The organism is Pseudonocardia ailaonensis (assembly GCF_039531635.1).
In the GTDB taxonomy this organism is placed as follows: Bacteria; Actinomycetota; Actinomycetes; order Mycobacteriales; family Pseudonocardiaceae; genus Pseudonocardia; species Pseudonocardia ailaonensis.
In genome coordinates this window covers 1-206,731 of the sequence record NZ_BAAAQK010000001.1, presented here as the reverse complement: position 1 = coordinate 206,731, position 206,731 = coordinate 1, and the positions used below count along the sequence as shown (strand labels likewise).

The window sequence follows — 206,731 nt, the reverse complement described above, 5'->3', positions numbered from 1 at the left end:
GTACCAGTTCGGGAAGGCCCCCGGCCCTTCGTCGGGCGCGCCCTGGATCCGGATCGTGCCGAGGTCGGCCAGCTGCTCGGGGCTCAGCGAGACGAACGCCGCCGCGGCGTTCTGCTCGAGGTAGCGCTCGCGGCGGGTTCCCGGGATCGGGACGACGTCGTCGCCCTGGTGCAGCAGCCACGCCAGGGCGACCTGACCGGGTTCCGCCCCGACCTCGGCGGCGACCCGGCGGACGACCTCGAGCGTGGCCCGGTTGGCGTCGAAGTGCTCCTCCGAGAAGTACGGCACCGTCCGGCGGCTGTCGTTCGCGGTGATCTCGTCGCGCGAGGTGATGGTCGCGGTGAGGGCACCGTGTCCGAGCGGGGACCAGGGGACGACGGCGATGCCGAGCTCCCGCGCCGTCGGGAGGACCTCGTCCTCGATGCGGCGCTGCCACAGCGACCACTCGGTCTGCACCGCGGCGATCGGGTGGACGCCGTTCGCCCGGCGCAGCGTGTCAGCGGCCGCCTCGGACAGCCCCAGGTGGCGCACCTTGCCCTCCGCGACCAGCTCCGCCATCCAGCCGACGGTGTCCTCGATGGGGATGTCCGGGTCGATGCGGTGCGCGTAGTAGAGGTCGACGTGGTCGGTCCCGAGGCGGCGCAGCGACCGGTCGAGCTGCTGGCGCATGTACGCCCGCGTGCCGTCGATCCTCCGGGACGCGTTCGGCCCGGTGGTGATCCGGATGCCGAACTTGGTCGCGACGACGAAGTCGTCCCGGTGCCCGTCGAGCGCCCGGCCGAGGATCTCCTCGCTCGGCCCGTAGACGTCCGCGGTGTCGATCATCGTCACCCCGAGCTCGGCGGCCCGGGCCAGTATGGCGCGCGCGCTCTCGTCCTTGTCGTAGCCGCTCTGGCCGTAGAAGTCCCCGAAGCTCATCGCCCCGTACCCGAGGGCGCCGACCGTCAGGCCCTCGGTGCCGAGGGAGCGGGTGGGAATCGATCCGGTCATGGTCGTGCCTTCCGTGTACGGGGCGCGGCGCGGCGACCCGGCGTGGCCGACGGGGACGGTCCGCGGCGCCCTTCCACGGCCGGTTAGCCGATCACGATCCGGCCGCGCGGCCCGCTGCGGCGGGCCGGATCGGGGTGAGGGTGACGGGAACGCCGGTGAGGTGGGCCATTCCGCTGAAGGGCTCGATGGCGTGACCCGGCGGCATGATCCGGTTGACGTTGACGCTGCGGCGGGCGGGGGCGACGGGCCGGCCTTCGCCGACCGAGCCGCCGCCGTGGGTCATCGCGACGACCCCGGCCCGCAGGTCGTCGTCGATCCCGACGGCGGCCACGATCTCCCCGTCGTCCGTCGACAGCCGGACCTCGTCGCCGTCGGTGAGACCGAGCCTGGCGGCGTCCTCGGGCCCGATCCGGACGGGGAGTTCGTCCCCGCCCATCTGCTCGAGGTTGGCGAGCGCACTGTTGAGCGACCGTGACGTGCGGCGGTTGATGAGGAGGAAGTCGTCGCCGGTACGGCACGTGGCGTCGTAGAGCGACTCCACGCGTTCCAGGGCCTCGTCGAGTGCGGGAACGGTGCAGCGCACGCGGCCGTTCGGTGTCGGCAGGCCTCCGGGGACCACCGTGCCCGGCTCGGCGAGCGGCTTGATCAACACTCCGTCCTCGCGCAGCCGGGCCAGCGAGTAGCCGTTCGCCACGAGCTGCGCGTCGAGCACCGACAGCGAGGTCATGGCCGGTACGTCGAGGGAGTTGGGCCGGCCGAGCGCCTGCAGGATCCGGCTGTAGATCCACTCCTCGTTGCGCTGCTCGCCGGCCGGCTCGACGAGGGCGTCCGTCCACTGCATCCACGGCTGGGCCTGCAGGTTCTGCCCGAAGAAGTTGAGGTCCGGGCGTTCGTACATGTCGGTGGCCGGGAGCACGAAGTCGGCCAGGTCACCGGTGGCGTTGCGGTACAGGTCGACGGAGACGAGGAGCTCGAGCGAGGACAGCGCGTCCCGCATGGCGGCCTCGCCGGGCACCGTGAGCACCGGGTTGCCGGCGGTGACGAACATCGCCCGCACCGGACGCTCCGGGTCGGCGATGAACTGGGGGAGCAGCGCCGCCGGCCACATCCCCATCGGGGTGCGGAACCGCGCACCGTGGTGCTCGCGGTACGAGGTCACCTCGCCGACGTCCGGTGCCGCCGGCGACACCGACGTCAGACCCGGCGTGAACAGCGCGCCCCCGCGCCGGTCGAGGTTGCCGGTGACGAGCACCAGCATCTGCTGCAGCCAGTAGGCGACCGAGGGCTGCGGTCCCTGGTTGATGCCGACCGACGAATGGATGGTCGCGCCGTCGGCGGCCGCGAACTCGTCGGCCAGCTGTTCGATCACCTCGGCCGGTACGTCGCACGCCCGCGCGCACCGCTCGGGAGGCCACGCCGCTGCGAACCGGGCGACGTGCTCGAGCCCGTCGGACTGCTCGTACGCCCGTGGGCTGATGCCGTGTCGCTCGATGACCCGGTGCAGCATCCCGGCGAGGAGATAGACGTCGGAGCCGGGCCGCAGCTGGATCGTCTCCCCGATGCGGTCGTCGACGCGTCGCGGGTTGACGAACGTGACCTTCCCGCCGCGGTCGCGAATCCTCATCAGCCTGCGCACCGGATGGACCGTCGACACGAACGACATCTTCGACACCGACGGATACGTACCGATCACCACGAGGTGGTCGGCGTTGTCGAAGTCGGGAAGCGTGTGCAGCTGGGCCGAGCCGTAGACGACCTCGGACACGGCGAACTTGTTGCTGCAGTCCTGGGTTCCCGAGCTGAACGTGAGCTCGCACCCGACCGTCTTGCGGAACACGCCCAACGCCACCGCGGCCTTGGCGTTGAAGGCGATCGGGTTGCCGCCGTACGTCGCCAGGGCCGCGGGGCCGTGCCGCTCCAGGATGCCGCCGAGGCGGTCCCCGATCTCCTCGATGGCCTGGTCCCAGGTGACCCGCTGCCATCCGGACGGCGTCCGGCGGATCGGGTGGGTGAGTCGATCGGGGTCCCGGTGCAGCGTGGGTGTGGCGAGACCCTTGTTGCACGCGAACCCGGCCGTCACGGGATGGTCCCGATCCGGCCGGACGCGCAGCAGGCGGCCGTCCTCGACCGTGGCGATCAGCCCGCACGTCGGGCCGCACAGGCGGCAGAACGTGCGGTGCGTCGTCCGGGTTCCGCCGGGCGACCCACCTGGGTCCCGTTCCACGACTTCCTCCTCGGCTCGGAGCGGCTCAGTAGCTGCGGGGCAGGCCCAGGACGTGGGAACCCAGGTAGTTGAGCACCATCTCCTGGCTGACCGGCGCGATCTTCATCAGCCGGACCTCCCGGAAGTACCGGGCCACGTCGTACTCCTCGGAGTAGCCCATCCCGCCGTGGGTCTGCAGGGCCCGGTCCGCGGCCTGGAAGCCCGCGTCCGCGCACAGGTACTTCGCGGTGTTGGCCTCCCGGCCGCAGGGCAGGCCCTGGTCGTAGAGCCAGGTCGCCTTGCGCAGCATCAGCTCCGCGGCGTCGAGGCGGGCCAGCGAGTCCGCGAGCGGGAACTGCAGCCCCTGGTTCATGCCGATCGGCCGGCCGAAGACCTCGCGCTGGTTGCCGTAGGTGACGGCGCGGTCCAGGGCGACCCGGCCGATGCCCAGCGCCTCGGCCGCGATGAGCATCCGCTCGGGATTGAGCCCGTCGAGGATGTACTTGAAGCCCTGGCCCTCCTCGCCGACCCGGTCCTCGACGGGAACCATCAGGTCGTCGATGAACAGCTCGTTCGAGGTGACGGCGTTGCGGCCCATCTTCGGGATCGGCCGGATGTCGACGTGGGCGCGGTCGAGGTCGGTGAGGAACAGCGTCATGCCGTCCGTCTTGCGCGTGACCTCGTCGTAGCGCTGCGTCCGCGTGAGCAGCAGGATCTTCTCCGACTCCATGGCCTTGGAGATCCACACCTTGCGGCCGTTGACCCGGTAGTGGTCGCCCTCGCGCTTGGCGAACGTGGTGATCCGCGAGGTGTCCAGGCCGGCGCCCGGCTCGGTGACCCCGAAGCAGACGTGCAGCGAGCCGTCGACGATCCGGGGCAGCGTGCGGGCCTTGAGCTCCTCGGAGCCGTGCACGATCACCGGGTGCATGCCGAAGATCGACAGGTGGATCGAGCTTGCGGCGTTCATCCCGCCGCCCGACCGGGCCACCTCCTCGACCAGGAGCGACGCCTCGGTGATCCCGAAGCCGTGCCCGCCGTACTCCGCGGGCATGGTGATGCCCAGCCAGCCGCCGGACGCCAGCGCGTCGTAGAACTCGGTCGGGAACTGCTTGTCCCGGTCGTGCTCCCTCCAGTACCGGTCGTCGAACTTGCCGGCCAGGTCCCGCACCGCGGCCCGGATCGTCTCCTGGTCCTCGTTCAGTGCGAAGTCCACGTCGTCCCTCTCCTCACCGGGCCGACCGGCCGGGCCGGCCGGGGCCGCGGCCCGTCACCGGCTCGGGTGCAGCAGCTCGTAGGCATTGTCGTGCAGGAAGCGCTTCTGGTCGGCCGGGTCGAGGTCCTGGACCCGCTCGGCCAGCTCGATCGGGTCCTTGACGCCCTCGGGGTGCGGGAAGTCCGAGCCCATCGGGACCCGGTCGGACCCGATGACCTTCATCAGCGCCGCGACGTCGTCCTCGGGGTAGGGCGAGACGTAGATGTGCTCGCGGAAGATGTCGCTCGGCCGGCCCTGGACGCGACCGCCGAGCCACTGGCCGTTGCGCCCCATCCCCTTCATCTTGTCCATGACGTTGAGGAGGTAGGGCACCCACGTCGAGCCGTTCTCGACGCTGAGCACGCGCAGCGTCGGGTACCTGCCGAAGAGGTTGTGCATGATGCAGGCGGCGAGGGTGTCCATGATCGGCCGGTCACCGAAGAAGTTCGACCACTGCAGCGCCGACTTCCCGTTGGGCTTCGGCTTGGGGTCCTCGCTGAAGTCCGGCGAGTACAGCTCGTTGTAGCCGGACTCGGCGATGTGGAACCCGACGACGACCCCGGCCTCGGCCACCCGCGACCAGAACGGGTCGAAGATCGGGTGGGCGGGGGAGCGGCCGTAGGCGTGCCCGGTCTTCATGCAGACGACCTTGGCCCCGCGCTCGAGCACCCACTCGAGCTCCTGGACCGCCAGGTCGGGATCGCGCAGCGAGACCAGCGGAGCGCCGTAGACCATCCCGTCCGACCCGTAGCCCCAGTCCTCGTACAGCCAGCGGTTGAACGCGTGCAGGTTGGCGTAGAGCGCCTCGGGGTCCTCCCGCAGGTGGTGCTCCCAGAGCACCCCCAGCGTCGGGTACAGGAAGGTCGCCTCGAGGTTCTGGGCCTCGAGCGCCTTCAGCCGCGCCGGCCGCGACGTCCACTCGGGCGCCAGTGCGGCGTGCACCCCGGCCTCCTCGAACGTGAGGCCCGCCTTGACCGCCTGCATCATCTCCTTGAGCGCACCGGGCTTCAGGACCTTGGTGAAGAACCCGGGCTCGATGATCTCGAGCCGCTCGCCCTTCCACGAGATCGTCTCGAACCCGGCCTCGTCGAGGTCCACCGTGATGGCGCGGTCGCGCATCGAGGGCTCGATGTAGCGGGTGAAGCAGTCGGCCGGCTCGTAGTAGTGCGTGTCGGCGTCGATCAATTGGTAGCCCAGCTCGACAGTCACGCCTGCCCTCCCTGTGCGTTCGCGCGGACGCCGTCGTCGGGCCCGCTTCCCTCAGTTAATCAACCGGATGGCCAATTAGTAAATAGCAACGCGGCCGCCGGGCCGTCAAGCGGTCGCGTCGGCGCCCGCCCCGCGGTGCCGCACGTCGATCCCCGGGAGGGTCGGCTTCGCGGCGGGGGACTTCTTGAAGATGCTGACCCCGCAGATCTTCCCCGTGCCGTCGAGCTCGAAGATGTTGGCCTGGGGGCCGGGTGTCGGCACGCCGTCGACGACGACGTTCTCCGCCATCTCCACGAGATAGCGGTCCGGCCCGATGGCGCTGATCCGCTCGAGCTCCATCTCGTAGCCCGGGATCTGCGGCATGATCTCGCGCAGGAACTCGACGTACTCGTCCTTGCTCTCCAGCGTGTCGATGTAGGGGCCGACGCGGACGAAGCGCTCGTCCGAGATCGCGTCGGCGAACTTCGGCCAGTCGTGTGCGCGTAGGGCGTCGAGGAACTGCCGGATCACGTCGGGACCGTTCATGGTCCTGCCTCCTGCGTCGTACTCGGTCAGGCGTCGAGGAGCAGGGGCTTGCCGCCCAGCCCGGTCACGATCTCGCTCATCAGTGCGGCGAACCCGCTGCCCGTGGTGCGGTCGACCCAGGGCGTCATGTTCAGGAAGGACAGCTCGGTCAGGCCGGCGGCGACGAACGGCTCGAGGCGCCGGACGACCGTCTCGGGGCTGCCGTGGATGATCGTCGCGTCGACGATGCCCTCGGGGACCAGCGCGGGCAGCGACCGGGCGAAGTCGGGGTCCAGCGCCTCGCCGACCTTCATCGTCTTCGGCCAGCTGGCGTTCTCGCCGAAGGGGTGCTCGTGGCCGAGCTCCTTCCACGCCTTCCCGGCCATTGCGCCGTACCCCCACAGGGCGGGCCAGGCGATGGCGGGATGGCGGGTCAGCTCGCGGGCCTCGTCGTCGGTCGGGGCGACGAGGATCATGGCCATCGCGCTGAAGTCGAGGGCGTCGGGATCGCGCTGCGCCGCCGAGGCGTACGCCCTGACGTTGCGGACGGACTCGGCGATGACGGCGGGATCGTTGCGCGCGCCGCCCGGGAGGAACGTCATCCAGCCGTCGCAGAGCTCGCCGGCCAGCTGCTCGACCCGCGGCCCGCCACCCACGGCGCGGATGACCGGCTTGCGGCCCTCGTACAGCGGCAGGGGGAACACCGCGTCCTTGAGGGGCCAGTACTCGGACTCGCGGGAGACCGGGCGGTACGCGTTGTCCCACAGCGTGTTCATGACGTGGACCGCCTCGATCATGCGGTCGACCGGCTTCGTGCGGGTCTCCCCGAAGGGCTCGAACTGCTTCTGCTCACCGCTGCCGATGCACCAGACCGCCCGGCCCCCGGACAGGTGGGTGATCGACATGGCCTCCTGGGCGAACACCGAGGGGCTGCGCCGCAACGGGTCGATGACCGCGCACTGCAGGCCGAGGTTCCGGGTGGACACGGCGGCCGCGGACATCAGCTCGAAGGACCCGTACCACTGGGAGCCGTAGGTGCTGATCAGGGCTTCCGGGTCGTCGGGAGGGGAGACGTCCGCGGGCATCATGCCGTAGGGGTGGGTGCTGCCCATCTGGTCGGGGAAGCGGACGAAGTCCCATCCCTGTGCCTCGATCCGGGGCAGTGCCCGAAGGCCCCGGTCGAACGGCGGGCCGGTCTGTCCGGTGTACCCGAACCGGAGCTGCGTCATGGAGAACCCCTTCGTTCATCGGCAGCTCAAGCTACGCTTGAAACTAATAGGTCGGCAAGTTATGTTTCGCCGCGCCAGAAGTCACAGCGTGGTCGACGGGTGGAGGACGAGGCATGGGATCGGACGAGGAGCGCCTGGCGGCACTACTGCCGAAGCTGCAGGAGGTGGTCGACCGCATGGAGATCGAGAAGTGCATCCTGCGGGTGTCGCGGGGCATGGACCGCCACGACACGGAGCTCGCGAACTCCGGCTTCCACCCCGACGGCCGTGACGACCACGTGCTGTTCGTGGGCCCGGCGAGCGAGGCGATCGACTGGATGGAGACCGCGCACGACACCGACCTGCGCGGTCACCAGCACTACGTCACCAACATGACCATCGAGATCGACGGCGACGAGGCACACGTCGAGTCGTACAACATCATGGCGGGTGTCGGGAAGGACTCGTGGGACCCGGTCGTGGGCGGTGGCCGCTACCTCGACCGCCTGGAGCGCCGCGACGGCGAGTGGAAGATCGTCGACCGGGTGTCCACGGGCGAGTGGTGGAGCCTCCCGAACGTGATGGAGAAGATCGTCGAGAACGTCCACCCGCACTCGGCGGACCGCGACGACATCTCCTACATGCGCCCGCTGAAGGTGCTGCGGCCCTTCCAGCGGGTCTCCCGCTCCGGCGCGCACGACTGAGCGGACGGCGCCCGATGGGTCGGACCACGGTCGAGGTCGGCGTCGTCGGCACGGGCTGGGCCGCCGAGGTCCTGCTGCCCGCGCTGCGCGACACCCCGGACGTCGAGGTCGTGGCGGTGTGCAGCGCCCGGCTCGAGCGCGCCGAGCAGGCGGCGGAGCGCTTCGGGATCGGGATCGCCCTCGACGACGTCGGGGAGCTGATCGGGCTCGCTCCCGACCTGGTGTGCATCGCCACCCCACCGGCGACCCACCACGAGATGGCGCTCGCCGCCGTCGAGGCGGGCCGCAACGTCTTCCTGACCAAACCCCTCGGTGCGACCACGGCCGAGGCCCGGAAGCTGCGGGACCTGGCGCACGAGCGCGGCCTCACGACCGCGATCGACCTGGGCGGCCGCTACCTCCCGGTCTTCCGCTACATCAGGGACCTCGTCGCGCAGGGCCACCTGGGGGAGCTCCGGCTCGTGTCGTGCACGCGCTATGCCGGTGCATCGCTGACGCCGGGCACCGTCGTGCACTACGCGAACTGGGCCTCCCGGGAGCCGCACGGCGGGCTGCTGCGCACGTCGTTCCATCATCTCGTCGACCGGATGCGCTTCCTGTTCGGCGAGATCGACACCGTGTCGGGCGTCGCGACCACCCTGGTGAAGGAGAAACCGGTGCTGGGCGAGGAGCACACCTCGACCTACGGCCTCGACGAGACCGCCCGGATCCTGCGCACGGAGCCGGTGGACGCCGACGACGCGGTCCTGCTGCAGGGCAGCTTCGTGGGCGGTGCGCTGCTGAGCATCGGCTCGACCTGGGCGGTCCCGAACGGCAGCGGGGAGCGCATGGAGGTCTACGGCAGCGCTGGCGCGCTGGTGCTGGACAACGCCGGGGTCCTCCACGGGGCCCTGGCGGGCGGCCCGCTCGAGGTGCTGGCGGTACCCGACACGTACGCACTGGCGACCCCGCCGCCGGAGCCGATGACGCCGGCCGAGCTGCTGTACGGGCGCGGCCGCCGTCATCTCTACGGGACCTACATGCGCGACCTCGCCGACATCGTGCGCGGTGGCGAGGGCACGGGGCTGCATCCCACCTTCGACGACGGGGTCCGCCTGGCGGAGATCCAGGAGACCGTCACCAAGATCGACGCCCGGTAGGGCGCCCACCCCGACCAGGAGGCTGCCCATGTCGGCTGATCCGGTGCCGCCCCCCGTGCTGCCCGTCGTGACCTCGGCCGTGGCGAACCAGAGCGAGCAGGAGTGCACCCTGTGTGCCCGCCTGCGCCGGTTCACTTCGGACGACCTGGTCCACGAGTCCGAGCTCTGGGTCGCGTACACGATGGACGTCTACCCGTGGATGATCACTCTCGCGACCAGGCGGCACAACGCCGGACTGGTGGACCTCACCGCCCGGGAGGCTGCCGAGCTGGGGCCGCTCAGTGTGGCGGTGGGGTCGGCGATGACCGCCGTCTGGACCGATCGCGTGTACCTCGTCGCCTACAACGAGGGCGTCACGCACTTCCACGCCGGCCTGCTCACCTCCTGTCCGGAGGTGTCGAGCGCGGCGCGCGCCGCCATGCGGGAGCGCGCGGAGCGGGACGGCGGCGCCATCGCCGAGGCGCGCGAGGGCGCACGGAAGGTGCGGGACCTCCTGCGGTCCCGGGGCTGAGGCCCGGCCGATCCGGCCGGGCCGCAGGTGGGCGGGGGCATCCTCGCCGAGTTATTGAAATTGTCAGGTCGGCCAGTTAGTATTCCGCCTCGGCCGAGGGCGACACGTCAGCGGTGCGTCACCTGTCGTCACGGGCCCACGGTCCGTCCCACACGAGCCAATGGGGGCTACGTCTGTGCAGCAGGTCATCCAGTACACGTTGTTGGCCGCCGGAAGCGCGGCCATCTACGCCTTGGTTGCCTCCGGCATCATCGTCGTGCAGCGCGGCTCGCGGATCCTGAACTTCGCGCAGGGCACGTACGTCATGTTCGGGGCCTACTTGTTCCACGCGCTCCGTGCCAGCGGCTGGGCCCTGGCCCCGGCCGCCGTCGGCACGGTCGTCGCGATCGGGCTCATCGGCGCCGCCACCTACCTCCTCATCATCCGCCCCCTGCGGAACAACTCGCTGATCTCCAGGATCGTCGGCACCCTCGCCGTCGTCATCATCCTGACCGAGTTCGTGAACCTGGTGTGGAAGACCGCGGGCGAGGTCGTGGAGGGGGTGCTCCCGAGCCGGGCGCTGTCGATCCTCGGCACCGAGGTGGGTCTCGACCGCCTCCTGCTCCTCGCGATCGCCGTCGTCGTCGCCGCCCTGCTGTGGGCCGCGTACCGCTTCACCACGTTCGGCCTGGCCACGTCGGCGACGTCGGAGAACCGGCGGGCCGCCGCGGCGCTGGGCTGGTCGGCGGACACCATCGCGGTGTCGAGCTGGGCGCTGTCCGGGGTCATCTCGGGTGTCGCCGCCATCCTCATCGCGCCCGTCCAGGCGGCGCTGGACCCCACCGCCCTCACCCTGACCATCGTCCCCGCGTTGGCCGTCGCGGTGGTCGCCTCGTTCCGCTCCTTCCCCGTCGCGCTGGTGACGGCGGCGGTCCTGGCGGCGGTCACCTCGTACATCAACGGCGTGGTCGTCGGGAACAACCAGGAGCTCCTGGGCGTCGGGTCCCTCGTCCCGCTGCTGGTGATCATCGTCGTGCTCGCCTTCAAGGGGGACCGCCTCCCGCCGCGCGGGCACGCCACGGAGCGTCGACCGCGTCTCGGGTCCGGGACGGTGCGGCCGGTGGCCGTCGTCGTCGCCCTCGCGGTCGTCCTCCTCGCGGTGTGGACGGTGCTGCCGGCCGACTGGATCAAGGCCGTCAGCTCCCAGGCCGCGTTCGCGATCCTGCTGCTGTCGGTCGTGGTCGTGCTGGGCTACGCCGGGCAGCTCTCGCTGGGCCAGTTCGCACTGGCCGGCGTGGCCGCGCTGGTCTCCGGACGGCTCGTGGCCATCGCCGGACTGCCCTTCTGGCTCGCGGCCGTCGTCGGCGTCGTCGTCGCCACGGTCACCGGCAGCCTCTTCGCGCTCCCCGCGCTCCGCACCCGCAGCGTCGCGCTCGGCATCGTGACCCTGGGCCTCGGCGCCAGCGTCTACGAGCTGTTCTTCCTCCGGATGTACCAGACGCCTCCGCCCGGTGGCGCCTCCTCGGACGCGTTCGGTGTCAACCGCGAGGGCACGGTCATCACCGACCTGCAGCTGTTCGGCATCGACATCGGCCCGAAGGCCCACCCGGAGGCCTACGCGACCCTCTGCCTCCTCGCCTGCACGGTGATCGCCCTCGCCGTCGTGAACCTGCGACGCGGCCGGGCGGGCCGGCGCCTGGTGGCGGTCCGGACCAACGAGCGGGCCGCGGCCGCGCTCGGGGTCAGCGTGCCGACCGCGAAGTTCTACGCCTTCGCGCTGTCCGCCGCCGTCGCCGGGGTCAGCGGCATCCTCATCTCCTTCAGCCAGTCCGTGATCGTCTACAACACGGACTACAACCCGCTGCAGTCGATCTACGCGGTCGCCTTCGGCGTCGTCGGCGGGGTCGGCGCGGCACTCGGCGCCTTCTTCGGTGCCATGCTCTTCCCCGGCACCCTGGGCGCATCGGCCACCCACGACATCGGTGACTGGCTCGCCGACGTCGGCAGCCCGCCCGGCTGGATCAGTGCCGGGATCCTGCTGCTGCTCGTGAGCACGATCGTCCGGCTCGTCCGGCGGAGGACCGAGGTCCCGCGGTGGGTGATGCCCGCCGCCGCCGTCGTCGCGATCGTCGTCGGTGTCCTCTTCCCCGCCGGTGTCGGCTGGGTCCTGGGCCAGATCGACTCGGTCATCGGGCTCGCGCCGTGGCTCGGGGCGCTCGTCGTCGCCCGCCTGGTGACCGTGCTGGCCAAGCTGGTCCCCGCCTACCGCCGCGCGCAGGGCCTGGTGCAGCTGGCCACGTTCGTCGTGGTCGCGGTGGTGGCACGGGTGCTCGTCGCGGAGCAGCTGAACGTGTTCATGACCGAGCTGTCCCGCTTCCTGCCGCTGATCGGCGGCGTGATCCTGGTCGTCATCCTGGTCCGCCACGGAGACGGCCTGGCGCACCACGCGGCGGCGAACGCGCGGAAGATCTTCGTCAAGCCCCACGACGAGACGTTCGTGACCGCCTCCGAGGAGGCCCGGCCGGACGCCGTCCGCGGTGGGCTGCTCACGATCAGCGGGCTCAGCGTCAACTTCGGCGGGGTCAAGGCCCTCGACTCCGTCGACCTCCAGGTGAACCCCGGCGAGGTGCTGGGCGTCATCGGTCCGAACGGGGCGGGCAAGAGCACCCTCGTCGACGCCATCACCGGGTACAACAGCCCGGGAGCCGGCACGATCACCCTGGACGGCCGGTCCCTGAGCGCGGTGCCGGCGCACCTGCGGGCCCGGCTCGGGATCGCGCGGACCTTCCAGCAGCTGGAGCTGTTCGACGACCTCACGGTCCTCGAGAACCTGGCCGCCGCGAGCGACGCCCACGACACCACGGCCTATCTCACCGGCCTGGTCGCACCGGGCAGGCCCGTCCTCTCGCCGATGGCGGCGGACGCGGTCGCGACCTTCGACCTGGGCCCGGCGCTCGGCATGCGGGCGCAGGACCTTCCGCACGGTCGCCGGCGGCTGGTCGCGGTCGCCCGGGCGGTCGCCGCGTCGCCGCGGGTCCTGCTCCTCGACGAGCCCGCCGCCGGGCTCGACGACGACCAGCGCCGCGAGCTCGGGCGGGTCATCCGCGAGCTCGCGACCGCACACGGCCTCAGCGTCGTGGTGATCGAGCACGACATGGGCTTCATCATGTCGCTCTGCGACCGCATCGCCGTCCTCGACTTCGGCCGGAAGATCGCGGACGCCTCGCCTGCGGAGGTCCAGGCGGACCCGGTCGTGGTCGCCGCCTACCTCGGTGCGCAGGTCGACGAGGAGACGGACGGCCACCAGGACGGTCCGCAGGCCGGCGAGCTGGCGTCCGTGTCGGAGAACAACAGGATCGAGGCGTCATGACCGTGCTCTTGCGGGCCGAGGGAGTCTCCGCGAGCTACTCCGGTGTGCCGGCCATCCGGGACATCTCCCTCGAGGTGCGGGCCGGTGAGGTCGTGGCCCTGCTCGGGGCCAACGGTGCCGGCAAGACGACCACCCTGCTGACGCTGGCGGGGGAGGTGCCGGTGGACACCGGCGAGGTCTACTGGCGGGAGGAGGTCTGCCGGCTGCCCCTGCACAAGCGGGCCCGTCAGGGGCTCGGCCTGGTGGCCGACGACCGCTCCGTGTTCATGGAGCTGACGGCGCGGGAGAACCTCCGGGTCGGCAAGGCGGACCTGGCGCGGATCGCGGAGATCGCGCCGGAGCTGACCGACCACCTCGACCGCCGGACCGGCCTGCTCTCCGGCGGGCAGCAACAGATCCTCACCCTGGCTCGGGCGCTGGCACGCAAGCCGGTCGTCCTCCTGGCGGACGAGCTCTCGCTCGGTCTCGCCCCGCTGGTGGTGAACCGCCTGCTGCGCACGATCCGGCAGGCGGCCGACAGCGGCGTCGGCGTCCTCCTGGTGGAGCAGCAGGTACGCAAGGTGCTCGCCGTCGCGGACCGCGTCTACGTCCTGCAGAACGGCAAGATCCATTTCGAGGGAACGGCCGCCGAGGCCAAGCGGGAGGTCGCCCAGATCGAGGCCGCCTACCTCGCGCAGCCGGCCGACGCCTGACATCGGGCCCCGACCCGACCACCACCGAGTACCCGGAGGAATGCTGTGAGAACGAGAGCCAAGGGCCTGATGGCCATGGCCGTGGTGGTCGCCGCCGCGGTGAGCGGCTGTGCCACCGGCGGATCCGGCGGGAGCAGCGGAGGGCAGACCTCGGCCGAGCCGATCGTGCTCTACGCGCCGATCCCGCTGACCGGCAGCCGCCAGTACTACGAGATCGTCGCGGGGGCCAACGCGGCCGCCGCCGCGATCAACAAGGCCGGCGGGGTCAAGGGTCGGCAGATCGAGATCAAGAGCTGCGACACCAAGAGCGATCCCACGCAGGAAGCCGCCTGCGCCCAGGACATCCTCAAGACCAAGGCGACCGCCGTCATCTCGCAGGCCTCCGGCCGGAGCACGGCGATCGCCGACGTCACCAACGAGAACAAGATCGCGAGCATCGGCGGGCTGGGCTTCGGGTCCCTCGACCTGCTCAAGGACAGCGTCGCGGCCTTCAACCTCACGACGGGCCCCACCGCCCCGATGACGTGCCCGGCCGGGCTCGGTGGCGACGGGCGTACCACCTTCGGCGCGATGGTCACCGACCTGGCGTCGGGTGCCCTGATCGCGCAGGCCGCGGAGACCGCGACGAAGGCCGTGCCCGGTACCACCTGGGCGAAGACGATCAAGGTCCTGCCCGAGGCGACGGACGTCGCGGGCCTGTTCCAGACCGCGCTCGACAGCAAGGTGAACGGCCTGGTCCTGGCGGGCTCCACCACCCAGCTGGTCGGGGTGGTCCAGGCGAACAACAATCGGATCGGGCTCTGCGGGCCGGACTCCCTGACGGTGGACGCGCTGACGAAGCTCGGCCCGGCCGGTAACACGTGGATCGGGATGTCCAGCACCCCGCCGGTCGACATCGTGCGCGCGGGTGGCGGCGACGGCGTCCTCTTCGCGGACGACATGGCCGCGTACGGGGCGTCGAGCAACGACAAGCTGGCCGCCGAGCCGGCCTGGCGCTACACGACGCTGACCGGCTGGATGAGCGTCCGCGCGTTCCAGCGGGTGGCGGAGAAGATCGACGGTGACATCAGCCAGAAGTCGGTGTTCGACGCCTTCACCAAGACGACGGACCTGCGCTTCCCGGGTCTGCTGCCCAGCCCGGTCGACTTCACCAAGTTCCAGCCGATCCCGGCCTTCGCGCGGGTCTTCGTGCCGGAGTACACGGCCTACAAGTGGGACGCGACCAAGAAGCACTTCGCCAGCACGGGGACCACGGCCAACCTGATCACCCTCCTCTCCAAGGGACAGTAGTCCCGGAGCCGCACAGCACAGCTGGTCCTCCCACCACGAAGGGACTGCACCGATGACGAGCAGACGCGCGATGATCTTCTCCTCGGACGGCCACGCCACCGCGAAGATGGACGACTGGGCGCCCTACCTGCCCCAGCGCAGCCAGGCCGAGTTCGCCGAGTTCTGCAAGCTCTACAAGGAGGTCGGCTCGAAGAACTTCGAGCCGAAGGCGTTGTCGGTGCGCCTCAAGGCGGAGATCGTCGAGGACTGGAAGAACAACTACATCGAGACGGGACGCCTCGACGGCGATTTCGACCCGCAGAAGCGGCTCGCCGAGCTCGACTCGGAAGGAATCGCCGCCGAGGTCCTGTTCCCGGACTTCGGCCTGCCCTTCGACCTGCTCAGCCCCACCGCGTCGGGCGCGGCGGGCCGGGGTGACCTGCGCACCCCGGAGCAGATCGAGGACGGCAACACGGCCTTCAACCGTTGGCTCGCCGAGTTCGTCTCGGTCGCGCCGCACCGGTGGGCCGGGATGGCCAAGGTCAGCTTCGAGGACGTCGACGCCACGATGGCGGAGATCCGGTGGGCCAAGGAGCACGGCCTGCGCGGGATCATCCTGCCGCACTTCGACGACGACGTGCCGCTCTACGACCCCCTGTACGACCCGATCTGGTCGTTGCTGGAGGAGCTCGACATGGTGGCGAACTGCCACTCGGGCATGAGCTCCACCACGCGACGCCGGCCGAAGATCCCCAAGGCCGCCCACCCGGCCTGCGCCCAGCCGCTGCTGGCCCGCGAGCTGATGTTCGTGACCCAGCAGATCCTGACCCACATGATCTGGGGCGGCGTCCTCGAGAAGCACCCCCGGCTCAAGGTCGTGCTGACCGAGATGGGCACCGGCTGGGTGGCGACCCAGCTCCGCGCCATGGACTACTCGTTCGAGGGCAGCTACCTGCGCCGCGACGTGCGGGACGTGGTGTCGATCAAGCCGTCGGAGTACTTCGCCCGGCAGGTCTTCGTCGGCTCGTCGATCTTCTCCCGGGCCGAGGTCGAGGCCCGGGCCGAGATCGGCCCGGAGAAGATGATGCTGGGGATGGACTTCCCGCACCACGAGGGAACCCTCTACGGCGCCGGCACCAAGGAGTACCTGCGGGCCACCCTCGGTGCGGCCCGGGTGCCGGAGGAGGAGGCCAGGCTCATGCTCGGCACCTCCGCGGCGGACGTGTTCGGCCTCGACCAGGCGAAGCTCGCCGAGGTCGGGGACCGTGTCGGCCCGGAGTACGCCGAGATCCTCACCCCGCCGGAAACCAACAAGTACCCGCTCGGAGACGTGCACAAGCCCCTCGTCGGCGTCTGAGGTGGTTCCCGCGCTGGTCCCCGCGCTCCTCTGGGAGGAAGTATGAAGACCCGTCCGCTCGGCCGGTCCGGTGTCCAGGTCTCGGCCGTCGGTGTCGGCTGCAACCCGTTGTCCGGTTCCTACGGGAGCCGGGACGACGACGAGAGCGTGCGGATGATCCACCGTGCGCTCGACCTCGGCGTCACGCTCTTCGACACCGGCGACGTCTACGGCCACGGTCACAACGAGAAGCTGCTCGGCAGGGCGCTCGCCGGACGCCGTGACGAGGCCCTGATCGCCACGAAGTTCGGGGCGGTGCTGGCCTCCGACGCCACCGAGTCGGACCGTTCCGGGCTGCCGAAACGGTCGTCGATCGACGGGACCCCGGCGTATGTCAAGGCGGCCTGCGAGGCCTCCCTGCGGCGCCTCGGGGTCGACACGATCGACCTGTACCAGCAGCACCGGGTCGATCCCACGACCCCCATCGAGGACACCGTCGGAGCGCTGGCCGAGCTGGTCGCCGAGGGCAAGATCCGCTACATCGGCCTCTGCGAGGCGGGGGAGTCCGACCTGCGTCGCGCCGTCGGCGAGCACCCGGTCGCCACCCTGCAGAGCGAGTACTCGCTGATCGAGCGTGGTCTCGAGGGCGGGATGCTCGGGGTGTGCGAGGAGCTCGGGGTGAGCCTGGTGCCCTTCGCGCCGCTCGGTCGCGGGCTGCTCAGCGGCACGCTCACCGCGGACACCCAGCTCGAGGACGGGGACATCCGGCTGTCCGGTGCCTTCCCCCGCCTCGCGGCCGAGAGCCTCACCGCCAACGCCCGGCTCGCCGACGCGGTCCGGGCCATCGCCGCGTCGTACCACGCGACCCCGGCACAGATCGCGCTGGCCTGGCTGCTCAGCAGGCGGGAATGGATCATCCCGATCCCGGGGATGCCGGACGACCCCCGCCATCTCGAGGAGAACGTGGCATCGGACACCATTCTCCTCGATGCTGCGGACATCGCGTCGCTCGACGCGCTGGGCGAGCAGGTGACCGGTGATCGCTACAAGCCGGAGCTGGCCACCAACGCGGGGGCGAGCACGCCGCCGCGCGGCCGGTCCGACACCGTGGAGGCAGGACGATGACGACCACCCAGGACCGCCCGGCCCCGCCCGGCATCGGCGCGGAGCTCCGGTACGGCACCTACGAGGAGGCACTCACCTACGTCGGCCGCGAGTCCGCGCCGGTCGAGGGCGACGTCGAGGTGAACTGGGCGACCATCCGCCACTACTGCGCGGCGATCCACGACGGCAACCCGAGCTACTGGGATCCCGAGGTGGCGCAGCAGACCTGGGGCGGTCTCGTCGCGCCGCCGGCCATGCTGATGTCGTGGACCATCGAGCTGCCGTGGAAGCCGGGCGACTTCACACCCGCACCCCTGGTGATGGGCGACGTGCCGCTCCCCGGCTCGTCGATCGTCAACGTCTCGAACGACACGACCCACGAGCGTCCGCTGCGGGTCGGCGAGAAGGTGGCGGCGCGGGTCCGCATCGAGTCGGTGAGCCCCCAGAAGACGACGCGGGTCGGCACCGGCCACTTCATCACCACCCTGACCACGTTCACGGTCGAGGACGAGGTCGTCGCGACGCAGGAGAACACGCTGTTCCGCTTCGACCTCGCCGCTTCGGAGAACACCGAGACGAGCACCGCATGAGCATCACGAACGACCTCGCCCCGGAGGCGGGCACCACGCTGCCCGGCTTCCGCGAGGAGATCACCTTCACCACGGTCGCCTCGGCGCCCGTCGCCACCCTCGACTACTTCGCGGTGCACCACGACCCGAACATCGCCCGCTCCCAGGGCCTGCCCGACATCATCCTCAGCACCATCCAGATCATGGGCTTCGTCGACCGGGTCGTCACCGACTGGGCCGGCAGCGGCGCGTTCGTGAAGCGGCGCAGGACCGAGCTGCGGGCGAGCATCCTGCCCGGGGCGGTCGTCCACGGCGCGGGCGTGATCACGGCCGTGGACCTGAGCGGGCCGCACCCGCAGGTCACCGTCGACGTGCGCCTCACGGACGGCGGGAGCACCGTGTTCTGCAAGGCGGAGGTGACGGCCGTCCTGACCACGACCACGACGGCGGCCGGATGACAGGCCCGCTCAGCGGCCTGCGCGTGGTGGAGGCCGGGGGCATCGGCCCCGGGCCCTTCGCCGCGATGATGCTGGCCGACATGGGTGCGGACGTGCTGCGGATCGAGCCGCCCCGGCTGACCCGGGAGACGGACGTCTCGCGCCTGGACTACGACGCCCTCATGCGGGGCCGCCGGTCGGTGGCGGTCGACATCAAGGACCCGGAGGGGCTGGAGTGCCTCCTGCGCCTCGTCGACTCCGCGGACGTGCTCCTCGAGGGGTTCCGCCCGGGTGTGGCCGAACGGCTCGGCTTCGGGCCGGACGTCTGCCTCGCCCGCCGGCCGAGCCTCGTCTACGGCCGCATCACCGGCTGGGGGCAGGACGGCCCGCTCGCGCAGGCGGCCGGGCACGACATCAACTACATCGCGCTGGCGGGCGTGCTCGCCCACCTCGGCCGCCCCGGGCAGCCCCCGGTGCCCCCGCTCAACCTGGTGGGGGACTTCGGCGGCGGCGGCATGCTGATGGCGTTCGGGATCGTGTGCGCGCTCCAGCACGCCCGGACCTCGGGCGTCGGCCAGGTGGTCGACGCGGCGATGGTCGACGGCGCGGCCCTGCTCAGCACCATGTTCCACGGCGAGGTCGCGCAGGGCAGGTGGAGCGACGAGCTGGGCCGCAACAACATCGACGGCGGCGCGCCGCACTACGACGTCTACGAGACGTCGGACGGCAAGCACATCGCCGTCGGCGCGTTCGAGCCGCGGTTCTTCGCCGAGCTGGCCGCGAAGGTCGGGCTCGACGTCCCGCCGGGCGCCAACCACCTCGACCGGAGGAACTGGCCGGAGATCCGCCGTCAGCTCACCGAGATCTTCCGCGGGCGCACCCGGGACGAGTGGTGCGGCGTGCTCGAGGGCACGGACGCCTGCTTCTCGCCGGTCCTGACGATGGGCGAGACCACCGAGCACGCCCACATCCGGGCCCGCGGGACCTTCGTCGACGTGGACGGGGTCACCCTCCCCGCCCCGGCCCCGCGCTTCAGCGCCACGCCCGCGGCGGTCCCGTCCGCCCCGCCGCGGCCCGGGCAGCACACGCTGTCCGCGCTCGAGCAGTGGGGCATCCCGGCCGAGACGGTCGCCGACCTGGCCGAACGAGGAGTCGTCGCGCAAGCGGCGACGTCGTAAGAACCACCCGCCCAGCGAGAGGAATGCCCGGTGACCCAGACAGGGGTGCTGGCCGGTTCGTACCGGATCCTGGACCTGACCGACGACATCGCCGGTGCCTACGGCACCAAGCTCCTGGCCGACGCCGGGGCGGAGGTCGTCCTCGTCGAGTCACCGGAGGGGAGCGCGCTGCGGCGCCGCTCGACGAGCGGTGCCGCGGTCGACCCGGAGTACGGCGGGCCGTTCTTCGGGTACCTCACCTGCGGCAAGCGCAGCGTCGTCGTGACGGACGACGACGCGGGCCGTGCGCTCCTCGCCGGCCTGGTCCGGGGCGCGGACGCGATCGTGTGGTCGAAGACGTCGGCCGTCTGCCACAGCCTCGGGCTGACCCCGGAGCAGCTGCGGGCGGAGGCACCGCACGCCCTCGTCGTCGCGACCTCGGCGTTCGGGCGCGAGGGCGAGTGGGCGGACCGGCCGTCGACGGAGTTCACGCTGCAGGCCCTGACGGGCAACGCCTGGCTGCGCGGCCCCAAGGAGGGCCCGCCGCTGATGCTCGGCGGGTCCGAGGGCGACTATGCGGTGGGCATCGCGCTGGCACTGGCGCTGATGATCGGCCGCGAGGGGCTGCGGCGCGCGGGGACGGGGGATCTGGTCGATCTCGCGGCCATCGACGTCCTGGCCCTGACCCAGACGATGTACCACGTCACCTACAACGACCTCTTCGGCCGGCCGAACCGGGGGAAGCGGGACGAGTCGGTGCCGGGCGTGCACCCGGCGAAGGACGGGTACATCGGGATCTGGGTCACGACCGGCCAGCAGTGGAAGGCCCTGTGCGAGCTCGTCGAGCGGCCGGACTGGCTGGCCGACGAGTCACTGGCCAACATGGACAACCGGGCCGCGCGGGCCGAGGAGATCCTCCCCTCGATCAACGAGTGGAGCAGCAGGCGCACCGTCGCGGAGATCATGGACGCGGCGACCGCGCTGCGCATCCCGGCGGCTCCCGTCCTGAACGGCCGGACGCTGCCCGAGAACGACCACCTCGTCCGGGCCGGGACCTTCACCACCCATCCCCGGACGGGCACCACCCAGCCGGCCGGCCCCTACACGGTCCGGGGCGAGCACGTCCCGGCCGTGCCCGGCCCGTCACCGGCGCTGGGGGAGGCGACGGAGCACTACCGGTCGGCCACCCTGGCACCCCTGACGCCCCGGCCCGACCGGCCGGACCCCGACTTCGATCCCCAGCTCCCGCTCGCGGGGCTGCGCGTCGCGGACCTGACCGCCTACTGGGCCGGGCCGCTCGCCAGCCAGGTCTTCGCCTTCTTCGGCGCCGACGTGATCCACGTCGAGTCGGCCGGCAGGCCGGACGGCATCCGGATGGCCGCGTCGCAGCCGCACCTCGACGAGTGGTGGGAGACCAGCCCGTTCTTCCTGGCCGCCAACACGAACAAGCGCGACCTGGCCGTCGACCTGCGGCAGTCGGCCGGTCGCGACGTGGTGCTGGGCCTGGTCACGCAGTGCGACCTCCTCGTCGAGAACTTCAGCCCCCGCGTCCTCGAGAGCATGCGGCTCGGGTACGGGGACCTGTCGTCGGCCAACCCGGACCTCGTGATGCTGCGGATCTCCGCGTTCGGGACCACCGGGCCCTGGCGGGACCTGGTGGGCTACGCGCCCATCTTCGACTACGCCGGCGGACTCGCCTGGCTGACGGGCGACGCGGACGGCCCGCCGACCATGGCCGCCGCGCCCGCGGACTCCCTCGGCGGGCTGCACGCGGCCTTCGCCGGGCTGATCGGCCTGGAGCAGCGCCGGCTCGACGGCCGGGGATCGCTGGTCGAGAGCCCGCTCATCGGCCCGATGGTGGCCATGAGCGGTGAGCAGGTGGTGGAGTTCTCCGCCACGGGCGTGCTGCTGACCCGGCAGGGCAACCGCTCGGCCACCGCCGTCCCGCAGGGGATCTACCGCGCGCGGGACCGGTTCCGCAGCGACCTGGGCGGGCCGGCGGACGACTGGCTCGCCGTCAGCATCGAGACCCGGGCCCAGTGGGAGGCCCTCTGCCGGGTCATCGGGGCCCCCGACCTGGCCGGGGACCCGGCACTCGCCACGCCGGAGCAGCGCGCGGCACAGCACGATCGGCTCGACGAGCTGATCACGGCGTGGAGCGTCGACCGGACGGCGGCCGAGGCGGCGGACGAGCTGCGGGCGGCGGGGGTCCCCGCCGCGGCCGCCCTCCCGGCGCACGAGCTGGCGGACGACGGCCCGCTGCAGGCTCGGAAGCGGTACGAGACCGTGCAGCACCCGGTGGCCGGGACCTTCCGGATCGTGCGGTTCCCGCTGGACTTCGCCTCGCGCACGATCCCGTGGCACCGGAGCCCGGCGCCGCGGCTGGGGGAGGACAACAAGGACGTCCTCACCGCGCTGGTCGGCATGACGGAGGCCGACGTCGACCGGCTGGCCGAGGAGGGCGTCATCGGGGCGCGCACGAACGCGCGTCTCGGCTGGTGACGGGCCGGACCTCCCCCTGAGGGTCGGGCGTCCGGCCCAGGCCCAGGTCGATGAACGCCCGGGCCGCCGGCGACGAGAGCGGCGAGCGATGGAGGAGCAGGGTCTCGCGGGCGAGCGGAGGATCGAGCTCGCGGACCGACGCGGCGGAACGCTCCGCGCCCTTCACGAGCCCCTCCGGGAGCAGCGCGACCCCGCACCCGTTCAGCACCAGCGGCACGATGGCCTCGGTCGACTCGGTCTCCACGACGATGTGCGGCTCGGCGCCGATGTCGCGCAGGGCGTTCTCGAGCGCGATGCGTGAGGAGCCGCCCGCCGGTCCGCAGACGAACGGCAGGCCGACGAGGTCGTCGTGGCCCAGCGGCCCGTCCGGGAGCGGGACGTCCCGGTGGGCGAGCAGGACGAGGCGCTGGGTGCCGAACCGGAGCCGGGTCAGCTCCGGGTCGTGCACCGGTGCTCCGACGATCCCGAGGTCGCAGGCGCCGCCGGAGACGGCGTCGACGACGCTCTCGGCCCGGACGAGCGCGCGGACGGTGATCCTGACCAGCGGGTAGGCCCGCCGGAACCGGCCCAGGATCGGGGCGAGCGGATCGAGGGTCAGGGACGGGAGCGCGCCCAGCACGAGCTCGCCTCCCCCCAGGCCGGCGACGGCGGCGACGGCGGCCCGGGCGTCGAGGCGCTCCTTGAGGATCCGGCGGGCGGGGCCCACGAGCGCCTCGCCGGCGGAGGTGATGACCATTCCCCGGCCGACGCGCTGGAACAGGACCGCTCCGACCTCCCGTTCGAGGCGGCGCAGGGACTGCGACAGCGACGGCTGGGTGATGTGGAGGTCCCGTGCGGCCGCCGTGACCGAGCCGGTCTCGACGACGGCCAGGAAGAACTCGAGCTGCCGCATCTCCATAGGCCGATCCTATGGAATCCCGTCAGAACTGAGTGTTGCTCCTTCGGATGGTCTGCCCGAGAGTCGTGGTGCCCGACCAGGAGGAACACACGTGAGCCAGCCACCCCACCGGTCCGTCGTCGTCGTCGGGTCGGGGCCCGCCGGCTACACCGCGGCGATCTACGCCGCCCGCGCGGGCCTGGGCCCGCTCGTGATCGAGGGGGCCGAGCTCGGCGGCGCGCTGATGGGCACCGGTGAGGTGCAGAACTTCCCGGGCTTCCCGAAGGGCATCCACGGGCCCGAGCTCATGGCGAACATGCGCGTGCAGGCGCAGGGCCTCGGGGTCGAGCTCGTGCCGGAGGACGCGATCGGGATCGATCTCGACGCCACGGCCCGCCGGGTGCGGACCGCGGGCGCGGAGTGGACGGCGGACGCGGTCGTCCTCGCGATGGGCTCGCAGGCCCGGACCCTGGGGCTGCCGGCCGAGTCCTGGGCCATGGGCAACGGCGTGTCGACCTGTGCGACCTGCGACGGCTTCACCTACCGGGGCCGGCCGGTCGCCGTCGTCGGGGGCGGCGACGCGGCGGTCGAGGAGGCCATCACGCTGGCCCGGCTCGCGTCCGAGGTCACGCTCGTCCACCGTCGCGACACGCTGCGGGCGAGCCGGATCCTCCAGGACGAGCTGGCCCGCACCGACGTCCGGATCATGACCGACGCGGTGGTGACCGACATCCTCGGACGGCCCTCCGTGACCGGTGTGCTCCTCCGGGACCTCCGGTCGGGCGTGGAGTCGCGCCTGGCGGTGGACGGGCTGTTCGTCGCCGTGGGCCAGACTCCGCGCAGCGAGCTCGTGCGCGGTCAGGTCGAGCTCGGCGACGGCGGCCACGTGCTGCTGCCGGGTCCGACGACGATGACCTCGGTCGACGGGGTGTTCGCGTGCGGGGACCTGGTGGACCACCGGTACCGCCAGGCGATCACCGCGGCGGGCTCGGGATGTCAGGCGTCGCTGGACGCCGAACGATGGTTGGTGCACAGCGGCGCAGGCGGGAAGGGGCTCCGATGACCGAGGGTCGGGAGCAGGAGTCGTTCGGGTACACGGACGCGCTGGAGATGCTGCGGCTGGTCGAGCAGGACGACCGGCTGGAGAAGATCGACCTCAGGGTCGGGCGCTTCCGCGTGAAGCTCGACCGGGGCCCGCGCCCCGCCGGGGACCTGCCGCCGGTCCGCGCACAGGCGACCGCGGAGCCCGCCACGGAGGAGGAACCCGCCGCCGTGCCGGGCGAGGAGGTGGCGGCGGGGGAGCTGGTGACGGCCTCCATCGCGGGCGTCTTCTACGTCGCGCCGAGCCCTGGCGCGAGCCCGTTCGTCGAGGTCGGCACCCGGGTCGAGGTGGGGCAGACGGTCGGCATCATCGAGGTGATGAAGCTGATGAACACCGTCACCGCGACGGCGGCCGGCATCGTCGACCGCGTCCTGGTGCAGGACGGGCAGCTGGTCCAGTTCGGCGCTCCGCTCGTCGCGCTGCGCCCGGCCGACCCCCGATGACGACCGCCCGGCGCCCGCTCCACCTCACCGACGAGGGGTTCCGCGACGGCCCGCAGTCGCTGTGGAGCAGCCGCATGAGCACGGACACGATGGTCGACGCGGCCCCGCTCGTCGACCGTGTGGGCTACGAGAAGTCGCTGGTCGTGTCCGGCGCGACCTTCGAGTCGGCCGTGGTGCACCTGCGCGAGGACCCGTGGGCCCGGATCGACGCCGTGACGCGGCTGATGCCCCACACCCCGGCGGCGGCGCAGATCCGCGGCCGGACCCTGTTCGGCTGGCAGCAGTTCCCCGACGACGTCGTCGAGCTGTTCGTCAGGACCCTGGCCCGGCACGGGATCAGGTGGCTGCTGATCTACGACGCGCTCAACGACATGCGGCAGATCGAGCACCACGTCCGGGTCGCGCACAGCTGCGGGATCGAGGTCACGGTACCCGTGTGCCACACGGTCTCCCCGGTCCACACGGACGACGTCCAGCGGGAGGTCGTCCGCCGGGCCGCCGCGCTGGGAGTCTCCCGGGTCAGCCTCCTCGACGCCTCCGGCCTCCTGTCGGCGGAGTCGGCCCGGGCCCTGATCGGGGTGGCTCAGGAGGAGCTCGCCGGGTCGGCGACCCGGCTCGAGATGAACGTCCACGACCTCACCGGGCGTGCCGCCGAGTGCTACGACGTCGCTCTCGCCTGCGGCGTGGACGTGCTCGCCGGCGTCCCGCGCGCGGTGTCGTACGGGCGCTCGATCCCGTCCGTCGAGGACGTCGTCGCCACCGCCGACCGGCACGACCGCCCCCTGGACGTCGACCGCGCCGCGATCGCCGAGGTGGACGCGTACTTCGACTGGGCGGCCCACGTCGAGGGCCGGCCCCGCCCGCGGTCCACCCGGATGACCGACGCGGAGATCGAGGCCTTCACCCGCCACCAGATTCCCGGCGGCATGATGTCGAACCTCGTCGCGCAGCTGACCGCACTCGGCGTGGCGGACCGCCTCGGCGAGATCCTCGAGGAGGCCGCGCGGGTGCGGGCGGAGCTGGGCCATCCGGTCATGGTGACGCCCTGCTCGCAGATGGTCGGCGTGCAGGCGACCCTCAACGTCGTGAGCGGCGAGCGCTACGCGAGCAGCCCGGTCGAGCTGCGGAACTACCTCGCCGGGATGTACGGGCGCCCCGCGGGGAAGATCGCCCCCGACGTCCTCGACAGGGTGCTCGGCGACGATCCGGAGATCGACCCCTACGAGCGGTTCGCCCGGCCGTTCCTCCCGGCGTTCCGCGACGAGCACGGTGCCTTCGACAGCGACGAGGACCTGCTGCTCGCCGTGCTGTACTCCGAGGCCGCCCTCGCCGAGTTCCGCCGGGAGCAGGTGCCGACCCGCACCCGCCCGCGCCGCCCGGAGACGGCGCTCGTCGCCGAGCTGATCACCCGCATGGCGCCCCGGCGGCTGCAGGTGCGGCTCTGATGCGGGTCCTGATCGCCAACCGCGGCGAGATCGCGCTGCGCGTCCTGCGTGCCTGCCGGGAGCTCGGCATGGAGGCCGTGGTCGCGCACTCGGCCGCCGATGCCGGGAGCGCCGCCGTGCGGGCCGCCGACCAGGCCTTCTGCATCGGCCCGGGACCGGCGGCGCAGTCGTACCTGAGCATCGGGGCCCTGATGACGGCGGTGCGGGCCACCGGGGCCGACGCCGTCCACCCGGGATACGGCTTCCTGTCGGAGTCGGCGTCGTTCGCGGACGCCTGCGCCGAGGCCGGTGTGCGGTTCGTCGGCCCCGGCGCCGGGGCGATCCGCCTGATGGGGGACAAGATCTCGGCGCGGCGGGTGGCCGAGGAGGCGTCGGTCCCGGTGGTGCCGGGCAGGGTCCTCGGTGCGGACGCGGGGGAGGCCGCGGCGGTGATCCGCTCGATGGGCGGATCGGTGCTGGTCAAGGCAGCGGCCGGCGGCGGGGGACGGGGGATGCGCCTGGTGGATGCCGACGGCTCCTCCGACGACTCCTCCGACGGCTCCTCCGACGACATAGCCGCCGCCGTCGAGCTCGCCCGCGCCGAGGCGTCGGCGGCGTTCTCCGACGGAACCCTCTACGCCGAGCGCTACGTCGCCCGGGGCCGGCACGTCGAGGTCCAGGTCTTCGGGACCGCCGACGGTGTGGTCGGCCTGGGCGAGCGGGACTGCTCGGTCCAGCGACGCCATCAGAAGCTGATCGAGGAGAGCCCGTGCGGCGTGCTCGACGCCGGGGCGCGCGACGCGATGCGGGCGGCGGCGGTGCGGCTCGCCGAGCGGGTGGGCTACCGCGGCGCCGGGACCGTCGAGTTCCTGTGGGACCTCGACGCGGGGGCGTTCTTCTTCCTCGAGATGAACACCCGGCTCCAGGTCGAGCACGGGGTCACCGAGATGCGCACCGGCGTCGACATCGTGCGGCAGCAGCTCCTGCTCGCGGCCACCGGTTCCTGCGAGCTCGACGCGGCCCGGCCACCGCAGAGCCGGGGCCACGTGATCGAGGCGCGGGTGCTCGCCGAGGACCCGACCCGCGGGTTCCGGCCGACGCCGGGCCGCGTGACCCGCTTCCGCCCGCCGGCGGGACCCGGTGTGCGGGTGGACACCGCCCTCGGGCCGGGCGACGACGTGCCGCCCTACTACGACTCCCTGATCGCAAAGGTGGTCGTCGAGGCGACGACCCGGGAACACGCGATCTCCCGCATGAGGCGCGCCCTCGACGAGTTCGAGATCGAGGGCGTCCACACCACCCTGACCACCCTGGACGAGGTCCTCGGTTCCGAGGCCTTCCGCGCGGACGAGCACACGACGAGCTGGTTCGACCGCGCCCACGGGATCCACTGAGCGAGAGGTTCCACATGGGAGCGATCACGGTCCTCAGCCCGGTCGCCGCCGCGGCGGCGGTGGGCGTCGGGGACGTCGCCAGGCTGGACGGCCTCACCGGGCGTTCGGTCGCGATCGTCGGCAACGGATGGCGGTCCTGGGCCGCGCTCCGCGAGCCGATCCGCGCCGCCCTCGTCGACGAGCACGGCGTCACGGGCGTGGAGCTCTTCGACGTCCCGCTGGGCGAGCCCGCCCCGGAGGAGGTGCTGCGCGACGTCGCGAAGGCCGACGCGGCGGTCGTCGGGCTGGCGAACTGCGGCTCGTGCGCGGTCGCCACCGCGCGCAACGCCCGGTGGCTCGCGGACAACGGCGTCGCCGTCCTCGTCGCGGCCACCCAGCGCTACGCCGGCATGGTCGCCTCGCTGGCGGGTGAGCTCCCCCTGGTGAACCTGCCGGCCGATCTCGAGCAGTTCGACGACGGCAGGCTCGCGACGCTCGCCGCCGAGCTGCCCCGGCAGATCGCCACGCACCTCGGCGGGCGGGCCCGGTGAGCGCGGCCGGGTCCTGCACGCGGGTCGACGTGACCGAGGAGGACTTCGCCGAGTTCGCGTGGCGGGAGGGCTGGACGGACGGGCTCCCCGTCGTCGCCCCGACGCCGGCGCGTGTCGATCGCCTGCTCGCGGAGGTCGACCTCGACCGTGCCCACGTCGTCGGCGTCATCGGGCCGCGCGGGGGCGAGGCGACGGTCGAGCGGATCGCCGTCAACGCCGTCCTCGCCGGGTGCCCGCCCGAGACGTTCCCGGTGGTCGTCGCCGCGGCCGGGCTGCTGGCGGCCCCGGCGATGAACATCGCGGCGGTGCAGGCGACCACCAGCGCGGCGACGCCGGCGATCATCGTCAACGGCCCGATCCGGGCCCGGGCCGGCCTGCACGGCGGCCGCGGTGCCCTCGGACCCGGCTACCGGGCGAACGCGACCATCGGCCGGGCGGTGCGGCTGATGCTGCTCAACATCGGTGGCGGGGTGCCCGACGAGATCGACCGCTCCTCCCACGGCCTGCCCTCGAAGTTCGGCGTCTGCTTCGCCGAGAACGAGGAGGAGTCACCCTGGCCGGGGCTCGCCGCCGTCCGCGGCCACCCGGGCTCGGCGGTCACGATGACGAGCATCATCTCCCTGACCAACGTCCGGCTGCCCGACCCCCGCCCGGGCGCGGTCGACGACGAGATCGCGATCATCGCCGACGCCCTCGCCACGCGGGGCCACAAGCACGTGCAGTCCGGCGCCGGCAACCCGGTCCTGGTGCTGTCGCCGGGGACGGCCGCGATCCTCGACCGGTCCGGCTTCGACCGCGACCGCCTCGCCGAGGCGGTCTTCGAGGTCGCACGGCGCGACGGCTCCGGGTACACCGACCAGCCGTTGACCCGCTACCGCCGCGAGGGCCGCGGCGGCCGGGTCCTCCCGTACGGGTCCCCGGACGACCTGGTCGTGGTCGTGGCGGGCGGGCCGGAGCCCAACCAGGCCCTGATCCTCTCGAGCTTCGTCGACTCGCCCGTCCTCACGGTGCCGATCGCCTGAGCCCCGCGGTGCCGCCCCGACGTACCCGGGGCCGTGCGCCGCTGCCCGGAGGGCGGACGGCGCACGGCCCCGGATCGGCACGGCCGGTTCGAGCGGAGCTACGCGGATCCCTCGGCGACCGTGGTGAGCCGGCCGCGGTCGAGGACGACCCGGTCACCCACCGAGACGACGAACAGCACCTCCTCGTCGCCGTTCTCCCACGCCCGCACGGTGAGGACGTCGCCCGGCCAGACCGGCGACGCGAAGCGGACGGACATCCCCCGGAAGCGGCGGGCGTCACCGCCGAGCACCTGCTCGGTGAGCATCCGGCCCGCGAACCCGTAGGTGCACAGGCCGTGCAGGATCGGTCGGTCGAAGCTGGCCCGTGCGGCGAACGTGGGATCGGAGTGCAGCGGGTTCCGGTCTCCCGTGAGGCGGTACAGCAGCGCCTGCTCGGGCCTGGTGGTGGCGGTCAGCGTGTGGTCGGGCTCCCGGTCCGGGAGCGACCACTGCGCGGACTCACCCCGGTCACCGCCGAACCCGCCCGCGTCCCGCACGTGCAGCATCGAGCGGCCGGTGCCGACGAGCGCATCCGTCTCGGTGTCCCGCAGCTCGGACTCGATCTCGATCAGCGCGTGCTTGCCCTTGTCCAGTATCCGTGAGACCACGGACCCGACCCGGGCCGAGCCGGTGACCGGGATGAGGCCCGGGAGCTCGATCGCCTGCTCGGCGTGCAGGATGCGGTCGTTGCCGAAGTCCCCGAGAGCGGGCATCCCCTCGGTCCGGTTACCGCGGAGGGTGACGAGGAACGTGGGGAGCACGACCTGGTCCACGCCCCTGCTGTTCTCGGTGGTGAACTGCAGCTCGGCGCTCGGGTCGGCGGCACCCGCCCCGACCCCGACCGCGTAGAGCAGGGCGTCCTTGGACCCCCACCGGACGGTGCCGGCGTCCCAGCGGACGCCCAGGGCGGCGAGATTGATGCTCATTCGTGCGCGATTCCTCTCGATTGTGGAGCCGGGGCCGGCGGCGCCGCCGTCAGGTCCGGTGTCGAAGATGGGCGTCGGTGGCCGCGAGGACGTAGTCGACGACGGACTCCGCGAACTGCCGTGAGTCCCGTTGCAGCTCACGCATCGCGTAGCTGGGTGTGGCGAGGAAGCGGTTCATCGTCATGCCGCCTATCGCGTCGAGCATCAGGATCCCGTCCGCCTCGGTCGGGAGCTCGCCGCGGCGCCGCGCGGTGTCGACGATGGTGCGTCCGTTCGCGGTGCGCAGCCGCCGGATCCGGTCCATGGCGGCGCCGAACAGCTCGGGATAGGCCTTCGCCTCCACCATGGCCCGCAGGCGGACGAGCCCGTCGGCCGGCCGCAGGTACTCGGCGAGCTCGCCCTGCACGACCGCGATCAGGTCCTCGCGCAGGGAACCCCGGTCCTGGATCGGCGCCGACACCGTCGAGACGATGGCGTCGGCGATCAGCTCCTCCTTCGAACCCCAGCGCCGGTAGATGGCGGCCTTGCCCACCTTCGCCCGGGTCGCGACGGCGTGGATCGTGAAACCTGCCCACCCCGTCTCGGAGTAGACCTCACGGACGACGGCGAAGACCCGCGCCTCGATGTCCGGGTCCACCGGCCGGCCGACCGCACGTCGGCCCACCGGCTGCGCGTCCTCGGTCACCCGCACTCCCTCGGAAGTAGCTCGACCACCTGTCGTCGGCCCGGGACGTCCCGCGACCGTTCAGCCCTTGCGCAGGTCGCGCCAGGGCGTGTTGCGGTCCACCTGCGGTTCGCGGGGCAGCCGCAGCACCCGGTCGGCGACGATCGTGCGCTGGACCTCCGAGGTGCCGGCCGCGATGGTCTTGCACCGCGCGAACAGGAACGACCTGCTCACGTCCCCGGAGTGGGCCATGTCCTCCGAGGTCTCGGGCCTGCGCATCGCGTAGCTGCCGTACTCGAGCCCCTCGGGGCCGGTCAGGGTCAGGCAGAACGAGTAGACCTGCTGGCTCAGCTCCGACCGCAGCAGCTTGAAGTACGACCATGCCGGGCTGACGATCCCCGGCTCCTCCGAGGCGATCGCGCGGGCCTCCGCCAGCCGCAGTGCCTCGGCGCGTGCCCACAGGCGCGTGTAGCGGTCCCGCAGTTCCGGACGTCCGGCGCCGAACCGCTTCCAGAGGTCGACCGCCTCCGCGATCTCGCCGCCGCCGCGGGGGAGCGGGGTCGAGAAGACGGCCCGTTCGTTCGCCAGCGCCGACACGACGGCGCTCCAGCCGCCCCCCTCCGTCCCGATGAGCGACTCCGCGGGGATCTCGACGTCCTCGAGGAAGACCTCGTTGAAGTCGGCGTCCCCGGTCATCTCGCGGATCGGTCTCGGCGTGATGCCCGCCGAGCTCATGTCCACCAGGAACATGCTCAGCCCGGCGTGTTTCGGCACGTCCGGGTTGGTGCGCGCGATCAGCAGACCCCACGTGGAGACGTGCGCCAGGGTCGTCCAGACCTTCTGGCCGTTGACCACGTAGCCGGTGTCCGTGCGCTGGGCGGTGGTCGCCAGGGCGGCCAGGTCGGATCCCGCACCGGGCTCGCTGAAGAGCTGGCAGCAGATCTCCTCGCCGGTGAACAGCGGACGGAGATGGCGCCGGCGCTGCTCCTCGGTCCCGTGGGAGACGAGCAGCGGGGCCGTGAGGCTCACGCCGATGCCGTTCGCCGTGGACGACTCCCGGATCCCCGCCGCCCGCAGCCGCGCGGTGACGAGCGCCCGCAGACCCCGACCGACGCCCATCCCGCCGAACCCCACGGGGAAGTCGACCCAGGCGAGACCGGCGTCGAACTGGCGGGCCCAGATCTCGCGCTTGTCCGCGGGGCGGGCGGCGACGTCGGCCAGGAACTCCGTGATCCGCTCGGAGACCGCCTGCTCGTCGGCCGCCGTGTCGTCCTCGGACCTGCTCTCCGTCGTGGTCATCGTGCCGCCTCCAGGATGTGGGTGTAGCAGACGGACCCCGCGCCGATGATGTGCGCCAGGCCGTGGCGGGGATCGGCGACCTGCCGCCCGCCGGCACGGCCGCGCAGCTGTTCGGTGAGCTCCCAGATCTGGGCGAGCCCCGTCGGACCCGCCGGATGCCCGCGGCCGATGAACCCGCCGTCGGTCGACACGGGGTGCTTGCCGGTGAGCTCGGTCGTCCCGTCGTGCACGAGCCGGTCGCCCTCACCGGGGCCGCAGAGCCCGATCTCCTCGTAGTACAGGAGCTCCTCGATCGCGTACGCGTCGTGGAAGGCGATGACGTTGAGCTCGTCGGGGCCGATGCCGGCCTCCTCGTAGGCGGCGTGTGCGCCGCGGCGCGCCATCTCCGGCGGTCCGACGATCGCCCCCTTGAACAGGTGACCGGGGTCGTAGCGTTCGGACACCGCCTGGGCGGCCACGACCCGGACCGCGTCCGACACCCCCAGCGACCGGACGACGTCGCCCGAGACGACGATCGCCGCGGCGGCCCCCCCGCCCTGCGGGGCCGCCATTCGCGCCGTGTGCGGGTAGGCCAGCATCCGGGAGGCGAGGACCTGCTCCACGGTGACCGGCTCGGGAGCCTGACGCTCCGCGAACGGGTTGTGCCGGGCGTTGTTCCAGTTCTTCGCCGCGATCTTCGCCAGCGTCTCGATGGTGGTCCCGCGTTCCGCCATCCGGCGGACGGCCCACATCGAGAAGAACGTCATCGGCCCGACGGCGCCGAGCAGGCCGCGGGACTCCGCACTCCTGTTGTTGAAGCCCACCCCGACGGCCTTCGGGTCGTCGAAGCCCAGGGCCATCGAGACCTCGACCCGGCCGCCCGCCACCGCGTGCACGGCCTCGAAGAAGGCGGCCGCCCCGGTCGCGGAGGCGTTCTCGATGCGGACCACCGGGATCCCGGTGAGGCCGAAGTCCTTGACGACGTCGACGCCGAAGGTGGGGGGCATCAGGGCCGAGCCCAGGTAGAGCGACTCGACGCGGTCGTACCCCAGGCCGGCGTCGGCGAGGGCCGCCCGTCCCGACGTGATCATCTTCTGGGCCAGGGTCTGGGGCGGGCCGCCGAAGCGGCTCATGCCGACCCCCAGCACGTACACGTCCCGGTTCATCCTCACGACGCGATCCCGGTGGTCTCGAAGGCCAGGATCGCACCCTGCTGGTCCGCCAGCTCGCGGAACGGCAGCGGGACCGCGCGGACCGGGGTGCCGACCGCGATCGCCTCACGATCGCCGATCAGCACGCCGATCACCCTGGGCCCGTCGGCGAGGTCGACGAGTCCGGCGGTGTACCCCTCGTCGGTCCCGTTGGGGGACACGAGGCCGGGCCAGGGCGCGTGGACGAAGGTCCAGGACCAGACCGTGCCCGTGGTGGCCAGGTCGACGTCGGTCACGGTCCCACCCGTCCTCGGGCAGCGCAGCCGCGGCGGCCAGAACCGGTCGCCGGTCTCGTCGCTCTGCGAGCCGGGGATGATGACCTCGCCCTCGGGTCCGAACGTGTACAGGGTGGGATCGACGGAGGCGAACGGCGCGGGTGCGGCGGTGTCCGCGGCCCCGGCCCCCTCGGTGTCGCCGGTGGTCATGCGGAGGCCTCCTGGAGGGCGTCGAACAGCTCGGCGCGGCTGCGCTCGGCTCCGCCGAGGAGCAGCTCGGTCGCCTTGGCGCGCTTGAGGTACATGTGTGCGGGGTGCTCCCAGGTGAATCCGATGCCGCCGTGCAGCTGGACCGTCTGTTCGGCGACCGTCGTGAAGGTGTCGATGACCATGCCGACCGCGGTGGCGACCGTGATGTCGGCATCGGTGGTGGCCAGTTCGGAGTCCGGGATCGCCGCGGCCGCCTCGGCGGCCTCCGACGCGATCTCCACCTCGGCGAGCAGGTCGGCGAGGCGGTGCCGGACGGCCTGGAAGGAGCCGATCAGCCGGCCGAACTGGACCCGGGTCTGGGCGTAGGCGACCGTGATCTCGAGTGCCGCGCGAGCCGCGCCGGCGCTCTCGCTGGTCAGCGCCGAGCGGGCCAGGTTGCGGACGGCGTGCACGAGGTCGGTGTCCGGGCCCTCGACCAGCGGGACGGCGGGCGCCGCGGCGAACCGGACGTGCGCGAGCGGGCGGGTCAGGTCGAGCACGCTCACCGGCTCCACGGAGACCGCGGGCCCGCGCTCGACCGCCGTCAGGACCGGACCCTCGGGACCGTGGCCGACCAGGACGAACAGGTCGGCGTCGATCCCCCCGATCACATAGGCGGCACGACCGTCGACGGTGGCGCCGGCGCCGGTGCCGGTCAGGCGGACGTCCTCCGCCGAGCCCGGGAGGACGAGCGCCGCCGAGAGCGTGCCCTCGGCGATCGCGGGCAGCCACCGGGCCGCGGTCGTGCTCCCGGCCGCGGCGGCGAGGCGCAGTGCCCCGCCGGCCAGTACGGCGCCGGGGACGAGGGGGCCGGGGTACAGGACCCGGCCGAGCTCCTCGAGGACGATCCCCTCCTCGACCCGGCCGAAGCCCTGGCCGTCGTACTCCTGGGGGACGGTGAGCGCGGGCAGGCCGACCTCGTCGGCGAGCCGTCGCCAGCCGGCCTCGTCCCAGGGCCGGTCGGCCTCCATCAGCTTCAGGGTGGTCTCGACGGGGGCGACCGCGAGCAACGCTCGGCGAACGGTGTCGCGCAGCTCCCTGCGATCCTGCTCGTCCGGGGCATGGCTGGACGTCTCTTGGGCGAGTGCCGACACTGGTGACTCCTCCTGGACGGGTTGCGTCGGTTATACGACCTGAGGGACTTTCGGTCAATGATCGTCTCTAATTAGCGAGCCCGGTGAGGTTCGCCCCCTGTGTCAGGGCCCACCGGTCCACCTCGACCGAGTCCGGCCTGATTGGTCGTTGACGGTTCGTTCGGGCCGTGCCAGAGTGCCGGTATTGCGGACAATCTTGGTCTGTAACTCGAAGGGGAGTGCGGGAATGTCGATCGACCTGGACGGCGACGTCGTCGTCGTGACCGGTGCCGCCGGGGGCCTCGGATCCGCCTACGTGCGGTCCCTGGCCTCGCGCGGAGCGCGCGTGGTCGTCAACGACACCGGTGGGGTGGTGGCGGGCGGTGGCGGCGACCCGGAACGCGCCGCCGACCTGGCGAAGCAGATCGTCGCCGAAGGCGGGACGGCGACGCCGGACAACCACGACGGTGCCACCGTCGAGGGGGCCGCGGCGATCATCGAGACCGCACTGCGGGAGTACGGCCGCGTCGACGCCGTGATCGCCAACGCCGGGATCCTGCGGGACCGGACGTTCGCGAAGGTCAGCGACGAGGACTTCTTCGCCGTGGTCGACGTGCACCTGGCCGGGACGGCGCGGGTCTTCCACGCGGCCTTCCCGCACATGAAGGCGCAGGGCTACGGCCGCCTCGTGGCGACCTCCTCGGCGGCCGGCCTGTTCGGCAACGTCGGGCAGTCCAGCTACGGGGCCGCCAAGATGGGCATCGTCGGCCTGACCCGGATCCTGGCGCTCGAGGGGCGCAAGGACGGGATCTGCGCCAACGTGATCGCGCCGATGGCCGTCACGCGGATGACGGAGCACCTGATGCCGGCGTCCATGCATTCCGCGGCCTCGCAGGAGATGGTCGCCCCGTTGGTCACCTACCTGGCCTCGCGGCAGAGCACCGTGTCCGGGAACATCTACAGCGTCGGCATGGGGCGGGTCGCGCGGGTGCAGGTCGGGGTGACCCGGGGCATGCGCACCACCGACATGACGCCCGAGTGGGTGGCGGACAACATCGAGGCGATCGACGGCGACGAGGGCTACGTCTTCCCGCAGCACATCGGCGAGGAGCTGAAGCTCACCTCATGAGTGCACCCGCCGCCACGACCGGGGCCGGCGCGCGCCTGCCGGTCGTCGACTACCTCGTCCTGGGCGAGGATCCGCACCTGCGGGCCCACGAGTGCGTGTCCTGCGCCGCCCGCTTCTTCGACCGGCGCGTCGCCTGCGCGAGCTGCGGCGCACGGGAGTTCACCGAGGTCCGGGTCCCGTCGCAGGGGACCGTGCGCTCCTTCACGATCGTCCACGTCGCGATGCCGGGTGTCCGGACGCCGTTCGTGTCCGCGATCGTCGACTGCGAGGGCACGAGCGTGCGCGCCACCCTCGTGAACGTGCCGCCGGACCCCGAGCACGTCCGGCTGGGCATGGCGGTCCGGCTCGTCACCTCCCCCATTGGCACGGACGAGAAGGGGACCGAGGCCGTGGGCTTCGGGTTCGAGCCCGCCCTCCGGCCGGAAAGCAGCAGGAAGCCGTGAGCGACGCAGTGTGGATCGTCGGCATCTCGATGACGCCGTTCGGGAAGCGCCCCGAGGACGAGGTGGACCTGGCGGCCGAGGCGGCGCTGGACGCGCTCGACGACGCCGGCCTGACCATGCGGGACGCCCAGGTCCTGGCGGCGGGCAACCTGATGCGGGCCGCCGAGGGGATCGGGCAGCGACTGCAGAAGCAGATCGGGCAGACCGGCATCCCGGTCTTCAACGTCGCGAACGCCTGCGCCACCGGGGCCACGGCGCTGCGGGTGGCCATGATGTCGATCAGGTCGGGCGAGTCGGACGTCGCGCTCGCGGTCGGGACGGAGAAGCTCTCCGGGGTCGGCCTGCTGGGTGGGCCTGCGGCCCCGGCGGCGTCGAACACGTGGACCCGCAGCGGCCGGTTCGGCGCGGTCGCGCCGCTCGAGGGGCTCGTCGGCACGGACACGATGCCGGGCGTCTTCGCCCAGGTGGGCATGGAGTACGCCCATGCCCACGAGGGTGCGACCTTCGAGCTCTTCGCGCGGATCTCGGAGAAGAACCACGCCCACTCCACGCTGAACCCGAAGGCCGCGTACCAGCGTCGGTTCACCCTCGAGCAGATCATGAACGACGTCATGATCGCGTACCCGAACACCCGTCCGATGTGCTCGGCGAACACCGACGGGGCGGCCGCGGCCGTCCTGGTGAGCGATGCCAAGCTGCGCACGCTCGACCCCACCCAGCAGCGCCGTGCGGTGAAGATCAGCGCGTCCGTCCTCACGAGCGACCCCTGGCAGGAGGCGTGCCAGGTGCTGCCCGACGTCAACACGCTGACGAGGCAGGCGGCCGACGCGGCCTACGCGCAGGCCGGCATCGGCCCGGAGGACCTGGACCTCGTCGAGCTGCACGACTGCTTCGCCACCGCCGAGCTCGTCCACTACGAGAACCTGCGGCTCTGCGATCCCGGTGGGGCCGTGGACCTGTTCGAGTCCGGCGCGACCTGGCGCGACGGGCGGCTGCCGGTCAACGTCAGCGGCGGCCTGGAGTCGAAGGGGCATCCGATCTCGGCGACCGGGATCGCGAACATCTACGAGATCGCGACGCACCTTCGGGAGGAGGCCGGTCCGCGTCAGATCGAGGGCGCCCGCGTCGGCCTCGCGCACGTCATCGGGCTGGGCAGCTCCTGCGGCGTGCACATCCTCGAGAAGCGGGCGGCCTGAGGGCATGGAGACCAGGAACCACATCGAGGACAAGGTCGTCCTCATCACCGGCGCGGGTGGTGGGTTCGGGCGGATCCTGGCGGAGATGACCGCGGCGAAGGGCGCCCGGGTGGTGGTGACCGACGTCGACGGTGACGCGGCGACCGCGGTCGCCGACGCGATCGGCGCGGCCGGTGGTGAGGCCGTCGGAGCCCGCGTCGACGTCGCGAAGCGGGCCGAGCTCGACGCCGTGGTGGCGCTCGCCGTCGAGCGGTGGGGCGGCGTCGACGTGCTCGTCAACAACGCCGGGATCATGCCGCTCGCGTTCTTCGCCGATCACGCGCTCGCCGCCGACGCCTGGGACCGGGCGATCGACATCAACCTCAAGGGCGTGGTCAACGGCATCTGCGCCGTCCACGACCAGATGATCGCGCAGGGCCGCGGGCACGTGGTGAACATCTCCTCGATCTACGGCAACGCCGGCACGGCCGGGGCGGGGGTCTACGCGGCGACGAAGGCCGCGGTGCGCGTGCTCAGCGACTCCCTGCGGGTGGAGTCGCAGGGCAAGATCAAGGTGACGGTCGTGCGACCGACGGGGGTGGCGGGGACCGGTCTCGGTGCCGGCGTCGTGAACCCGCGGGCGGTCGTCGGGATCCTCGGGCAGAACCTCGAGCGCTGGGGTGGGCGGATCCAGCGGCTCACCACCGGCGGCGCCCTCCCTCCGGAGGAGACCGACCCGGACGACATCCGCTACTGGGCGATCACGCCCGAGGATCTCGTCCGGCAGATCGTGTTCGTCATCGACCAGCCGTGGGGCGTCACCATCAACGACATCACCGTCCGCGCGAGCGGCGAGGACTTCGTCCTGTGACCTCGACCGGGGCATCCGGGTCCTCGTCGCGCTCGTAGGAGCAAGGGTTTCCGGCAACAGCGTGACCAGGAGGGTGGCATCGTGGCCGCTGAGCGCACCATCGACGTGGATGGCGTCGACCTGTTCGTCGTGGAGGAGGGCACCGGACCGCCGGTGATCCTCGCTCACGGGTTCCCGGAGCTCGGCTACTCGTGGCGGCACCAGATCCCCGCCCTCGCGGCGGCCGGCCACCACGTGATCGCACCCGACCAGCGCGGGTACGGGCGCTCGTCGCGTCCGGCGGCGATCGAGGACTACGACATCACCCACCTCACCGGCGACCTCGTCGGTCTGCTCGACGCGCTCGGCGAGGAGAAGGCCGTCTTCGTCGGCCACGACTGGGGAGCGACCGTGGTGTGGCAGCTCGCCCTCCTGCACCCGGAGCGCGTCGCCGGGGTGTGTGGGATGAGCGTGCCGTTCGTCCCGCGGACTGCCGAACCACCGACCCGGGTGTGGCGCAAGGCCTTCGGGGACAAGTTCTTCTACATGCTGTACTTCCAGGAGCCCGGGCCCGCGGACGCCGAGCTCGACCGGGACCCCGCCCGGACGATGCGCACGCTGCTCTGCGGCCCGCGGAAGGCCGGGGCGGAGACGGCGGTCTCCTGGGCGGACGACGGCCGCGGGTTCGTGGAACGGTTCCCGGACCCGACCGAGCTGCCGGACTGGCTGTCGCAGGAGGAGCTCGACCGGTACTCCTCGGAGTTCGGGCGGACGGGCTTCACCGGCGGGATCAACTGGTACCGCAACATGGACCGCAACTGGGAGCTCACCGCCCGGCTCGCCGAGGCCAAGGTCGAGGCCCCGAGCCTGTTCGTCTGCGGCGCAGACGATCCCGTCCTCTCCATCCGTCCGCCCGCCGCGCAGGAGGGGTGGCTCTCCGACCACCGCGGCTCCGTGCTGGTCGAGGGTGCGGGGCACTGGGTGCAGCAGGAGAAGCCGGACGAGGTCAACGCCGCGCTGCTCGGCTTCCTGGCGACGATCACCTGGGGGCACGGATGACCGCGCCACCGACGGCGAAACGCAAGGAGCTCGTCGACGGGGCGGGGGAGGCGATCGTGAGGTCCGTCGGGTCCCACGCCGCCGAGGGCGCGCTCGCCGGGTCGGCCACGGGGCGGGCCGTCTGATGCGGGCGGCGGTCCTGCGGAAGGGCGAGATCCTCGTCCGCGACGACCTCCCGGAGCCCGTCCCGGGTCCCGGACAGGTCCTGGCGCAGGTCAAGGCCTGCGGGATCTGCGGGTCGGACCTGCACTTCGCGAAGCACGGCGCCCGGATGCAGGCCCTCGGCGCGCAGATGGAGGGGCTGCCGCCCGGCGGGAGCCCACCGGTCGACCTGGACCGGGACGTCTTCATGGGACACGAGTTCGCCGCGGAGGTGCTCGAGCTCGGTCCGGGCACGGACACGTCGATCGCGCCCGGTGCGCTGGTCACCTCCGTGCCGATCCTGCCCGGCGCCGACGGCTTCGACCGGCTCGTCTACTCGAACACCGTGATGTGCGGCTACGGCGAGCGGATCCTGCTCGCCGCGCCGCTGCTGCTCGAGGTGCCGAACGGCCTGCCGGCCCAGCACGCCGCCCTGACCGAGCCGATGGCCGTCGGCCTGCACGCGGTGAACATGGCGGGTCTCGAACCGGGCGACGGTGCCGTCGTCCTGGGGTGCGGGCCCGTCGGGCTCGCGGTGATCGCGGCGCTGAGGGTGCGGGGCGTCGAGACGATCGTCGCGGCGGACCTCTCGCCCTTGCGGCGCCGGCTCGCCGCGACGATGGGCGCCGCGATCACCGTGGACCCCCGGGAGGAGTCGAGCTGGGCCGCGTGGGCCGGCACCGGGTCGCCCCGGCCGCCGGTGGTGTTCGAGGCGATCGGTGTCCCGGGGATCCTCAACGACATCCTGCGCCGCGCGCCGATGCGCTCGCGGGTCGTCGTCGTCGGGGTCTGCATGGGCGACGACGTGGTGAACCCGCTCTTCGGCGTCAGCAAGGAGCTGAGCATCCGGTTCGTCGTCGGCTACGAGCCCGCCGAGTTCGCGGCGTCGCTGCGCTCGCTCGCCGAGGGCGAGATCGATGTGGCACCGCTGGTCACCGACCGCGTGGGTCTGGACCAGGTCCCGTGGGCGTTCGGTGCCCTGGGGGACCCCGAGGGCCACTGCAAGATCATCGTGGACCCGGCGACCTGACGGTGCTTTTCACCCCGGTCCGTCCCGGTGGCGGGAATAGGCAGGGCAACGGACCGGGGCGCGCCCGTTCGTTGCTCCTGACAATGATTCGGTCCGGTGCCCGACCGAACTGTGCGGCAGACGGTGTTCCGAGCGCTTTACCTGAGTTACCGTGAGGTCGGCATCCGCGCGGGTGGGGGCTCACGAGGGTGCGGCCATTCGGCCCCGAACCTGGTGTTCCGCCGAGTGTCCTGCACCGTCAGCGTGCGTGATGTCGTCGAGTGACGTACGTCAGAGCGTCAGATGACGTACCGAAAATGCTCGCTCACGACATTTTTCCGAGCGCCTTGACCGGGCTATTTCCGGGCACCTACGGTATCGGCGACACGCGGCCCGATAGCCCGGTGAAGATCGTGCGACGAAGGTGAGTCCGTAGCCGTTCGATTCGCTGCGATTGGGCAAGCGACATCCCTGTCTCAATGGAGAGAAGTAGACACATGTCAGGACCCTTACGACGTCGCGCCCGCTGGTTGGTCCCCGCGCTGCTGGTGGCGGCGATGACGGCCGCCTGTGGTGGCGGTGGCTCGGCCGGGACGGCGACGGCGGTCGACTCCGTCACCCTCGTCTCGGCCTTCGACTCCGCGACCGGCGGTTGGGACCCGGGTAGGACCCCGGCCATCGCCCAGAACGACGGCAACATCATGACCGCCCTCTACGGCAACCTCGTGTACCGGGACATCGACAGCGGCAAGGTCGTCCCCTGGCTCGCGAAGTCGCTCACCCCGGACGCGGCCGGCACCAACTGGACGCTCACGCTGCGGCCGGACCTCAAGTTCTCCGACGGCACCGTGTTCGACGCCGCCGCGGTGAAGGCCAACTTCGACCGGCACACCGACAAGGCGCAGGGCTCCTACCAGTACCCGAGCGTCGTGGGGGTGACGACGCAGGTCAAGGACCCGACCACCCTCGTCATCACGCTGCCCACGCCGAACCTCAACTTCGACCAGATCATGTCCGGACCGCTCGGCCAGATCTACTCGCCCACGGCCTACGCCAAGGACCCCAAGGGCTACGCCGTGGCGCCGGTCGGCGCCGGGCCGTACGTGCTCGAGTCGTGGGCCCGGGACTCCCGGGTCGTGCTGAAGAAGAGCCCGACCTACGTCGACGCCGCGTCGGTCAAGGTCGCGACCCTGACGGTCAACGTCCTGCCCGACCTGAACCAGGCCCTCAACACGGTCCGCTCGGGCCAGGCCGACATCATGGTCCAGACCTCGCCGAAGTTCGCGGACGACGCGAAGTCCTCCGGGCTCGCGGTCTCCGAGTACCCGCTGAGCGGCATCCGGGGCTGGATGATGAACCTGCGGTCCCCGGCGTTCAGCGACGTCCGGGCCCGCCAGGCCGTCGCCTACGCGGTCAACCTCGACGAGCTCACCGCGGTGATCGCGCCGTCGGAGAAGACGGCACCCAAGTCCCTGTTCGCGGCCAACTCGCCGTTCTTCACCGACGTGCGGCCGGCCACCGACGACAAGGCGAAGGCGCAGCAGCTGTTCGACACGCTCGCCGCCGAGGGCAAGCCGGTCAACTTCACGATCATGTCGACGCAGAGCGGCTCCGCCGAGGGCGCCGTGGCCGAGGCGATCCAGGCCCGGCTCTCGCAGTTCAAGAACGTCACGGTCGCCGTGCGGCCGGTGACCACCGCGGCGTACACCGACGCCGTCAACAACACCCACAGCTGGGACATGACCAGCTTCCAGCTCAGCTACCCGGACCCCGAGCCGCAGTTCTACTCGATGCTCCACACCGGGACCCGGCAGAACAAGTTCGGGTACAGCAGCCCCGAGATGGACGCCGCGCTCGACGCCGGACGGCAGACCGCGGACCCGGCGAAGCGCGCGCAGGCGTACGCCACGGCACAGCAGCTGGCCGCGCGTGAGGTGATCATGCTCGGGACCAACTCGGCGGCCCAGCGCTACGCGCACAGCAAGCGGCTCGGCACGAAGCTGCCGGCCGAGAACGACGGTGTGATCAGGTTCGACCTGATCGGCACGCAACCGGCGGCCTGAGCATGAGCGTGGCTGCGACCGGGGACGCGCCCGGCACGGCGGACACCGGGCCGGACGCGGTGCTCCGCGTCGAGAACCTGACCTGCACCATCGACACCCCGGTGGGGACCGCGCGGATCCTGCGCGGGATCGACCTGGAGCTCGCGCCGGGGGAGTCCCTCGGGCTCGTCGGCGAGTCGGGTTCCGGGAAGACGATGCTGGTCAAGTGCCTGATGGGGCTCGCTCCGGCCGCGGCCACGGTCTCCGGGCGCGCGGTCCTCGGCGGCCGGGACCTGCTGTCCCTGCCGCCGGGTGACCGCCGCCGGGTGCTCGGCAAGGACATCGCGATGGTCTTCCAGGACCCGATGAGCTCGCTCAATCCCGTCGTGCGGATCGGGCGCCAGCTCACCGAGGGCATGCGGTTCCACCTGAAGATCTCCAAGGCCGAGGCGTACGCCCGGGCCGAGGAGCTGCTCGCGGTCGCCGGGATCCCGGACCCGAAGGCGCGCCTGCGGATGTACCCGCACGAGCTCTCCGGGGGCATGCGGCAGCGCGTGATGATCGCGATCGCGCTGTCCTGCGATCCGGCCGTCCTCATCGCCGACGAGGCGACGACGGCGCTCGACGTCACGGTGCAGAAGCAGATCCTCGACCTCCTGCAGGAGCTGCAGCGGGAGCGGGGCATGTCGCTGATCCTGGTCAGCCACGACCTCGGGGTCGTGGCCGGCCGGACGGACCGGGTGGCGGTGATGTACGCCGGGGGCGTCGTCGAGGTGGCCGCGACGCGGGACCTGTTCCGGCGCAGCCGGCACCGCTACTCCCGCGCGCTGCTCGGCGCGATCCCGGTGATGGGCGGGCTGGGCCGCAGGCTCACCACCATCCCGGGCCGGATGCCCAGCGCCACCAGCCCGCAGCCGGGGTGCGGGTTCGCCCCCCGGTGCGGATCGGCCGTCGACCGGTGCCGGGCGGAGCCCCCGCCGCCGGTGCTGGAGGCGGACGGCCACGAGTACCGCTGCGTGGTCCCCGCGCCACTCGGCGCGACCGGAGCCACGACGGGAGGGTCGTCATGACCACCGCGAACACCGCGGACACGGCGGAGGGATCGGATGCATCGGAGGCAGCGGACACCGTGACGACCGTCCCCGTCCTGGAGGTCGAGGACGTCCGGGTGGACTACGGCACCCGCGGGTCCCGGTTCACCGCGGTCAGCGGCGTGAGCTTCGCGCTCCACGCCGGCGAGACCCTCGGCGTCGTCGGGGAGTCCGGGTGCGGGAAGTCCTCGCTCGGCCGGGCGGTGCTGCAGCTGACCCCGCCGACCTCGGGTTCGGTCCGGCTCGGCGGCCGTGAGCTCACCGGCCTCGGCCGGCGCGGCATGCGCCCGGTCCGCCGCCGGATGCAGGTCGTCCTGCAGGACCCCGTGTCCTCGCTGAACCCGCGGCGCCGGATCATCGACATCGTCGGGGAGGGCCTCGTGGTGGGGGGCGCCTCGAAGGGCGAGGCCCGCAGGCGCGCCGCCGAGGTGCTCCGCGAGGTCGGGATGGATCCGGACGCGGTCGGCCACCGGCACCCGCACGAGTTCTCCGGCGGCCAGTGCCAGCGCGTCGCCATCGCGCGCGCGATGGCGATGCGCCCGCAGGTGCTCGTCTGCGACGAGCCGGTGGCGTCGCTCGACGTCTCCGTGCAGGCCCAGGTGCTCAACCTGCTCGCCGACATGAAGGCGGAGCACCACCTCGCCATGCTCTTCATCTCGCACGACCTGTCCGTGGTGACCACCATCTGCGACCGGGTCGCCGTGATGTACCTCGGCACGGTCGTGGAGATCGGCCCGACGGAGGAGATCCACCGCCGGCCGGCCCACCCCTACACGCGGATCCTGCTGGACTCGGTGCCCGTGCCGGACCCGGAGACCGTCGACGACCGGCCGGGCATCCAGGGCGAGCTGCCCTCGCCCGGCAACCCGCCCAGCGGCTGCCGCTTCCGGACCCGGTGCCCACGGGCCCAACAGCTCTGCGCCGACGTCGTGCCCCCGCTGGCGGCGCCCGCCGGGCGCACCGCGGTGGCCTGTCACTTCCCGCTCGAGCCGGGGGAGACGCTCGGATGAAACGCTTCCTGACCCGCCGCGTCCCGCACGTGCTCGCGGTGCTCGTCATCGTCACCTTCGCCACGTCCGCGTTGATCGACCTGCTGCCGGGGTCGGCCGCGTCGGCGGTGCTGGGCGAGAACGCCACCGCGGCGCAGATCGCCGAGTTCAACGCGCGCTTCGGCCTGGACGCGCCGCTCATCCCGCGCTACCTGGCGTGGATCGGGCACGCGCTGCAGGGCGATCTCGGGCTCTCGATCCGCCTGGGCACCCCGGTGAGCGGGCTCGTGGCCGAACGGATCCCCGTCACGGGGGAGATCGCGCTGCTGGCGATCCTGGTCACCGTCATCGTGGCGGTGCCGCTGGCCGCGCGGGCGGCCGACCGCGAGTCCGGGATCGTCGACCGGATCGCGAACGGGCTGAGCTCCGCGCTGGTCGCGGTGCCGGCCTTCGTCATGGCGGTCCTGCTGGTCTACGTGCTCTCCCTGGAGCTGGGCCTGTTGCCGGTCGCCGGCTGGTCGCCGCTCGACGCCGGGCTCGGCGAGAACCTGCGTTTCCTGATCATGCCGGTGCTCACCCTCGCCCTGGTCGAGATCCCCGTGATGTACCGGGTCCTGCGCGCGGACCTGCTGACCAACCTGCGGGAGGACTTCGTCCTCGCCGCACGGGCCCGGGGCATGTCGCGCAGCTACGTGATGCTGCGCCACGTCCTGCGCCCGTCGTCGTTCTCCCTGATCACGATGATCGGCCTGACGGTCGGGCGGCTGCTGGGCGGCACGGTGATCGTGGAGCAGATCTACGGCCTGCCCGGGCTGGGCAGCCTCGTCATCTCCTCGATCAGCAGCAAGGACATCACCGTCGTCCAGGGCGTGGTGGTCGTCGTCGCCGTGATCTACGTGTTCCTCAACCTGGTGGTCGATCTCTGCTACACGCTGCTCGACCCGCGAGTGAAGGTGGCCCGGTGAGCGAGCTCGCGAGCGAACCGTCAACACAGGCGGTCGGGCTGGTCCCGACCGAACCGCAGGAGCAGGTGGAGGCGGCCGGGACGGCGCCGCGGCGCCGCGGATGGGGCCCGATCTTCTGGGTGTGCGTGGCGTGGCTCGCCGTGGTCATCGTGCTCGCCCTGTTCGGCGGTGCCCTCGGCCTGGCGGACTACGGGGCCAAGGTCGGGCCGCCCCGCGCCGCGCCGTCGACGGACAGCCTGTCGACGCTGCTGGGCACGGACAGCGTCGGGCGCAGCGTGCTCTCCCGGATCGCCGCCGGCGGGCGGGTCTCCCTGGTCGTCGGTCTGGTGGCCACGGCCATCGGGCTCACCATCGGGGTGCTGCTCGGGATGCTCGCCGCGTACTTCCGGGGCTGGGTCGAGGCCGTGATCGCGGTGCTCACGGACAGCGTCCTGGCCTTCCCTCCCCTGATCCTGCTGCTGGCGGTGGCGGCGGTCGTGAAGCCGAGCCTCACGACCCTCATCCTGAGCCTGGGTGGCCTGGTGATACCGGGTTTCGTCCGGCTCATGAAGGCCAACGCGCTGCAGGTGCTGGGCCGCGAGTACATCACCGCCGCCCACGCGATCGGGGCGTCCACCGGCCGGGTGCTGTTCCGGGACGTCCTGCCGAACGCGTTCTTCCCGCTGCTGTCCTACAGCCTGCTCGTCGTGGCCACGATGATGGTGGCCGAGGGCTCGCTGAGCTTCCTGGGGCTGGGCATCCCGCCGCCCTACCCCAGCTGGGGCGGCATGGTCTCGGCGGGCCGCGGTGACATCGCCGACGCACCGCTGACCGTGCTGGCGCCGGCCGTCGTCCTGTTCCTCACCGTGTTCTCGCTGAACACGCTCGGGGACAGGCTGCGGAAGCGGTTCGCGCTGCGGTGAGCGGGCCCGGTGCCGGCAGGCGCGGTCAGCCCGGGAGGAGGACGGGCTTGACCGTCCTGCCGGCCGCCGAGTCCGCCTCCGCCTCGTTGATCTGCGCGAGCGGGTACGTCCGGATCAGCCGGTCGAAGGGGAAGCGGCCCTGGCGCCACAGCTCGAGGAGCCGGGGGATGAAGATGTGGGGTTCCACGTTGCCCTCGAGCAGGTACGAAAGGGACCGGCCGCCGCCGAGGGCCTGGGGGCTCAGCACGATGTCCTCCCGGCCGATGCCGACCAGCCCGCAGAAGCCCCGGATCTGCAGGCTCGCCACGGCGGCCCGGATGACCGCGGGTGCCCCGGTCGTCTCGAACGAGTACAGGACCCCGCCGCCGGTGAGGTCGCGGATGCGGGCGGCGACGTCCGGGTCGGCGCCGTCGAGGGTGTGCGTGGCGCCCAGCTCCATGGCCAGGTCCCGGCGGTGGGCGTGCAGGTCGACCGCGATGATCGTGGTGGCGCCGGCCAGCCGGGCGGCCATCACCGCGGACAGGCCGACGGCCCCCGCGCCGAAGATCGCCACCGTCTCCCCGGGCCGCACACCCATCGCGACCAGGATCGACCCCGCGCCGGTCTGCACCCCGCAGCCCAACGGGCCCAGCATCTCCAGCGGCAGGTCGACATCGTCGATCTTCACCGCGTTGCGTTCGGTGGCGAGCGCGTACGTGGCGAACGAGGACTGGCCGAACCACCGGCTCCGCACCGCGTCGCCATCGAGCCGGTGTGCCCCCGGCGTGCCGTCCGTCCGGGTGCCGCCGTTGTTGAGCGGGGCGAACAGGTGGCAGTACGCCGGTTCGCCGATCCGGCAGCGGGGGCAGGTGCCGCAGGAGTCGAAGGTCAGCACGACCCGGTCGCCCGGGCGCAGAGAGCTCACGCCGCGCCCGACGGCCTCGACGACGCCGGAGCCCTCGTGACCGAAGACCATCGGCAGCCCCCAGCTCACGCCCGGGGCGAGGCGCGTCACCATGTCGGTGTGGCACATGCCGGTGCCGGCGACGCGGACCAGTACCTCGCCGTCGCGGGGTGCGTCGAGCTCGATCTCCTCGAGGGTGAACGGGCCGGTCGGCTCGGCCAGCACTGCGGCCCGAACGCGCATGGGAGGTCGCCTTTCGTCGCGGGGGGAGGAGCAGACCGGGTGTCCGGACGGGAGCGGGACGCGCCGCGGCCTCTCGGTCGGTCGACCCCCGTGGCCACCACCGTCTACTGTAGACGGCGCGGCGCGCGCGGGATGTCGATCGACGACCGCGCGGACGTTATCCACGCGGCGGCAATCGGGCAGCCGTCATTTGACGGCCCTTTCCGATCGTCATGTCACAACGATGGCCGTCATCGGCGGCTGGACTCGGCGAAACCGCTCTGCTTCAATCCGAAAAAGCCGAATCGCCTGCCGCATCGCCACGGTCGAAGCGAGGCGCCGACGTTCGATGTCGCCGCTGCCGGCCGAATTCGCATCGATTCCGACTTGCTGATCCGACGCTGCCGACCCGAGGGAACGACGATGACGTGTGACCTTGCCCAGCAACCCGCGATGCCGACGGGGGCATCGGCGTGAGCCCCGTCGGGACGGCACCCCTGCACGGCCTCCAGGTGCTCGACCTGACCACCGGTGTCGCCGGGCCGATCGTGGGGCAGTTCCTGGCGGACTTCGGCGCCGAGGTCGTGAAGGTCGAGCCGCCGTCGGGTGACCCGGCGCGGGCGCTGCCCGGGTTCGCCGTGTGGAACCGCGGCAAGAGGTCGATCGTCGAGCCGTCGGGGCCGACGTCGGAGCGGCTGCGCGCGCTGGTGGCCGGAGCGGACGTCCTGCTCGTCACCACCCGCGACCAGCTCGACCGGGTCGGTCTGGACCGGGAGGCGCTGCTGCGCGAGCACCCGACGCTGCTCCTCACGGAGGTCCCGCCCTACGCCGGTGACGCCCCGTGGCACGGGGGGCACGAGTCGAACGGGCTGCTCGCCGCGGCGGCCGGTGTCGCGTGGCGGCAGTCCTCCTTCGACGGTGGTCCCGTCGAGCAGGTCAGCCCGCACCTGCTCTACGTCCACGGCCTGTGGGCGACGGTCTGCACCGTCGCCGCCCTCACCGAACGCGAACGGTCCGGCTTCGGGCAGGTCGTGTCCGTCAACGCCGTCAACGGCGTGCAGGTGCCCGCCTTCGGCTCGATGACCGTCGATCCCGCCGAGGACGACCCGCCCACCGACATCGGCCCGGGCGGGCGGCACCCCACCTACACCCGCCACCAGGCGGGGGACGGGCTGTGGCTGGCCTCGGGTGCGCTCGGCGGCAAGTTCGAGCTGGCGCTGCTCGGGATGCTCGGGCTGAGCCACCTGCTCGAGGACGACCGGATGGGCGGTCGGATCGAGAACCTCATCCTGCCGGCGAACTACACCTGGCTGGCCAAGGAGATCCGGACCGCGTTCCTGTCCCGGCCCCGCGACGAGTGGCTGGCGATGATGCCCGGGCTGGGCATCCCGTGCGGCCCCGTCGAGCAGCCGGGCGGCTGGCTCGACCACGAGCAGATCAAGGCCATCGGCATGCGGGCCGAGGTCGACGACGCCGAGCGCGGCCGCGTGGTCATGCCCGGCATCCCGCTCGTCCTCACCGGCTCGCCGGGCCGGGTCACCGACGGTGCGCCCACGCTCGGGGCGCACGACGGCGAGGACCTCGCCCGTGCCCCGCGCCCGGTGCCGGCCGGCAAGCCGCCGATGTCGGCCGGGCCGCTGCGCGGCTACCGGATCGTCGACATGGGCACCTTCGTCGCCGGGCCCTACGCGGGCTCGCTGCTCGCCGAGCTCGGTGCGGACGTCGTCAAGCTCGAACCCGCGGCCGGGGACCCGTTCCGCAGCTCGGGTTTCGTGGTCAACCGCGGGATGCGGAGCGTGGCCATCGACCTGCGGACGCCGGCGGGCCTCGCGGCGTTCCGGGAGCTGGCGGCGGTGAGCGACGTCGTGCTCGACTCGCTCCGACCGGGCGTGACGGCGAAGCTGGGCATCGACCACGACTCGCTGGCCGAGGTCCGCCCGGACATCGTCACCGTCTCGCTGTCGGCGTTCGGCGCCGCGGGCCCGTTGGCCCACCGGCCCGGTGTGGACATGGTCCTGTCCGCGATGAGCGGCATGATGATCGCCCAGGGCGGCGACGACGAGCCGGTGGTCAACACCATGCCGCTGATCGACGCGACGACCGCCGCGATGCTCGTCCTGACCACCACGCTCTCGCTCTACCACCACGAGCGCACCGGGGAGGGCCAGCACGCCTGGTCGTCGCTGGCCGCGTCGGCGGCGTTCCTGCAGAGCGGGGAGCTGGTGGACTTCGCGGGCCGGCCCCCGGCGCCCGTCGGCGGCCGGGACCTGCGCGGCTTCGGCCCGTTCGACCGCTACTACCGGGTGGCCGACGGGTGGCTGCGGATCCAGACCACCGATCGGCCGAGCGCGGAGGACCTCGCCCGCCACGGCATCGTGGTCCGGGCGACCGAGTACGAGGCGGACCCCGCGGCGGAGCTGGCGGCGGCCCTCGCCGGCCTCGGCGCCGTGCAGGCGCGGGACCGGTTCGCGGCCCTCGGCATCGCGTCCCATCCGGCGCGGCTGGTGTCGGAGGTGGTCCGGGATCCGGACCTCGTCGCCCAGGAGATCGTGCACGTGCGGCAGGCGGCGTCGACCTACGTGAGCACCGGGCGCTACGCCACGTTCGGCCGCACGCCGCGCTTCGGGCCGCTGCACCCGCCGGGCAAGGGCGAGCACACCCGCTCGGTGCTGCGCGGAGCCGGCCTCACGGACGAGCTGATCGACCAGCTCGAGCGGGACGGCGTCGTCGAGACCGGGCCGCCGATGGAGCAGCGGGTGCCCACGGCCTACCGGTGAGCCGGCACCCGGGGCCGCTCAGCTGCCGGCCGACGAGAGCGCGTCCCGGAGGCCGGCCCGGGACTTGATGCCCAGCTTCGGGAAGATCCGGTAGAGCAGCGTGGACACGGTCCGCGGCGACAGGAACAGCTTCTGCCCGATCTCCTTGTTGGTCAGGCCCTGCGCGGCGAGGTTCGCGATCTGCAGCTCCTGGGGGGTCAAGGCCGCACCGAAGCGGGCCGAGCGGCCCGACGTGGCCCGCAGCTCGCCCTTGGCCCGGGCCACCCAGGGGCGGGCACCCATCTCGGAGAACTGTTCGTAGGCGCTCTCGAGCACGTCCCGGGCCCGGCTGGTGGCCTTGCGCCGGCGCAGCCACTCGCCGTAGCAGAGCTGGACCCGCGCGTACTCGAAGCGCCACCGCTCGGCGCCGGGGGCCGCGAGGGCGGCCGCGAACAGGTCCTCGGCCGCCGGGCCCTGCTGGGCCAGGGCGGCCGCCCCACCGACCAGGAGCCCGAGCCGGGACGAGAGCGCGCCGAGCCCGATCTCGTGGGCGGCGGCCACGTGGGCGGTCGCCTCCGCGGTGCGCCCGGTGCGGACCGACGCCTCGACCAGGTCCAGGACGGCCCACATCGCCAGCGGGGAGTGCGGGGCGAAGGTCGCGGGCGGGCTGAGCCGGGACGCGTGCCCGTAGGCCTCCTCGAAGTCGCCGCGCCCGATCGCGGCGAGTGAGCAGGCGTAGGTCGCCATCTGCTCGGGCAGCCGCATCCGGCGGGCGGCGCCCCACCGGTACATCTTCTCGGTCATCGTGTCGAGCAGCGCCTCGTCCCCCTGCCCGGCGGCGAGGAGGGCGCGGTGGAACAGGTTCTGGTAGCGGATGACGTCGTCGCCGAGGGTGTCCCGCAGGTGCAGCGCCTCGTCGTTGAGCTGCTGGCAGGCCGTCCACTCACCGCAGAGGAACGAGTCCAGCGAGAGCATGCCCAGCGCGGGCAGCGAGATCAGCGTCGCCTCGCCCTGCCGGCCCGCCTCCACCAGGCTCCACAGCCGGGGGCGGCAGGCGGCGATCCGGTCGATCCACGTGCCGAGGCCGGCGACGGTCACGACCTGCTCGGGGTCCCGCTCGTTCTCCAGGGCGACGATCGCGCGGTCGAGCTCCTCGACGTGCGCCGTCGGCACGTGCGCCGCGTCCCGCCACATCGTGTCGCGCAGCCGCAGGACCATGGGCGCCGCCGGCCCCAGCCCGGCGACGAGCTCGTGGAAGGGCTCCCAGAGGTCCGCCCGGCCGGCGTTGAAGCCGATGCCCCCGAGCACCCCGAGGGCATCCGCGAGGGTCTTGTCGGTGGGGGACAGCGACGGGGCGTGGCGGGCGATGACCTCGCACAGCACGGCATGGGGGGTGTCGACGTCGCTCTCCCGGTTCAGCAGGAGATGGGCGCCGGCCGCGGCGGCGTACAGCGCGCCGTCGGAGTCCGGGTCGAGCTCGTCGATCCGCCGGACGATGTCGGACCGGTGGCTGCCGTCACCGGTCACCCGGGTCCCGAGGTACGCCGCCTTCGCGAGCCGCCGCCCGCGGTCCGCCGCGGCCGGGCTGAGCTCCGCCGCGCGGGTGAGCGCGGCGCCCGCGCGGGACACGTCGCCGCGGGCCTGGGTGAGGTCCGCCGCGCGTTCGAGCAGCCCTGCCGTCTCCTCGTCGGGCGCGGTGGCCGCGGCGGCGAGGTGCCAGGCCCGGCGGACCGGATCGTTCGTGCGCACCGCGGCCAGCATCCGGTGGGCGTGCCGGCGCTCCGGGGCGGTGGACCGGGCCACCACGGTGGACCGGATCAGCGGATGCCGGAAGGTCACCCGGCCGGACTCCAGCCGGACGAGCTGCGCCTCCTCGGCGGGCCCGAGCTCGGTGAGCCAGTCCCCGGTCTGGGTCTCCGCGGGGGTCTCCCGGTCCGTGTTGCCCCCGTCGAGCGCGGCGATCAGCAGCGACTCCCGGGTCCGCTCCGGCAGGTCGCGGATCTGGCCCGCGAACACTGCCTGGAGGTTGCTGGTGAGCGGCAGCGAGGCCGGCAGGGGCTCCAGCGCGTCCCGCTGGTCCGCGGTCAGGCTCTTCGGCAGCTCGAGCAGCGCGAGCGGGTTGCCGTCGGCCAGTTCCAGGACCCGGCGCCGGACCTCGTCGGCGAGCCGGGGGTGACGGGAGTCGAGCAGGTTGCCCGAGGAGGCCTCGTCGAGGCGGTCGAGCTCGACCCGGGGGAGCCGGGCCCACGTCGAGTCGCCCTCGTCGGCCGCGCGGATGCTGACGAGCAGCCCGGCGCGGGTGCCGGCGAGGCGCCGGGTCAGGAACCCGAGCACGGTCGCGCTGGCCCGGTCCAGCCACTGCACGTCGTCCACGACCACGAGCAGCGGGGCATGGGCCGAGGTCGACCGCACGAGCTCCAGCGCCGCGTTGCACACGACCAGCCGCTCCGGGCGCGGCCCGATCGCCAGCCCGAGGGCGACCAGCAGCGGGGTGCGCAGCTCCGGGGACGGATCGGCCGAGTACGGGGTGAGCTGGTCGTAGACGTGGCCGAGCCCGGCGTAGCTGAGGTCGGCCTCGAACTCGACCCCGCTCGTCCGCACGACCCGCACGCCCCGCGCGCGGGCCGCGTCGGCCGCGACGTCGAGGAGCACGGACTTGCCGGTCCCGGGCGCCCCCGACAGCAGCAGGGGGGCACCGGCCTCGGTGAGCCCGTCCACGAAGTCGAGCACGCGCTCGATCTCGTCCGCCCGCCCGATCAGGCGGGTCGGGTGTTCCGGTGCGGTTCCGGTCTGGTTCGCCCGCGCCTTCTCCGACGTGGTCAGCGTCGCTCATCCTCCTTCGCGCCCTTGCGAGCGCGGAGCCACCGGCACACTCCTCGCGCCCCCCGGGGGGTGTGAGCATGATCGGCCTGCCGCGCGCGGAAAGCCTACGCAGCCCGGTCGGGGGCGACAAGGCCACCGCCGCTCGGACCGTGGCCGGGCCGTACGTCAGATGACGACAGGAAGTTCAGTCAGCCGACGGCATCGCCTCGCCGGAGAGAGGCCGGAAGCTGACCGGGTCGCCCCGGCTTCCGGCCCGGGTGCCTCCGGACGATTTCCGGCCGTTTCCCGTTCCTCGCGCACCGCGCGTCGACAGCGGACGACTCGCCGGTTGAAGGTTCTCGGGAAGGTAACAATGGAGTTCGTGGAAGAGTCCGCACCGAGCGCAACCGAGTCCCGGCGGCTGGTGAAGTTCTCACCGCCGTACCGGGGCGAGAACGTCGCGCAGCCGACGTTCGACCTCATCGACGTCGAGTACGACGGGCCGATCGGGCGCATCGTGCTGAACTCGCCGGAGAAGCGCAATCCGCTGGGCTACGAGCGGCTGCTGCAGATCGAGATGGCCGCGAAGCTCATGGAGCTCAACGACGACGTGCGGGTCATCATCATCAAGGGCCAGGGCAAGGACTTCTGCGCGGGCTTCGACATCACCCCGGTCAAGCCGGGGGAGCCGGTGCGGAACATGCCGGAGAACGGCTACATCCACCCGGACCGCGACAACATCTGGCAGTCCTACGACCTCGAGCACCTGCGCGTCTTCACGACGCTGTTCGAGCTGCAGAAGCCGGTGATCGCCCAGATCCACGGCCACTGCCTCGCGGGCGGCACCGAGCTCGCCGGGTTCTGCGACCTGCGCGTGGTCGCGGAGGACGCGAAGATCGGCTACCCGGTCACCCGGAACTGGTCGTCGGGCAACCTGCAGTACATCCCGTGGCTGGTCGGGATGACCAAGGCCAAGTACTACATGTTCACCGGCGAGCCGATGGACGGCGTGGAGGCGCTGCGCTGCGGCTGGGCCTCGGAGGCCGTGCCCGCGGACGAGCTGGAGGCCCGCACCGAGGAGCTGGCCCGGAAGATCGCGCTGACGCCGACCGACCTGATCATGCTGACCAAGCGGAGCATCAACCGCCAGTTCGAGGTCATGGGCATGCACACCGGGCTGCGCTCCAGCGTCGACATCTGGGCGCTCGCCGTGATGCGGCTGATGGCCAAGAACGACAAGGACAACAGCGGCGACGAGTTCCACCGGATCGCCCACACCGAGGGCCTCAAGGCGGCGCTCAGCTGGCGGGACAAGACGTTCGGGGCGAACTACCGAACCGCGCGCCACGCCGAGGAGAACGGAACGGGTGCCGCGGCCGCCGACGGTGACGGGGCGCCCGCCGAGCACTCACCCGCCTAGTACCCCGCCCCCGCTACCGACACCCTTCTTCACAGACGAGGAAACCATGACGACGACGGAGCAGTTCCGTACCGAGGTGCCGTTGCGCCGGACGGACAGGTTCTACATCGGTGGCGAGTGGGTGGCGCCCTCGACGGACTCGACGATCGACGTGGTCGACTCGGCGACCGAGGAGCTGTTCTTCCGGGTGGCCGAGGCGCAGGCCGCGGACGTCGACCGGGCGGTCACGGCGGCGCGGCGGGCGTTCGACGAGGGGCCCTGGCCCACGCTGAGCCACACCGAGCGGGCCGGGTACCTCAGTGCGCTCGGTGAGGGACTGCGGGCACGGACCGCGGACGCGACCCAGATCTGGCCGCGGGAGTCGGGGGTGGTCCACGGTCTCGCGCAGCTCATGGTGGGTGCCGTGGCCCTCGACTACCAGTCCTATGCGGACCTGGCCGAGACCTACCCGTTCGAGGAGCCGGCGCCGGCGACCCCGCGCCGTCCCTTCGCCATGCTGGTGCGGGAGCCGGTCGGGGTGGTGGCGGCGATCATCCCGTGGAACGGGCCGCTGGGCCTGATCGCGCACAAGATCGCGCCGGCGCTGCTCGCGGGGTGCACGGTGGTGCTCAAGGCGTCGCCGGAGGCGCCCGGCAGCGCGTATCTGATGGCCGAGATCGCGGAGTCGATCGGGCTGCCGGCCGGTGTGCTCAACGTCGTCACGGCGGACCGGGAGGTGTCCGAGCTGCTGGTCCGGGACCCGCGGGTGGACAAGATCTCCTTCACGGGGTCGACGGCGGCGGGGCGGCGGATCGCGTCGCTGTGCGGGGACCGGATCGCCCGCTACACCCTGGAGCTGGGCGGGAAGTCCGCCGCGGTGGTCCTCGACGACGTCGACCTGGGGAAGACCGCCGCGACCCTGGCGGCCGCGGAGTGTGTCATCAGCGGGCAGGTGTGTTCCTCGCTCACCCGGATCGTGGTGTCCCGCAAGCGTCACGACGCGTTGGTGGAGGCCCTGGCGTCGACGTTCGGGCAGGTCCGGGTCGGTGACCCGTTCGACTCGTCGTCGCAGATGGGGCCGCTGGCCGCGGAGCGTCAGCGGACCCGGGTGCTGGGGCTGATCGAGAAGGGCAAGGCCGAGGGTGCGACGTTGGCCGCCGGTGGGGGCCGTCCGGCGCACCTGGAGCGGGGCTGGTTCGTGGAGCCCACGGTGTTCGGCAACGTGGACAACGACTCCACGATCGCCCGGGAGGAGATCTTCGGGCCGGTGCTGACGGTGATCCCGGCCGAGGACGAACAGGACGCGGTGCGGATCGCGAACGACACCATCTACGGGCTCAACGCCTCGGTGTTCACCGACGACGTGGACCGGGCTCTGGCCGTCGCCCGCAAGATCCGGTCCGGCACGGTGGGGCACAACAACTTCCGCACGGACTTCTCCATCGGCTTCGGCGGGTTCAAACAGTCCGGCGTCGGCCGCGAGGGCGGCAAGGAGGGCCTGTTCCCCTATCTGGAGAGCAAGACCGTGATCCTCGAGGGCATCCCGCAGGGCTACGAGTGACCGAGCTCGACGTCGTCACCGCCTGGCTCCGCCGCTTCGGGACCGCCCTGGGCACCGGCGGCGCCGCGGAGCTCTTCCGGGCCGACGGGTGGTGGCGGGACCTGCTCGCCCTCTCCGGTGACCTGCGGACCTTCCAGGGCACCGACCGGATCGACAAGGGACTGGCGACCGCGGCGACGGGCTTCGTGGTCACCGGTGAGCCGGAGGTCGCGCCCGGCCCGGTGCTGCAGGCCACCTTCGCCTTCGAGACCGCCGTCCACCATGGCGACGGCGTGCTGCGGTTGGTCGAGGAGGACGGCGAGTGGCGCGCCTGGACGCTGCTCACCTCGGCCCGGGAGCTGAAGGGGCGCGAGGAGGCGGTCGGTGCGCGCCGGCCCCGCGGCAGCGAGGACCACGTCCCCGGCGGCCCGAGCTGGGGGCGGACCCGTGCGCGGCAACGGGAGTTCCTCGACGGGGATCCCGAGGTCGTCGTGGTCGGCGCGGGCCACTCGGGCCTCGGCCTGGCCGCCCGGCTGGGCCGGCTCGGGGTCCGGACGCTGGTCGTCGACCGCAACCCGAGGGTCGGGGACAACTGGCGCAACCGGTACGAGTCGCTGCGCCTGCACGATCCCGTCTGGTACGACCACCTCCCGTACCTGCCGTTCCCGTCCAGCTGGCCGGTGTTCACCCCCAAGGACAAGCTGGGGGACTGGCTGGAGCACTACGTCGATGCGCTCGACCTCGACGTCTGGACCGGCACGACGCTGACCTCCGGCAGCCACGACGGAACCGCCTGGGACCTCACCCTGCGGCGTGCCGACGGCACCGAACGCCGGCTGCGCCCGCGCGATCTCGTGCTCGCGACCGGGGTCAGCGGGACGGAGGCCCGGTGGCCGACGCTCCCGGGCTCGTTCGACGGCGGGCTGTTCCACTCCAGCACCTTCCCGGGCGGATCCGGGTTCGCGGGTGCCCGGGCGGTGGTCGTCGGCGGTGGGAACAGCGCTCACGACATCGCGCAGGACCTGGCCGTGCACGGTGCCTCGGTGACGATGGTGCAGCGCTCGAGCACCTACGTGGTCAGCGCGGCGGCCACCGCGACGGGCCTGGCCGGGATCTACGACGAGTCCGGTCCGCCCACCGAGCGGGCCGACCTGCTCATGGCCTCGATGCCGTTCCTCGCCGGCTGGGAGGCGAAGCGGGCGATGACCGCGCGGATGGCGGAGATCGACGCCGACCTGCACGCCGCCCTGGACCGCGCCGGTTTCCGGCGCAACAACGGCATCGAGGGCACCGGGGCGTCGATGCTGTTCGTGACCCGGGGCGGGGGCTACTACATCGACGTCGGCTGTTCCGGCCTCATCGCGGACGGCACGATCGCCGTCCGCCCGGGATCGCCGACCGCGTTGACGCCGACCGGCCTCACCCTCGACGACGGCTCGGTGCTCGAAGCCGACGTCGTCGTCCTGGCCACCGGTTACCACGGCATGGTCGAGACGGCCCGCACCCTGCTCGGCGACGAGGTCGCGAACCGTTGCGGGCCGGTCTGGGGCCTCGACGAGGAGGGCGAGCTGCAGGGGATGTGGCGGCGTACCGGGCAGCCGGGGCTGTGGTTCATGGGGGGCAACCTCGCGATGGCCCGCTTCTACGGCCGCGTCCTCGCCCTGCAGCTCACCGGGGGCCACCCGTCCCCGGACGCCGGGGGCGCGGCATGAGCACGTGGCCCCGCCAGGCCGCGCCCTCGGACGGCACCGAGCACCGGCTCGCCGTCGAGCGGCGCGGCCGGGTCCTGCTGATGCGCATGGAACGCACGGACAAGCGCAACGCGATCGACGCCGCCATGACCGCGGCCCTGGACGCCGCGTTGAACCTGCTCGACGACTCGCCCGAGCTGCGCTGCGGTGTCCTCAGCGGCGGCCCGGACGTGTTCTGCGCCGGTACCGACCTCGGCACCGGCCCCGGGGAGCCCACCGCCCGCGGCGGGCCGTACGGGCTGGCGGCGCGGCGCCGGTCGACGCCGCTGATCGCCGCGGTCGAGGGCGTGGCGTACGGGGGCGGCTTCGAGATCGCGTTGTCCTGCGACGTCGTGGTCGCCTCCCGGTCGGCGCGGTTCGGCCTCCCCGAGGTGACGCACGGCGTGGTCGCCAACTGCGGCGCGCTCTTCCGGGCGGACCGCTCCCTGCCCCTCACGGTCGCCAGGCAGCTGCTGCTCACCGGGCTCCCGCTGCCGGCACCGCGGGCGTACGAGCTCGGGCTCGTCGGCGAGCTCGTGGCCGACGGTGGCGCCGAGGCGGCCGCCCTCGCGATGGCCGAGGTCGTCAGCGCCAACTCGCCGGTCGCGGTCACGGCGACGCTCGAGGCGCTGCAGGGCGTCGTCGCCGACGCCGAGGCGCGGGGATGGGAGCTCACCCGGGCGGCGGACGCCGCGATCGCCGGGTCCGAGGACCGGGCCGAGGGCATCGCGTCGTTCCTCGAGAAGCGCAGTCCGCAGTGGACCGGGCGCTGAGACGTGCTCTGCCGTCGGGAACGAGAGCGGGGGACGACGTGCACCGGGTGATCTGTTCCGGGTTCGCGGAGCCCGCGCGCCTGGAGCTGCGGACCGAAGGGACCCCGAGTCCGGGGCCGGGGGAGGTCCTCGTCGCCGTCGAGGCGGCCGGGATCGGCTTCGTCGACAACCTGATCGCGAAGGGGCTCTACCAGGTCCGGCCGCCGCTGCCCTACACCCCGGGCCTCACGGCGGCCGGGCACGTGGCCGCCGTCGGCGCGGGCGTCACCTCACCGGTCGTGGGCGACCGGGTCGCCGTCCTGCTCACCGGCTACGGCGGCTGCGCCTCGCACCTGCTCCGGCCGGCCGGCACCGTGGTGCCGATCCCGGACGAGGTCTCCGCCGACATCGCCGCCACGGCGATCGAGAACTACGGCACCGTGCTGTACGCGGTGACCGAGCGCGTCGTCATCCGGCCCGGCACGGCGGTGGTGGTGCTGGGAGCCGGCGGGGGGATCGGCCTGGCGGCCGTCGACGTGGCCCGCGCCCTCGGGGCCCGGGTGGTCGCCGTGGCCTCCACCGAGGCGAAACGGGCCGCGGCCCTGGCCGCGGGTGCCCACACCGCCCTCGGCTACGAGAACCTCAAGAACGGCATTCGGGAGGCGACGGGCGGCGGCGCCGACGTCGTCGTCGATCCCGTCGGGGGAGAGGCCACGGAGCAGGCGCTGCGCGCGCTGGCGGCCGGCGGCACCCTCTGCGTGATCGGCTTCGCCTCGGGCGGGATCCCGCGCCTGCCCGCCAACGTCGTGCTGCTCCGCAACCGGTCCGTGGTCGGCGTCGACTGGGGCGACTGGTCCCGCGAGGACGAGGGCGCCGCCCGCGAGCTCGTCCGGGACATGCTGTCGCGCATCGCCGGGGGCGAGATCCACCCGCCGGTGCCGGAGCCCGTGGCCTTCGCCGACGCCGCCGCGGCATTCGGGCGGATCGACCGGGGCGAGGTCGTGGGCAAGCTGGTGCTGCGGCCGTGAGCGGCGCGCCGGCACCCGGGACGAACGGAAGGACACACATGAGCGCGGAGCAGGCCGGAGGGTCGTGGTGAGCGGGATGCTGGAGGGTGCCGTCGCCGTCGTCACGGGGGCCGCCTCGGGCATCGGCGAGGCGACGACGCGGCTGCTCGTCGAGCACGGGGCCCGGGTCGCCGCGCTCGACCGGACCGGCCGGGCGAAGGGCCCGGACCTGCTGTCCGTGGCCGCGGACGTCGCCGACGCGGACTCCGTGGAGCGCGCGTTCGCCGAGGTGACGCAGCGGCTGGGCCCGCCGGACGTCGTCGTCCACTCCGCGGGGACGGACGACCGCGAGATCAAGGACCTGGTGGCGCGCCAGCGGGCGGCCGGCGAGCCCGTGCTGAGCCTGCCGGAGATCACCCTGGACCGGTGGCGGCGGATGCAGGCGGTCAACCTCGACGGCAGCTTCCACGTGCTGCGCAGCGCGGCCGCCCGGATGCTCGAGCTCCGCCGGGGGGCGATCGTGCTCGTCGGGTCCGAGAGCGGTGTGCACGGGCTCGGGGGGCTCGCGCACTACAGCGCGTCCAAGGGCGGTGTGCACGCACTGACGCGGAGCGCGGCGGTGGAGCTGGCCCCCTTCGGGATCCGTGTCAACGCCATCGCCCCCGGCGTCATCGACACCCCGATGGCGCGCCGTACGAAGGCCGTCGCGGCCGGCCAGGTGCCCGTACCGCTGGGCCGGATCGGGGACTCGTCGGAGATCGCGAAGGTCGCGCTGTTCCTCGTCTCCGATCTCGCGTCCTACGTCGTCGGCGAGGTCGTGCACGTCGACGGGGGGCGGATGGCGTGCTGACGTGGGGTCCGACCGACAACCATCGTGGGAGAATCATCTGATGGCACTGCAGACCGAGAAGCTGTACCTGTCCGGGGAGTGGGTGGAGAGCACCGGTGCGGAGACGATCCCGGTGGTCGATCCCAGCACGGAGGAGGTCATCGGGGCCGTGCCGGCGGGTACGGCGGAGGACGTGGAGCGCGCGGTCGGGGCCGCGGTGGCGGCCTTCCCCGCGTGGGCGGCGACGAGCCGCGCGGAGCGCGCGGAGTACCTGCGCAGGTTGCAGGAGGGTCTGGCCAAGCGGGCCGAGGAGATCGCGGTGACGATCTCGAAGGACGTGGGCACGCCGGCGCGGATCGCGAGCCGGATCCAGGCGGCGTTGCCGCAGACGGACGTGGCCACCTATGTCGAGCTGCTGGAGGGCGAGGGGCCCGAGGAGCGGGTGGGGAACTCGCTGGTCGTGCGGGAGCCGGTCGGGGTGGTCGCGGCGATCACGCCGTGGAACTACCCGTTGCACCAGATCACGGCGAAGATCGCGCCGGCGCTGGCGGCCGGTTGCACGGTCGTGGTGAAGCCGAGTGAGGTGGCGCCGCTGGTGGTGCGGTTGTTGTTCGAGGCGGTCGAGGAGGCGGGCCTGCCGGCCGGGGTGATCAACCTGGTGCACGGGCACGGTCCGACGATCGGTGAGGCGCTCGTGGGTCATGCCGATGTGGACATGGTGTCGTTCACCGGCTCGGTCCGCGCGGGGGCGCGGGTGGCGGAGGTGGCGGCGCGGACGGTCAAGAAGGTCACCCTGGAGCTGGGTGGCAAGTCCGCGAACGTGCTGCTCGACGACGCGGACTTCGCGTCGGCGGTGAAGATGGGGGTCGCGAACGCGTTCCTCAACGGCGGCCAGACGTGCACGGCGTGGACCCGGCTCGTGGTTCCGGCGGACCGTCAGGCCGAGGTGCTGGAGCTGGCGAGGCAGGCGGCCGAGGGGTTCGTGCCGGGGGATCCGCTGGACCCGAAGACGAAGCTCGGTCCGATGGTGTCGGCGGCGCAGCGGGACCGGGTGCGGGAGTACATCGCGAAGGGTGTCGAGGAGGGCGCACGTCTGGTCACGGGCGGGGCCGAGGCTCCCGAGGGGCGGGCGAAGGGTTTCTTCGTGGCGCCGACGGTGTTCGGTGATGTGGACCCGGACTCGACGATCGCGCAGGAGGAGATCTTCGGGCCGGTCCTGTCGGTGATCCCGTACCGGGACGAGGAGGAGGCCCTGGCGATCGCGAACAACTCCCAGTACGGGCTGCACGGCGCGGTGTGGTCGGCGGACCAGGAGCGGGCGTTGGCGTTCGCGCGGCGGGTGCGGACCGGGCAGATCGACGTCAACGGTGGTGCGTACAACCCGTTGGCGCCCTTCGGCGGGTACAAGCGTTCCGGTGTCGGGCGGGAGATGGGGCGCCCCGGCCTGGAGGAGTACCAGGAGATCAAGTCCATCCAGCTGTGACGTCCGCGCGTCCCGGTCAGATGACGCCGGCGTCGGACAGGGCGGCGAGCTCGGCGCCGGACAGGCCGAGGACGCCACCGTAGACGTCGGCGTTGTGGGCGCCGGGACGCGCCGGCCCCGCCCAGCGGACGGAGCCGGGGGTGCCGTCGAGGACCGGCATCACGCCGGGCCCGAGGATGTCGCGCCCCACCGCGGTGTCGTGGTGGGGGACGAGCATGTCCCGGGCCCGGAACTGCGGGTTGCGGACGACCTCGGCGACCGTGTCCACCGGCCCCACGACGACCCCGGCGGCCTCGAGCAGCGCGGTCAGGTCGTCGGCGTCGTGGCGGGAGGCCCAGTCGGCGACGATCGCGTCGATCTCGTCCTGGTTCTCCCCGCGGGCGAGATGGGTGGCGAACCGCGGGTCGGTGACGAGGTCCTCGCGCCGCATCGCCCCGCACAGCCGGGCGAAGACGGTGTCCTGGTTGGCGGCGATGATCAGCCAGCGACCGTCGGCGCAGCGGTACAGGTTGGACGGGGCGAGCTTGTCCAGGCGGGTGCCGGAGGGCTGGCGCACGTGGCCGGTCGCGTCGTAGTCGGGGATGACGGACTCCAGCATCGCCAGGCAGGCCTCGGCGAGGGCGACGTCGACCACCTGCCCGCGACCTGCGCGCGGACCGCCCGCCTGCCCGCGCGCGAACAGCGCGGTGAGCACGCCCTGCACGGCGAACATGCCCCCCAGCGAGTCGCCGATGGACAGTGCCGCGCGGGGCGGCGGTCCGCCGGGGAACCCGTTGAGGTGGCGCATGCCGCCGACGGCCTCGGCGACCGAGGCGTAGCCCGGGCGCTCGGCCTGCGGCCCGGTCTGCCCGTAGCCGGACACCCGGGCGAGGACCAGGCCCGGGTTGCGCCGGGACAGGACGTCGTAGCCGAGGCCCCACCGTTCGAGGGTGCCCGGGCGGAAGCTCTCCACGACGACGTCGGCGGTGTCGACCAGCCGGAGGAACAGGTCGCGGCCCTCGTCGCGGCGCAGGTCCAGCGTGACGCACCGCTTGTTGCGGGCGTGGACGGTCCAGAAGAAGTGATGGCCGTCCTCCTCGGCCTGGCCCCAGACGCGCAACGGGTCCGGCCGGTCGGGGGCCTCGATCTTGATGACGTCGGCGCCGTGGTCGGCGAGCAGCCGGCCGCAGAACGGCCCGGCGATCAGCGTGCCGAGCTCCAGCACCCGGATCCCGTGCAGCGCCCCCGGGGCGGGGGTATCCGGCGTCTGGGTCGGCAGGTCGGTGGAGGACACCCGCCGACTCTAGGGAACCGGCCGTCGGGCCGGACACCCGCTCGGACGTTGCGGTTCCGGTGCACGATGGCCGGATGACGCAGATGACCCATCGGGACACCGCCGCGGGCGACGGTGCTCCGCTCCGCGTGCGGGCACTCGGCAGCTTCCACATCGGGGGAGAGGAGGTGCACCTGTCCGGGCTCGCGCCCGACGTCCTGCCGATCAGCGGCGGCATCGGGTCGGTGTCGATGGACCCGAACGGCGCCTACGAGGTCGGGCAGATGTACGTGCAGTTCGTGCGGCTGGCCGGCGAGCGGGACCGGGCGCCGGTCCTGCTGATGCACGGCGGCGGGATGACCGGGGCGATGTGGGAGTCCACTCCGGACGGCCGGACCGGCTGGCAGAGCCGGCTGCTCGAGGCGGGCCACGACGTCTACGTCGCCGACTCCGTCGAGCGCGGTCGCGCGTCCTGGGCCCGCTACCCGGACATCTACCCCGCGCCTCCGCTGTTCCGCAGCAAGAAGGACATCTGGGAGGCCTTCCGGATCGGGCCGATGGGCACCTACGAGGCCGATCCCGCGGCGCGGACCCCCTATCCCGCAACGGCTTTCCCGCTCGACGCGTTCGACCAGCTGGCCAAGCAGTGCGTCCCGCGCTGGACCCACACCGACGCGCTCGCCCTGGCGGCGTACCGGCGTTGCCTGGAGCGGATCGGCCCCTGCGCGCTGGTGGCCCACAGCCAGGGGTGCGCGTTCGCCTTCGCGCTCGCCGTGGAGATGCCGTCGCTCGTCGAGGCGGTGGTGGCGATCGAGCCGGGCGGGTTCCCCGGCCCGGACGCCGACCTCGCGTCGCTGGTCGACGTTCCGCTCGCGGTCCTGTGGGGCGACAACGTCGAGGATCATCCCTTCTGGGGGCCGACGCGGTTGCGCAGCAAGGACTTCGTCGACGCCGTGACGGCCGCCGGCGGCCGCGCCGAGCTGGTCGATCTGCCGACGGTCGGCATCGCGGGGAACTCGCACCTCCCGATGGGGGACCTCAACTCGGACGCCGTCGCCGCCCTCGTCACGGGCCGGTTGTCGGGGGCGCCGACCTGAGGGGCCCCACGGCCTCCATGAGCCCCCGCGCCTGGTCCACCAGCCCGGTCGCCGGCACGAGGACCTGGAAGACGAGGTGCTCGACCCCCGCGTCGAGGTACTCCTGCGCGCGCTCGCGGATCGAGCCCACGTCGCCCGCCAGGCAGTACCGCTCGACCGCGTGCTCGGGGAAGTCCTGCCCGTAGCGGCGGGAGAGGTGGTCGCGGGCGATCCGCCGCCCCTCCGTCACCGAGTCCGCCACGCAGCTGGAGACCATGTGCCCCAGGACGACCGTGGCCGGGTCACGACCGACGGCCGCGCAGTGGTCGGCGATCTCGGCGGCCGAGCGCGCGTACCGCTCCGGCGAGCAGAAGCCGCCGAGCCATCCCTGCCCGAACCGGGCGGTGCGCCGCAGGGCCGCCGACGACCGGCCCCCGACCCACACCGGCGTCCGGGTCGCCGGGGTCGGCAGCGGCTCGATCGTGACGTCGTCGAAGTCGAAGTAGGGCCCGTGGTGGCGGGCCCCGGGCCCCGACCACAGCGCCTCCAGCGCGGCCAGGGCGTCGTCCGTCCGCCGCCCGCGTTCGGTGATGTCGACGCCGGACGCCTCGAAGTCCTTGGCGCCCTCGCCCCCGACGCCGACGCCGAGCACCAGCCGCCCGCCCGACAGGGCCTGCAGCGAGTTGGCCTGCTTCGCCACCAGGCTCGGGTGGCGCAGCGGGAGCAGCAGCACGCCCGCCCCGAGCCGTACCCGCCGCGTGCACGCGGCGAAGTAGCTCAGCGCGGTGAAGATCTCCAGCGTCGGGTTGTGGAACGAGAGGTGCTCGCCGACCCAGACCGAGTCGTATCCGAGTGCCTCGGCGCTGCGGGCCGCGTCGCCGTAGTAGCCCACGTCGGGCATGCCGTCGGGGTACTGCCCGCTGATCTGGATCCCCAGCTCCACGGTCATGGTGTCGCTCCGTCCGTCTGCGGCCCGAGGACCGTGACTGCACAAACCACGAGCGACCGTATACGATCCGTCGAGCCATCGGAACCACTGTCCCCGGTACAGCAGGTCGTTCCGCCGGACCTGCCCATCGTCGGTGACAAAGTTGTGTACGAAAGGGGAGACCATGGGTCCACTCGACGGAGTGCGCGTGCTCGACATGGGCAACCTCGCCGCCGGCCCGATCACCACCACACTGCTGGGCGACCTCGGCGCGGAGGTGATCAAGATCGAGCATCCACGGGTCCCGGACTCCGCCCGCGGCTACGGGCCGCAGTACCGGGGCAGGTCCCTGTACTGGCGGTCGATCGGCAGGAACAAGCGCTGCGTGACCCTCGATCTCTCCCAGCCCGAGGGGCGGCCGGTGCTCGACGCCCTCCTCGAGCGGGCGGACATCGTGGTCGAGAACTTCCGGCCGGGAACCCTCGAGAAGTGGGGGATCACCTGGGAGGGCATGCAGGCGGTCAACCCGGGTCTGATCCTGCTGCGGACCAGCGCCTACGGGCAGGAGGGCCCGTACCGCGGGTACCCCGGCTTCGGCTCGATCGCCGAGGCCATGAGCGGCTACGCGTTCATCACCGGCGAGCCGGACGGGCCCCCGCAGCTCCCGCAGTTCCCGCTGGCCGACGGGCTGGCCGCCTACATGGGCGCCGTCGGTGTCCTCGCGGCACTGCAGCACCGCACGGTGACCGGGCGGGGGCAGTGGATCGACAACACCCTCTACGAGCCGATCATGCGCCTGATCGAGATCGTGAACATGGAGTACCGCCACCTCGGCACCGTGCGGCAGCGTTCGGGCAGCCGGCTGGTCGACTCGTCGCCGCGGGGCGCCTACCTCACCGCGACGAAGGACGCCTGGGTCGCGCTCTCGGGATCGAGCAACGCGACCGCCCTGCGGGTCCTGCGGGCGATCGGGCGGGACGACTGGGCCGATGATCCCGACCTCGCGACCAACCCGGGGCGGGTCCGGCGCAGCGACGAGATCCACCGGGCGCTCGCGGACTGGATCGGTGCCCACGAGGTCGAGGACGTGCTCGCGACCTTCCGGGCGGCCGACGCCCCCATCGGCCGGATCTACGACGCCTCGACGGCCACCGAGGATTCGCACTTCCGGGCCCGGGACACGTTCGTCGAGGTGGCGGACGACGACGGCGAGATGATCTCCGTGCAGAACGTGATGCCGCGGTTCTCCGAGACGCCGGGCGCGGTGCGCCGGCTCGGTGCGGCCCACGGCAGCGACACCGACGAGGTCTACGGCGAGCTGCTGGGGATCGCGGCCGAGCGGCTGGCCGCCCTGCGCGCGAGCGGGGTGATCTGATGGCGGCCCCGGTCCGCGGCGACGCGCGGGTCTCCCTGGCGGAGAGCCGCAGCTTCCTGTTCTGCCCGGCCAACGACCCCCGCAAGACCGGGCGCGTGGACGAGTTCGGTGCGGACGCCGTGGTCCTCGACCTCGAGGACGCCGTGCCGCCGCACGAGAAGGTGGGCGCGCGCGAGCCGGCCCGGAGGGCGCTCGCCGGCATCGCGTCCGCCCACGCCGGGGTGCGCAGCAACGGCCTGGACACCGGGCTGGCGCTCGACGACATCGCGGCGGTGGTCACCGAGGGGCTCGACTTCGTCGTCGTGCCGAAGGTGGGCACGCCGGAGGATCTGGCCACGCTCGACCGGCATCTCGGCGAGTGCGAGGAGCGGGCCGGGCTCGCACCGGGGTCCGTGGCGCTCGTGCCGCTGGTCGAGCGGGCAGGCGCGGTCCTGTCCGTCGCCGAGCTGGCCCGGGCGGCGCCGCAACGGGTGCCGCGGTTGGCCTTCGGCCTGGGCGACTTCTCGCTCGAGCTCGGCGTCTCCGTCGCGATGGGCGAGGCGGTCCTGACCGCGAAGTCCATGATCGTCATGGCGTCCGCCGCGGCCGGCCTCGCCCGTCCGGTCGACGGGCCCTACGTGACGCTGCAGGACCCGGACGGGTTGGCCGCCGACTCCGTCCGCAGCCACGCGCTGGGTTTCGGCGGCCGGGTCGTGGTGCATCCGCCCCAGGTCGGCCCCGTCAACGCCGCCTACCCGCTGGTCGACGTCGAGGCGCTGCGGCGTGCCGCCCGGCTGGTCGAGGCCTTCGAGGCCGTGATGGCCACCGGGAAGGCGGCGATGCGCCACGACGGGGAGTTCGTCGACTACCCGGGCTACCTGGCGGCCAAGCGGGTGCTGGCGCGCCGCTGACCGGCCGGGGCGAGGCCCCGGGCTACGGGACGAGGACGAGCTTGCCGCGCAGATGACCGCCGTCGAGCAGCCGGTGTGCGGCGCCGACCTGCTCGAACGGGAACGTCTCCTGCACGTGGACCCGGAGCTTGCGCTGGTCGACGAGGTCGACGAGCCCCCGCAGGGCGACCGGATCCGGGTCGACGGCGATGCCGCTGAACCGCATGCCGGCGGCCTCGAACCTGGCCGCGAGCCCGGCGTCCTCCTCCGCCGCCGCGGTCACGAGATGACCGCCCGGTCGCAGCACCCCGAGCGACCGTTCGACGGTGTCGCCGCCGATCGTGTCGAGCACGACGTCGACGTCGCCGACCACCTCGGCGAAGTCGACCGCGGTGTGGTCGATCACCTCGTCCGCACCGACACCCTCGACGAACTCCCGCTTGTCCGCCGCGGCGGTCGCGATCACGTGGGCACCGAGCGCCTTCGCGATCTGGATCGCGACGTGACCGACACCGCCACCTCCGCCGTGTACGAGCACGCGGTCGCCCTCGCCGACACCACCGAGGTCCACCAGGCCCTGCCACGCCGTCAGCCCGACGACCGGCAGCGCCGCCGCCTCGACGTGGGACAGCGAGTCCGGCTTGCGTGCCAGATGCAGTGCGGGCGCCGACACGATCTCGGCGTACGCGGCGGCCGGCCGCGGGAACAGCGGCATCCCGAACACCTCGTCGCCCGGCCTGAACCGCCACGTCTGCGGCGCGTCCTCGACCACGCCGCTGATGTCCCAACCGAGGACGAACGGCGGCCGGCCGATCAGCGGGAACTCGCCGGCGCGCACCCGCGCGTCCAGCGGGTTCAGCCCGATCGCCCTGGTGCGGACGAGGACCTCGGTCGGCATGGCCCGCGGCTCCGGTGCGTCCACGATGGTGAGCACCTCGGGACCGCCGAGCGTCTGTTGGGTGATGACTCGCATGGGATCTCCTGGTTCGGTACGGGAGATCTCCCAGGCTAGGGCGCCGACAGGAACCCCCGGGTACCCTTCGATGCCATGGGGGAGTTCGGTTCCGGTGGGTCGTTCCTCGCCGACTGCCCGGCGCGTCTGCCGGTCGAGCTGATCGCCGACAAGTGGGCGGTGGTGGTGCTCTCCGGTCTCAGCGAGGGCCCGGTCCGGCACGGCGCGCTGATCGACCTCGTCGGCGGCGGCCTCTCCCGCAAGGTGCTCACCCAGACGCTCCGCCGCCTCGAGGCGAACGGCCTCGTCCGCCGGCAGGTCCACGCCGAGGCGCCACCGCGCGTCGACTACGAGCTCACCCCGCTCGGGGCGACCCTCGGCGATCCGATCCGCGCACTGGCCGACTGGGCGAGACAGAACGGCGACGCGGTCCTCGAGGCGCTCGAGTCCGGTCCCGCGCCGCGTCCTCGCCTCGGCCGCGAGGGCGAGCTCGGGCGTCGCGGCGACACCTCGTCCCCGGGGCGGCCCGGGGCGGGCTACCCGCGCGGCGCGGGATCCTCGTCGCCAGGTTCGGGTGCGGCGACGGGCGAGCCCGGGTAGAACCGCCGCGACCGCAGGATGTTCGACGTCCGGGCGGCTTCGGCCCACCCGGGGTCCCGGGCGCGCACCGCCTCCACGATCTCCCGGTGCTGCAGCACGCTGTAGCGGATGTCGTCGTCGGTGTACCGGTCGAACAGGTGGACGATCCACGCCGTCCTCCCGAGGTGCTCCGCGATGCTCGCCAGCCGGGGGGAGCGGGCCGCGGCCTGCAGGGCGGAGTTGAACTCGCCGCCCAGCCGGGCCGCGTCGGCCCGCGCGCAGTCCGGGCGGGACATCTCGTCCACGATGCGGGTGAGCTCGGCGATGTCGGCGGCATCGGCCCGGGTCGCCGCGAAGCGGGCCGCGGCCCCTTCCAGCAGGGCCCGGATCGTGAGCAGGTCGTCGTACTCCTCGGGCCCCCAGTCCGTGACCACCGCGCCCCGGTGACGCACCAACGTGACCAGGCCCTCGACGCTCAGCGAGTGCAGCGCCTCGCGCACGGGCGTCCGGCTGGTCCCGATCTCCTCGGCGACGACGTCCTCGCCGATCCGGGATCCCGGGGGGTACTTGCCGGTCAGGATGCCGGAACGGATCGCCTCGGCCGCCCGCGCCCGCGCACTCATTGATCACCATCCTCGACGGCCCGCACGGCCTCACTCTAGGCCCGGGCCGGCGCGGGCAGCGGCCGAGGTTCGCGGCGACGGCGGTCGTGGTCCGGCCGCACGACGGCGGGGGCCGGCGTCGCCATTCGAGGGTTGTGAGCCTGGGGGCGGAGCGGTACTTTGAGGATGAATTCAGATTCAGGAGGGCTCCTCATGGTCGAGAAGGCATCCGCGGGCAAGATCCTCAGCAAAGGCATGTCCGGCGCCGTCCGGGCCGGGGACCTGGTGTTCCTCGCCGGTCAGGTCGCGACCGACGAGAACGGTGATGTCGCACTCGGCGACGTGGAGGCCCAGGCGACCCAGTGCTTCCGCAACATCGAGCGGGAGCTCGCGCACTTCGGCGCGACGCTGCACGACCTCGTCGAGGTCACCGCGTTCTGCGCCCATCCGTTCGATCTCGACGCGTACGTGCGCGTCCGCACGCGGGAGTTCTCGCCGGAGAACCCGCCCGCGACCACCACCGTCGTGGCCACCCTCGGCTCGCCGAACTGGCTGGTCGAGGTCAAGGCCGTCGCCGCGCTCGGTCCCTGGGTCTGACCTCCGGGGATCCGGCTCGGTGGTGCGGGTGTCGGGCGTCCGACACCGGCACCGCGCACCATGCGGGCTCGCGTGCCAGCGAGCCGTTGTTCGTGCCGTCACCCTTTCCCCTCACGGTTCCTGGAGCAACGATGCATCAGAAACTTCGTCGGTCCGCGCGACCCCGGCGCGTCGTCGTCGCGGTGTCCGTCCTCGCCCTCGCGGTGCTCAGCGCCTGCGGCTCGGGAGGCGGGAGCGCCGCCCCGAGCGGGGGCGGCGGCGCCCCCGAGGGCGACGCCGCCTGGCAGCAGACCGTCGCCGCCGGCGAGAAGGAGGGCACGGTCGTCTTCTACAGCAGTGCCCCCCAGGGCACGATCGACCGCCTGGAGAAGGCGTTCGAGGCCAAGTACCCGAAGATCGACATGCAGGCGACCCGGGTGACGGGCCTCGAGCTCGCGACCGCGCTGGAGAACGAGCGCAACTCCGGCGGGAGCGGCGCGGACATCGCCCTGCACGACATGATCCCGTTCCAGTACAACAACCTCGGGAACTTCATCCCGCCGACCGGGCCGAACACGCAGCGTCCGGAGTACAAGAAGGACGGCATCACGCTCAAGGGCGTGTCGCAGATGCACAACATCGTGCCGTTCGGCGTCGCCTACAACACCTCGCTGATCCCCAACCCGCCCAAGGACTTCAGCACGCTCCTCGATCCCGCGCTCAAGGGGCAGATCGGGCTGTTCGACGGTGCGTCGCCCGCGGCGTCGGACCTCTACGCGTTCCTGGAGAAGAACTACGGCGGCGAGGACTTCCTGAAGAAGCTGGCGGCCCAGCAGCCGCAGTTCTTCCCGTCGGTGGCGCCGACGCTGCAGGCGCTGACCTCCGGCGAGATCGCGATCACCGACTACGCGAGCAGCGTCGCGGTGCAGGACCTGGTGGACCAGGGAGCGCCGGTCAAGTTCGTGCCGACCAAGCCGCAGTGGGCGATCCAGTTCTACACCTACATCCCGAACTGGGCGAAGCACCCGAACGCGGCCCAGGTGCTCTACGACTTCATGGCGAGCCCGGAGGGCCAGACGGCGATCAACAAGAACGCGATCAGCGTCCTGCCGAACATCCCGGGCACCATCGGCCAGATCGGTGACGTGCAGACGATGACGGTCGAGAAGGTCATCGACGCCAACGTCGTCAACGCCTACAACGCCCGGTGGCGGCAGATCTTCGGGCGCTGATGGCGCCCGCGACGACAGACACCCGGTCCCTCGACCTGACCGGCGCGGTGGCGCTGGTCGTGGGGGCCGAGCGCCGGAACAGCATCGGCCGCTCCGTCGCCCTCGCCCTCGCCTCCCGCGGGGCGGAGGTGGCGGTGACGGGGACGGCCGGCTTCCGCACCGACGACACCGGATGGAGCGGGGTCGAGGCGGTCCGCGCCGATCTCGTGGAGCGCCACGGGACCACGGCGTCGGCCCACCTGGTCGACGTGACCGACGAGGAGCAGGTCGAGCGCCTGGTCTCCGGCGTCGTCGAGCGGCACGGGCGGATCGACGTGCTCGTGTACACCGCGGCGGTGCCGGCCGGGGACGCCGGTCCCGTGACCGGCATCGACCTCGCCGGCTGGCAGCGGACCCTCGCGGTGAACCTGACCGGCGCGATGCTCGTCAGCAGGGAGGTCGTCCGGCGCATGGACGAGGGCGCCGGCGGCCGGATCGTCGCCATCGGGTCGGTGCACGGGCGGGAGGGCGTGGCGCAGCGGGCGGCGTACTCCGCCTCCAAGGCCGGGCTGGCCGGGCTCGTGCAGAGCATGGCCGAGGAGCTCGCGCCCGCGGGGATCACCGTCAACACGGTGTGCCCGGGGGTGGTGTCCACGGACCGGATCGAGGGCGCCGACGACGCGACGATCGGCAAGCTCGTCGAGCGGATCCCGTTGGGGCGCACCGCAAGCCCGGAGGACGTCGCCGAGGTGGTGGCGTTCCTGTGCACCCCGGCCGCCGGCTACGTCACCGGGCAGTCCCTCAACGTCGACGGCGGATGGCAGAGAAGGTGACCGAGCCGATGACCGACACGACGACGGTGCTGGACACCTATCGCGAGACCCCGGGCTGGCCACCGCTGGCGGACGGGGCGACCTTCGCCGGCGACGCCGCCGCGGTGGCGCTCGGCGCCGACGAGCGGCTCTACGTCTTCAACCGCGGCCCGCAGCGGATGGTCGTCCTCGAGCCCGACGGCACGTACGCCGGCGGCTGGGGGACCGCCGCGGACTACGCGCGCCCCCACGGCGTGACCCCGTGCGCGGACGGCGACCTGCTGCTGGTCGACGCGGGCTCGCACGTCGTCGACAAGGTCCGGACCGACGGGACGCGCGTCCTGCGGCTGGGGGAGCACGGCCGTCCGTCCCCGGCGTACTCGGGGGAGCCGTTCAACCAGCCCACGGACGCCGCGGAGCACCCCCTCACCCGGGAGATCTTCGTGTCCGACGGGTACGGCAACTCGCGCATCCACCGCTACGACGCCGACGGGCGGCACATCCTGTCCTGGGGCGAGCCGGGGAGCGGGCCCGCGCAGCTCTCGAACCCGCACGGCCTCTGCCTGCTCGACGACGACCACGTCGCCGTGTGCGACCGGGAGAACTACCGGATCCAGGTCTTCGACCTCGGCGGGACCCTGCAGGACACCTGGCACTGGCACCATCCCAGCACCATCCGCCGCAGCGGCGACCTGCTGTTCGTGGGTGAGCTGGGGGTCCCCGCGTACATGCACGGGTCCATTCCGGACATGGGGTGCTGCGTGAGCGTCGCGACGCTGGACGGAACCCTCGTGGGCCGCCTCGGTGGCCGCTTCCCCGGTGTGCAGGAGGGGCGTTTCCTCTGCCCGCACGGCATGGCGGTGACGGCCGACGGCGTGCTCTACGTCGCGGAGGTCAACGCCGTGTACCTCGAGGCCCTCGGCCTGCCGGTGCCGCCCCACGAGGAGCTGCACTGCCTGCGCCGCTGGAGCCGCTCATGAGCACCGTCTCGTACGGCGACGTGCTGTGGAAGCCCTCCCCGGAGGGCGTCGAGGCGCTCCGGCTGACCCGCTTCGCCCGCCGGGTCGGCGAGACCCGCGGCCTCTACTTCGCCGGGTACCCCGAGCTGTGGGAGTGGTCGGTGCGGGACCTGCCCGGCTTCTGGCAGTCCGTCGTGGACTTCTTCGGGGTGCGGTTCCACGCCCCGCCGACGGAGATCCTCACCGACGACGAGATGCCCTTCACGCGCTGGTTCCCCGGGGCCACCCTCAACTACGCCGAGCACGCGCTGCTGGGGGCGGGGGACAGCCCGGCCGTGCTCGCCCACTCGCAGACGCGGGGACCGCAGAGCCTCACCGCCGACGAGCTGCGCGACCAGGTCGGGCGGGCCGCCGCGGGGCTGCGCCGGCTCGGGGTGACCCGGGGCGACGCGGTGGCCGGGTACCTCCCGAACTGCCCCGAGGCGACCGTGCTGTTCCTCGCGTGCGCCAGCATCGGCGCGGTGTTCTCCTGCTGCGCCGTCGAGTTCGGCACCGGCCTGGTCGTCGACCGCCTCGCCCAGGTCGCGCCGAAGGTGCTCGTCGCCGCGGACGGCTACCGCTACCACGGCAAGGAGATCGACAAGCGGGACACGGTCGACGCGATCGTGGCGGCGCTGCCCTCGCTCGCCGCGACGGTCGTGGTGCCCTACGCGTTTCCCGCACCGGACTTCGGCACCTGGGCCGAGCTGACGAGCCGTCCGGCCCCGCTCACGTTCGAGGCGGTGCCCTTCGACCATCCGCTCTACGTCCTGTACTCGTCGGGGACGACCGGTCCGCCGAAGGCCTTCGTCCACACCCACGGCCGGATCCTCGTCGAGCACCTGAAGACCCTCGGCCTGCATCTCGACCTCGGGCCCGGCGACCGGCTCCTGCAGCCCACGACGACCGGGTGGATGCTCTGGAACTTCGGGGTCTCGGCCCTGCTCCTGGGCGCGGCCGTGGTCTGCTTCGACGGCGACCCGCTCCACCCCGATCCGCTGGAGATCTGGCGGGTGGCGGAGGAGAGCGCGGCCACGGTCCTCAACACCGGTGCCGCGGTCGTCGCCGGGACGATGCGCAGCGGCCGCAGCCCGCGCACGGAGGTGGATCTCGCGGCGCTGCGCACGGTCTCGGTGACCGGGTCCCCGCTGCCGCCGGAGGGCTTCCGCTGGATCTACGACGAGGTCAAGCCGGACGTGTTCGTCACCTCCGGGTCCGGCGGCACGGACGTCTGCACGGGGTTCGTCGGCGGGGTGCCGACGCTGCCGGTCACCGCGGGGGAGCTGACGGCGCCGTACCTGGGCGTGGCACTGGACTCCTTCGACCCCGAGGGCCGGCCGGTCCGCGGCACCGAGGGCGAGCTCGTGATCACCCGGCCGCTGCCGTCCATGCCGGTGGAGTTCCTGCACGATCCCGGCCACGCCCGCTACCTCGCCAGCTACTTCGACCGCTATCCCGGCGTCTGGCGGCACGGGGACTGGATCCGCATCGGCGAGGACGGGCGCAGCGTGATCACCGGCCGTTCCGACGCCACGCTCAAGCGGGGCGGGGTCCGGATCGGTACGAGCGAGCTCTACTCCGCGCTCGACGGCATGGGTGAGCTGGGGGACACCGTCGTCGTCCACCTCGACACGGACGGCCGGGACCTCCTCGTGCTCCTCGCCGCACCCCCGCCGGAGGTCCGGGCCGACGACGAGCTCGCCACCCGGGTGCGGCGCCGGATCCGGGAGGAGCTCTCGCCCCGGCACGTGCCGGACCTCGTCCGGTTCGTCCCGGCGCTGCCGCGGACGATCACCGGCAAGCGGCTCGAGATCCCGGTCAAGCGCATCCTCGGCGGGGAGCGGCCCGCCGACGTCCTGGACCCGGGGACGATCACCGACCCGGGTGCCCTGGCCGCGATCGAGGCCCTCGGCGCCGAGATCCGGACCCCGACCGCGAAGGAGAGCCGGTAGGCATGGAGCAGCCACCACTGCTGAGCGCGGCGGCGTCGATGATCAGCCCGCCCCCGGTCGCCGGGAGCAGCGGGCCGGGATCGATCGTCTTCGGCTCCGGCGTGCCGGACCCGGCGCTCTACCCGCGCGAGTCCCTCGAGCGCGAGATCGTCCGGGTGCTGCGGGACCCGCGGGTCGACCTCGGCTACAGCCGCGGGATCGGCCAGCCGGCGCTGTGCGCCGCGGTCGCGGACCGGCTCAACCTCCGGTCGGGGAGCGCGCTGATCGGCGAGGACGTCGCCGTCACCGGGGGCGCGTCGGGGGCCCTGATCGCCGTCGCGGCCGCCGTGCTCGATCCGGGGGACGTCGTGGTCTGCGAGCGGTACACCTATCCGGCCGCGGTGGAGACCTTCCGGCACCGCGGCGCCGAGGTCGTCGGTGTGCCGACGGACGCCGACGGCCCGGACGTCGCCGCGATCGAGGCCACCCTGGGCGAGCTCGCCGCCCGCGGTGCGCGGGCCAAGGCGCTCTACACGATCGCGCCGTTCCAGAGCCCCACCACGGCGACCCTGAGCACGGAGCGGGCCGCCGCCCTGGTCGCCCTCGCGGAGCGGCACGACCTGCTCGTCCTCGTGGACGACACCTACGGCGAGATCGCCTTCGGCGAGCGGTCGCCGCTCCCCACGGTGCTGATGACCAGCCCGCGCGTGGTCCACCTCGGCTCGTTCAGCAAGACCCTCGCGCCGGCGCTGCGGCTCGGGTGGGTCGCCGGGAACCGGTCCGTGGTCGAGGCGATCGGCGCGATGCGCACCGACCTCGGCGTGGCCCTGATCGTGCAGGAGGCCGTGGCCCGGCTGATCGGGTCCGGGGAGTACGCCACGACGGTCGCGGCCGCGAGCGCGCACTACCTGCGCAAACGGGACGTCCTGATGGAGGTCCTGGACGCGGGCTGCGGCGGTGCGGCCACCTGGCGGGTCCCGGAGGGGTCGTTCTTCCTCTGGCTCGAGACCGAACCGCCGGTCGAGCGGATCGCGGCGGCCGCACAGGACCTCGGGGTCGGCTTCATCCCGGGCGCCGTGTTCGCCGTGGACGGGGCGGACCGCCACCACCTGCGGCTGGCCTTCGGGTTCGTCGGCCTCGGCACCCTCGCCGAGGGTGCCGACCGGATCGCCCGCTCCGTGGTGCACGCCGGGCGGGGTGCCGTGGGGGTGACGCGATGAGGATCGGCGCGGTCCTGCCGACGACGGAGATCGGGGCCGACACCGCTGCCGTGCGGTCCTGGGCCGTGGCCGTCGAGCGGGCCGGTTTCGACGCCGTCGTCGTCTACGACCACGTCGTGGGGGCCGAGCACCGCGACCGCACGCCGCCCATCACCCGCGACTACGACGAGACGACCCCGTTCCGCGAGCCGTTCGTGCTGCTGGGCCATCTCGCCGCGCTGACCAGCACCGTCGAGCTGATGACCGGCGTGCTCGTCCTGCCGCAACGGCAGACGGCCCTGGTCGCGAAGCAGGCCGCCGAGGTCGCGCTGCTCAGCGGCGGCCGGTTCACCCTCGGGGTGGGCATCGGCTGGAACGTCGTGGAGTACGACGCGCTGGGCGTCGGTTTCGCCGAGCGCGGCCGTCGCCTCGACGAGCAGGTCGAGCTCCTGCGCAGGCTGTGGTCCGATGGCCTCGTGAGCGCGGACGGGCGGTTCCACCGGTTCGAGCGGGTGGCGCTGAGCCCGCGCCCTGACGAGCCCGTGCCGCTCGTCTTCGGCGGGGGATCGGAGGCCGCGCTGAGCCGGGCCGTGCGGGCCGGGGACGGCTTCCTGTTCAACGCACCCTCCCCGGCGGCCCTGGCCCTGCACGCGACGCTGCCGGAACAGCTGGCCGGCCGCGACCCGGGCGGGTTCCGGGTGCTCCTGCAGGTGCACGCCTGCCATGGCGCGGAGCAGCTGCGGCGCAGCCTGGACCCGTGGCGCGACCGCAAGGTCGACGACGTGGTCGTCTCGACCATGCGCAACCGCATGATCGGCGCGGACGTCGAGGTGTGCGACGGCGCCGACGAGCACCTGGACCTGCTCGACCGGGCCCGCGCGGTCGTCCGGGAGGTGCTGGGATGAGCGGCGTCTACCGGCTCGACGGCCGGGTCGCCTTCGTGACGGGCGGCGCGTCGGGCATCGGGGCCGCGACGGCGGCCGTGCTGGCCCGCCAGGGTGCCGCGACCGCGCTGCTCGACATCGACGTCGAGGGCGCGGAGAAGCGGGCCGCCGAGCTGCGCGGCGCGGGCCACGAGTCCGTCGCCGTCGGCGTCGACCTCGCCGACAGTGCCGACATCCCGCGGGCCTTCGACGCGGCGGTGGCCGCGCTGGGCGGTCCGGACGTCCTCGTGTGCTCGGCCGGGCTGATCGGCGGTGTGCACGGCGTCCTCGACGTGGCCGAGGAGACGGTGGAGCTGGTCCACCGGGTCAACGTGCACTCCGCCTTCGTGCTGTCCCGGCTGGCGGGGGAGCACATGATCCGGGCCGGGGTGCCCGGCCGGGTCGTGTACCTGAGCTCCAGCTCGGCCTACCGCGCCGAGCTCTCCTATCCGGCCTACTCGACGACGAAGGCGGCGCTCGGGCAGCTCGCCCGCAGCTTCGCCGCCGAGGTCGGCCGGTACGGCATCACCGTGAACGCGGTGGCGCCCGGACCCACCAACACACCGATGAACTCCGGCGGCAAGGCCGCCCTCGACGAGCGCGTCCGGTCCGGGCCGCTCAAGAACCTCGTGGGGTACGCGGCCGAGCCCGAGGACGTCGCCGAGGTCGTCGGCTTCCTCTGTCTGCCCGCTGCCCGCACCGTCACCGGCCAGGTCGTCCAGGCCGGGTACGGCGCCATCGTCTGACGTCCTACCGAGGAGTGCACCGATGAACCCCCAGTCCTATCTCTCCGCGGCGGGACTCAACGACCTGGAGATCTCCGCCGGGTCGCGCCCGCTGCTCGAGGAGGTGCGGTCCTACGTCGCGGACGAGGTCGAGCCCGTCACCGCCACCTACTACGCGCTCGGCGAGGGCCGCGAGGAGCGCTGGTCCCACACGCCGGAGCAGCTGGAGCTGCTCGGCGGCCTGAAGGACAAGGCGAAGGCCCGCGGCCTGTGGAACTTCTTCCTGCCCGACGCGCGCACCGGGCAGGGTCTGTCCAACCTGGACTACGCCTACATCGCCTTCGAGCTCGGCAAGAACCCGCTCGCCCCGGAGTGCCTCAACTGCAACGCCCCCGACACCGGGAACATGGAGGTGCTCGAGCGGGTCGGCACCCCCGAGCAGCGCCGCGACTGGCTCGAACCGCTGCTCGACGGGCGGATCCGCTCGGCCTTCGCGATGACCGAGCCGGACCTGGCCTCCTCGGACGCGCACAACATCGCCTGCTCCGCGGTCCGCGACGGCGACGACTGGGTGATCAACGGCGAGAAGTACTTCATCTCCGGTGCCGGGGACCCGCGCTGCCGGATCATGATCGTGATGGTCCGGACGAACGCGGACGCGGCCCGCAACAAGCAGCACTCGCAGATCCTCGTGCCGCTGCCGCACCCCGGCGTCGAGATCGTCGGGCCGATGCACGTGTTCGGGCGCGACGAGGCCCCGCACGGGCACATGCACATCCGCTTCACCGACGCGCGGGTCCCGGACACGAACATGCTCCTCGGCGAGGGCCGGGGCTTCGAGATCAGCCAGCTCCGGCTGGGCCCCGGGCGCATCCACCACTGCATGCGGTCGGTCGGCGCCGCCGAGCGGGCGCTCGACCTCATGATCGAGCGGGGCCGGCAGCGGACGGCCTTCGGGCGCCCGCTGCTCTCGCTCGGCAAGAACACCGAGCTGGTGAGCCGCACGCGCATCGAGATCGAGGCCATGCGCATGGTCGTGCTGAAGGCGGCGCGCGCGATGGACGTGCTCGGGAACGACCAGGCCCGGGTGTGGGTGTCCGCGGCCAAGGCGATGGTGCCCGAGCGGGCGTGCGAGATCATCGACCGCGCCATCCAGCTGCACGGGGCCACGGGCGTCTCGCAGTGGAGCCCGCTGGCCGACATGTACGTCGCGCAGCGGGTGCTGCGCATCGCCGACGGGCCGGACGAGGTGCACCACATGGTCGTGGGCCGCGCCGAGATCGCCCGCGGGCGGGACCGGTGACGAACCCGGTGGGGGACGAGGGCGAGCCGGCCCCGCGGCGGCGGGTCGAGGAGATGTTCCGGCTGGACGGCAAGGTCGTGGTCGTCACCGGTGCGTCGTCGGGGCTCGGCGTGGCCTTCGCCCGGGCGTGCGCCGAGGCCGGTGCGGACCTGGTGCTGGCCGCCCGGCGCCACGAGCACCTCGTCGCCACGGCGACGCTGGTCGAGGAGGCCGGCCGGCGGGCGGTCGCGGTGCCCGCCGACGTGCGGGACCCGGCCGACTGCGAGGCCGTCGTCGCGGCGGCGGTCGAGGAGTTCGGGGGGGTCGACGTCCTGGTCAACAGTGCCGGCGCGGCCAGCGCCAACCCGGCGACGCGCGAGTCGCCGGAGGACTTCACGCGCGTGGTCGAGGTCAACCTGCACGGCTCCTACTGGATGGCCCAGGCCTGCGGGCGGGTCATGCGCCGCGGCGGCAGCGTCGTGAACATCTCGAGCGTGCTCGCGCTGACCACGGCGGGGCTCCCGCAGGCCGCGTACACGTCGTCCAAGGCGGGGCTGATCGGGCTCACCCGCGATCTCGCCCAGCAGTGGGGCGGGCGCAAGGGGATCCGGGTCAACGCCATCGCGCCGGGGTTCTTCGCGACCGAGATGACCGAGGCCTACGACACGTCCTATGTGGACAATGTGCTGCGGCCGCGGATGCTCCTGGGCCGCCCGGGCGACCCGGACGAGATCGCCGCGACGCTCGTGTGGCTGGTCTCCGACGCCGGGGCCTACGTGACCGGGCAGTGCATCGTGGTGGACGGCGGAATGAGCATCACGTAGGCCGCGGCGACCCTTGAAAGTGAATCTGAACTCAGATACGGTTTGGGAGCGACGATGCCGTCCACGTCAGGGAGCAGGGTCATGGAGCTGCCACTTCGACCGCTCGGCGGTCAGGGCCTGCTCGTCTCGCCGCAGGCGCTCGGCACGCTGTCGATCAGCGAGTTCTACGGCAGCGAGCTGACGGACCCGCCGGACGTCGACGAGGGGATCCGCACCATCCAGCGCGCGGTGGAGCTGGGGATCCAGTTCTTCGACACGGCGGACATCTACGGCAACGGCCACAACGAGGAGCTCCTCGGCAGGGTTCTCGGACCGATCCGGGACCGGGTGGTCATCGCCACCAAGTTCGGGGCCATCCGCGAGCCCGGGGCCACCTCGCACGACTTCGACGGCCGGCCCGAGTACGTGCGCGCCGCCTGCGAGGCCTCGCTGCGGCGGCTGGGCATGGACCACATCGACCTCTACTACCAGCACCGGGCGGACGCACGGGTCCCGATCGAGGAGACGGTCGGGGCGATGGGGGAGCTGGTGGCCGCCGGGAAGGTGCGCTACCTCGGCCTCTCCGAGGCGTCCGCGGACACGCTGCGCCGCGCCCACGCGGTGCACCCGATCTCGGCCCTGCAGAGCGAGTACTCGCTGTTCAGCAGGGACATCGAGGCGCAGGTGCTGCCGGCCTGCCGGGAGCTGGGCATCGGTCTCGTCGCGTACAGCCCGCTGGCCCGCGGGCTGCTCACCGGCGCGATCACCAGCGGGACGACGTTCAGCGAGACGGACTGGCGGCGCACCACCCACCCGCGCTTCAGCGAGGACAACCTCGGCCCGAACCTCGACCGGGTCGCCCGGGTCGTGGAGATCGCCGCCCGCCGCGGAGCCACTCCCGCGCAGGTCGCCCTGGCCTGGCTGCACCACCAGGGCGAGGACGTGGTGCCGGTGCCGGGGACCAAACGCCGCCGGTATCTCGAGGGCAACGTGGCGGCGTGGGGGCTCGCCCTGGACGCGGGGGAGCTCGCGGCCCTCGGCGCCGTGCTGCCGGTCGGGGATCGTTATCCTGACATGTCCGTGGTGAATCGTGAGACGCCCGCCCGGGCCTGAATTTCCCCCAGCCCGGACCTGAAGTCCGTCAGTGAATGCAGGAGTTGTCGAATGAGCCGGTCCGAAAAGGCTGCCGCGGGACACCTGACGGTGTCGGGCGAGATTTCGGACGATGAGCGGAAGGCGCCCGAACGCCGCTCACCGCGGGCCCGGCGGACCCGCGCGAGCCTCGTCGCCGGGGCTCGGACCGTCTTCGAGAGGGATGGTTTCCAGAGTGCCAAGATCACCGACATCGCGGAGGCCGCGGGGGTCGCCATCGGCTCCTTCTACACCCATTTCCGGTCCAAGGAGGAGATCTTCCTCGCCGTGATGGACGAGGTCGAGGAGGAGATGCTGCATCCCCACCGCGACCTCTCCGGCTCGCGGGCCGAAACGCTCTACGACTCCATTCTCGCGGCGAACCGGAGATACCTGGAGGCGTATCGGAAGAACGCCGCCCTGATGGCGGTCCTGGAGGAGTTCGCCACCATCAACGAGGGATTCCGGGCCATCCGGATCCGGCGCGCGGTGGCGTTCAGCGAGCGGAACGCACGCACCATCGAACGTTTCCAGGAGAAGGGGGTCGCGGACGCGGAGCTGGATGCCTATCTCGCCGCGCACTCGCTCTCCGGAATGGTCAGCAGGGCCGCCTACCAGGCGTTCGTGCTGAGGACCTCGACGGACGAGATGGAGATGCTCGTCCGCACCCTGACCCGGCTGTGGCTCAACGCGCTGGGGATAGGCCGCGAGGACTGGGCCGATCCGGTCTGAGCCGCACGCCCGGAGTCCGACGTAGTACCGACGAGACACGCCCGCTGGCCGGGTGAGGCGACCGTGGTGGCCCGGAGCCGCCCGCCGCCCCGGCCCCAACCCGACGAGGAGGTCGGGGTGAACCGGACAGGGTCGACCAGTACCGAGGACGTCCGACACGACGGGATCGACCCGCCGGGAGCCGAGCCGCGCAGCGGGCCGACGACCGGGCCCGCTGCGGCGCGCCCGGTCCGGAGCCGGCGCTCGCGCCGCCGGACCACCGCACTCACCGTGGTGCTGGCGGCCGCGCTCACCTACCTCGTCCTGTTCCCGATCATCCGGCTCGTGCTGCTGGCGCTGGAGGACGGGGGCGCGAACCTCGCGCGGGCGATCGGGACACCGGCGATCGGCCGCACCCTGGTCACGACGCTCCTGCTGGCCGTGATCAGCGTGATCATGGCGGCCGTGCTCGGGACCGTGCTCGCCTGGCTGGCGACGCGCCTGCCCGTGCGCCACCGCTGGGCGGCGGTGCTGCCGCTGCTGCCCATCGTGCTGCCCCCGATCGCGAGCATCAGCGCCTTCGCGTTCCTGCTGGCACCCCGGTCCGGCCTGGTGAACGACCTGCTGCGCAGCCTCCCGTTCTTCTCCGGCTACACGGCCGCGACCGGTGGGCCGCTCAACGTCTACAGCTTCGGCTGGATCGTCGCGATCACCGGGCTCTACCTGACCTCCTTCATGTTCGTGTTCATCCGGGCCGGCCTGGCCCGGGTGGGGCCCGCGGTGGTCGAGGCGGCGCGGTCGAGCGGGGCCTCGCCGACCCGGGCGTTCCTGCGGGTGGTGGTGCCGCTGCTGCGCCCGTCGCTGACCTACGGCGGCGCCATCTGCCTGCTGCTCGGGCTGAGCCAGTTCACCGCGCCGCTGATCCTCGGCGGCAACCAGAACGTCCGCGTCCTCACCACGGACGTCTACTACTACGTCGGCCTGCACGAGTACGGGCTCGCGTCCGCGCTGTCCATGCCGCTGCTGATCCTCGGGACCGCGCTGGTGCTGGCCCAGCGCGGGCTGCTGGCCAACAGTCGCCGCTTCGCCAGCGACGTCGGCAAGGGTGTGCAGGGCGGCAGCCGCGCCTCGCGGTGGGCGCTGCCCGGGCTGGCCCTGTACGGGGTGCTGATGGTGGTCGTCCCGGTCCTCACGCTCGTGGTGGTCTCGTTGTCGCCCTTCTGGACCGGGCACGTCAACCCCGGGGTCTTCACCTTCCGCAACTTCACCGACACCCTCGCCACACCTGCCGCGCAGACCGCCATCCGCACGAGCCTGCTCTCGTCGGTCGCCGGGGTGCTGCTGGCGCTGCCGGTGGGGTACCTCGCCGCGGAGGTGATCTACCGGCGGCGCGGCGGGCGGGTCGTGTCCGCCGTCGTGGACTTCATCGTCGGTCTGCCACTGGGGATCCCGGCCGTGGTGTTCGGGCTCGGGTTCCTCTACTTCTACTCGCAGCCCGGATTCCAGCTGTACGGGACGCCGTGGATCATCATCCTGCTCTACGTCACGCTGATGCTCCCGTACTCGGTCCGGCTGCAGCTCACGGCGCGGCTCTCGCTCGGTGACTCCTACGAGGCCGCGGCCCGCTCGTCGGGCGCCGGGGTGCTGCTGACCCACCTGCGCATCGTCGTGCCGATGATGCGCAGCTCGATCGCCGGGGCGGCCGCGCTGATGTTCGTGCTGCTGAGCCACGAGTTCTCGGCGTCGGTGTTCGTCCGCTCGGTCCGCACGCAGGTGATGGGCACCCAGCTCTACGACTACTGGTCCACCGGGACCGCGCCGAAGGTCGCGGTCATGGGAATCGTGATGTGCGTGATCACCGCGGTGGGCGTGACGCTGGCCTCCCGCGCGGGGTCCGGCACCCTCGAGAAGCTCTGACCGGGGAGGAGAACCCGATGCTGACCGTGAGTGGGCTCGAGAAGACGTTCTCGGCCAAGGGCGACGTCGTCCGTGCGGTCGACGACGTCAGCTTCGACGTCGCCGAGGGGGAGCTGCTGGTCCTGCTCGGACCCAGTGGCTGCGGGAAGACCACCGTGCTGCGGTGCATCGCCGGGCACGAGTCGGCCCAGGCCGGCCGCATCCGGCTCGCCGGCGAGGCGGTCTTCGATCCCGCCGACGGCGTGGACCTGCCGCCGGAGCGCCGCAGGATCGGGATGGTCTTCCAGAACTACGCGCTCTGGCCGCACCTCACCGTGCGGCGCAACCTGGAGTTCCCCCTGCGGGCCCAGAAGCTGAAGGCCGAGCTCGCCGCCGGCGACGCGGTGCAGAACGCCGCCGGCCTGGTCGACTGCCTGCCCTACCTGGAGCGCTTCCCGGGCGAGCTGTCCGGCGGGCAGCAGCAACGGGTCGCGCTGGCCCGCGGGCTGGTCGCCAAGCCGACGTTCATGCTGTTCGACGAGCCGCTGAGCAACCTCGACGCCCTGCTGCGCGCCCAGGTCCGGCACGACCTGCACGAGCTGCACCAGACCGTGGGTTTCAGCGGCATCTACGTGACCCACGACCAGAGCGAGGCCTTCGCGCTCGGCAACCGGCTCGCGATCATGCGCGCCGGCCGGATCGAGCAGATCGGCACCCCGCAGGAGATCTACGGCCGGCCGCTGACCGAGTACGCCGCGAACTTCGTGGGACTGTCCAACCGGCTCGTCCTCGACGCCGCCGGCGCGGGGCGGTGGACCCTGCGGGGCGAGCCCGACCGGGAGATCCCCGTCGCCACCCACGCGGACACGGACTCGTTGACGCTCCGGTTCCGCCCGCACGACGTGGACCTGCTGACCGACGTGGCCACCGGGTACGACGGGCTGGTCCTGGAGGGCAAGGTCGCGGACTCGGTCTACGAGGGGCGGCACTACGACCTGAGCGTCGCCGCCGGCTCCGCCACCCTCAACGTCCACGCGGCGGCGCCCGACGGGGCCCGGTTCGGCCCCGGCGACCCGGTCCGGATCGGGCTGCGCTGGCGCGGCGGATCGTGGTTCGGCGACGGCGCACGGGTGGAGGTCGGTGCCCGCGCGGGCGCCGGATCCGCCTGAACCCGTCCACAGGAGAGGAACGACCATGCGTGACGCAGTGATCGTCTCGACGGCCCGCACCCCGATCGGCCGGGCCTACCGCGGGTCGCTCGCCGACGTCGCGCCCCAGCAGCTCGCGGCCCACGCCCTGGGTGCGGCGCTGGACCGGGCCGGCGTCGACGGGGCCGAGGTCGAGGACGTCGTGTTCGGCTGCGCGATGCCGGAGGGCGCGAGCGGGTTCAACATCGCCCGGCAGGCGGCCCTGCGCGCCGGGCTCCCGACCGCGGTCGCCGGCATGACGATCGACCGGCAGTGCGCCTCGGGCCTGATGGCGGTCGCGACCGCGGCCAAGCAGATCGTGGTCGACGGCATGGCGGTCGCGGTGGGCGGTGGCGTCGAGTCGATCTCGCTCGTCCAGAACGAGCACCACAACTCCCACCGGGCACAGGATCCGTGGCTCGTCGAGCACGGCCACGACCTCTACGTGACGATGCTGGACACGGCCGAGACCGTGGCCCAGCGCTACGGCGTCTCGCGGGAGGCCCAGGACGAGTACGCCCTCGAGTCGCAGCGGCGCACCGCCGCGGCGCAGGAGCGCGGGGTGTTCTCCGACGAGATCGCGGCCTTCGCCGGCACCCGGCCCGTGCCGGGGGCGGATCCCGAGCGACAGGAGTTCACCCTCGGGCTCGACGAGGGGAACCGGCCCTCGACCACCCTCGAGGGGCTCGCCGGCCTGCGCGCGGTGCTGCCGGACCGGGAGGGCCACGCCGCCACCGTGAGCGCCGGCAACGCCTCCCAGCTCTCCGACGGTGCGGCGGCCCTCGTCCTGATGGAGGCCGCCGAGGCCGGCCGGCGCGGGCTCGACGTCCTGGGCACCTACCGGGGGACGGCCGTCGCGGGCTGCGAGCCGGACGAGATGGGCATCGGCCCGGTGTTCGCCGTGCCCCGCCTGCTCGAGCGGCACGGGCTCACGGTCGACGACATCGACCTCTGGGAGCTCAACGAGGCCTTCGCCTCCCAGGCGTTGTACTGCCGGGACCGGCTCGGCATCGATCCCGAGCGGTACAACGTGAACGGGGGCGCGATCGCCATCGGTCACCCCTACGGCATGAGCGGCGCCCGGATGGTCGGCCACGCCCTCCTCGAAGGACGCCGTCGCGGCGCCCGGTACGTCGTGGTGACGATGTGTGTGGGCGGTGGCATGGGCGCGGCGGGGCTCTTCGAGCTCTGAGGGGCACCACCTCGCCGTCGCCGGTCGGACGCGTCCCGGCGGGCCGGGCTCTCACGGCGTGGACCTGGGCGTGGCAGGTCCACGCCGCAGGAACGGCAGGTCCGGGGCTCAGGTGATCTGGGCCCCGTCGGGGATGTCCGTGGTGCGGCTCAGATCGGCCCAACGCTCGATCTCCTCGTCGACCTCCGTTCGGGCGGATCCGACGAGCCGCAGGGCGTCGGATCCGAGGACGAGGTGGACCGGTGCGTCCGGGGCGCCGGCGATCGACAGGACGGCCTCCGCCGCCTTCGCGGGGTCGCCCAGCTGGTTGCCGTCGGCGGCCCGGCGGTTGGCGCGCACCGGGTTCATGAGCTCGTCGTAGTCCGGGAGGGACCGTTCGGTGCGCACCATCGAGCGGCCCGCCCAGTCGGTCCGGAAGGATCCCGGCGCGATCGCGGTGACCGCGATCCCGAGGGCCTTGACCTCCTTGGCGAGCGTCTCGAGGATCGCCTCGAGCGCGAACTTGCTCCCGTGGTAGTACGCCAGGCCCGGGATGGTCATCAGCCCGCCCATCGAGGTGACGCCCATCAGGTGCCCGTGGCGGCGCTCGCGCATGAAGGGCAACGCGGCCTTGAGCGTGGCGACGGCACCGAAGACGTTGACGTCGAACTGCCGGCGCAGCTCGGACATCGGGGACTCCTCGAGGATCCCCTCGTGGCCGTAGCCCGCGTTCGCGATGACCACGTCGATCGGGCCGACGGTCCGCTCGACCTCGGCGACGGTGGCGAACACCGCCTCGTCGTCCGTGACATCGAGCCGCCGCGCGGCGGCGGTGCCAGGGGTGCCGTCGGCGAGCTTCGCGAAGGGCGCCACGTCGTCCGGGTTGCGGACGGTGCCCACGACGGTGTGCCCCTCCTGCAGGAAGCGGGTGGCGAAGGCCTGACCGAAGCCGGAGCTCACGCCGGTGACGAAGAAGATCTTCGGAGTGGTGGGCATGCGACCAGCCTACACGCCGCCGAAAAAAATCGACGCGATGTCGAATTAAGAGGACGGGTCGCACCCGTTGGGCGACGGGCCCGACGGCGCCGCGGCCCTCGTCGCTGCCTGATACGGGGCGCCGATCGCACCATCCATCAGTCCGGGAGGCGGGAGCCCGGCACCGTCGAGGTGCTGATCCGGTCCTGCGGCCGCCGGCCGACCGGCGGATATCCTCCGGTGGTCGCGGTGTGGGCGGGGCGGGGAGCGTGCAGATGGCCGAGGGCGGACAGCTCCCCCCGCTCAATCCCGCGCGAGTGTTCGAGGTGACCGGGCGCCTGCTGAGCGTCAGCCGGGCCGCCGAGGAGCTCGTCGTCACTCCGGCCGCGGTGAGCCGCCAGGTCCGGGCGTTGGAGAAGTTCCTCGGGGTGCCCCTCTTCGAACGAGTGCACGGAGGGCTCGAGCTCACTCCGGCCGGCGCGCGCTACCTCGCCGACCTCACCCCGCTCTTCGCGGGCCTGCGTGACGCCACGGCCGCGGTGCGGTCCGGCCGGCGCCGCGACGGGCAACTGCGGATCGTCACCCCCGCCACCTTCGCCGTCCGGTGGCTGATCCCGCGGCTCGCCGGCTTCCACCGCGCACACCCTGAGGTCAGCGTCCGGCTGACGACCTCGTCGCTGCCGCTGGACCTCGAGAACACCGACGTCGACGCCGGGATCACCCTCGGCGGCGGGAGCCGGCCCGGTGTGCACTGCGAGCGGCTGATGCCCAACGAGCTCAGCCCTGTCGTTGCTCCGGCGCTTGCCGGGGCGTCGAGCATCCCGTGGGCTGAGCGGCTGGCCACGGAGACGTTGCTGCACTCGCTCGCGCGGCCGGACGACTGGTCCGTGTGGCTGCGCGAGGTGGCGGCTGAGGTGCCCCTCGCGGACGTCGACGCGTGGGCGGGCATGACCTACGAGACGTCGCTCCTCGCCTACCAGGCGGCGATCGAGGGCCACGGCGTGGCGATCGCGCAGCGTGCACTGGTGGCCAGGGAGCTGGCGGAGGGCACCCTGGTGGCGCCCTTCCCGCAGGTGGTCGACCGGGGCGACCACACCTACTACCTGGCCTGGTCGACCCGCCGTCCGCCGACGGAGTCGCTGCGGATCTTCCGCGAGTGGCTCGGCTCCTCGGTCCTGGATCCGGCGGAGGGGCGTTGACCTCAGGTCAATGCTGCCCGCAGAAAAGGTCGTTTGCCCGGCCGAACACCCGTTCCTAGGCTCGAAACCGTGACGAGCCGGAGTTCCCTCCGGCCGCTCCCCACTTCGGATCGAGGACGACGAGAAGTATGGTGCAGGAAAGTCTCCGTGGCATTCGCGTGCTGGATTTCACCCATGTCGTCGCAGGTCCCCTGTGCTCGATGATGTTGGGCGACATGGGTGCCGAGGTCACCAAGGTGGAGCCACCGGGCGGCGAACCGGGCCGCCGGATCGGCCCGCCGTGGCAGCACGGGGAAAGCGTCATCCACCTCAGCGTGAACCGGAACAAACGCAGTATTGCCGTCGACCTGAAGTCGGAAAGGGGTCGGGCGGCGGTCCGTCGGATCGCCGGTGAGGTCGACGTGGTCGTGGAGAGCTTCCGCCCCGGTGTGATGGACTCCCTCGGCCTCGGCGCGGCGGATCTGCGTGGCACGCACCCCGATCTCGTCTACTGCTCGATCTCGGCCTTCGGCCAGGTCGGGGCGGCCCGCCGGCGGCCCGGGGTCGACGGCGTCATGCAGGCGGTCACCGGGCTGATGAGCAGCCTCGGCGAGCCGGGCTCCGGGCCGTCGAAGGTGCCGGTCCCGATCGCCGACATGGTCACCGGCCACCTCGCCACGATCGGGATCCTCGGTGCGCTGCACCAGGTCCGCGGCGGCGGCGGCGGTCAGCACCTCGACGTCAGCCTCTACAACGCGACGGTCCTGCTCCAGCAGGTCGGGTTCGCCTCCTTCCTCGCCTCCGGCCGTGACGCCGACAAGCTCGGTAGCGGTGCGCCCTACGCGGCGCCCAACGAGGCGTTCCCGACGGCCGACGGGCACGTCATGGTCGCCGCCTACGATCCTGGCCGCTGGTCTGCGCTGTGCGCGGTGCTCGAGGTGTCGCAACTGCGGACCGATCCCCGGTTCGCCACCAACGACGCTCGGGTCGCTCACCGCGCCGCCCTGCGCGCCGAGCTGAGCCGCTGCTTCCGCCGTCGCCCGACGGGGGAGTGGCTGCCGCTACTGGTGGAGCGCGACATCCTGTGCGCAGAGGTGGCGACCTACTCCGACGTCGTCGCCTCGCCCGAGTACCGGGCCAGCGGCATCGAGACCGAGGTCGAGCACCCGGTCGCCGGGCGGGTACGGATTCCCGGTTTCGCGCTCGGTCCGTCGCACCCCGCGCCCCGGCCGCTGCCCCCGCCGGTGCTCGGCCAGGACTCCGTCGAGGTGCTGACCGGATTCGGGTTCACCGCCGAGGAGCGCGCGGAGCTGATCGGGGCCGGGATCGTCCGGACCGCGGCTCGACAAGCACCGGAACGGTTCCGGGCGGAGGCCGTCTGATGGAGGCGAGCATGAGCACGACCGTCGAGACCCGCGGCCCGGTCGTCGTCGAGTGGACCGGCCGGGTCGCGCTCCTTCGCCTCGCCTCGCCCAATCCGCTCAACCCGCTGTCCGACGAGCTCGTCGGGGCGCTGGGCGAGGTGGTCGGGGAGATCGAGGCGGACCCGGGCATCCACGCGACCGTGCTGACCGGCTCGGAGAAGGCCTTCGCCGCCGGCGCCGACGTGACCGAGATGGCGCCGCTCGACTATGCGGGCGCCTTCGCCGGCGACGTCGTCGGGCGGACCTGGGACGTACTGCGCCGCAGGCGGAAGCCGCTCGTCGCCGCCGTGCGTGGGTACGCCCTGGGCGGTGGGTGCGAGCTGGCCATGCTGTGCGACGTCGTCGTGGCCGGCGAGGACGCCACGTTCGGCCAGCCCGAGATCGTGCTGGGCATCGTGCCCGGCGCGGGCGGGACCCAGCGGCTGCCCCGCGCCGTCGGCAAGTCCCTGGCGATGCAGATGTGCCTGACGGGCGACGCGATCACCGCGGACCAGGCGCTGGCGGCCGGCCTGGTGTCGGCCGTGGTGGCCCCGGCGGAGGTGGTGCCCACCGCGACCGCGCTGGCCGGGCGGATCGCGCGGCACTCGCTGCCGGTGATCCTCGCGGTCAAGGAGTCGGTCGACCGGTCCTTCGAGTCCTCGCTCAGCGAGGGCCTGTTGTTCGAACGGCGCGCCTTCCATTCCGGCTTCGCGCTGGCCGACCAGAAGGAGGGCATCGCCGCGTTCCGTGCGCGGCGCCGCCCCGACTTCACGAACCGATGAGGACCCCCATGACGACTGCCATGACGACCCCCACGACGACGCTTCCCGATCCCCTCCCGGAGACTACCGGCGACCTGGTCCGCACGGAGCGGTCGGCGGGGGTGCTCACGGTGACGCTCGACGCCCCCGAGACGGGCAACGCCCTCGACGTCGCGATGTGCACCGCCCTCGGCGAGGCCCTGGAGTCCGCGGGCCGCGACCCGGAAATCCACTGTGTCCTGATCCGCTCGTCGGGCCGGCACTTCTGCACGGGCGGCAACGTCAAGGACATGCGCAGCGGCGCCGACCTCATGGCGGGCTCGGTCGCCGACGTGCGGGACCGGCTGGCCGCGAGCCTGCACCGGGTCACCCGGGCGCTGCACGAGCTGCCGGTGCCGTCGATCGCCGCGCTCGACGGGTCCGCGATCGGCGCGGGCTGCGATCTCGCACTGATGTGCGACCTGCGGATCGCGGGGGAGAAGGCGGTCCTCGCGGAGAGCTTCCTGCGCCTCGGGCTCGTCTCGGGCATCGGCGGGGCCTGGTTCCTGTCCCGGCTGGTGGGCCCGACCAAGGCGCTGGAGCTGACGCTGACCAGCGAGTTCGTCGACGCGCCGCGGGCGCTCGAGCTCGGCCTGGTCACCCGGGTCGTGCCGAGCGCGCAGCTGGAGAAGGAGGCGTCCGGGCTGGCGGCGGCGATCGCGGCCAGGCCCCCGCGGGCGCTGCGCATGGCCAAGCGGTTGGTCCGGGAGTCCGCCGAGGCGTCCCTCCCGGCGGCACTGGAGATGGCCGGGTCGATGCAGGCGATCCTGCTCGGCGGCGACGAACACAAGGCGGCCGTGAGCGCATTCCTCGAGTCCCGCGCCGCCCGCCGCGCCTGAGCAGCCCATCCGGATCTCGACGAGGAGATGACATGAGGAACACCAGTGCCGGCGGGCCGGCCGACAACAGCCCTGCCGCCGGGCCGGCCGAGGACCCCACCGGGCGGCCGGCGGGCATCCGCTCGATCCTGCTCGGCTCGAGCATCGGCACGATGCTCGAGTACTACGACTTCTTCGTCTACGTCGCCCTGACCGCGACGTTGTCGGCGCTGTTCTTCCCCGCGGGCAACCCCGTCGCGGCGACATTGCTGGGGGCGGCGACCTTCGGGGTCTCCTACCTCGCCCGGCCGGTGGGCACCTTGATCTTCAGCCCGATGGCCGACAGGATCGGCCGGAAGAAGACCTTCGTGGCCACCCTTGCGGTGATGGGTGCCGCCACCACGGCGATCGGGTTGCTGCCCACGTACGCCACGATCGGTGTCGCGGCCCCGGTGCTGCTCGTGGTGCTGCGCATCGTGCAGGGCATCGGGCTCGGCGGCGAGTACAGCGCCGCGGTCGTCTACGTCGTCGAGCAGGCCCCGGCCGCGCGCCGCGGCCGGTACACCAGCGTCCTGCAGGGCACCGCGAGCGTCGGGCTGCTCGTCGCGCTGCTCCTGGTGCTGGTGCTGCGCCTCGCCCTCGGGGACGAGGCCTTCGCGAGCTGGGGCTGGCGGGTGCCGTTCCTGGTCTCGGCGGCCGTGGTCGCCGTGGCGACGGTGGTGCGGCTGCGGATGCGCGAGACGCCGGTGTTCGACGAGATGCGCCGCAGCGGCACGCTGTCGAAGTCGCCGGTCGCCGAGACCTTCACGACCCGCAGCTCCTGGAAGTCGTTGCTGCTGGCCACCTTCGGGGCACAGGGCGGTACCTCGGTCACGCTCTACACGTCGATCATCTACATGCTCTACTTCCTCGGGGACGTGCTGAAGGTCCCAGCGAGCACGGCGAACCTGGTGCTCGGGGCCGGGATTCTGGTCGGGGCACCCTGCTATCCGCTGTTCGGCGCGCTCTCGGACCGGATCGGCCGGGCCCGGGTCATGCTGATCGGCATCGTCGCCTGGATGGTGGTCGTGTACCCGGTGTTCGCGGGCATCCGCGCCGCGGCCACAGGGGAGAGCTGGGTCGTCGTCGCGGCGCTGATCGCGGTACTCGCGGTGCTGACGGCGATGGTGATGGCGCCGCTGCCGGCCTTCATCTCCGAGTGCTTCCCTCCGCGGATCCGCACGACCGGCTTCGGGGCGGCCCAGCAGCTCGGGAACATCCTGTTCGGCGGGTTCCTGCCACTGATCAGCCTGTCGCTGGTCGCCGCCACCGGGAACCAGCTCGCAGGGGTCGGCTACTCCATCGCCTCGCTGCTCCCGTGCGTGCTCGTGACCTGGCTCTGGGCGCTGCGGCGGGAGAGCAGGATGCGCACCGCCGCGGCGCAGCCGGATCCCGCGCGGGCCGTCGGCGTGTAGTCGCGGCCCACTTGGCCCGGCCGGGCCGCCTTGTGTCACTGCACAAGGCGGCCCGGCTTCGTCGTGTCCGGAAACATGGTGCCGGGCTCTCCGCGTCGGTGACCATGCCGTGCAGCGGTGGCGGTCCGGATGGGTCCAGGGCCGGTCCGCACCGCGTCACCACCGCACGGCCGGCGCCTCGCGCCGGAGTTCGTCGTGTCCGCAGAGCGCGCCGTCGCGCGCTCCGTTGCAACGGTGCACTCGAGGGAGACGAGCCCATGAACGCACGACCCGGCCCTGCCGAGGGAACCTTCCCACCGCTGGTGCGGTCCACCACGGACGATCCGCGGGTGGTCGCGGAGGCGGCCACCGAGGACTACTCGCTGCATGTCGTGCCGCACAGCTGGCGGCTCGGCCGGCTGCGGCTGGCGCTGGCGTGGTCCTCCCTACTCACGGCCATGTTCTGGATCGTCGTCGGGGCGACGGTCGCGCTGACGGTCGGGACCCGGGACGCGGTGATCGGGATGCTGCTCGCGATCGTCGTATACGGCGCGGTGAACTACGTGCTGACCGGGATCGCCGGGCGCAGCGGGCTCACGGTCGCGCTGCTGTCGCGGGGCCTGCTGGGCTACCACGGCGCCGCGGTCGCGACCCTGGTCTTCGCCGCCGGTGCGATCTACTTCGCGACCTTCGAGGGATCGGTGCTGGCGGTCGCCTTCCAGGCGCAGTTCGGGGGCCCGATCCAGCTCTGGTACCTGATCACTGTCGCCTACGCCCTCCCGCTGGTGATCGGCGGCGTGCGCCGCTGGCTGGACCGGCTGAACGGGGCGCTGCTGCCGCTGTTCGTGGTCGGTGTCGTGGGGGCGGTGGTCTGGGCGGCCGTCGAGTACGGCGCCTCGGACACCTGGCTGCACCTCGAGCCCGCCGCCGGAAGCGCGATCGCCGGCCCGGGCTGGCTGTTCGTCTTCAGCGTGTTCATGGGCGTGTGGTTGATCATGTTCTACACCGTGGACTTCGCCCGGCTCGGCCGCCCGCGCGACGTGCGGGTCAACGGCACCGTGACCTTCGGCCCGGTGTTCTACCTGGTCACCATCCTCGGCAACGCGCTGGTCGGGATCTTCCTGGTCGGCACCCTGCCCTCGTCCGGGTCGGTGAGCGAGTCCGCGCTGGTGGTCGGGATCGTCCAGCTGATGGGGATCTGGGGGCTGATCTTCATCTTCGCGACCCAGACGAAGATCAACAGCGCGAACCTCTACCTGGCGTCCACCAACCTGGAGAGCTTCTTCTCCCGGGTGTTCGGGGTCCGGCTGCCGCGCTGGGTCTGGGTGCTCGCCGCCGGCCTGGCCTGCTACCTGTTCATGCTCACGAACGTCTTCTCCTTCCTGCTCGCCGCGCTGAACTACCAGGCCGTCGTGGTGGTCGCGTGGATCGCGATCGCGTTGGTGGAGTTCGGGTTCCGCCGAGTCCGGCGCGAGGGCCCGCTGGAGTTCCGGCCCGGCCGGGTGCCCGGGGTGAACGGCCCGGGCCTCACCGCGTGGACCACCGCGAGCGTGATCGGCATCGTGCTGCTGGCCGTGTCGCCGGTCGTCGCCGCGACCTGGGCGCCGCCCCTGACGTTCGTCGTCGCGGCCGCGGTGTACGCGATCCTGCGGGCGGTCCGGGGCAACCCCACGGACCGGCTGGTGCGCCCCGGCGACCCGCGCGACGAGGTCGGCGACGCCTGGGCGGAGCGGGTGCGGTGCTACGCCTGCACCAAGTCCTACACGGCGGTCGAGATGGACCGGGACCCGACCGCCGGTCACGCGGCGATCTGTGCCGCGTGTGCCTCCAGCGCGCCGTTCCTGGCCGCGGCCCGGGACGAGGCGGGCGGGCGGCCGGGAGGCGACCGGCTCCCGGCCGGGCCGGGGGTCCCGGTGCCCTGACGGCCGGGCCCGGCCCTCCCCTCAGGAGGGCCGGGCCACCCCGCCCCGGATCTCGTCGACGACCAGCGCCAGCTGCAGCGTCATCAGGTCCGCCGGGCGCGCGAGGTCCAGCCCGGCCGCACCGGCGGCGCGCTTGAGCCGGTAGCCGACGGTGTTGGGGTGCACGAACAGCCGTTCGGCCGCCTCGCGGTTCGACATGTCCGCCGCGAACCAGGCCCGCAGGGTGGCGACCAGGTCGCTCTGCCGGGTCCGGTCCAGCTCGGCGATCGGGCCGAGGGTCTGCTCGGCGAACCGGACCAGGCGCTCGCTCGTCCCGGACTCGAGGAGCAGGCCGTGCACGCCGAAGTCCGCGAGCCGGACGATCTCCGGCGAGGCCGGGGTGACGAGCTGGGCGGCGTGCAGCGCGACCGTCAGGCCCCTCTCGACGTTCGCCAGCTCCACCCGCACCGCCCCCACGACACAGCGGGCCCCGCCGCCGGTGACCTGACGCGCCCGCTCGACCAGGGACGGCAGCAGCGCTCGGCCCCGGCGCCGGTCCGGCAACGGGTCCGCCGCGGTGTGCAGCAGGGCGACGACGGCGTCGCCCACCGCCCCGACCACCGGCCGCGGGCGGATGTCCCGCGCCGCGTCGAGCAGGGCGGCGGTGAGCCGCCCCGGATCGGCCCGGGAGCCGGGGGACCGGCCGGTGACCTGCACGAACACAGCGAGCTCGTGGCTACCGCGCGGATCGTGCCCGAGCGCGGCGGCCCGGGCCATCACGGAGTCGGCGTGCACCATCGCCGCCGGCGACAGCAGGTCCGCGAGCAGGTCCTTCGTCAGCCGGGCCTCGGCCTCGGCACGGCGCTCCAGGCGGCTCCGCTCCAGCGCGATCAGCAGCGCGCAGCCCTCCATCGCGCGGCGCTCGTCGTCGTCGAAGGGGGCGGCGGGGCGCGAGGGACCGGAGGTGCTGCGGCGCACCCACATCCGTGCCCGTGGGGAGGTCGAGCCCGGGATCGGCACCAGGCAGACCGGGGTGTCCGCGGGGCCGATTTCGGTGGCGCGGCCCGAGTCGAGCACCTCGGTGAGCCGGGCGCCCCCGTCCGGCACGTCACGGTGGACGGCGGCATCCGGGGGAGAGGCGGCGAGCGCGGTGCCGTCCTCGTCGTCGATGGTGATCTCGGCGTCGAGCCGGCGGGCGAGGAAGGCGGCGATGCCGGCCAGGCCGACGTCCGTCAGCAGCAGGCGGGTCAGCTCCTGCTGGAGGTCCCGCAGCCGGGCGACCGTCGCCTGCTGCGCGCGCAGCTCCTCGTTGGCGTCGGACAGCGCGCCGATCGCCGCGCGCTCGCGGTCCCGCCGGCGCGCGGCCACGATCGCGGCCGCGGCGTGGTCGCTGAGCAGGGCGAGCTGGTCGAGGTCGGCGGTGTCGAAGGCGCGCTCGGAGCGTGTGTACCCGGTGAGGGTGCCGATCGGGGACTTGTCCGCGGTGCGCATGGGGGCGGCGACCACGGCCCGCAGCCCCTCCCGGGCCATGTTGGCCCGCCAGCGGTCCAGCCCCGGCTCGTCGAACACGCTCTCCACGAACACCGGGCGCCCGGTGAGCGCGGCCCGGGCGGTGGGCGGGCCGGTCCGCGCGGTCGCCTCGTCGAGCCGCATGGGCTCGACGTTGGTGCGCTCGATGTAGCCGGGCGACAGCCCGTGCGAGCCGTTGATCTGCAGCGTCCCCGACTCGGGGTCGAGCACGTAGACCGCGCACTGCTGCAGGTCGAGCAGCTCGCAGGCCTGGCGGGCGATCATGGCCAGCACCTGGTCGAGGTCGTGCTCGGAGTTGATGGCGCGCAGGCTCTCGGTCATCGCCTCCATCCACCGGGGCAGGCGCGACTCCGGTGGTTCGAGCACGGTCCCGGCCATCCGGTTCGCCTCCTCGTCATCGAGCAGTCGTCGAGTACCCGACCCTGCACCTCCCGGCATTGTGGCGGCCACAAGGTAAACCGGCGCCTGTTGTAGCCCCACACATGGACCGAATCACGGTGCCACCTCCACGATCGACGTGTCGAGGACGACCGCCGCGCGAAGGAGCCTGGCTTGTCAACGCACGTCGAACCCGCTCGGGCCGCCGGCCCGGTGCCCGAGGGCACCGAGCTGCTGGCGGACTACATCTCGCGGTTCAGCAACTGGGGCCGGTGGGGGGCCGACGACGAGATCGGCACCCTGAACTTCGTCGGGCCCGAGCAGGTCCGCGCCGCCGCAGCCCTCGTGCGCAAGGGCGAGGTCGTCCCGCTGTCGCTGCCGTACGACCAGGACGGCTGCCAGGACGGCGGCTTCCGGCAGAACCCACAGCTGCTCGTCAGGTCCTCCGGGACCGACTACGCCGCCGGTGCGCAGGAACAGACCCCGTGGGGCCCCGGCAAGGGCTTCGGCTTCTCCGACGACGTCGTGATGCTCCCGACCCAGGCCGGGACGCAGTGGGACTCGTTGTCCCACATCTTCTACGGCGGCCGGATGTACAACGACCGGCCGGCGTCGCTCTCGACCTCACACGGGTCGAGCAGCAACGGCATCCAGGCCGGGATCACCCGGTACGTCATGCGCAGCGTGCTGCTCGACGTCGCCCGCTGGGTCGGGGTGGACAGCCTCGACCCGGGGTACGCGATCTCCGCTGCCGAGCTCGACGCCGTGGCCGCGGCCCAGCGCGTCGAGGTCCGCCGCGGCGACGCGGTGCTGGTGCGCACCGGGTTCCTGGGTGCGCGCCGGGGAGCCTGGGGCGACTACGCCGGCGGCCCCGCGCCGGGGCTGTCGCTGCACACCGCCCCGTGGCTGTACGAGAACGAGGTCGCCGCGCTGGTGACCGACACGTGGGGCGTCGAGGTGCGCCCCAACGAGATCGCCCAGATCCAGCCCCTGCACACCGTCGCGCTGGTGCACATGGGGCTCGCCCTGGGGGAGATCTTCGACCTGGAGGCCCTCGGCCGGGCGTGCGCGGCCGACGGCGTGTACGAGTTCCAGTTCGTGGCCCCGCCGCTGCCGATCAGCGGGGCCTCGGGATCGCCACTGTCGGGGCTGGCGATCAGGTAGACGGCGCGCAGGTCGGAAGTCCGGATACGACGACGTACCGCAACCGATGGATGGAGACGCACATGGGCACCCGCACCCTCATCAAGGGCGGCCACGTGGTGACGATGGACCCCGCGCTCGGGGTCATCGCGGGAGGGGACGTGCTCCTGCACGGTGACACGATCGAGGCCGTCGGCCGCGACCTGGCGGCCCCCGACGCGACCGTGGTGGACGCGACGGACCGGGTGGTCATCCCCGGTCTCGTGGACACGCACCGGCACACCTGGCAGACGCAGATGCGCGCCATCTGCGCCGACATGAGCATCAGCGGCTACATGAACACGCTGCGCATGGCGATCTCGCCGAACTACACCGCCGACGACGTGTACGTCGGCAACCTCGTCGGGGCGCTGGAGGCGGTCGACGCCGGGATCACCACGCTGCTGGACTTCTCGCACTGCAACAACAGCCCCGGCCACGCGGACGGCGCCATCGGCGGCCTGCTCGACAGCGGCATCCGCGCCGTGTTCGCGTACGGCTTCTTCGACTCCGCGCCGCCGGAGGTGGGCTATGCGGACCACGCGCAGCGGGTGAAGGACTACCACCGGCTCGTCCGCGAGCACTCGAACCAGTCCCTGGTGCGCATCGGCGTCTCGGTCAACGAGCTGGGCTTCGTCCCCTTCGAGCAGACCCGCGCGGAGATCGGCGCCGCCCGCGACGAGGGCGAGATCATCGCCTTCCACACCGCCTGCTTCTTCGGCACGCCGCTCTCCAACGGGATCAAGGACCTGCACGCCGCCGGCCTGCTCGGACCGGACCAGGTGCACATCCACTGCGTGGCGCTCGACGAGCAGGAGTGGGCGCACCTGGGGGAGGCGGGCTGCAAGGTCTCCATCGCCGCGGAGACCGAGATGAACATGGGCATGGGCTGGCCGGCCATGGCCGAGTGCCGCCGGCACGGCATCAAGCCCACGCTGAGCTGCGACATCATCTCGCTCAACTCCGGCTCGCTCGTCCCGCAGATGCGACTGGCCATCGCCGCGGACCGCTTCGCGCAGAACGACCCGATCAACCGGGCCGGGCAGATGCCGGAGTCCCTGCAGACCTCGGTGCACGACGTCCTGGCCTGGGCGACCATCAACGGCGCCGAGGCCTGCGGGCTGGGCGAGATCACGGGGTCGCTCACCCCGGGCAAGAAGGGTGACGTCGTGATCGTCGGCAACCCGCTGACCTTCACCGGGCAGCCGTCGGTCGACCCGGTCGGCGGGGTGGTCTTCCAGTCGACCCCGCAGGACGTGCGGGACGTGTGGATCGACGGCCGGCACGTCAAGAAGGACGGCGTGCTGGTCGGCGTGGACCTGCCGGCCCTGTTCGCCCGCTCGAAGGCGTCGACCGAGGAGGTCCTGCGCAAGGTCCACCGGGACTTCCCCGTGCTGCCGCCGACCGTGGAGGGCAGCCGCTTCTCCGAGCGCGAGAAGGCCGCCCAGGACAACATCAACACGGACACCATCAAGGCCGGTTGAGCGTGACCGATGTGCTCTGGCGGCCCGATCCCGCCCGGCTGCGCGAGGCGGCGCTGACCCGCTTCGCCGCGGCGGCCGGGCGGGCCGGGGCGACCTACGACGAGCTGTGGCGCTGGTCCGTCGACGACCTGGAGGGCTTCTGGGCGCTGGCCGCGGAGTTCCTCGGGATCCGCTGGCACGCGGAGCCGTCGGCCGTGCTGGGGTCCCGGGCGATGCCGGGAGCGCAGTGGTTCCCCGACGGGCGGCTGTCGTTCGCCGAGCACGTCCTCACCGGCCGGGACCCGGATGCGGTGGCGGTGCGGTTCCGCTCGGAGGCGGCCGGCGACGGCGCGTGGACCTGGGCGGACCTGCGCCGCGAGACCGCCCGGGTCCGGCGGGGCCTGGTGGCCCACGGCGTCGGCGCGGGCGACCGGGTGGCCGCCTACCTGCCGAACGTCCCGCAGGTCCTCGCCGCCTTCCTGGCCACGGCGTCCCTCGGTGCGGTCTGGTCCGCCGCCGCCCCGGAGTTCGGGATGGACGCCGTGGTCTCCCGGTTCGCACAGATCTCCCCGACCGTCCTGCTCGCGGTCGACGGCTACCGCTACAAGGGCCGCGCCGTCGACCGCACGCAGGAGGGCGAGGAGATCGCCCGGCGCACCGGCGCCCGCCCGGTCCGCTTCGGGCTGCTCGACGGCACCGGCTGGGAGGCCGGGTTCGGCGAGGGACCCGGCGAGCTCGAGTTCGCCGCGCTGCCCTTCGACCACCCGCTGTGGGTGCTCTACAGCTCCGGCACCACCGGCCCGCCCAAGGCGATCGTGCACGGGCACGGCGGAGTGCTGCTGGAGCTGCTCAAGACCGCCGTCCTGCAGCTCGACCTTCGCGCGGAGGACCGTTTCGCCTGGTACACGACCACCGGCTGGGTCATGTGGAACATTCAGCTGGCCCCGCTGCTGGCGGGCGCCTCGGTGGTGCTGTTCGACGGGCAACCCGGCGGGGACGCCCTGTGGGACCTCGCCGCGGACACCGGCGTCACGGTGTTCGGGGCGAGCGCCGCCTGGCTCGACGCGCAGCGTCGGGACGGTGCGCGGCCGTGCGAGGGGCGGGACCTGTCGGCCCTGCGCGCGATCGGGTCGACGGGCTCGCCGCTGCCGGCCGAGTGCTTCGACTGGGTCTACACCGAGTTCCCGGCCGACACCTGGCTGGTGTCGATCAGCGGCGGCACGGACGTCGTCACCCCGTTCCTGGGGCTGGCACCGACGGTCCCGGTGTACCGGGGCGAGCTCGGGCCGCCCGCGCTGGGCGTGGACCTGCAGGCCTGGTCGCCCGACGGCAGGCCGCTGACCGGGGAGGTCGGCGAGATGGTGGTGGCCTCGCCGATGCCCTCGATGCCGCTGGGTCTCTGGGGCGACGCGGACGGGGAACGGTTGCGCGCCGGCTACTTCGAGCGCTTCCCCGGGGTGTGGGCCCACGGGGACTGGCTGGAGCTCACCGCGCACGGCACCGGGATCATCACCGGCCGCAGCGACGCGACGATCAACCGCGGCGGCGTCCGGATCGGGACCGGGGAGATCTACCAGGCCCTGGCCGCGGTGCCGGAGGTCGTCGACGCCGTCGCCGTGGACGTGCCCCGGCCCGGCACGCACGGGGCGATCGTCCTGTTCGTGGTGCTGGACGGGTTGCCGCTCGACGAGGCCCTCACCGCACGGATCCGGGCCGCGATCCGTCGCGGCTGCTCCCCCCGGCACGTCCCGGACGACGTCCTCGCCGTCGCCGACCTGCCGCGCACCTCGTCGGGCAAGAAGCTCGAGGTGCCGGTCAAGCGACTGCTCATGGGCGCGGACCCGGACTCGGTCGTGAACCGCGGCAGCCTCGCCAATCCCGGCGCGATCGACGCGGTGCTCGCCGCCGCCCGCACCCTGACCCTCAGCCCCTGAGACCCGAGGAGACCCCGTGTCCGCCGTCCGTCCCCGCGAACCGAACGCCGCCGACCCCTACACCTCGATCCGCACCGAGGTTCCCGCACCCGGTGTGGGCCTGATCCGGCTCGAGCGGCCGAAGGCCCTCAACGCCCTCAACGGGGTCGTGCAGGCGGAGGTGCTGGCGGCGGCGTCGGTCTTCGACGACGACCCGGAGATCGGTGCCGTCGTGATCACGGGCTCCGAGCGGGCGTTCGCGGCGGGCGCGGACATCGCCGAGATGGCGGCCCTGGACTACTCCGCCACCGAGGGCCTGTTCGACGGCTGGGACCGTCTCGCCCAGCTCGGCACGCCACTGGTCGCAGCCGTGTCCGGGTACGCCCTCGGCGGCGGCTGCGAGCTCGCCCTGCTCTGCGACGTCCTGATCGCGGCGGACACGGCGGTGTTCGGGCAGCCGGAGATCAACCTCGGCATCCTGCCCGGGATCGGCGGCAGCCAGCGGCTGACCCACGCCGTCGGCAAGGCGAAGGCCATGGACCTCGTCCTCACCGGCCGCACGATGGACGTCCACGAGGCCGAGCGGGCCGGGGTCGTGAGCAGGATCGTCCCTGCCGCCGACCTGCTCGACGAGGCGGTCGGTGTGGCCGCGACCATCGCGCGGAAGTCCGGGCCCGCGGTGCGGGCGGCGAAGCAGGCAGTGAACCGGGCCTTCGAGATCGGCCTCACCGAGGGCGTGCGCTTCGAGCGCGCCTTGTTCCGCGGCCGGTTCGCCACGACGGACCGGGCCGAGGGCATGGCGGCGTTCCTGGAGAAGCGGGAGCCGCGTTTCACCGACCGCTGACGCGTCCCGTCCCGGCCGGCCGTGCCGGTCGCGGGAGGTACGGTCGTCGCCGTGACGATCCCTCCCGCGACCGGTGCGGCGGTCCGCGGTGCCCGCTGAGGAGCGGGCCTCCCGAAGGCGCCGCGGGACGCCCTCGAAGGGCGACCTGCGCGAGCAGGCGATCCTCGACGCCGCCGAGGCGCTGCTCGACGAGCGGGGTGTGGACGAGCTGACGGTCGAGGAGATCGCCCGCGGCGCCGGGATCACCCGGGGCGCGCTCTACTTCTACTTCGGCTCGAAGCAGGAGGTGCTCGTCGCGCTCGTCGCCCGCACCGTGGCGGCCCTGCGGGAGACGGCCCGGCTCGCGGCGACGGAGGGCGGCCGGGACCCCCGCGACAGCATCCGGGCCGCCCTGGGGACCACGGCCGCGGCCTGGCGGGAGCACGGCCGGACTATGCGGGTCGCGGTCGACCACTCGGCGGTGATCCCGGAGATCGGCGCGATGTGGGTGGAGGTGCTGGAGGAGAACGCCACCGCGCTGCGCGGGGTCCTCGTCCGCGCCGGGGTACCGGACGGGCCCGGCCCCACGGACGCGGCGGAGCGGGCGAGGGCGCTGTGCTGGATGACCGAGCGCACCTTCTACCGGGCCACCGCCACCGGTAAGAGCCTCGACGCCGCCCTCGAGACCTGCGACTTCCTGTGGCGCAGCGCCCTTCCCGCATGAGCGGCGCCGCGGTTCAGATCTGGTTCTCCCCGCCGTCGACGTAGAGGTTGGAACCGAGGACGTAGCTGCTGTCGTCGGAGGCCAGGAAGGCGACGGCGGCGGCGACCTCCTCGGGACGCCCGATCCGCCCGATCGCGACCCCGGCGCCCATGGCCGCCTTGGCCGCGGCCGCGTTCTGCTCGCCGACGAGCTCGGTGATCCCGGAGGTGTCGATCGGGCCGGGGGAGATGGCGTTGACGCGGATGCCCCGCCCCTTCAGCTCGTTGGCCCAGGTCCGGGCGAAGGACCGGACGGCGGCCTTGGACGCGGAGAAGGCGCCGAAGGCGGGGGTGCCGTTCTCCGCGGCCGTGGAGGCGTTGAGGATCACCGACGCCCCCTCGTTGAGCAGGGGCAGCGCCTTCTGCACGGTGAGCAGGGTGCCCTTGACGTTGACCTCGAAGATCCGGTCGTAGTCCTCCTCGGTGATCTGCTCGAGGGTCGCGAACGAGGCGGTGGCGGCGTTGGCGAAGAGCACGTCGAGGCCCTTGCCGCGCGCGCGGACGGCGTCGTAGACCCGGTCGAGGTCGGCCGGGACCGTGATGTCGGCCGGGACGGCCGTGGCCGCCGGGCCGATCTGCTCGACGGCCTCGTCGAGCTCCGCCGTACGGCGGCCGACGAGGAAGACGTGCGCTCCCTCGGCGGCCAGCCGCGCGGCGCTCGCCCGCCCGATCCCGCGGGTGCCGCCGCCGGTGATGACCGCCGTCTTGCCGTCCAGTCTTTGCATGCCGAGCTCCAGGTATTTCGGTTCCGATCGGTACAGATCGAGACCGTAGCACTTCGGTACCGAGCGGTACGGAACTGGTAGCCTGGTGCGGTGCAGGACACAGGGAGGCGACCGGTCGGCCGTCCGCGGGGTTTCGACGCCGACGAGGCCCTGGAACGGGCCATGCTGCTGTTCTGGGAGCAGGGCTACGAGGGCACGAGCCTCACGGACCTGACCGCCGCCATGGGCATCACCCGGACCAGCATGTACGCGGCCTTCGGCAACAAGGAGGAGCTGTTCCGCAAGGCGCTGCGGCGCTACACGGAAGGCCCCGCCGCCTACGCCGCCCGGGCCCTGGCCGAACCGACGGCGCGGGGTGTGGCGACCACGTTCCTCCGCGGCGCGGTCGAGGCGAGCTCCCGGCCCGCGTATCCGGCGGGATGTCTTGCGGTGCAGGGCTCGCTGGCCGCCGGGGACGGGGGCCGGATCGCCCGCGACGCACTGCTCGCGTGGCGGGACGAGGGCTGGCTCCGGCTGCGGGATCGGTTCGGGCAGGCCGTCGACGAGGGCGACCTGCCCGGCGACACCGATCCGGCCCTGCTCGCCCGCTACGTCATGACCGTCGCGAACGGGGTCGCGGTCCAGGCGGTCGGCGGTGCCGGTCGCGCGGAGCTCCAGCAGGTCGCCGACGCCGCCCTGCGGAACTGGCCGCCCGTCTGACGGCGCGGCCTACGAGGGGGTGACCTCGCGGCGCAGGATCTTGCCCGTGGGGCCCTTGGGAAGGGCGTCGACCAGCCAGACCCGGCGCGGGTACTTGTAGGCCGCGAGGCGCTCCTTCACGAAGTCCCGCAGCTGGTCCGGGTCCGCCTCGGCGCCGGGCCGCAGCGCGACGGCGGCGCCGATCTCCTCGCCGAGCTCCGGGTGCTCGATCCCGATCACCGCGGCCTCCGCCACGGCGGGGTGCTCGTAGAGGGCCTCCTCGACCTCCCGCGGGTACACGTTGTAGCCGCCGCGGATGATGATGTCCTTCTTGCGGTCGACGATCGTGTAGTAGCCGTCGGAGTCGCGGGTGGCGATGTCGCCGGTGCGCAACCAGCCGTCCGGGATCGCCTCTGCCGTGGCCTCGGGCCGGTTCCAGTAGCCCTTCATGACGTTCTCGCCGCGGACGGCGATCTCGCCGGGCTCGCCGTCCTCCACGTCCCGGCCCTCGTCGTCGACGATCCGCATCTCGCACCCGCGCGCCGGGAAGCCGATCGTGCCGGGCTTGCGCTCGTGGCCGGGCTGGTTGAAGGAGACCACCGGGGAGGTCTCGGACAGCCCGTAGCCCTCGAAGACCTCGCAGCCGAACCGCTTCTCGAAGGCGCGCAGGATCTCCACCGGCATCGCCGACCCGCCGGTGATGCAGCTGCGCAGCGACGACATGTCGGCGCTCTCCGCCTCGGGGGAGTGCAGCATCGCCGCGTACATCGTCGGCACGCCCTCGAACACGGTGACCCGGTCCCGGGCGACGACCTCCAGCGCCTTGGCCGGGTCGAACCGCGGGATCAGGGTCAGCGTGGCGCCGTACCGGACCGCGGCGTTGAGCCCGCAGGTGAGGCCGAAGACATGGAACAGGGGCAGGCAGCCCATGATCACGTCGTCGGGTCCGATCCGGAGCAGGGTCTCGGCCGTGGTCGCCGCGTTCGAGGCCAGGTTGTGATGGGTGAGCTCGGCGCCCTTCGGCTGCCCCGTGGTGCCGGAGGTGTAGAGGATGACCGCGGTGTCGTCCGCGGCGCGCTCGACGGGCTCGGTGACCGGAGTGCCCCGCAGCTCCGCCGGACCGGTGGCGGGCACGACGATCCCGCTGATGCCGGCCGCGGCGGCCGCGGCCGGCACCACGTCGCCCGACCCGTCCCCGCCGTAGATCAGCGTCATCCCGGAGTCGCGGATGTAGTACTCGACCTCGCGGGCCTTGAGCAGCGGGTTCATCGGGACGACGACGGCGCCGGCGAGCAGGGCGCCGTAGAACAGGACCGGGTAGGCGGGCACGTTGGGCAGCACCAGCCCGACCCGGTCGCCGGGCTCGACGCCACGCTCGCGCAGGTCGCCCGCGACGGCGGCGGCCGCGGCGTGCAGCGACGCGTAGTCGAGGACGTGGTCGTCGAGCGTGATCGCCGGCTGCGCCGGGAGTGCGCGGGCGGGGGCGACGAGGGTCGTGGCCAGGTTCACGGGTCGGTCCTTCCGGCGGGATCGGGGGAGGGTCAGCGGTAGCGCTCGCCGAGCGCGGCCCACTCGTCGAGCCCGACGGCGCGGAAGAGCCCGAGCGGGCCCTCGGCGACCTGCGGGTCCGCCCCGCCCATGCCGACCAGGGCGGCGGCGATCGCCTGGGCGGCGGGCTGGAGCACCGCGCCGGGGTAGATCGCCATCCGGAACCCGAGCCGCTCCAGGTCCGCGTCCGGCACGACGGGGGTCCGGCCCGCGGGCACCACGTTGAACACCAAGGGGGCCTTGACCTCCGCGGCGATGCGCTCGACCTCCGCGACCGAGTACGGGGCCTCGACGAAGATCATGTCGGCGCCCTCGGCGGCGTACCGGTCGGCCCGGGCGAGTGCCTCGTCCAGGCCCGCGGGGCCGCGCGCGTCCGTCCGGGCGATCACGACGGTGTCGTTCTCCCGGGCCTCGAGGGCGGCGACCAGCTTGCGCACGAACTCGTCCGTACCGACGACGGACTTGTCGGCGAGGTGCCCGCACCGCTTCGGGAAGTCCTGGTCCTCGAGCTGGATCGCCGCGACCCCGGCGCGCTCGTAGGCCCGCACCGTCCGCACGACGTGCATCGGGTTGCCGTAGCCGGTGTCGGCGTCCGCGACGACGGGCAGCCCGCTTGCCTCGACCACGACCGCGGCCCGGTCGGCCATCTCGGTGGCCGTGGCCAGGCCGATGTCGGGCAGCCCGTACCCCGAGGCCACCGCGCCGGCCCCGGTCAGGTACGCGACCCGGAAACCCGCCCGGCGGACGAGGTGGGCGCTGATCCCGTCGAAGACGCCGGGAGCGCGCAGCATGCCCGGTTCGTCCAGGAGCCTGCGCAGCTCGGCGGGCGCGGTGGTCGCGGTGCTCGACGGTGTGGTCACGGTGTCTCCTGTCCGGCGCTCAGGGCGCCTTGACGATCGGGACGTGGGCGAGCTCGAACGCGCGGATCGCCGCCTCGTGCCGGAGGGTCACGTCGATGCCGTCGTGGCCGTCGAGGAACCGCTGCCGGGTGTCGGCGCTCATCCGGACCGGGGCCTCGACCCCGCCGGCGCGGATGGTCAGCGCCACCAGGTCCACCGTCACCTCGGTGGCCGGATCCGCGTCGACGGCGTCCATCATCGCGCCGACCGCGCTGTCCTCGACCACGGCGGGCACGAGCCCGGACCGGACCGCGTTGTCGGCGAAGATGTCGCCGAACCGGGAGGCGACCACGACGGTGAACCCGTAGTCCTGCAACGCCCACACAGCATGCTCACGGGAGGATCCGGAGCCGAAGTCGGCCCCCGCGAAGAGGATCGTGGCGCCGTCGTGGGCCGGGTCGCCGACGGGGAATCCGGGCTCCGCCCGCCAGGTGGCGAACAGGTGCTCGGCGAATCCCGTACGGGTCGTCCGCAGGCAGTGCCGCGCGGCGATGATCTGGTCGGTGTCGACGCTCGTGCGCCGGATGGCGACCCCGCGCCCGGTGATCGTGCGGATCGGTTTCATCGAAGGGCCCCCAGGTCCGACGGAGCGGTGAGCCGGCCGGTCAGCGCCGTGGCGGCGGCCGTGGTGGGCGAGACCAGGTGGGTGCGACCGCCGCGGCCCTGGCGGCCCTCGAAGTTGCGGTTCGACGTCGAGGCGCAGCGTTCGCCCGCGGCCAGCGAGTCGTCGTTCATCGCCACGCAGAGCGAGCAGCCTGCGGTGCGCCACTCCGCTCCCGCCGACCGGAACACCTCGTCCAGGCCCTCGGACTCGGCGGCCTTCTTGACCGCCGCCGACCCGGGGACGACGAGCATCCGCACGCCGGAGGCGATCCGGTGGCCGTCGAGGAGGCCGGCCGCGGCACGGAGATCCTCGATGCGCCCGTTGGTGCAGGACCCGAGGAACACCACGTCGACCGGGATCTCCCGCATCGGGGTACCGGGCGCGAGATCCATGTAGGTCAGCGCCCGTTCCGCCGCGTCGCGCAGCGCGGGATCCGGGTCGGCGGACGGGTCCGGGACCACCCCGCTGAGCTCGACGACCTGGCTCGGGTTGGTCCCCCAGCTGACGAACGGCGACAGGGTCGTGACGTCGATGTCGACCCGCCGGTCGAACTCGGCCTCGTCGTCGCTGCGCAGCGCCGCCCAGGACGCCACGGCCTCGTCCCAGGCGCGGCCCGCCGGCGCGTACGGGCGGCCGCGGAGGTACTCGGCGGTCACGGCGTCGGGCGCGATCATCCCGGCCTTCGCCCCGGCCTCGATCGACATGTTGCACAGCGTCAGCCGGGACTCCATGGACATCGCCTCGACGGCGGCCCCGCGGTACTCGATCACGTGGCCCTGCGCGCCCCCGGTGCCGATCCGGCCGATCATGGCCAGCGCGACGTCCTTCGCCGACACGCCCGCGGGCAGCTCGCCGTGCAGCGTCACGGCCATGGCCTTCGGCTTGGCGAACGCCGCGGTCTGGGTCGCCAGCACGTGCTCGACCTGGCTCGTCCCGATCCCGAAGGCGAGCGCGCCGAACGCGCCGTGCGTGCTCGTGTGGCTGTCGCCGCACAGGATGATCCGGCCCGGCTGGCTGATGCCGAGCTCGGGCCCGATCACGTGCACGATCCCCTGGCCCGCCGTCCCCGAGCGGTGCAGGGCGACGCCGAACTCCTCGCAGTTGCGCCGCAGCGCGTCCACCATCGTCGCCGCCACCCCGGTGCGGCCCAGCAGGCCGCGGGTGGGTACCACGTGGTCCTCGGTCGCGAGCGTGAGGTCGGGCCGGCGGACCCGGCGGCCGGCCAGGCGGAGGCCCTCGAACGCCTGCGGGCTCGAGCCCTCGTGGAGCAGGTGGAAGTCGACGTAGAGCAGGTCGGTGCCCCCGCCGCTGCGGTGCACGGTGTGTGCGTCCCAGATCTTGTCCAACAGAGTGCTCATCGTTACGCGGTCTCCCCGGTCGTGCTGGTGGTGCTGTCCGTCGACCGCCCCGACGCGCCGCCGTGGCCGAGCCGCCGCGACAGGGCCTGCGCGGACTCGGCGACCATCGGGCCGTACTTCTCCGCCATCGGCCGGTCGACCCGGAACGACGGACCGCCGACGGCGACGGCCGCCACGACGGCGCCGCTCGCGTCGAACACGGGTGCGGCGATCGAGTTCAGGCCGGTCTCGCGCTCCTCCTCGGTGAGCAGCCACCCGTTCGCCCGCACGAACTCGAGCTGCAGGTCCAGCGCGGACCGCGAGTCGCCCGGCGCCTGCTCGGCGCTCTCGACGAGGACCGCGTTGAGCACCCGCTCGTCGTAGGCCATGAACACCTTGCCCCCCGCGCCCGCCCGGACGGGCGCCAGCTGGCCGACGTCGCAGCGGAAGATGATCGACCGCGGGCTGAGCTTGACGACCACGGCGACCCGGGTGGTGCCGCGGCGGATGTAGAGCCCGGTCGTCTCGCCGGTCAGGTCCCGCAGGTGGGCGGCGACGGGCTCGGCCGCGACCAGCAGGTCCGAGCCGGCCGAGGCGGCCGTGGCCCAGCTCAGCACGCGCAGCCCGACGCAGTACTCGTCTCCCGTCCGCTGCAGGAGCTCGCTCGCGACGAGGGTGCGCACCAGGCGGGCGACCGTCGAGTTGGGCATCCCGGTGAGCCGGCGGATGTCGCTCAGCGACAGTCGGGTGTGCTCGGGGGAGAAGCAGTCGAGGACGCGGACCGCCTTCTCCATGACGAGGATCGAGGGCTGGCCGTCAGGCATCGTTCTGCTCCCCAGGGTCGTGCTGCAGGGCGTGGCGCAAGCCTGCCGAGGATAGAGCGGTCACGGACGGCCCCCTCGCGAGGACGATGGGGCCCCCGGAGCGCGCGGTGCGTGCCGCTCGAGCCGCGAGACGTCGTCGCATGAGCTCCTCCGATGACTACATCGTGGCAGCCCTTGCCACGAAGCGGTCTGAAGGTAGATGCTGTTGTCGCGCTGAGTCAAGGCGATCAGCGGGAGCTACCGGATCGGTGATCGGCGCGCTAACGTGCCGAACCGCATCACGGTCAACGAACCCACCTGGGGAGCAAGGAGGCTCGAATGGGCAGGCGTGACATCAAGGGCGACGCGAAGCGCATCTTCGACACGATCAGCGCCGGCGGCGCGGTCATCATGCCCGGCGACATCGGCTACGCGGCGGGCGCGAACTCGGGGGCGAGGCTGCAGCAGCTGTTCGACGCCAAGCAGCGCGCCCCGCACAAGCGGAACGCGATGGCGGGGAACTACGAGCTGCACCGCGAGGTGCACGAGATCGGCACCCGCGAGCAGGAGATCATCGACGCGATCGCGCTCGACGCGGGGCTGCCGATCTGTGTCGTCGCGCCCTTCCGGGCCGACCATCCGGTCATCGCCGCGGCCGCGGCCGACACCCTGACCGCCAGCACGGTCGGCGGCACGCTGGCGATGCTGCTGAACAACGGCCGGCTGCCCGAGGAGGTCGTCCGCCTCACCCACGCCGCGGGCCTGCCGCTCTTCGGCTCGTCGGCCAACCTGACCGGGACCGGCACCCGGTTCCGCGTCGAGGACATCCAGCAGCCGATCATCGACGCCGTGGACCTGGTCGTCGACTACGGGCTCTCCAAGTACCACCACTACCGGCGGTCCTCCACGGTCATCGACTTCACCACCATGGAGGTCATCCGGATCGGGTCCTGCTACGACCTCATCAGCGACATCCTGGACCGGCAGTTCGGCATCGCGGTCCCCGCCGACCCGGGCCGCGACGTCCTGCCGTCCGGTCACCTCCGCGAGCAGGCCGCCGCGGCGAACTGACGCCGCCACCTCCCCCTCCCACCGGCTCGAAGGAGAGCACGATGGACGACACCCTCGACCGCGCCACCGCGGACCCCCAGGCCGTCGCGGGCAGGCTGGCCGCCCGCCTCGAACGGCTACCCCGAACCACCCGGTCCCATCGCGGCTGGATGGTCCTGCTCGGCATCCTGTTCATCTGCGACCTGATGGACACCAACGGCCTCGCCTACGCGGCCCCGGCGATCCGGGCGGAGTGGGGGTTGTCGGTGGCCCAGATCGGGCAGCTGACCTCCTACTCGTTCCTCGGGATGTTCGCCGGGGGGATCATCGGCGGCCGGCTGTCGGACCGGCTGGGCCGGCGGCGCGTGCTCGTCTGGGGCACGGTCGTCTACTCGGTCGCCTCGCTGCTGTGTGCGGTCGCCCCGAACCTGGCCGTGCTCGGTGCCCTGCGGATCCTCACCGGGGTCGGCATCCAGGCCGTGACCGGGGTGCTGATCGTCTATGTCGCCGAGATGTTCCCCGGGATCAGCCGTGGGCGGTGCCAGGCGCTCATGCTGGGCATCGGCCTGCTCGGTGTCCCGCTCGTGGCGGCCGCGGCCCGGCTCATCGTGCCGCTCTCGCCCGGCGCGTGGCGCTGGCTGTTCGTCCTGGGCGCCATCGGGATCGTCCCGGCCGTGCTGGCCCGGTTCCTGCTCCCCGAGTCGGTGCGCTGGGCCGCGGTCAACGGCCGGGTCGACGAGGCCAGGACCACCGTGGAGCGGCTGGAGTCCCAGATCCCCGGCCCGCTGCCCGAGGTCGCCGCGACCACCGCGATCCACGAGGACAAGAAGGCGTCGGACCTGTTCGCGCCCGGGATCCGCAAGCGCACGATCGTCGCGACGCTGACCCTGATCTTCGGCACACTGGGCGTCTTCGGCTTCACCGGCTGGGTGCCCACCCTGCTCGTCGAGCGCGGTTACTCCACGGCGGAGGCGCTGACCATCACCACGATCTTCTCGGTCGGTCCGCCCCTCGGCGCGCTGTTCGCGATGCTGCTCAGCGACCGGTTCCAGCGGCGCACGACCTCGCTCGTGGTCACCACGATCGTCGCCGCGATGATGCTGGTCTTCGCGTTCACGGGTTCCTACTGGGTCCTGGTGGTCAGCGGGTTCCTGGCGACGATGCTGCTGCAGACCAACACCGCCGTCGTGTACGCCTACCTGCCCGAGGTCTTCCCGACCGTCCTGCGCGGTCTCGGATCCGGGTTCGCCAACGGTGTCAGCCGCCTCGCCGGGTTCGGCAACGCGTTCCTCATCGCCGCCGTCGCCGCCGCCGTGGGCTTCGGCGGGGTCTTCACCCTCACCGCCGTGTTCATCCTGCTCTGCGGTGTGACCGTCGGCCTGTTCGGCGAGCGCACCCGCGGCCGCCGGCTGGAGGACATCGGCGAGAACGTGCCCTGAGCCCCGCACGACCACTGCGGTCGACCGCGCGCCGCGCGCGGCCGACCGCAGTGGTCGTGGTGGGCCTACCGGCCGGTCTCCGCCTCGTACTCCGCCAGGGCCTCGGCCAGGAGGGGATACGCGACGAGGGGCACGTGATAGCCACCCGTCAACCCGGTGAGCCGCAACGTCTCCACGATCTCCTCGGGGTCGACCCCGGCCCGGAGCGCCTCGAGCATGTGGAAGCGGCAGCCCCCGTGGAAGTGGGCGGCCGCGTCCAGCGCGAGGAGGACGAGCTGGCGCACCGGCTCCGACAGCGAGGTGCCGGGACCCATCGCGTGCTGGTAGCCGGCGTGGAAGTCCCGCAGTGCCTGCGGATCGAAGCGGGCGGCGACCTCGAACACCTCGGGGTAGCGGCCACGATCCGCGAGGATGCGGGCGAGCACGTCCTCGCCCGTGAGCTCGTTGCTCATCGCGCCGCTACTCCGGCTTGGCGCCGAGGAAGGTCTCGTCGTCCAGCGCCAGCACCAGGGAGAGCAGCGCGCCCGGGTAGCTGTACTCGCGCATCCCCATGAACTGGCCGGAGACGTACGGGGTGAAGGTGGACTCACCCGGGCCGTAGACCGGGCCGCGGGCCGTCGCCGCCGACGCCCTGATGTTGGCGAAGTGCACCTCGACCACAGGCTTCCCGGTGTCGTAGAGGGCGAACGGCACCGACTGGCTGGTGGTGGTCAGCCCGGCGGGGTTGACGAGGTAGCCGTCGACCCGGTCGCCCGACTCGTGGATGTACTCCAGGATGTCGCCCTCGTGGTTGGACATGAACCGCTCGATCACGACGCCGAGGCGGGCGCCCCACTCCTCGGTGAACCGCCCGAGGCCCTCGGCGGAGACGTTCGGGCCGTACATCCGCTTGTTCCGGCGGGCGAGGTTGGAGACGTTCGGCCCGTCGATCACGGCGATGGTGTAGCGCCGGTCGCTCGTGCGGAGTCCGTCGATGGCGGCTGGGTTCGTCACTGTGCTGGCTCGCTCTCGTGTGTCGGGTTGTTCCAGTCGAAGGTCAGGGCGGCCGGCGCCCGGGCCGCGCGCGGCACGGGGCCGACGTGCCGGACGAAGCCCAGGCCGGGTACGCCGGAGTCCTCCAGCCAGTTCGCGGTCTCGACGAGTGCGGCCAGGTCGAGGCCCGTGTGGTAACCGGCGAGCTCCAGGGCCTGCGCGGCGTCCTCGGTGCAGACCCCGCCGCCCCGCTGACCCGGCATCGCCGGGTGGCCGCCGCTCCCGGCGAGGGAGACGTCGATGGTGCCGACGCCGAGCTCGGCGAGGGCGAGGACGTTGGCCACGCCGAGCCCGCGGCTGTCGTGGACCTGCACGGTCAGCGACCCCGGTGGCACGTGGTGCGCGGCGACGGCGAGCAGCTCGCGGAGCTGCGGTGGGGCGGCGTAGCCGAAGGAGTCGGCGAGCACCCAGTCCGTGACCCCGATGGCGACGAGGCGGCGCGCGATCGGCTCGAGGTCCGCCGGGCCGCGCGGGGGCCCGAGGGGGCCACCCCACGCGAAGATCACGTAGGTGCCGAGGGTGATGCCGAGGCCCGCGGCGACGTCCGCGAGGCGCTCGAGCTCGGCCAGGGACTCGGCGGTGCTGCGCCCGATGTTGGCCCGGGCGAAGTCCTCGTCCGCCGAGAGCAGGAAGGTGGCGGAGTCGGCTCCCGCGTCGGCGGCGGCGCGCAGGCCGCGTTCGTTGCCGATACAGCAGCCCAGCGTGAGACCGGGCGCCGGGCGCACCGCGGCGAACACCGCGGCGGCGTCGGCCAGGCCGGGGACCAGGTCCGGGCGCACGAACGAGGACAGCTCGAAGTCCCGGATCCCGGCGCCGACGAGCCGCTCCACCAGCTCGATCTTGAGCTCGGTCGGGACCGGATGGGCCTGGAAGGTGAGCCGCGGCGCGATCTCCCGCAGGCGCACGGCTCCCCGTGTCGGTGGTTCGCTCACGGGCTCGCTCACCGGTGCCGGGTGGGGGCCAGGCCCGCGGCCTCGGCGTCCCAGGTGTCGTCGGTCAGCCCGGTTTCCCGCAGCACCGCCTTGCGGATCTTGCCGGTGGGCGTGGCGGGGAACCGCTCGACGAGGCGGTAGTAGCGGGGCACCATGAAGTGCGGCAGGGACCGGTCGCAGTGCGCGAACAGGTCCTTCAGGTCCAGCTCGGTGCCCTCGGCCACAGCCACGACGGCCATCACCTCCTGCTCGCCGAGGTCGGAGGCCACGCCCACCGCGGCGGCCTCGGCCACGGCGGGATGGTCCAGCAGGACGGACTCGACCTCCTGGGAGGACACGTTCTCGCCGCGGCGGCGCAGCGCGTCCTTCTTCCGGTCGACGAAGTAGAAGTAGCCGTCGTCGTCGGTGAACCCGAGGTCCCCGGTGTGCCACCAGAGGTCGCGCGAGGTCTCCACGGTGGCCTCGGGCTGGCGGTGGTAGCCGGCGAACATGACGTGCGGGACGCGGGGCCGGAACACGATCTCCCCGACCTGCCCGGGCGGCGCCGGGAAGCCCAGGTCGTCGTGCACCTCGAGGAGGGTCGTGGCGGAGGGGACGCCCATGGAGCCGATCTTGCGCTCGCGGATGGGGTTCCAGACGATTGTCTTGATCTCGGTGAGGCCGTAGCCCTCCACGACGTGCACGCCGAAGCGCTCCTCGGTGGCAGTGAGGACCGGGGGAGGGGCGGGTGCGGCGAACACCTTGCGGGCCGGGTGGTCCCGGTCGCGGTCGGACGGGGGTTGGGCGAGCAGCATGGGCAGGACCGAGCCGAGGGCGTTGAACTGCGTGACCTCGTGACGGCGGATCTCGTCCCAGAAGCGGCTCGCGCTGAACCGGCGGCCGAGCACGACGGTGGCGCCCGCGACGATCGCGTGCAGCGAGATGTTGATCTTCGCGGCGCCGTGGAACAGCGGCAGGCAGGTGTAGAGCCGCTCGTCGGCGGTGGTCTCCATGGCCACGGCGAACTCGTGCGCGGCGACCACGGGCATCAGCGCCGGGTAGATCGCGCCCTTGCTGCGGCCGGTGGTCCCCGACGTCAGCATGATCCCCACGGGATCGTCGATGCCGACCTCGGGGATCACCTGGCCGGCGTCGCCGCGGGCGAGCATGGCGTGCCAGGTGAGGATCTCGACGCCGGGCAGCGACACACCGGCCGGGACGGGGTCGGCGCCGATGGTCCGGTCCGCGGGCTCCCCGTCCGCGAGCACCACCACGGTGTGCAGGGCGTGCGGGCGCTCCGGCAGGGCGGCGACCAGGTCGAGCAGGCCGGGCTCGGTGATCAGGACCTGCACGTCCGTGTGGCCGAGCGCGTGGTCGAGGAAGGTGCCCTTGTAGGCGGTGTTCACCGGCACCTCGACCAGCCCCGCCCGGGCGATCCCGAAGAACGCGACGAGGGTCTCGACGCGGTTCGGCAGGAACACGCCGACGGACGTACCCGGGGCGAGGCCGAGGCCGAGCAGGCCGCGGGCCACCGCGGACGCCGCCGCATCGAGCTCGGCGTAGTCGAGCTGTTCGTCCCCGAACACCAGGGCGGGCTTGTCGGGGGTGTGGAACGCGCGGTCGGCGAGCAGTCCACCGACGGTGCCGCCTCCCAGCGACTTCAGGTCGAGCACGGTCTACAGCTCCTTCTTGGCGCGCAGCAGGAAGTCCTCCAGGGAAGGATCCCAGCCGGCCTCCGCCCCGGTCGTCACGAGGAAGGTCCCGACGCCCAGGTCGTGGTAGGTGCCGAGGGTGTCCAGGATCTGCTCCTCGGTCCCGACCAGTGCCTGGGAGTTGGCGAACCCGCCCAGCAGCTTCGTCAGCCCGGTCCAGAAGCAGGTGTCGTGGAGCTCCTCGTCGGTCAGCGCCAGCGCGCGCCGGCGTCCGACCGAGGTGTCGGTGGCCGAGGAGCGGAGGAAGGCGTGACCGCCCTGGGCGTCGGCGATCTGCTGCTCGACGGCGCGGGCCTTGGCCCACGCGTCGTCCTCGGTCTCGCCGAGGAACAGCCGCAGGCTGAGCGAGAACTCGATCGGCCGGGCGTAGCCCTCCGCGGCGGCGCGGACGCGCGCGATGCGCTCCGTCGTCCCGGCGAACGGCTCGCCCCAGAGCATGTAGAGGTCGGCGTGCCGCGCGCCGAAGTCGACCGCGGCGTCGCTCTCCCCGCCCATGAAGATCGGGACCTGGCCCTGGACCGGGCGGGTGAGGATCTTGACGCTCTCCGCGCTGTAGAACCGTCCCTCGTGGTCGAACGACGACGGTTCGGTCCAGGTCCGGCGGACGAGGTCGAGGTACTCGATCGCCCGCTCGTAGCGCTCCGACTTCGGCGACGCGTCGCTCTCGCGGTGGAGGTCCTTGTCGGAACCCCCGACCACCACGTTGATCGCCAGCCGACCACGTGCCAGCACGTCCAGCGTGGCGAAGTACCGGGCCGCGGCCGTCGGGGCCATCACCCCGGGCCGGTGGGCGACGATCGGCGAGAACTTCTCGGTCATCGCCAGGATGTACGGCGCGGTCGCGTGGTTGTGCGGCCAGATCGACGAGTACCCCACGAGCACCCGGTCGATCGCCTCCGACGCGTCGAGCTCACGCACCCGCCCGACCAGCTCGGCGGGGTCGTCCTCGCCCGGTTCGAGCGGCTGGAGCCCCGTGAAGAAGTCGACCATGACGATTGCCCTCCTGTAGCAGAATGCTTGGACTATATAAGCATGCTGTCTATTCTGCCAGAGTGGTCCGCCGCAACGTGTCCACCACGGGCGCCGTGACCTCGATCGTCCCGCGCCGGAGGGTCTCGGCCCGCCGCACCGCCGAACGGTCGAAGGGGATCCGGACCGGGGCCCCGCCGTCGATCGGGCGGGTGGCGCGTACGGACTCGGCGAACTCGGCCGCGCGTGCGCGGTAGTCGTCGGCGTCGCCGAGGACCGACGGATCGACGACGACGGCCAGGAAGCCGCAGTCCGACGCGCCGACGGGCGTGGCCGAGGCGCCGGCGAGCATGCCGAGCAGGTGGACGACGAGGGCGAGCCCGGAGCCCTTGTGCCCGCCCCACACGGTGAAGGCGCCCTGCAGGGCGGCGGTGGCGTCGGTCGTCGGCCGGCCCGCTGGGTCGTACGCCCTCCCCTCGGGCAACGGCTCGTCGAGCCTCGCGGCGAGGGTGACCTCGGCGTGGGTGATCGACGAGGTGCCGATGTCCCAGATCACCGGCCGGTCCGCGGTGGGGAAGCCGAACGCGATGGGGTTGGTGCTGAACCGGGACTCGGTGCCGCCGTGCGGCGCGACCAGGGCCGGGCCGCTGCCGGCGATCATGCCGACGAACCCGGCGTCGATGACGCGCTCGAGGTAGTACGAGAACATCCCCGTGTACCAGGTCTCGCGGGCGCCCACGACGGCGATGCCCTGGGCGCGGGCCTTCTCCAGGGCGATGTCGATCGCGCGGGTGGCGACGAGGTAGCCGACCTGGTCCCCGCCGTCCAGCGCGGCCGAGACGGGGGTCTCGCGGTCGACCCGGATCGGTCGTGGCGGCGGGGTGGCGCGGACCCGCTCGATGATGGACACCGCGCGCGCCAGCCCGGCGTAGGACAGCCCGCGCAGCTCGCAGTCCATCAGGTGGTCGCCGATGACCGCGGCCTCCTCGCGGGTGTAGCCGGCGGCGACCAGCGCCCCGGTCGCCACCCCGAGGGCCTCGTCGATGGGCAGGTGGACCGTCGGGGCCGAGGTGGTGGTCGGGCCGGGCATGTCATGACCTCCGGTTGTAAGGATGCTGTCTAAGCTTGGCGCGTGGACACAGCTGCGGGCCAGCCGGACTACCTCACCGACGCGGTCACCCGCCTGGAACGCGCCGTGGCGAACATCGGGGCGATGCGGCTCAAGCCGTGGCGGATGACGTTGTCCGGCTACGCCGCGCTCAAGATCCTCGAGCGCCAGCCCAACCTGTCGCTGGCCCAGCTGTCCCGCCGCTGCTTCGTGAAGCCCCAGACGATGACCCGGATCGTGGCCGAGCTCGAGCGCCGGGGCTGGGTGGACCGCAGCCCGCACCCGGAGAGCGAACGGGCCATGTCGCTGGCCCTGACCGCGGCCGGCAGGGCGGGCCTCACCGAGATGGCCGCCGAGGTCGACAAGATCGAGTCGACGCTCGGCGGCATGCTCGAGCCCGGCCAGTTCCCGGAGCTCGTCGCCACCCTGCGCCGGTGCGCCGTCGCGGTCGAGACCGAGATCAAGGACGCCCGCCGCGCGAGCCGCGACTGAGCCTCAGGCCGGCTCGGGGGCGGTGGTCGCCGACGGACGCCGTACCCGGGCTGCCAGGACCGACGGCAGGGCGAGCGCGGTCAGGCCGCTGAGCACGGCGGATCCGATGAGGACGAACGCACCGGCGCGGTTGTCCCCGGTCGTCTGGACCAGCCACTGGGTCACGTACAGGACGGTGCCGCCGAACAGCGCCACGGAGATGTTGAAGGCCAACGACACGCCGATGCCGCGGGCGTGCACCGGGAACAGCTCGATGTAGGTGATCGGGGCGATGCCGGTGTAGAAGGACGGGGCGGCGGCCAGCAGCACCGCGAAGACGCCGAGCACCCACGGGTTCGTCGACGACGTCAGCCCGGCCATCAGCGGGTACGTGGCGACGATGATCACCGCGGTCGCGATGAGCAGCGCGGGACGGCGTCCGATCCGGTCCGACACGCGCCCACCGGCGAGTACGAGGCCGATCCCGACGATGAGCGCGATGCCGATCACGACGGTCGCCGTGACCAGGGAGAACTTCAGCTGGATGATCAGGTTCTGCACGTAGGTGAAGGCCAGGTAGAAGCCGACCGCGTGCGTGGCGGCCACCCCGACCAGCAGCAGGCTGCGCCACAGCTTGCGGTCGACCGCGGGCAGGTCCTTCGCGACCTCCTTGACCTCCTCGAACTCCGGGGTCTCTCCCAGGCGGTTCCGCAGGTAGAGACCGATGGCGCCCAACGGGAGCGCGAGGAGGAACGGCACCCGCCAGCCCCACGCCTGCATGGCCTCGGCTCCGAGGCCCAGGCTCAGGGCCACCACGATGATCGCGCCGAGGAGCAGGCCCGCGAGGCTGCCCATCTGGACCCGGCTGGCCATCTCGCCCTTGCGGTGCGCGGGAGCGAACTCGGCGGCGTAGATGATCGCGGTGCCGTACTCCCCACCCGCGGCGAGACCCTGGCCCACGCGCAGCAGGACGAGGAGGATCGGCGCGGCCACCCCGATCGACGAGGCGGTGGGCAGCAGGCCGATCAGCGTGCTGACCACGGCCATGCCGATCAGCGTGATCACCAGCGTGGGCTTGCGGCCGATGCGGTCGGCCAGCGAGCCCAGCAGCAGGGCGCCGACGGGCCGGATGAGGAACGCGGCGGCGAACACCGCGAACGTCGAGAGCAGCGCGGCTCCCGGCGTGGAGTTGGGGAAGAAGTTCTTCGCCAGCACGGTGGCCACCAGGCCGTACACCGCGTAGTCGTAGTTCTCGACGGTGTTGCCGATCGCGGCGGCCAACGTGGTGCGTCGCACCGTGCTTGCACGTGCGGATTCCGCTTCGGACGGTGCCGACATGGGACCTCTCCTTCGAGGCGATGAAGCAGGCGGTGAAGCAGGCGGGATGGGCGGCTGCAAGGTCGACGGGACGCTAGCCGAGCGGGGCGGTCTATTGCAAGCATGCTTGTGATGTCTTCGGTAGCTGAACTAAACTCGGTGGCGCGCCGAAGGCGGCGTCCTACGGAAGGGGAACGACCCGATGACAGCCACCCCGTCGACGTCGACGAGCTCGGTGACGGACGGAGCCCTCGCCGACCGGCTCGCCGTGCGGGACGTCCTCGAGCGGTACACCCACGCCATGGATCGTGCCGACGAGGCGCTCATGCGGAGCTGCTTCACCCCCGACGCCGACCTGTCCTACTTCGGGGGGATGCGCCGCTACACGGGCAGCGAGTTCGCCGACGTGTTCGCCTCGTTCCTCGAGCGTTTCGGGTTCGTGGACCACAGCATGAGCAGCCTGCGGATCACGGTCGACGGCGACGTGGCGACGGCGGACATGCACCTGTCCGCGACGATGGAGCTCGCGGACCGGCCGATCGTCCTGGTCCGGTGGGTGAAGGTCACGGACGAGCTGGTCCGGGAGCCGTCCGGGTGGAAGATCGCGAAGCGCCGGCACGTCCCGTACCTGCAGTACGAGTCGCCGACCACGGCGATCGACTTCCCGGGCGTCGGGGGGCAGGACCCGGTCGAGCCGTAGGGCGGGGGAGCGGCCCCGGGCTGCTCCTCTGTCGTACCCCCGGCCGGCGGGCCGGCCCGGCCGCACCGTCGCCACCCGGGGGACCCGGCGTCATCGGGTCGTGCGGGGACCGACCCTCCTGGTCACGCGGCGCCCCCGTTGCGGCCGCGCCGGCCGCCCCGACGGTACGAGGTGATCGTCCCGTGGTGCCGGACCGAGAAGGCTCCCGCCTCGACGGCCTCGTCCGTGGCCTCCTCGAGCGACGCGCCGTCGGCGAGCGCGGCGACGAGTGCACCGACGAACGCGTCTCCGGCCCCGGTCGTGTCGACCGCCGTCACCTCCGGTGCCGGGTGGCGGACGACGACGCCGGTGCGCGCCGAGATCGCGCCCGCCCCGCCGAGGGTCACGACCAGCGACGTCGCGAGGGTCCCGACGTGCCGGGCCAGATCCGTCTCGAGGTCGGACGTGTCGATGCCGAGCGCCTCCGCCTCGACCTCGTTGACGACCAGGGGGTCGGAGGCGCGGAGGGTCTCGGGCGGGAGCTCCACGACGGGCGCGAGGTTCAGGACGAACCGGGACCGCCGCCGCGCGGCGAGCTCGGACGCGTGCACGATCGTCGACGGGTCGATCTCGCCCTGCGCCAGCACGATCCCGCCCGGCGCCGCGAGGGGTGCCACGGCGTCGAGGTCCGCCGGACTCAGCGCGGCGTTGGCGCCCGAGGCGACCACGATCTGGTTCTGCCCCTCGGGATCCACGCTGATGAACGCACGCCCGGTCGGCAGGGACCCGCTGCGCAGGACGCCGTCGACGCAGACCCCCTCGGCACGCAAGGTGCTGGTCGCCTCGTCGCCCGCGGCGTCGGTGCCGACCCGGGCGACCATGGTGACGCTCGCGCCGCTGCGCGCGGCGGCGACGGCCTGGTTCGCGCCCTTGCCACCGACGTGGCTGAGGAGCTGTGAGGCCAGCACGGTCTCGCCCGGGCGGGGAAGCCGTCCGACGGTACTGCTCGTGTCCATGTTGATGCTGCCGACGACGAGGACGGGGCGTACCGGCACGGATGCTCCTGGCTCGGGGGGACGGAGGGAGGGGGCGGTCAGCTCGGGGCGTGCTGGAGCGCCCTGCGGGTGCGGGACCGGATCGCGGCGCGGATCCTGACCGCGGCGACGACCAGCGCGACGACGGTGATGACATAGGGCGTCAGCAGTGCGAGCGACGAGTTCAGCCCACCGAGGGTCAGCCGGTCGGCCACCGCGTCCGCGGCGCCGAAGACGAGGCAGGCGACCAGCGTCGGGACCGGCCTGCCCAGCGCGAAGATGATCGCCGCGACCGCGATGAAGCCGCGGTTGGCGGTCATGCCCGCGTTGAACGAGCCCACCGACGACATGGCCAGCTGGGCGCCGGCGAGCCCGCACAGCGCGCCCGAGGCGAGGATGGCCGTGAACCTGACCCGGCCGACCCGGATGCCCGCCGCCACCGCGGCCGACTCGTCCTCGCCCACGGCCCGCAGGTGGACGCCGAAGCGGGTGCGGTAGAGCAGGTACCAGTACGCGGGCACGACCAGCAGCGCCAGCCAGACGAGGGGGGTCTGGTGGTCGAGGAGCCGACCGAGGACCGGGATGTCGCCCACGACGCCGAGATCGATCTTGGGGAGGATGGACTTGACCGTCCCGGGGGTCGCGCCCGCATTGCCGTAGAGCACGTTGAGCAGGAGGACCGTCCCGCCGGCGGCCAGGAGGTTGATCCCGATCCCGACGACCGTGTAGTCGGCCTTCAGCACGAGCGCGGCCACGGCGTAGACCAGGGCGAGGAGCACTGCCCCACCGACTGCCGCGAGGACTCCGACGAACGGGTTGGTGACACCGCCGACCGCGATGCCGGTGAAGGCCCCGGCGAGCATCATCCCCTCGAGCCCGATGTTGAGGATCCCGCCGACCTGGGTGAACCCGCCGCCGATGGCGGCGAGCAGGATCGGGGCGGTCTTGGCGAGGATCACGCCGAGGGTCGCGAGGGTCAGCACCTGGGCGAGCATGTCCGTCACTTCGCCACCGCCTTCCGGTCGTCCACCGGCTCGGGAGCCGCTGCTGGGGTGGGTGTCCGCCGCGTGCGGCGGCGGTTGACGACGAACGTCGCGGTGATGGCGATCACGATCAGTCCCTGGAGGACGCTGACCATCGGGAAGGGCACGCCGACGGCCTGGATGCCCGTCCCGCCCGCCATCATCGTGGCGTAGAACAGGCTCGCGACCAGCGAGGCCCACGGGTTCAGCCTGGCCAGCAGCGCAACGGTGATCGCGAGGAACCCGAAGCCGGGCGAGAACTGCTGCAGGAAGCGCCCGCCGTTCGCGCCGATCACGAACAGCGCCCCCGCGAACCCGGCGAGCGCTCCGCTCAGGGCCATCACCTGGGCCGCCATCGGCTTGGCGGAGGTCCCGATGAACTCGGCGAAGCGGTTGGCCTCACCGAGCTCCTTGACCCGCAGCCCCCACGTCGTCCGGTTGAGCAGCAGCGCCGCGCCGACCGCGACGACCAGCGCGAACACGAGATCCGGGCCGATGCCGTACACCGGGTCCCAGGCCGGGAGCAGGGCAGACGCGTCGAGCTTCGGCGATGCGGCGACCGCCGAGGTGGGGTCGGCGAACGGTCCGGTGACGAGGAAGTTCGTGATCAGCTGTGCCACCTGCGACATCAGCAGTGTGAGCACGAGCATGTCGATCCGCAGGTAGGCGCTCAGCGCGCCCTGCAGGAGACCCCACAGCCCTCCGGTCACGGCCCCGGCCACCAGCACGAGCGGAATGTGCACGGCGGGCGGCAGCCCGTGGAAAGAGAACCCGACGTAGGCGCCGGCGAACGCGCCCAGGTACAGCTGCCCCTCGGCGGCGAGGCTGAAGAAGCCCGCCCGGAAGGAGATGATCGTGCCCGCCGCCATGATCGTCAGCGGGACGAACACGGCGATGACGCTGCTGACGCCGAAGGGCGTCGCCCACGGCGATCTGAAGAGCTCGACGTAGGCGTCGACCGGGTTCTGGCCGATGCCCAGGATGACCACGGCTCCGACGACGAGCGCGGCGAGAACGGCGACGACGGGCTGCGCCGCGTTCCGGAAGGTGTGGGAGGCGAGGTCCGCCAGGACGGCGCTCCACCGGCGTGCCGGCTCGGGCCGGGCGTCGGCGCCGTCGTTGTGCAGCGTGCCCACCGGGGCGGTGCTCGACCGCTCGACCAGGCGGTCGAGCACCGCCCCGGTGGGCTCGGCCGGGTGGGCGCCGCTGGCCTCCAGCTCCCTCGCGACCCGCTCCCGTTCGGCCTCGGCCTCGGCGAGCGCCTCCGTCGTCGGTGGCACACCCGCCATCGCGAGCCCGACCGCCACGTCCGACATGGACTCCTGGGTGAACTCGGCGATGATCCGGCCACGGTAGATCACGAGCAGCCGGTCGGAGAGGCTCATCACCTCGTTGAGGTCGGCCGAGAACAGCAGCACGCCCGCGCCCCGGTCCCGGATGCCGACGAGCGAGTTGTGGACGAACTCCATCGCTCCCACGTCGACGCCGCGGGTCGGCTGCGAGACCATCAGGAGCTCCGGGCCCGTCTCGAACTCCCGCGCGATGATGACCTTCTGCATGTTGCCGCCCGACAGCGACGAGATGACCGTCTCCGGACTCGCGCCGCGGATGTCGAAGGTCGCGATCAGCCGCGCCGCGTACCGGCGGACGGCGGCGAGGGAGAGCCAGCCGCGCCGCGCGATCGGAGGGGTGAGGTGGCCGGCGGCGATGTTCTCGGCGATGGTCAGCGACGGCGCCGCGCCCTCGGCGTGACGGTCCTCCGGGATGTAGGCGAGGCCGCGCTCGCGCCGGAGCGCGACGGACGCACGGGTGACGTCCGCCCCGGCGAGTGTCACGGTGCCGCGGGCCGGCAGGGACATCCCGGCGATGGCCGCCGCGAGCTCGGCCTGGCCGTTGCCCTCGACGCCCGCGATCCCCACGATCTCGCCCCGCCGCACCGACAGGTCGAGATCGTCGACGGCGACCACCCCGCGCTGGTCGACGGCGACCAGACGGTCGACCCGCAGCACCTCGTCCGTCGGCCGGGACGGTGTGTGCGCGATGCGCAGCAGCACCTCCCGCCCGACCATCATCGAGGCGATGTCCGTCTCGCTGAGCCCGGCGGCGGGGCGGCTGTCGACCACGCGGCCGTCGCGGACGACGGTGACCTGGTCGGCGATCGCGAGCACCTCGCCGAGCTTGTGCGAGATGAAGAGCACGGCGCAGCCACGGGCGGCGAGCCCCCGGATCACGACGAAGAGCTCGTCCGACTCCGACGGCGTGAGCACGGCGGTCGGCTCGTCGAGGATCAGCAGCCGGGTGTCGTGCGACAGCGCCTTGACGATCTCGACGCGCTGCCGCTCACCGACCGACAGGTCCTCCACCTTCTCCCGCGGATCGACGTGGAGGCCGAGCTCGGCGGACAGCGCCGCGACACGGCTCTCCATCGCCCGCCGGTCGAGCCTGCCGAGGCGACCGCTCGTCTCGTTGCCGAGGAAGATGTTCGACGCGACGCTCAGCGAGGGCACCAGCTTGAAGTGCTGGTGGACCATGCCGATGCCGAGGGCGTCGGCGGCGCGCGGGTCCGCGACGACCACCGGTGAGCCGTCGACGAGGATCTCGCCGGAGTCGGGCTGCAGGATCCCGGAGATCATGTTCATCAGCGTCGACTTGCCGGCGCCGTTCTCGCCGACGATCGCGTGCACCGTCCCCGGCAGGACCGCGAGCGAGACGTCGTCGTTGGCGATCTTGGCGCCGAATGTCTTCGTGACGTGCCGTAGTTCGAGAAGTGGGCGAACCATCAACGCTTCCTCGAGAATGCGTGGACGATGGTGGGGCGTGTGGCCCCACCATCGTCTCGCGCGTCAGGCCAGGACAGTGGGGACCTTGATGTCCCCGGCGACGACCTTCTTCTTGTAGTCGTCGACGGCTTTGACGACCGAGTCGGGCACGATCCCTCCGTTGTCGTCGTAGGTCAGGCCGACCCCGTCGTTGGCGAGGCCGAACACCGTGGTCTTGCCGTACTCCAGCTTCCCCTGCTCGTTGGCCTTCGCGGCCTGGTCGATCGACTCGCCGACCTTCTTCAGCGCCGACGCGAGGATGTGGCCCCGCTGCACCGCGTTCTGGTTGCTGTCGATGCCGATGGCGTACTTGTTCGCGTCCTTGGCCGCCTGCAGGATCCCCGCGCCGGCAGCGCTCGCGACGCCGAACACGACGTCCGCACCCTGGTCGAACATCGCCTTCGCCTGGTCGTAGGCCTTCGCCGAGTCGGTCCACGAGCCGACGGTGCTCGTGAGCACCTTCACGTTCGGGTCGACGGCCTTGGCCCCGGCCTGGAACCCGACGATCGTGTCCTGGATGACGGGGATGTCCATGGCCCCGATCACGCCGATCGTCTTCTTGCCCGCGGCCAGCGGGAACGACTTCGGGTCGCCGGAGACCAGGGCGGCGAGGACACCGGACAGGTAGCCGCTCTCGTTCTGCTTGTAGGTGATCGACGCGACGTTGGGCGCCTTCACCTCACCGTCGTAGAAGATGTAGTGCTGGTTCGGGAACTTCGGGGCGAGCTCGGTGAGCGGGTCCACCGCGACGGAGCTGCCGATCACGACGAGCCCCCACTGCCCGGTCGACACGGACTGGAGGTTGGACTTCCACTGCGCGATGTTGGTGGTGTCCGCCTGGAGGGTCGTGGTGGTGTAGCCGGCCGCCTTCAGGGTCTGGATGCCGGACTCCGCGCTGTCGAAGAAGCTCTGGTCGCCGAGTGCGCCGGGCACGATGTTGGCGATCGACTTGCTGCCGCTGCCGCTGCCGCTGCCGCTGCCGGTGCCGCCGCCGGTGCCGCTGCCGGTGCCGCTGCCGCTCGCGGAGCTGCTGCAGGCAGCCATGCTCACGGCGACCGCGGCAGCGACGACCATGAGACCGAGTCTCTTGAGATTCATGCCATGCCCTTCGGGGTTCTGACGACGTGGGGTTTCGTGCGGCCACCGGGCCGGTCGTTGCCGGGTGGAGATCTGCGGTCCGGCTGTCAGTCGTCCAGCTCGCCGGACAACCAGCGGACGATGCGGTCGAAGAGGGGCCGGTACCCGTCCCATGCCAGGAAGGCCGGGGTCGCCCAGTGCGGCGAGAGGTCGGACGTGAACGCGGCGGCCCGCCCCGCGCCCGCGGTCCCGACGACGAGCAGCGGGTCGTCGCCGGCGACGGCGAGCGTCTTCGAACCCTCACGCGCCTCCACGCGGTTGAGCCCGAGCAGCGGCGGCCAGGTCGCGTCGAGCTCGGCGACGATCGCGTGCGCACCGACGACCTTCGGCTCGACGCCGGCCGGGAGCTCGACACGGTCGTCCCTCGTGCGCACCGTGACGGGGAGGAGGCCGGCGAGCGTGGTGTCGGCCCAGCGGGCCCGACCGTCGATGCCGGCGAAGGTCATGTAGCCGCCCACCATGAGGACGCCGCCCCCGGCGCCGACGAAGTCGGTGATCATCCCGATCCGGTCCGGCTCGACGACGGACCGGGCGAACGTGGCGTGGGACAGCTGGAAGCTGTTCGCGCCGACGTCCGAGATCACGATGACGTCGGCGAGCGCGCGGAGGTCGTCGGCCACGCGCGGGAAGTCGGACTCGATGCGGTGGGCGGGCATGTGGCTGACCTCGTGGCCGGCGCCCCGCAGTGCGGCGACGAACTCCTGGCCTCCCTCCTCGTACTCGGACGTCGTGAAGGAGTCGAAGCCCTTCTGGTGGATGGAGTGGACGAACCACGACTCCCCGATGAGGAGCACTCGAGCCATCTGACTTGCCTTTCGGTGGGGAAGTTGGAGGGATCGTAGGAGAACAAAATGTTTTGCATAAGGTGACGCAGACCGCCCATCCGGCCGACTGCCTGCGGTTACGCGTCGAACCCGGCTCCGGCGAGCGCCGACGTGATCTCGGCCCTGATCGCCGCCTTCTCCTCGTCGCCCAGCCAGGCGTGGTCGAGCTGGGAGAAGTTCTGCTCGACCAGGTAGCGGTCGGGCAGCTGCAGGGAGACGAGGGCGTCCTCCAGGAACTCGTTCAGCGAGATGCCGCTGATCCCCGGGGCGTCGCTCGAGATCGAGACGTCGAGCCCCTGCTCCAGGAGCGTGCGGATGGGGTTGTCGGGCGTCTTGCCGAACCGGTCGGAGGCCCCGATCCAGGTGGCCGCGAGGTGGACACCTGCCTCGCGGACCGCCGCGGCGGCATCCGGGTCGCCTGCCAGCGCGTAGCCGTGGTCGATCCGCCTGCACCCGAGCGAGTGCAGGTCGTAGAGCGCCTCCTCGGCGTCGACGTGCTCCTCGGCGTGGGCGGTGACCGGATACCCGGCCTCCCGGATCGACGCGTAGGCGTCGTGGAACCACTCGATGGGGGCCACCGTCCCCTCGGCCTCGATGCCGAGCCCGACGACGAGCGGGTGCGGGTGCGCGATCATGTCCGCGGCCAGCTGCTCGGCGGCCTGGCGGCCCTGGTTGCGGTAGATCGCGATGATGATGCGGGCGTCGACCCCCGTCTCGCGCCGCGCCCGCTCGATCCCGTCGGCGATCGCCTGCACGGACTCGACGTAGTCGAGATGACGGCTGAGGGCGGGCGGGTAGTGCATCTCCCGGTAGCGCAGGTTGCTCCGCGCGGCCTCCGCGGCCAACGACTCGTAGGTCGCCCGAGCGAGCTCCTCCGGTGTGCGGAACACGTCGACGACCTGCTCGTACACGAGCAGGAACTCGTGGAACCCACCCTCGAAGCGGTACGGGTGCGACGGGTCGGGGAACCGTACCCCGTGCTTCTCGGCCGCCTCCCTGACGAGCCGCTCGGGGATGCTCGCGGCGAGGTGGGCGTGCAGCTCCACCTTGGGAAGCTGCGCGAGCAGTCGGCGGGTCGCCCGCAGCTGCTCCGGCGTCCGGATGACGCGGTCCCACATGAGGTGCTCCTTGATGAACGACATGGCGCCGGTCGCCATGTCGGTGCACACTAGACACAAAATGTTTTGCATGCACGGGTTGCGCTCGTGCCCGCCGACGACCCGGGAGACAGCAGTGGCCGACGAGAGAAACCCGGCGATGCACCCCGGCAAACCCGTCTCGATCCGCGACGTGGCCAAGCGGGCCGGGGTCAGCGTGACGACGGTCTCGCACGCCCTCTCCGGCAAGAGACCGGTCGCGAAGGAGACCGTCGAACGGATCCGCGCCCTGGTGCCGGAGCTCGGGTACGTGCCCTACTTCGCGGCCCGGACGCTGCAGTCGGGTCGCTCGTTCATGATCGGTGTCGTCGTGCCCGACCTCTCGAACCCCTTCTTCGGCGCCGTGGCCACCGGGGTCGAGGATCTCGCGCACTCGCGGGAGTACGGGGTCACGCTCTTCACCTCGCGCTCGGACCCGCGGCGGGAGAAGCGGTTCTTCAACATGCTCCGCAGCGGGACCATCGACGGCCTCGTCTACAACGCCGGGGACGCGCCGTGGGACGACATGCTCGCGACGATCGCGACGCAGTTCCCCGTCGTGGCCGTCGACGAGGAGATCACGGGAATCGACTGCCCCGTCGTCACGAGCGACCACCGTGAAGGCGGGCGACTGGCTGCCGAGCACCTCCGCGAGCTCGGCCACCGGCAGGTCGCCGTGGTCACCGGGCCGCCCGGCCTCACGTCGAGCACGCTCCGGGCCGCGGGATTCACGGAGATCTTCCACGACGCCGTGGTGCGGGAGGGCGACTACACGGAGGCGGCGGGCGCGGCGTTCGGCCGCGAGCTGGCGGTCGAGCGCCCCGAGGTGACCGGTGTCTTCGCCGCGAACGACCTCATGGCCTTCGGCGTCATCGCCGAGCTCGACCGCGCGGGGAGGAGCGTGCCGTCGGACGTGTCCGTCGTCGGGTTCGACGACCTGGACTTCGCGCATCGCATCACACCTCCACTCACGACGGTCCGCCAGTCGCCCATCGACCTGGGGCGGGAGGCGGCCGCGCTCCTGCTCGACCGGGTGATCGACCAGCCGGACGCCGGGGCGAGCAGGCGACGTCTCGCGGTCGAGCTCGTCGTGCGCTCGAGTACCGGCGCGGCCCGGCCCCGGTGACCGCACGACATCCGTGAGCCGTCCCACCCGCCCAGGAGGACCCGGTCCCGCTCGGGACGACGTCGCCCGCTGGTACGACGCCGGCGGGGAGTTCGGGCTCGAACAGATCGCCGACCACTACAGCCGGCGCGCCAGGCGCGTTGTGGGCGGACGATAACTTGTCGGCCGAAAAGTTCGGCGAGACAGCACGTTGCCACCGAGCCTGGCGGGAGTGCACATCGTTGCGCTAGCTAATTAGCGTGCCGTCCGGTAAATTTCGGCACGCCGCCCTCCCGGTCCACCTCTGGCGGCACTTTCGTCCGAAACCAGGTCAGCGTCGCCCGGGTCCTCGCGCGGGTCGCTGCCCACCGACCTGAACCGGGGGATCTCGACGATGCGACCTACCGTCTCCGCACGGACCATCGCCACGCTCGCCGCCGCACTGGCCGTCGGCCTGACCGCCTGTTCGGCCCCGGGCGGGCGCGGCTCGACCGCCACGGAGCCGATCGTCCTGGAGTGGATCGGGTCGGTCTCGGCCGGCGCCCGGGCACCCCAGGTGCCCGCCGCCGCCGAGGCCGCGGCCGCGGCGATCAACGCCCAGGGCGGGGTGGGCGGGCGGCCGATCGAGATCCGGATCTGCGACCACCGCAACACCGCCGAGGGCGAGGCGGCGTGCGCCCAGGACCTGGCCCGCAACAACGTGATCGCCATGGTCGGCAACCAGGTCAAGGACACCACGACCGTCGTGGAGGCCTCGGTCAAGTACAAGATCGCCAACATCGGTGTCGCCGGTGTCGGATCCACCGATCTGGCGGCGACCAGCGTCACGAGCTTCCCGATCGCCGTCTCGGCGATGAGCCTGCTGGCCTGCCCCGGACCGCTGCAGGACGCCGGTGCCTCGCAGATCGGCACGATCGCTCTGGACACCGGTGGGGGCGCGACCCTGGTCGCCGGCGTCCAGTCCGTCCTGGGCAAGCTCCCGGGCACCACGTACACGACCGGTGCCCGCGTGTCCTACAACGAGAACAACCTGGCCGCGCCGGTGCAGACCCTCCTCAACGCCGGCAGCACCGGCGCCGTGACCGCCCTCGCGCAGCCCCAGCTGATCTCGACGCTCAGCTCGGGCAACGGCCGGATCACGGTCTGCTCCGCCGACGGGGTGGTCACCGCCGCGGACCTCAAGGGCCTGGGCAAGGCCGCCGACGGCTTCCTCATCGCCTCTCCGGTGCCGCCCGCGTCCCTGGCCGGCGTCAGCGGCGCGGACGGCAAGCGCTACGTCGACGAGATGGACGCCTTCTACGCCTCGAGCAAGGACGAGGCGGCCGCCCCGGACCAGCGCAACGGTTCGGCCCTGAGCGCATGGATGGCCGTGCACGCCTTCGCCAAGGTCGCCGGCGGCCTCCCGCAGATCACCCGCGAGTCGGTCACCGATGCCTTCTCGAAGACCACCGACCTGAACTTCCCCGGGCTGCTGGCCGCGCCCATCGACTACACCCGGACCACCGCCGTCCCGAACCTGGCCCGGCTGACCAACCCGCTCTACAGCGGCTACCGCTGGGACGCCGCCGCCGGCAACTACGTCGCGACGGGCAAGGCGTACAACGTCATCAGCCTGCTGCAGGGACGGTCCTGAGCGCCATGGGCGGGGTCACCCAGTACCTCGTGCTCGCCACGGGGACCGGTGCGCTGTACATGCTGCTCGCGCAGGGCATCCTGATCGTCCACCGCGGGTCCGGGATGCTCAACTTCGCGCAGGGCGCCTACATCACGTTCGGCGCGTACCTGTTCCACGGCGTGCGCGTGGGCGGCATGCCCCTGGTCCCGGCGCTGCTGCTGACGGTGGGCGGGGTGGGGCTGCTCGGCGGGCTGACCTACCGGCTCGTCGTGCGGCCGCTGCGGGACGCCTCGCTGGTGTCCCGCATCGTCGCCACGCTCGGCATCGTCATCCTCGTGTCCGAGGCGGTGGCGTTGCTGTGGCCGAACGGAGGCCTGGTCGAGGCCGTACTGCCCCGCGAATCGGTGACGGTGCTCGGCACCTCCGTCACCGTGGACCAGCTCCTGCTGCTCTCGGTCGGCGTCGTCGCGACGGTCGTGCTCTGGGCCGTGTACCGCTTCACCTCCTTCGGGCTCGCGACCGCCGCGGTGTCGGAGAACCGGCGGGCGGCCTCGGCGCTGGGCCTGTCCCCGGACCGGATCGCGCTGCTCAGCTGGACCCTGTCCGGGGTGGCGGCCGCGGTCGCGGCGGTGCTGATCTTCCCCGTCCAGGGCGCGCTCGACAGCACCACGCTCACGCTCAACGTCGTGCCGGCCCTCGCGGTGGCGATGGTGGCGGGCTTCCGGTCGTTCCCGGTCGCCGCGGTCGCCGCGGTCGTGCTCGCGTTCCTCCAACAGCTGCTGTCCGGCCTGGTCGTGGCGCCCCATCCCGCGTTCGAAGGGGTGCAACAGCTCCTGCCGCTGCTCGCGATCGTCGTGGTGCTCGCGCTGCGGGGCGACCGGCTGCCCGCCCGCGGACAGCGGTCGGAGCGGCGGCCGCTGCTCGGCGCCGGCACCTTCCGCCCGGTGGCGGTCGTGGCCGCCGTCGCGGTGACGATCCTGGCGATCTGGACGGTGCTGCCGCCGGACTGGATCGCCGCGACCGGGGTCCACGCGACCTACGCACTCCTGCTGCTGTCCCTGGTCGTCGTGCTCGGGTACGCGGGGCAGCTGTCGCTCGGCCAGATCGCCCTGGCGGGGATCGCGGCGCTCATCGCGGGGCGCCTCGTCGCCACGCAGTTCTGGGCCTTCGGTGCGGCGGCGCTCGTGGGCATCGTCGGGGCGGCGGTCTGCGGCGCGCTCTTCGCCCTGCCGGCCCTGCGCACACGGGGCGTGGCGCTCGGGATCATCACCCTGAGCCTCGGCAGCGCCGTGTACGCGCTGCTGTTCGTCCGCAGCTACTACTCGCCGGCCCCGCCGGGCAGCGTGGACACCTTCGGGGTGTCGCCGTTCAACACCGTCGTCGGGAAGATCAGCCTGTTCGGGATCGACCTGAGCCCGTCCGACCACCCCGAGACGTACGCGACGGTGTGCGTCCTCGTCCTCGCGCTGCTCACCCTGGCCGTGCTGAGCGTGCGCCGCGGACGCGCCGGCAGGCGGCTGATCGCGGTCCGGACGAACGAGCGGGCGGCCGCGTCGCTCGGGATCGACGTGGCCGCGGCGAAGCTGTACGCGTTCGTGCTCTCCGCCGGGATCGCGGGCACCGCCGGGATCCTGCTCTCCTTCCGGGAGAGCGTGATCGCCTACGGCACCGCCTACAACCCGCTGCAGTCGATCTACGCCGTCGGGTTCGGCGTGATCGGCGGCATCGGCTCGCTGCTGGGCAGCGTGTTCGGCGCGGTGCTCTTCCCCGGCACCCTCGGCGCGGCCGCGGGCAAGGACGTCGGCGACTGGTTCGCCGACGTCGCCGAGCCCCGGGCCTGGATCACCGCGCTGCTCGTCTGGGCGGTCGTCCGGCCGATCGTCGGTGCGCTCGTCGCGCGGGGGCTGCTCCCGCGCCGCTCCGGGCTCGTCGCCGGGCTGCTCGCCCTCGTCGCCGGCTTCCTGCTGAACCGGCCGATCGGCGCGCTGCTGGGGCTGCTCGACGTCTACGTGCCGCTCGCGGGCCTGTTCGGCGCGCTGATCCTGGGCGCCGTCGCGGCCCAGGTCGTCGCGGCGGTGGGCAGGCGGGCCGGCCTCCCACGATGGTCCGCCCTCGCCGCGTTCGTGCTCGTCGCCCTGCTCGGCTTCTTCGCCTTCCCCCTCCAGGTCATCGACGTGATGACGAACCTGACCGTCTACCTGCCGGCGATCGGCGGGGTCGGGCTGCTGGTCATGTTGCTGCAGAACGGCAACGGGCTGGCGGCGAGCGCGGTGCACGCCGCCCGGGACCTGGTCCGCCGGCCGGCCGTGGCCCTGTCGGCCGCGGACCTCACCGCCACGCCCGCGCCCGCACCGGAGGAGGGCACCTCCCGGCCCGACCGGGCCCTGGTCGTCACGGACGTGACGGTCGGCTTCGGCGGGGTCGTCGCGGTGGACGGGGTGGGCCTCGAGGTCCGCCCCGGCGAGGTCGTGGGGCTGATCGGGCCGAACGGGGCGGGCAAGACCACGCTGGTCGACGCCATCACCGGGTACGTCCCGCTGCGCGGCGGCGAGATCGCGCTCGGCGGGCAGCGCATCGACGGGCTCCCGGCCCACCGGCGGGCCCGCCGCGGCATCACCCGCACCTTCCAGAACCTGGAGCTGTTCGACGACCTGACGGTCCTGGAGAACCTGGCGGCGGCGAGCGACCAGCACGACGTCCGGGCCTACCTCACCAACCTGGTCCGGCCCGGCCGGCTGCGGCTGTCGCCGGTGGCGGCCGCCGCGGTCGTCGACTTCGGACTCACCGAGGTCCTGCAGAGCCGGGCCGACACCCTGCCGCTGGGCCGGCGGCGGCTCGTCGCGGTGGCCCGGGCGCTCGCGACCGGGCCGGCGATCCTGCTGCTGGACGAGCCGGCCGCCGGGCTCGACGACACCGAGCGGGCCGAGTTCACCGACCTGGTCCGCCGCGTCGCGCGCGAGCGGGGCCTGGGCGTGCTCGTGATCGAGCACGACATGAACCTGATCATGTCCGTGTGCGACCGGATCGTCGTGCTGGACGGCGGCCGCCGGATCGCCGACGGGCCACCGGCCGAGGTGCAGCGCGACCAGCGGGTGATCGACGCCTACCTGGGTGTCTCCGATGCCACGGACGGTCCCGCCGGTTCCCCCGAGCCCGGTGCGCCGGTGCTCCAGATCGCGAAGGACCACTCATGACCATGCTGACGGCACTCACGGCGGCGCGGGCCCACGGGGTGGTGCGCGGATGAGCGGCCCGCTGCGGGGGAGGCCGGTCGCCCTGGTCACCGGAGCGGCCGGGCTCCTCGGCCGGGCGCTCGACGAGCGGTTGCGGGCCGACGGCTTCGACGTCCTCGGGCTCGACGTCCGCGGGGACGTGGACATCGTGGCCGACCTGGCCCGCGACCTCCCGCCGGATCCGCGGTTCGCCGAGGTCGACGTCGTCGTGGCCAACGCGGCGATCCTCGACAGCGTCGCGGCCGCACACGCCGTGGAGTTCGCCGAGTTCCAGCGGGTCGTCGAGGTGAACCTCAACGGTGCGTTCCGGGTCATCCAGGCCTGCCTGCCCGGGATGCGGGCACGCGGTCACGGCCGGATCATCGCCATCGCGAGCGCCGCGGCCGTGCTCGGCCTCAACCTGCAGATCAGCTACGCCGCCAGCAAGGCCGGCCTGCTCGGGCTGGTCAAGACGCTGGCGATCGAGGGCGGGCCGTACGGCATCACCGCGAACGCGGTGCTGCCCGGGCTGTTCGGGCCGGAGGCGGGCCCGTTGCCCGCGGGGCTCGGGAACCTCGTCGCCGCCGGGCGCACCGCGTCGGCGGCCGAGATCGCCCACGTCGTGGCGTTCCTGGCGGGGGAGCACGCCGCCTACATCACGGGTCAGCAGCTCGGGGTCGACGGGGGACTGGGCCTGTCCCCGACGAGCCTGCACGCGCCGGAGCCGGCCCCGGGGAGCAGCGCCTGACGGCACCGCGACGGCTCGCTCAGCGTGCTTCCACGGCGCCGTGGCGCAGGCCGTCGAACAGGACCCGGGTGATGAGCACGGCCTCGTCCTGCCAGCCCTCGGCGGTGCGCAGGGCGCAGATGCCGCCGAGCGCCCGCATCAGGGTGCGCCCACCCACGCCGCCGCGGAGTGTGCCCGCGGCCGTACCGGCCTCGATCAGCTCGTCGAGAGCGCCCGCCATGCGCTCGCGGGAGTCCTCGAAGATCGGGGAGTCCGTGACCATGATGGTCTCCAGGGCGACGGCCATGCCCCGGCCGACGGCGGCGTGCTCGACGAGCAGCAGCAGGAACAGCCGCAGGGCCTCCTCCGGGGGGTTCTGCGCGAGAAAAGTGCCGGCCGCGGCGCAGAGGTCGTCGACCTCCCGGCGGTAGACCTCCTCGACGAGGGCCTCGCGGGTCTCGAAGTGGCGGTACAGCGTTCCCACCGCCACACCGGCCCGCCGGGCGATCTCCTCCACGTGGGACTCCTCCTCGCCGGCCAGGAACGCCTCCCGGGCCGCGGCGAGCAGCGCTGCGCGGTTGCGCCGGGCATCGGCGCGCTGCGGACGTGACGGCGGCAACGGTCCCCCAGAAGATGAGTCGGGCTCCGTTTGAGGTAGCTTTCCGGAGTCTGGTTCACATTACTGGAGGGGGAGTTCCGTGTCCGTTCCCGGAGAAGGGCTGGACGGGGTGCGCGTCCTCGTCACCGGCGGCAGCCGCGGTTTGGGCGAGGCGACGGCGCGCCGGTTCGCGGCTGCGGGTGCCGAGGTGCTGACGGCGTCGCGGAGCGCGCCCCCGGCGTCCCTGCCCGCGACCTGGATCCCTGCCGACCTCGCGACGGAACAGGGGGTCGCGGAGCTGGGCCGGCGGGTCCTCGACCAGGTCGGTGGGGTGGATGTGCTGGTGAACAACGCCGCTGCGGCGAGCGCCCCCGCGCCGACGCTCGATCGCTCGGAGGAGTCGTGGCAGGCCGATCTGGCGATGAACCTGCTCGGTGCGGTCCGTCTCGATCGCGCGCTGGTGCCCGGGATGGTGGAGCGGGGTTCGGGTGTGGTCGTCCACGTGTCGTCGATCGCCAGCCGGCTGCCGCAGCGCACCGAGGCGTCGTACGCGGCGGCCAAGGCGGCGCTGAACGCGTACAGCCGGGAGCTGGCGACCGAGGTGGGTGGTCGTGGGGTGCGGGTGGTCTGCGTGCTGCCGGGTTTCGTGCTTACCGAGGGTGCGGCCGGGCATCTGCAGCAGATCGCCGACCAGCAGGGTGTCACCCGCGACGAGGTGCAACAGCGGATCGTGGAGCACCTGGACATCCCGATGGGCAGGCCCGGGGCGCCCGAGGACGTGGCCGAGATGATCGCCTTCCTCGCCTCCGGTCGCGCGACGTGGCTCACGGGGGCGGAGTTCCGGGTCGACGGCGGCATCATCCCCGCGATCTGACCCGGTCCGACGGATCGGGCGACCACCGGACGAGAGGTACGGATGACCATCGCACTGAGCTCCATCGTGATCGACGCGGCCGAGCCGGAACCGGAGAGCGCCTTCTGGCACCGGCTGCTCGGCGGCTCGCTCACCAGGACCCCGGACCACCACTTCCTCCGGGTCGACGGCTTCCCGGTGATCGTGGTGCAGCGCGCGCCGGGCCAGGTCCCGCCGGGCTGGCCGGAGGGCGACCCGCAGCAGATCCACGTCGACCTGGGCACGGACGATCTCGCGGCCGCCGACGAGGTCGCGCTCCGGGCCGGGGCGCGGCGGCTCCGGCCGACCGACGACGACGACCCGGCGGTGCCGGGAGGCGGCCGGGTCTACGCGAGCCCGGCCGGACACCCCTTCTGCCTGCGGCAGACCTGAGGCCGCTCCCGACGCGCGGCGGACGGGATCCCTGCCGCGCGGCGGCGACCGCCGGTGCCTCAGCGCTCGAGGACGATGCGGGCCAGCGCCTCGTAGCCGTGGCGGAGGTCGAGGACCGGGTTGATCACGTACTGCTGGTTCATCCCGATGATCGCGCCCACGAAGATCGCGGCGATGTCGTCCGGACCGACGCCGTCCGGCAGGCTCGCGGCGACCTCGGGCTGCTCCGCCCACGCCCGGAAGTAGTCCCGCATGTCCTGGTGGATGGCCGCGAACGGGGCGTGCACCGGTGAGCCCGGGCGGCCCGCCTCCTGCAGCAGCGTCAGGAAGAGGCGCGTCGTCCCGGTCCTGATGGACGTGCTCGCCAGCCGCACGATCTGACCGAGACCGTCCGGCCCCGCGGGGATGGGGACGTCCATCGCCCGGCGGAAGTCCGCGTGCAGCTTCTCGACCACGGCGATGAGCAGGCCCTGCTTGTCGCCGAAGTGCCAGGGGATCGAGCCCCGGCTCACGCCCGAGCGTTCCGCGACGTCGACGAGCGAGGTCGACTGGAAGCCGCGTTCCGCGAAGAGCTCCTCGGCGGCCGCGAGGATGAGCTCCTGCGTCTGTCGGGTTCGTTCCTCCCGCAGCCCGGTCATCGGCCTCCCTCCGTCGGAACCGCCCCGGCCCGGCGCGATCGACACAGCCTAACCCGAGAACCTCTTGCTATGCCCGACTGACGATTCTATGCTGACTGACATAGAACGTCGGGAGGTTCGATGGCAGCGGTGCCGTACGTACGAGGACTCCGGGAAGTGGCTCCGGGCTGCTCGGTCTGGTTCGAGCCACCCGGTAGCTGGGGGCTGAGCAACTCGGGCGTGGTGAAGATCGGCGACGAGGTGCTCGTCGTGGACACCCAGAACGACGTCACGAGGGCTGCGGCCCTGCGAGCGGCGGCCCTCGGGGTCGCCGGGACCGACTCGGTCACGACCGTGGTGAACACCCACGACGACGGCGACCACTGGTTCGGCAACATGTTCTTCGACGACTGCCGGATCGTGGCGACGGCGGCGGCGGCCGACGGGATGCGCGCGCTGCGCATGGATCCCCGCAGGCTGTCCGAGCTCGGCTCCGACGGCTCGGCCCTGCAGGGATGGTCGCGCTGGCGGGCCGAGACGTTCTCCTACGAGGACTGGCGGCCCGTCTTCCCGACCGAGACGTTCGACGACGCGCTCACGGTCAAGCTCGGCGGCGGCACCGTCGAGCTGATCGGGGTCGGCCCCGCGCACACCGGCGGGGACGCCCTCGTCCACGTCCCGGAGGCCGGGGTCGTCTTCACCGGCGACATCGTGTTCCACCGGTCGACCCCCATCGTGTGGGCGGGCCCGGTGTCCAACACCATCGCCGCCTGCGACGCGGTGCTCGCCCTCGAACCGAGCGTGATCGTGCCCGGCCACGGCCCGGTGGCCGATCCGGCCGGGGTGCGCGAGGTGCGGACGTACCTCGCCCGGCTGCTCGAGCACACCCTCGGCTGCCTCGAACGCGGGGCCGGCCCGGAGCAGGCGTACCGCACGTTCGACGCCGCCGAGTACCGGCTGTGGGCCCACGCCTCGCGGGCCTACCTGACCATCCTGTCCGTCTACGCCGAGCACCGGCCGGACCTGGCCCTGCCGACGTGGGCGGAGTCGATGGAGGTCGTGCTCGCCGACGACGCGAGCTGACCTGCGCCGACAGCGCCGACCTGCCCGATCTCGACGCGCGGCCCGTCATGCCCTGTACTGCCCGGTACCGCTCTGCACTCCTGTACTGCCCTGCACTGCCCTGCACAACGGCGTGGCGACCGCCCGCCGTCCTGCCTCGAAAGGGACGACGACGATGACCTCCCTCCGACCCACCGTCCGGCGGTTGACGGTGCCGTTGCTGCTGTTGGCCCTGGTGGCCGACGGCTACGACACCGCCGCGTTCGCGTTCGTGGTGCCGACGCTCGCCCGGGAGTGGGGCGTGCACCCGGCGGCCCTGACCGTCCCGCTCGTGATCGCCAACGTCGGGGCCGTGCTCGGCTTCGTCCTCTGTGGATGGTTGTCGGCCCGGTGGGGCCGTTCGGCCGTGATCGCCCTCTCGGTCGCCGTCTTCTCCCTCGGGACGCTGCTGCTCCCGCTCGTGGGCTCGATCGCGCTGATGAGCGTCGTACGGCTGGTGATCGGCGTCGGCTTCGGCGCCGTGATCCCGGCGGCGGTGTCGCTCGCGTCGGACTCCGTGTCGGTGAAGATGCGGGACTCGGTGGCCATCGTGGTGCTCATCGGCCTGTCCGTCGGGTTCACCCTGGGTGGGCTGACCGGCGGCCCGCTCATCGCCACCCTCGGCTGGCACGCGGTCTTCTGGCTCCCCGGCGCCGTGTGCCTCGTGTTCGCCCTCGTCCTGTGGCGGGCGCTCCCCAGGACCACGACGGTCGACGCGGGCGGGCAGGCGAGCGCGTCCGTGCGCGGGTTGCTCGAGCAGGGCCTGCGGGCCCGCACGATCATGTTGTGGGCCTTCGCCTTCATCGTCTTCGCCGCGTACTACACGCTGCAGTCCTGGCTGCCGACGCTGCTGGTCGAGGTCGGAGCGGGGTTCACCCTCCAGCAGGCCCCGCTGGCCGCGGCGGCGCTGGGCATCGGCGGGATCGTCGGCGGCCTGCTGCTCGCGCTGGGCTCGGCGTGGGCCGGGGTGCACCGGCTCATCGTCGTGGTGGTGGTCGTGGCCGTGGCGTTCCTGGTCGCCACAGCCGTCGCGCCGGTCGGCCGGCTCGGCCTGCTCGTCCTGCTCGCCGGTGTCGGGGCGGGGCTGCTGGCCAGCTGCAACGCGTCCACGGCGATGGCGGTGCGGAGCTACGGCGACCGGCGCCGGACCACCGGCGTCGGCTGGACGACGGGGTTCGGGCGGGCCGGGTCGATCGTGGGACCGGCGCTGGGCAGCGTCGTCGTCGCGCTCGACCAGGGGGTCGGTGTCCTGGTGCTGGGCCTGGTGGCCCCGCTGCTGGTGGCCTGTGTGCTCGCCGTCGCACTGTCCCGGCGACCTGCCCGCGCGGCGGGCCTCGTGCAGCCCGAACCCGTGTCCCTCACCGACTGACCGACCGAGCGAGGAAACCCATGAGTGTCGTCATCACCGTCGCCCCGACGGGGCCGATCGCCTCCAAGGCGGACAACCCGCACCTGCCCACCCAGCCCGAGGAGATCGCCGACGCGGTCGCCCGCGCGTACGAGCTGGGCGCGTCCGTGGCGCACATCCACCTGCGGGACACCGAGCACCGGCCCACCGCGGACCCGGACGTCGCCCGCCGCACGATGGACCTGATCGCCGAGCGCTGCCCGATCCTGATCCAGCTCTCCACCGGGGTGGGGCTCAGCGTCCCGTTCGAGGAGCGGGCCGCGCTCGTCGAGCTCCGCCCGCGGATGGCCACGCTCAACCCGTGCAGCATGAGCTTCGGCGCGGGGGAGTTCCGCAACCCGCCGGCGGACGTCCGGCGGCTCGCCGGGCGGATGGCCGAGCTCGGCGTCAAGCCCGAGCTGGAGGTCTACGACACCGGCCACCTCGACGCCTGCCTGCGCCTGCGCGACGAGGGCCTGCTGCCCGACGAGCCGCTGCAGTTCTCGATCGTGCTCGGCGTCGCCGGGGGGATGGCGGCGACGCCGGAGAACCTGCTCACCATGGCGCAGCGGCTCCCGGCCGACGCCGTGTGGCAGGTGATCGCGATCGGCCGGCGCAACCTCGAGCTGACCGCGATCGGGCTCGCCCTCGGCGGCAACGCCCGCGCGGGGCTCGAGGACACCCTCTACCTGCGCAAGGGCGAGCTCAGCCCCGGCAGCGGGCCGCTGGTCGAACGCGCCGTGGCGCTGGCGCGGGCGCTGGACCGCCCGATCGCCGGTGTCGAGGAGGCCGCGGGCCGGCTCCGGCTGCCGGCCCGCTGAGCCGGGTCCGCCCCCGCGGACCCCGGACACAGCACTGCGGCCCCGTCGGAGCGACGGGGCCGCAGTGGGCGGAGGTGGTGGTTCAGCCCACCGTCACGGTCAGGTCGACCGGGATGTTGCCGCGGGTGGCGTTGGAGTACGGGCAGACCTGGTGGGCGGCCTCGACGAGCGACTCCGCGGTCGCCTGGTCGACACCCGCCAGCTCGACCTCGAGCGCGACGCTCAGGCCGAAGCCGCCGGCGTCGTTGGGGCCGATCCCGACCTCGGCCGAGACGGACGAGTCGGTGATCGCCACCTTCTTCTGCCCGGCCACCAGCTTGAGGGCCGAGTGGAAGCAGGCGGAGTACCCGGCGGCGAAGAGCTGCTCGGGGTTGGCGGCACCGCCCGCGCCGCCCAGCTCCTTCGGGGTGGCCAGGTCGAGGTCGATCGTGCCGTCGGACGTGCGGACGTGGCCGTCGCGGCCCTCGCCCGAGGAGACGGCGGCGGCGGTGTATAGAGCGGGCATCGGAACCTCCAGGTAGAACGATCGGTCTTGCTGAAGACCACTGTGCCATCGGCCGGCCGGTAAAGCAAGACCGACCGTTCTTTCTTGTTGTGTGACGCCGCTCACGGCGCAGGTCGCGGCAGTGCCCTGACATGCACGAACGGCGCCTCGACCCACGGGACGTGAGTGAGAGCGCCGTTCGTCGGGACCGCCCAGGGGCGTCAGGCGGCCTGGTCCTGCTCCGCCGGAGTGTCGTTCCCGGCCTCGTTGCTGCTCTGGTTCTCGTAGGTCTCGAGCAGCCGCAGCCAGATCTCGCTGACCGTCGGGAAGGCGGGGACCGCGTGCCACAGGCGGGCGAGCGGGACCTCGGCGGCGACGGCGATCGTCGCGGCGTGCAGGAGCTCGGCGACGTCCGGGCCGACGAAGGTCACCCCGACGAGCACGCCGCGGTCCTCGTCGACGACCATCCGGGCCTGGCCGCGGTAGCCCTCGGCGTGCAGGACGGACCCGGCGACCGCACCGAGGTCGTAGTCGACGACGCGGGTGCGCAGGCCCGCTGCCGCGGCGCCGGCCGCGGTCAGCCCGACCGAGGCGACCTCCGGCTCGGTGAACACGACCTGCGGCACGGCCCGCTCGTCGGCGGTGAGCGCCTGCCTGCCCCACGGCCGGTCGTCGATCCCGAGCCCGCGGGCGCGGGCGGTGATGATGTCGCCGACGACGCGGGCCTGGTACTTGCCCTGGTGGGTCACCAGCGCCCGCCGGTTGGCGTCGCCCGCCGCGTAGAGCCAGCCGTCGCCGAGCGGCGCGCCGGACTCGTCGAGAACCCGCAGGCTGCCGTCGACCGTGAGCCAGGAGCCGGGCTTCAGGCCGACCGTGTCCAGGCCGATGTCCTGGGTGTTCGGCACGCGGCCGATCGCGACGAGGACCTCGTCGACGACGAACTCGGCACCGTCGGCCACGGTGAGGTGCACCTCGCCGTCGTCGTCGCGGCGGACCGCGGTGACCTCGGCGCCCTCGTGCACCGCGACACCCGCCTCGCGGAGCTCGGCCACGACCCGCTCGCCGACGAAGGGTTCGTTGGTGGGCAGCACCCCGTCGCGGGCGAGCACGGTGACGGTGCTCCCCAGCGCGGCGAACGCCGTGGCCATCTCGCTGGCGACCACGCCACCGCCGACGATGCCGAACCGGCGGGGGACCGAGGTGGCGGAGACGGCCTCGCGGCTGGACCACGCCGCGGCCTCGCGCAGACCGGGGAGGTCCGGCAGCAGCGCGCTGCTGCCGGTGGCGACGACCACGGCGTGCCGGGCGGTGAGGGTGACGACGCCGCCGTCGGCGTTGGTCACCTCGACGACGCGGGGGCCGGCCAGCCGCCCGTGGCCGCGGAACAGCGGGATGCCGGCCGAGTCGAGCCAGGCGACCTGGCCGTCGTCGCGCCAGTTCGAGGCGAAGCCGTCGCGACGGCCGAGCACGGCCGCCACGTCGACGCCGCCGGTGATCGCCTCCCGGGCGCCGGGCAGCCTGCTCGCGGCGCGCAGCGCGGACGTGCTGCGCAGCAACGCCTTCGTGGGCATGCAGGCCCAGTAGGAGCACTCGCCGCCGACGAGCTCGCGCTCGACCACGGCCGCGGTCAGTCCACTGCGGACGATCCGGTCGGCGACGTTCTCGCCCACCGGCCCCGCGCCGATCACGACGACGTCGAAGGTGGTGTGGGTGGTGGTGCTCATGTCGGCGCTCATGTCACTGCTCCGGAGTGGTGGTGCGGGCGGCGCGGCCGAGGCGCAGCGCCGAGACGAGGAAGAAGATGCCGCCGAGGGTGGCGTAGCCGGCGATGCCCACCAGCGAGGGATTCGCCTGGCCGGCGCTGAGGACGAACGACACGCCGACGACGACGGAGAGCCCGCCGCTGAGGATCATCGGCCACTGGCCGCCCAGCGCGCGGCGCCTGATGCCGACGATCAGCTGGATGAGGCCGGCGACGAAGGCCCAGGCGCCCCAGATCCGCAGGACCGCGGGGACGCCGGAGGCGGCGGCGATGCCCAGGCCGATCGCGGTGAGCAGGCTGATCGCGATGTTGACGTAGAGCCCGGCGGCGGAGGAGCTGGCCCGCGAGGACCGCGCGTCGACGACCGCGGCGCCCGCGTCGAACAGCGGGTAGAGCACGACCAGGACGGCGGCCACGGCGCCGAACTCCTTGCCGGTCAGGAACAGCAGGATCGCCCACACGACGGCGAACCCGAACCGGACGAAGTACAGGCGCCGCAGCGCGGGCGCGAACCCGGCGGCGGTGGGGGAGACGGCAGTGGTCACGAGATTCTCCTTGGGCGAGAGGGATTGCGGCGGGTGCGACTGCGCCGTCGGGACGTTCGAAGCGGAAAGAACGTTCTGTCGAGAACACTGGCAGAGGTCCCCCGAGAAGTCAAGACCGAACGTTCTATCCCTTTTGGGTGAGGAGGGGCTGGTCACGCCGAAGGGGAGGTTGTAGAGTGAGCGTTACATACAGAGATTGACCGTGCGTGCCCGCAAGGCCTCCACCACTCCCGCGCCACACCGTCGTGCGGCCCGGTTCCTGCGTCGCAACGAAGCGAGGTTCCCTTGAGCATTCTCGAGCAGGTCAAGAGCGCGCCCATGAGCAGAGCGCAGACCAGAGCGGTCGCGCTGTGTCTCGTGATGAACCTGGTCGACGGGTTCGACCTCCTGGTCACGTCGTTCGTCGGTCCGACGATCACCAAGGAATGGGGCCTGCAGGCCTCGCTGGTCGGGGTCCTGCTGAGCAGCGGCCTCGCCGGCATGGCGTTCGGGGCGCTGTTCCTGGCCCCGCTGGCCGACCGGGTCGGCCGGCGCAAGCTCGTCCTGGGCGGGCTCGTGCTGGCCTCGCTCGGCATGCTCGCGGCGGCGTTCGCCCAGAACTTCGGCCAGCTCGTCGCCACGCGTGTGGTCACCGGCATCGCGGTGGGGCTGATGGCGGCCTGCCTGCCGGTCCTGGCCTCCGAGTACTCGAGCCACAAGCGCCGCGGCCTGTCCGTCGCACTGATCACCTGCGGCTACGGGCTCGGCGCCATCATCGCCGGTGTCGCGGCCAGCCTGCTGATCGGCCCGTTCGGATGGCGCGCGGTGTTCGTGCTCGGTGCCGTGGCCACGGCGATCCTGTTCCTGGTCGGGCTGCGGTCCCTGCCGGAGTCGATGGACTACCTGATCGCCGCCCGGCCGCGCGACGCCCTCGCCCGGCTGAACCGGATCCTCGTCCAGATCGGTCACGCCCCGGTCGAGGAGCTCCCGGCCGCGTCGTCGGCACCGCGGAAGGTCGCCCTCGAGTCCCTGTTCCAGGGGCGCAACGCGCTGCGGACCGTCCTGGTCTGGATCGCCTTCATCGCCGCCCAGACCGTCTTCTACTTCGGCAGCTCCTGGACGCCGACCCTGCTGCTGCAGGCGGGCCTGTCCGCCCAGCAGGGCATCAGCGGCGGGGTGCTGTTCAGCATCGGCGGCGTGTGCGGTGCGGCGCTGCTCGGCGTGCTGGCCACCCGGATCGAGCCCCGCAAGCTCACGGCCGCGTACTTCGGGCTGGGGGCGCTGGCCCTGCTGCTGTACTCGTTCTCGCTCGGGGCGCTGGCCACGGCGCTGATCGTCGGAGTACTCGTCGGCCTGCTGCTCAACGGCACGGTGTCGGGCATCAACGTGATCGTCCCGATCATCTACCCGGCCGAGTCCCGGGCGACCGCGCTCGGCATCGCGGTGGCGGTGAGCCGGCTCGGGGCCGTCTTCTCGCCGCTGCTCGCCGGGTTCCTGCTGCAGGCGGGCTGGGCGCCGGCGTCGATGTTCCGGTTCTTCGCGATCTTCGCCGTCGTCGGTGCGGTCGCGACGCTCGCCCTGGCCTGGATCGCCCGCTCGCAGACCACCGCCCCGCGGGCGCCGGTGGCGCCCGCGGTCGAGGGCACCACCAGCCAGGCCTGAGTACGGCCCACCACACCAGGAGGAGGTTCTCGTGAGCGCACCCACGATCGATCCCGCGCGCACCGCGCTGCTGGTCATCGACATGCAGAACGACTTCGTGGAGGAGGGCGCGCCGCTGGAGTTCCCCGAGGGGCGGCGCATCCTGCCGACCCTCCAGAAGGTGCTCGACGCGGCCCGCTCCGCCGGCATGCCGGTCATCTACCCCGCGCACGTGCACCGGCGCGGCGGGGCGGACATGGGCATCCACCGCGACCTGTACCCGCCCGTCGGGGCGGGCCAGGCGCTGGTCGACGGCGAGCACGGCGTGGAGATCTACCTGGAGGTCGCCCCCCAGGACGGCGAGCTGGTGATCAAGAAGCACCGGTACAACTCGTTCTACGCCACCGACCTGGAGATCGTGCTGCGCGGGCTGGGCATCGACACCCTGGTCCTCACCGGCATGACGACCGAGTGCTGCGTGCTCGGCACCGCGCGCGGTGCCCTGGAGCGCGGGTTCCGCTCCGTGGTGCTCGCCGACGCCACCGCGTCGTGCGACTACCCGGACCTCGGGTTCGGCCCGATGCCCGCCGAGGAGATGCACACGGCCGCGCTGCGGATCATGAGCCTCACGTCGTCCCGGGTCACGGACGCCGAGACGTTCCTGGCCGAGCTGTCGTGAGCACTGTCCTGCTCCTGCTGCACGGTGGCGGGCCGGGGGTGGACGCCGCCAGCAACTGGGCGAGCGTCCTGCCCCGGTTCGAGAAGGAGTTCGACTGCCTCGCGCCCGATCTGCTCGGCTTCGGCTCGCGGATCGCGGACGCGGGGGAGCTGCACGGGCCGGTCGCCTGGGCGCGGGCCCGGGCCGGCCAGGTGCTGGACCTGCTCGACGAGCACGGGCTGTCCCGCGTGCACCTGCTCGGCAACTCGGCGGCGGGCGGTGCGGCCGCGTTGGCCCTGCTGTCGGTCGCACCCGAGCGGGTCGAGCGGGCCGTGCTGATGGGCGGGGCGGGCACCGGCCCGGCACCCCGCACCGTGCCGTTCTACGACGACCCCACCAGGGAGTCCATGCGCGGCACGCTCGCCCGCCTCGTCGCCGACGAGAGCGAGCACACCGAGCTCCTCGACGATCTCGCGGAGCTGCGGCTGGAGCAGGCGCTGCGACCCGGCGCCGAGAAGGCCTTCCGTTCCATGTTCGAGACCGGCGCCGAGCCACCGGTCGATCCGGCCACCGTGCCCACGCCGGTCCTCGCCCTGCACGGGGAGCGCGACCGGGTCGGCCCGCCCGAGATCTCCGCGCGGCTCGCCGAGGCGCTCCCGTGTGGGAGCCTCGGGGTCGTCGCGGGCGCCGGCCACTGGATCCACGTCGACCGGCCGGACGAGTTCTGCACCGTCGTTGGGGAGTTCCTGACCGCATGAACCACGAAGACAACGGCACGACCGGGACCGACACCGGCGTCCTGATCGTCGGGGCGGGGCCCACCGGCCTCAGCCTCGCCATCGAGCTCGCCCGCCGCGGCGTGCCGAGCCTCGTCGTCGAGGAGACGACCGAGCGACCGGTGAACCCGCGGTGCAACACCACCTCGGCCCGGTCGATGGAGATCTTCCGGCGGCTCGGGGTGGCGGACGAGGTCCGCCGCGCCGGCCTCCCGGAGGACTTCCCGACCTCCGTCCAGTACCGCACCACCCTGCGCGGTGAGGAGGTCTTCCGGATCGACCTGCCCTCCTCCGGGGAGGTGCTGGCAGGGAAGGGCCGGGAGGAGTGGCCCACGCCGGAGCCACAGCACCGGATCTCCCAGCTCTACCTCGAACCGATCCTCGAACGGTATGCGCGGGGACTCCCGGGGGTGACCGTCGAACGCGGTACGCGCCTGGTCGAGCTGCGCCCGTTCCCCGACCGGGTCGAGGCGGTCGTCGAGACCGACGGCCGGACCCGGGTGCTGAGCTGCGGGTACGTGATCGGGTGCGACGGCGCGCACAGCGCGGTCCGCCGGCAGCTCGGCATCCGCTACCAGGGCGTGGACGCCCTGCAGAAGTTCGTCTCGACGTTCGTCCGCTCCCCGGAGCTGGGCCGGCTCGCCGCCCCGGACCGGGCCTGGACCTACTGGACCTACGGCGGCGGCCGGATGGCCTCGCTCATCGCCATCGACGGGGGCGACCGCTGGCTCAGCCACGTCGCGTTCCCGCCGGACCACGACACCGACGCCGAGGATCCCGCGCAGCTGCTGGCGGACGTCGTCGGCGGGCCCGTGGAGCACGAGGTGATCGGCACCGTGCGCTGGACCGGGCGCCAGCTCGTCGCCCAGCGCTACCGCGAGGGCCGGGTGTTCCTGGCCGGGGACGCCGCCCACATCTGGATCCCCGTCGGCGGCTTCGGCATGAACACCGGCATCCAGGACGCGTCGACGCTGGGCTGGATGCTGGCCGCGGTGCACCACGGCTGGGCGCCGCCGGAGCTGCTCGACGCCTACGAGCTCGAACGCGGACCGGTCGGCGAGCAGTTCGCGAACGCGGTGGGCCTGGCGGCCAAGCGTTCCCTCGCCGGGGTCTCGCCGGACATCCACCTGCCCGGCGCGGAGGGTGAGGCCGCCCGCGCCGCGCTCGCCGAGCGGCTGGCCGTCACCGAGCCCTCCCGCTACTCGCCCGACGGCTTCAGCTTCGGCTACCACTACGCGTCGTCGCCGCTCGTGGTCGGCGGCGAGGAGCAGGCGATGAGCATGGGCGGCTACGGGAACGAGGCGAAGGTCGGGTTCCGGCTGCCGCACGCCTGGCTCGACGACGGCCGCGCGCTGTTCGACGCGCTCGGGCCGGACCTCACCCTGCTGCGGACGGACGAGACCACCGACACGGTGCCGTGGACGGACGCCGCGGTCGCGCTGGGCGTCCCGCTCACCGTGGTGGACGTGCCCGGGCACGGGCCCGATCGCTATCCCACACCCCTGCTGCTCGTGCGGCCGGACCAGCACGTCGCCTGGATGGGCGGCGCCGAGGGCCGGCCCGACGAGCTGCTGCGGACAGTCACCGGGCGCGCCGCCGCCCACCAGCGGTAGGAACCAGGAGAGGCAGCACATGCCATACGCACTCGGCATCGACGTCGGGGGGACCTTCACCGACGCCGTCGCCTCGGACGGCGCCGGGCGGATCGTCTCGGCGAAGACCCCGACGACCCCGCCCCAGCGCGAGGTCGGCGTCATGCGGGCCATCGAGGAGCTCGCGGCGGAGCTGGGGATCGGCGTCGGCGAGATGCTGGCGCAGACGGACTACATCGCCCACGGCACCACGGCGTCCATCAACGCGCTGGTCCAGGGCTCGGTGGCCGACGTGGGGCTGATCGCCACCAAGGGCCACCGGGACTCGATCTACATCATGAACGCGGAGGGCCGCACGCTGGGCCGCTCCGCGCACGAGATCCAGGACACCCTGCGCCAGCGCAAGCCCGCGCCCCTGATCCCGAAGCACCGCGCGCTCGAGGTCACCGAGCGCATCGACCACGCCGGCCGGGTCCTGGTCCCGCTCGACGAGGACGAGGTGCGCCGGGTCGCCCGCGCGCTGGTGGACCAGGGCGTCGAGGCGATCGCCGTCTGTCTGCTGTGGTCGTTCAAGAACGGGGACCACGAGCGGCGGGTCCGGGAGATCGTCCACGAGATCGACCCGAGCCTGTACGTCACGCTGTCGTGCGAGGTCAGCCCCCGGATCCGGGAGTTCTCGCGCACCTCGACGACGATCATGAACGCCCAGGTCGGCCCGCGGCTGCGGACGTACCTCACCCCGCTGCAGCGGCAGCTGGAGGAGGGCGGGCTCAAGGGCCCGCTGCTCGTCATGCAGAGCGAGGGCGGCACGATCACCGCCGACCGGGCGCCCGAGCACGCCATCACCACCGTCGGGTCCGTGCTCTCCGGCGGGGTGATCGGCGGCCAGCGGCTCGCCGGGCAGCTCGGGCACCGCAACGTCATCACCACCGACGTCGGCGGCACCACCTTCCTGGCCGGACTGATCGTCGACGGGGAGCCGGTCATGGCGCCGGGCTCGATCGTCAACCAGTTCCCGATCAACGCGGCCACCATCCGCGTGCACACGATCGGCTCGGGCGGCGGCGCGCTCGCGTCCGTCGACGCCGGCGGCAACCTGCGGCTCGGCCCGCAGAGCGCGGAGGCCGTGCCCGGCCCGGCCTGCTACGGCAACGGCGGTACCCGGCCCACGAACACCGACGCCAACCTCGTCCTGGGCATCCTCAGCGAGCGCGGCCTGCTCGGCGGGCGCAAGCCGCTCCGCAAGGACCTGGCGCGCGAGGCGATCCGGGAGCACGTCGCCGAGCCGCTCGGCCTCACCGTGGACGAGGCCGCCATCGCGATCCACGAGGTGCAGAACGCCCAGGCCGGCGACCTGCTCCGCCGGGCCGTGGTCCAGGCCGGGTACGACCCGCGGGACTTCGTGGCCTACGCCTTCGGCGGGGCCGGCCCCGCGCACTGCGCCGGCTACTGCCGCGATCTCGGGGTGGCCGAGGTCGTCGTCCCGCTCGGCCCGGTGGCCTCGGCGTTCTCCGCCTACGGGCTCGCCGCCTCCGACGTCGCGATCAGCGCCGAGCTGTCGGACCCGTCGGCGTTCCCGGTGGACCACACGGTCCTCGGGGCGCACTTCGACCGCCTGGAGGCGGACCTGCAGCGGGCACTGGACCGCCAGAAGGTCAAGTTCCACGACGTCACGTTGGCGCGCGAGATCGACCTGCGCTACTCGATGCAGGTCAACGAGCTCGCGGTGACGCTGCCCGACACCGAGATCACGGAGGGCTCCGGCGACGAGATCGTCGAGCGCTTCGAGGAGCAGTACGAGCGGATCAACGGCTCCGGCGCGGGCTTCCGCGAGGCCGGCGTGCAGGCGATCACCTACCGGATGCGCGCCCGCGCGGGCCTGGGCTTCCCGATCGTCCTGCCGGACATCCCGGAGGCGGAGAGCGCGGACCCGTCGGCGGCCCTGCTCGAGGAACGGCAGGTGTGCCTCGACTCGCAGATCGGGTTCGTGGCCACCCCCGTGTACGACTACGCCCGGCTGCGCGCGGGCCACGAGCTGGTCGGGCCGGCCGTCGTCGACGTGCCGACCACCGTGGTCGTCGTGCCCGACGGCGTCACCGGCCGGGTGGACCGGCTCGGCAATCTCGTGCTGCGCTACGACGGAGGACGGTCCTGATGCCATCGAAGATCCCCGGGGCGGACGAGTTCACGAGCCGGCCCGTGCCGCGCGCCGAGCTGCTCGCCCAGATCTCGCCGAACCTCCCGCTGCACACCCTGGACGACGCCGCGGGGACCGGGGACGTCAACGCCCTGACCTACGAGGTCGTCCGGCACCGGCTGTGGGCCATCACCCAGGAGATGGGGGAGACGCTGCGCCGGATGTCCGGCTCGCACGTCGTCACCGAGTCCAACGACTTCAACTTCTCCATCTGCGACGAGCTGGGCGAGCAGGTCCAGGTCGGCACGTACAACATCGGCCTCATCGGCTCCATGGACCTCGCGATCGTCTGGACGCTGCGCCACCGCGCGGACAACCCGGGCATCGAGGAGGGCGACATGTTCCTGTGCAACGACCCGTGGATCGGCGGCGGCCTGCACCAGAACGACGCCGCGATCCTGGCGCCGATCTTCCACGAGGGCAAGCTCTTCGGCTGGACGACGGCCATCGCCCACCAGGTCGACCTCGGTGGCCCCCGGCCCGGGTCCTTCGACCCCGCCGCGCAGGACGTCTTCGGCGAGGCGCTCCCCACCCCGCCGATCAAGGTCGTGCGCGGCGGGGTCCTGCAGCGGGACGTGGCCGACGCCTGGGTGCGCCGCTCGCGGCTGCCCCACATGGTCGGGCTCGACCTGCGCGCCAAGGTCGCCGCGAACAAGAACGCGGCCGAGCAGATCCTGCGGCTGATCGACAAGTACGGCGCGGACACGGTCAAGGCCGTGATGCGCCGGATGATGGACGACGCCGAGCACCGGCTGCGGGCCAAGCTCCGGACCCTGCCCGAGGGCACCTGGAGCGCCGTGGGCTACCAGGAGCAGTCCGGCTCCGGGGACCGCGGCCTGCACGCCATCAGGGTGGCGATGACCAAGCAGGGCGACAAGCTCGTCTTCGACTTCCGCGGGACGGCGGGACAGACCGGCATCATCAACTGTCCCTACCCGGGGCTGCGGGCCGGGATCGTGTTCACCATGCTGCCGCTGCTGGCCGGGGACATCCCCTGGGCGGCGGGCGGGCTCATGCGCTGCTTCGAGATCGTCACCGACGAGGACACGATCACCAACGCGTCCTTCCCGGCCGCGGTGGGCAAGGGCCCCTTCGGCCCGGCCTGGGGCGCGGGCAACCTGGTCGCCGAGGTGCTGGCCAAGATGCTCGACGCGGAACCGGACCGCCGCTCGGACGTGCAGTCGATCTGCAACGGCACCACGGACCTCTGCGTCGTGTCCGGTGTGGACGTCCGCGGCGGCGGCAGCAAGGGCTTCGTCTCACCGGTCTTCGACGTCATGGCCGGCGGCTACGGCGCCCAGGTCAGCCACGACGGCGTCGACACCGGCGGCCGGTTGATCATCCCCTCGGCCCGGGCCCCCGACGTCGAGATGACCGAGTACCTGTACCCGCTCGTCGCGCTGTGGCGCCGGGAGCAGACCGACTCCGGCGGCCCCGGCCGGCAGCGGGGCGGGATGAGCGGCTCGGTCTGCTACGTGCAGCACCCGGACCAGGACGGCACGATGTCGCTGGTCGTGTCGGGCACGGGCAAGGTGGCCAACCAGAACGTGGGGCTCGCCGGGGGCTATCCGGGGAACTCGCAGCTGGACCTGGTGGTGCGGGGGATCGGCGTGCCGCAGCTCGCCGACGCCTCGGCCATCCCCGGCGCGCTCGACGAGCTGGGCGGCGAGATCGAGGTACTGCCCTGCGAGGGCACCTCGACCCTCGGCGCCGGGGACGCCCTCTACCTGCACTGGCAGGCGGGTGGCGGCTACGGGGACCCGTTGCTGCGCCCCGCCGACAGCGTGCGGGACGACGTGGTGGCCGTGCGCGTCTCGGCGGACGCCGCGCGGGAGGTCTACGGCGTGGTCGTGGCCGGCGGCGAGGTGGACGCCACCGCGACCGGCGAGGCCCGGGAGAAGCTGCGCCGGCGCCGGGCGACCGGCGCCGGGCTGCCCGACGCGGCCCCCCTGCCCGTCACCGAGCCGGGCCTCGCCGGATCCCGCCGGCTCGACGACAACCTCGCGGTGCTGGAGAGCGGGGGTGACCGGACCGTCGCGTGCACGCACTGCGGCACCGGGCTCGGCGCGCTCGCGGGCGGAGCGTTCGTGGCCGCGCTGGCCCGCCGGGACGCGGCGCCGACCGAGGCCGGCCCGCACATCTGGCGGGACCCGTCGGTCTACGTCGACGCCGAGGTGGTGTTCCGGCAGCTGTTGTGCCCGGGCTGCCTCACGGCCGTCTACTCCCGGGTCGTGCCGGTGGACCACCCACTGCCGGACGACGACTACCGCAGCTGGGCATGACGGCCGGCGAGGCGCTCGCCCCGTTCGACCCGCTGGCCGGGGGCCCGCTCGGGCAGGTGCGCGAGGAGCTCGCGCGCCTGCGGGGCGGGTGCCCGGTACACCGGGCCGGACCCGGTCCCGGCTTCGTCGGGCGGCACGAGCTGGTGCGGGAGGCGCTGCTCGATCCCGGGACCCTGAGCAACCACGGCAACTTCGTCCTCGACGACAGCGGCGACGACAGCGGCGTGGGCCGGCACCCGTTGCTGATCACGCAGAGCGACCCGCCCGCCCACACCGCCCTGCGCGCGCTGCTCCGCCCGGCCTTCACCCGGTCGGCCATCACCGGGGCCGCGCCGTGGATCCGGGCGATCGTCGACGAGATCCTCGACGGCCTGCCCCCGGGCGGGCCCGCCGAGATCGTGGGCGACCTGGCGTTCCCGCTGACCTCCCGGGTGATCGCCCGGCTCGTCGGTGTCCCCGCCGCCGACGCCGGCGAGATCACCCGCCTGTCGCAGGAGATCTCCGACGCCCTGCCGGCCCCCTTCGTCGGGACGCCGGTCTGGACGCGGATCGAGGAGTACTTCGCCGCCGCCGCCCGGGAGCGGCGGGCGGGCCCTGCAACGGACGACGTGATCGGCCTGCTCGCCCGGGGGCGGGTCGACGGCCGGGCCCTGTCCGACCGGGAGGTCGCCTTCCACGCGTGGCAGGTCTTCGTCGCCGGGCTGAAGACGACGGCGTTCACGATCGGCTCCACGGTGGCGCAGCTGCTCGTCGATCCGGGCCGGTGGGCGGCGCTGGTGGCCGATCCCGCCCTGGTCGAGGGGGCGCGGGAGGAGGGACTGCGGCACGCGACCGCGCTGCGCGGCGTGCTGCGGACCGTGGGTACGCCGGGTGACATCGGCGGCGAGCCCGTCGCGGCGGGGGAGCGGATCCTGCTCGGCCTGGAGTCCGCGAACCTCGACGAGTCCGTGTTCGGCGCGGACGCGGCCGACTTCGTCCTGGACCGCCCGACGGCCCGCCGGCACCTCGCGTTCGGCTCCGGCATCCACCACTGCCTCGGCGCCGAGCTCTCCCGCACGGAGATCTCCTGCGTGCTGGCGGCGCTGGTCGAGCGGATGCCGCGGCTTGCGCCGGCACCGGGGGCGCGGACCGGGGACACGGACGGGGCGATGTTCCACGAGCCCGGCCGGGTGGAGGTGGTGTGGTGAGCGGCCGTCGTTCTCCGGCCGCGGGCCTGCGCGCCTATCATGGCGTCGTGGCCAAGGGTTCGGGTTCGGCATCGGCTGATCGGTCCGTGGCCACCGCGAGCAGCCGCGAGCTGATCCTCGACGCCGCCAGGGAGCTGATCGCGAGCCGGGGCTACGACGGCATGGTGATCTCGGACCTGTGCGCGCGGTCCGGGCTGCCCGCCAGCTCGATCTACTACCACTTCGGCAACAAGCTGGGCGTGCTCGCCGCGCTGCTCGACCGCACGTTCGGCGAGCTCCACGCGGCCTTCCCGGACCCGACCTCGTACGGCCCCGGCGACCCGCTGGAGCGGTTCGAGGCCTGGTTCACGGCGGCGTGCCGCTCGCTGGACCAGCGGCCGGAGTACCTGCGGCTGCTGCTGGCCATCAGCGTCGGCTCGCACAAGGACACCGAGCTGGTGGGGGACACGGTGCGGCGCATCCGGGACTACGCGCACGCGTCCTGGGTGTCCGCGCTGACCCCGATCTTCGGGGCGGAGCAGGCGGAGTTCGTGGACCAGCTCGCCGTGCTGGGGCGGGCGGTCACGGACGGGCTCGCGGTGACCAACAGCTTCGACGGCATGAGCTACAGCTCGCACGTGGCGCCGTTCGTGGAGATGATCCGCGGCCTCGCCGAGCGGCGCGGCCACGGATCGTCCGGAGGCCCTCAGCGATCGGCGAAGTAGCCGGCGGTCCGGCGCAGCATCTCCAGCGCCGGCCCGCTGCCGTCCATCGGCAGGACCGTGCGTGAGGTGACGGTCCAACGGCCGGCCTCGCGGACCAGGGTCCAGCGGTTGGCGACGACGCGATGGATGCGGAAGCCCGTCGAGCGGCCGTGGTTGGGCAGCTCGCGCTCGTCGCCCTGCGGGTCCGGGGTGAGGAACGCGAGGTAGGAGGTCGCCACCGCGGCGTCGCCGTCGAGCTCCACGAGCGGCAGGCTCGCGAAGTGCGCGAGGCCGCCGGCGATCGCGGCCCGGTGGGCGTCGTTCTCCACGAGGTCGACCATCTCGTCCCGGCTCCCCGCCCCGTGCAGGCCGGCGCCGCGGTCGAAGACGAAGTCCGGCGTGTAGATCGACTCGACGAAGGCCCGTTCGCCCAGGTCGGCGCTCATGGGGTGGGCGGCCAGCACGGTGTAGATCGCCAGCCGGTCCTCGACGACGCGCAGCCGCTCCTCGAGCGATCCGGTCTCGGTCACGGGGTGTCCTTCCCGTCGCGCGGCGGGACGATCGGCAGCAACAGTGCCGACGCGGTCCCGCCACCGGTGTGGATGGTCGTCTCGCCGGCGAAGGCCGCGGTGGGCCGGTCCTCCGCATGCGTGTGCAGCCACGGACCCGAGCCCCGCGACACCCACGCCTCGTTGGGGTCCTCGGGGGGCTCGCGCTCGAAGTCGTGCCCACCGACCTGCAGCGCCACCCGGTAGCCGGCCGGCAGCACGACGCAGGTCGGCCAGATCTCGACCTCCACCCGGTACACCTCGCCGGGTTCGAGGGGCTGCCGCTCGTCGTGGCTGTGGTAGGGCCGGTGGGGCAGGCTCAGCGCCGGGTCGAGCTTGCGGTGCGAGGCCCGCAGCCAGCCCTGTGCGAGCGGGGTGTGCGGGTCGATCGTGCCGGGGAACTCCACCTCCCGGCCGTCCGGGGCGAACGCCTGGAGGGTGAGGAACAGGTCGGCGTCCGCGGTGGAGGACGACACGAACAACGTGGCCGCCAGCGGCCCGGTCAGCTCGGTCTCGGCGTCCAGCGGGGCCGACACGAAGGTGACCGGCTCCCCGGCCGCCCCGAAGGTGACGGCGGCGGGTTCCCCCGGTGCGTCCCACCGCAGCGCGGTGTCGGCGGCCGACAGGTGGATCGGGGTCCAGCGGGTGCGCGCGAGCGGCCACTCCTGCTCGGGCCGCGGCTCGACCTCGGTGGTGAACGGCCTGCGGACGTGCAGCAGGACGGGCGGCTCGCGGTCCCAGCCGTTGTCCTCGCCCTTCAGGAAGTGGTCGAGGAACCGCTTCTGCAGCGCCATGCCCTGCTCGAGGTAGAACCACTCCTCGTGCCGGCCCGGGTGCGCCTCGAGCCACTTCTGCGCGGAGGCGGCCCGGGTGAAGGCCTCGAAGTTGCCACGGGGATGGAGCCCGTAGCCGGCCCAGTTGGCGGCGCTGAGGAACGGGACGGTCACCGCCGACCAGTCGGCGGAGCGCTCCCGGTAGAAGTCGCCGTCGAGCGGGCGGGCCAGGACGTCGGCGATCGGGTCGCCGCGGCGGGCGGCCAGCTCGTCCGCGGTGAGGCTCTCCGGGCCGGTGGCCCGCTCGCCCGTCCACGGGTCGACGAGCCCGTCCGGGTTGCCGTGCTGCACGGACAGCACCTGCCGGGGGTACCAGGTCTCGGTGAAGCCGTTGCTCATGATCCCGCCGTGGCGTGCCCAGTCGCGGTAGAAGTCCGCGGCGCCCTCCCACGGGATCATGGCGGCCAGGTGCGGTGGCTGCTGGGCCGCGACCAGCCACTGGTTGATCGCGTAGTAGGAGATCCCGTTCAGGCCGACCTTGCCGGTGCTCCACGGCTGCGTGCCCGCCCACTCGATCGCGTCGTGGTAGTCGCGGACCTCGCGCGGGGAGAAGATGTCCAGCCGGCCGGGGGAGCGGCCCGCACCGCGCGAGTCGACGCGGACGACGGCGTAGCCCCACGGCACCCAGGTCTCCGGATCGACGGTCTCCCACGTCATGAACGAGCGGGTGGACCCGGGCAGCACCTGCGGGTAGGTCGTGACCAGCCAGTTCCACTGCGGGGCGTAGCCGTCCTCGTACCGCACCCCCTTCCCGTAGGGGCCCAGCGTCATGACGACGGGAACCGGGTCCGGCCCGTCCGGGCGGAACACGTCGGCTCGCAGCACCGTGCCGTCGTCGCACGGCACGGCCACGTCGCGTTCGATGATCATCGTGCGCACTCCTTCGTCCGGCACGAACAGGGGTCAGGCGAACAGGTCGAGCATCTTCGTGCTGTCGTAGAAGCCGGTGATCTCGACGACCAGGTCGTCGACGACGCGCAGCACCCAGCAGTACCGCATGCCGAAGTCGGCGCCGTTGTGCCCGCGGACCCCTTCGGTCCGGAAGAGCACGGTCGCCCACTCGCCGTCCACGAGCACCTGCTCGACGGTCGGGCGGATCGGGGTGGCCACGCGCTCGTGCAGGCGCGCCAGCACCTTCTCCTGGTACTCCGCCCTGCTCGGGTAGCGCCCGGCCAGCGGTGAGGTACCGGTGACGGTGAAGACGAGATCGTCGGAGAGCCGATCCTGGAAGCCCGCACCGAATCCGGTCCGGGAGACCTCCGCGAAGAGGTCCTCGACGGTCGCCCTGGTCGCTGAGCTGGTCACGGTCATCTCCGGCGGTCGAAACTACAACTGGCGAGTTGGATTCTGCTCCGGAGCCGGGACGATTGCAACTCGTCAGTTGGAGATTGGTACCGTCGGGCGGTGGCCTGGGACACCGCTCGCACGAAGCAGCTGCTGTTGGACGCCGCGGTGGTCGAGTACAGCCGGCACGGCCCCCTCGGCGCCCGGGTGGACCGGGTCGCCGCCGCGGCCGGGGTCAACAAGGAGCGCATCTACCAGTACTTCGGCAGCAAGCAGAAGCTGTTCGCCGCCGTGCTGGAGCAGGAGATGACCAGGCTCGCCGCCGCGGTCCCGCTGACCGACGAGCAGGCCGCGGACCTGGGAGAGTTCGCCGGGCGGGTGTTCGAGTACCACCGGACCTACCCGCACTACCTGCGGCTGCTGCTCTGGGAGGGGCTCGACCCGGACCCGCTGCAGGCCGACCGGGCGTCGGTGGCGGCGGCCGAGGAGCGGTCCGGGCACTACGCGCAGGACGTCGGCGCCGTGGCCCGGGCGCAGGCTGCCGGGGTCCTGCGGGCCGACGTCGCCCCGGCGCACCTGCTCTACGTCGCCCGCGCGCTCGCGGCGTGGTGGCTGGCGGTGCCGTCGGCCATCGCCCTGATGCTGGGCGACGTGGCGAACGAGAGCCCCGAGGAGCGGCGCCGGGTGCTGGCGAGGATCGTGAACGACGCCACGAGAAGGCGCTGACCGGACGTCTCGTCGCTGTCGGATCGCCCTCCGACCGTCTATAGTGAGCGTTACATACACAGGGACGGTGAGGTCACAGTGACAAGTACCGTGGACGTCGGTGACGGCGTGCTCGCCTACACGGAGTCCGGTGCGGGCGATCCGGTCGTGTGGTTGCACGGCTCGGGGCCCGGGGCGACGGGGGCCAGCAACTTCGGGGCGACGGTCCCCGCCTTCGCCGACCACCGCAACATCGTGGTCGACCTACCGGGCTGGGGCGCCTCGCCCCGGCCGGAGTCGGACGAGCCGCTGATCCACCACGCCGCGGAGCGGGTGCTGCGCGCGATGACCGCCCTCGGGATCGAGCGGGCGCACCTGGTCGGCAACTCCTACGGCGGCGGCGTCGCCATGCGGATCGCGGTGACCGCGCCGGAGCGGGTCGGCCGGCTCGTCCTCATGGCGCCGGGCGGTGTGCTCCCCACCGACGCCCCGCCGTGGCCGGTCGGGCTGGCGCACCTGTTCGACTACATGGCGGCGGAGAAGCCCTCGCGCGAGGCGATGGCCGAGTTCGTGAAGCTCATGGTGTTCGACCAGGCACTGGCGACGGACGCGCTGATCGACGAGCGGTACGAGTCGAGCCTGCGCGCGCACCCCGAGCTGCCCATCCCGCCGACCTTCGGCGACCTCACGCCCGACCTGCCGAAGATCAAGGCCCGGACGCTGCTGGTGTGGGGCCGCGAGGACCAGACCGTCCCGCTGACCTGGGCGCCGACCATCCTGCACGGCATCCCGGACGCGGAGCTGCGGGTCCTGCCGCGCTGCCGGCACTGGGTGCAGTACGAGCGGGCGCCGGAGTTCAACCGGATCGTCCGCGAGTTCCTGACGGACGAGGGGTAGGGCCACGGTGGGCATCCGCAGACTCGGGTATGTCGGGCTGGACGTCACCGACATCGACGCCTGGACCGAGCTGCTCGGCCGCACGCTGGGCGTCGGTGTCACGGCGGACAAGATCGGTTCCCAGGAGGTGCTGCTGGCCGAGCTGGACGAGTTCAGGTACCGCCTCGCGCTGTATCCCGCCGCCGAGGACGTCCCCCGGCAGATCGGCTGGATCGTCGACTCACCGGCCGAGCTCGACCGGCTGACCCGCCGGCTGGAGGAGGCCGGGTACCCCGTCGCTGACGGCACCCCGGAGGAGGCGGAGCTGCGGGGCGCGACCCGGCTCCGCTGGTTCACCGACCCCGGCGGCTACCGCGTGGAGCTGGCCGTCGGCGAGGCGAAGGTGCGTTCCGCACCGGCCCGTCCGGCGGACGGTGGGCGCGGGATCACCGGTCTCGGCCACCTCGTGCTGGCCGGGCCGGCCCTCGCGGAGCTGCGCGACCTGTACGAGACGGTGCTGGAGTTCCGGCTCACCGACTACCGCGCGCCGGGCCTGTACTTCTACCGGTGCAACCGGACCCACCACAGCATCGCGCTGGCCAGGGCGGACTCGCCGTCCATCCACCATCTCGAGCTCGAGCACGAGTCCCTCGACGACGTCGGGCGTTCCTACGACAGGGCCCTCGCCGACGAGGTGCCGATCTCCATCAGCTTGGGTAGACACATGAACGACAAGGCGATCTCCTTCTACGTGCGCAACCCCAGCGGCTTCCATCTCGAGATCGGGTGCGGGGGGATCGAGGTCGGCGACGACTGGGTCCCGCACGACTTCGGGACGTCGGACGTCTGGGGCCACCACCACACCGCGGCGAACCCGTTCGCCGGGCCGACGTCGTGAGCGGGGGCCTGACCGGCCGCCGGGCGGTCGTGACCGGTGCGGCGAGCGGGATCGGCGCGGCGGCCGCGACCCGGCTGGCCGAGCTCGGGGCGTCCGTGGTGGTCGTGGACGTCGACGCGGACGGCGCCGCGCAGGTGGCGGAGCGGATCGGGGGCGAGGCGCTGGTCCTGGACCTGAGCCGGACCGACGAGCTGGCCGACCTGCGCCTCGAGGCCGACATCCTGGTCAACAACGCCGGGATCCAGCACGTCGCCCCGGTCGAGGACTTCGATCCGACCCGCTTCGCCTTCATGCTGCGGCTCATGCTCGAGGCGCCGTTCCTGCTGGCCAGGGCCGCGCTGCCGCACATGTACGCGCAGGGCTGGGGCCGGATCGTGAACATCTCGAGCGTGCACGGGCTGCGGGCGAGCGCGTACAAGTCGGCCTACGTCAGCGCCAAGCACGGGCTCGAGGGTCTGTCGAAGGTGCTCGCGCTCGAGGGCGCCGAGCACGGGGTGACCAGCAACTGCGTGTGCCCGGGGTACGTGCGGACGCCGCTGGTGGAGAAGCAGCTGGCGGACCAGGCCCGGGTCCACGGGCTCGACGAGGAGGAGGTCGTGTCGACCGTCCTGCTCCAGCGGTCCGCGGTCAAGCGGCTCATCGAGCCGGCGGAGGTCGCGGCCGCGGTCGCCTACCTCTGCTCGCCGGAGGCCGCCTCCGTCACGGGCTCGCGGTTCGTGCTGGACGGCGGGTGGACGGCCTCATAGGAGGCGTCCCCCGAACGGGTCGAGAACGAACGTTCTTTCTGATACCGTGAGGTGATGAAGGGCAGCACAAGTGGACGTCCGTCCGAGGCGCGGTCGCGGCTCCTGGGCACGGCGAGCCGGATCTTCTACGCCGAGGGACTGCACTCGGTCGGGGTCGACCGCATCATCACCGAGGCGGACACGACCCGGGCGACGTTCTACCGGCACTTCCCGGGCAAGGAGGACCTGGTCGTCTCCTACCTGGAGGCGGCCGACCGCGGCCTGCGGGCCCGGTTCGCGAGGACCGAGGAGGCGGGCGGGCCGGCCGAGGAGCTCGTCCGCGCCGTCGCCTCGGACATCGCAGCGGACATCAGGCGCGAGGGCTTCCGCGGGTGCGCCTTCCTCAACGCCGCGGCCGAGTACCCCGATCCCGAGCACCCCGTGCGCCGGCGCGTCGCCGAGCACCGGGACTGGTTCCTCGGCGCCGTGACCGACCTGTTCTCCCGGGTCGGCGAGGGCCCGGCGGGCAACGCGGGCCGACACTTCGTCATGCTCCGGGACGGCGCGATGGCGGCCGGCTGCCTGGCCGATCCGGAGACCGTGAGCACGACCTTCCTCGACGGTGTCGAGGGCCTGCTGTGGTCCCGCTCCGTGCCCGGTTCGCACCGGCCCTGAGCTCCTACCGCAGCTCCTCGTAGGCCCGCATCATCTCCGGGTTGTTCCGGCGGAACTCCTCGTAGCGCACCCGGCCGGTCCGCATGATGTACTCGAGCGTCATCGTGGTGAGGTCGCGGGGCGGGCGGCTCTGCAGGCCCTCGTACCAGCCGATGCTGCGCACCGCGGCACGCTGGAAGGCCTCGGCGGTGCCCCGCCGGCTCTCCTCGTAGCCGCGCAGCCCGCGCGGCACGTCCCAGCCCGCGGCGGCCAGTGCCTCGACGAGGTAGGCGGCGTCCCGCATCGCGAAGCGGGTCCCCGAGCCCAGCGAGGGGTGGACGGTGTGCAGCGCGTCGCCCAGCAGCGTCACGTTCTCGTGGCTCCAGGAGCCCGTGCACCGGACGAACTTCGGCTGGAACCACAGCGACTTGTTCGTGTAGAGGGGGTGCCCTTCGAGCGAGCCGGCGAACATCGCCTCGCAGCGGCGCCGGGACTCCTCCTCGTCCAGGTGCTCGAAACCCCCGGAGCGGAAGACCCGCGGGGTCAGCTCGACCACGAAGTTGCTGCGGTCCGCGGTGTACTGGGAGGCGTGGCTGACGGCGACGCCCTCGGGCCGCCGCAGCACGATGATCGACGGCGCCGTGAACAGCCGCGACGTGCCGTACCAGGCGAACCAGTTGTTGCCGAAGCTGATCTCCGGTTTGAACACGTCGGCGTAGATGTCCCGGACTCGGCTGTTGACGCCGTCCGCGCCCACGACGAGGTCCCAGCCCGCGAGCTCGGCGGAGTCCTCGAGCCGCTGCGCGAAGGCGAATGTCACGCCCTCGGCCCGGGCCCAGCGCTGCAGGGTCGCCAGCAGCTGGATCCGGCCGGTGCGGGAGAAGGCGGACGCCGTGACGCGCAGGGTCTCGCCGTCGAGGCCGACCTCCATCTGGTCGGTGACGTCGATGTCGGCGGCGAGGTCGTCGACCACGTCGGGGGCGGAGGGGCGCAGCGCGTCGAGGGCGGAGTCGGTCAGCCCGATGCCCCAGCCGTAGCTCGCGCCCTCCGGGTTCTGCTCGACGACGTGGACCGCCACGTCGGGCCGGGCCCGCCTCAGCAGGATGCCGAAGAACAGCCCGCCCGGGCCCCCTCCGACCACCAGGACCTTCATCGCGCCGGCCTCTCCGTCTGCGGGACCTTCTGTGACACAACGGGTTCGCGTTGCCAGCGCTGCGCGCAGACCGCCACCCGCCTGCCCAGCGCCGCCGCCGTCGCCACGTCGCTGTCGTGGGTGCCCTCCAGACCCAGGTCGGTATCGGACTTCGCCATCGCGCCCGCGTACGCGCCGAGCCGGTTGAGGCTGTCGGGCGGGGCGGTGCCGGAGCCACCGCCGTCCGGCAGGCCCAGTCCCACCCAGACCATCCCGTGCTGCATCGCGAAGAGCATCAGCTGCGTCAGGGTGCTGAGCTTGTCGCCGCTGTACCCGCCGGACGTGGTGAACCCGGCGGCCAGCTTGTCCTTCCAGCCCTGCCGCAGCCAGATGGCCGACGTGGCGTCGAGGAACTCCTTGAACGGGGCCGAGGGACCCGCCATGTAGGTCGGGCAGCCCAGGACCAGTGCGTCGTAGGCGCCGAGCGCGTCCGGGTCGCGGGCCGCGTCCTCGGCGAAGACCAGCCGCGCGGCGGTCCCCGGTACCGACAGCGCGCCCTCGCCGACGGCCCGGGCGAGCGCGGCGGTGTGCCCGAACCCGCTGTGGTAGACGATCCCTACAGATGTCATCGGTCCGCGTTCCCTCGTGTCCGTGCCGGAATCCGTGCCGCCGTTCGTGCCGCCGTCCGTGCCGGGTCGGTCCGGGGCCAGGCGCCCTTCGTGTACTGCGTGGGATACGGCGCGTCGTCCCGCGGCACGCCGAGCTCGGCGGCGGCGCGCAGCGGCCAGGCGGGCTCGCGCAGCGCGACCCGGCCGAACAGCAGGACGTCCGCCCCGCCGTCGGCGAGGACCTGCTCGGCCTGCGCGGGCTCGGTGATCATGCCGACGGCCGCGGTGGGCAGCCCGGAGAGCGTCCGGACCTCCGAGGCGAACCCCACCTGGTAGCCGGGGCCGACCGTGATCCGCTCCTGCGGCGGCACGACCCCTCCGGAGGAGACGTCGACGAGGTCCACCCCCAGCGGCCGGAGCTGCCGCGCGAGCTCCCCGGTCTCCGCCAGCGTCCATCCGCCGGCGGCCCACTCGCTGCCCGAGAACCGGACGGACAGGGGCTTGCCCGCCGGCCAGGACTCCCGCACCGCCACGACGACCTCCCGGAGGAACCGCGTGCGGTTCTCGAACGAGCCCCCGTAGGCGTCGGTGCGGACGTTGGACAGCGGCGAGAGGAACTGGTGGATCAGGTAGCCGTGCGCCCCGTGCAGCTCGACGAGGTCGAAGCCGGCCCGGTCCGCCCGCCCGGCCGCGGCGCCGAACGCCGCCACGATCCCGGCGATCTCCTCAGGCGCCAGCTCGTGCGGCACGTCGAGCCCGGGATACGCGACGGGGGAGGGGGCCACGGGCGGCCAGCCCCCGTCGGCCGCGGGGATGGTCCCGTCCCGCTTGAGCGCCATCGCCCAGGTCGACGCCTTGCGCCCGGCGTGGGCGAGCTGGACACCGGCCGCCGCGCCCTGCCCCTGCACGAACGCGACGACCCGGGCCCACGCCGCGGCCTGGTCGTCGTCCCACAGGCCGGTGTCCTGCGGGCTGATCCGGCCCTGCGGGGTCACCGCCGTGCCCTCGGTCATGACCAGTCCGAACCCGCCCGCCGCGCGGCCGCCGAGATGGACGAGGTGCCAGTCCGTGGGCACGCCGTCCCGGGCCTCGACGCTGTACTGGCACATGGGGGACAGCCACATCCGGTTGCGGACCGTCAGCTCGCGCAGCCGCAGCGGCGTGAACAGCAACGGCCGGTCCGCGGCGGCCACGGCGTCGGGCATCGGTCGGTCTCCTGACGATCGGGGGGACGGGGAGGGGCGCAGCCAGAGGTGGCGCAGCGCGGCGGCGGCGAGGAGCTCGGCCTCGGTGTCCAGCCGGTCGACGTCCACCGTGGATCCCGAGCCGGATCCGCCGCGGTACCGGTCGCGCACGCCGAGGGTGATCGCCGCGAGCCGCCAGGCCGCGAAGCCGAGGTAGTAGCCGAGCCTCCCGAGGTCGGCTCCGGTGCCGGCGGCGTAGCGGCCGGCGAGCTCGGCGGCGGTGGGGAAGCCCTCGAGCTCGCTGCCGCCGGGGAGGAAGTCCAGCCCGGGTCCGGGACGCCAGTAGAGGAGCAGCCAGCCGAGGTCGGTCAGCGGGTCGCCCCGGGTGGACAGCTCCCAGTCGAGGACGGCCCGGATCTCCCCGGCCTCCGACACGATCACGTTGTCGAGCCGGAAGTCCCCGTGCAGCAGGGCCGCGGCCGAGTCGGGCAGCTCGGCCCGCAGCGCCCTATGGCCCTCGCGGAGCAGCGTCGCGGTCGTCGAGTCGCCGGTGATCGCCCCCGACCAGCGGCGCAGCTGCCGGGCGAGGTAGCCGTCCGGCCGGCCCAGGTCGCCGAGCCCGATCGCGGTGGGCTCGGTGCGGTGCAGCGCGACGAGCTCGTCCACCAGCGCGAACCCGATGCGCCGGCGGGCCTGCGGGGTCAGCGCCGCGGCCGCCGCCGTGTCCCGGACGACGGGCCCCTCCACGAACTCCGTCACCAGGAACGGGGCGCCGATCGGGCCGGGGTCCTCGCACAGGGCGAGCGGGGTCGGGACGTGCACGGCGGTGCCGTGCAGGGCGGCCTGGACGCGGTGCTCGCGGGCCATGTCGTGCGCGCCCGCGACCTCCACGGTGGCGGGCGGCCTGCGGACGGCGACCCGGCGCCCCACCGCGTCGGTCACGCGGTAGGTCAGGTTGGACCGCCCGCCCGCGATCAGCTCCGCGGTGAACGGCGGTTCGAGATCGGGCAGCCAGGGCCCGAGCCGCTCCACGGGCAGGGTGGTCATCCGCGTTCCCTGGTCAGGATCGCGGCGATGTCCTCCCGCAGGGCCTTCTTGGCGACCTTCCGGACGGTCGTCACCGGGAGCGCGTCGCGGATCTCCACCCGCTCGGGCAGCTTGAACTTCGCCAGCCCCAGCCCGAGCAGGAACTCCGCCAGGTCCGGCACCGTCGGGGGCGCGGCCCCGGTCCGCGGCACGACGAAGGCGCAGAGGCGTTCGCCCAGCTCCGGGTCCGGCATGCCGACCACGGCCACCTCGGCGACGGCGGGGTGGGTGACGAGGAGCCGCTCGATCTCGTCGGCGTGGATCTTCTCGCCGCCGCGGTTGACGTTGTCCTTGATCCGCCCCTCGATGGAGTAGTAGGTCGTGCCGCCGACGTCGTGGGCGCGGGCGAGGTCGCCGGTGCGGTAGTAGCCGTCCTCGGTGAAGGCCCGGGCGTCGTGCTCCGGCGCGGCGTAGAAGCCCGGGATCGTGTACGGGCCACGGCAGATGAGCTCGCCGACCTCGCCCGGCGCGACGTCCACGAGGTCGTCGTCGGTGTCGACGTCGACGATCCGGACCTCGTCCAGCGGATGGATCGGGGTGCCCACCGTGGACAGCCGGACCTCGTACGGTGCGTCCCACGGGGTGCCCATGATCAGCCCCTCGCCCATGCCGAACACCCCGAGCGCCCGAATGCCCAGCTCGGACTCCAGCCGCGCCGCGTACTCGGGCGTCTGCGGCCCGACGCTGAGGCGCCGCAACGAGCGCAGTGCCCCGGCGTCGGCCTCCGGCGACTCGAGCAGCCGGTAGGCGACGGTCGCGTTCGCCACCATGTCGGTGGCACCCTCGCGCTCGATCATCCGGGCCACCGTGGCCGCGTCCGCGCCCGGGGCCAGGACGAGCGTGCCCCCCGCGAGCATCGCGGGCAGCACGCTGAGCGCGATCCCCGCGTTGTGCGCGACGGGCAGGGCGTGGATCGAGACGACGTGCTCGTCCCAGCCCCAGCGGTCCACCCAGGCCCGGGCGTTGCAGACGTAGTCGCAGTGCACCCGGGGGATTAGCTTCGGGGTACCGGTCGTGCCCCCGGAGAGCTGCAGCACCGCGAGCCCCTCGGCGTCGGGCCGGGGGAGCGCCGGGCCGTCCGGGGCGGCTCCGTCGAGCAGGTCCTCCAGCGCGATGCCGCCGGGCACCCGGCCGCGCACGGTCAGGACGCGGGTCCCGTGGGTCTCCCGGAGCCGGCCGGCGGCCGCGGGGAGGTCGGACCGCGCCCAGTCGGCCTGCACGAGGTGCGCGCGGGCGCCGGAGATCGTGCAGAGGTCGGCGATGTCCCGTTCCCCGTGCTGGGGCAGCGCGCACACCGGGACCAGCCCCGCGCGCACCAGCCCGTAGAACGCCACGACGGTCTCGACGACGTTGCCCGACTGCACGACCACCACGTCGCCCGGGACGAGGCCGGGCCCGGAGACGGCACCGGGCCCGGGAACGACGCCGGGGCCGAGCAGCCCCAGCGCCACCGCGGTGGCCGCGCGGTCGAGCTCGGCGTAGGTGAGCCGGCGGTCGGCGTCCACCACCGCGGTCCGGTCCGGGAACCGGAGCGCGGTGGCCGCCAGCTCGGCGCCGATCGTGGTGTCGGCCCAGGCGCCCGCCGCCCGGTACCGAGCCGCGCGGTCGGCGGGCCACGCCGGGAACGGACGGTCAGTGGGCGTGGGCATGGTGCCCCGTGACCGTGTCGGCCGGCAGCGGGTGGTCGGCCGGCACGACCTGGCTGAGCAGGGCCGTGGCGCAGCCCGGGCAGAGCACCTGGCGGAACACGACCGGCTCGTCCACATAGGTCGTCGGATCTGCCCACACGTGCGGACCCGCACCGGAGGGCCCGGTCTCGATCCGGGGGAGCTCGGCCAGGTAGGCCTCGCCGAACGTGCCCAGCCCGGTGCCGCAGTGCCGGCAGCGGACGGTCCCGCCGTCCAGGGTCTGGTTGTCGTCGAGCTGCTCACCCTCCACGGTGGACGCCGTGGCCGCGGGTCCGGTGATCCCCGCCGCGGTGCGCCGGTCGGCACGCACGCCGTCGCGGCGGGCGTTCGTGGCCGCGGCGTCCACCGCGCCGTCGGCGTCGATCACCACGCCGTAGACGGTGGCGGCGGCCTCCGCGGAGACCTTGGCCTCGCGCACGTCCTCCGCCACGGCCGCGGGATCGCGCCGCAGCGGGTCGCCGTAGCCGCCGCCGCTCTGCCAGTGCACGAAGATCGCGTCCCCGAGCCCGATCCCGGTCTCGACCTCGCCGCCCATGATGTCGCGGGTCCCGCCGACCTCCTCGAGGTTCCGTGGGACGCGCCCGGCGGCGAGCAGGTCCCACGCGTCCGCGCCCCGCAGGATGATGTCGAGCTGGGTGTTGCCCGGGTACCCGCCCGCGAGCCCGGCGTTCATGGTGGTGGCCTTGCCGGAGCCGGAGAACACGCCGCCGAGCGGGGCGGGCGTGTCGTGCGGGACGATGCACACCGAGCCGGACACCCCGCCGCGCTGCGCGCCGGGCCCGCCCGAGTCCGTCTCCTCGCGGCGCCACAGCAGCAGCACCGGCGAGGTGAACTCGGTCATCTCGGCGTCGGGCGCGCGGCCCATCGGGATGACGAACATGCCGCCGGTGTCCACGCCGTCCCGGTCGACGCCGGCGCCGTAGCCGCCCGCCATCGTGTCCATGACGAGCGAGACGAACGGGTACTGCCGCTGGTCCACGCCGGCGAGCGCGACCATGTCGAAGGTCCCGCCGCACACCGACTGCACGGACTTCCGCGAGGCCGGGTGCGCGTCGAGCATCTTGGCCAGGCACTCGTTGACGAGGTTGCCGGCCGCCCACGCCGGTCCGACGGGACCCTTGCCGACGGCGGCCGGGAAGGACGCGTTGATCATCGTCCCCTCGTCCGCGATGATGTCGAAGCAGCGCATCAGGCCGCCGCCCGCCCACGGGATGTCCCCGGCGAGCACCGGGAGCAGCGCGGACATGATCCCGGCCCGCACCCCCGAGTACGGGCAGTTGATCATCCCGGTCTGGGCGGCGGTGCCGCGGAAGTCGAAGGTCAGCCGGTCGCCGGTCTTCGTCATGGCCAGGACGATCTTGTAGATGCCGCGGTCGTCCTGCCCGGAGTGCTCCTGGTAGCCCTGGGCGTGCCAGGTACCGTCCGGGAGCTCGCGCAGCTTGGCGCGCAGCCGCTGCTCGGCGTCGTCCATGATCCGCTTCATCACGGCCTTGACGGTGTCCGCGCCGTAGGTCTCCAGCAGCCGGCGCAGCCGGGTCTGGGCCGTGATGTTCGCGCCCACCTTGGCCCGCAGGTCCAGCGAGAGCAGCATCGGGGTCCGCGAGCGGCGGGTCCACATCTCGGCGACGTCGCGCTGCAGCACGTTGTTGCGGACGACCTTGATCGGCGGCGTGGGCAGGGACTCCCAGAACACGTCCTGGGCGCGGGGGGTCCACGAGCCGGGCGCGACGCCGCCCACGTCGAGCTGATGGGCCACGGCCGACGACCAGCCGAACAGCTCGCCGTCGAAGAAGAACGGCGCGTAGACCGTGGCGTCGTTCTGGTGCAGGCCCCCGCCGACCCACGGGTCGTTGCAGAGGAACATGTCGCCCTCGTCGATCCCCGGGTTCTCCGCGCGGTTCTGCAGCGTCCAGTAGACGGCGAGATCGAGCGAGGCGGACAGGAAGGTGTTGTAGAGGCCGATCTGCACCTCCTGGCCCACCTCGTCGCACAGGGCGAAGTCGAAGTCGTTGGCCTCGGTGACCACGACGGAGCCGGACATCCGCTTGAGGGTCTCGCCCATCTCGTCGGTGATGGACCAGAGGCGGTGCCGGATGACCTCGTAGGTCAGCGGGTCCAGGTTGTCGACCACGTCCTGGCCCACGGTGTGCAGGCGCAGGCTCGCGGGCACGCCCGCGCGCAGGACCTCGGGATCGACGGGGCGGCTGTTGAAGATCTCGGAGCCGGGAACCGGGTACGTCATCGGGACTCCTCGGTGGAGTGGGTCGGTCCGTTCTGGTTCGGGACGCCGTGGGTCAGGACGAGGTTGCCGAAGCGGTCGATCTCGGCGGTGTCGGAGTGCGACACGGCCACGGTGGTCGTGGGGACCTCGACGATCGCCGGCCCGGTGAACCGGTGGCCCGGGCGCAGCCTGCGGTAGTCGTAGACGGGGGTGTCCTCGAAGCCGCGCGTGGGATCGAGCAGGGCGCGGCGGGTGCCGGTGAGCGCCGCCTCCACGGACTCGCCGGTGCCGGGCTCGGCGTCGGGCAGGGTGACGCTCGAGGGCAGCACCCCGGTGGCGTGGACGCGGTAGGTGATGAACTGGAAGCCGGCGGCCGAGAAACCGGTGCCCTCCCCGAAGGTCCGCGCATAGCGGGCCTCGAAGGCCGCGATGACCTCGGCGAGGTCGGCGTCGGTCAGGGGCCCCGACGGGACCGGGGTGGGCAGCTCGGCGAGCTGCATCGTGTACCGGACGTCGACCTCGCGGCGGAGCTCGATGTCCACCAGCTCCACGCCCTGGCGCTCCAGGGCGGTCCGGGCCTCGGCCTCCAGGTCCTCGAAGGTCTTGGTCACGGCGAGGGCGGGCACCGGGAACGTCCCGGGCTCGGACACCTCCTTGACCACGCCGACGTTGCTGGCGGCGAGCCCGTACGCGGAGAACGCGGCGGCCGACGGGCCGAGCGGGACCACGGTGGACTGCACGCCGAGCTCCGCGCCGTAGGCGAAGCAGTGCACCGGTCCGGCGCCGCCGAAGGCGTACATCACGAAGTCGCGGGGGTCCTCACCGGACTCGACGACGACCTTGCGCACCAGGTCGGAGGTCTGCGCGTTCTGCACCGCGAAGATCGCGGCGGCGGCCGCCTCGACGTCGAGCCCCAGGGGGGCGGCGACGTGTTCCTCGATCGCGGCCCGGGCCCGCTCCACGGAGAGCTTCTTGCGCCCGCCCAGGAAGTTGTCCGGGTTGAGGATGCCGAGCACGAGATCGGCGTCGGTGACCGTCGGCACGGTGCCGCCCTGGTCGTAGCAGGCGGGGCCGGGCACCGCCTGGGCGCTGCGCGGGCCGACCCGCAGGTTCCCGCCGGCGTCGAGGTGCGCGATCGCGCCGCCGCCGGAGCCGATGGCCTGCACCCTCAGCATGGGGACGTCGATGATGTGCTGGTTGATCACCGTGGTGGTGGTCTGCAGCGGGGCGCCGTCCACGACGAGGCCGACGAGGAACGTCGTGCCGCCGACGTCCGTGCAGATCACGTTGCGGTGCCCGAGCTGTTCGGCGAGCCGGGTCGCGCCCGTGACGCCGCCGGAGAGGACCGAGCCGACGGTGGTGATCGCGGTCTTCGGCGCCTCGTGCGCGGCGAGGGTGCCGCCGGTGCCCTGCATGACGAGCAGCGGGCCGCGCAGGCCCTGGTCCCGCAGCCGGTCGGTGAGCGGCTCCAGGTAGCGCGACAGCGTGGGCCCGACCTGGGTGCTCATGATCGTGGTGGCGTTGCGGGAGAACTCGCGGATGCGCGGGGAGAGCTCGCTGGACAGCGTGACGTACATGCCCGGGGCCTGCTCGTGCACGAGCTCGCGCAGCCGGCGCTCGTGCGCGGGGTTGCGGAAGGACCAGAGCGTGGACACCGCGATCGCCTCGACGTCCTCGGCGAGCAGCTCGCGGATCGCCTCGCGGGCATGGTCCTCGTCGAGCGGCACGATGACCGAGCCCTTGTAGTCGATCCGCTCGATCACCTCCTTCGCGCGCCGCTTCGGGACGAGCGGGGCGGGCTTGCGGGTCGCGAGGATGTCCTGCACCTGCTCCGGGCCCTGGCCGGCGTAGCGGCCGACCACGTTCATGATGTAGATCGAGTCCCGGTGCCCCACGGTCGTCAGCCAGCCGACGCGGCCGACGTCGCCGATCACCAGCGCGTTGAGCGTGGACGTGGTGCCGTGGGCGATGTAGTCGGTGTCCGCGAGCAGGCCCCGCAGGTCCGTGCCGATGCGACCGGCCAGGTCGTCGAGGACGGTGACCACGCCCTCGGCGTAGTCCGGCGGGGTGGAGGGGGTCTTGGTCGAGATCATGGTGCCGTCGTCGCGGGCCGCGACGGCGTCGGTGAACGTTCCCCCGACGTCGATTCCGATCACATAGGACATGGCTGGCACCTCTCCGCGCGACGCTGCGCACTCAGGGCGTTCGGGGTACTCACGGCAGTGCGGGTACTGACGGCTGTGCGGGTACTGAGGGCTGTGCGGGCACTGACGGCCGTGCGGGAACTCGGGGCGGTCCGGGAACCCGGGGGGATCACCCGGTCCCCCCGCGGTCGGCGCGGCGCGTCTCCCGGACCTCGTCGCCGGGTTCGGCGGCGGGGAAGCTCGCCTGCAGGGCAGGGGGGATGCCGGACGGGTCCAGGCAGATCCCGTACCGCTCCAGGTTGTGGGTGTGGGCGAGCTGGTGCAGGGAGAACGCCGCCCGGATCGCGGACGACTGGCCCTGCACGTCGACGGCCTGGTTGACCGCCTCCTTGGTGAGCCGCAGCGCGAACATCGGCTTCGCGGCGATCCGCCGCGCGAGGTCCATCGTGTACTCGGTGAGCTCGGCGCGCGGGACGACCTGGTTGACCATCCCGAGCCGGTGCGCCTCCTCGGCGTCCCACGAGTCCGCGGTGAACAGCAGCTCCTTGGCCTTGCGCGGCCCGAGCTCCCACGGGTGCGCGAACCACTCGACCCCGCACACCCCCATGGCGACGACGGGATCGGCGAACACCGCGTCGTCCGCGGCGACGATGAGGTCGCACACCCAGGCGAGCATCAGCCCGCCGCCGATCGCCCGGCCGTGCACCGCCGCGATCGTCGGCTTGGGGATGTTGCGCCATCGCGCGCACATCTCCAGGTAGATCTCCTCCTCGCGGGCGACCCAGCCCTCGGCGCCGGGCTCGCCGTAGCCGCCCCACGTGCTCACCTGGTCGAACTCCGGATGCCACACCACGTCGCGGAGGTCGTGGCCGGCGGAGAAGTGCGGGCCGTCGGCGGCCAGCACGATCACCTTGACGGCGTCGTCGCGGGCGGCCTGCTCGAAGGCGGTGTTGAGCTCGTAGGTCATCCGGACGTCCTGCGCGTTGCGCTTCTCCGGCCGGGCGAGCGTGATCACGCCGATCCCCGGTTCCGGGATCTCGTAGCGGACGGTCTCCATCTCGGGGCTCATGCGGAACCTTCCGTGTCCAGCGGGTCCGGGGTGTCGGGGGTGTCGAGGGTGTCCGGGGTGTCGAGGTCGAACCGGCGCCGGGCGGCCCGGCGCACCGTGGGCAGGTGCTCGGTGGGGATCCCGTCGGCCGGGGGTTTGCGGTCGCGCAGCAGCAGCCGCGCCGCGCTCTGGCGGTGGACCTCGTCGGGGCCGTCGTAGATGCGGGCGGCGCGGGCCCGCCGGTACATCGACTCGAGCGGCAGGTCGGCGGAGAACCCGAGCGAGCCGTGGGCCTGCACGGCCCGGTCCACGACGTCGTGCAGCACCTTCGCGCCGTGGAACTTGATCAGGGCGATGTCGGTCCGGGCCGCCTTCGCGCCGAGGGTGTCGATCTTCCAGGCGGCGTGCAGGGTGAGCAGCCGCGCGGCGGCGATCTCGGCGGCGGAGTCCGCGATCCAGTTCTGGATCGTCTGCTTGTCCGCGAGCACCGAACCGTGCGTGAACCGGTAGGTGGCCCGCTCGCAGAGCATCTCGAACGCCCGCTGCGCCTGGCCGATCCACCGCATGCAGTGGTGCAGCCGCGCCGGGCCGAGCCGCTCCTGCATCATCGCGAACCCGCGGCCCGGCTCGCCGAGCACGGCTCCCGCCGGGAGCCGGACGTCCGTGAAGACGATCTCGCAGTGGTTCTCGATCTCCGCAGGCCTCGGCTCGGGGTTCTCCATCGTGGCGATGTCCCGCCGGATCTCGAGGCCGGGGGTGTCCCGGTCGACGAGCACCACGGTCGCCCGGTCCCGCGGCGCCGCCTCGGGATCGGAGACCGCCATGACGAGCAGGAAGTCGGCGAGCGAGGCGTTGGTGGCGAACCACTTGTGCCCGTTCAGGACCCAACCGTCACCGTCCGGCGTGAGCCGGGTACTGAGCAGGGTCGGATCGGCGCCCGCGCCCGGCTCGGTCATCGCGACGGCCGAGCGGACGGTCCCCGCGAGCAGTGGAGCGAAGTAGCGGGCCCGCTGCTCCGGGGTGGCGTGCGCGGCGAGCAGCTCCAGGTTGCCCGAGTCCGGTGGGGCGGTCCCGAACAGCAGCGGGCCGACCCGCGACCGGCCGACGATCTCGTTCATCAGCGCCAGCCGCAGCTGCCCCCGGCCGGTGCCCCCGTGTGCCTCGTCGAGGTGCGCCGCCCAGAGCCCGCGCTCCTTGACCTGCGCGATGAGCGGCGCGGCGACGCGGTCGAACTCGGTGCGCGGCAGGTTCAGGGCCTCCAGCGGCACGGCGTTGGCGTCGACGAACTCCCGGATCCACTCCAGCTCGCGCTCGGTCTCGGCGTCGGTGCTGAAGTCCCAGCTCACGACAGCAGCTCCCGTTCGCGCTCGGCCAGCTCGGCCAGCAGGCCGGGGGGCGGCTTGGGGCTGTCGAGCCGGCGCACGCCGAGCGGGTCGAGGCGTTCGCGGATCCAGTGCAGCTCCTCCGCCGACGGCGGCCGGGTGGTCGGGACGGTCCCGTCCGGCGGGAGCAGCGCGAACCCGGTGGCCTGCTGAGCGTCGTCGAAGGTGACGCCGGGGTGCAGCGACCGCACGGACATCCCGGCACCGGTGCGGTCGAAGTCGAAGACCCCGAGGTCGGTCACCAGCATCCGGGGGACGCCGAGGGTGAGCCCGAGCCGGTCGCGCTCGGGCCCGAACCCCAGCCCGCACCGGAAGTCGACCTTCTCCACGAGCGCCCGCGGGGTGTGCCTGCGCACGTGGAAGGTCATCTCGGCCAGCCGGACCATGTCGTCGGGGATCCCGCGGGAGCCGATCATCGCGACCTTCGGCCTGCGCCAGTCGCCGAGCACCGAGATGTTGCACGAGCCGGTGCGGTCGACCTGGACCGGGCCCATGGTGATCGCGTACTTGCCCGCGGAGATGAAGTCGAAGGCCTCGGTCCAGTCCGAGCCGCGGGCGGCGGTCGGCGACGTGACCCACTCGTCGTTGAGCACCTTGGGGGTCGGGGCGCAGTCGAAGCCGGCCATGCTGCCGCCGGCCATGAGGACGATCTCGGGGGCGTAGAGCGCCTTGGCGAGGCGGGCGGCGATGTCGCCCGACACCGTCGCGCTCACGGCGATCACCTCGCCGCGGTAGATGTCGGCGAGGACGGTGATCACCTGCTCCTCGACGGTGAAGTCGCTGGTGGAGCTGCGGGGGGACGCACTGCTCATGCGGGGACACCCTTCGCGGCGTAGGCGCGGACCCACTCCCGGTCGGCGCAGTGGGCGACGTACTCGCCGGCCTGCGCGTAGTCCAGCGGGTGCTCCGGGTAGAGCGCGGTGAACCCGGCGCCGCCGGGCACCTCGGCGACGGCGGAGACCCACAGCCGGGAGATCGTGGTCTCGCGCTCGGTCATGCCCTCCAACCGGTCGACGACCCGCTCCGCGGTGACGTACACGGTGGACGCCGCACGGGCGAGCTGGGGATCGAGGAAACCGTCGCCGGTGATCCGGACGTTGCCGAGCGTGTCCACCTCGTTGGCGTGCAGGAACAGCACGTCCGGTGCGATGGCCGGCACCGCGGTGAGCTCCTCGCCGGTGAGCGGGCAGGCGAAGCGGCGGAACGGGATCCCGGGCAGCTCCATCAGGTCCACCCCCAGCCCGCTGCGGGTCGGGGCGAACGGCACCCGCCGCGTCGCGGCCTCGACCCCCGCGATGTACATCGCCTCCGTCCACTCGACGGCGGCGAGCCCGGCCTTCTCCCGGGCGTACCGGAAGTTGGGGGAGAGACCGAGGGCGTCGAGGCCCACGTAGGCGTAGTCGAGCTGTTCCACGGCACCGGCGCCGAGCAGGAGATCGACCTCCGGGCCGGCGAGGAAGACCGACAGCCGGACCGGTGTCTCGCGGGCGGCGAGCGCGGCCGCCGCGGCCATCGGCTTGCGGACCATCCCGCCGCCGCCGAACGAGACCAGCGCATGCGGCGGGACCGCCGCGACCATCTCGTCGAGGGAGGAGACCTTCTTCATCGCGCCTCCGACTCTGGAGTTGCAAATACAACTGACGAGTCGGAAACGTAGAGACCGGGGTCACTCCTGTCAAGGCACGAGAAACGGCCGCCACCTCCGGAGGTGACGGCCGTGTCGGGGGGCCGGAGCTAGCGCAGGTGCCTCTCCAGGTAGGTGAGGTCGGCGCGGATCGTCGCCAGCGCCGCCTCGGGGCTCGACCGCCCGTCGGGCCGTGCGACGGAGCGGACGGCCATGTCGGCGAGCTGGTCGGCGAGGGCGTGGGGGTCGGCGCCGGGTGCGTCGGGCCGGTACCACCAGGCGACCCAGTTGCAGGAGCCGACGATGGACAGGGCCGCGGTGCGCTCGTCGAGCGGCCAGAACTCGCCGCGGGCCACGCCGTCGGCGATGATCCCGCGCATGTGGGCGAGGATCGCCCGCTTCGCGGACTCGTGCCGGTCCCGGAAGGTCGCGGGCAGCAGGTGCTCCGAGCGGTCGAGGAGCCGGAACCGGGCGGGGTGCTCGCACACGCGCAGCGCGACCGAGCGGACCGAGCGGGTCAGCCGGTCCGCGGCGCTGCCCTCGTCCGCCTCCAGCTCGGCCAGCTCGACCGCGGCGGTCTCGGTGAGCCCCGAGACCAGCATGCCGAGCAGCTCGTCCTTGCTCTTGATGTAGTTGTAGAGCGACGGGCGGGTGATGCCGATGGCCTCGGCGATGTCCTGCAGCGTCGTGCCCTCGTAGCCGCGCTCGGCGAAGAGGCCGGCCGCCCGGTCCAGCAGCTCGTTCTCCATCAGGCGACGTCGCGACCCGGTTCCTGCCACGGCAGCCCCTGTCCTCTCCTCGGCGACGGGCGCCGGTCCGCCCTGCTCCCACGCTAGCCCGGCACCCGCGGTAGCGGCAGCCAGGCCACGGTCGGGGGCGGCAACCCGTCGGTCACCACCGGCGCTGGGTCACGAGTCGTCGTGGTCCACCAGGCGACTGAGCGCGGCAGGTCTCAGCACCCGCAGGCGACGGGGCCGGGCGCGGTAGCCCGTGTCGACGAGACCTGCGGCGCTGAAGCGGGCGAGCTCGAGTCCCACGGCCCGAGGCCCGGCACCGACGAGGTCCGCGACATGCTTCTGCCGGAGCGGCGTACTCAGGACCCGCTCCGCGCCCCCCGTGTCCGACGACGGGCCGGAGTCGTCCAGGTGATCGAGCAGGACGCGGCCGACCCGTTCGGCGATGGACCCCTGGCTGTACCGGACGTGACGCTCGATGAAGAGCCGGCTCCCGGTCGCCACCACGTGGGCCAGCGCTTCGCGCGCGGCGGCATCGGACGCGAGAAGATCCTCCAGGATCTCCCGGCGCACGAGGAGCGTGTGGGTTTCCGTCAGCGCTCGCGTCGTCGACGAGCGCGGGCATCTTCCGAAGTAGTCCATTCCGCCGACGATCATTCCGCGCTCGACGAACCCGATGAGGCGCTCCTCGTCGTCGACCGCGACGGAGAGGGCCAGGAACCCGCTCTCCAGGATGTGCAGCGTGTCGACCGCATCGCCCTGGGTCGTCACCACCGTGCCCGGCGGATACCGGACCGGTCGGCCGAGCGAACGCACGGTCGACCAGCCGTCCGCACGGTCCTCGGGGGGCATCCGGTCATCCTAGAGAGTGGCCGACCACATCTGCGCGTTCCGGGCAAACGGACGTCGCCCGACATCGCGGTCGATCCGCGACGGCGAGGGTGGGGGAGCCCGGCGCGACCGTGGCCGCGCCGAACTCCTCCCACGAGGTACTCGGGTTCAGCGCCCCAGCGCGGCGTTGAGCTGGTCGCGCCAGGCCGCCACCTGCTTGGGGTCGACGGTCTCGGCCTCGAAGACCTCGACACCGGCCGCCGAGTTGTTGGCGGTGGGGATGTTCGGCAGGACCGACGCGTAGCCGGAGGCCCAGGCGGCCTGGCCCTCGGGCGTCATCAGCCAGTTGGTGAACACCTGCGACGCGTTGGGGCTCTGCGAGGAGGCGAGGACCTCGGCGTAGAGGGGCGTGGCCAGGGCGGGGAACTTGCTGTCGAAGGCGAAGCCCGCCTTCTTGACGGGGGCCACGGCGGCGCCCGAGATGGCCAGGACCGCGTCGACCGCGCCCGCCCCGAGGGCCTCGGAGGCGGGACCGGAGCTCGCGTAGAGCGTCGGCTTCAGTGCGCCCAGGCGCTGGAACAGGTCCGGGTACCGCTCGCTCAGCTTGCCGAACAGGACCGTGTTCACGGAGTTGGTGTTCGGGTCGTTCATGCCGATCTTGCCCTTGTAGGTGTCACCGGAGAACAGGGCGTCGAAGCTCGGCGGCGGGCTCTTCACGGCGTCGGTGTTCCAGGCGTAGCCCCACGCGGCGAACAGCGTGATCAGCCGGGTGTCGTTGTCGTAGAGCGCCTGGCTCGCCTTCGGGGCACCGTCGGTGCTCGGCTGCGCGCCGGCCAGCAGCTGCGTGTTGGCGGCGGCCGCGTCCGGACCGACGATCTTCTGGAAGTACCCGTCGGCGAGGTGCTTGCCGTGCCACATCCGGTCCGTGCTCAGCAGCACGTCGACCGATCCGACGCCGGCCTGGTGCTCCGCGTCGACGCGGGTGCTGATCTCCGGCGGCCCGTACTGGGTGATGGAGAGGTCGATCTTCGGGTACGCCTTCTCGAAGGCGGCCTTCACCAGGTCGTTGTGGGCCGGGCTGAGGACGGACCACACCTCGAGCTTGCCCTCGGTGTCCGCGGCCTTCAGGACGTCCGGCCATGTCGCCGCGGGACCCGCCGCGGCCGAGGCCGGGGTGCTGCTCCCGCTCCCGCCGCCGCTGTAGTCGCCGCAGGCGACGATCGCCAGCGGCAGCACGCACACTGCCGCGACGGCGCGTGCCACGCGGCGCGCCATCGTGCTGCGAAGTCTCGTCGTCATTCGTCCGTCTCCTGGTCCGTGGGGGTGTCGAGGGTCTCGGGGGCGTCGGTCAGCGGGTAGGCGCGGGTGTCCGCCACCCGCGCACTCAGGTCGACGCGTTCGCCGGGGGCGAAGGTTCGTCCGAGGGGTACGACGAGCCGCAGCCGGCGACCCCCCAGATCGACGATCAGTTCCTGTTCGCTGCCGAGGTAGCCGACGCCGGCCACGACACCGCCGCGGACGCGGTAGTCGTGGGCGGACGGGACCGCGGTGCCGACCGCGGCGACCGTGATGCGGTCCGGGCGGGCGAGCAGTTCGTACGTGGAGCCGGGTCCGTCCGGCGCGGGGCCGGCGAACTCGCAGTCCGTGCCCTCCCACCGCCCCTCCCGGCCGGTGACGGCGCACAACCGCCGGTACCCCATCATGCGGGCGATCCGGCTGGTCGCCGGGGTGGCGAAGAGCTCGTCGGGACGACCGATCTGGATGATCGCGCCGTCGGTCATGGCGGCCACCCGATCGCCGACCGACATCGCCTCGGTGAGGTCGTGGGTGACGTAGACGCCGGTGAACCGGATCTCCTCGTGCAACCGCCGGATCTCCGAACGGAGCTGCTCGCGCAGTGCGGCGTCGAGGTTGCTCAGCGGCTCGTCGAACATCACGATCCTCGGCTCGGCGACCAGGGCCCGGGCCAGCGCCACCCGTTGCTGCTGACCGCCGCTGAGCTGCGCGGGCCGCTTGTCGAGCAGACGTCGATCGAGGTCGACGACCTCGGCGATCGCCCCGATCCTGCGGCGTCGCTCCTCCCGCGAGACCCAGCGCGACCGCAGCGGGAACGCGATGTTGTCCCACCCGGTCAGGTGCGGCCAGAGCGCGTAGTTCTGGAACACGAGACCGATGTCGCGGCGGTGGATCGGGACGGCGATCCGGCGGGCCGCGTCGAAGATGGTCCGGTCGCCGAACTCGATCACGCCGGCATCCGGGCTCTCCAGCCCGGCGAGGCAGCGGAGTGTGGTCGACTTGCCGCACCCGCTGGGTCCGACCAGGACGAGCATCTCCGCCTGCGGCACCTCGAGGGTGACGTCGTCGACCGCCACGATCCCGCCGCGGCTGCCGAAGGCCTTCCGGAGGTCCTTCACCTTCAGATCCGACATCGTCAGCTCTCCTTCGGGCTGGACCGGCGACCGAGCAGCAGGGCCAGCAGCACACCGGCACCGGTGATCGCGCACATCAGGAACGCCATGACGGCCACCTGGGAGTTGCTGCCGTTCGCGAACTGGTCGTAGAGGACGGTGGACATCACCTGGGTCCGGGACGACCGGACGAGGATGGACGCGCCGAACTCCTGGGCGGTGAGGACCAGGCAGATCGCGACGGCGTTGCCGAGCGCGGGGCGCAGCATCGGGAGCTCGAGGGTGAGGGTCCGGCGCCACAGCGTGCCACCGCTGGCGGCGCCCGCCTCGATGAGGTTGTCCCCGAGGTTGAGCATGCCGACCAGCGCCAACCGCGTCACGAACGGCAGGATGACCACGACGTACACCGCGACCAGGCCGGCGCCCCGGCCGTAGAGGTTCAGCGGGCCGTGGGTGAAGGCAAGGAGGAAGCCGACACCGAAGATCACGGCGGGGATGCCGAGCGACATCGAGACCAGGACGTCGACGAGGTTCGCGATGATCCGTTGTTGGCGGCGGCGGTACAGGACCTTGGCGCACAGGTAGCCCAGTGGCACCACGATCGCGGTCGCGCTCAGCGAGTACACCAGGGTGTTCCCGATCGCGTCGACCAGCTTCGGGTTGGCGAACACGGACCGGAAGTTGTCCAGGGTGAAGTCGCCGATGACGATGTTCTTCGACCAGAAGGGCTGGAACGCGACGATGGCGACCGAGAGGATCGGGGCGGCGACCGCCACCAGCCCGTAGACGACCAGTGCGGCGTGGGAGAACCACCCGCTCTTGTTGAGCGAGCGGGCCGCGCCCTTGGTGCCCGTACTGGCGTACCGGTCCTGGTCACGCAGCACCACTCGCTGGACGACCAGGAACACGATGCCCGCCACGATGATCGGCAGCCCGTACGCGGCCGCCAGCGGGATGTCGGGCGGCGACGACGACATGCTCACGAACATGGCCGTCGACAGCACGTTGAGGTTCTCCTGGCGGCCGAGGAACAGCGGGACCGCGAACTGGCCGAGGGCCAGGAGCATGACGGTGAGCGAGGAGTACACGATGGCCGGTCGCAGCAGGGGGAGCACGACCGAGAAGAACGCCCGGGCCGGCGAGGCGCCCGAGGCCGCGGCCGCGTCGTAGACGCCCTGGTCCAGCTGCGCGAGCGCACTGCGGACGAACAGGTACACGAAGCTGGTGAGCAGCGTGGCCGTCACGATGAGGATGAACGGGACGGTGTTGACGTCGAGCGGCCCCGACTCGGCGTCCGACCAGAACATGATCTTCCGGAGCAGCAGGTTGCCGAAACCGATGCTGGGGTTGAGCAGGTAGCCGAACCCGGTGACCGCCGCGAGGGCGGGCATGACCAGCGGGACGAGCGGGATGTGGCCGAGCCAGCGGTGGCGTCGGCTCAGCCCCTGGGCACCCCAGGCGAGCACGATCCCCAGCACCGTGCTGATCACCACCGACCCGAGGGCCAGCGTGACGGTGATCTGGACCGTGCGGCCGAGGCTGCGGTCGGCCAGCATCTGGCGCAGGCCCGAGCCCCCGCCGCTCAGTGCGGCGTCGATGACGTAGTAGACCGGCGGAAGGCACAGCAGAGCGAGGACGGCGACCAGGACCAGCGCCGCGGACCTGCGCGCGGCGGACTGGGCGGGCCGCCGATCCACCAGCCCCACGCGCGGACGCGGTGCGGGCCGGGGGTCGTCGGTGTCTGCTCGGGAGTGCTTCTCGCTGGCAACACTGCCAGTGGTGTGCATGGGTTGTTCCCCTCGGGCTGTCGTCCTCGGTGGACGGCGGCGGCCGTGTGGCGAGAGACTAATCCAACATTGATTGGAATGGTAGAGCGGGCCGGCGCGGAGCCGTCCGGTGCGTCCCCGGTCAGAGCAGCTCCAGGATCGTGGCGTTGGCCTGGCCGCCGCCCTCGCACATCGTCTGCAGGCCGTAGCGGATCCCGTTGTCGCGCATGTGGTGCACCAGCGTGGTCATCAGCCGGGCACCCGAGCCGCCCAGCGGGTGGCCCAGCGCGATCGCCCCGCCCAGCGGGTTCAGTGCCTTCGGGTCGGCGCCCAGGTCGGCCAGCCATGCCAGGGGCACCGGCGCGAACGCCTCGTTGACCTCGAACGCGCCGATCTCGCCGATCGTCAGGCCCGACCTGGTCAGTGCCTTCTGCGTGGCGGGGATGGGTGCGGTCAGCATGATCACCGGATCGGCGGCGGCGAGGACTGCGGTGTGCACCCGGGCGATCGGGGTGAGGCCGAGCTCGGCGGCCTTCTCCGAGGTGGTCATGAGCAGCGCGGCGGAGCCGTCGGAGATCTGGGAGGCGTTGCCCGCGTGGATCACGCCGTCGGCCGTGAACACGGTCCTGAGCTGGGCGAGGCCCTCCAGGGTGCCGCCGGGCCGGATGCCCTCGTCCCGGCTCACCACGGTGTCGTCCGGGGTGGTGACCGGGGCGATCTGGGCGTCGAACCGGCCCTCGTCGCGGGCCGTGGCGGCCTTCTCGTGGCTGCCGAGGGCGAACTCGTCCAGCTGCGTGCGCGAGAGGCCCCACCGCTCGGCGATCATCTCCGCGCCGAGCCCCTGGTTCGGGAACCCGTCGCCGTAGCGGGCTCGGTACCGCTCGCCGAGCACGTCCGCGCCCGCCGCCGCGGTGCCCATCGGGACCCGGGTCATCGACTCGACCCCACCCGCGACGACCACGTCGTACTGCCCCGAGACCAGGCCCGCCGCGGCGAAGTGCACGGCCTGCTGCGAGGAGCCGCACTGCCGGTCGACGGTCGTGCCGGGCACCGTCTCCGGCCAGCCCGCGGCCAGCACCGCAGTGCGGGCGATGTCGAAGGTCTGCTCGCCGATCTGGCTCACGCAGCCCCACACCACGTCGTCGACGACCGCGGGGTCGATCCCGGAGCGCTCGGCGAGTGCTCCCAGGACGTGTGCCGAGAGGTCCGCCGGGTGCACCCCGGCCAGGGCGCCCTTCCGTCTGCCGAGCGGGGTCCGGACCGCTTCGACGATCACCGCGTCACGCATGTGTGTCTCCCTGGGGTGGTGGGGATGGGTACTCAGATGCCGGTCGAGGTCGCGGCGTGGGCCCGCTCGACCGTGGTCTCGACGAACTCCGCGGAGAGCGGGGAGGCCGCGCCGGCCCGTCGTCGGATGCCCTCGGCGATGATCGCGATCTTCCAGAGGCCGAGGACGTACCAGTAGGTCAGGTCGGCCAGATCGCGCCCGGAGGCGCGGGCGTACAGCTCGGCCATCGCGCGGCGGTCCGGCAGGCCGGCGTCGCTCGCGGGGTCCGGGTCGGGCCAGTAGCCGAGCATGGAGCCGACGTCCGCGAGCGGATCGCCGAGGGTGGACAGCTCCCAGTCGAGCACCGCGCACAGCCGGCCGCTCGACCGGTCCACCAGCAGGTTGCCCAGGTGGTAGTCGCCGTGGAGGAGCCGGGTCTCCCGCTGGACGGGCAGGTTCGCCTGCAGCCATCCGGTCAGCCTGTCCAGGGCGGGAAGGTCCCGCAGGCGGCTCTCCTCCCACTGCCTGGTCCATCGGCGGAGCTGGCGAGGGGCATAGGGGGCCCGGCTCGACAGTCCGTCCAGCTCGACGGCGGCGACGTCGACGTCGTGCACCGCGGCCAGCGTGGCGGCGGCCGACCGGCCGATCTCGTGGCGGACCGGCGCGCCGAGGTCCGCCCGGTCGGCGGGCTCCGCCGCGGTGGCGCCGTCCACCATGGTCATGACCAGGACCGGTGCCGCCGCGACCCGTTCGTCCTCGCAGAGGCCGATGATCGCGGGCACGGGAACGTCGGTCGACCGCAGGGCGGCGAGCACGTACCCCTCGCGGGCGACGTCGTGTGCCGACGCGAGCAGCTCGCCGAGCGGGGGTCGGCGCGCCACCCAGCGGCGCCCGGCCTCGTCGGTGACCGCGTAGGTGAGGTTGGACCGGCCGTCGCCGAGCCGGGCGAGCCGGAGCGGGCCGCGTACCTCGAGGTCCTGGGCCCGCAGCCAGTCGGCCAGCGCGGCCGGATCCATGGCCGGTGGCGCGCTCACCTCGGTGGGGACGGGCTGCATCCGGAGCTCCTCATCTGCCGACGATGGCTTTCCAATCACTGTTGGATTATAGTCGGCCGGGCGCTGCGCCGGAACCTCACGAGGCTCGGTGGAGCGAGGAGTTACTCCAGAGAGGGGGAGACGATGGAACGTCGAGAGCCCGCACGCACCCACCCCGCCGGCTGGTTCCAGATCGGGTGGTCCCACGAGCTCGCCCGCGGCGAGACGCGGCCGCTGCGCTTCTTCGGCGAGGACCTGGTGGTGTGCCGCTACGAGTCCGGCGAGGTCGGCCTGTTCGACGCCTTCTGCCCACACATGAACGCGCACATCGGGTACGGCGGCACGACGATCGGGGAGACGCTGGCCTGCCCCTACCACGGCTGGCGCTTCGACCGCTCCGGCTGCAACGTGCACATCCCCTACAGCTCCCGGGTCAGCCGCTCGGCCGGGCTGCGGGCGTGGCCCGTGGTCGAGCTCGGCAGCTCCGTGCTGCTGGCCTGGTACAGCCCGGACGGCGGGCAGCCCACGTTCGACCCGCCGGGGGCGGCGGAGCTGCCGGGGATGGGGGAGCCGACGTTCTGCCCGGTCGGCCCGCAGACCTCGCGCCGCTACGCGGACCGCACCATGCACATCGACTTCGTCACCGAGAACACCGTGGACATGAGCCACTTCAAGTTCGTCCACGAGACGCCGGAGATCGGCTCGATCCTGCGGCTCGACCCGGTGGACCACCGCTTCCACGTGCGCTTCTCGATGCCGATGAAGATCTACGGCCCTGAGGGCGGCGGCCAGGTCGTCGACGCCGTGACCGAGGTGACGAACTGGGGCCTCGGCCTCATCCTCGCCCGGTTCGCCGACGGCGCGTCGCTCCTCCAGGCACAGACCCCCGTCGACGACGTCCACTGCGAGGTGATGATGACGATGGTCCTGCCGCGCAACGCCTCCGGCTCCGCGGAACCGTCCGGCGAACAGCTCGCCCGGTTCAAGATGGCGTGCCGTCAGGTCGAGAACGACATGGTGATCTGGACGCACCGACGTCCCGACTCGCAGGCGCACCTCGTGGCCGACGAGGTCGCGCCGTTCCGCACGTTCTCCAAGTGGAAGAGGCAGTTCTACGCCGCGCGGCCGGTCGTCGCGGCGCGGACCGAGAGTGAGGTCGGATCGTGAACCCCGGAGAGCTCGAGGAGCGGCGGGCGGCGCTGCGCGACTTCGTCGAGCGGCGTCTCGTCCCGCTCGAACCCGACCTGCCCGTCGAGGGCCTGCCGGACGAGCCGCTGCTCAAGGAGCTGCAGGCGGAGGCGCGGTCCGGCGGCTTCTGGGGGCTGTCGGCGCCGGTCGCGTTCGGGGGTCAGGGCCTCGGGGTCCTGGAGAACGCCGTGCTCCTCGAGGAGATCATGCGGACGACCGTCAGCGGGGTGAGCGGCGGCTACTACGGCGCCGGCATCTTCGGCGGCAACCCGCCCGCGATCATCGTCTCCCACGGGACGGAGCGGCAGCACGAGCTCTACGTCCGGCCCGTCGCCGAGGAGGGGTGCGGCTACTTCATCGCGATGAGCGAGCCGGGCGCGGGATCCGATCCCGGCGGGATGATGACGACGACCGCGACCCGGGTCGACGGCGGCTGGGTACTGAACGGCGTCAAGGGCATGATGAGCGAGTACTTCCTCGCCCGCTTCGGCGTCGTGTTCGCGGTGACGGACCCCGAGAAGCGGCAGCGCGGGGGGATCACCGCGTTCATCGTCGGCACCGACGATCCCGGGGTGGCCGTCGAGGGCGAGACCGGGACCATGTCCGGCAAGGTCGCCACCTGGATCCGGCTGACGGACTGCTTCGTCCCGGACGACGACGTGCTGGGAGAGGTCGGCCAGGGATTCGCCCTGGGGCAGCAGTGGTTCGGCCGGATCCGGACGCTCTACTACGGCGCCGGCATGCTGGGCCCGGCGGCACGCGCCCTGGAGATCGCCGCCGCGTACGCGAACGGCAGGCACACCTTCGGGGAGCCGCTCGCCGCCCGGCAGGCCATCCAGTTCATGCTCGCCGACTCCGCCATGCAGATCACCTCCCTCCGGGTGTTCACCCACGACACCGCCCGCAAGCTCGACGCCGGCGAGCGGTGCCGCACCGAGTCGGCGATGGTCAAGATCATGGGCACCGAGATGGCCTGGGACATCCTGGACCGGGCCCTGCAGGTCCTGGGCGGTATCGGCTACACGAACAGGTACCCGATCGAGCGGATGATGCGTACCGTGCGCCTGTTCCGGATCACCGAAGGGGCCAACGAGGTGCACCGGGCCTTCGTGGCCCGCGAGCTGCTCAAGGACGACGCGGCCACCCTGCCGCGGCCGTTCGGTGCAGGACGGGGCGCGGCATGAAGGGGTGCGTGAGGGGCCGGGTGCATGACGAGTCGTGAGGGTCTCGGGGACTTCGTGCGCTTCTGGGCGCGCGCGGCCCCCGGGCGCGAGGCGATCATCGACGGCGACGCCGTGACGACGTGGGCCGAGCTCGACGAGCGGACGAACCGCCTGGCGGCCGGCCTGCGGGAGCGCGGTGTCGGCAAGGGCGACCGCGTCGGGCTGATCGCGCCCAACTGCCGCGAGTACCTGGAGATCGTGATCGCCGGCTTCAAGCTCGGCGCCGTCACGGTCCCGCTCAACCACCGGCTGACGGCCGGGGAGCTCGGCTACATCGTCCGGCACTCGGGCTGCCGGTTGCTGGTCGCGCACGGGGCGTACGCCGCGGCGGCGGCGCAGGCGCTCGACGAGTCGGACGGCGGCGACGTCGCCAGGGTGGGTTTCGACCCGGGGTTCGGCGAGCTGCTGGAGTCGCTCTACGGCGAGGACCCCACCGACGTCGACGTCCCGGTGGAGTCCGACGACGTGGCGTTCCTCTGCTACACGAGCGGCACGACGGGCCGGCCGAAGGGGGCGATGCTGACCCACGGCAACGTCCTCGCCACCGCCCACTACCGCACCCTCGCCGACGACCTGGGCCGCGACGACCGGCTCTACCTGCCGGCGCCCCTGGCCTTCACCGGCACGCTGGTGATGCTGTGGGCGGTGACCTACGCCGGCGGCGGGGTCACCGTGCTGGACACGGTCAGCGACGCGCGCCGCTCCCTGGAGACCGTCGAGCGCCACCGGATCACGCACTTCACCGCCGTCCCGGTGATCTGGGAGGGCATGCGCCGCGATCCCGAGTTCGCGCGCTTCGACCTGTCGTCCCTGCGCACCTGCCTGACCGGGGGAGCGGCGGTCAGCGAGGCGTTCCTGCAGAGCATGTGGGATGCCGGGTTGCCCGTGCGCAACGCGTACGGCCTGACCGAGGGGGCCAGCTCCACGACCTGGCAGAGCCTCGAGGACTCGCGGCGCCGGCCGGGCTCGGTGGGCCGCGCGGGCATCCACAACCGGATCCGGGTCGTGGACCACGCCGCAGGCGACCTCGTCGACCTGCCGGTCGGTGAGGTCGGCGAGGTCGCGGTCAAGGGCCCCGAGGTCATGCTCGGCTACTGGGAGGACCCGGCGGCGACGGCGGCCACGCTCGTCGACGGCTGGCTGCGGACCGGCGACCTCGGCCGGCTCGACGAGGAGGGGTTCCTCTTCATCGTCGGGCGCAGCAAGGACATGTTCATCTCCGGTGGGATCAACGTCTATCCCGCCGAGATCGAGGGCGTGCTCGAGCAGATCCCGGGCGTCGCCGAGTGCGCGGTGATCGGTGTCGGCGACGAGAAATGGGGCGAGACCGCCGCCGCGATCATCCATCCCGCCCCGGACGCCGAGCTGGAGCCCGCGGCCGTCCGCAGCTACTGCAGGACGTACCTCGCGGACTACAAGCTCCCGCGGTACGTCGTGCTCCGCCCGTCGCCGTTGCCGCGCAACATGTCCGGGAAGGTGCTCAAGCGGTACCTCGTGGAGGAGTACTCCGCACCCGCGTCGCTGGGCCCACCCCTGCGCTGAGCCACCCGCTCCCCCCGGAACCCGAACCATCGACGTCGATCTTCGAGGCATGGGACATGACGACATCTTCCGATCCGGTGGCCTCCGCGCGCCGGGACGACAGCGACACCACGCCGGCCGAGCAGCTGCCGACCGCGGCCCGGGGCCGGCGCGCCGCGCTGACCGGCGGGCTCGGCACGGTCATCGAGTACTACGAGTTCAGCCTCTACGGCCTGCTCGCCGTCTTCCTCGCACCCCTGTTCTTCCCGTCGGCCGATCCCGCGGTCTCGACGATCGCCGCCCTGGGGGCACTCGGTGTGTCCAACGTGGCCCGTCCGCTCGGCGGGATCGTCATCGGGCGCTTCGCCGACCGGCACGGCCGGCGAAGGACGCTGCTCCTCACGATCCTCGTGATGGGCCTGGCCTCCGCGGCGATCGGCGTGCTGCCCGGCTACGCGACCATCGGCATCGCCGCGCCCGTGCTGCTCATCCTCGTCCGGTTCGTCCAGGGGCTGTCCGCCGCAGGGGAGGCCATGGGGGCCACGGCCTATGCGGTCGAGTCCTCACCGTCGGCCCGCACCACGTTCTTCAGCTCCTTCGTCGGCAGCGGCGGCAGCTGGGGCTACGTGCTGTCCGCCGTGGTGACGGGGGTGCTGAGCCTCGTCGTCTCCGCCGAGAGCATGGGGGCGTGGGGCTGGCGGATCCCGTTCCTGCTCTGCCTGCCCCTCGCGCTGGTCTGTCTGTGGCTGCGCCGCGCGATGGACGACTCGCCGGAGTTCGTGCGGGAGAAGGCGAAGCAGCAGCTCAGTGAGCGGCCGTTCCGGGACGTGCTCCGGAAGTACCCGAAGTCGCTGCTGCGGGTCGTCGGCATCCAGATCGGGCTGTCCGCCCCGGGCTACCTGGGGCTGATCTACGTCACGGTGTTCCTGATCGGCGAGCGCGGCTTCCCCAAGAGCCAGGTCTACTGGGTCACGGCCATCGCCATCGGGCTGGAGGCACTGACCATCCCGCTGTGGGCCCTGCTCGCCGACCGGATCGGCGGGCGCCGGATGCTGCTGGCCTCGACGACCGCCTACCTGGTGCTGGCCTATCCGCTGTTCCTCGGCCTGGCCCGCACGGACAGCATCGTGGTGGTGGCGATCCTGCACACCGTGTTCATGCAGATCGCGGGGGCGCAGACCGGTCCGGCGTGGGCGATCTTCGCGCGACTCTTCCCCACGAACGTCCGGACGAGCGGGATGGCCCTGGGCTACAACGTCGGCGTCACCGTCGCCGGTGGTTTCGGGCCGTTCATCGCCGCCCAGCTCATCGTGTGGACGGGCTCCACGCTCGCCCCGGCGTACTGGGTGATCGCGGGCTCGGTCATCGGGCTGGCCGCGATCGTCTCGCTGCCGCGCTCGCTCTGAGCGCGGTCGAACGACGAAGGGCCGCCGGCACGGTGCCGGCGGCCCTTCTGCCGGCGGCTCACGCCGACGCGAGCTCCTTGAGCGGGAGGGCCGGGTCGGCGAGCAGGGCGGGATCGACTCGCGCCCGCGCGGCGACCAGCTTCCGGCCCTGCACGTAGTCCTTGACCGCGTTGACGCAGTCCAGCGCGACGACGCGGCCCTCTCGCAGGTAGACGACCGAGAAGCGGCCGGTGGCCGGGTCGCCGCGGACCACGGTCGCGTCGTGGCCGGTCGAGAGCCCGACGGTCTGCAGGCGCAGGTCGTACTGCTTCGACCAGAACCAGGGCACGGCGTCGTAGCGAGCATCCGTGCCGGCCAGGATCCTGGCGACGACCGCGGCCTGGTCGTGGGCGTTCTGGACCGACTCGAGGCGGATCACCGCGTCGTCGGCGAAACGGTTGCGGTGGGCCGCGCAGTCCCCGATCGCGAACACGTCGGGCAGGGTGGTCCGGCACCGCTCGTCGACCACGACGCCGTCGCTACCCGCCGCTCCCGCCGCTCGCAGGGGAGCGACCGCGGGGACGATGCCGATGCCGACGATCACCAGCTCACAGGGCAGCAGCTCACCGTCGGCGAGCCGGACGCCGGCGACCCGCGAGGCACCCTCCAGGCGCTCGACGCTCGCGCCGAGACGGAGGTCGACGCCGTGGGTGCGGTGCAGCGCCTCGTAGAACCGCGACAACGGCGCCCCGGCGACGCGGGCGAGCACCCGGTCCTGCGCCTCGACCACGGTGACGTGCTTCCCGGCCGCGCGCAGGACCGCCGCGGCCTCCAGCCCGATGTACCCGCCGCCGACGACGACGGCCCGCGTCACCGCCGGGAGCTCGGCCCGCAGGCGGTCGCTGTCCGCGACGGTGCGGACCGTGTGCACACCGCCCAGGTCGTGGCCCGGGCAGCTCAGCGTGCGCGGCGTCCCGCCGGTCGCCCAGACCAGGTGCCCGTACTCCAGGACGGTCCCGTCGTCGCACCGGACCCGGTGCGCCCGCGCGTCGACCGTGGTGACGCGGCGGTCGGTGAGGATCTCGACGTCCCGCTCCTGCCAGAAGGCCGGGGGGTGGAGGAGCAGCTGCTCGAACGGGGTCTCGCCGGAGAGGTAGTCCTTCGACAGCGGCGGGCGTTCGTACGGCAGGCGGGGCTCGTCCCCGACCATCGCGACCGATCCGGCGAACCCGTGCTGGCGCAGGGCCGCGGCGGCGTGCGCGCCGCCGTGCCCGGCCCCGACGATCACGACGTCGTAGCGTCCGGACCACCCCGTCGTCGCCGACCCTCGTGCGTCGGGCATCAGTCCTCCGGGGCGATCGTGACGCGCAGCTCGGCAAGGTCCTCGCCGAACGGGAGCTGGCAGGACAGGCGTGAGGTCGGCTCGCGGAACTCCGAGCCGTCGAGCAGGTCGTCCTCGTCCTCGCTCATCGGCGGCAGCCGGTCGGTGAACGCCGGGTCCACGTACACGTGGCAGGTGGCGCAGCAGAGCTCTCCGCCGCAGAGGGCCATGAGCTCGTCGACGCCGCCCTCCCGGATCACCTCCATCGTGGATGCCCCGGATCGACCCGGGATCGTCTTCGTGTCGCCCTCACGGGTCGTGACGTGCAGTTCAGGCATGTTCGAGCTCCTTCCACCCTGGCTGCCCATGGAAATCCTATCAGTGTTGGATTAGTGTGACCGGGACAGCAGGATCCGTAAAGCGGATGAGGGGAAGGCGATGCAAGCTCACAAGCCGGACAGCAGGGGCGATCTGATCGTCCGGGGCGGCACCCTTGTCGACGGCACGGGCGGCCCGCGCCGCCGTGCCGACGTGCGCGTGAAGGGCGGTGTCGTCGCCGAGATCGGGCCGGACCTCGCCCCGGACGGCGAGCAGGAGATCGATGCGGGCGGGGCCTTCGTGACCCCCGGGTTCATCGACGGCCATACGCACTACGACCCGTCGCTGTTCTGGGACCCCAGCTGCGACCCGATGCCGCAGCACGGTGTCACGTCGATCCTGTTCGGGAACTGCTCCCTGTCCCTGGCGCCGGTCCGCGCGAGTGACAAGGCGGGGCTGAGCACGACCTTCGCTGTGATCGAGGAGATCCCCGAGCTGGGCTTCTCGGACCACATCCCGTGGGACTGGGAGTCCTACCCGGAGTACGTGGGCTCGATGAGCTCGCGCGGGTTCGGCGTCAACGTCGCGGGTCTGGTCGGCCTGTCGGCGCTGCGGCTCTACGTGCTCGGCGCGGAGGCGTGGGAGCGGCCGTCGACGCCGCAGGAGCGCACACAGATCGCGGCCCTGCTCGACGAGGCGCTGCGCGGAGGCGCCTCGGGCTTCTCGACCTCGTACTTCGACCGCGGCGCCGACGGGCGGCTCGTGCCGAGCTCGCAGGCCGACGACGCGGAGCTCGAGGCGCTGCTGGCGGTCACGGGCAGGCACCGCGGGCACTTCGAGATCCTCTCGGCGATGATGGACCACCCCACGTCGATGGCGCAGCTGGAGCACCACGCCCGGATGTGCGGCGTGGCCGACGTGGCGATGACCTGGAACGGGTTCATCGACTGGGACAAGGACCCGTCGATCATCGAGGGCTACCTCGCGCTGGCGAAGCGGCTGCAGGGCGACGGGCTGCGGGCCTACCCGACGATCTCCACGCACCCGCAGGAGTTCATGGCGAACTGGCAGGGCGGCATGGGCTTCATCAGCGTGCCGGCCTGGAACGAGCTCCTCCAGGCGGCCGACGAGGCGGCCCAGAGCCGCCTGCTGGCGGACCCGCAGTGGCGGGCCCGGGCCGCGGCGGACTGGGACGCCGTGCCCAAGACGACCTTCCCGCACCACGAGCTCGACCGGGTGCGGATCGAGACCGTCGAGCGGCCGGACCTGGAGAAGTTCGTCGGGGAGACGTTCGGCGACTGGGCGCGCCACCACGGCGGCCACCCGTCGGACGCGCTGGCGGACTGGCTCGAGCTCAACGGCCTGCACCCGGGCCTGGCCTACACCACGGGCAACGCGAACCACGAGCGGATCGGCGCCTTCCTCGACGACCCGGCGACGGTCGTCTCCGCGAGCGACGCGGGCGCGCACATCATCTCGCACTGCAACACCGGCGACACCACGCTGATGCTGACCCGCTACGTCCGGGAGCGCGGCGACCTCTCGCTGGAGAAGGCCGTGGCGGAGATGACGTCGCGGCCCGCGGACCTGTACGGGTTCGCCGACATCGGGCGCCTGGAGGTCGGCAGGCGCGGCGACCTGACGGTCTTCGACCTCGACGCGCTGAGCTTCGGCCGGCCCGAGGCGGTCTTCGACTTCCCGGGCGGGGCGAAGCGCTACCGGCGGCCCGCGGGCGGCTACCGCGCCACCGCCGTCAACGGCGTGCTCACGCAGGTCGACGGCAAGGCGACGGAGAACCTGCCGGGCGCCTGGCTGCCCGGCAAGGAGCCGGTCCGGATCTGAGCCGTCCCGCCCGACCCACTCATCGTCGAGGAGGATCATGACGCACTTCGGGGTCCACACCGCCCTGGAGAACTGCACGGTCGCGGAGCTGCAGGAGGCCTGGAGGCACGCCGAGGACCTGGGCTTCGACTGGGTGAGCATCTGGGACCACCTGCACCCGGCGGTCCGCCCGCCGGACGCGGGCTCCCTGGACTCGGTCGTCTGCCACACGGCGCTCGCGCTCACCACGCAGCGGGTGCGGGTGGGGTCGCTCGTCTACTCGGTGGGCTTCCGGCATCCGGCGGTCCTGGCCCGGGCGGTGGCGACCATCGACCAGCTGTCCGGTGGCCGGGCCGAGCTCGGGCTCGGCGCCGGCTGGCACCGCGAGGAGTACGACGCCTTCGGGTTCGCGTTCGAGTCGCCGGCCGTGCGGTTGCGGCGCCTGCGCGAGGCCGCGACCGTCGTCCGTCGCCTGTGGAGCGAGGAGGTCGTCGACCACGAGGGCGAGTTCTACCGGCTCCGGGGCGCCCGCTGCGGGGTCCGCCCGGTGCAGGAACGGCCCCGGATCTGGGTCGGGGCCTCCGGTGAGAAGCTCGGGCTCGGTGTCGTCGCCGCGGTGAACGACGGGTGGAACTGCTCGTCGGTGACACCGGAGGAGCTGCGCCGCAAGCGAACCGTCGTGCTCGAGGCGGCCGCGGACCCGGCGGCGATCGTCACCGCCGTCAACGTCGGGTTCGAGCCGGGCTCGGTCGAGCAGCTCACGGACCTGATGGGCCGGTACGTCGACGCCGGGGCGGACCGGGTGGTCCTGCGGGTGGTGGCGCCCTTTCCCCTCGACGAGCTCGCGGAGTTCGCGACGACGGTCGCGCCGCGCTTCGCCGGAGCGCTCCGGTGACGGACGTCCTCGTCGGCTGCTTCACCGCGGACCTCTGGCGGTACTTCACCCGCCCGGACACCGACACCACGATCTCCTCCCGCGGGATCGAACGTCTCGTGCTCGACGACGACACCGGCGCGCTCCGGCACACGGGGGTCGTCGCGGACGGGGTGTCGAGCCCGCAGTACCTGGCCCTGCATCCCCGGTTGCCGGTGCTGTACGCGGCGGAGTTCGCCCGTCCGGGCCGGATCTCCGTCCTCGACCTCGGCCCCGGGGGGCTCGCCCGCCGGACCACGGTGGAGTCGCTCGGCGGCATGGCCGTCGCCGTGGACGTGGACCCGGCGGGGGAGGTCGCCTACGTCGCCCATCTCGACGACGGCGCGCTCACCGCCTGCCTGCTCGACGAGCGGGGCGGCATCCGGGAGGTCCGGCCGGTGGTGGCGGGCACGGCGCAACCGGTGACGCAGCAACGGTTCGCCTACCGCGGCTCCGGGTCCAAGCTCCACCAGGTCCGGGTGACGCCGGACGGCGGCGGGCTCGTCGTCGCGGACGTCGGGACGGACTCCGTGGTCACCTACCCGGCCGGAGGCGACCGGGCAGATCCGTCGGGCCGCATCGGGTTCCCGGAGGCGAGCTTCCCCCGGCACGTGGAGTTCCACCCCTCGGGCCGGGTCGCCTACGTGGTGGGGGAGGGAGACGCGACCCTCTACGTGCTCCACGCGCGCGACCACGTCCCGGTGGGGATCGCCGCCGCGCATCGGCTCGTGCCGGAGGGGACGACGGCGTTGCCCTCGGAGCTGCACCTGCACCCGGACGGCCGGACGCTCTACATCGGCCTGCGCCGCGCGAACGCGATCGCGGTGCTCGACGTCGACGACGAGGGCGGGGTCCGGCTGCGCGGCCACGAGCCGAGCCGCGGCCGGAACCCGCGGGCGGTGCGGGTCAGTCCGTCCGGGCGCCACCTGCTCGTGGGCAACTGGGACTCCAACACCGTCGTCGCCTTCGGGATCGGTGAGGACGGCCGGCCACGCCCGGTCGGGGAACCGGTCGAGGTGCCGTCGCCCAGCTCGTTCGCCTTCACCTCATGAGCGAGCCGCTGGTCCTCACCGTGCTGCCCGCACCGCCGCTGGACAGCGGGGCCGAGGTGCGCGACACGATCGACGACGTGCTCGGGATCGCCCGCCGCGCCGAGGACGCCGGGCTGGACGGCCTGTTCCTGGCCGACTCGCTGGCCTTCGACCCGAGCTTCTCCCCGCGCAACCGGTTCGAGCCGGTCAGCCTCGCCGCCGCCGTCCTCGCCCGGACGGAGCGGATCACCGTCGTGGCCACGCTGTCCACGACGTTCACCCATCCCGTGCACGTGACCCGGCACCTCACCTCGCTCAGCCACATCGGCGCGGGCCGGATCGCGGCCAACCTGGTGACGTCGTACGCCGGGGAGCAGAACTTCGGGCTCGACGAGCTGCCCCCGCCCGCGCAGCGCTACGCCCGGGCCGGCGAGTATCTCGACGTCGTGGACCGGCTGTGGCACAGCTGGGGCGAGAAGGGCGACGATCCCGCGGACATCGACTTCACCGGGGAGCACTTCACGGTGCGGGGCCCGCTCAGCATCAGGCCCTTCCCGGGACCGCTGCTCGTCGGCCAGTCCGGTGCCTCGCCGGCCGGGATCGACCTCGCCGCGCGGGTGGCCGAGTTCGTGTTCACCTCGGCCCCGGCCGACCACGCGCAGCGCCGCTACACGGACGCGCTGACCCGGGCGTGCGCGACCCGGCGGACCGACGGCACCCGCCCGACCGTCCTCACCGGACTCGCCCCGATCCTCGGCGACACCGCCGAGCAGGCCCGCGAGCACGAACGGGCGCTGGCGGGAGCCTTCTCCTTCGCCGAGCAGCGCGCCCGGATCGAGGAGGTCCTCGGCGGCGTGGACCTGTCCGACGTCGCGCCCGACGACCCGTTCCCGCGCGACCGGCTGCCCGCCGTCGAGGACGTCGGGCGTCGCCAGGGTCGCGCCGCGGCCGTCCACGAGCTGGTCACGCGGAACGACCTGACCCTGGCCGAGGTGGTCCGGATCGGGACCACCGCGAACGGGCACCGCAGCGTCGTCGGCACCGCCGACACCGTCGCCGAGGAGATCGCCCGGATCGCCGGTACCGGCCTCACCGACGGCTTCATCGTGTTGCTGCCCAAGCACTCCGAGCTCGTCGACCGGGTCTTCGAGGAGCTGTTCCCGCGGCTGGGGCGGGCGGGGCTGCTCGTCCGCGCGCCGGACGCGGACCGGACCCGGTCCCGATTCCTCCGTCGTTAGGAGCACCACCGTTGCTGGAGCACTACCGCGTGCTGGGCCGGACCGGCATCCGCGTGAGCCCGCTCGCCCTGGGCACCATGAACTTCGGCTCGTACGGGCGGATGTCCGCGGCGGACTGTGCGACGGTGCTCGCGCGGGCCCTCGACGCGGGGATCAACCTGGTCGACACCGCGGACGTGTACTCGCACACCGAGTCCGAGGCCCTCCTGGGCGAGGCGCTCGCCGCGCGCCGGGACGAGGTCGTCCTGGTGAGCAAGTTCCACCATCCGATCGACGACGACCCGAACCACCGTGGCAGCTCGCGGCGCTGGATCCACCGCGCCGTCGAGGGGAGCCTGCGCCGGCTGCGCACCGACCATCTCGACGTCTACCTGGCCCACCGGCCGGACGCGGACACCCCGCTGGAGGAGACGGTCGACGCACTGGCCGATCTCGTGCGGGCGGGCAAGATCCGCCACTACGGGACCAGCACCTTCCCGAGCGCGCAGCTCGTCGAGGCCCAGTGGCTCGGGCGGGCCCGCGGGGTGCGGCCGGCCGTCGAGCAGCCGCCGTACTCGGTGCTGGCCCGGGGGATCGAGCGGGACCTGCTGCCGGTCGCCCGGGAGTACGGGCTGGGCACGATGGTGTGGAGCCCGCTGGCCGGTGGCTGGCTCTCCGGGCGCTACCGCGAGGAGCCCCGGGATCCCGCCTGGCAGCGCTGGCGCAACCCGCAGCGCCACGATCCCCGCCTGCCCGCCAACGAGGCCAAGGCCGCGGCCGTGGCCAGGCTCGGGACGATCGCCGCGGAGGCCGGGATCACGATGATCCAGCTCGCGCTCGGGTTCGTGCTCGAACATCCCGGGGTGACCTCGGCGGTCGTCGGGCCGCGCACGGTCGAGCACCTGGAACCGCAGCTCGCGGCCGCCGGCACGGTGCTGCCCCGCGACGTCCTCGACGCGATCGACGAGGTGGTGCCGCCGGGGGTGACGCTGAACCCGGGCGACCTGGGCCACACCCCGCCCGCGCTCGCGCGACCCGAGCTGCGCCGCCGGAACGGGAGATGAGTCCGATGTGGAACGTCCTGGTCGGTGGCCTCACCGCCGAGGTCTGGGAGCACTATCCGCGCCCCGAGCCGGACACCGTCCTGCCCACCGCCCGGCCCGCCGCCGGCATCGAACGGCTGTCCTTCGACACCGCGTCCGGGACGCTGCGGCGGGAGGGCACCGCCGCAGCGGATCTGCGCAGCCCCCAGTACCTGGAACCGCATCCGACCCTGCCCGTGCTGTACGCGGCGGAGTTCGCGCACTCGGCCCGGCTCGTCGCCTACGACACGGCCCCGGACGGCGCGCTCACGCCCCGCGCTGCGGTGGCGTCGCTCGGGACCATGGCCGCCGCCGTGGCGGTGCACCCGAGCGGCAGCCATGCCTACGTCGGGCACCTCGTCGACGGGGTGCTCGCCGCGGTCGCGCTCGGCCCCGACGGGAGCCCCGGGCGCGTGGAGGCGGTCGCGCCGGCAGCGGGCGCGAGCCTGCATCACCTGCGCGTGACGCCCGACGGCACCGCGCTGCTGGTGACCGACTTCGGCCGCGACGAGCTCTGCGTCCACCGGCTGGACGGCGACGGGGCGCTGTCCGGCGAGCCCACCCGGATCCGTTTCCCGGCCGGGTCCCGGCCGCGCCATCTCGAGCTCGACCCGTCCGGCCGCGCCGTCTACGTGGTGGGGGAGAGCGACGGGGCGCTGTACGTGCTCGACGCGGGCGGCCACGTCCCGACCGCGATCCGGTCCGTGCAGGAGATCGCGCCGGGTGGCTCGCCGTCCGAGCTGCACCTGCATCCCGAGGGCGGCACGCTGTTCGTGGGCGTCCGCAAGGCGGACCTGATCGCCTCCTTCGCGGTGGACGGGGCGGGCGGGGCCCGGTTGCGCGCCACGGTGCCCAGCGGAGGGAGCTCACCGCGGACCCTCGCCGTCCACCCCGGGGGCCGGCACCTGCTGGTGGGCAACTGGCACTCGAACGAGCTGGCGCTCTTCGGGATCGACGGCGCGCACCGCCTGCACCCGATGTCGGTTCCCGTGCTGCTGCCCTCGCCGAGCTCCCTCGTGTTCACCCGGCGCTGACGGCCGTCAGACGCCCCATTCGATCAGTGCGCGGGACACGAAGGGGCGGCATCCACCGAGGATCATCGGGAGCGCCTCGGAGCTGGGCAGGGCGGGCCCGATGGCACCGTCCACGACGTGGTGGGCCTGGGTTCCGTAGCGGCCCAGGACGAGCACGAGGGTGTCGTCGACGGCCTCCGGGCGCGCGTCGCGGTCGCCGGGATCGGGGAAGCACCACTTCCACGGGCCGGCGTCGGTGGTGAAGCGCAGCTCGACGAAGTCGGCCCTGGCGGGGCACCGGCCGACCTCCGCGAGGGTGGCCCGGACGAAGGATCCCTTCGCGGGGACCGAACCGACGGCGGACGCCTCGGTCATGGGTCTCACCCCCTCGTGGCGGTCTCGGGCGCCGGCAGCGCGGGCGCGGGGTAGCGGTCGACGTTGAGCACCAGCGCGAGCGTCGTGTAGAAGCCGACCGCGGTGATCAGCTCGACGGCGCCCCGGTGCCCCCAGCGGTCGGCCACGGTGGCGAAGGTCGCGTCGTCCACGTCGCCGTCGCGCAGCAGCCGCACGACGAAGTCGTGGGTGTCCGCGAGCTCGCCGGTCAGCTGCGGGCGGACACCGTGGGCGATCGCCTCGACCACGTCGGGCGCCAGGCCGTACCGGGCGGCGTAGCGCCGGTGGGTGTCGAACTCGAAGTCGCAGTTCCAGTGCCGCGCCGTCAGCAGGACGGCCACCTCGGTGGCCGCCCGCGGCACGGACAGCCCCTCGAACAGCAGCGGCACGAGCCGGCCGACGCCGTCGGCCAGGTCGGGACTGCGCAGCAACGCGGCCATCGGGCCGCCGATCACCGCACCCGTGCCCGCCCGGTCCGGGTGCAGGTACTCCACCAACCTGTCGTTGACGGCGCGCTGGGCCGGGTCCATGTCCTCGGCTGCCAGGTCGCCGAACCGGCGGCCGCCGGTGTGCTCGTCGTGCGTCATCGCACCTCCTGCGGGGTGACAAACCGAACAGCGGTTGATTATGGTTTACCACACGCGGCGGGTCGCCTCAACGCGGTCCGCGCACCCAGGAGGAGAACGATGACCGACTTCCGGTTCCCGGTCGAGGCGTCCCAGGTCATGGTCTTCGCCCGAGCGATCGGCGACGAGGCCTTCGACCGGACCGCACCCCCGGGCGCCCCCGTGCCGCCGACCTTCGTGATGGCCGCGGCGCAGTTCGAGCCCGGCTACCCGCTGCGCCCGCAACCCGGTCGGCCGTGGATCGGGTCCGGCGCGCAGCCGAGCGGCGCCGATCCGGACGACCCGGGCTGGCTGCACGCCGAGCAGCATTTCGAGTACCGGCGGCCGGTGGTCGTCGGCGACGTCCTCGACGTCGTGCAGCGGCCCGGGCGACGCTGGGAGAAGCCGTCCCGCGGGGGTGGCACGCTGCGGTTCGAGGAGCGGGTGTCGGAGTACCGGGACACGTGGTCGGGGGAGCCGGTGGTCGTCGCCCGGTTCGTCCGCGTGCTTCCCGTCGCGGCCGGGGTGGGGGAGTAGATGGAGCTCCGCGTCGGTGAGAGCCGGACCGAGGTCGTCGTCGAGGACCTCAGCCGTACCCGGATCGTCATGTACGCCGGGGCGTCGGGCGACTTCAATCCGCTGCACACCGACGAGGTCTACGCGACCGAGGTCGCCGGACGGCCGGCGGTGCTCGCCCACGGGATGCTCGCCATGGGGGCCACGGGACGAGTGCTCACGGACTGGGTCGGGGTCGAGGGCCTGAGGTCCTACGGGGTGCGTTTCGTCGGTCCGGTGCGCCCCGGCGACACGCTGACGGCGCGGGCCACGGTCGACGCCGTCCACGTCCGGGGCGGCCGGCGACTGGCGGAGTTCACGGTGGAGGCCGTCGACCAGGACGGCTCCCGCGTCGTCGTCGGGCGCGCGACAGCGGATCTCGGTCCCGTCGACCAGTAATCCAACAGTGTTTGCTAAATCGTGTATCGTGACGTCCGTGGAACTCGGACGAGTCGGAATCTGGACCACGGCGTTCGACCGGCAGCCCTCCGCGGCGGCCCGGCGGGCGGCCGGAGAGCTCGAGCAGCTCGGCTACCCCACCCTGTGGCTGAACGAGGCGATCGGCCGGGACCCCTTCGTGATGGCGGGGATGCTGCTGGCCTCGACCTCGCGGCTGACGGTGGCGACCGGGATCGCGAACATCTACGCGCGCGACGCGATGACCACGGAGGCGGCGCGGAAGACCCTCGCCGAGGCCTATCCGGGCCGGTTCCTCCTCGGGCTCGGGGTGAGCAGCCCCGCGCTCGTGGCCAAGGTCCGCGGGCACGACTACCGGCGCCCGCTGAGCTACCTGCGCTCCTATCTGGACGCGATGGACGCCGCGCCCTTCGCCGCCGTCGGACCCGACGGTCCCCAGTGGACGGTCCTCGGTGCGCTCGGGCCCAGGATGATCGAGCTGGCGGGCACGCGCACAAACGGGGCGCACCCCTACCTCACCACGCCGGAGCACACCCGGCAGGCCAGGGAGATCCTGGGCGACGGTCCCTTCCTGGCCCCCGAGCAGATGGTGCTGCTGGAGCGCGACCCGGCCACCGCACGGGCGATCGGGCGCGCGGCGATCAGCTTCTACCTGCGCGCCCCGGGATACCTCGCGAACCTGCGCCGGCTCGGCTTCGCCGACGAGGACTGGGCGAACCCGAAGCAGGCGTCGGACCGCCTCGTCGACGCGCTCGTCGCCTGGGGGGACCTCGACACGGTCGTCGCGAGGGTGCGGGAGCATCACCAGGCCGGCGCGGACCACGTCGCCGTCCAGGTACTGCGGGGGGACGCGGAGATCCCCCTGCCGGAGTGGCGGACACTCGCCCCGGCGCTGCTGTGACCGGCCCGCACCCGCGAACGGAGTCGACGATGGCCGCGATCGAGCCCTCCGGCATCGAGTCCTCCCAGATCGAGCCCTTCAGCATCGAGCCCTTCCGGCCGCGCGCGACCGACGCCGAGCTCGAGGACCTGCGCGCCCGGCTGCGCGCCACGCGCTGGCCCGACGCGCCCGAGGACGCCGGGTGGTCGATGGGGACGGACCTCGATCACCTGCGCGAGCTGGTGGAGTACTGGGCGGAGGACTTCGACTGGCGTGCCCGGGAGGAAGCGCTCAACCGGCTGCCGCGGTTCCGCGCGACCGTCGGGGGCCTGCGCATCCACGTCGTGCACGCGCGGGCGAAGGCGCCCACCGGACCGGTTCTGCCACTCGTGCTCACCCACGGCTGGCCGGACTCGTTCTGGCGCTACACGAAGGTGATCGACCTGCTCGTCGACCCCGGTGCGCACGGCGCCGATCCCGCCGACGCGTTCGACGTCGTCGTCCCGGACCTCCCGGGATTCGGCTACTCCGACGCGCCCCGGGGCGCCCCCCTCGACACGATCGCCGTCGCCGGTCTCTGGGCGCAGCTCATGACCGGGCTCGGCCACCCGCGGTTCGGGGCGGCGGGGGGCGACATCGGCAGCGGGGTGAGCCGCTACCTCGGGCTCGACCACGCCGAGCGGGTCGTCGGGGTCCATCGGATGGACGCCGGGCTGCCGGTCCTCGCCCAGGACGCCCCGCCGCTGTCGCCCGAGGAGCGCCGGTGGCTCGAGTCGGCGACCGCCTGGGGCGCCGCCGAGGGTGCCTACGGGGCGATGCACCGCACGAAGCCGCAGACGGCCGCCGTCGGACTCACCGACTCGCCGGCCGGGCTGGCCGCGTGGATCCTCGAGAAGCTCCGCGCCTGGAGCGACTGCGGGGGCGACGTCGAGCGTTCGTACACCCGCGACGAGATCCTCACCGGGATCACCGTCTACTGGCTCACGCGCACGATCGGCTCGTCCATGCGGATGTACCGGGCCAACGCCGCGATCCCGCCGGCCCAGCACGCCCGGCGGGTCGAGGTGCCCAGCGGGTTCTCGATCTTCCAGGGGGACATCGTCCGGCCGCCGCGGGCCTGGCTGGAGCGGGTCGCGAACGTCGTCCGGGTGACCGAGCCGCCGCGGGGCGGCCACTTCGCGCCGTTCGAGGAGCCGGAGCTGTACGCCCGGGAGCTGCGGGACTTCTTCCGTCCCCTCCGGTCAGGGTGAGGCGGTCGCGGCGGCGAGCACGGACTCGGTGATCCCGCGCGCGATGTGCTCCCAGAGCACCTCGTCGTCGATCTGCTCGGCGGCGTCCCGACGGGCGTCGCTGAGGGCGTCGAACGCCTCGTCGAGGGGCTCCGTGTCGTTGCGTGCGGCCGTCGCGTACAGCACGGAGCCGAACGTGTACGACTCCATGCTCTCGATCAGCGGGATGATCGCCGGCCGGGGCACGCCGCTGGCGTGCAGGATCCGCACCGCCTTGTCGTAGAACTCCAGGGCGATGCGGTGCGGATGCTGCTTGAGGATGACCGTGACCAGCGCGGGATGGTCGAGCAGCGCCCGGCGGTAGAGGCGCGCCTGGCCGATGAACCACTCCCGCCAGTCCGAGTCCGGGGCGTCCAGCAGCCGCGCGTCGTCGAGCGCGAGCTGCGCGGAGCCGAGGAGGATGTCCTCCTTGTTCCGGAAGTGGTGGTAGAGCGACGCCCCGTTGACGTTGAGCTCGCGCGCGAGGCGGCGGATGCTCAGCTCGTCCAGACCCTCCTCGTCGATGATCCGCAGGGCGGTCTCGAGGGTGGTGCGCTTGGAGATGAGAGGCACCTTGGGGCGGCCCACGGTGAGGCCTCCTTCGTGAGATGGCCGAGGATCAGAGGGTTCGTGCGACTCTAGCCGGGTCGGCCGGGTGTTCCGCCGCACCGGCGGCCGCTCCACCGTCGCGGGGCGGCCGGCGGGAGACATCGGGGAGGTCGCCCAGCTCGACGGTCCCGCGGAGGTGGTTGCCCCCGTCGACGGCGAGGCAGACGCCGGTGATCCAGGAGGCCTGGGGGCTCACGAGGAAGGACACCGCGTCGGCGAGATCCGTGGCGGCGCCGAGCCTGCCGATCGGTGTCTCGCCCAGCTGACGCACGACGAAGCTGCCGTCGTCGTACAGCCCGGCCGTCATGTCGGTGTCGACGATCCCCGCCCGTACCGCGTTCACGCGGACGCCCTCGTCGCCGAGCTCGTTCGCACCGTTGACCACGAGGGCCTCCAGCGCCGCCTTGCTGATCGCGTACGCCGCCATCCCGTGGTGGGGCCGGACCGCGGCGACCGACGAGACCGCGACGACGGAACCGCCTCCGTTGCGGGCGATCCTCGGCGCGCTCGCGCGGAGGGTGAGGAACGCGCCGTCGAGATTGGTGGCGAACACCCGCTGCCAGGAGCGGAGCGGTGTCGAGTCGAGCCGGGCGTACCGACCGCCCGTCCCCGCGGCGAGCACGGCGACCCGCAACGGGGCCCGGTCGTCCGCCCGCTCGACCGCGAGCTCGATCTCGTCCTCCGCGGTCACGGACCCGACCACGTACGAGACCCGGTCGCCCAGGGCGGCCTGCGTGGCCCGCAGCGGTTCCTCCCGCCGTCCCATGATCGTGACGAGGTAGCCGTCCTGGACCAGCCTCTCTGCGATGCGACGCCCGATCCCCGTGCCGCCGCCGGTGACGATGGCCGAGGCGGCGCGATCGGTCATCGGTTCGGCCGCCGGCTCGGTCGGGGCAGGGGCTGAGCGTGTCGGACCACCATGGGACGAGTGTAATCCAACAGTGGTCGATTGTGGGACCGTTCCCGATGCGAGGTTGGTCCCGCTCGGGCGGGCAGGCGGCGGCCCCGGCCCGGGCGGGCTCAGATCCAGTCGGGGGAGGTGTCGAGCACCGTCGGGTCGAGCGAGGCGAGCAGGTCGAGCTGGGGGCCGACCTTCGGCAGCTCGAACCGGAAGAAGTAGCGGGCGGCGGCGCGCTTGCCGCTCGCGAAGTCGTCGTCGCGGTCGCCCAGCGCCAGGAGCTGGTCGAGCCAGATCCACGCGATCACGACGTGCCCGGCCGCCTCCAGGTAGACCGAGGCGTTCGCCAGCCGCTGCTCGGCGTCCGGACAGCCGTGGACGGCGGCGGTGACCTCGACCAGCCGGTCCGTCGCCCGGTGCAGGGCCGCGCCGAAGTCCGCGGCCCGGCCTCCGGTCCAGCGGGCGCGGTCGACGGTGGCGGAGATCGCCTCGACCAGGGCGGTGAGCCCCGCGCCGCCGTCCACGACGACCTTGCGGCCGAGCAGGTCGGCGGCCTGGATGCCGTGCGTGCCCTCGTGGATGGGGTTGAGCCGGTTGTCGCGGTAGTGCTGCTCGACGTCGTACTCGCGGGTGTAGCCGTAGCCACCGTGCACCTGGATGGCCAGGGAGTTGGCCTCGAGGCCCCATTGCGAGGGCCAGCTCTTGGCGATCGGGGTGAGCGTCTCGAGCAGCCTGTGTGCGCGTTCCCGGACGTCGGGGGTCTCGGCGGTGCGCTCCTCGTCGACCAGGCGGCCGCAGTAGAGGACCAGGGCCAGCGCCCCCTCGGCGTAGGCCTTCTGCGCGAGCAGCATCCGGCGGACGTCCGCGTGCCGGATGATCGGGACCATCGGGGTGGCGGGGTCCTTGGATCCGGGGGGCCGGCCCTGCGGGCGCGTCCGCGCGTAGTCCGCCGACTTGAGGAAGCCGGTGTAGGCGAGCGCGGCGGCGCCCGCGCCGACCCCGATCCGGGCCTCGTTCATCATGTGGAACATGGCGGCGAGACCTCTGCCGGCCGTGCCCACGAGATACCCGACCGCACCGGCCTCCCCTCCGGGGGAGAACGTGCCCTCGCCGAAGTTCAGCAGGGTGTTGACCGTGCCGCGGTAGCCCATCTTGTGGTTGAGGCCCACGAGGGTGACGTCGTTGCGCTCGCCGGTCTCCCCGTTCGGACCGACCAGGTACTTGGGCACCAGGAACAACGAGATGCCCTTGGTCCCGGGCTCGCCGCCGGGAATCCTGGCCAGCACCAGATGGACGATGTTCTCGCCCAGCTCGTGGTCTCCTCCGGAGATCCACATCTTCGAACCGTGCAGGCGGTAGGTGCCGTCGGGGCGGGGTTCGGCGCGCGTGGTGAGGTCGGCGAGCGAGGATCCGGCCTGGGGTTCCGACAGGCACATCGTCCCGTGGTAGCGCCCTTCCAGCATCGGCGGTACCCACGTGGCGATCTGCTCCGGCGTGCCGTGTGCCATCAGCAGGTTGGCGTTGGCGACGGTCAACATGGCGTAGCCCCAGGTGCCGACGTTCGCGGCCTGGAACCACGCCTGCACGGCCGTCCCGACGACGTGCGGGAGCTGCAGGCCACCCACCTCGGCGTCCATCGTCGCCGAGAGCAGGCCGGCCGCCGCGGCGGTGGCGAGCGCGGACCCGACCTCGGGGTGCAGCCGGACGCGAGCGACCTCGTCGGTCCGGACGAGCTCCGGCTCCTCGGTGTCGTTGCGCTTGTTGTGGGGGGCGAACTGCTCCGTCGCGAGATCGGCGGCGAGCTCCAGGACCGCGTCGATCGTCTCCCGGGTGTGTTCGGTGAACCGGTCCCGGGCCGTGAGGTCCTCCACCCGCAGCCAGTCGTGCAGCAGGAACCGGAGATCGGCACGGGACAGGATGAGGTCGCGCTTCACGTGTGGCATCATCGCTCCGACGGTTACTAATCAATCAGTAACCAGACTCTGGCGCGTTGCGCCACGGAGGTCAAGGAGGCGACGACATGCCGGCGGTCACTGATGCTGCGACGGCGGCCGCGCTCGGGGATCGGCTCCTGGCGGACATGGAGCCGTGGCGTGACTGGGGCAAACCGACCCAGCAGGCGATCGTCGACGCGGCGCTCGACTCCTTCGCCGAGCGGGGCTTCCACGGCACGAGCCTCAAGCACATCGCGCAGGGCTCGGGGCTCAGCACCGCGGCGCTCTACGTCCACTTCGCCTCCAAGGAGGAGCTGCTCTTCGCGCTGAGCAGGCGCGGGCACACCCTGGCCCTCGGCATCGTCGCCACGGCGGCGGCGATCCCGGACCCGGTCACGGCGGCTCAGGTCCTCGTGTACTCCTTCACCCGGTGGCACGCCGAGGCGCGGACCCTCGCGCGGGTCGTCCAGTACGAGCAGGGTGCGCTCGGCCCCGGGCATGCCGAGGAGATCGCCGGACTCCGGCGCGACACCGAGCAGGCCGTGCGCGACCTCGTCGGGCGCGGCGTCGCGTCCGCCCGTTTCGCCGTGCCCGACGTCCGGGGGGCGAGTGCCGCGATCCTGTCCCTCGGGATCGACGTGGCTCGCTGGTACTCGTCGCGGAGCCCGTGGACGCCGCACGACCTGGGCGTCCTGTACGTCGAGCTCGCGAGCCGTCTCCTGGGGGTGGGGGAGTAGCGGCCGTCCGAGCCCGGGATCGACGCCCGTCGGGTGCGTTCCGAGGCGCCGGCCGCGGACCGGTCCCGACGTGCCCTACCGCTCGCGTCTGCCGAGCGCGTGGGCGCGGTCGAGGAGCATGCGCCCCAGCACGGGGATGCGCTCGTCGGTGAAGCGGGACCGGACGCCGGTGAGGCTCAGCGCCGACCGGGGACGGCCCGTCCTGTCGAAGACCGCGGCGGCGACGCCCCAGCTGCCCTCCACGACCAGGCCGGGGTTCACCGCATAGCCTCCGGTGCGCGTGTGTTCCACCCGCGACCGCAGTGCCCGCCGGGAGTGCGCCGGTCCCCACCGGGTCGTGAGGTCGGTGGTGGACAGGTAGTCGTCGGCCTCGGTCGGGGGGAGATGGGCCAGGATGGCCAGGCCGGCCGAGGCCACCCCGAGCGGGAAGCGGATGCCTTCGTGGAGCACGTGCGAGCGGAGCGGGAAGCTGCCCTCGCACCCGGCCAGGCAGACCGTCTCGCGCCCGCGCAGCGCGGAGAGGAAGGCGCTCTCCCCCGTCTGCTCCGCGAGATCGGCCACGATGTCGCGGGCCTGGTCGGTGACGTCGTAGCGCGCCGCCGCGACGGCTCCGAGCAGGAACAGCTCCGGCCCGAGCTGCCAGCGGCCGCGGTCGCGATCGACGAAACCCTGCGCGGCGAGGTCGGTGAGCAGCCGGTGGGCGGTCGGCCGCGGAAGGCCCGTGTCGCGGGCCACCGCCGAGGTCGTCGTCCCCGCGGCGGCCGCGGCGCCGACCGTCCGCAGCACGAGTCCGACCTTCGCGACCACCGAGATCCCGCCGTTCGTGCCCTCGGCCCGGGTCGACTCCATCCGCAGATCCTACGTCCGTCCTTCGAGCAGTCCATGCCGGATACGTCCGCCCAGTGGACGTTCCGTGGAGTCCGGCACGGTGTTCCCCGTGTGATGGCGGCAGCCACATCCGGTGAGCGGGCGGCTCGGTCCGCCGCGAGAGGGGACACGAGATGGACAAGTCGACCACCGCCGAGGAGGCGTTGGCGGGGATCACCGGGGGTGCTTCGCTCGCTGTGGGCGGGTTCGGCCTGTGTGGGATCCCGTCGACGCTGATCGCTGTGTTGCACCGGCTCGGGGTGGGTGATCTGAGGGTGGTGTCGAACAACTGCGGGGTCGACGACTGGGGGTTGGGGATCCTGCTCGCCGACAAGCGGATCTCGCGGGTGACGGGCTCGTATGTGGGGGAGAACAAGGAGTTCGCCCGCCAGTACCTGGCCGGGGAGCTCGAGGTCGAGCTGTGCCCCCAGGGCACCCTCGCCGAACGCCTCCGGGCGGGTGGGTGTGGGATCCCGGCGTTCTTCACCCCGGCCGGGGTGGGTTCCCAGATCGCCGATGGTGGCCTGCCGTGGCGCTACGCGGCGGACGGGTCGGTCGCGCTGGCGTCCCCGGCGAAGGAGGTTCGCTCGTTCCGGGGTGTGGACCACGTCCTGGAGGAGGCCATCGTCACCGACTTCGCGCTGGTCGCCGCGGCGAAGGGGGACCGGCACGGGAACCTGGTGTTCGACAAGTCCGCGCAGAACTTCAACCCGTTGTGCGCGATGGCCGGCACCGTCACCATCGCCGAGGTCCAGGAGCTCGTGGAGCCCGGGGAGATCGATCCCGCCCAGGTGCACCTGCCCGGCGTGTTCGTCCAGC

At 72.8% G+C, this 206,731-nt stretch carries 185 protein-coding genes; 112 read left to right on the top strand and 73 right to left on the bottom strand.

Annotated elements, in window-relative coordinates; genetic code table 11:
* From ABD324_RS00925 to ABD324_RS00900, 6 genes are all read right to left on the bottom strand, one after another.
* On the bottom strand, positions 1–990 hold a 990-nt coding region (locus ABD324_RS00925), incomplete at its 3' end, for an aldo/keto reductase (RefSeq protein WP_344411558.1).
* Positions 991–1,081: 91 nt separating this feature from the next.
* Positions 1,082–3,214 (bottom strand): molybdopterin-containing oxidoreductase family protein, encoded by a 2,133-nt coding sequence (locus ABD324_RS00920; protein WP_344411557.1) that lies wholly within the window; start codon positions 3,212–3,214, stop codon positions 1,082–1,084.
* Positions 3,215–3,239: 25 nt separating this feature from the next.
* The gene (locus ABD324_RS00915; protein ID WP_344411556.1) at positions 3,240–4,406 is read right to left on the bottom strand and encodes an acyl-CoA dehydrogenase family protein; all 1,167 of its coding nucleotides are present in this window, start codon (positions 4,404–4,406) and stop codon (positions 3,240–3,242) included.
* A gap of 54 nt (positions 4,407–4,460) precedes the next feature.
* Positions 4,461–5,654 carry an amidohydrolase family protein gene (locus ABD324_RS00910; RefSeq protein ID WP_344411555.1) on the bottom strand — a complete coding sequence of 398 codons (1,194 nt, stop codon included), beginning with the start codon at positions 5,652–5,654 and terminating at the stop codon, positions 4,461–4,463.
* Positions 5,655–5,759: 105 nt separating this feature from the next.
* Entirely contained in the window at positions 5,760–6,179 is a 420-nt protein-coding gene (locus ABD324_RS00905; RefSeq protein ID WP_344411554.1) for a nuclear transport factor 2 family protein, read from the bottom strand.
* A gap of 26 nt (positions 6,180–6,205) precedes the next feature.
* On the bottom strand, positions 6,206–7,387 hold the full coding sequence (locus ABD324_RS00900; RefSeq protein ID WP_344411553.1) for an LLM class flavin-dependent oxidoreductase: 1,182 nt from the start codon (positions 7,385–7,387) through the stop codon (positions 6,206–6,208).
* 113 nt (positions 7,388–7,500) lie between these two features.
* Here ABD324_RS00900 and ABD324_RS00895 point away from each other — a divergent pair, with 113 nt between their 5' ends.
* From ABD324_RS00895 to ABD324_RS00840, 12 genes are all read left to right on the top strand, one after another.
* Positions 7,501–8,070, top strand: a complete 570-nt coding sequence (locus ABD324_RS00895) for a nuclear transport factor 2 family protein (protein ID WP_344411552.1) — start codon at positions 7,501–7,503, stop codon at positions 8,068–8,070.
* A gap of 14 nt (positions 8,071–8,084) precedes the next feature.
* Positions 8,085–9,209, top strand: a complete 1,125-nt coding sequence (locus ABD324_RS00890; RefSeq protein ID WP_344411551.1) for a Gfo/Idh/MocA family protein — start codon at positions 8,085–8,087, stop codon at positions 9,207–9,209.
* Positions 9,210–9,237: 28 nt separating this feature from the next.
* Positions 9,238–9,720: an HIT family protein gene (locus ABD324_RS00885; RefSeq protein WP_344411550.1), complete on the top strand. Its 483-nt coding sequence runs from the start codon at positions 9,238–9,240 to the stop codon at positions 9,718–9,720.
* A gap of 175 nt (positions 9,721–9,895) precedes the next feature.
* Positions 9,896–13,069, top strand: a complete 3,174-nt coding sequence (locus tag ABD324_RS00880) for an ABC transporter permease subunit (protein ID WP_344411549.1) — start codon at positions 9,896–9,898, stop codon at positions 13,067–13,069.
* A complete protein-coding gene (locus ABD324_RS00875) occupies positions 13,066–13,761 on the top strand; it encodes an ABC transporter ATP-binding protein (protein WP_344411548.1) in 696 nt (231 codons plus the stop codon). The genes ABD324_RS00880 and ABD324_RS00875 overlap by 4 nt, the downstream gene beginning before the upstream one ends.
* A gap of 45 nt (positions 13,762–13,806) precedes the next feature.
* Positions 13,807–15,051, top strand: a complete 1,245-nt coding sequence (locus ABD324_RS00870; RefSeq protein ID WP_344411547.1) for an ABC transporter substrate-binding protein — start codon at positions 13,807–13,809, stop codon at positions 15,049–15,051.
* Positions 15,052–15,103: 52 nt separating this feature from the next.
* The gene (locus ABD324_RS00865) at positions 15,104–16,387 is read left to right on the top strand and encodes an amidohydrolase family protein (RefSeq protein WP_344411546.1); all 1,284 of its coding nucleotides are present in this window, start codon (positions 15,104–15,106) and stop codon (positions 16,385–16,387) included.
* Positions 16,388–16,429: 42 nt separating this feature from the next.
* The gene (locus ABD324_RS00860) at positions 16,430–17,491 is read left to right on the top strand and encodes an aldo/keto reductase (RefSeq protein WP_344411545.1); all 1,062 of its coding nucleotides are present in this window, start codon (positions 16,430–16,432) and stop codon (positions 17,489–17,491) included.
* Positions 17,488–18,060 carry an FAS1-like dehydratase domain-containing protein gene (locus ABD324_RS00855; RefSeq protein ID WP_344411544.1) on the top strand — a complete coding sequence of 191 codons (573 nt, stop codon included), beginning with the start codon at positions 17,488–17,490 and terminating at the stop codon, positions 18,058–18,060. Before ABD324_RS00860 ends, ABD324_RS00855 begins: the two co-directional genes overlap by 4 nt.
* Positions 18,057–18,497 carry a MaoC/PaaZ C-terminal domain-containing protein gene (locus ABD324_RS00850; protein ID WP_344411543.1) on the top strand — a complete coding sequence of 147 codons (441 nt, stop codon included), beginning with the start codon at positions 18,057–18,059 and terminating at the stop codon, positions 18,495–18,497. The genes ABD324_RS00855 and ABD324_RS00850 overlap by 4 nt, the downstream gene beginning before the upstream one ends.
* Positions 18,494–19,654 carry a CaiB/BaiF CoA transferase family protein gene (locus ABD324_RS00845; protein WP_344411542.1) on the top strand — a complete coding sequence of 387 codons (1,161 nt, stop codon included), beginning with the start codon at positions 18,494–18,496 and terminating at the stop codon, positions 19,652–19,654. The genes ABD324_RS00850 and ABD324_RS00845 overlap by 4 nt, the downstream gene beginning before the upstream one ends.
* Positions 19,655–19,684: 30 nt before the next feature.
* On the top strand, positions 19,685–22,135 hold the full coding sequence (locus tag ABD324_RS00840) for a CaiB/BaiF CoA transferase family protein (RefSeq protein ID WP_344411541.1): 2,451 nt from the start codon (positions 19,685–19,687) through the stop codon (positions 22,133–22,135).
* Here ABD324_RS00840 and ABD324_RS00835 read toward each other — a convergent pair.
* Positions 22,098–23,033, bottom strand: a complete 936-nt coding sequence (locus ABD324_RS00835) for a LysR family transcriptional regulator (RefSeq protein ID WP_344411540.1) — start codon at positions 23,031–23,033, stop codon at positions 22,098–22,100. The two genes, ABD324_RS00840 and ABD324_RS00835, sit on opposite strands and share 38 nt — an antisense overlap.
* Before the next feature lie 91 nt (positions 23,034–23,124).
* On the opposite strand from ABD324_RS00835, the gene ABD324_RS00830 reads away from it, so the two are divergent.
* Genes ABD324_RS00830 through ABD324_RS00805 form a run of 6 tightly spaced genes read left to right on the top strand, consistent with a single transcriptional unit; the run spans position 23,125 to position 28,927 of the window.
* Positions 23,125–24,075 (top strand): NAD(P)/FAD-dependent oxidoreductase, encoded by a 951-nt coding sequence (locus tag ABD324_RS00830; protein WP_344411539.1) that lies wholly within the window; start codon positions 23,125–23,127, stop codon positions 24,073–24,075.
* Positions 24,072–24,557: an acetyl-CoA carboxylase biotin carboxyl carrier protein gene (locus ABD324_RS00825; RefSeq protein WP_344411538.1), complete on the top strand. Its 486-nt coding sequence runs from the start codon at positions 24,072–24,074 to the stop codon at positions 24,555–24,557. Before ABD324_RS00830 ends, ABD324_RS00825 begins: the two co-directional genes overlap by 4 nt.
* On the top strand, positions 24,554–26,002 hold the full coding sequence (locus ABD324_RS00820) for a hypothetical protein (protein ID WP_344411537.1): 1,449 nt from the start codon (positions 24,554–24,556) through the stop codon (positions 26,000–26,002). Before ABD324_RS00825 ends, ABD324_RS00820 begins: the two co-directional genes overlap by 4 nt.
* Positions 26,002–27,375, top strand: coding sequence for an acetyl-CoA carboxylase biotin carboxylase subunit (locus ABD324_RS00815; RefSeq protein WP_344411536.1), 1,374 nt, complete (start codon positions 26,002–26,004; stop codon positions 27,373–27,375). The genes ABD324_RS00820 and ABD324_RS00815 overlap by 1 nt, the downstream gene beginning before the upstream one ends.
* Positions 27,376–27,389: 14 nt before the next feature.
* Positions 27,390–27,905, top strand: a complete 516-nt coding sequence (locus ABD324_RS00810; RefSeq protein WP_344411535.1) for a UGSC family (seleno)protein — start codon at positions 27,390–27,392, stop codon at positions 27,903–27,905.
* A 29-nt stretch (positions 27,906–27,934) separates the two neighbouring features.
* A complete protein-coding gene (locus ABD324_RS00805; RefSeq protein ID WP_344411534.1) occupies positions 27,935–28,927 on the top strand; it encodes a hypothetical protein in 993 nt (330 codons plus the stop codon).
* 98 nt (positions 28,928–29,025) lie between these two features.
* On the opposite strand, the gene ABD324_RS00800 is transcribed toward ABD324_RS00805, so the two are convergent.
* From ABD324_RS00800 to ABD324_RS00775, 6 genes are read right to left on the bottom strand one after another with little or no spacing between them, the layout of a single operon-like run.
* Positions 29,026–29,892 carry a MaoC/PaaZ C-terminal domain-containing protein gene (locus ABD324_RS00800; protein ID WP_344411533.1) on the bottom strand — a complete coding sequence of 289 codons (867 nt, stop codon included), beginning with the start codon at positions 29,890–29,892 and terminating at the stop codon, positions 29,026–29,028.
* Between the two features lie 49 nt (positions 29,893–29,941).
* Entirely contained in the window at positions 29,942–30,577 is a 636-nt protein-coding gene (locus ABD324_RS00795; RefSeq protein WP_344411532.1) for a TetR/AcrR family transcriptional regulator, read from the bottom strand.
* Between the two features lie 60 nt (positions 30,578–30,637).
* Complete coding sequence (locus tag ABD324_RS00790) at positions 30,638–31,855, bottom strand: acyl-CoA dehydrogenase family protein (RefSeq protein ID WP_344411531.1); 1,218 nt, start codon at positions 31,853–31,855, stop codon at positions 30,638–30,640.
* Positions 31,852–33,000, bottom strand: a complete 1,149-nt coding sequence (locus ABD324_RS00785; RefSeq protein ID WP_344411530.1) for a thiolase family protein — start codon at positions 32,998–33,000, stop codon at positions 31,852–31,854. The genes ABD324_RS00790 and ABD324_RS00785 overlap by 4 nt, the downstream gene beginning before the upstream one ends.
* Positions 33,001–33,002: 2 nt before the next feature.
* The gene (locus ABD324_RS00780; protein ID WP_344411529.1) at positions 33,003–33,470 is read right to left on the bottom strand and encodes a Zn-ribbon domain-containing OB-fold protein; all 468 of its coding nucleotides are present in this window, start codon (positions 33,468–33,470) and stop codon (positions 33,003–33,005) included.
* On the bottom strand, positions 33,467–34,603 hold the full coding sequence (locus tag ABD324_RS00775; protein ID WP_344411528.1) for an acyl-CoA dehydrogenase family protein: 1,137 nt from the start codon (positions 34,601–34,603) through the stop codon (positions 33,467–33,469). Before ABD324_RS00775 ends, ABD324_RS00780 begins: the two co-directional genes overlap by 4 nt.
* A 226-nt stretch (positions 34,604–34,829) precedes the next feature.
* On the opposite strand from ABD324_RS00775, the gene ABD324_RS00770 reads away from it, so the two are divergent.
* The 12 genes from ABD324_RS00770 (at position 34,830) to ABD324_RS00715 (ending at position 46,377) form a co-directional block, all read left to right on the top strand.
* Entirely contained in the window at positions 34,830–35,711 is an 882-nt protein-coding gene (locus ABD324_RS00770) for an SDR family NAD(P)-dependent oxidoreductase (RefSeq protein ID WP_344411527.1), read from the top strand.
* Complete coding sequence (locus tag ABD324_RS00765) at positions 35,708–36,154, top strand: Zn-ribbon domain-containing OB-fold protein (RefSeq protein ID WP_344411526.1); 447 nt, start codon at positions 35,708–35,710, stop codon at positions 36,152–36,154. Before ABD324_RS00770 ends, ABD324_RS00765 begins: the two co-directional genes overlap by 4 nt.
* A complete protein-coding gene (locus ABD324_RS00760; protein WP_344411525.1) occupies positions 36,151–37,350 on the top strand; it encodes a thiolase family protein in 1,200 nt (399 codons plus the stop codon). Before ABD324_RS00765 ends, ABD324_RS00760 begins: the two co-directional genes overlap by 4 nt.
* Before the next feature lie 4 nt (positions 37,351–37,354).
* The gene (locus ABD324_RS00755; RefSeq protein WP_344411524.1) at positions 37,355–38,200 is read left to right on the top strand and encodes an SDR family oxidoreductase; all 846 of its coding nucleotides are present in this window, start codon (positions 37,355–37,357) and stop codon (positions 38,198–38,200) included.
* Positions 38,201–38,281: 81 nt separating this feature from the next.
* Positions 38,282–39,238: an alpha/beta fold hydrolase gene (locus ABD324_RS00750; protein WP_344411523.1), complete on the top strand. Its 957-nt coding sequence runs from the start codon at positions 38,282–38,284 to the stop codon at positions 39,236–39,238.
* Positions 39,235–39,363 (top strand): hypothetical protein, encoded by a 129-nt coding sequence (locus tag ABD324_RS00745; RefSeq protein WP_344411522.1) that lies wholly within the window; start codon positions 39,235–39,237, stop codon positions 39,361–39,363. The genes ABD324_RS00750 and ABD324_RS00745 overlap by 4 nt, the downstream gene beginning before the upstream one ends.
* Positions 39,363–40,409, top strand: a complete 1,047-nt coding sequence (locus tag ABD324_RS00740) for a zinc-binding dehydrogenase (protein WP_344411521.1) — start codon at positions 39,363–39,365, stop codon at positions 40,407–40,409. Before ABD324_RS00745 ends, ABD324_RS00740 begins: the two co-directional genes overlap by 1 nt.
* A 476-nt stretch (positions 40,410–40,885) precedes the next feature.
* A complete protein-coding gene (locus ABD324_RS00735) occupies positions 40,886–42,451 on the top strand; it encodes an ABC transporter substrate-binding protein (RefSeq protein WP_344411520.1) in 1,566 nt (521 codons plus the stop codon).
* Between the two features lie 2 nt (positions 42,452–42,453).
* Positions 42,454–43,500, top strand: coding sequence for an ABC transporter ATP-binding protein (locus tag ABD324_RS00730; protein ID WP_344411519.1), 1,047 nt, complete (start codon positions 42,454–42,456; stop codon positions 43,498–43,500).
* Positions 43,497–44,531 carry an ABC transporter ATP-binding protein gene (locus ABD324_RS00725; RefSeq protein ID WP_344411518.1) on the top strand — a complete coding sequence of 345 codons (1,035 nt, stop codon included), beginning with the start codon at positions 43,497–43,499 and terminating at the stop codon, positions 44,529–44,531. The genes ABD324_RS00730 and ABD324_RS00725 overlap by 4 nt, the downstream gene beginning before the upstream one ends.
* Positions 44,528–45,475 carry an ABC transporter permease gene (locus ABD324_RS00720; protein WP_344411517.1) on the top strand — a complete coding sequence of 316 codons (948 nt, stop codon included), beginning with the start codon at positions 44,528–44,530 and terminating at the stop codon, positions 45,473–45,475. The genes ABD324_RS00725 and ABD324_RS00720 overlap by 4 nt, the downstream gene beginning before the upstream one ends.
* On the top strand, positions 45,472–46,377 hold the full coding sequence (locus ABD324_RS00715) for an ABC transporter permease (RefSeq protein ID WP_344411516.1): 906 nt from the start codon (positions 45,472–45,474) through the stop codon (positions 46,375–46,377). Before ABD324_RS00720 ends, ABD324_RS00715 begins: the two co-directional genes overlap by 4 nt.
* 25 nt (positions 46,378–46,402) lie before the next feature.
* Here the strand turns inward: ABD324_RS00715 and ABD324_RS00710 are convergent, their stop codons facing one another.
* Positions 46,403–47,503: an NAD(P)-dependent alcohol dehydrogenase gene (locus ABD324_RS00710; protein WP_344411515.1), complete on the bottom strand. Its 1,101-nt coding sequence runs from the start codon at positions 47,501–47,503 to the stop codon at positions 46,403–46,405.
* Positions 47,504–47,593: 90 nt separating this feature from the next.
* On the opposite strand from ABD324_RS00710, the gene ABD324_RS00705 reads away from it, so the two are divergent.
* Together ABD324_RS00705 and ABD324_RS00700 are read left to right on the top strand one after the other, a co-directional pair.
* Positions 47,594–47,959, top strand: a complete 366-nt coding sequence (locus ABD324_RS00705; RefSeq protein ID WP_344411514.1) for a hypothetical protein — start codon at positions 47,594–47,596, stop codon at positions 47,957–47,959.
* Positions 47,956–50,259, top strand: coding sequence for a CoA transferase (locus ABD324_RS00700; RefSeq protein ID WP_344411513.1), 2,304 nt, complete (start codon positions 47,956–47,958; stop codon positions 50,257–50,259). The genes ABD324_RS00705 and ABD324_RS00700 overlap by 4 nt, the downstream gene beginning before the upstream one ends.
* Positions 50,260–50,277: 18 nt before the next feature.
* Here ABD324_RS00700 and ABD324_RS00695 read toward each other — a convergent pair whose 3' ends face one another.
* Entirely contained in the window at positions 50,278–52,995 is a 2,718-nt protein-coding gene (locus tag ABD324_RS00695) for a helix-turn-helix transcriptional regulator (protein WP_344411797.1), read from the bottom strand.
* Positions 52,996–53,413: 418 nt separating this feature from the next.
* Between ABD324_RS00695 and ABD324_RS00690 the strand changes: the two genes are divergently transcribed.
* From ABD324_RS00690 to ABD324_RS00660, 7 genes are all read left to right on the top strand, one after another.
* On the top strand, positions 53,414–54,460 hold the full coding sequence (locus ABD324_RS00690; protein WP_344411512.1) for an enoyl-CoA hydratase-related protein: 1,047 nt from the start codon (positions 53,414–53,416) through the stop codon (positions 54,458–54,460).
* A 46-nt stretch (positions 54,461–54,506) separates the two neighbouring features.
* Positions 54,507–56,000: an aldehyde dehydrogenase gene (locus ABD324_RS00685; protein WP_344411511.1), complete on the top strand. Its 1,494-nt coding sequence runs from the start codon at positions 54,507–54,509 to the stop codon at positions 55,998–56,000.
* Positions 55,997–57,691: a flavin-containing monooxygenase gene (locus ABD324_RS00680; RefSeq protein WP_344411510.1), complete on the top strand. Its 1,695-nt coding sequence runs from the start codon at positions 55,997–55,999 to the stop codon at positions 57,689–57,691. Before ABD324_RS00685 ends, ABD324_RS00680 begins: the two co-directional genes overlap by 4 nt.
* Positions 57,688–58,482, top strand: coding sequence for an enoyl-CoA hydratase-related protein (locus ABD324_RS00675; RefSeq protein WP_344411509.1), 795 nt, complete (start codon positions 57,688–57,690; stop codon positions 58,480–58,482). The genes ABD324_RS00680 and ABD324_RS00675 overlap by 4 nt, the downstream gene beginning before the upstream one ends.
* Positions 58,483–58,529: 47 nt before the next feature.
* Positions 58,530–59,489 carry a zinc-binding dehydrogenase gene (locus ABD324_RS00670; RefSeq protein ID WP_344411508.1) on the top strand — a complete coding sequence of 320 codons (960 nt, stop codon included), beginning with the start codon at positions 58,530–58,532 and terminating at the stop codon, positions 59,487–59,489.
* Positions 59,490–59,565: 76 nt separating this feature from the next.
* Complete coding sequence (locus tag ABD324_RS00665; protein ID WP_344411796.1) at positions 59,566–60,318, top strand: SDR family NAD(P)-dependent oxidoreductase; 753 nt, start codon at positions 59,566–59,568, stop codon at positions 60,316–60,318.
* A 40-nt stretch (positions 60,319–60,358) separates the two neighbouring features.
* A complete protein-coding gene (locus tag ABD324_RS00660) occupies positions 60,359–61,780 on the top strand; it encodes an aldehyde dehydrogenase family protein (protein ID WP_344411507.1) in 1,422 nt (473 codons plus the stop codon).
* A gap of 16 nt (positions 61,781–61,796) precedes the next feature.
* Here the strand turns inward: ABD324_RS00660 and ABD324_RS00655 are convergent, their stop codons facing one another.
* Entirely contained in the window at positions 61,797–63,053 is a 1,257-nt protein-coding gene (locus ABD324_RS00655) for a CaiB/BaiF CoA transferase family protein (RefSeq protein ID WP_344411506.1), read from the bottom strand.
* A gap of 74 nt (positions 63,054–63,127) precedes the next feature.
* On the opposite strand from ABD324_RS00655, the gene ABD324_RS00650 reads away from it, so the two are divergent.
* A complete protein-coding gene (locus tag ABD324_RS00650) occupies positions 63,128–64,129 on the top strand; it encodes an alpha/beta hydrolase (protein WP_344411505.1) in 1,002 nt (333 codons plus the stop codon).
* Here the strand turns inward: ABD324_RS00650 and ABD324_RS00645 are convergent.
* Entirely contained in the window at positions 64,098–65,057 is a 960-nt protein-coding gene (locus ABD324_RS00645; protein WP_344411504.1) for an LLM class flavin-dependent oxidoreductase, read from the bottom strand. The two genes, ABD324_RS00650 and ABD324_RS00645, sit on opposite strands and share 32 nt — an antisense overlap.
* Positions 65,058–65,220: 163 nt before the next feature.
* On the opposite strand from ABD324_RS00645, the gene ABD324_RS00640 reads away from it, so the two are divergent.
* Together ABD324_RS00640 and ABD324_RS00635 are read left to right on the top strand one after the other, a co-directional pair.
* A complete protein-coding gene (locus tag ABD324_RS00640; protein WP_344411503.1) occupies positions 65,221–66,411 on the top strand; it encodes a CaiB/BaiF CoA transferase family protein in 1,191 nt (396 codons plus the stop codon).
* Positions 66,411–67,301 (top strand): HpcH/HpaI aldolase/citrate lyase family protein, encoded by an 891-nt coding sequence (locus ABD324_RS00635; protein ID WP_344411502.1) that lies wholly within the window; start codon positions 66,411–66,413, stop codon positions 67,299–67,301. Before ABD324_RS00640 ends, ABD324_RS00635 begins: the two co-directional genes overlap by 1 nt.
* A 22-nt stretch (positions 67,302–67,323) precedes the next feature.
* On the opposite strand, the gene ABD324_RS00630 is transcribed toward ABD324_RS00635, so the two are convergent.
* A complete protein-coding gene (locus ABD324_RS00630) occupies positions 67,324–68,253 on the bottom strand; it encodes an NADP-dependent oxidoreductase (protein WP_344411501.1) in 930 nt (309 codons plus the stop codon).
* Positions 68,254–68,328: 75 nt separating this feature from the next.
* Here ABD324_RS00630 and ABD324_RS00625 point away from each other — a divergent pair, with 75 nt between their 5' ends.
* Entirely contained in the window at positions 68,329–68,832 is a 504-nt protein-coding gene (locus ABD324_RS00625; RefSeq protein ID WP_425565697.1) for a winged helix-turn-helix transcriptional regulator, read from the top strand.
* Here the strand turns inward: ABD324_RS00625 and ABD324_RS00620 are convergent.
* A complete protein-coding gene (locus tag ABD324_RS00620) occupies positions 68,769–69,434 on the bottom strand; it encodes a GntR family transcriptional regulator (protein WP_344411500.1) in 666 nt (221 codons plus the stop codon). The genes ABD324_RS00625 and ABD324_RS00620 overlap by 64 nt on opposite strands.
* A gap of 192 nt (positions 69,435–69,626) precedes the next feature.
* Here ABD324_RS00620 and ABD324_RS00615 point away from each other — a divergent pair, with 192 nt between their 5' ends.
* The 15 genes from ABD324_RS00615 (at position 69,627) to ABD324_RS00545 (ending at position 85,990) form a co-directional block, all read left to right on the top strand.
* Entirely contained in the window at positions 69,627–70,010 is a 384-nt protein-coding gene (locus ABD324_RS00615; protein WP_344411499.1) for a RidA family protein, read from the top strand.
* A gap of 131 nt (positions 70,011–70,141) precedes the next feature.
* Positions 70,142–71,221, top strand: a complete 1,080-nt coding sequence (locus tag ABD324_RS00610; RefSeq protein ID WP_344411498.1) for an extracellular solute-binding protein — start codon at positions 70,142–70,144, stop codon at positions 71,219–71,221.
* Positions 71,197–72,033: an SDR family NAD(P)-dependent oxidoreductase gene (locus tag ABD324_RS00605; RefSeq protein ID WP_344411497.1), complete on the top strand. Its 837-nt coding sequence runs from the start codon at positions 71,197–71,199 to the stop codon at positions 72,031–72,033. Before ABD324_RS00610 ends, ABD324_RS00605 begins: the two co-directional genes overlap by 25 nt.
* Before the next feature lie 8 nt (positions 72,034–72,041).
* Positions 72,042–72,992, top strand: a complete 951-nt coding sequence (locus tag ABD324_RS00600) for an NHL repeat-containing protein (RefSeq protein WP_344411496.1) — start codon at positions 72,042–72,044, stop codon at positions 72,990–72,992.
* A complete protein-coding gene (locus ABD324_RS00595) occupies positions 72,989–74,962 on the top strand; it encodes an acetoacetate--CoA ligase (protein WP_344411495.1) in 1,974 nt (657 codons plus the stop codon). The genes ABD324_RS00600 and ABD324_RS00595 overlap by 4 nt, the downstream gene beginning before the upstream one ends.
* 2 nt (positions 74,963–74,964) lie before the next feature.
* Positions 74,965–76,161 (top strand): aminotransferase-like domain-containing protein, encoded by a 1,197-nt coding sequence (locus tag ABD324_RS00590; RefSeq protein WP_344411494.1) that lies wholly within the window; start codon positions 74,965–74,967, stop codon positions 76,159–76,161.
* Complete coding sequence (locus ABD324_RS00585) at positions 76,158–77,045, top strand: LLM class F420-dependent oxidoreductase (RefSeq protein ID WP_344411493.1); 888 nt, start codon at positions 76,158–76,160, stop codon at positions 77,043–77,045. Before ABD324_RS00590 ends, ABD324_RS00585 begins: the two co-directional genes overlap by 4 nt.
* Positions 77,042–77,809: an SDR family NAD(P)-dependent oxidoreductase gene (locus ABD324_RS00580; protein WP_344411492.1), complete on the top strand. Its 768-nt coding sequence runs from the start codon at positions 77,042–77,044 to the stop codon at positions 77,807–77,809. Before ABD324_RS00585 ends, ABD324_RS00580 begins: the two co-directional genes overlap by 4 nt.
* Positions 77,810–77,831: 22 nt before the next feature.
* Positions 77,832–79,091 (top strand): acyl-CoA dehydrogenase family protein, encoded by a 1,260-nt coding sequence (locus tag ABD324_RS00575; RefSeq protein ID WP_344411491.1) that lies wholly within the window; start codon positions 77,832–77,834, stop codon positions 79,089–79,091.
* Between the two features lie 53 nt (positions 79,092–79,144).
* On the top strand, positions 79,145–79,894 hold the full coding sequence (locus ABD324_RS00570; protein ID WP_344411795.1) for an SDR family NAD(P)-dependent oxidoreductase: 750 nt from the start codon (positions 79,145–79,147) through the stop codon (positions 79,892–79,894).
* 81 nt (positions 79,895–79,975) lie between these two features.
* Positions 79,976–80,986: an aldo/keto reductase gene (locus ABD324_RS00565; protein ID WP_344411490.1), complete on the top strand. Its 1,011-nt coding sequence runs from the start codon at positions 79,976–79,978 to the stop codon at positions 80,984–80,986.
* A 51-nt stretch (positions 80,987–81,037) separates the two neighbouring features.
* Positions 81,038–81,736: a TetR/AcrR family transcriptional regulator gene (locus tag ABD324_RS00560; protein WP_344411489.1), complete on the top strand. Its 699-nt coding sequence runs from the start codon at positions 81,038–81,040 to the stop codon at positions 81,734–81,736.
* Between the two features lie 117 nt (positions 81,737–81,853).
* Complete coding sequence (locus ABD324_RS00555) at positions 81,854–83,632, top strand: ABC transporter permease (RefSeq protein ID WP_344411488.1); 1,779 nt, start codon at positions 81,854–81,856, stop codon at positions 83,630–83,632.
* Positions 83,633–83,649: 17 nt separating this feature from the next.
* Positions 83,650–84,780, top strand: coding sequence for an ABC transporter ATP-binding protein (locus ABD324_RS00550; protein WP_344411487.1), 1,131 nt, complete (start codon positions 83,650–83,652; stop codon positions 84,778–84,780).
* Between the two features lie 25 nt (positions 84,781–84,805).
* Positions 84,806–85,990 carry an acetyl-CoA C-acyltransferase gene (locus tag ABD324_RS00545; protein WP_344411486.1) on the top strand — a complete coding sequence of 395 codons (1,185 nt, stop codon included), beginning with the start codon at positions 84,806–84,808 and terminating at the stop codon, positions 85,988–85,990.
* 108 nt (positions 85,991–86,098) lie between these two features.
* Here the strand turns inward: ABD324_RS00545 and ABD324_RS00540 are convergent, their stop codons facing one another.
* Entirely contained in the window at positions 86,099–86,965 is an 867-nt protein-coding gene (locus ABD324_RS00540) for an oxidoreductase (protein WP_344411485.1), read from the bottom strand.
* A 254-nt stretch (positions 86,966–87,219) separates the two neighbouring features.
* On the opposite strand from ABD324_RS00540, the gene ABD324_RS00535 reads away from it, so the two are divergent.
* The 6 genes from ABD324_RS00535 to ABD324_RS00510 all read left to right on the top strand — a co-directional run bounded on the left by ABD324_RS00535 (position 87,220) and on the right by ABD324_RS00510 (position 94,498).
* Positions 87,220–88,143 carry a LysR substrate-binding domain-containing protein gene (locus ABD324_RS00535; RefSeq protein ID WP_344411484.1) on the top strand — a complete coding sequence of 308 codons (924 nt, stop codon included), beginning with the start codon at positions 87,220–87,222 and terminating at the stop codon, positions 88,141–88,143.
* A 128-nt stretch (positions 88,144–88,271) separates the two neighbouring features.
* On the top strand, positions 88,272–89,504 hold the full coding sequence (locus tag ABD324_RS00530) for a CaiB/BaiF CoA transferase family protein (protein ID WP_344411483.1): 1,233 nt from the start codon (positions 88,272–88,274) through the stop codon (positions 89,502–89,504).
* 11 nt (positions 89,505–89,515) lie between these two features.
* The gene (locus ABD324_RS00525; RefSeq protein WP_344411482.1) at positions 89,516–90,307 is read left to right on the top strand and encodes an enoyl-CoA hydratase-related protein; all 792 of its coding nucleotides are present in this window, start codon (positions 89,516–89,518) and stop codon (positions 90,305–90,307) included.
* An 8-nt stretch (positions 90,308–90,315) separates the two neighbouring features.
* A complete protein-coding gene (locus tag ABD324_RS00520; protein ID WP_344411481.1) occupies positions 90,316–91,164 on the top strand; it encodes an enoyl-CoA hydratase-related protein in 849 nt (282 codons plus the stop codon).
* A gap of 32 nt (positions 91,165–91,196) precedes the next feature.
* The gene (locus ABD324_RS00515) at positions 91,197–92,597 is read left to right on the top strand and encodes an MFS transporter (RefSeq protein ID WP_344411480.1); all 1,401 of its coding nucleotides are present in this window, start codon (positions 91,197–91,199) and stop codon (positions 92,595–92,597) included.
* Positions 92,598–92,854: 257 nt separating this feature from the next.
* Positions 92,855–94,498 (top strand): purine-cytosine permease family protein, encoded by a 1,644-nt coding sequence (locus ABD324_RS00510; RefSeq protein ID WP_344411479.1) that lies wholly within the window; start codon positions 92,855–92,857, stop codon positions 94,496–94,498.
* Positions 94,499–94,519: 21 nt separating this feature from the next.
* Here ABD324_RS00510 and ABD324_RS00505 read toward each other — a convergent pair whose 3' ends face one another.
* A complete protein-coding gene (locus ABD324_RS00505) occupies positions 94,520–96,385 on the bottom strand; it encodes a helix-turn-helix domain-containing protein (protein WP_344411478.1) in 1,866 nt (621 codons plus the stop codon).
* Positions 96,386–96,559: 174 nt separating this feature from the next.
* Between ABD324_RS00505 and ABD324_RS00500 the strand changes: the two genes are divergently transcribed.
* The 5 genes from ABD324_RS00500 to ABD324_RS00480 all read left to right on the top strand — a co-directional run bounded on the left by ABD324_RS00500 (position 96,560) and on the right by ABD324_RS00480 (position 102,490).
* A complete protein-coding gene (locus ABD324_RS00500; protein ID WP_344411477.1) occupies positions 96,560–97,549 on the top strand; it encodes a cyclase family protein in 990 nt (329 codons plus the stop codon).
* 62 nt (positions 97,550–97,611) lie between these two features.
* Positions 97,612–99,051, top strand: a complete 1,440-nt coding sequence (locus ABD324_RS00495) for an amidohydrolase family protein (RefSeq protein WP_344411476.1) — start codon at positions 97,612–97,614, stop codon at positions 99,049–99,051.
* Positions 99,052–99,053: 2 nt separating this feature from the next.
* Entirely contained in the window at positions 99,054–100,964 is a 1,911-nt protein-coding gene (locus ABD324_RS00490) for an acetoacetate--CoA ligase (RefSeq protein ID WP_344411794.1), read from the top strand.
* A gap of 16 nt (positions 100,965–100,980) precedes the next feature.
* Positions 100,981–101,787, top strand: a complete 807-nt coding sequence (locus ABD324_RS00485) for an enoyl-CoA hydratase-related protein (RefSeq protein WP_425565696.1) — start codon at positions 100,981–100,983, stop codon at positions 101,785–101,787.
* 88 nt (positions 101,788–101,875) lie between these two features.
* Positions 101,876–102,490, top strand: a complete 615-nt coding sequence (locus ABD324_RS00480; protein WP_344411475.1) for a TetR/AcrR family transcriptional regulator — start codon at positions 101,876–101,878, stop codon at positions 102,488–102,490.
* A 13-nt stretch (positions 102,491–102,503) separates the two neighbouring features.
* On the opposite strand, the gene ABD324_RS00475 is transcribed toward ABD324_RS00480, so the two are convergent.
* Positions 102,504–103,253: an SDR family NAD(P)-dependent oxidoreductase gene (locus tag ABD324_RS00475; RefSeq protein WP_344411474.1), complete on the bottom strand. Its 750-nt coding sequence runs from the start codon at positions 103,251–103,253 to the stop codon at positions 102,504–102,506.
* 90 nt (positions 103,254–103,343) lie between these two features.
* Between ABD324_RS00475 and ABD324_RS00470 the strand changes: the two genes are divergently transcribed.
* On the top strand, positions 103,344–103,952 hold the full coding sequence (locus ABD324_RS00470) for a TetR/AcrR family transcriptional regulator (RefSeq protein WP_344411473.1): 609 nt from the start codon (positions 103,344–103,346) through the stop codon (positions 103,950–103,952).
* Positions 103,953–103,961: 9 nt separating this feature from the next.
* Here the strand turns inward: ABD324_RS00470 and ABD324_RS00465 are convergent, their stop codons facing one another.
* The 5 genes from ABD324_RS00465 to ABD324_RS00445 are packed head-to-tail and all read right to left on the bottom strand — an operon-like array spanning position 103,962 to position 109,143.
* Complete coding sequence (locus tag ABD324_RS00465) at positions 103,962–105,440, bottom strand: long-chain-fatty-acid--CoA ligase (RefSeq protein WP_344411472.1); 1,479 nt, start codon at positions 105,438–105,440, stop codon at positions 103,962–103,964.
* Between the two features lie 32 nt (positions 105,441–105,472).
* On the bottom strand, positions 105,473–106,339 hold the full coding sequence (locus tag ABD324_RS00460) for an isocitrate lyase/PEP mutase family protein (RefSeq protein ID WP_344411471.1): 867 nt from the start codon (positions 106,337–106,339) through the stop codon (positions 105,473–105,475).
* Between the two features lie 19 nt (positions 106,340–106,358).
* Positions 106,359–106,943 (bottom strand): 3-isopropylmalate dehydratase small subunit, encoded by a 585-nt coding sequence (leuD, locus tag ABD324_RS00455; protein WP_344411470.1) that lies wholly within the window; start codon positions 106,941–106,943, stop codon positions 106,359–106,361.
* Positions 106,940–108,340: a 3-isopropylmalate dehydratase large subunit gene (gene leuC, locus ABD324_RS00450; protein WP_344411469.1), complete on the bottom strand. Its 1,401-nt coding sequence runs from the start codon at positions 108,338–108,340 to the stop codon at positions 106,940–106,942. Before leuC ends, leuD begins: the two co-directional genes overlap by 4 nt.
* Positions 108,341–108,342: 2 nt before the next feature.
* Positions 108,343–109,143: an IclR family transcriptional regulator gene (locus tag ABD324_RS00445; RefSeq protein WP_344411468.1), complete on the bottom strand. Its 801-nt coding sequence runs from the start codon at positions 109,141–109,143 to the stop codon at positions 108,343–108,345.
* Between the two features lie 318 nt (positions 109,144–109,461).
* On the opposite strand from ABD324_RS00445, the gene ABD324_RS00440 reads away from it, so the two are divergent.
* Positions 109,462–110,193, top strand: coding sequence for a Sua5/YciO/YrdC/YwlC family protein (locus ABD324_RS00440; protein ID WP_344411467.1), 732 nt, complete (start codon positions 109,462–109,464; stop codon positions 110,191–110,193).
* 41 nt (positions 110,194–110,234) lie between these two features.
* Positions 110,235–111,611: an MFS transporter gene (locus tag ABD324_RS00435; RefSeq protein ID WP_344411466.1), complete on the top strand. Its 1,377-nt coding sequence runs from the start codon at positions 110,235–110,237 to the stop codon at positions 111,609–111,611.
* Positions 111,612–111,676: 65 nt separating this feature from the next.
* Here ABD324_RS00435 and ABD324_RS00430 read toward each other — a convergent pair whose 3' ends face one another.
* From ABD324_RS00430 to ABD324_RS00405, 6 genes are read right to left on the bottom strand one after another with little or no spacing between them, the layout of a single operon-like run.
* Positions 111,677–112,063 carry a carboxymuconolactone decarboxylase family protein gene (locus ABD324_RS00430; RefSeq protein ID WP_344411465.1) on the bottom strand — a complete coding sequence of 129 codons (387 nt, stop codon included), beginning with the start codon at positions 112,061–112,063 and terminating at the stop codon, positions 111,677–111,679.
* A 7-nt stretch (positions 112,064–112,070) separates the two neighbouring features.
* The gene (locus tag ABD324_RS00425) at positions 112,071–112,604 is read right to left on the bottom strand and encodes a type II 3-dehydroquinate dehydratase (RefSeq protein WP_344411464.1); all 534 of its coding nucleotides are present in this window, start codon (positions 112,602–112,604) and stop codon (positions 112,071–112,073) included.
* Positions 112,601–113,575 carry a beta/alpha barrel domain-containing protein gene (locus ABD324_RS00420; RefSeq protein WP_344411463.1) on the bottom strand — a complete coding sequence of 325 codons (975 nt, stop codon included), beginning with the start codon at positions 113,573–113,575 and terminating at the stop codon, positions 112,601–112,603. Before ABD324_RS00420 ends, ABD324_RS00425 begins: the two co-directional genes overlap by 4 nt.
* 8 nt (positions 113,576–113,583) lie before the next feature.
* The gene (locus ABD324_RS00415) at positions 113,584–115,227 is read right to left on the bottom strand and encodes an AMP-binding protein (protein WP_344411462.1); all 1,644 of its coding nucleotides are present in this window, start codon (positions 115,225–115,227) and stop codon (positions 113,584–113,586) included.
* Between the two features lie 3 nt (positions 115,228–115,230).
* Positions 115,231–116,256: an LLM class flavin-dependent oxidoreductase gene (locus tag ABD324_RS00410; RefSeq protein WP_344411461.1), complete on the bottom strand. Its 1,026-nt coding sequence runs from the start codon at positions 116,254–116,256 to the stop codon at positions 115,231–115,233.
* 49 nt (positions 116,257–116,305) lie between these two features.
* Positions 116,306–117,325 carry an Ldh family oxidoreductase gene (locus ABD324_RS00405; RefSeq protein WP_344411460.1) on the bottom strand — a complete coding sequence of 340 codons (1,020 nt, stop codon included), beginning with the start codon at positions 117,323–117,325 and terminating at the stop codon, positions 116,306–116,308.
* A 42-nt stretch (positions 117,326–117,367) separates the two neighbouring features.
* On the opposite strand from ABD324_RS00405, the gene ABD324_RS00400 reads away from it, so the two are divergent.
* Positions 117,368–117,835, top strand: a complete 468-nt coding sequence (locus tag ABD324_RS00400; protein ID WP_344411459.1) for a MarR family winged helix-turn-helix transcriptional regulator — start codon at positions 117,368–117,370, stop codon at positions 117,833–117,835.
* 3 nt (positions 117,836–117,838) lie between these two features.
* Here the strand turns inward: ABD324_RS00400 and ABD324_RS00395 are convergent, their stop codons facing one another.
* Positions 117,839–119,110 carry an MFS transporter gene (locus ABD324_RS00395; RefSeq protein ID WP_344411458.1) on the bottom strand — a complete coding sequence of 424 codons (1,272 nt, stop codon included), beginning with the start codon at positions 119,108–119,110 and terminating at the stop codon, positions 117,839–117,841.
* Positions 119,111–119,333: 223 nt separating this feature from the next.
* Here ABD324_RS00395 and ABD324_RS00390 point away from each other — a divergent pair, with 223 nt between their 5' ends.
* Positions 119,334–119,831, top strand: coding sequence for a nuclear transport factor 2 family protein (locus ABD324_RS00390; protein WP_344411457.1), 498 nt, complete (start codon positions 119,334–119,336; stop codon positions 119,829–119,831).
* A 122-nt stretch (positions 119,832–119,953) separates the two neighbouring features.
* Here ABD324_RS00390 and ABD324_RS00385 read toward each other — a convergent pair whose 3' ends face one another.
* The 6 genes from ABD324_RS00385 to ABD324_RS00360 form a co-directional block, all read right to left on the bottom strand.
* On the bottom strand, positions 119,954–120,865 hold the full coding sequence (locus ABD324_RS00385; protein WP_344411456.1) for a ribokinase: 912 nt from the start codon (positions 120,863–120,865) through the stop codon (positions 119,954–119,956).
* Between the two features lie 38 nt (positions 120,866–120,903).
* Complete coding sequence (locus ABD324_RS00380; RefSeq protein ID WP_344411792.1) at positions 120,904–121,839, bottom strand: ABC transporter permease; 936 nt, start codon at positions 121,837–121,839, stop codon at positions 120,904–120,906.
* Between the two features lie 5 nt (positions 121,840–121,844).
* A complete protein-coding gene (locus tag ABD324_RS00375) occupies positions 121,845–124,646 on the bottom strand; it encodes an ATP-binding cassette domain-containing protein (protein WP_344411455.1) in 2,802 nt (933 codons plus the stop codon).
* A gap of 63 nt (positions 124,647–124,709) precedes the next feature.
* Positions 124,710–125,783 carry a BMP family lipoprotein gene (locus ABD324_RS00370; protein WP_344411454.1) on the bottom strand — a complete coding sequence of 358 codons (1,074 nt, stop codon included), beginning with the start codon at positions 125,781–125,783 and terminating at the stop codon, positions 124,710–124,712.
* An 86-nt stretch (positions 125,784–125,869) separates the two neighbouring features.
* Entirely contained in the window at positions 125,870–126,625 is a 756-nt protein-coding gene (locus ABD324_RS00365) for a glutamine amidotransferase (protein WP_344411453.1), read from the bottom strand.
* A 98-nt stretch (positions 126,626–126,723) separates the two neighbouring features.
* Complete coding sequence (locus tag ABD324_RS00360; RefSeq protein ID WP_344411452.1) at positions 126,724–127,803, bottom strand: adenosine deaminase family protein; 1,080 nt, start codon at positions 127,801–127,803, stop codon at positions 126,724–126,726.
* A 76-nt stretch (positions 127,804–127,879) separates the two neighbouring features.
* Between ABD324_RS00360 and ABD324_RS00355 the strand changes: the two genes are divergently transcribed.
* The 4 genes from ABD324_RS00355 to ABD324_RS00340 all read left to right on the top strand — a co-directional run bounded on the left by ABD324_RS00355 (position 127,880) and on the right by ABD324_RS00340 (position 134,462).
* On the top strand, positions 127,880–128,908 hold the full coding sequence (locus tag ABD324_RS00355; protein WP_344411451.1) for a LacI family DNA-binding transcriptional regulator: 1,029 nt from the start codon (positions 127,880–127,882) through the stop codon (positions 128,906–128,908).
* A gap of 373 nt (positions 128,909–129,281) precedes the next feature.
* Positions 129,282–130,520 carry an ABC transporter substrate-binding protein gene (locus tag ABD324_RS00350; RefSeq protein ID WP_344411450.1) on the top strand — a complete coding sequence of 413 codons (1,239 nt, stop codon included), beginning with the start codon at positions 129,282–129,284 and terminating at the stop codon, positions 130,518–130,520.
* A 5-nt stretch (positions 130,521–130,525) separates the two neighbouring features.
* A complete protein-coding gene (locus ABD324_RS00345) occupies positions 130,526–133,696 on the top strand; it encodes an ABC transporter permease subunit (protein ID WP_344411449.1) in 3,171 nt (1,056 codons plus the stop codon).
* A 49-nt stretch (positions 133,697–133,745) separates the two neighbouring features.
* Positions 133,746–134,462 carry an SDR family oxidoreductase gene (locus tag ABD324_RS00340; RefSeq protein WP_344411448.1) on the top strand — a complete coding sequence of 239 codons (717 nt, stop codon included), beginning with the start codon at positions 133,746–133,748 and terminating at the stop codon, positions 134,460–134,462.
* A 19-nt stretch (positions 134,463–134,481) separates the two neighbouring features.
* On the opposite strand, the gene ABD324_RS00335 is transcribed toward ABD324_RS00340, so the two are convergent.
* Positions 134,482–135,060, bottom strand: a complete 579-nt coding sequence (locus ABD324_RS00335; protein ID WP_344411447.1) for a TetR/AcrR family transcriptional regulator — start codon at positions 135,058–135,060, stop codon at positions 134,482–134,484.
* A 79-nt stretch (positions 135,061–135,139) separates the two neighbouring features.
* Between ABD324_RS00335 and ABD324_RS00330 the strand changes: the two genes are divergently transcribed.
* Together ABD324_RS00330 and ABD324_RS00325 are read left to right on the top strand one after the other, a co-directional pair.
* Positions 135,140–135,913, top strand: coding sequence for an oxidoreductase (locus tag ABD324_RS00330; protein ID WP_344411446.1), 774 nt, complete (start codon positions 135,140–135,142; stop codon positions 135,911–135,913).
* Between the two features lie 42 nt (positions 135,914–135,955).
* Complete coding sequence (locus ABD324_RS00325) at positions 135,956–136,324, top strand: VOC family protein (RefSeq protein ID WP_344411445.1); 369 nt, start codon at positions 135,956–135,958, stop codon at positions 136,322–136,324.
* A gap of 59 nt (positions 136,325–136,383) precedes the next feature.
* Here the strand turns inward: ABD324_RS00325 and ABD324_RS00320 are convergent, their stop codons facing one another.
* Positions 136,384–136,962, bottom strand: a complete 579-nt coding sequence (locus ABD324_RS00320; RefSeq protein ID WP_344411444.1) for a TetR/AcrR family transcriptional regulator — start codon at positions 136,960–136,962, stop codon at positions 136,384–136,386.
* A gap of 156 nt (positions 136,963–137,118) precedes the next feature.
* Here ABD324_RS00320 and ABD324_RS00315 point away from each other — a divergent pair, with 156 nt between their 5' ends.
* The 3 genes from ABD324_RS00315 to ABD324_RS00305 all read left to right on the top strand — a co-directional run bounded on the left by ABD324_RS00315 (position 137,119) and on the right by ABD324_RS00305 (position 140,250).
* Positions 137,119–138,024, top strand: a complete 906-nt coding sequence (locus ABD324_RS00315; RefSeq protein WP_344411443.1) for an MBL fold metallo-hydrolase — start codon at positions 137,119–137,121, stop codon at positions 138,022–138,024.
* 154 nt (positions 138,025–138,178) lie between these two features.
* Entirely contained in the window at positions 138,179–139,411 is a 1,233-nt protein-coding gene (locus ABD324_RS00310) for an MFS transporter (protein ID WP_344411442.1), read from the top strand.
* A gap of 20 nt (positions 139,412–139,431) precedes the next feature.
* A complete protein-coding gene (locus tag ABD324_RS00305; protein ID WP_344411441.1) occupies positions 139,432–140,250 on the top strand; it encodes a beta-keto acid cleavage family enzyme in 819 nt (272 codons plus the stop codon).
* Between the two features lie 82 nt (positions 140,251–140,332).
* Here ABD324_RS00305 and ABD324_RS00300 read toward each other — a convergent pair whose 3' ends face one another.
* The 3 genes from ABD324_RS00300 to ABD324_RS00290 form a co-directional block, all read right to left on the bottom strand.
* Positions 140,333–140,755 carry an organic hydroperoxide resistance protein gene (locus ABD324_RS00300; RefSeq protein WP_344411440.1) on the bottom strand — a complete coding sequence of 141 codons (423 nt, stop codon included), beginning with the start codon at positions 140,753–140,755 and terminating at the stop codon, positions 140,333–140,335.
* 200 nt (positions 140,756–140,955) lie between these two features.
* Positions 140,956–142,458, bottom strand: a complete 1,503-nt coding sequence (locus ABD324_RS00295) for a dihydrolipoyl dehydrogenase family protein (protein ID WP_344411439.1) — start codon at positions 142,456–142,458, stop codon at positions 140,956–140,958.
* A 13-nt stretch (positions 142,459–142,471) separates the two neighbouring features.
* Positions 142,472–143,041, bottom strand: coding sequence for a hypothetical protein (locus tag ABD324_RS00290; RefSeq protein WP_344411438.1), 570 nt, complete (start codon positions 143,039–143,041; stop codon positions 142,472–142,474).
* 285 nt (positions 143,042–143,326) lie between these two features.
* Here ABD324_RS00290 and ABD324_RS00285 point away from each other — a divergent pair, with 285 nt between their 5' ends.
* From ABD324_RS00285 to ABD324_RS00250, 8 genes are read left to right on the top strand one after another with little or no spacing between them, the layout of a single operon-like run.
* Positions 143,327–144,682 carry an MFS transporter gene (locus tag ABD324_RS00285; RefSeq protein WP_344411437.1) on the top strand — a complete coding sequence of 452 codons (1,356 nt, stop codon included), beginning with the start codon at positions 143,327–143,329 and terminating at the stop codon, positions 144,680–144,682.
* A 31-nt stretch (positions 144,683–144,713) separates the two neighbouring features.
* Positions 144,714–145,340 (top strand): cysteine hydrolase family protein, encoded by a 627-nt coding sequence (locus ABD324_RS00280; protein WP_344411436.1) that lies wholly within the window; start codon positions 144,714–144,716, stop codon positions 145,338–145,340.
* Positions 145,337–146,077, top strand: coding sequence for an alpha/beta fold hydrolase (locus ABD324_RS00275; RefSeq protein WP_344411435.1), 741 nt, complete (start codon positions 145,337–145,339; stop codon positions 146,075–146,077). Before ABD324_RS00280 ends, ABD324_RS00275 begins: the two co-directional genes overlap by 4 nt.
* Complete coding sequence (locus ABD324_RS00270) at positions 146,074–147,708, top strand: FAD-dependent monooxygenase (protein WP_344411434.1); 1,635 nt, start codon at positions 146,074–146,076, stop codon at positions 147,706–147,708. The genes ABD324_RS00275 and ABD324_RS00270 overlap by 4 nt, the downstream gene beginning before the upstream one ends.
* 19 nt (positions 147,709–147,727) lie before the next feature.
* On the top strand, positions 147,728–149,842 hold the full coding sequence (locus ABD324_RS00265; protein WP_344411433.1) for a hydantoinase/oxoprolinase family protein: 2,115 nt from the start codon (positions 147,728–147,730) through the stop codon (positions 149,840–149,842).
* The gene (locus ABD324_RS00260; protein ID WP_344411432.1) at positions 149,842–152,166 is read left to right on the top strand and encodes a hydantoinase B/oxoprolinase family protein; all 2,325 of its coding nucleotides are present in this window, start codon (positions 149,842–149,844) and stop codon (positions 152,164–152,166) included. Before ABD324_RS00265 ends, ABD324_RS00260 begins: the two co-directional genes overlap by 1 nt.
* Positions 152,163–153,353, top strand: coding sequence for a cytochrome P450 (locus ABD324_RS00255; protein ID WP_344411431.1), 1,191 nt, complete (start codon positions 152,163–152,165; stop codon positions 153,351–153,353). The genes ABD324_RS00260 and ABD324_RS00255 overlap by 4 nt, the downstream gene beginning before the upstream one ends.
* A gap of 47 nt (positions 153,354–153,400) precedes the next feature.
* Entirely contained in the window at positions 153,401–154,057 is a 657-nt protein-coding gene (locus ABD324_RS00250) for a TetR/AcrR family transcriptional regulator (protein ID WP_344411430.1), read from the top strand.
* Here ABD324_RS00250 and ABD324_RS00245 read toward each other — a convergent pair.
* From ABD324_RS00245 to ABD324_RS00235, 3 genes are read right to left on the bottom strand one after another with little or no spacing between them, the layout of a single operon-like run.
* Positions 154,039–154,566 carry a nuclear transport factor 2 family protein gene (locus ABD324_RS00245; protein WP_344411429.1) on the bottom strand — a complete coding sequence of 176 codons (528 nt, stop codon included), beginning with the start codon at positions 154,564–154,566 and terminating at the stop codon, positions 154,039–154,041. The two genes, ABD324_RS00250 and ABD324_RS00245, sit on opposite strands and share 19 nt — an antisense overlap.
* On the bottom strand, positions 154,563–156,287 hold the full coding sequence (locus ABD324_RS00240) for a CocE/NonD family hydrolase (RefSeq protein WP_344411428.1): 1,725 nt from the start codon (positions 156,285–156,287) through the stop codon (positions 154,563–154,565). Before ABD324_RS00240 ends, ABD324_RS00245 begins: the two co-directional genes overlap by 4 nt.
* A gap of 33 nt (positions 156,288–156,320) precedes the next feature.
* A complete protein-coding gene (locus tag ABD324_RS00235) occupies positions 156,321–156,722 on the bottom strand; it encodes a nuclear transport factor 2 family protein (RefSeq protein ID WP_344411427.1) in 402 nt (133 codons plus the stop codon).
* 99 nt (positions 156,723–156,821) lie between these two features.
* On the opposite strand from ABD324_RS00235, the gene ABD324_RS00230 reads away from it, so the two are divergent.
* The 5 genes from ABD324_RS00230 to ABD324_RS00210 all read left to right on the top strand — a co-directional run bounded on the left by ABD324_RS00230 (position 156,822) and on the right by ABD324_RS00210 (position 160,580).
* Complete coding sequence (locus tag ABD324_RS00230) at positions 156,822–157,427, top strand: TetR family transcriptional regulator (protein WP_344411426.1); 606 nt, start codon at positions 156,822–156,824, stop codon at positions 157,425–157,427.
* A 90-nt stretch (positions 157,428–157,517) separates the two neighbouring features.
* Complete coding sequence (locus ABD324_RS00225; RefSeq protein ID WP_344411425.1) at positions 157,518–158,303, top strand: alpha/beta fold hydrolase; 786 nt, start codon at positions 157,518–157,520, stop codon at positions 158,301–158,303.
* A 7-nt stretch (positions 158,304–158,310) separates the two neighbouring features.
* Entirely contained in the window at positions 158,311–159,180 is an 870-nt protein-coding gene (locus ABD324_RS00220; RefSeq protein WP_344411424.1) for a VOC family protein, read from the top strand.
* On the top strand, positions 159,177–159,926 hold the full coding sequence (locus ABD324_RS00215; RefSeq protein WP_344411423.1) for a 3-hydroxybutyrate dehydrogenase: 750 nt from the start codon (positions 159,177–159,179) through the stop codon (positions 159,924–159,926). Before ABD324_RS00220 ends, ABD324_RS00215 begins: the two co-directional genes overlap by 4 nt.
* 54 nt (positions 159,927–159,980) lie before the next feature.
* The gene (locus ABD324_RS00210; protein WP_344411422.1) at positions 159,981–160,580 is read left to right on the top strand and encodes a TetR/AcrR family transcriptional regulator; all 600 of its coding nucleotides are present in this window, start codon (positions 159,981–159,983) and stop codon (positions 160,578–160,580) included.
* Between the two features lie 4 nt (positions 160,581–160,584).
* Here ABD324_RS00210 and ABD324_RS00205 read toward each other — a convergent pair whose 3' ends face one another.
* The 17 genes from ABD324_RS00205 to ABD324_RS00125 all read right to left on the bottom strand — a co-directional run bounded on the left by ABD324_RS00205 (position 160,585) and on the right by ABD324_RS00125 (position 182,737).
* Positions 160,585–161,712 (bottom strand): FAD-dependent monooxygenase, encoded by a 1,128-nt coding sequence (locus ABD324_RS00205; RefSeq protein ID WP_344411421.1) that lies wholly within the window; start codon positions 161,710–161,712, stop codon positions 160,585–160,587.
* A complete protein-coding gene (locus tag ABD324_RS00200; protein WP_344411420.1) occupies positions 161,709–162,320 on the bottom strand; it encodes a flavodoxin family protein in 612 nt (203 codons plus the stop codon). The genes ABD324_RS00205 and ABD324_RS00200 overlap by 4 nt, the downstream gene beginning before the upstream one ends.
* A complete protein-coding gene (locus tag ABD324_RS00195; protein ID WP_344411419.1) occupies positions 162,317–164,530 on the bottom strand; it encodes an oxidoreductase in 2,214 nt (737 codons plus the stop codon). The genes ABD324_RS00200 and ABD324_RS00195 overlap by 4 nt, the downstream gene beginning before the upstream one ends.
* On the bottom strand, positions 164,527–166,218 hold the full coding sequence (locus ABD324_RS00190) for an AMP-binding protein (RefSeq protein ID WP_344411418.1): 1,692 nt from the start codon (positions 166,216–166,218) through the stop codon (positions 164,527–164,529). Before ABD324_RS00190 ends, ABD324_RS00195 begins: the two co-directional genes overlap by 4 nt.
* Positions 166,202–168,499 (bottom strand): hydantoinase B/oxoprolinase family protein, encoded by a 2,298-nt coding sequence (locus ABD324_RS00185; protein ID WP_344411417.1) that lies wholly within the window; start codon positions 168,497–168,499, stop codon positions 166,202–166,204. Before ABD324_RS00185 ends, ABD324_RS00190 begins: the two co-directional genes overlap by 17 nt.
* Positions 168,496–170,643, bottom strand: a complete 2,148-nt coding sequence (locus tag ABD324_RS00180) for a hydantoinase/oxoprolinase family protein (protein ID WP_344411416.1) — start codon at positions 170,641–170,643, stop codon at positions 168,496–168,498. The genes ABD324_RS00185 and ABD324_RS00180 overlap by 4 nt, the downstream gene beginning before the upstream one ends.
* Before the next feature lie 148 nt (positions 170,644–170,791).
* Positions 170,792–171,691, bottom strand: a complete 900-nt coding sequence (locus ABD324_RS00175; RefSeq protein WP_344411415.1) for an enoyl-CoA hydratase — start codon at positions 171,689–171,691, stop codon at positions 170,792–170,794.
* A complete protein-coding gene (locus tag ABD324_RS00170; protein ID WP_344411414.1) occupies positions 171,688–173,016 on the bottom strand; it encodes an acyl-CoA dehydrogenase family protein in 1,329 nt (442 codons plus the stop codon). The genes ABD324_RS00175 and ABD324_RS00170 overlap by 4 nt, the downstream gene beginning before the upstream one ends.
* Positions 173,013–173,864, bottom strand: coding sequence for a CoA-transferase (locus ABD324_RS00165; protein WP_344411413.1), 852 nt, complete (start codon positions 173,862–173,864; stop codon positions 173,013–173,015). Before ABD324_RS00165 ends, ABD324_RS00170 begins: the two co-directional genes overlap by 4 nt.
* Positions 173,861–174,658: a CoA transferase subunit A gene (locus tag ABD324_RS00160; protein WP_344411412.1), complete on the bottom strand. Its 798-nt coding sequence runs from the start codon at positions 174,656–174,658 to the stop codon at positions 173,861–173,863. The genes ABD324_RS00165 and ABD324_RS00160 overlap by 4 nt, the downstream gene beginning before the upstream one ends.
* 128 nt (positions 174,659–174,786) lie before the next feature.
* Complete coding sequence (locus ABD324_RS00155) at positions 174,787–175,425, bottom strand: TetR/AcrR family transcriptional regulator (RefSeq protein WP_344411411.1); 639 nt, start codon at positions 175,423–175,425, stop codon at positions 174,787–174,789.
* 159 nt (positions 175,426–175,584) lie between these two features.
* Complete coding sequence (locus ABD324_RS00150) at positions 175,585–176,262, bottom strand: Crp/Fnr family transcriptional regulator (RefSeq protein ID WP_344411410.1); 678 nt, start codon at positions 176,260–176,262, stop codon at positions 175,585–175,587.
* Between the two features lie 147 nt (positions 176,263–176,409).
* Positions 176,410–177,540, bottom strand: a complete 1,131-nt coding sequence (locus tag ABD324_RS00145) for an ABC transporter substrate-binding protein (RefSeq protein ID WP_344411409.1) — start codon at positions 177,538–177,540, stop codon at positions 176,410–176,412.
* Positions 177,537–178,670, bottom strand: coding sequence for an ABC transporter ATP-binding protein (locus ABD324_RS00140; RefSeq protein WP_344411408.1), 1,134 nt, complete (start codon positions 178,668–178,670; stop codon positions 177,537–177,539). The genes ABD324_RS00145 and ABD324_RS00140 overlap by 4 nt, the downstream gene beginning before the upstream one ends.
* Positions 178,671–178,672: 2 nt before the next feature.
* Positions 178,673–180,355, bottom strand: a complete 1,683-nt coding sequence (locus ABD324_RS00135) for an ABC transporter permease (RefSeq protein ID WP_344411407.1) — start codon at positions 180,353–180,355, stop codon at positions 178,673–178,675.
* Between the two features lie 202 nt (positions 180,356–180,557).
* The gene (locus ABD324_RS00130; protein ID WP_344411406.1) at positions 180,558–181,703 is read right to left on the bottom strand and encodes a thiolase family protein; all 1,146 of its coding nucleotides are present in this window, start codon (positions 181,701–181,703) and stop codon (positions 180,558–180,560) included.
* Positions 181,704–181,735: 32 nt separating this feature from the next.
* The gene (locus ABD324_RS00125; protein WP_344411405.1) at positions 181,736–182,737 is read right to left on the bottom strand and encodes a phosphotransferase family protein; all 1,002 of its coding nucleotides are present in this window, start codon (positions 182,735–182,737) and stop codon (positions 181,736–181,738) included.
* A gap of 123 nt (positions 182,738–182,860) precedes the next feature.
* Here ABD324_RS00125 and ABD324_RS00120 point away from each other — a divergent pair, with 123 nt between their 5' ends.
* The 4 genes from ABD324_RS00120 to ABD324_RS00105 are packed head-to-tail and all read left to right on the top strand — an operon-like array spanning position 182,861 to position 188,054.
* Positions 182,861–183,883: a Rieske 2Fe-2S domain-containing protein gene (locus ABD324_RS00120; RefSeq protein ID WP_344411404.1), complete on the top strand. Its 1,023-nt coding sequence runs from the start codon at positions 182,861–182,863 to the stop codon at positions 183,881–183,883.
* Positions 183,880–185,088 (top strand): acyl-CoA dehydrogenase family protein, encoded by a 1,209-nt coding sequence (locus ABD324_RS00115; protein WP_344411403.1) that lies wholly within the window; start codon positions 183,880–183,882, stop codon positions 185,086–185,088. The genes ABD324_RS00120 and ABD324_RS00115 overlap by 4 nt, the downstream gene beginning before the upstream one ends.
* 24 nt (positions 185,089–185,112) lie before the next feature.
* A complete protein-coding gene (locus ABD324_RS00110) occupies positions 185,113–186,669 on the top strand; it encodes a class I adenylate-forming enzyme family protein (RefSeq protein ID WP_344411402.1) in 1,557 nt (518 codons plus the stop codon).
* A gap of 56 nt (positions 186,670–186,725) precedes the next feature.
* On the top strand, positions 186,726–188,054 hold the full coding sequence (locus tag ABD324_RS00105) for an MFS transporter (RefSeq protein ID WP_344411401.1): 1,329 nt from the start codon (positions 186,726–186,728) through the stop codon (positions 188,052–188,054).
* 58 nt (positions 188,055–188,112) lie between these two features.
* Here the strand turns inward: ABD324_RS00105 and ABD324_RS00100 are convergent, their stop codons facing one another.
* Together ABD324_RS00100 and ABD324_RS00095 are read right to left on the bottom strand one after the other, a co-directional pair.
* Entirely contained in the window at positions 188,113–189,375 is a 1,263-nt protein-coding gene (locus ABD324_RS00100) for an NAD(P)/FAD-dependent oxidoreductase (protein WP_344411400.1), read from the bottom strand.
* A complete protein-coding gene (locus ABD324_RS00095) occupies positions 189,375–189,692 on the bottom strand; it encodes a 2Fe-2S iron-sulfur cluster-binding protein (RefSeq protein ID WP_344411399.1) in 318 nt (105 codons plus the stop codon). Before ABD324_RS00095 ends, ABD324_RS00100 begins: the two co-directional genes overlap by 1 nt.
* Positions 189,693–189,792: 100 nt before the next feature.
* Here ABD324_RS00095 and ABD324_RS00090 point away from each other — a divergent pair, with 100 nt between their 5' ends.
* The 6 genes from ABD324_RS00090 to ABD324_RS00065 are packed head-to-tail and all read left to right on the top strand — an operon-like array spanning position 189,793 to position 196,770.
* Complete coding sequence (locus ABD324_RS00090; protein ID WP_344411398.1) at positions 189,793–191,514, top strand: N-acyl-D-amino-acid deacylase family protein; 1,722 nt, start codon at positions 189,793–189,795, stop codon at positions 191,512–191,514.
* A 37-nt stretch (positions 191,515–191,551) separates the two neighbouring features.
* Positions 191,552–192,388, top strand: coding sequence for an LLM class flavin-dependent oxidoreductase (locus ABD324_RS00085; RefSeq protein ID WP_344411397.1), 837 nt, complete (start codon positions 191,552–191,554; stop codon positions 192,386–192,388).
* Entirely contained in the window at positions 192,385–193,458 is a 1,074-nt protein-coding gene (locus tag ABD324_RS00080; protein WP_344411396.1) for a lactonase family protein, read from the top strand. The genes ABD324_RS00085 and ABD324_RS00080 overlap by 4 nt, the downstream gene beginning before the upstream one ends.
* Positions 193,455–194,675 carry an LLM class flavin-dependent oxidoreductase gene (locus ABD324_RS00075; RefSeq protein ID WP_344411395.1) on the top strand — a complete coding sequence of 407 codons (1,221 nt, stop codon included), beginning with the start codon at positions 193,455–193,457 and terminating at the stop codon, positions 194,673–194,675. Before ABD324_RS00080 ends, ABD324_RS00075 begins: the two co-directional genes overlap by 4 nt.
* An 11-nt stretch (positions 194,676–194,686) precedes the next feature.
* Positions 194,687–195,718 (top strand): aldo/keto reductase, encoded by a 1,032-nt coding sequence (locus tag ABD324_RS00070; RefSeq protein WP_344411394.1) that lies wholly within the window; start codon positions 194,687–194,689, stop codon positions 195,716–195,718.
* The gene (locus ABD324_RS00065; protein WP_344411393.1) at positions 195,715–196,770 is read left to right on the top strand and encodes a lactonase family protein; all 1,056 of its coding nucleotides are present in this window, start codon (positions 195,715–195,717) and stop codon (positions 196,768–196,770) included. The genes ABD324_RS00070 and ABD324_RS00065 overlap by 4 nt, the downstream gene beginning before the upstream one ends.
* A 6-nt stretch (positions 196,771–196,776) precedes the next feature.
* Here the strand turns inward: ABD324_RS00065 and ABD324_RS00060 are convergent, their stop codons facing one another.
* Together ABD324_RS00060 and ABD324_RS00055 are read right to left on the bottom strand one after the other, a co-directional pair.
* Positions 196,777–197,124, bottom strand: coding sequence for a hypothetical protein (locus ABD324_RS00060; RefSeq protein ID WP_344411392.1), 348 nt, complete (start codon positions 197,122–197,124; stop codon positions 196,777–196,779).
* A gap of 5 nt (positions 197,125–197,129) precedes the next feature.
* Positions 197,130–197,729 carry a carboxymuconolactone decarboxylase family protein gene (locus ABD324_RS00055; RefSeq protein WP_344411391.1) on the bottom strand — a complete coding sequence of 200 codons (600 nt, stop codon included), beginning with the start codon at positions 197,727–197,729 and terminating at the stop codon, positions 197,130–197,132.
* A gap of 99 nt (positions 197,730–197,828) precedes the next feature.
* On the opposite strand from ABD324_RS00055, the gene ABD324_RS00050 reads away from it, so the two are divergent.
* The 4 genes from ABD324_RS00050 to ABD324_RS00035 are packed head-to-tail and all read left to right on the top strand — an operon-like array spanning position 197,829 to position 200,849.
* Positions 197,829–198,284 (top strand): FAS1-like dehydratase domain-containing protein, encoded by a 456-nt coding sequence (locus ABD324_RS00050; protein WP_344411390.1) that lies wholly within the window; start codon positions 197,829–197,831, stop codon positions 198,282–198,284.
* Positions 198,285–198,701 carry a MaoC/PaaZ C-terminal domain-containing protein gene (locus tag ABD324_RS00045; RefSeq protein ID WP_344411389.1) on the top strand — a complete coding sequence of 139 codons (417 nt, stop codon included), beginning with the start codon at positions 198,285–198,287 and terminating at the stop codon, positions 198,699–198,701.
* Between the two features lie 37 nt (positions 198,702–198,738).
* Entirely contained in the window at positions 198,739–199,620 is an 882-nt protein-coding gene (locus tag ABD324_RS00040; protein WP_344411388.1) for an LLM class F420-dependent oxidoreductase, read from the top strand.
* A gap of 29 nt (positions 199,621–199,649) precedes the next feature.
* A complete protein-coding gene (locus ABD324_RS00035; RefSeq protein WP_344411387.1) occupies positions 199,650–200,849 on the top strand; it encodes an epoxide hydrolase family protein in 1,200 nt (399 codons plus the stop codon).
* On the opposite strand, the gene ABD324_RS00030 is transcribed toward ABD324_RS00035, so the two are convergent.
* The 3 genes from ABD324_RS00030 to ABD324_RS00020 form a co-directional block, all read right to left on the bottom strand.
* The gene (locus tag ABD324_RS00030; RefSeq protein WP_344411386.1) at positions 200,841–201,455 is read right to left on the bottom strand and encodes a TetR/AcrR family transcriptional regulator; all 615 of its coding nucleotides are present in this window, start codon (positions 201,453–201,455) and stop codon (positions 200,841–200,843) included. The two genes, ABD324_RS00035 and ABD324_RS00030, sit on opposite strands and share 9 nt — an antisense overlap.
* Before the next feature lie 31 nt (positions 201,456–201,486).
* A complete protein-coding gene (locus ABD324_RS00025; protein WP_344411385.1) occupies positions 201,487–202,344 on the bottom strand; it encodes an SDR family NAD(P)-dependent oxidoreductase in 858 nt (285 codons plus the stop codon).
* Between the two features lie 152 nt (positions 202,345–202,496).
* Positions 202,497–204,317 (bottom strand): acyl-CoA dehydrogenase, encoded by a 1,821-nt coding sequence (locus ABD324_RS00020; RefSeq protein WP_344411791.1) that lies wholly within the window; start codon positions 204,315–204,317, stop codon positions 202,497–202,499.
* 77 nt (positions 204,318–204,394) lie between these two features.
* Here ABD324_RS00020 and ABD324_RS00015 point away from each other — a divergent pair, with 77 nt between their 5' ends.
* Entirely contained in the window at positions 204,395–205,045 is a 651-nt protein-coding gene (locus tag ABD324_RS00015; RefSeq protein WP_344411383.1) for a TetR/AcrR family transcriptional regulator, read from the top strand.
* A gap of 75 nt (positions 205,046–205,120) precedes the next feature.
* Here the strand turns inward: ABD324_RS00015 and ABD324_RS00010 are convergent, their stop codons facing one another.
* Complete coding sequence (locus tag ABD324_RS00010) at positions 205,121–205,894, bottom strand: IclR family transcriptional regulator (RefSeq protein WP_344411382.1); 774 nt, start codon at positions 205,892–205,894, stop codon at positions 205,121–205,123.
* 152 nt (positions 205,895–206,046) lie between these two features.
* On the opposite strand from ABD324_RS00010, the gene ABD324_RS00005 reads away from it, so the two are divergent.
* Positions 206,047–206,731: CoA transferase subunit A (locus ABD324_RS00005; RefSeq protein WP_344411381.1), on the top strand; the 685-nt coding region annotated here is incomplete at its 3' end.

Excerpts from the sequence above, each read along its gene's own strand:
- leuD (WP_344411470.1), bottom strand. The coding sequence starts at position 106,943 with ATGAAACCGATCCGCACGATCACCGGGCGCGGGGTCGCCATCCGGCGC.
- ABD324_RS00175 (WP_344411415.1), bottom strand. The coding sequence starts at position 171,691 with ATGAGCCCCGAGATGGAGACCGTCCGCTACGAGATCCCGGAACCGGGG.
- ABD324_RS00595 (WP_344411495.1), top strand. The coding sequence starts at position 72,989 with ATGAGCACCGTCTCGTACGGCGACGTGCTGTGGAAGCCCTCCCCGGAG.
- ABD324_RS00530 (WP_344411483.1), top strand. The coding sequence starts at position 88,272 with ATGGTGCAGGAAAGTCTCCGTGGCATTCGCGTGCTGGATTTCACCCAT.
- ABD324_RS00855 (WP_344411544.1), top strand. The coding sequence starts at position 17,488 with ATGACGACCACCCAGGACCGCCCGGCCCCGCCCGGCATCGGCGCGGAG.
- ABD324_RS00405 (WP_344411460.1), bottom strand. The coding sequence starts at position 117,325 with ATGCCCGGCCCGACCACCACCTCGGCCCCGACGGTCCACCTGCCCATC.
- ABD324_RS00270 (WP_344411434.1), top strand. The coding sequence starts at position 146,074 with ATGAACCACGAAGACAACGGCACGACCGGGACCGACACCGGCGTCCTG.
- ABD324_RS00300 (WP_344411440.1), bottom strand. The coding sequence starts at position 140,755 with ATGCCCGCTCTATACACCGCCGCCGCCGTCTCCTCGGGCGAGGGCCGC.
- ABD324_RS00545 (WP_344411486.1), top strand. The coding sequence starts at position 84,806 with ATGCGTGACGCAGTGATCGTCTCGACGGCCCGCACCCCGATCGGCCGG.
- ABD324_RS00310 (WP_344411442.1), top strand. The coding sequence starts at position 138,179 with ATGACCTCCCTCCGACCCACCGTCCGGCGGTTGACGGTGCCGTTGCTG.
- ABD324_RS00620 (WP_344411500.1), bottom strand. The coding sequence starts at position 69,434 with ATGAGTGCGCGGGCGCGGGCGGCCGAGGCGATCCGTTCCGGCATCCTG.
- ABD324_RS00360 (WP_344411452.1), bottom strand. The coding sequence starts at position 127,803 with ATGGCGACCGGCGCCATGTCGTTCATCAAGGAGCACCTCATGTGGGAC.
- ABD324_RS00370 (WP_344411454.1), bottom strand. The coding sequence starts at position 125,783 with ATGAATCTCAAGAGACTCGGTCTCATGGTCGTCGCTGCCGCGGTCGCC.
- ABD324_RS00685 (WP_344411511.1), top strand. The coding sequence starts at position 54,507 with ATGACGACGACGGAGCAGTTCCGTACCGAGGTGCCGTTGCGCCGGACG.
- ABD324_RS00205 (WP_344411421.1), bottom strand. The coding sequence starts at position 161,712 with ATGAAGGTCCTGGTGGTCGGAGGGGGCCCGGGCGGGCTGTTCTTCGGC.
- ABD324_RS00015 (WP_344411383.1), top strand. The coding sequence starts at position 204,395 with ATGCCGGCGGTCACTGATGCTGCGACGGCGGCCGCGCTCGGGGATCGG.
- ABD324_RS00060 (WP_344411392.1), bottom strand. The coding sequence starts at position 197,124 with ATGACCGAGGCGTCCGCCGTCGGTTCGGTCCCCGCGAAGGGATCCTTC.
- ABD324_RS00380 (WP_344411792.1), bottom strand. The coding sequence starts at position 121,839 with ATGCTCGCCCAGGTGCTGACCCTCGCGACCCTCGGCGTGATCCTCGCC.
- ABD324_RS00825 (WP_344411538.1), top strand. The coding sequence starts at position 24,072 with ATGACCGAGGGTCGGGAGCAGGAGTCGTTCGGGTACACGGACGCGCTG.
- ABD324_RS00865 (WP_344411546.1), top strand. The coding sequence starts at position 15,104 with ATGACGAGCAGACGCGCGATGATCTTCTCCTCGGACGGCCACGCCACC.
- ABD324_RS00340 (WP_344411448.1), top strand. The coding sequence starts at position 133,746 with ATGAGCGGCCCGCTGCGGGGGAGGCCGGTCGCCCTGGTCACCGGAGCG.
- ABD324_RS00535 (WP_344411484.1), top strand. The coding sequence starts at position 87,220 with ATGGCCGAGGGCGGACAGCTCCCCCCGCTCAATCCCGCGCGAGTGTTC.
- ABD324_RS00515 (WP_344411480.1), top strand. The coding sequence starts at position 91,197 with ATGAGGAACACCAGTGCCGGCGGGCCGGCCGACAACAGCCCTGCCGCC.
- ABD324_RS00505 (WP_344411478.1), bottom strand. The coding sequence starts at position 96,385 with ATGGCCGGGACCGTGCTCGAACCACCGGAGTCGCGCCTGCCCCGGTGG.
- ABD324_RS00065 (WP_344411393.1), top strand. The coding sequence starts at position 195,715 with ATGAGTCCGATGTGGAACGTCCTGGTCGGTGGCCTCACCGCCGAGGTC.
- ABD324_RS00770 (WP_344411527.1), top strand. The coding sequence starts at position 34,830 with ATGTCGATCGACCTGGACGGCGACGTCGTCGTCGTGACCGGTGCCGCC.
- ABD324_RS00365 (WP_344411453.1), bottom strand. The coding sequence starts at position 126,625 with ATGGCTCGAGTGCTCCTCATCGGGGAGTCGTGGTTCGTCCACTCCATC.
- ABD324_RS00690 (WP_344411512.1), top strand. The coding sequence starts at position 53,414 with ATGGAGTTCGTGGAAGAGTCCGCACCGAGCGCAACCGAGTCCCGGCGG.
- ABD324_RS00110 (WP_344411402.1), top strand. The coding sequence starts at position 185,113 with ATGACGAGTCGTGAGGGTCTCGGGGACTTCGTGCGCTTCTGGGCGCGC.
- ABD324_RS00525 (WP_344411482.1), top strand. The coding sequence starts at position 89,516 with ATGAGCACGACCGTCGAGACCCGCGGCCCGGTCGTCGTCGAGTGGACC.
- ABD324_RS00575 (WP_344411491.1), top strand. The coding sequence starts at position 77,832 with ATGAACCCCCAGTCCTATCTCTCCGCGGCGGGACTCAACGACCTGGAG.
- ABD324_RS00520 (WP_344411481.1), top strand. The coding sequence starts at position 90,316 with ATGACGACTGCCATGACGACCCCCACGACGACGCTTCCCGATCCCCTC.
- ABD324_RS00790 (WP_344411531.1), bottom strand. The coding sequence starts at position 31,855 with ATGACCACGACGGAGAGCAGGTCCGAGGACGACACGGCGGCCGACGAG.
- ABD324_RS00765 (WP_344411526.1), top strand. The coding sequence starts at position 35,708 with ATGAGTGCACCCGCCGCCACGACCGGGGCCGGCGCGCGCCTGCCGGTC.
- ABD324_RS00625 (WP_425565697.1), top strand. The coding sequence starts at position 68,329 with ATGGGGGAGTTCGGTTCCGGTGGGTCGTTCCTCGCCGACTGCCCGGCG.
- ABD324_RS00265 (WP_344411433.1), top strand. The coding sequence starts at position 147,728 with ATGCCATACGCACTCGGCATCGACGTCGGGGGGACCTTCACCGACGCC.
- ABD324_RS00140 (WP_344411408.1), bottom strand. The coding sequence starts at position 178,670 with ATGTCGGATCTGAAGGTGAAGGACCTCCGGAAGGCCTTCGGCAGCCGC.
- ABD324_RS00755 (WP_344411524.1), top strand. The coding sequence starts at position 37,355 with ATGGAGACCAGGAACCACATCGAGGACAAGGTCGTCCTCATCACCGGC.
- ABD324_RS00305 (WP_344411441.1), top strand. The coding sequence starts at position 139,432 with ATGAGTGTCGTCATCACCGTCGCCCCGACGGGGCCGATCGCCTCCAAG.
- ABD324_RS00105 (WP_344411401.1), top strand. The coding sequence starts at position 186,726 with ATGACGACATCTTCCGATCCGGTGGCCTCCGCGCGCCGGGACGACAGC.
- ABD324_RS00095 (WP_344411399.1), bottom strand. The coding sequence starts at position 189,692 with ATGCCTGAACTGCACGTCACGACCCGTGAGGGCGACACGAAGACGATC.
- ABD324_RS00895 (WP_344411552.1), top strand. The coding sequence starts at position 7,501 with ATGGGATCGGACGAGGAGCGCCTGGCGGCACTACTGCCGAAGCTGCAG.
- ABD324_RS00325 (WP_344411445.1), top strand. The coding sequence starts at position 135,956 with ATGACCATCGCACTGAGCTCCATCGTGATCGACGCGGCCGAGCCGGAA.
- ABD324_RS00570 (WP_344411795.1), top strand. The coding sequence starts at position 79,145 with ATGTTCCGGCTGGACGGCAAGGTCGTGGTCGTCACCGGTGCGTCGTCG.
- ABD324_RS00410 (WP_344411461.1), bottom strand. The coding sequence starts at position 116,256 with ATGGTCGACTTCTTCACGGGGCTCCAGCCGCTCGAACCGGGCGAGGAC.
- ABD324_RS00435 (WP_344411466.1), top strand. The coding sequence starts at position 110,235 with ATGGACGACACCCTCGACCGCGCCACCGCGGACCCCCAGGCCGTCGCG.
- ABD324_RS00875 (WP_344411548.1), top strand. The coding sequence starts at position 13,066 with ATGACCGTGCTCTTGCGGGCCGAGGGAGTCTCCGCGAGCTACTCCGGT.
- ABD324_RS00645 (WP_344411504.1), bottom strand. The coding sequence starts at position 65,057 with ATGACCGTGGAGCTGGGGATCCAGATCAGCGGGCAGTACCCCGACGGC.
- ABD324_RS00190 (WP_344411418.1), bottom strand. The coding sequence starts at position 166,218 with ATGCCCACGCCCACTGACCGTCCGTTCCCGGCGTGGCCCGCCGACCGC.
- ABD324_RS00585 (WP_344411493.1), top strand. The coding sequence starts at position 76,158 with ATGAGGATCGGCGCGGTCCTGCCGACGACGGAGATCGGGGCCGACACC.
- ABD324_RS00675 (WP_344411509.1), top strand. The coding sequence starts at position 57,688 with ATGAGCACGTGGCCCCGCCAGGCCGCGCCCTCGGACGGCACCGAGCAC.
- ABD324_RS00440 (WP_344411467.1), top strand. The coding sequence starts at position 109,462 with ATGGGCAGGCGTGACATCAAGGGCGACGCGAAGCGCATCTTCGACACG.
- ABD324_RS00165 (WP_344411413.1), bottom strand. The coding sequence starts at position 173,864 with ATGAGCAGTGCGTCCCCCCGCAGCTCCACCAGCGACTTCACCGTCGAG.
- ABD324_RS00560 (WP_344411489.1), top strand. The coding sequence starts at position 81,038 with ATGAGCCGGTCCGAAAAGGCTGCCGCGGGACACCTGACGGTGTCGGGC.
- ABD324_RS00845 (WP_344411542.1), top strand. The coding sequence starts at position 18,494 with ATGACAGGCCCGCTCAGCGGCCTGCGCGTGGTGGAGGCCGGGGGCATC.
- leuC (WP_344411469.1), bottom strand. The coding sequence starts at position 108,340 with ATGAGCACTCTGTTGGACAAGATCTGGGACGCACACACCGTGCACCGC.
- ABD324_RS00020 (WP_344411791.1), bottom strand. The coding sequence starts at position 204,317 with ATGCCACACGTGAAGCGCGACCTCATCCTGTCCCGTGCCGATCTCCGG.
- ABD324_RS00510 (WP_344411479.1), top strand. The coding sequence starts at position 92,855 with ATGAACGCACGACCCGGCCCTGCCGAGGGAACCTTCCCACCGCTGGTG.
- ABD324_RS00155 (WP_344411411.1), bottom strand. The coding sequence starts at position 175,425 with ATGGAGAACGAGCTGCTGGACCGGGCGGCCGGCCTCTTCGCCGAGCGC.
- ABD324_RS00785 (WP_344411530.1), bottom strand. The coding sequence starts at position 33,000 with ATGAACCGGGACGTGTACGTGCTGGGGGTCGGCATGAGCCGCTTCGGC.
- ABD324_RS00630 (WP_344411501.1), bottom strand. The coding sequence starts at position 68,253 with ATGCGAGTCATCACCCAACAGACGCTCGGCGGTCCCGAGGTGCTCACC.
- ABD324_RS00185 (WP_344411417.1), bottom strand. The coding sequence starts at position 168,499 with ATGACGTACCCGGTTCCCGGCTCCGAGATCTTCAACAGCCGCCCCGTC.
- ABD324_RS00150 (WP_344411410.1), bottom strand. The coding sequence starts at position 176,262 with ATGCCCCCCGAGGACCGTGCGGACGGCTGGTCGACCGTGCGTTCGCTC.
- ABD324_RS00800 (WP_344411533.1), bottom strand. The coding sequence starts at position 29,892 with ATGAGCATCAATCTCGCCGCCCTGGGCGTCCGCTGGGACGCCGGCACC.
- ABD324_RS00550 (WP_344411487.1), top strand. The coding sequence starts at position 83,650 with ATGCTGACCGTGAGTGGGCTCGAGAAGACGTTCTCGGCCAAGGGCGAC.
- ABD324_RS00900 (WP_344411553.1), bottom strand. The coding sequence starts at position 7,387 with ATGACGCAGCTCCGGTTCGGGTACACCGGACAGACCGGCCCGCCGTTC.
- ABD324_RS00565 (WP_344411490.1), top strand. The coding sequence starts at position 79,976 with ATGGAGCTGCCACTTCGACCGCTCGGCGGTCAGGGCCTGCTCGTCTCG.
- ABD324_RS00590 (WP_344411494.1), top strand. The coding sequence starts at position 74,965 with ATGGAGCAGCCACCACTGCTGAGCGCGGCGGCGTCGATGATCAGCCCG.
- ABD324_RS00835 (WP_344411540.1), bottom strand. The coding sequence starts at position 23,033 with ATGGAGATGCGGCAGCTCGAGTTCTTCCTGGCCGTCGTCGAGACCGGC.
- ABD324_RS00615 (WP_344411499.1), top strand. The coding sequence starts at position 69,627 with ATGGTCGAGAAGGCATCCGCGGGCAAGATCCTCAGCAAAGGCATGTCC.
- ABD324_RS00610 (WP_344411498.1), top strand. The coding sequence starts at position 70,142 with ATGCATCAGAAACTTCGTCGGTCCGCGCGACCCCGGCGCGTCGTCGTC.
- ABD324_RS00085 (WP_344411397.1), top strand. The coding sequence starts at position 191,552 with ATGACGCACTTCGGGGTCCACACCGCCCTGGAGAACTGCACGGTCGCG.
- ABD324_RS00050 (WP_344411390.1), top strand. The coding sequence starts at position 197,829 with ATGACCGACTTCCGGTTCCCGGTCGAGGCGTCCCAGGTCATGGTCTTC.
- ABD324_RS00860 (WP_344411545.1), top strand. The coding sequence starts at position 16,430 with ATGAAGACCCGTCCGCTCGGCCGGTCCGGTGTCCAGGTCTCGGCCGTC.
- ABD324_RS00430 (WP_344411465.1), bottom strand. The coding sequence starts at position 112,063 with ATGAGCAACGAGCTCACGGGCGAGGACGTGCTCGCCCGCATCCTCGCG.
- ABD324_RS00045 (WP_344411389.1), top strand. The coding sequence starts at position 198,285 with ATGGAGCTCCGCGTCGGTGAGAGCCGGACCGAGGTCGTCGTCGAGGAC.
- ABD324_RS00720 (WP_344411517.1), top strand. The coding sequence starts at position 44,528 with ATGAAACGCTTCCTGACCCGCCGCGTCCCGCACGTGCTCGCGGTGCTC.
- ABD324_RS00200 (WP_344411420.1), bottom strand. The coding sequence starts at position 162,320 with ATGACATCTGTAGGGATCGTCTACCACAGCGGGTTCGGGCACACCGCC.
- ABD324_RS00635 (WP_344411502.1), top strand. The coding sequence starts at position 66,411 with ATGGCGGCCCCGGTCCGCGGCGACGCGCGGGTCTCCCTGGCGGAGAGC.
- ABD324_RS00475 (WP_344411474.1), bottom strand. The coding sequence starts at position 103,253 with ATGCAAAGACTGGACGGCAAGACGGCGGTCATCACCGGCGGCGGCACC.
- ABD324_RS00890 (WP_344411551.1), top strand. The coding sequence starts at position 8,085 with ATGGGTCGGACCACGGTCGAGGTCGGCGTCGTCGGCACGGGCTGGGCC.
- ABD324_RS00090 (WP_344411398.1), top strand. The coding sequence starts at position 189,793 with ATGCAAGCTCACAAGCCGGACAGCAGGGGCGATCTGATCGTCCGGGGC.
- ABD324_RS00815 (WP_344411536.1), top strand. The coding sequence starts at position 26,002 with ATGCGGGTCCTGATCGCCAACCGCGGCGAGATCGCGCTGCGCGTCCTG.
- ABD324_RS00660 (WP_344411507.1), top strand. The coding sequence starts at position 60,359 with ATGGCACTGCAGACCGAGAAGCTGTACCTGTCCGGGGAGTGGGTGGAG.
- ABD324_RS00350 (WP_344411450.1), top strand. The coding sequence starts at position 129,282 with ATGCGACCTACCGTCTCCGCACGGACCATCGCCACGCTCGCCGCCGCA.
- ABD324_RS00735 (WP_344411520.1), top strand. The coding sequence starts at position 40,886 with ATGTCAGGACCCTTACGACGTCGCGCCCGCTGGTTGGTCCCCGCGCTG.
- ABD324_RS00195 (WP_344411419.1), bottom strand. The coding sequence starts at position 164,530 with ATGACCACCCTGCCCGTGGAGCGGCTCGGGCCCTGGCTGCCCGATCTC.
- ABD324_RS00100 (WP_344411400.1), bottom strand. The coding sequence starts at position 189,375 with ATGCCCGACGCACGAGGGTCGGCGACGACGGGGTGGTCCGGACGCTAC.
- ABD324_RS00725 (WP_344411518.1), top strand. The coding sequence starts at position 43,497 with ATGACCACCGCGAACACCGCGGACACGGCGGAGGGATCGGATGCATCG.
- ABD324_RS00905 (WP_344411554.1), bottom strand. The coding sequence starts at position 6,179 with ATGAACGGTCCCGACGTGATCCGGCAGTTCCTCGACGCCCTACGCGCA.
- ABD324_RS00495 (WP_344411476.1), top strand. The coding sequence starts at position 97,612 with ATGGGCACCCGCACCCTCATCAAGGGCGGCCACGTGGTGACGATGGAC.
- ABD324_RS00390 (WP_344411457.1), top strand. The coding sequence starts at position 119,334 with ATGACAGCCACCCCGTCGACGTCGACGAGCTCGGTGACGGACGGAGCC.
- ABD324_RS00820 (WP_344411537.1), top strand. The coding sequence starts at position 24,554 with ATGACGACCGCCCGGCGCCCGCTCCACCTCACCGACGAGGGGTTCCGC.
- ABD324_RS00025 (WP_344411385.1), bottom strand. The coding sequence starts at position 202,344 with ATGACCGATCGCGCCGCCTCGGCCATCGTCACCGGCGGCGGCACGGGG.
- ABD324_RS00055 (WP_344411391.1), bottom strand. The coding sequence starts at position 197,729 with ATGACGCACGACGAGCACACCGGCGGCCGCCGGTTCGGCGACCTGGCA.
- ABD324_RS00710 (WP_344411515.1), bottom strand. The coding sequence starts at position 47,503 with ATGCGCGTTCGGGCCGCAGTGCTGGCCGAGCCGACCGGCCCGTTCACC.
- ABD324_RS00260 (WP_344411432.1), top strand. The coding sequence starts at position 149,842 with ATGCCATCGAAGATCCCCGGGGCGGACGAGTTCACGAGCCGGCCCGTG.
- ABD324_RS00850 (WP_344411543.1), top strand. The coding sequence starts at position 18,057 with ATGAGCATCACGAACGACCTCGCCCCGGAGGCGGGCACCACGCTGCCC.
- ABD324_RS00650 (WP_344411505.1), top strand. The coding sequence starts at position 63,128 with ATGACGCAGATGACCCATCGGGACACCGCCGCGGGCGACGGTGCTCCG.
- ABD324_RS00255 (WP_344411431.1), top strand. The coding sequence starts at position 152,163 with ATGACGGCCGGCGAGGCGCTCGCCCCGTTCGACCCGCTGGCCGGGGGC.
- ABD324_RS00295 (WP_344411439.1), bottom strand. The coding sequence starts at position 142,458 with ATGAGCACCACCACCCACACCACCTTCGACGTCGTCGTGATCGGCGCG.
- ABD324_RS00075 (WP_344411395.1), top strand. The coding sequence starts at position 193,455 with ATGAGCGAGCCGCTGGTCCTCACCGTGCTGCCCGCACCGCCGCTGGAC.
- ABD324_RS00160 (WP_344411412.1), bottom strand. The coding sequence starts at position 174,658 with ATGAAGAAGGTCTCCTCCCTCGACGAGATGGTCGCGGCGGTCCCGCCG.
- ABD324_RS00445 (WP_344411468.1), bottom strand. The coding sequence starts at position 109,143 with ATGCCTGACGGCCAGCCCTCGATCCTCGTCATGGAGAAGGCGGTCCGC.
- ABD324_RS00740 (WP_344411521.1), top strand. The coding sequence starts at position 39,363 with ATGCGGGCGGCGGTCCTGCGGAAGGGCGAGATCCTCGTCCGCGACGAC.
- ABD324_RS00810 (WP_344411535.1), top strand. The coding sequence starts at position 27,390 with ATGGGAGCGATCACGGTCCTCAGCCCGGTCGCCGCCGCGGCGGCGGTG.
- ABD324_RS00125 (WP_344411405.1), bottom strand. The coding sequence starts at position 182,737 with ATGCAGCCCGTCCCCACCGAGGTGAGCGCGCCACCGGCCATGGATCCG.
- ABD324_RS00210 (WP_344411422.1), top strand. The coding sequence starts at position 159,981 with ATGAAGGGCAGCACAAGTGGACGTCCGTCCGAGGCGCGGTCGCGGCTC.
- ABD324_RS00375 (WP_344411455.1), bottom strand. The coding sequence starts at position 124,646 with ATGGTTCGCCCACTTCTCGAACTACGGCACGTCACGAAGACATTCGGC.
- ABD324_RS00320 (WP_344411444.1), bottom strand. The coding sequence starts at position 136,962 with ATGACCGGGCTGCGGGAGGAACGAACCCGACAGACGCAGGAGCTCATC.
- ABD324_RS00780 (WP_344411529.1), bottom strand. The coding sequence starts at position 33,470 with ATGACCACCGGCGACACCGAGGGGGCCGGGGCCGCGGACACCGCCGCA.
- ABD324_RS00035 (WP_344411387.1), top strand. The coding sequence starts at position 199,650 with ATGGCCGCGATCGAGCCCTCCGGCATCGAGTCCTCCCAGATCGAGCCC.
- ABD324_RS00180 (WP_344411416.1), bottom strand. The coding sequence starts at position 170,643 with ATGTCCTATGTGATCGGAATCGACGTCGGGGGAACGTTCACCGACGCC.
- ABD324_RS00745 (WP_344411522.1), top strand. The coding sequence starts at position 39,235 with ATGACCGCGCCACCGACGGCGAAACGCAAGGAGCTCGTCGACGGGGCG.
- ABD324_RS00345 (WP_344411449.1), top strand. The coding sequence starts at position 130,526 with ATGGGCGGGGTCACCCAGTACCTCGTGCTCGCCACGGGGACCGGTGCG.
- ABD324_RS00600 (WP_344411496.1), top strand. The coding sequence starts at position 72,042 with ATGACCGACACGACGACGGTGCTGGACACCTATCGCGAGACCCCGGGC.
- ABD324_RS00120 (WP_344411404.1), top strand. The coding sequence starts at position 182,861 with ATGGAACGTCGAGAGCCCGCACGCACCCACCCCGCCGGCTGGTTCCAG.
- ABD324_RS00540 (WP_344411485.1), bottom strand. The coding sequence starts at position 86,965 with ATGCCCACCACTCCGAAGATCTTCTTCGTCACCGGCGTGAGCTCCGGC.
- ABD324_RS00240 (WP_344411428.1), bottom strand. The coding sequence starts at position 156,287 with ATGATCATCGAACGCGACGTGGCCGTGCCGTGCGACGACGGCACGGTG.
- ABD324_RS00580 (WP_344411492.1), top strand. The coding sequence starts at position 77,042 with ATGAGCGGCGTCTACCGGCTCGACGGCCGGGTCGCCTTCGTGACGGGC.
- ABD324_RS00665 (WP_344411796.1), top strand. The coding sequence starts at position 59,566 with ATGCTGGAGGGTGCCGTCGCCGTCGTCACGGGGGCCGCCTCGGGCATC.
- ABD324_RS00130 (WP_344411406.1), bottom strand. The coding sequence starts at position 181,703 with ATGCGTGACGCGGTGATCGTCGAAGCGGTCCGGACCCCGCTCGGCAGA.
- ABD324_RS00885 (WP_344411550.1), top strand. The coding sequence starts at position 9,238 with ATGTCGGCTGATCCGGTGCCGCCCCCCGTGCTGCCCGTCGTGACCTCG.
- ABD324_RS00640 (WP_344411503.1), top strand. The coding sequence starts at position 65,221 with ATGGGTCCACTCGACGGAGTGCGCGTGCTCGACATGGGCAACCTCGCC.
- ABD324_RS00010 (WP_344411382.1), bottom strand. The coding sequence starts at position 205,894 with ATGGAGTCGACCCGGGCCGAGGGCACGAACGGCGGGATCTCGGTGGTC.
- ABD324_RS00730 (WP_344411519.1), top strand. The coding sequence starts at position 42,454 with ATGAGCGTGGCTGCGACCGGGGACGCGCCCGGCACGGCGGACACCGGG.
- ABD324_RS00145 (WP_344411409.1), bottom strand. The coding sequence starts at position 177,540 with ATGACGACGAGACTTCGCAGCACGATGGCGCGCCGCGTGGCACGCGCC.